This window comes from Pseudomonadales bacterium (assembly GCA_041395945.1).
Lineage (GTDB): Bacteria > Pseudomonadota > Gammaproteobacteria > Pseudomonadales > Azotimanducaceae > SZUA-309.
Genome location: JAWKZN010000002.1, coordinates 634386 through 865071 on the forward strand (window position 1 = coordinate 634386; position 230686 = coordinate 865071).

At 61.9% G+C, this 230686-nt stretch carries 197 protein-coding genes, 3 tRNA genes, 1 pseudogene and 1 riboswitch (2 of these 202 only partly in view); of the genes and pseudogenes, 100 read left to right on the top strand and 101 right to left on the bottom strand.

Features of this window, described 5'->3' with window-relative positions; translation table 11 throughout:
• On the top strand, window positions 1–59 hold the 3' end of the coding sequence (gene arfB, locus R3E82_19600; GenBank protein MEZ5553097.1) for an alternative ribosome rescue aminoacyl-tRNA hydrolase ArfB. 343 nt of this gene lie to the left of the window's left edge; 59 of the gene's 402 nt are visible here — the last part of the coding sequence; its start codon lies off the left edge, out of view; the stop codon is at window positions 57–59.
• Between the two features lie 600 nt (window positions 60–659).
• Here the strand turns inward: arfB and R3E82_19605 are convergent.
• Window positions 660–1085, bottom strand: coding sequence for a DUF1330 domain-containing protein (locus tag R3E82_19605; GenBank protein ID MEZ5553098.1), 426 nt, complete (start codon window positions 1083–1085; stop codon window positions 660–662).
• A 58-nt stretch (window positions 1086–1143) separates the two neighbouring features.
• Between R3E82_19605 and R3E82_19610 the strand changes: the two genes are divergently transcribed.
• The 3 genes from R3E82_19610 (at window position 1144) to R3E82_19620 (ending at window position 4951) form a co-directional block, all read left to right on the top strand.
• Window positions 1144–3348, top strand: a complete 2205-nt coding sequence (locus R3E82_19610) for a YgiQ family radical SAM protein (GenBank protein ID MEZ5553099.1) — start codon at window positions 1144–1146, stop codon at window positions 3346–3348.
• An 83-nt stretch (window positions 3349–3431) separates the two neighbouring features.
• Complete coding sequence (locus tag R3E82_19615) at window positions 3432–4484, top strand: putative metal-binding motif-containing protein (GenBank protein MEZ5553100.1); 1053 nt, start codon at window positions 3432–3434, stop codon at window positions 4482–4484.
• Window positions 4481–4951, top strand: a complete 471-nt coding sequence (locus R3E82_19620; protein MEZ5553101.1) for a hypothetical protein — start codon at window positions 4481–4483, stop codon at window positions 4949–4951. The genes R3E82_19615 and R3E82_19620 overlap by 4 nt, the downstream gene beginning before the upstream one ends.
• Before the next feature lie 63 nt (window positions 4952–5014).
• Here the strand turns inward: R3E82_19620 and R3E82_19625 are convergent, their stop codons facing one another.
• The gene (locus R3E82_19625) at window positions 5015–5833 is read right to left on the bottom strand and encodes an acyl-CoA thioesterase II (GenBank protein ID MEZ5553102.1); all 819 of its coding nucleotides are present in this window, start codon (window positions 5831–5833) and stop codon (window positions 5015–5017) included.
• A 91-nt stretch (window positions 5834–5924) separates the two neighbouring features.
• Here R3E82_19625 and R3E82_19630 point away from each other — a divergent pair, with 91 nt between their 5' ends.
• Window positions 5925–6839 (top strand): TIGR01777 family oxidoreductase, encoded by a 915-nt coding sequence (locus tag R3E82_19630; protein MEZ5553103.1) that lies wholly within the window; start codon window positions 5925–5927, stop codon window positions 6837–6839.
• A gap of 20 nt (window positions 6840–6859) precedes the next feature.
• Window positions 6860–8368, top strand: coding sequence for an amidohydrolase family protein (locus R3E82_19635; GenBank protein MEZ5553104.1), 1509 nt, complete (start codon window positions 6860–6862; stop codon window positions 8366–8368).
• 24 nt (window positions 8369–8392) lie between these two features.
• Here the strand turns inward: R3E82_19635 and R3E82_19640 are convergent, their stop codons facing one another.
• A complete protein-coding gene (locus R3E82_19640) occupies window positions 8393–10822 on the bottom strand; it encodes a DUF5916 domain-containing protein (GenBank protein MEZ5553105.1) in 2430 nt (809 codons plus the stop codon).
• Window positions 10823–11037: 215 nt separating this feature from the next.
• On the opposite strand from R3E82_19640, the gene R3E82_19645 reads away from it, so the two are divergent.
• The 3 genes from R3E82_19645 to nudC all read left to right on the top strand — a co-directional run bounded on the left by R3E82_19645 (window position 11038) and on the right by nudC (window position 13973).
• Complete coding sequence (locus R3E82_19645) at window positions 11038–12651, top strand: acyl-CoA synthetase (protein MEZ5553106.1); 1614 nt, start codon at window positions 11038–11040, stop codon at window positions 12649–12651.
• 93 nt (window positions 12652–12744) lie between these two features.
• Window positions 12745–13044: a hypothetical protein gene (locus R3E82_19650; protein ID MEZ5553107.1), complete on the top strand. Its 300-nt coding sequence runs from the start codon at window positions 12745–12747 to the stop codon at window positions 13042–13044.
• Window positions 13044–13973, top strand: a complete 930-nt coding sequence (nudC, locus tag R3E82_19655; protein MEZ5553108.1) for an NAD(+) diphosphatase — start codon at window positions 13044–13046, stop codon at window positions 13971–13973. The genes R3E82_19650 and nudC overlap by 1 nt, the downstream gene beginning before the upstream one ends.
• Before the next feature lie 20 nt (window positions 13974–13993).
• On the opposite strand, the gene R3E82_19660 is transcribed toward nudC, so the two are convergent.
• The 7 genes from R3E82_19660 to R3E82_19690 form a co-directional block, all read right to left on the bottom strand.
• A complete protein-coding gene (locus R3E82_19660; protein MEZ5553109.1) occupies window positions 13994–15316 on the bottom strand; it encodes a hypothetical protein in 1323 nt (440 codons plus the stop codon).
• Window positions 15316–16896, bottom strand: coding sequence for a VWA domain-containing protein (locus R3E82_19665; GenBank protein ID MEZ5553110.1), 1581 nt, complete (start codon window positions 16894–16896; stop codon window positions 15316–15318). The genes R3E82_19660 and R3E82_19665 overlap by 1 nt, the downstream gene beginning before the upstream one ends.
• On the bottom strand, window positions 16889–17932 hold the full coding sequence (locus R3E82_19670; GenBank protein ID MEZ5553111.1) for a VWA domain-containing protein: 1044 nt from the start codon (window positions 17930–17932) through the stop codon (window positions 16889–16891). Before R3E82_19670 ends, R3E82_19665 begins: the two co-directional genes overlap by 8 nt.
• Window positions 17929–18468: a DUF4381 domain-containing protein gene (locus R3E82_19675; protein MEZ5553112.1), complete on the bottom strand. Its 540-nt coding sequence runs from the start codon at window positions 18466–18468 to the stop codon at window positions 17929–17931. Before R3E82_19675 ends, R3E82_19670 begins: the two co-directional genes overlap by 4 nt.
• Complete coding sequence (locus R3E82_19680; protein ID MEZ5553113.1) at window positions 18461–19426, bottom strand: DUF58 domain-containing protein; 966 nt, start codon at window positions 19424–19426, stop codon at window positions 18461–18463. The genes R3E82_19675 and R3E82_19680 overlap by 8 nt, the downstream gene beginning before the upstream one ends.
• Before the next feature lie 78 nt (window positions 19427–19504).
• A complete protein-coding gene (locus tag R3E82_19685) occupies window positions 19505–20482 on the bottom strand; it encodes a MoxR family ATPase (GenBank protein MEZ5553114.1) in 978 nt (325 codons plus the stop codon).
• Between the two features lie 16 nt (window positions 20483–20498).
• Complete coding sequence (locus R3E82_19690; protein ID MEZ5553115.1) at window positions 20499–22025, bottom strand: arylsulfatase; 1527 nt, start codon at window positions 22023–22025, stop codon at window positions 20499–20501.
• 163 nt (window positions 22026–22188) lie between these two features.
• Here R3E82_19690 and R3E82_19695 point away from each other — a divergent pair, with 163 nt between their 5' ends.
• The 4 genes from R3E82_19695 to R3E82_19710 are packed head-to-tail and all read left to right on the top strand — an operon-like array spanning window position 22189 to window position 27284.
• On the top strand, window positions 22189–23514 hold the full coding sequence (locus R3E82_19695) for a PQQ-dependent sugar dehydrogenase (GenBank protein ID MEZ5553116.1): 1326 nt from the start codon (window positions 22189–22191) through the stop codon (window positions 23512–23514).
• A 23-nt stretch (window positions 23515–23537) separates the two neighbouring features.
• The gene (locus tag R3E82_19700) at window positions 23538–24287 is read left to right on the top strand and encodes a class I SAM-dependent methyltransferase (GenBank protein MEZ5553117.1); all 750 of its coding nucleotides are present in this window, start codon (window positions 23538–23540) and stop codon (window positions 24285–24287) included.
• A 50-nt stretch (window positions 24288–24337) separates the two neighbouring features.
• Entirely contained in the window at window positions 24338–25819 is a 1482-nt protein-coding gene (locus tag R3E82_19705) for an AMP-binding protein (GenBank protein MEZ5553118.1), read from the top strand.
• Entirely contained in the window at window positions 25812–27284 is a 1473-nt protein-coding gene (locus tag R3E82_19710) for a M20 family peptidase (GenBank protein MEZ5553119.1), read from the top strand. The genes R3E82_19705 and R3E82_19710 overlap by 8 nt, the downstream gene beginning before the upstream one ends.
• Here the strand turns inward: R3E82_19710 and R3E82_19715 are convergent.
• Both R3E82_19715 and R3E82_19720 read right to left on the bottom strand, forming a co-directional pair.
• Entirely contained in the window at window positions 27281–28087 is an 807-nt protein-coding gene (locus R3E82_19715) for a DUF1508 domain-containing protein (protein ID MEZ5553120.1), read from the bottom strand. The two genes, R3E82_19710 and R3E82_19715, sit on opposite strands and share 4 nt — an antisense overlap.
• Before the next feature lie 115 nt (window positions 28088–28202).
• The gene (locus R3E82_19720; GenBank protein MEZ5553121.1) at window positions 28203–29792 is read right to left on the bottom strand and encodes an NAD(P)/FAD-dependent oxidoreductase; all 1590 of its coding nucleotides are present in this window, start codon (window positions 29790–29792) and stop codon (window positions 28203–28205) included.
• A 105-nt stretch (window positions 29793–29897) separates the two neighbouring features.
• Between R3E82_19720 and R3E82_19725 the strand changes: the two genes are divergently transcribed.
• The 3 genes from R3E82_19725 to R3E82_19735 all read left to right on the top strand — a co-directional run bounded on the left by R3E82_19725 (window position 29898) and on the right by R3E82_19735 (window position 33244).
• Window positions 29898–31796, top strand: coding sequence for a PQQ-binding-like beta-propeller repeat protein (locus R3E82_19725; GenBank protein ID MEZ5553122.1), 1899 nt, complete (start codon window positions 29898–29900; stop codon window positions 31794–31796).
• A gap of 61 nt (window positions 31797–31857) precedes the next feature.
• Entirely contained in the window at window positions 31858–32202 is a 345-nt protein-coding gene (locus tag R3E82_19730; GenBank protein ID MEZ5553123.1) for a hypothetical protein, read from the top strand.
• 76 nt (window positions 32203–32278) lie between these two features.
• Window positions 32279–33244, top strand: a complete 966-nt coding sequence (locus tag R3E82_19735) for an alpha/beta fold hydrolase (protein MEZ5553124.1) — start codon at window positions 32279–32281, stop codon at window positions 33242–33244.
• 36 nt (window positions 33245–33280) lie between these two features.
• On the opposite strand, the gene R3E82_19740 is transcribed toward R3E82_19735, so the two are convergent.
• Complete coding sequence (locus R3E82_19740) at window positions 33281–33883, bottom strand: ECF-type sigma factor (GenBank protein MEZ5553125.1); 603 nt, start codon at window positions 33881–33883, stop codon at window positions 33281–33283.
• A gap of 409 nt (window positions 33884–34292) precedes the next feature.
• Between R3E82_19740 and R3E82_19745 the strand changes: the two genes are divergently transcribed.
• Window positions 34293–34838, top strand: coding sequence for a trypsin-like peptidase domain-containing protein (locus R3E82_19745; GenBank protein ID MEZ5553126.1), 546 nt, complete (start codon window positions 34293–34295; stop codon window positions 34836–34838).
• A 65-nt stretch (window positions 34839–34903) separates the two neighbouring features.
• Here R3E82_19745 and R3E82_19750 read toward each other — a convergent pair whose 3' ends face one another.
• From R3E82_19750 to R3E82_19780, 7 genes are all read right to left on the bottom strand, one after another.
• Window positions 34904–41032 (bottom strand): putative Ig domain-containing protein, encoded by a 6129-nt coding sequence (locus R3E82_19750; protein MEZ5553127.1) that lies wholly within the window; start codon window positions 41030–41032, stop codon window positions 34904–34906.
• Between the two features lie 213 nt (window positions 41033–41245).
• On the bottom strand, window positions 41246–41833 hold the full coding sequence (locus R3E82_19755; GenBank protein ID MEZ5553128.1) for a carboxymuconolactone decarboxylase family protein: 588 nt from the start codon (window positions 41831–41833) through the stop codon (window positions 41246–41248).
• A gap of 16 nt (window positions 41834–41849) precedes the next feature.
• On the bottom strand, window positions 41850–44264 hold the full coding sequence (locus R3E82_19760) for a TonB-dependent receptor (GenBank protein MEZ5553129.1): 2415 nt from the start codon (window positions 44262–44264) through the stop codon (window positions 41850–41852).
• Window positions 44265–44311: 47 nt separating this feature from the next.
• Window positions 44312–45673: a TrpB-like pyridoxal phosphate-dependent enzyme gene (locus tag R3E82_19765; protein MEZ5553130.1), complete on the bottom strand. Its 1362-nt coding sequence runs from the start codon at window positions 45671–45673 to the stop codon at window positions 44312–44314.
• Window positions 45674–45813: 140 nt separating this feature from the next.
• Window positions 45814–47232: a DUF3482 domain-containing protein gene (locus R3E82_19770; GenBank protein MEZ5553131.1), complete on the bottom strand. Its 1419-nt coding sequence runs from the start codon at window positions 47230–47232 to the stop codon at window positions 45814–45816.
• Complete coding sequence (locus R3E82_19775; GenBank protein MEZ5553132.1) at window positions 47229–48677, bottom strand: DUF2868 domain-containing protein; 1449 nt, start codon at window positions 48675–48677, stop codon at window positions 47229–47231. The genes R3E82_19770 and R3E82_19775 overlap by 4 nt, the downstream gene beginning before the upstream one ends.
• A gap of 99 nt (window positions 48678–48776) precedes the next feature.
• Window positions 48777–49883, bottom strand: coding sequence for an alpha/beta hydrolase (locus R3E82_19780; protein MEZ5553133.1), 1107 nt, complete (start codon window positions 49881–49883; stop codon window positions 48777–48779).
• Window positions 49884–50108: 225 nt separating this feature from the next.
• On the opposite strand from R3E82_19780, the gene gap reads away from it, so the two are divergent.
• Both gap and R3E82_19790 read left to right on the top strand, forming a co-directional pair.
• Entirely contained in the window at window positions 50109–51125 is a 1017-nt protein-coding gene (gene gap, locus R3E82_19785; GenBank protein MEZ5553134.1) for a type I glyceraldehyde-3-phosphate dehydrogenase, read from the top strand.
• Complete coding sequence (locus R3E82_19790; GenBank protein MEZ5553135.1) at window positions 51122–51889, top strand: SIMPL domain-containing protein; 768 nt, start codon at window positions 51122–51124, stop codon at window positions 51887–51889. Before gap ends, R3E82_19790 begins: the two co-directional genes overlap by 4 nt.
• 12 nt (window positions 51890–51901) lie before the next feature.
• On the opposite strand, the gene R3E82_19795 is transcribed toward R3E82_19790, so the two are convergent.
• From R3E82_19795 to R3E82_19815, 5 genes are all read right to left on the bottom strand, one after another.
• Window positions 51902–53482 (bottom strand): AAA family ATPase, encoded by a 1581-nt coding sequence (locus R3E82_19795; protein ID MEZ5553136.1) that lies wholly within the window; start codon window positions 53480–53482, stop codon window positions 51902–51904.
• A 167-nt stretch (window positions 53483–53649) separates the two neighbouring features.
• Entirely contained in the window at window positions 53650–54018 is a 369-nt protein-coding gene (locus tag R3E82_19800; protein MEZ5553137.1) for a hypothetical protein, read from the bottom strand.
• Between the two features lie 265 nt (window positions 54019–54283).
• The gene (gene csrA, locus R3E82_19805; protein ID MEZ5553138.1) at window positions 54284–54487 is read right to left on the bottom strand and encodes a carbon storage regulator CsrA; all 204 of its coding nucleotides are present in this window, start codon (window positions 54485–54487) and stop codon (window positions 54284–54286) included.
• 139 nt (window positions 54488–54626) lie between these two features.
• The gene (locus R3E82_19810; GenBank protein MEZ5553139.1) at window positions 54627–56762 is read right to left on the bottom strand and encodes an EAL domain-containing protein; all 2136 of its coding nucleotides are present in this window, start codon (window positions 56760–56762) and stop codon (window positions 54627–54629) included.
• Entirely contained in the window at window positions 56755–57741 is a 987-nt protein-coding gene (locus R3E82_19815; GenBank protein ID MEZ5553140.1) for a hypothetical protein, read from the bottom strand. The genes R3E82_19810 and R3E82_19815 overlap by 8 nt, the downstream gene beginning before the upstream one ends.
• 164 nt (window positions 57742–57905) lie before the next feature.
• Here R3E82_19815 and R3E82_19820 point away from each other — a divergent pair, with 164 nt between their 5' ends.
• The gene (locus R3E82_19820) at window positions 57906–59369 is read left to right on the top strand and encodes an MFS transporter (protein MEZ5553141.1); all 1464 of its coding nucleotides are present in this window, start codon (window positions 57906–57908) and stop codon (window positions 59367–59369) included.
• An 88-nt stretch (window positions 59370–59457) separates the two neighbouring features.
• Window positions 59458–60501 (top strand): META domain-containing protein, encoded by a 1044-nt coding sequence (locus R3E82_19825; GenBank protein MEZ5553142.1) that lies wholly within the window; start codon window positions 59458–59460, stop codon window positions 60499–60501.
• 6 nt (window positions 60502–60507) lie between these two features.
• Here R3E82_19825 and R3E82_19830 read toward each other — a convergent pair whose 3' ends face one another.
• On the bottom strand, window positions 60508–62118 hold the full coding sequence (locus tag R3E82_19830) for a YdiU family protein (GenBank protein ID MEZ5553143.1): 1611 nt from the start codon (window positions 62116–62118) through the stop codon (window positions 60508–60510).
• A gap of 75 nt (window positions 62119–62193) precedes the next feature.
• Between R3E82_19830 and R3E82_19835 the strand changes: the two genes are divergently transcribed.
• From R3E82_19835 to R3E82_19855, 5 genes are read left to right on the top strand one after another with little or no spacing between them, the layout of a single operon-like run.
• Window positions 62194–62979, top strand: coding sequence for a TauD/TfdA family dioxygenase (locus R3E82_19835; GenBank protein MEZ5553144.1), 786 nt, complete (start codon window positions 62194–62196; stop codon window positions 62977–62979).
• Between the two features lie 14 nt (window positions 62980–62993).
• Window positions 62994–64016, top strand: coding sequence for a haloalkane dehalogenase (locus R3E82_19840; protein ID MEZ5553145.1), 1023 nt, complete (start codon window positions 62994–62996; stop codon window positions 64014–64016).
• Window position 64017: 1 nt separating this feature from the next.
• Window positions 64018–65550, top strand: a complete 1533-nt coding sequence (locus R3E82_19845) for an FAD-dependent oxidoreductase (GenBank protein ID MEZ5553146.1) — start codon at window positions 64018–64020, stop codon at window positions 65548–65550.
• Between the two features lie 54 nt (window positions 65551–65604).
• Window positions 65605–67122 (top strand): D-aminoacylase, encoded by a 1518-nt coding sequence (locus R3E82_19850; protein MEZ5553147.1) that lies wholly within the window; start codon window positions 65605–65607, stop codon window positions 67120–67122.
• Window positions 67119–67526 (top strand): DoxX family protein, encoded by a 408-nt coding sequence (locus R3E82_19855; GenBank protein ID MEZ5553148.1) that lies wholly within the window; start codon window positions 67119–67121, stop codon window positions 67524–67526. Before R3E82_19850 ends, R3E82_19855 begins: the two co-directional genes overlap by 4 nt.
• A gap of 5 nt (window positions 67527–67531) precedes the next feature.
• Here R3E82_19855 and R3E82_19860 read toward each other — a convergent pair whose 3' ends face one another.
• Together R3E82_19860 and R3E82_19865 are read right to left on the bottom strand one after the other, a co-directional pair.
• Window positions 67532–68095, bottom strand: a complete 564-nt coding sequence (locus R3E82_19860) for a hypothetical protein (GenBank protein MEZ5553149.1) — start codon at window positions 68093–68095, stop codon at window positions 67532–67534.
• Window positions 68096–68132: 37 nt separating this feature from the next.
• The gene (locus tag R3E82_19865) at window positions 68133–68945 is read right to left on the bottom strand and encodes a phosphatase PAP2 family protein (GenBank protein ID MEZ5553150.1); all 813 of its coding nucleotides are present in this window, start codon (window positions 68943–68945) and stop codon (window positions 68133–68135) included.
• A 174-nt stretch (window positions 68946–69119) separates the two neighbouring features.
• Here R3E82_19865 and R3E82_19870 point away from each other — a divergent pair, with 174 nt between their 5' ends.
• Window positions 69120–69686 carry an FMN-binding negative transcriptional regulator gene (locus tag R3E82_19870; protein MEZ5553151.1) on the top strand — a complete coding sequence of 189 codons (567 nt, stop codon included), beginning with the start codon at window positions 69120–69122 and terminating at the stop codon, window positions 69684–69686.
• 39 nt (window positions 69687–69725) lie between these two features.
• On the opposite strand, the gene R3E82_19875 is transcribed toward R3E82_19870, so the two are convergent.
• From R3E82_19875 to R3E82_19900, 6 genes are all read right to left on the bottom strand, one after another.
• Window positions 69726–69802: transfer RNA gene (locus R3E82_19875), tRNA-Val, on the bottom strand.
• 15 nt (window positions 69803–69817) lie between these two features.
• Complete coding sequence (locus R3E82_19880; GenBank protein ID MEZ5553152.1) at window positions 69818–71047, bottom strand: MFS transporter; 1230 nt, start codon at window positions 71045–71047, stop codon at window positions 69818–69820.
• A 75-nt stretch (window positions 71048–71122) separates the two neighbouring features.
• A complete protein-coding gene (locus tag R3E82_19885; protein ID MEZ5553153.1) occupies window positions 71123–71428 on the bottom strand; it encodes a hypothetical protein in 306 nt (101 codons plus the stop codon).
• A gap of 117 nt (window positions 71429–71545) precedes the next feature.
• The gene (locus tag R3E82_19890; GenBank protein MEZ5553154.1) at window positions 71546–71950 is read right to left on the bottom strand and encodes a hypothetical protein; all 405 of its coding nucleotides are present in this window, start codon (window positions 71948–71950) and stop codon (window positions 71546–71548) included.
• 146 nt (window positions 71951–72096) lie between these two features.
• Window positions 72097–73968, bottom strand: a complete 1872-nt coding sequence (locus R3E82_19895; GenBank protein MEZ5553155.1) for a serine hydrolase domain-containing protein — start codon at window positions 73966–73968, stop codon at window positions 72097–72099.
• On the bottom strand, window positions 73965–74615 hold the full coding sequence (locus R3E82_19900; GenBank protein ID MEZ5553156.1) for a TetR/AcrR family transcriptional regulator: 651 nt from the start codon (window positions 74613–74615) through the stop codon (window positions 73965–73967). Before R3E82_19900 ends, R3E82_19895 begins: the two co-directional genes overlap by 4 nt.
• 144 nt (window positions 74616–74759) lie before the next feature.
• Here R3E82_19900 and R3E82_19905 point away from each other — a divergent pair.
• Window positions 74760–74836, top strand: a tRNA-Arg gene (locus R3E82_19905).
• 14 nt (window positions 74837–74850) lie between these two features.
• On the opposite strand, the gene R3E82_19910 is transcribed toward R3E82_19905, so the two are convergent.
• Entirely contained in the window at window positions 74851–75774 is a 924-nt protein-coding gene (locus tag R3E82_19910) for an oxidoreductase (protein MEZ5553157.1), read from the bottom strand.
• A 157-nt stretch (window positions 75775–75931) separates the two neighbouring features.
• Between R3E82_19910 and R3E82_19915 the strand changes: the two genes are divergently transcribed.
• The 3 genes from R3E82_19915 to R3E82_19925 all read left to right on the top strand — a co-directional run bounded on the left by R3E82_19915 (window position 75932) and on the right by R3E82_19925 (window position 81009).
• On the top strand, window positions 75932–78295 hold the full coding sequence (locus R3E82_19915; protein ID MEZ5553158.1) for an SLC13 family permease: 2364 nt from the start codon (window positions 75932–75934) through the stop codon (window positions 78293–78295).
• A gap of 567 nt (window positions 78296–78862) precedes the next feature.
• Window positions 78863–80212 (top strand): MFS transporter, encoded by a 1350-nt coding sequence (locus R3E82_19920; protein ID MEZ5553159.1) that lies wholly within the window; start codon window positions 78863–78865, stop codon window positions 80210–80212.
• A gap of 2 nt (window positions 80213–80214) precedes the next feature.
• Window positions 80215–81009: a phytanoyl-CoA dioxygenase family protein gene (locus R3E82_19925; GenBank protein MEZ5553160.1), complete on the top strand. Its 795-nt coding sequence runs from the start codon at window positions 80215–80217 to the stop codon at window positions 81007–81009.
• A 27-nt stretch (window positions 81010–81036) separates the two neighbouring features.
• Here the strand turns inward: R3E82_19925 and R3E82_19930 are convergent, their stop codons facing one another.
• From R3E82_19930 to R3E82_19950, 5 genes are read right to left on the bottom strand one after another with little or no spacing between them, the layout of a single operon-like run.
• Window positions 81037–82401 carry a DUF1501 domain-containing protein gene (locus R3E82_19930; protein ID MEZ5553161.1) on the bottom strand — a complete coding sequence of 455 codons (1365 nt, stop codon included), beginning with the start codon at window positions 82399–82401 and terminating at the stop codon, window positions 81037–81039.
• Complete coding sequence (locus R3E82_19935; GenBank protein MEZ5553162.1) at window positions 82401–84080, bottom strand: DUF1800 family protein; 1680 nt, start codon at window positions 84078–84080, stop codon at window positions 82401–82403. The genes R3E82_19930 and R3E82_19935 overlap by 1 nt, the downstream gene beginning before the upstream one ends.
• Window positions 84081–84135: 55 nt before the next feature.
• Window positions 84136–84561 carry a hypothetical protein gene (locus R3E82_19940; GenBank protein MEZ5553163.1) on the bottom strand — a complete coding sequence of 142 codons (426 nt, stop codon included), beginning with the start codon at window positions 84559–84561 and terminating at the stop codon, window positions 84136–84138.
• Entirely contained in the window at window positions 84540–85028 is a 489-nt protein-coding gene (locus R3E82_19945) for a hypothetical protein (GenBank protein ID MEZ5553164.1), read from the bottom strand. The genes R3E82_19940 and R3E82_19945 overlap by 22 nt, the downstream gene beginning before the upstream one ends.
• Window positions 85021–85557 (bottom strand): sigma-70 family RNA polymerase sigma factor, encoded by a 537-nt coding sequence (locus tag R3E82_19950; GenBank protein ID MEZ5553165.1) that lies wholly within the window; start codon window positions 85555–85557, stop codon window positions 85021–85023. The genes R3E82_19945 and R3E82_19950 overlap by 8 nt, the downstream gene beginning before the upstream one ends.
• Before the next feature lie 165 nt (window positions 85558–85722).
• Between R3E82_19950 and R3E82_19955 the strand changes: the two genes are divergently transcribed.
• On the top strand, window positions 85723–87162 hold the full coding sequence (locus tag R3E82_19955) for a sodium:solute symporter family protein (GenBank protein ID MEZ5553166.1): 1440 nt from the start codon (window positions 85723–85725) through the stop codon (window positions 87160–87162).
• Window positions 87163–87168: 6 nt separating this feature from the next.
• Here R3E82_19955 and R3E82_19960 read toward each other — a convergent pair whose 3' ends face one another.
• A complete protein-coding gene (locus R3E82_19960) occupies window positions 87169–87882 on the bottom strand; it encodes a hypothetical protein (GenBank protein ID MEZ5553167.1) in 714 nt (237 codons plus the stop codon).
• Window positions 87883–87990: 108 nt separating this feature from the next.
• Here R3E82_19960 and R3E82_19965 point away from each other — a divergent pair, with 108 nt between their 5' ends.
• The 3 genes from R3E82_19965 to R3E82_19975 are packed head-to-tail and all read left to right on the top strand — an operon-like array spanning window position 87991 to window position 91424.
• Window positions 87991–89100 (top strand): hypothetical protein, encoded by a 1110-nt coding sequence (locus R3E82_19965; GenBank protein MEZ5553168.1) that lies wholly within the window; start codon window positions 87991–87993, stop codon window positions 89098–89100.
• Window positions 89101–89130: 30 nt separating this feature from the next.
• Window positions 89131–90624 (top strand): carboxypeptidase M32, encoded by a 1494-nt coding sequence (locus R3E82_19970; GenBank protein ID MEZ5553169.1) that lies wholly within the window; start codon window positions 89131–89133, stop codon window positions 90622–90624.
• The gene (locus R3E82_19975; GenBank protein ID MEZ5553170.1) at window positions 90621–91424 is read left to right on the top strand and encodes a class I SAM-dependent methyltransferase; all 804 of its coding nucleotides are present in this window, start codon (window positions 90621–90623) and stop codon (window positions 91422–91424) included. Before R3E82_19970 ends, R3E82_19975 begins: the two co-directional genes overlap by 4 nt.
• 7 nt (window positions 91425–91431) lie before the next feature.
• Here R3E82_19975 and R3E82_19980 read toward each other — a convergent pair whose 3' ends face one another.
• Both R3E82_19980 and R3E82_19985 read right to left on the bottom strand, forming a co-directional pair.
• Complete coding sequence (locus R3E82_19980; protein MEZ5553171.1) at window positions 91432–92196, bottom strand: class I SAM-dependent methyltransferase; 765 nt, start codon at window positions 92194–92196, stop codon at window positions 91432–91434.
• 158 nt (window positions 92197–92354) lie between these two features.
• Window positions 92355–93083 (bottom strand): protein kinase, encoded by a 729-nt coding sequence (locus tag R3E82_19985; GenBank protein ID MEZ5553172.1) that lies wholly within the window; start codon window positions 93081–93083, stop codon window positions 92355–92357.
• A 196-nt stretch (window positions 93084–93279) separates the two neighbouring features.
• Here R3E82_19985 and R3E82_19990 point away from each other — a divergent pair, with 196 nt between their 5' ends.
• From R3E82_19990 to R3E82_20030, 9 genes are all read left to right on the top strand, one after another.
• On the top strand, window positions 93280–94635 hold the full coding sequence (locus R3E82_19990; protein ID MEZ5553173.1) for an MFS transporter: 1356 nt from the start codon (window positions 93280–93282) through the stop codon (window positions 94633–94635).
• Window positions 94636–96252: an NAD(P)/FAD-dependent oxidoreductase gene (locus tag R3E82_19995; GenBank protein ID MEZ5553174.1), complete on the top strand. Its 1617-nt coding sequence runs from the start codon at window positions 94636–94638 to the stop codon at window positions 96250–96252. It begins immediately after the preceding gene.
• Window positions 96253–96357: 105 nt separating this feature from the next.
• Window positions 96358–97476, top strand: coding sequence for a hypothetical protein (locus R3E82_20000; protein ID MEZ5553175.1), 1119 nt, complete (start codon window positions 96358–96360; stop codon window positions 97474–97476).
• Window positions 97477–97564: 88 nt separating this feature from the next.
• Window positions 97565–99019: a hypothetical protein gene (locus R3E82_20005; GenBank protein ID MEZ5553176.1), complete on the top strand. Its 1455-nt coding sequence runs from the start codon at window positions 97565–97567 to the stop codon at window positions 99017–99019.
• A gap of 65 nt (window positions 99020–99084) precedes the next feature.
• Window positions 99085–100308 carry an ABC transporter permease gene (locus R3E82_20010; protein ID MEZ5553177.1) on the top strand — a complete coding sequence of 408 codons (1224 nt, stop codon included), beginning with the start codon at window positions 99085–99087 and terminating at the stop codon, window positions 100306–100308.
• Window positions 100308–101078 carry an ATP-binding cassette domain-containing protein gene (locus tag R3E82_20015; GenBank protein MEZ5553178.1) on the top strand — a complete coding sequence of 257 codons (771 nt, stop codon included), beginning with the start codon at window positions 100308–100310 and terminating at the stop codon, window positions 101076–101078. The genes R3E82_20010 and R3E82_20015 overlap by 1 nt, the downstream gene beginning before the upstream one ends.
• A complete protein-coding gene (locus R3E82_20020) occupies window positions 101075–102085 on the top strand; it encodes an MlaD family protein (protein ID MEZ5553179.1) in 1011 nt (336 codons plus the stop codon). The genes R3E82_20015 and R3E82_20020 overlap by 4 nt, the downstream gene beginning before the upstream one ends.
• A 2-nt stretch (window positions 102086–102087) precedes the next feature.
• Window positions 102088–102714: a PqiC family protein gene (locus R3E82_20025; protein MEZ5553180.1), complete on the top strand. Its 627-nt coding sequence runs from the start codon at window positions 102088–102090 to the stop codon at window positions 102712–102714.
• Window positions 102711–103979 carry an MFS transporter gene (locus R3E82_20030; protein MEZ5553181.1) on the top strand — a complete coding sequence of 423 codons (1269 nt, stop codon included), beginning with the start codon at window positions 102711–102713 and terminating at the stop codon, window positions 103977–103979. The genes R3E82_20025 and R3E82_20030 overlap by 4 nt, the downstream gene beginning before the upstream one ends.
• 22 nt (window positions 103980–104001) lie before the next feature.
• Here R3E82_20030 and R3E82_20035 read toward each other — a convergent pair whose 3' ends face one another.
• Window positions 104002–104466, bottom strand: a complete 465-nt coding sequence (locus R3E82_20035) for a GNAT family N-acetyltransferase (protein MEZ5553182.1) — start codon at window positions 104464–104466, stop codon at window positions 104002–104004.
• A gap of 140 nt (window positions 104467–104606) precedes the next feature.
• On the opposite strand from R3E82_20035, the gene R3E82_20040 reads away from it, so the two are divergent.
• The gene (locus R3E82_20040) at window positions 104607–105605 is read left to right on the top strand and encodes an alpha/beta hydrolase (GenBank protein ID MEZ5553183.1); all 999 of its coding nucleotides are present in this window, start codon (window positions 104607–104609) and stop codon (window positions 105603–105605) included.
• Window positions 105606–105639: 34 nt separating this feature from the next.
• Here the strand turns inward: R3E82_20040 and R3E82_20045 are convergent, their stop codons facing one another.
• A complete protein-coding gene (locus tag R3E82_20045; GenBank protein MEZ5553184.1) occupies window positions 105640–106518 on the bottom strand; it encodes a phytanoyl-CoA dioxygenase family protein in 879 nt (292 codons plus the stop codon).
• A gap of 1 nt (window position 106519) precedes the next feature.
• Window positions 106520–108010, bottom strand: coding sequence for a carboxylesterase/lipase family protein (locus R3E82_20050; GenBank protein ID MEZ5553185.1), 1491 nt, complete (start codon window positions 108008–108010; stop codon window positions 106520–106522).
• A 158-nt stretch (window positions 108011–108168) separates the two neighbouring features.
• Between R3E82_20050 and R3E82_20055 the strand changes: the two genes are divergently transcribed.
• From R3E82_20055 to R3E82_20065, 3 genes are read left to right on the top strand one after another with little or no spacing between them, the layout of a single operon-like run.
• Window positions 108169–108639, top strand: a complete 471-nt coding sequence (locus tag R3E82_20055) for a c-type cytochrome (protein ID MEZ5553186.1) — start codon at window positions 108169–108171, stop codon at window positions 108637–108639.
• The gene (locus tag R3E82_20060) at window positions 108636–109994 is read left to right on the top strand and encodes a D-arabinono-1,4-lactone oxidase (protein ID MEZ5553187.1); all 1359 of its coding nucleotides are present in this window, start codon (window positions 108636–108638) and stop codon (window positions 109992–109994) included. The genes R3E82_20055 and R3E82_20060 overlap by 4 nt, the downstream gene beginning before the upstream one ends.
• Window positions 109991–111262 (top strand): DSD1 family PLP-dependent enzyme, encoded by a 1272-nt coding sequence (locus R3E82_20065; protein ID MEZ5553188.1) that lies wholly within the window; start codon window positions 109991–109993, stop codon window positions 111260–111262. Before R3E82_20060 ends, R3E82_20065 begins: the two co-directional genes overlap by 4 nt.
• On the opposite strand, the gene R3E82_20070 is transcribed toward R3E82_20065, so the two are convergent.
• Window positions 111263–111757, bottom strand: coding sequence for a peptidylprolyl isomerase (locus R3E82_20070; protein ID MEZ5553189.1), 495 nt, complete (start codon window positions 111755–111757; stop codon window positions 111263–111265).
• A 152-nt stretch (window positions 111758–111909) separates the two neighbouring features.
• Here R3E82_20070 and R3E82_20075 point away from each other — a divergent pair, with 152 nt between their 5' ends.
• Both R3E82_20075 and R3E82_20080 read left to right on the top strand, forming a co-directional pair.
• Window positions 111910–112548, top strand: a complete 639-nt coding sequence (locus R3E82_20075; protein ID MEZ5553190.1) for a DUF4124 domain-containing protein — start codon at window positions 111910–111912, stop codon at window positions 112546–112548.
• A gap of 27 nt (window positions 112549–112575) precedes the next feature.
• Window positions 112576–113436 carry an MOSC N-terminal beta barrel domain-containing protein gene (locus R3E82_20080; protein MEZ5553191.1) on the top strand — a complete coding sequence of 287 codons (861 nt, stop codon included), beginning with the start codon at window positions 112576–112578 and terminating at the stop codon, window positions 113434–113436.
• Window positions 113437–113515: 79 nt separating this feature from the next.
• Here the strand turns inward: R3E82_20080 and R3E82_20085 are convergent, their stop codons facing one another.
• From R3E82_20085 to R3E82_20095, 3 genes are all read right to left on the bottom strand, one after another.
• Window positions 113516–113935 carry a nuclear transport factor 2 family protein gene (locus R3E82_20085; GenBank protein ID MEZ5553192.1) on the bottom strand — a complete coding sequence of 140 codons (420 nt, stop codon included), beginning with the start codon at window positions 113933–113935 and terminating at the stop codon, window positions 113516–113518.
• 84 nt (window positions 113936–114019) lie between these two features.
• Window positions 114020–114628: a uracil-DNA glycosylase family protein gene (locus tag R3E82_20090; protein MEZ5553193.1), complete on the bottom strand. Its 609-nt coding sequence runs from the start codon at window positions 114626–114628 to the stop codon at window positions 114020–114022.
• A 5-nt stretch (window positions 114629–114633) separates the two neighbouring features.
• Complete coding sequence (locus tag R3E82_20095) at window positions 114634–115908, bottom strand: serine hydrolase domain-containing protein (protein MEZ5553194.1); 1275 nt, start codon at window positions 115906–115908, stop codon at window positions 114634–114636.
• Between the two features lie 355 nt (window positions 115909–116263).
• On the opposite strand from R3E82_20095, the gene R3E82_20100 reads away from it, so the two are divergent.
• Both R3E82_20100 and R3E82_20105 read left to right on the top strand, forming a co-directional pair.
• Window positions 116264–117334, top strand: a complete 1071-nt coding sequence (locus R3E82_20100) for a hypothetical protein (GenBank protein MEZ5553195.1) — start codon at window positions 116264–116266, stop codon at window positions 117332–117334.
• A 64-nt stretch (window positions 117335–117398) separates the two neighbouring features.
• Window positions 117399–117911 (top strand): hypothetical protein, encoded by a 513-nt coding sequence (locus tag R3E82_20105; protein MEZ5553196.1) that lies wholly within the window; start codon window positions 117399–117401, stop codon window positions 117909–117911.
• A gap of 76 nt (window positions 117912–117987) precedes the next feature.
• Here the strand turns inward: R3E82_20105 and R3E82_20110 are convergent, their stop codons facing one another.
• From R3E82_20110 to R3E82_20125, 4 genes are read right to left on the bottom strand one after another with little or no spacing between them, the layout of a single operon-like run.
• A complete protein-coding gene (locus tag R3E82_20110; GenBank protein MEZ5553197.1) occupies window positions 117988–118758 on the bottom strand; it encodes an exodeoxyribonuclease III in 771 nt (256 codons plus the stop codon).
• A gap of 15 nt (window positions 118759–118773) precedes the next feature.
• A complete protein-coding gene (locus R3E82_20115; GenBank protein MEZ5553198.1) occupies window positions 118774–120237 on the bottom strand; it encodes a carotenoid oxygenase family protein in 1464 nt (487 codons plus the stop codon).
• Window positions 120238–120265: 28 nt separating this feature from the next.
• Entirely contained in the window at window positions 120266–120697 is a 432-nt protein-coding gene (locus tag R3E82_20120) for a GNAT family N-acetyltransferase (protein MEZ5553199.1), read from the bottom strand.
• A 53-nt stretch (window positions 120698–120750) separates the two neighbouring features.
• Window positions 120751–121758 carry an NADP-dependent oxidoreductase gene (locus R3E82_20125; protein ID MEZ5553200.1) on the bottom strand — a complete coding sequence of 336 codons (1008 nt, stop codon included), beginning with the start codon at window positions 121756–121758 and terminating at the stop codon, window positions 120751–120753.
• A gap of 177 nt (window positions 121759–121935) precedes the next feature.
• Window positions 121936–122197, top strand: a riboswitch (cobalamin riboswitch).
• Window positions 122198–122325: 128 nt separating this feature from the next.
• On the opposite strand from R3E82_20125, the gene R3E82_20130 reads away from it, so the two are divergent.
• From R3E82_20130 to R3E82_20140, 3 genes are all read left to right on the top strand, one after another.
• Entirely contained in the window at window positions 122326–124308 is a 1983-nt protein-coding gene (locus tag R3E82_20130; protein ID MEZ5553201.1) for a TonB-dependent receptor, read from the top strand.
• A gap of 110 nt (window positions 124309–124418) precedes the next feature.
• Entirely contained in the window at window positions 124419–124778 is a 360-nt protein-coding gene (locus R3E82_20135) for a hypothetical protein (protein ID MEZ5553202.1), read from the top strand.
• 165 nt (window positions 124779–124943) lie between these two features.
• Window positions 124944–126191: a TCR/Tet family MFS transporter gene (locus R3E82_20140; GenBank protein ID MEZ5553203.1), complete on the top strand. Its 1248-nt coding sequence runs from the start codon at window positions 124944–124946 to the stop codon at window positions 126189–126191.
• On the opposite strand, the gene R3E82_20145 is transcribed toward R3E82_20140, so the two are convergent.
• From R3E82_20145 to R3E82_20180, 8 genes are all read right to left on the bottom strand, one after another.
• Window positions 126171–126809, bottom strand: coding sequence for a DUF2238 domain-containing protein (locus R3E82_20145; GenBank protein ID MEZ5553204.1), 639 nt, complete (start codon window positions 126807–126809; stop codon window positions 126171–126173). The genes R3E82_20140 and R3E82_20145 overlap by 21 nt on opposite strands.
• Before the next feature lie 56 nt (window positions 126810–126865).
• On the bottom strand, window positions 126866–127852 hold the full coding sequence (locus tag R3E82_20150) for an ATP-binding cassette domain-containing protein (GenBank protein MEZ5553205.1): 987 nt from the start codon (window positions 127850–127852) through the stop codon (window positions 126866–126868).
• Window positions 127845–128957: an ABC transporter ATP-binding protein gene (locus tag R3E82_20155; GenBank protein MEZ5553206.1), complete on the bottom strand. Its 1113-nt coding sequence runs from the start codon at window positions 128955–128957 to the stop codon at window positions 127845–127847. Before R3E82_20155 ends, R3E82_20150 begins: the two co-directional genes overlap by 8 nt.
• A 3-nt stretch (window positions 128958–128960) precedes the next feature.
• On the bottom strand, window positions 128961–131054 hold the full coding sequence (locus tag R3E82_20160) for an extracellular solute-binding protein (GenBank protein ID MEZ5553207.1): 2094 nt from the start codon (window positions 131052–131054) through the stop codon (window positions 128961–128963).
• A gap of 82 nt (window positions 131055–131136) precedes the next feature.
• Window positions 131137–132207 (bottom strand): ABC transporter permease subunit, encoded by a 1071-nt coding sequence (locus tag R3E82_20165; protein ID MEZ5553208.1) that lies wholly within the window; start codon window positions 132205–132207, stop codon window positions 131137–131139.
• Window positions 132208–132214: 7 nt separating this feature from the next.
• On the bottom strand, window positions 132215–133234 hold the full coding sequence (locus R3E82_20170; GenBank protein MEZ5553209.1) for an ABC transporter permease: 1020 nt from the start codon (window positions 133232–133234) through the stop codon (window positions 132215–132217).
• Between the two features lie 29 nt (window positions 133235–133263).
• A complete protein-coding gene (locus tag R3E82_20175; protein ID MEZ5553210.1) occupies window positions 133264–134037 on the bottom strand; it encodes an exodeoxyribonuclease III in 774 nt (257 codons plus the stop codon).
• A gap of 9 nt (window positions 134038–134046) precedes the next feature.
• Window positions 134047–134922, bottom strand: coding sequence for an SDR family oxidoreductase (locus R3E82_20180; protein MEZ5553211.1), 876 nt, complete (start codon window positions 134920–134922; stop codon window positions 134047–134049).
• A 115-nt stretch (window positions 134923–135037) separates the two neighbouring features.
• On the opposite strand from R3E82_20180, the gene R3E82_20185 reads away from it, so the two are divergent.
• Both R3E82_20185 and R3E82_20190 read left to right on the top strand, forming a co-directional pair.
• Window positions 135038–136030: a hypothetical protein gene (locus tag R3E82_20185; GenBank protein MEZ5553212.1), complete on the top strand. Its 993-nt coding sequence runs from the start codon at window positions 135038–135040 to the stop codon at window positions 136028–136030.
• Window positions 136031–136116: 86 nt separating this feature from the next.
• Window positions 136117–136602 (top strand): CDP-archaeol synthase, encoded by a 486-nt coding sequence (locus R3E82_20190; GenBank protein MEZ5553213.1) that lies wholly within the window; start codon window positions 136117–136119, stop codon window positions 136600–136602.
• Here the strand turns inward: R3E82_20190 and R3E82_20195 are convergent.
• Window positions 136599–137546, bottom strand: coding sequence for a metallophosphoesterase (locus R3E82_20195; protein MEZ5553214.1), 948 nt, complete (start codon window positions 137544–137546; stop codon window positions 136599–136601). The two genes, R3E82_20190 and R3E82_20195, sit on opposite strands and share 4 nt — an antisense overlap.
• A gap of 108 nt (window positions 137547–137654) precedes the next feature.
• Window positions 137655–138116: a PPOX class F420-dependent oxidoreductase gene (locus R3E82_20200; GenBank protein MEZ5553215.1), complete on the bottom strand. Its 462-nt coding sequence runs from the start codon at window positions 138114–138116 to the stop codon at window positions 137655–137657.
• A gap of 118 nt (window positions 138117–138234) precedes the next feature.
• Between R3E82_20200 and ppk2 the strand changes: the two genes are divergently transcribed.
• Window positions 138235–139179, top strand: a complete 945-nt coding sequence (gene ppk2, locus R3E82_20205; protein MEZ5553216.1) for a polyphosphate kinase 2 — start codon at window positions 138235–138237, stop codon at window positions 139177–139179.
• Between the two features lie 5 nt (window positions 139180–139184).
• Here the strand turns inward: ppk2 and R3E82_20210 are convergent, their stop codons facing one another.
• Window positions 139185–140006 (bottom strand): NYN domain-containing protein, encoded by an 822-nt coding sequence (locus R3E82_20210; GenBank protein ID MEZ5553217.1) that lies wholly within the window; start codon window positions 140004–140006, stop codon window positions 139185–139187.
• A 95-nt stretch (window positions 140007–140101) separates the two neighbouring features.
• On the opposite strand from R3E82_20210, the gene pbpG reads away from it, so the two are divergent.
• From pbpG to R3E82_20225, 3 genes are all read left to right on the top strand, one after another.
• On the top strand, window positions 140102–141043 hold the full coding sequence (pbpG, locus tag R3E82_20215; GenBank protein ID MEZ5553218.1) for a D-alanyl-D-alanine endopeptidase: 942 nt from the start codon (window positions 140102–140104) through the stop codon (window positions 141041–141043).
• A gap of 173 nt (window positions 141044–141216) precedes the next feature.
• Window positions 141217–142545, top strand: a complete 1329-nt coding sequence (locus tag R3E82_20220; GenBank protein ID MEZ5553219.1) for a cation:dicarboxylase symporter family transporter — start codon at window positions 141217–141219, stop codon at window positions 142543–142545.
• A 70-nt stretch (window positions 142546–142615) separates the two neighbouring features.
• Window positions 142616–142691, top strand: a tRNA-Gly gene (locus R3E82_20225).
• 16 nt (window positions 142692–142707) lie between these two features.
• On the opposite strand, the gene R3E82_20230 is transcribed toward R3E82_20225, so the two are convergent.
• Window positions 142708–143508: an enoyl-CoA hydratase-related protein gene (locus R3E82_20230; protein ID MEZ5553220.1), complete on the bottom strand. Its 801-nt coding sequence runs from the start codon at window positions 143506–143508 to the stop codon at window positions 142708–142710.
• Between the two features lie 345 nt (window positions 143509–143853).
• Between R3E82_20230 and R3E82_20235 the strand changes: the two genes are divergently transcribed.
• Window positions 143854–144510, top strand: a complete 657-nt coding sequence (locus tag R3E82_20235) for an enoyl-CoA hydratase/isomerase family protein (protein MEZ5553221.1) — start codon at window positions 143854–143856, stop codon at window positions 144508–144510.
• Between the two features lie 132 nt (window positions 144511–144642).
• Here R3E82_20235 and R3E82_20240 read toward each other — a convergent pair whose 3' ends face one another.
• From R3E82_20240 to R3E82_20255, 4 genes are all read right to left on the bottom strand, one after another.
• Window positions 144643–144804, bottom strand: coding sequence for a hypothetical protein (locus tag R3E82_20240; GenBank protein MEZ5553222.1), 162 nt, complete (start codon window positions 144802–144804; stop codon window positions 144643–144645).
• A gap of 378 nt (window positions 144805–145182) precedes the next feature.
• A complete protein-coding gene (locus R3E82_20245) occupies window positions 145183–146637 on the bottom strand; it encodes an alpha-L-fucosidase (GenBank protein MEZ5553223.1) in 1455 nt (484 codons plus the stop codon).
• A 196-nt stretch (window positions 146638–146833) separates the two neighbouring features.
• Entirely contained in the window at window positions 146834–148714 is a 1881-nt protein-coding gene (locus tag R3E82_20250) for a hypothetical protein (protein MEZ5553224.1), read from the bottom strand.
• A 29-nt stretch (window positions 148715–148743) separates the two neighbouring features.
• Window positions 148744–149025: a hypothetical protein gene (locus R3E82_20255; protein ID MEZ5553225.1), complete on the bottom strand. Its 282-nt coding sequence runs from the start codon at window positions 149023–149025 to the stop codon at window positions 148744–148746.
• Between the two features lie 150 nt (window positions 149026–149175).
• Between R3E82_20255 and R3E82_20260 the strand changes: the two genes are divergently transcribed.
• Window positions 149176–151149, top strand: a complete 1974-nt coding sequence (locus R3E82_20260; protein ID MEZ5553226.1) for a hypothetical protein — start codon at window positions 149176–149178, stop codon at window positions 151147–151149.
• 105 nt (window positions 151150–151254) lie between these two features.
• Here the strand turns inward: R3E82_20260 and R3E82_20265 are convergent, their stop codons facing one another.
• From R3E82_20265 to R3E82_20275, 3 genes are all read right to left on the bottom strand, one after another.
• Window positions 151255–152580 (bottom strand): membrane dipeptidase, encoded by a 1326-nt coding sequence (locus R3E82_20265; GenBank protein MEZ5553227.1) that lies wholly within the window; start codon window positions 152578–152580, stop codon window positions 151255–151257.
• 109 nt (window positions 152581–152689) lie between these two features.
• Window positions 152690–153907: an MFS transporter gene (locus R3E82_20270; protein MEZ5553228.1), complete on the bottom strand. Its 1218-nt coding sequence runs from the start codon at window positions 153905–153907 to the stop codon at window positions 152690–152692.
• Between the two features lie 65 nt (window positions 153908–153972).
• Window positions 153973–154830 (bottom strand): VOC family protein, encoded by an 858-nt coding sequence (locus R3E82_20275; GenBank protein MEZ5553229.1) that lies wholly within the window; start codon window positions 154828–154830, stop codon window positions 153973–153975.
• A 264-nt stretch (window positions 154831–155094) separates the two neighbouring features.
• On the opposite strand from R3E82_20275, the gene R3E82_20280 reads away from it, so the two are divergent.
• Window positions 155095–155913, top strand: a complete 819-nt coding sequence (locus R3E82_20280; GenBank protein ID MEZ5553230.1) for an enoyl-CoA hydratase-related protein — start codon at window positions 155095–155097, stop codon at window positions 155911–155913.
• Between the two features lie 353 nt (window positions 155914–156266).
• Window positions 156267–156926, top strand: coding sequence for a transposase (locus R3E82_20285; protein ID MEZ5553231.1), 660 nt, complete (start codon window positions 156267–156269; stop codon window positions 156924–156926).
• A 111-nt stretch (window positions 156927–157037) separates the two neighbouring features.
• On the opposite strand, the gene R3E82_20290 is transcribed toward R3E82_20285, so the two are convergent.
• The 8 genes from R3E82_20290 to R3E82_20325 form a co-directional block, all read right to left on the bottom strand.
• Window positions 157038–157184, bottom strand: coding sequence for a hypothetical protein (locus tag R3E82_20290; protein MEZ5553232.1), 147 nt, complete (start codon window positions 157182–157184; stop codon window positions 157038–157040).
• Window positions 157181–158341 carry an acetate kinase gene (locus tag R3E82_20295; GenBank protein MEZ5553233.1) on the bottom strand — a complete coding sequence of 387 codons (1161 nt, stop codon included), beginning with the start codon at window positions 158339–158341 and terminating at the stop codon, window positions 157181–157183. Before R3E82_20295 ends, R3E82_20290 begins: the two co-directional genes overlap by 4 nt.
• A 424-nt stretch (window positions 158342–158765) precedes the next feature.
• Complete coding sequence (locus R3E82_20300) at window positions 158766–159608, bottom strand: hypothetical protein (GenBank protein MEZ5553234.1); 843 nt, start codon at window positions 159606–159608, stop codon at window positions 158766–158768.
• 49 nt (window positions 159609–159657) lie between these two features.
• Window positions 159658–160386: an acyl-CoA dehydrogenase family protein gene (locus R3E82_20305; protein ID MEZ5553235.1), complete on the bottom strand. Its 729-nt coding sequence runs from the start codon at window positions 160384–160386 to the stop codon at window positions 159658–159660.
• The gene (locus tag R3E82_20310) at window positions 160362–160655 is read right to left on the bottom strand and encodes an acyl-CoA dehydrogenase family protein (protein ID MEZ5553236.1); all 294 of its coding nucleotides are present in this window, start codon (window positions 160653–160655) and stop codon (window positions 160362–160364) included. Before R3E82_20310 ends, R3E82_20305 begins: the two co-directional genes overlap by 25 nt.
• 66 nt (window positions 160656–160721) lie before the next feature.
• Window positions 160722–162239: a LamG domain-containing protein gene (locus tag R3E82_20315; GenBank protein ID MEZ5553237.1), complete on the bottom strand. Its 1518-nt coding sequence runs from the start codon at window positions 162237–162239 to the stop codon at window positions 160722–160724.
• A complete protein-coding gene (locus tag R3E82_20320) occupies window positions 162220–165060 on the bottom strand; it encodes a serine hydrolase (GenBank protein MEZ5553238.1) in 2841 nt (946 codons plus the stop codon). Before R3E82_20320 ends, R3E82_20315 begins: the two co-directional genes overlap by 20 nt.
• Before the next feature lie 50 nt (window positions 165061–165110).
• Window positions 165111–165662, bottom strand: coding sequence for a hypothetical protein (locus R3E82_20325; protein MEZ5553239.1), 552 nt, complete (start codon window positions 165660–165662; stop codon window positions 165111–165113).
• Window positions 165663–166313: 651 nt separating this feature from the next.
• On the opposite strand from R3E82_20325, the gene R3E82_20330 reads away from it, so the two are divergent.
• Window positions 166314–166781: a mobile mystery protein A gene (locus R3E82_20330; protein ID MEZ5553240.1), complete on the top strand. Its 468-nt coding sequence runs from the start codon at window positions 166314–166316 to the stop codon at window positions 166779–166781.
• Window positions 166778–167365 carry a mobile mystery protein B gene (locus R3E82_20335; GenBank protein ID MEZ5553241.1) on the top strand — a complete coding sequence of 196 codons (588 nt, stop codon included), beginning with the start codon at window positions 166778–166780 and terminating at the stop codon, window positions 167363–167365. Before R3E82_20330 ends, R3E82_20335 begins: the two co-directional genes overlap by 4 nt.
• Before the next feature lie 28 nt (window positions 167366–167393).
• On the opposite strand, the gene R3E82_20340 is transcribed toward R3E82_20335, so the two are convergent.
• Both R3E82_20340 and R3E82_20345 read right to left on the bottom strand, forming a co-directional pair.
• Window positions 167394–167975 carry a hypothetical protein gene (locus R3E82_20340; GenBank protein ID MEZ5553242.1) on the bottom strand — a complete coding sequence of 194 codons (582 nt, stop codon included), beginning with the start codon at window positions 167973–167975 and terminating at the stop codon, window positions 167394–167396.
• Window positions 167976–168272: 297 nt separating this feature from the next.
• Window positions 168273–169061, bottom strand: a complete 789-nt coding sequence (locus R3E82_20345) for a hypothetical protein (protein ID MEZ5553243.1) — start codon at window positions 169059–169061, stop codon at window positions 168273–168275.
• A gap of 53 nt (window positions 169062–169114) precedes the next feature.
• On the opposite strand from R3E82_20345, the gene R3E82_20350 reads away from it, so the two are divergent.
• From R3E82_20350 to R3E82_20390, 9 genes are all read left to right on the top strand, one after another.
• Window positions 169115–169912: an enoyl-CoA hydratase-related protein gene (locus R3E82_20350; protein ID MEZ5553244.1), complete on the top strand. Its 798-nt coding sequence runs from the start codon at window positions 169115–169117 to the stop codon at window positions 169910–169912.
• A 50-nt stretch (window positions 169913–169962) separates the two neighbouring features.
• Window positions 169963–171123 (top strand): acyl-CoA dehydrogenase family protein, encoded by a 1161-nt coding sequence (locus R3E82_20355; protein ID MEZ5553245.1) that lies wholly within the window; start codon window positions 169963–169965, stop codon window positions 171121–171123.
• Window positions 171120–172265, top strand: a complete 1146-nt coding sequence (locus R3E82_20360; GenBank protein ID MEZ5553246.1) for an acyl-CoA dehydrogenase family protein — start codon at window positions 171120–171122, stop codon at window positions 172263–172265. Before R3E82_20355 ends, R3E82_20360 begins: the two co-directional genes overlap by 4 nt.
• Before the next feature lie 109 nt (window positions 172266–172374).
• Window positions 172375–173022 carry a TetR/AcrR family transcriptional regulator gene (locus R3E82_20365; GenBank protein MEZ5553247.1) on the top strand — a complete coding sequence of 216 codons (648 nt, stop codon included), beginning with the start codon at window positions 172375–172377 and terminating at the stop codon, window positions 173020–173022.
• Between the two features lie 105 nt (window positions 173023–173127).
• A complete protein-coding gene (locus R3E82_20370) occupies window positions 173128–173805 on the top strand; it encodes a hypothetical protein (GenBank protein ID MEZ5553248.1) in 678 nt (225 codons plus the stop codon).
• Window positions 173798–174835: a 4Fe-4S dicluster domain-containing protein gene (locus tag R3E82_20375; protein MEZ5553249.1), complete on the top strand. Its 1038-nt coding sequence runs from the start codon at window positions 173798–173800 to the stop codon at window positions 174833–174835. The genes R3E82_20370 and R3E82_20375 overlap by 8 nt, the downstream gene beginning before the upstream one ends.
• Window positions 174832–177765 (top strand): molybdopterin-dependent oxidoreductase, encoded by a 2934-nt coding sequence (locus R3E82_20380; GenBank protein ID MEZ5553250.1) that lies wholly within the window; start codon window positions 174832–174834, stop codon window positions 177763–177765. Before R3E82_20375 ends, R3E82_20380 begins: the two co-directional genes overlap by 4 nt.
• Entirely contained in the window at window positions 177762–178358 is a 597-nt protein-coding gene (locus R3E82_20385; protein MEZ5553251.1) for a molecular chaperone TorD family protein, read from the top strand. The genes R3E82_20380 and R3E82_20385 overlap by 4 nt, the downstream gene beginning before the upstream one ends.
• A 102-nt stretch (window positions 178359–178460) precedes the next feature.
• Complete coding sequence (locus R3E82_20390) at window positions 178461–180608, top strand: PQQ-dependent dehydrogenase, methanol/ethanol family (GenBank protein ID MEZ5553252.1); 2148 nt, start codon at window positions 178461–178463, stop codon at window positions 180606–180608.
• Window positions 180609–180627: 19 nt separating this feature from the next.
• Here the strand turns inward: R3E82_20390 and R3E82_20395 are convergent, their stop codons facing one another.
• Window positions 180628–181902 carry an aminotransferase class I/II-fold pyridoxal phosphate-dependent enzyme gene (locus R3E82_20395; protein ID MEZ5553253.1) on the bottom strand — a complete coding sequence of 425 codons (1275 nt, stop codon included), beginning with the start codon at window positions 181900–181902 and terminating at the stop codon, window positions 180628–180630.
• Between the two features lie 221 nt (window positions 181903–182123).
• Between R3E82_20395 and R3E82_20400 the strand changes: the two genes are divergently transcribed.
• Complete coding sequence (locus R3E82_20400) at window positions 182124–183086, top strand: IS5 family transposase (GenBank protein ID MEZ5553254.1); 963 nt, start codon at window positions 182124–182126, stop codon at window positions 183084–183086.
• A gap of 177 nt (window positions 183087–183263) precedes the next feature.
• The gene (locus tag R3E82_20405) at window positions 183264–185987 is read left to right on the top strand and encodes a bifunctional acetate--CoA ligase family protein/GNAT family N-acetyltransferase (protein ID MEZ5553255.1); all 2724 of its coding nucleotides are present in this window, start codon (window positions 183264–183266) and stop codon (window positions 185985–185987) included.
• A gap of 173 nt (window positions 185988–186160) precedes the next feature.
• Here R3E82_20405 and R3E82_20410 read toward each other — a convergent pair.
• A pseudogene (locus R3E82_20410) lies at window positions 186161–186412 on the bottom strand (MFS transporter).
• Window positions 186413–186536: 124 nt separating this feature from the next.
• Entirely contained in the window at window positions 186537–187358 is an 822-nt protein-coding gene (locus tag R3E82_20415) for a phytanoyl-CoA dioxygenase family protein (GenBank protein MEZ5553256.1), read from the bottom strand.
• 134 nt (window positions 187359–187492) lie between these two features.
• On the opposite strand from R3E82_20415, the gene R3E82_20420 reads away from it, so the two are divergent.
• The 3 genes from R3E82_20420 (at window position 187493) to R3E82_20430 (ending at window position 190472) form a co-directional block, all read left to right on the top strand.
• On the top strand, window positions 187493–188950 hold the full coding sequence (locus R3E82_20420) for a sulfatase (protein MEZ5553257.1): 1458 nt from the start codon (window positions 187493–187495) through the stop codon (window positions 188948–188950).
• Window positions 188951–189046: 96 nt separating this feature from the next.
• Entirely contained in the window at window positions 189047–190012 is a 966-nt protein-coding gene (locus R3E82_20425; protein ID MEZ5553258.1) for a Coq4 family protein, read from the top strand.
• Window positions 190013–190064: 52 nt separating this feature from the next.
• The gene (locus tag R3E82_20430; GenBank protein ID MEZ5553259.1) at window positions 190065–190472 is read left to right on the top strand and encodes a GFA family protein; all 408 of its coding nucleotides are present in this window, start codon (window positions 190065–190067) and stop codon (window positions 190470–190472) included.
• A 4-nt stretch (window positions 190473–190476) separates the two neighbouring features.
• Here the strand turns inward: R3E82_20430 and R3E82_20435 are convergent, their stop codons facing one another.
• The 5 genes from R3E82_20435 to R3E82_20455 all read right to left on the bottom strand — a co-directional run bounded on the left by R3E82_20435 (window position 190477) and on the right by R3E82_20455 (window position 196485).
• Window positions 190477–191577 (bottom strand): Glu/Leu/Phe/Val dehydrogenase, encoded by a 1101-nt coding sequence (locus tag R3E82_20435; protein ID MEZ5553260.1) that lies wholly within the window; start codon window positions 191575–191577, stop codon window positions 190477–190479.
• An 80-nt stretch (window positions 191578–191657) separates the two neighbouring features.
• Entirely contained in the window at window positions 191658–192638 is a 981-nt protein-coding gene (locus tag R3E82_20440) for an alpha-ketoacid dehydrogenase subunit beta (protein MEZ5553261.1), read from the bottom strand.
• On the bottom strand, window positions 192631–193704 hold the full coding sequence (gene pdhA / locus R3E82_20445; protein ID MEZ5553262.1) for a pyruvate dehydrogenase (acetyl-transferring) E1 component subunit alpha: 1074 nt from the start codon (window positions 193702–193704) through the stop codon (window positions 192631–192633). Before pdhA ends, R3E82_20440 begins: the two co-directional genes overlap by 8 nt.
• Window positions 193704–195578 carry a hypothetical protein gene (locus R3E82_20450; GenBank protein MEZ5553263.1) on the bottom strand — a complete coding sequence of 625 codons (1875 nt, stop codon included), beginning with the start codon at window positions 195576–195578 and terminating at the stop codon, window positions 193704–193706. Before R3E82_20450 ends, pdhA begins: the two co-directional genes overlap by 1 nt.
• Before the next feature lie 10 nt (window positions 195579–195588).
• On the bottom strand, window positions 195589–196485 hold the full coding sequence (locus R3E82_20455) for a cytochrome c3 family protein (protein MEZ5553264.1): 897 nt from the start codon (window positions 196483–196485) through the stop codon (window positions 195589–195591).
• Between the two features lie 51 nt (window positions 196486–196536).
• Between R3E82_20455 and R3E82_20460 the strand changes: the two genes are divergently transcribed.
• The 16 genes from R3E82_20460 (at window position 196537) to R3E82_20535 (ending at window position 217510) form a co-directional block, all read left to right on the top strand.
• On the top strand, window positions 196537–197811 hold the full coding sequence (locus R3E82_20460; GenBank protein MEZ5553265.1) for a hypothetical protein: 1275 nt from the start codon (window positions 196537–196539) through the stop codon (window positions 197809–197811).
• Window positions 197812–197814: 3 nt separating this feature from the next.
• Complete coding sequence (locus tag R3E82_20465; protein ID MEZ5553266.1) at window positions 197815–198876, top strand: RnfABCDGE type electron transport complex subunit D; 1062 nt, start codon at window positions 197815–197817, stop codon at window positions 198874–198876.
• A complete protein-coding gene (gene nqrC, locus R3E82_20470; GenBank protein MEZ5553267.1) occupies window positions 198873–199628 on the top strand; it encodes an NADH:ubiquinone reductase (Na(+)-transporting) subunit C in 756 nt (251 codons plus the stop codon). Before R3E82_20465 ends, nqrC begins: the two co-directional genes overlap by 4 nt.
• Window positions 199625–200281, top strand: a complete 657-nt coding sequence (locus tag R3E82_20475) for an NADH:ubiquinone reductase (Na(+)-transporting) subunit D (protein ID MEZ5553268.1) — start codon at window positions 199625–199627, stop codon at window positions 200279–200281. The genes nqrC and R3E82_20475 overlap by 4 nt, the downstream gene beginning before the upstream one ends.
• The gene (gene nqrE / locus R3E82_20480; GenBank protein ID MEZ5553269.1) at window positions 200281–200883 is read left to right on the top strand and encodes an NADH:ubiquinone reductase (Na(+)-transporting) subunit E; all 603 of its coding nucleotides are present in this window, start codon (window positions 200281–200283) and stop codon (window positions 200881–200883) included. Before R3E82_20475 ends, nqrE begins: the two co-directional genes overlap by 1 nt.
• A 5-nt stretch (window positions 200884–200888) precedes the next feature.
• Entirely contained in the window at window positions 200889–202130 is a 1242-nt protein-coding gene (nqrF, locus tag R3E82_20485) for an NADH:ubiquinone reductase (Na(+)-transporting) subunit F (GenBank protein MEZ5553270.1), read from the top strand.
• Window positions 202131–202168: 38 nt separating this feature from the next.
• A complete protein-coding gene (locus R3E82_20490; GenBank protein MEZ5553271.1) occupies window positions 202169–202582 on the top strand; it encodes a CBS domain-containing protein in 414 nt (137 codons plus the stop codon).
• A gap of 539 nt (window positions 202583–203121) precedes the next feature.
• Window positions 203122–204294, top strand: coding sequence for an HlyD family efflux transporter periplasmic adaptor subunit (locus R3E82_20495; protein ID MEZ5553272.1), 1173 nt, complete (start codon window positions 203122–203124; stop codon window positions 204292–204294).
• 8 nt (window positions 204295–204302) lie between these two features.
• Window positions 204303–206927: a cysteine peptidase family C39 domain-containing protein gene (locus R3E82_20500; protein MEZ5553273.1), complete on the top strand. Its 2625-nt coding sequence runs from the start codon at window positions 204303–204305 to the stop codon at window positions 206925–206927.
• Window positions 206924–209026: an ATP-binding cassette domain-containing protein gene (locus R3E82_20505; protein MEZ5553274.1), complete on the top strand. Its 2103-nt coding sequence runs from the start codon at window positions 206924–206926 to the stop codon at window positions 209024–209026. Before R3E82_20500 ends, R3E82_20505 begins: the two co-directional genes overlap by 4 nt.
• Window positions 209027–209035: 9 nt before the next feature.
• Window positions 209036–209857 (top strand): alpha/beta fold hydrolase, encoded by an 822-nt coding sequence (locus R3E82_20510; protein ID MEZ5553275.1) that lies wholly within the window; start codon window positions 209036–209038, stop codon window positions 209855–209857.
• 79 nt (window positions 209858–209936) lie between these two features.
• On the top strand, window positions 209937–210557 hold the full coding sequence (locus R3E82_20515) for a DUF2239 family protein (GenBank protein MEZ5553276.1): 621 nt from the start codon (window positions 209937–209939) through the stop codon (window positions 210555–210557).
• 107 nt (window positions 210558–210664) lie between these two features.
• Window positions 210665–211132, top strand: coding sequence for a RidA family protein (locus tag R3E82_20520; GenBank protein MEZ5553277.1), 468 nt, complete (start codon window positions 210665–210667; stop codon window positions 211130–211132).
• Between the two features lie 117 nt (window positions 211133–211249).
• Window positions 211250–213067 (top strand): amidohydrolase, encoded by a 1818-nt coding sequence (locus tag R3E82_20525; GenBank protein ID MEZ5553278.1) that lies wholly within the window; start codon window positions 211250–211252, stop codon window positions 213065–213067.
• A 99-nt stretch (window positions 213068–213166) separates the two neighbouring features.
• Complete coding sequence (locus R3E82_20530; GenBank protein MEZ5553279.1) at window positions 213167–216064, top strand: DUF748 domain-containing protein; 2898 nt, start codon at window positions 213167–213169, stop codon at window positions 216062–216064.
• A 27-nt stretch (window positions 216065–216091) separates the two neighbouring features.
• On the top strand, window positions 216092–217510 hold the full coding sequence (locus R3E82_20535; protein ID MEZ5553280.1) for a CoA transferase: 1419 nt from the start codon (window positions 216092–216094) through the stop codon (window positions 217508–217510).
• A 15-nt stretch (window positions 217511–217525) separates the two neighbouring features.
• On the opposite strand, the gene R3E82_20540 is transcribed toward R3E82_20535, so the two are convergent.
• The 7 genes from R3E82_20540 to R3E82_20570 are packed head-to-tail and all read right to left on the bottom strand — an operon-like array spanning window position 217526 to window position 224911.
• Complete coding sequence (locus tag R3E82_20540; GenBank protein MEZ5553281.1) at window positions 217526–218425, bottom strand: alpha/beta hydrolase; 900 nt, start codon at window positions 218423–218425, stop codon at window positions 217526–217528.
• 58 nt (window positions 218426–218483) lie between these two features.
• Window positions 218484–220619: a M3 family metallopeptidase gene (locus tag R3E82_20545; GenBank protein ID MEZ5553282.1), complete on the bottom strand. Its 2136-nt coding sequence runs from the start codon at window positions 220617–220619 to the stop codon at window positions 218484–218486.
• 49 nt (window positions 220620–220668) lie between these two features.
• Window positions 220669–221310: a hypothetical protein gene (locus R3E82_20550; GenBank protein MEZ5553283.1), complete on the bottom strand. Its 642-nt coding sequence runs from the start codon at window positions 221308–221310 to the stop codon at window positions 220669–220671.
• A gap of 56 nt (window positions 221311–221366) precedes the next feature.
• Window positions 221367–222158 (bottom strand): SDR family oxidoreductase, encoded by a 792-nt coding sequence (locus R3E82_20555; protein ID MEZ5553284.1) that lies wholly within the window; start codon window positions 222156–222158, stop codon window positions 221367–221369.
• The gene (locus R3E82_20560) at window positions 222148–222816 is read right to left on the bottom strand and encodes an iron-containing redox enzyme family protein (GenBank protein ID MEZ5553285.1); all 669 of its coding nucleotides are present in this window, start codon (window positions 222814–222816) and stop codon (window positions 222148–222150) included. The genes R3E82_20555 and R3E82_20560 overlap by 11 nt, the downstream gene beginning before the upstream one ends.
• On the bottom strand, window positions 222813–224276 hold the full coding sequence (locus R3E82_20565; GenBank protein MEZ5553286.1) for an AMP-binding protein: 1464 nt from the start codon (window positions 224274–224276) through the stop codon (window positions 222813–222815). The genes R3E82_20560 and R3E82_20565 overlap by 4 nt, the downstream gene beginning before the upstream one ends.
• Window positions 224273–224911, bottom strand: coding sequence for a thermostable hemolysin (locus R3E82_20570; GenBank protein ID MEZ5553287.1), 639 nt, complete (start codon window positions 224909–224911; stop codon window positions 224273–224275). Before R3E82_20570 ends, R3E82_20565 begins: the two co-directional genes overlap by 4 nt.
• Before the next feature lie 178 nt (window positions 224912–225089).
• Here R3E82_20570 and R3E82_20575 point away from each other — a divergent pair, with 178 nt between their 5' ends.
• The 3 genes from R3E82_20575 (at window position 225090) to R3E82_20585 (ending at window position 229066) form a co-directional block, all read left to right on the top strand.
• Complete coding sequence (locus R3E82_20575; protein MEZ5553288.1) at window positions 225090–225710, top strand: RNA polymerase sigma factor; 621 nt, start codon at window positions 225090–225092, stop codon at window positions 225708–225710.
• Window positions 225707–226648, top strand: a complete 942-nt coding sequence (locus R3E82_20580; GenBank protein MEZ5553289.1) for a FecR family protein — start codon at window positions 225707–225709, stop codon at window positions 226646–226648. Before R3E82_20575 ends, R3E82_20580 begins: the two co-directional genes overlap by 4 nt.
• Window positions 226649–226768: 120 nt before the next feature.
• A complete protein-coding gene (locus R3E82_20585; GenBank protein ID MEZ5553290.1) occupies window positions 226769–229066 on the top strand; it encodes a TonB-dependent receptor in 2298 nt (765 codons plus the stop codon).
• Window positions 229067–229154: 88 nt separating this feature from the next.
• Here the strand turns inward: R3E82_20585 and R3E82_20590 are convergent, their stop codons facing one another.
• The 3 genes in view from R3E82_20590 to R3E82_20600 are tightly spaced (at most 19 nt apart) and all read right to left on the bottom strand, a layout consistent with a single transcriptional unit that may run on beyond the window.
• A complete protein-coding gene (locus R3E82_20590) occupies window positions 229155–229565 on the bottom strand; it encodes a YbaN family protein (protein ID MEZ5553291.1) in 411 nt (136 codons plus the stop codon).
• A 19-nt stretch (window positions 229566–229584) separates the two neighbouring features.
• Window positions 229585–230631 carry an efflux RND transporter periplasmic adaptor subunit gene (locus R3E82_20595; GenBank protein MEZ5553292.1) on the bottom strand — a complete coding sequence of 349 codons (1047 nt, stop codon included), beginning with the start codon at window positions 230629–230631 and terminating at the stop codon, window positions 229585–229587.
• On the bottom strand, window positions 230618–230686 hold the final stretch of the coding sequence (locus R3E82_20600; protein ID MEZ5553293.1) for an efflux RND transporter permease subunit. The gene runs 3309 nt beyond the window's last position; 69 of the gene's 3378 nt are visible here — the last part of the coding sequence; its start codon lies off the right edge, out of view — the gene reads right to left on this strand; the stop codon is at window positions 230618–230620. The genes R3E82_20595 and R3E82_20600 overlap by 14 nt, the downstream gene beginning before the upstream one ends.

The following is a 230686-nucleotide window of genomic DNA, read 5'->3' on the forward strand; positions in this document are numbered from 1 at the left end:
ATCTGAAAAAACAGAAGGGCCGACATAAGGCCAATCGGCGCAAACCGGCGCTCGACTAATCAGGGCTTCGGCAGGGAGATCGGGAAGAGGCTGATCAGAGCGTGGTCGAGGATGGGCTGTCCCGGGCCTCGCTCGGCAGCTCCGCTGTGCCCTCGTGTGGCTTTTTGCCTCGCGTGAGGAACACGAGTCAAAAAGCCGTACTCGGCCTCGCTACACGGCCCGGGACAGCCCATCCTCGACCACGCCTTGTAAATTTTTCCGAGCTTCCTGACCGAGCCACTGGCGGATGCTCGGAAGTTCACGCCGCACTCAACGCGGGTCACTGAATCCGGTGTGACTCAGGAATCGCGCAGTGCGCGGCTTATTTCGCTGAGCGGGTCTCAGCGGTCTGTCTCGGAATTATCTCCAAGCTGGGGTGGAGAGGGGGTTGCAACGGACCGTGGAGCGAGGCCGAGTGCGGCGGATTGACTCGCGGCCTCCGCGAGGCAACTCCGCCAATCGAGGGCAGCCGGGAGGGCCCGAGCGAAGGTCCGTTGCAGCCCCCTCTCCACCCCAGCCTGAAAATCTGCACCGAAAACAGACCCGACCAGACACCACCTCAGCGACATGAACCGCCCACAGCCCGACTCCGACCTTCAACAGCAGCAGGGTAAGTCCGGTCAGCTGTTTCCAGCCAGCGCCTGGGCCTGCTGTGCGCTCAGACAGTTGATCAGCAGCTGGTGGGCCAGACCCGCCTCCCGGTGCACGTGGATGGCCTGATACTCGGCGCTTGCCGTCATATCGCGGAACGCCGCCAGACTCGGATACTCGACGATGGCCACCTGATCCCAGGCGAGATCGCCGTCCCCCACCACCAGCACATTCGGCACACCGCCCCAGAGAATTCTGCCGCCAAGTCCGGCAATGATCTTGCCGACCGCTGCACCATACAGGGCATATGCCTCGGCCCCGCTGAGATCGGTGGCGCGGCCGTCCGCATATTCCGCACGCTCCTTGAATTTGAGCAGGTTGAGCATATACAGAGGCCCGTCGGGCGCCCGCTGCATCAGGGACTGGAGCTGATCGGGTCGTGGTGAAACCGGCATGGGGTCCTCCCTGTCTTTCTCTGCGATAATCGCCAGCCCCACTTAAGCAAACACCCCCGTGTCGAGTCCAGCCACCAGTCCTTCCTTATTTTCGCATCGCAAGTACTGGGCCCACCGGCTCACCCCGGCGCCCGTGCTGCCCATGAGCCGCGCGGAGATGGACGATCTGGGCTGGGACAGTTGCGACATCATCATCGTCACCGGTGATGCCTATGTGGACCATCCCAGTTTCGGGATGGCCATCGTCGGCCGTATTCTGGAAGCCCAGGGTTTCCGGGTCGGCATCCTCTCCCAGCCCGACTGGACCAGCAGCGACGCCTTTACGGCCCTTGGCCCACCCAACCTCTTCTTCGGCATCACCGCCGGCAATATGGATTCGATGGTCAATCGCTACACCTCTGACCGCAAGATCCGCAGCGATGATGCCTATACACCCGGCGGGGAAGGCGGACGCCGTCCGGATCGCAGTGTGATCGTGTACAGCCAGCGGGCACGGGAAGCTTACAGGGACGTGCCGATACTCATCGGCAGCATCGAGGCCAGCCTGCGTCGAATCGCACATTTCGACTACTGGTCGGAAAAAGTCCGCCGGTCGATTCTGCTCGATGCGAAGGCCGATCTGCTGGTGTTCGGCAATGCGGAAAGGCAGCTGGTGGAAATTGCACATCGACTCGCCGCCGGCGAGCCGATCGACAGCATTCAGGACGTACGGGGCACCGCGTTCACCCGCAGCAGTACGCCGGCCGGATGGATCGAAATCGACTCCACCCATCTGGATTCTCCAGGCCGCCTCAATCCGCCCGAAGACCCCTACGCGATGACGCCCGTGACTTCCGTGCCTGATGTGCCGCTGGCACCCGGCGTGCAGATGGTGCGCTTCGTGCGCGATGTTCCGAGTGCGAACCGCGATCACAGCGTGATCCGGCTGCCTTCATTCGAAGCTGTGCGGGACGATCCGGTGCTTTATGCCCATGCCTCGCGCATCCTGCACACGGAGAGCAATCCCGGCAACGCGCGCGCACTGGTGCAGCGCCACGGCGATCGCGATGTCTGGCTGAATCCGCCACCGATTCCCCTGACGACGAAGGACATGGACGGCATCTATGAGCTGCCCTATACCCGGCAGCCGCATCCCGGCTATGGCGACGCCCGCATCCCGGCTTTCGAAATGATCCGCTTCTCGGTCACCATCCAGCGCGGCTGCTTCGGTGGCTGTACCTTCTGCTCCATCACGGAGCACGAAGGCCGGATCATCCAGAGCCGCTCGGAGGAATCCATTCTGCGGGAAGTGGAGACCATCCGCGATGAAGCCCCCGGTTTCACCGGCGTGATCTCGGATCTCGGCGGGCCGACCGCCAACATGTACCGGCTGGCCTGCAAGGATCCGGAAATCCAGTCCGCCTGCCGGCGACCGTCCTGCGTGTTTCCCGGCATCTGTCCGAACCTCAATACCAACCACAATCCCCTGATCAGCCTCTATCGCAAAGCGCGCGCTCTGCCCGGCATCAAGAAAGTCCTCATCGCCTCCGGCGTACGCTACGACCTGGCGGTGGAGTCCCCTGAGTATGTGCAGGAGCTGGCCCAGCATCACACCGGCGGCTATCTGAAAATCGCGCCGGAGGCGCTGAGCGACGGTCCGCTGTCGAAAATGATGAAGCCGGGAATGGACACCTACTACCGCTTCAAGGAGCTGTTCGACCGGTTTTCCGCCGAGGCGGGAAAAGAGCAGTACCTGATCCCCTACTTCATTGCCGCCCATCCCGGTACGACTGACGAGGACATGCTGGCCCTGTCGGTGTGGCTGAAGTCCAACGGCTTCCGCGCAGACCAGGTGCAGGCCTTTCTGCCTTCACCCATGGCCACCGCCACCGCCATGTATCACAGCGGCAGAAATCCCCTGCGGAAAATCACCCGGGACAGTGAAAGCGTGATCGTTCCCAGAGGCGTGAAGCAGCGGCGGCTGCACAAGGCCTTTCTGCGCTACCACGATGCAAGGAACTGGCCCATGCTGCGGGAAGCGCTGCGGCGCATGGGCCGGGCCGATCTGATTGGCAACGGCAAACGCCATCTGGTGCCGAGCTACCAGCCCGCAGGTACCACTGCAGACCCGGCCGGAGAGAAAGCCGCGCGGCCGGTAACATACCGGAAGATCCGCACTCAGCACACCCGTGCGGAAGCGTCCGACTCGACCCGCGGGCAGCGGAGTAACCGAAAACCAGGCAAACCCAAACCCGGGAGCCGGCCAGCGAAACCCCGAAACTGATCGCCCGACGTACGGTGGCGGGGCTACCCGCCCGCGCCGACCTCGCATAGACTCCTGCTTTCATCCGGATCAGGGACGATCAAGTGTTGAACTCATCGCGCGTTCTGCCCGCACTCCTGCTGTGCCTGACAGCATCCCCCGTCCTCGCGCTCAGCCAGCTCTATGTGTTCATCGGCACGGGCAACGACGATCTGCGCGCCGGCAGCTCGCTGAAACTCCTCGTCCAGTTCGCCGGTGGCCGCAGCGAAAGCTACGACCTCTCCCGGGGCCGCCGCTTCGCCGACAACACCAACACTTCAGTCGTGCTGCCCATCTCACCGCCGAGTACGACGCACATCACCCGGCTCGCGCTGGCCTGGCAGCCCGACCGCCGGGATTTCATGGGTGATGACGAGTGGCAGATGAACCAGATCAGTGTCCACGATGGCGCCGGGCCAGGTGACCCGGTGATCTTTGATCTGCAGGCCAGCGCCACCGGATCGCACAAATTCCGAGGTGTGGAGGAGCTGGTGCTGACAACCGTTTCCGCAACACACGTGCAATGCCAGTCCGATGGGCAGTGCAGCGATGGTCTGTTCTGCAACGGCACCGAGCTCTGTCAGCCCGGCGCATCAGGTGCAGATGCGCGCGGTTGCGCAACAGGCATTCCGCCCTGTGCGGGTTCGGCCTGTGACGAGCGCGCCCAGGCCTGCTCGACGGCCTGTGTCGATGCCGATGGCGATGGTGCGCTCGCCGCGCACTGCGGCGGTAATGACTGTAATGACAACGATGCCGGCGTCTATCCCGGCAATGTCGAACGCTGGGATGCCGCCAACCGCGACGAGGACTGCGACCCGGATACCACCGGCTTCTCTGCGGGGATGGCAGAGCAGGTGCAGTTCTGCGACGGCGAGAAGGTGCAGATCATGGCGAGCAGCAGCCGCTTTATCGCGGCGGACTGCCCGGCGGGTACCAAATGCATACCCCAGCCCAACGGCACCGGCGTGTGCGGCACACCACCGCCGGGTTATCAGGCGCCGCAACGGTTCGCTCCGCCCGGACGCCAGCAGGTTCAATCACCAGCTACTCTGGTGCCCCGCAAGACCAGTCTGCTGAAGCCGGGTGCCCGGCAGACCAGCACGATCGCGCCCCAGTGAACGCCATCGCCTGGCCTGCCCAGCTGCTGCGCCTGATGCTGAGGATCGGCGTCATTCTTGCCATTGTCGCAGTCCTCACCTGGCTGCTGTTCGGCGCACTGCTGTTCGCCGGCTTGTGCGCGGTACTGGCCCTGCTCTGCGCTGGACTGCGCATGCTGATGGGCAGCCGTCCGATGCTCGAAATCCGCAATGGTGAACTGCTCTGTCACGCCCGGGATCTGGTGCGCAGGCGCTACGACCTCGACAGCATCCGGCAGATCGAGCTGCGCCGTCAGCTGGCACCGGCCGCCAGCTACGAACGCCACATCTATGCTCTACGGATGCGCAACGACGGCCTGATCTGGATGCTGCCGCAACCGAAGGACGCCGAAACCCGGGAGCTGATGGCGCGCTTCTTCGCCGAACATTTTCCCGGGCGGGTGAAGGAGATGCCGCTGAGCATCGGTCTGGGTAAAAGCGGCGGCTAGTATTCAGGCTGGTTGCACCGGTCAGGCACCTGGCAGCGGGGCTGCACCACCGCATCCTCCCGATCAGCGCTGCCGCATCAGACCTTCCTGCACTGTTGATGCCACCAGTAACCCGGAAGCGGTGAAGATCATGCCCCGGTTGAAACCCCGGGCAGCCGACGCACTCGGTGCATCCAGGGCGTAGAGCAGCCAGTCATCCACCCGCCAGTCGGCCACCGGCGCGCGATGAAACCACATCGCATGATCGAGACTGGCCATCTGCATCCGCTCACGCACCATCCGGTCCCGATGCGGGAGTCGAGCCGTGCCGAGCAGCGCGTTGTCCGATTCATACACGGCGAGACAGGCATGCAGCACCGGATTGTCCGGTACGCGGCCGTTGGTCCTGAACCACATATCCTGATGCGGAGGCTGTGCCGCTGCAGAGCTCAGCCGCTTGTGATCATGACGCCAGCCGAGAAAAGCCCAGTCCTGCATTTCAGCGGGGACCATGTCCTCTGTCGGCGGCTTTCGATCCGGCATCTCCACCTGGTGATCCAGCCCGGCCTCGGCCACCTGAAAGGAGGCATCCATGTTGAAAATGGCCCGGCCGTTCTGGATCACCACCACCCGCCGGGTTGAAAAGGAGCGGCCGTCGCGAATGGGTTCCACGTCGATCAGCGCAGGGATCTTCGGATCGCCCGGTCTCAGGAAGTAGCCGTGCAGGGAATGTACAAAGCGCCCGGCTGCCACCGTATGGGCCGCCGCACGCAGAGCCTGGGCCATGATCTGACCGCCATAGAGCCGATGCTCCCGGCCCGCCGGATGACGCGCGCGAAACAGGTATTTCTCGATATGCTCCAGCTCCAGCAGATCGAGCAGTTCAGACAGTGCGGCGGACATGCTTCGAACAGCGCTCGTGTTTGGCAGGGGTGCATCCTAAGGATGCGGAGCCGTTTCGACAAATACAGGCGATGGCAGGCATAGTCGACCTATGAGTTCCTCATCCCCTATCGTCATCGCGGGCGGCACCGGCTTCCTGGGCCGTCGTCTGGCTGCCTCGCTGGCGGGTGCGGGATACGAAATCGTTGTACTGAGCCGGCGCCCGCCGGGTGAACGGGTCGGGCCGGTGCGTTTTCAGCTCTGGGATCCACAGGTGCCCCAGGGGGACTGGAGCACCAGCCTGGAAGGCAGCGCAGCCCTCATCAACCTCTGCGGCGAATCTATCGGTGAAGGACGCTGGACCGACGCGCGCAAACGACTGCTGATCGACAGCCGCACCACAGCCACCACTGCCCTCGTGTCAGCCGTCAATGCCTGCGCTTCACCCCCGCCGGTGTTCGTGCAGATATCCGGGACAGGATTCTATGGCATCGGCGAACGGGAGTGTGACGAGCACACCGGACCAGGCAACGACTTTCTGGCCGGGCTGGCGCAGCGCTGGGAGGCTCCGCTCGAGGATCTGCGACCCGATGTCCGGCCTGTCGTCGCCCGTCTCGGTGTGGTGCTCGGCAAAAACGGTGGCGCACTCAAACAGATGCTGCTGCCCTTTCGTCTTTTTGTCGGTGGACCGCTCGCCAGCGGGCGCCAGTGGCTGTCCTGGATTCACCTCCACGATGTGTCCTCCGCCATCGCCTTTCTGATCGCGTCACCCGAAGCCCGCGGCGTGTTCAATCTCACCGCACCTGCGCCTGTCCGCAATGTCGATTTCGCGAACGCCGTCGGTAAGGCTCTGGGTCGACCCACCTGGATGTTCACACCCCGCTTCGTGCTGAAAACTCTGCTGGGTGAGCAGGCGACACTGGTCTGTGACGGACAGCGGGCGGTGCCGGAGCGACTTACCCGACTGGGCTACAGCTTCACCTATCCGACCATCGCAACTGCGCTCGCCGAGCTGACCACCAACTGACACCGCCACCGGAGACCGCCATGAGCAAGCACCCCCACACCCCTGATCCCGACGGTCTGCGTCTGCCGATCAAGATCGACAGCACCTCCAACGGCGAGTTCGTGCCCGTGCCACTGAATCGCACCAATCACATCGCCAACGAAGCCGCGCTGGAGGCTGCCACCCGGAATGCGCAGGCGGTGAACTCGAGCCGCCGCAGTTTTCTGCGCTCGAGTTGCGGTGTCGCCTCCACCCTGCTGGCCATGAATCAGGTCCATGCCGCCGCCGGCAACCTCGGTGGGTATTTCCAGGTCCCCGCTGCAGCCGCTTTCGACCCGCAACTGGCCAGCGCCAGTGTCGAAGGCAACGAGTTCATTTTCGATGTCCAGGGCCACTACGTGGATCCGCGCGGCGCCTGGCTGAAACAGATCCCGGAATTCGCACGGCCCTTCGCCGACATGCCCAAGGCGGACTGCGATCTTTACTACGAAGGGGATCCGAAGTCCTATCTCAACTGTCTGGGTCCGGGTGAGTTCGTGAAGGACGTGTTCCTGGATTCAGACACGGACATGATGGTGCTCTCCTTCGTGCCCTCCGCACCCGATGCAGAACCGGTGACGATCGAGGCCGCCGCTGCCACCCGGCAGATCATCGAGGACATGGAAGGCTCGAAACGCCTGCTGCTGCATGGTCGCGTGAACCCGAATCAGCCGGAAGACATGGACCGCATGGAGGAGCTGGCCGAAACCTGGAAGATCTCGGCCTGGAAAACCTATACCCAGTTCGGCCCAGACCGCAAAGGCTACTACCTGAGCGACGACGTCGGCCTTGCGTTCATCGAGAAAGCCCGCTCACTGGATGTGAAAGTCATATGCATACACAAAGGCCTGCCGCTGGGACGGGATTCCATTGAGCACAGCCGCTGCACGGATATCGGCGTGGTCGCGAAGCAGTATCCGGACATGTCCTTCATCGTCTACCACTCAGGCTACGTGGCGGGTAAGGCCGAAGGCGCTTATGCACCCGACAATGACGGCGTGGACACTCTCATCAGATCCCTGCTGGACAACGGCATCGCACCCGACAGCAATGTCTACGCCGAACTGGGCAGCACCTGGCGCTTCCTCATGCGCGAACCGGATCACGCCGCACACGTGCTGGGGAAACTGTTGAAGTATTGCGGTGAAAAGAACGTGCTGTGGGGCACCGACTCCATCTGGTACGGCTCCCCTCAGGATCAGATCCAGGCGTTCCGCACCTTTCAGATCGCACCCGAGCTGCGGGAGCTGCACGGCTACCCGGAGCTGACCCCGGCCGTGAAGGCCGGCGTGTTCGGACTCAATGCCACGGTGCCCTATAAAATCAGTCCAGCCGAGGTGCAGCTGCATGCATCGAAGTCCCTGGCCGGAAGTGCTGCGCGAAGGGACCCCATCGGCAATCTGCAGGCGAACTATCGTGACAATCCGGACCCGCACTTCTCGACCTACGGGCCGAAGACGCGTCGCCAGTTCTTCAATCTGCTGGCGCGCAATCGTGGTCAGCGCAGTTGAGCAGCAGCGCGCGCAGCAGCAGGCTTAAGAACCCAGCCGGTAGCGCAGCTTCACCACGAACATGTCGGCCAGGGGATTGTCCCAGCCGTCCTGGAAGATGTCGTCGAAGTCCTGATCCATGAGGCGGTTGCTCTTGCTCGCCTGACGCGTGTACACGATGAACAGATCCGACAGTGGCGCGATCTCCCAGCGGTAACGGGCCTGGAAGCTCAACCGCGACACCGAGAAATCGTCGGTCGGTCCCGGTGGTTTGGCGACTTCGATGAGATCATCGGGTGAGGTCGGCACCAGATAGAATTCATCTTCCCGGGCTTTGATGCCTACCCACTGCAGCGATATACGCAACTGCTGTTTCGCACTGATCCAGTATTCGCTGTCGAGGAGCGGTCCGAGCTGTTGCGCCTGGAAGGTGGTCATGTTGCGATCTTCCTGATGCAGCAGCCATCCGTCCCGGTCCTTGTAGTTGACCTTCAGGCCCATGCTGAAGCGATCGTTCGGCCGCCATTCCACACCCGCCGTCAGTTCCAGGCTCTGCCCGCCCAGGTCTTCACCGAAGGTACCGAGGTCTGCGACAAAGATGAAAGCCTGGGTCGGATCGGTCTCGAAACCGACGTTCAGTCCCGCCTTGTCTTCGGTCCGGTAGATACCATTGTCGAAACTGTTCAGGTCGTCGTAGACCTTGGGGGAGTAACTCGCCAGCACCTTTATCCGGTGCAGTGAGTTCAGTGTGAGAACGTTGGTCAGAAAGACACCCGCCCGCACGAGCCGATCATCGAGATTCCATTGCAGCGGACCCCGCACATCGAACTGATTTTCCTTGGCCCAGCCGAGATCCGATGTCGTCCGCTGATGGGAGACACGCACCTGGTATTCGCTGTTGCGCTCCAGGTAGCCGAGATCGTTCAGCTCGATTCTGCTGTCGAGATACTCGAGTCCAACCCGGGTGGATACGCCCTGCCGGTGGGAATAATCGAAATCCGTGTAGCCGCCATAACCGCGGCCGATCCCATCGATGTCGGACGTGAAGGCCTGACCGTCCATCTTCAACTTCGCATTCCGGGTGTAATAGTGCCAGTCGACGCCCTGGGCGAAGGCATCTTCCCCGACGCCTTTCACCACCGCGGTGGACAGAAAACCGATGCCCTTGTAGCGTCCGTTGGAACTGCTCTCCCATAACAGACGGGCGATGCCGTAATCGTTACCCGACTGCTGCACCTGCTGGTCGACAAAAGCGTCATCGACATAACGCAGGCTGGCATCGTCTTCGAAAGCACCCAGCACACCATAGCGGAAGGCGCCGATCTGCCCGGTGACCTTCGCCGCACCGAGCAGGTCCACCGGCTGGATCAGATCCCGGTCGTTGACCCTGTCCTCATCATCGTCTGCCCCTTCCGGCAGTTCGGGTCTGCCGCCGATGCGGCGGGTGTTCACCATGGTGTACGGCGATCCGGCGCGCCCCACACCGCGGCTGCGGGTGTCGGAACGTGGCGTGGCATTGAAAATCTGCTGGCCTTCGAGGAAGAACAGGCGCTTCTCCGGGAAGAAGGTCTCGGTGGCTGAGAGGTTGATGATCACTTCATCCGACTCGACCGCACCGAAGTCGGGATTCAGGGTCGCATTGAGCTGGAAATTACTCGACGGGCGCCAGAACAGATCGGCGCCGGTCTTGATGTCCGTCCTGTCATCGATCTGGTCCTGGGTGACCGAGACATAGGGATAGAAGTTGTACTGCTGACGCGGGCTGATCCCCTCCATCTGCAGGGGCTGCATCACCGACATGAATTCCGGACGGGTGGGGGGCAGAGCGGGCCAGGCCCAGCGTTCGTCGCCCCGGTGCGCCACGGCGCGGCTGATGTAGAAACCCATGCGACGCTCCTGAGGAGACTGGGGCATCGCCACCGTGCCCCAGGGAATCAGAAACTCAGCCGACCAGCCGCTGTCCGTGACGGCGGTCGCCGCGCGCCAGGGACCGTCCCAGTCACTCGAGTACTGCCGTTCCGGCAGAATGGTGCCGTCGCTGATGGAATTGCCCAGAAACACGTTGAACCAGTAGCCGTAGCGGCCGGTGCCAGAGGTATCCAGGGTGAAGCTGACTCCGTCCCGGGACAGCGGGAACACGTCCCGGCCGGACAGCCGCGATATCAGGGTCTCCGCCGGCTGATCCATGTCGACGCCGACATGCAGGCCCCGCTGGGAGTAGAAAATGCGCACCCGGGTGGCGTAGGGCGGCTTCTGCAGCGTATCCGGCTCGGTAATGTAGAACTCATCGAACACGGCCAGCCTGCTCCAGACCGCTTCGTCGAGCCTGCCATCAACCCGCACGTCGACATCGTGACGTTCGAGTTCCACCAGTGCGAGTGCACCCGGCGCTGCCCCGGCAGCCGGACCCGCCATCATTATCAACACGACAATGACACACGCGCTCGCGCCCCCCGATCCGGGGCGCCAGTTCATCGTTGTCCCCTGTACATCCAGTCGACTCAGAAAAAGTCACATTCTAGCAAGCCTGACCCGCCCGGCGTCCACAATGCGTGGGATCCCCCAATTGCGCTCCGGGCTGATCCGGCCAAAGCGCCAGGCAGTTGGGCTATGATGCCCCGCTCGAACTGCAGGCACCCGAGGCGGGTGCACCACCCTCCTTACATGGGATAGATCTTCCGGAGCGGAACATGAGCGACTGGAATTACGGCGACATTCTCGATGGCATCGATTCGGTTGTGCCGGGTGAACGCCCGGCATGCATACACGGCAAGCGGTCCATCAGCTGGTCGGATTTCTCGAAGCGCAGTAACAATCTGGCACGCGGTCTGCTCGACGCTGGCGCGAAACACGGCGATAAGATCGCCTTTTATCTGCGCAACTGCCCCGAATACGCAGAGGGTATTGCCGCCGCATTCAAGGCCCGACTCACCCATGTGAATGTCAACTACCGCTACGTCGATCACGAACTCATTTACCTGATCGACAACTCCGATGCCACGGTGGTCATCTACGCAGCGGAGTTCGCGCATCACGTGGCCAGCATCCGCCAGCAACTGCCCAACGTCGCTCAGTGGATCGAAGTTGCGGACGGACATCCCGGCAATGCGGATGTGATCGACTACGAAGCGATGGCTGCAGAGGGCTCAGGACAGCCCCTGGGCATAACCCGATCACCCGACGACATGCTGTTCCTTTATACCGGCGGCACAACCGGCATGCCGAAAGGCGTGATGTGGCGTCACGAAGATCTGTGGTGTGTCACAGGCGCCGGTGGCAATCCGCGTGTCGGTCTGCCGCCCTCGCCGCACCTTCAGGATTACCTCGGCCGGGTGCTGAACGAACAGCCACCGGTGAATCTGCCCCTGCCGCCGATCATGCACGGTACCGGTCTGCTGTCCGCCATCGGCGCAATGACACACGGCGGCACCTGCGTGACTCTGCCCGGTCGCAGCTTCGATGCTGAGGAAGCCCTGGCCGCCATCGACCGGCATCGGGTCACTGCAGCGACCATCGTCGGCGATGCGTTCGCGCGACCCATGGTCGAAACCCTCGATGCCAATCCGGGACGCTTCGACATCAGCTCGCTGAAAGTCATTTCCTCATCGGGTGTGATGTGGACCAGATCCGTGAAAGCCGGCCTGCTGCGACACAATCCGGAACTCCTCCTCGCGGATGGTTTCTCATCATCGGAAGCCATAGGTCTGGGCGCCTCACTGATGACCAAAGATGCTGCGGTCGAGGTCGCCAAATTCACCCTAGGGCCTTCCTGCAAGGTCTTCGACGAGAATTTCAGGGAGGTGGCCACCGGAGAAACAGGCATGGTGGGCGTCACCGGGTTTCTGCCGATCGGCTACTACAAGGATGAAGCCAAGAGCGCCAAGACGTTTCCGCTGATCAACGGGGTGCGCTACTCGATCCCCGGAGACTGGGTACGGGTCGAGGCAGACGGATCCCTCACCCTGCTCGGCCGGGGCAGCAACTGCATCAATACCGGCGGTGAAAAAGTTTATCCGGAGGAAGTGGAGGAAGCGCTCAAACACCACGAATCCGTCGCTGATGCGCTGGTGGTTGGTCTGCCGGATGACAAGTGGGGACAATCGGTCAATGCTGTGGTGGAGCTCAATGCGGGTTACACACTCGACGAAATGGCGCTGAGAGATTTTTCCCGGGCAACCCTTGCTGCCTACAAACTGCCGAAACGCATACTGGTTCGTGACAGCCTCGAGCGTGCGCCGAACGGTAAGGCCAACTACAAACTGATCCGTGAATTCGCTGCCCGGGAGCTGGGTGTAAAGATCTGAACAGGTAAAGTCTGAGTCGGCAAAGAATGTGATGGAACACAGAAAAAAGCCCGAAACGCTCTGGCATTATCGGCCGTTCATGGAGTCGACGCTGTGACCACTGCCAATCTTCAGGAATCCGCTGCCACCCTGCTGCTGCGCTCACCGCGACTCAGCGTGAGCCTCATTCTCGAACTGCTCGACCTCAGCGATGCCGACTTCCGCGAGCTGACTCTGCGCAATGCCCGGGTCCGGGAACTGCTGGAAGCGCGGCGCCGCGGCGAACTGACCATCGAAGAACCGGAGCTGAAAACCTGTCCCGGCTGCGGTGACTGGTTCATACCATACGCTCACGCCCGCTGCTGCTCGGACGACTGCGTGCGCATCTCGCGCCTGCAGTCGGCAGGCAGCTGATGTCACTCGTTCATACGTTCGCCGGCAATCCGCTGGATCGCGCAGACCCGCTGCGCAGAGACGAAACGAAGATCCAGGCGGCTGCATCCCACCCCACCAGCCGTTACCTGCCATTGTGGAACCTCAGTGTGCTGGTGCAGGGCACCGAGACACCGCACCTGGGCTGGATCGACTGCGCAGACATCTCACGCCTGGATATCGATGTGGCACCGGTGCTGCTCGGGCTGGACGCCGATGTGGCACATTTCGCCATCGACATTTCCGAAATCGGCGATCCGAGCCATGAACTGAATCTGCCCGCTGACTGGCGCTTCGAAGACGCCCGCATGGCGGCGATGTCATTGCCCGCTGCCGAAACAGGCATCACGGCCCAGGCCCGCTCCCAGATCGACTGGCACCGACGGCACGGCTTCTGCAGTGTCTGCGGCGCGCGCACCGAGCAGCGCAGGGGCGGCCATCAGCGCCGCTGCAGCGACTGCAACGCCGAGCATTTCCCGCGGACCGACCCGGTCGCCATCATGCTGATTACAGACGGCGAGCAGTGCCTGCTCGGTCAGTCGGCCGGACGACTCGCAAACGCCGGCATGTACTCCGCGCTGGCGGGATTCATTGACCAGGGCGAGTCCATCGAAGAGGCGGTGCGACGGGAGATCCGGGAAGAAGCCGGGATCGAAGTCGGCGAGGTGCGCTATCACTCATCCCAGCCCTGGCCGTTTCCTTCTTCGCTGATGATCGGCTGTCACGGTCAGGCACTGACCAGGGATATCACAATCGACACCACGGAACTGACCGACGTGCGCTGGTTCGACAGATCCGAAGTGCACGCCGCAATGACAAAGAATCATCCGACCCTGCGACTGCCCGGGCCCATCGCAATCGCCCACCATCTGATCGACGCCTGGGTGAACGATGAAACTGGTGGCCTCTGAGCATCCCGATCTGCCCGCCATCAGTTCAGGGGAAAACGCGCCTCCGCGTCCGATCCTGCGTCAGGCACCTGTCGGGTCATGCGCCGCAATGTGCGCATGGCCAGCGCGACCACTCCGGGCGCAGCACTCGACGGCAGCGCCTCAGCGGTCTCCTCCTCACCGTCGGATCGGCCGAATCCCGCCCGCATCACGACCACTCTTGCGCTTTCAATCTCCGGACGCTGGAGCGTCGCGATGAAGTCCCGCAATGTGCAGACTTCACTGCGCCGGCCATCCAGCCATCGGTAGAGCAATGCCACCAGCTCCCGGGCCCTGCCGCTGCGCACCACCTGATCCAGCTGCTGATCGAGTGACGGGTGTCGCGAGCTTTCGCGCCTGCGCCGGACAAGCCACCCCAGACCAGACAGAATCAGCAGCAGCGGGACGACGGCCGTGAGGATGACGGCAGACAGCATGCTGACGGCATCGGACCAGAAATCCGACCCGGAGTCTTGTTCCGGAGCACGCGCCACCGACCGGTCTTTATCCGCGAATCCGCTGGTTGCCAGCACCCGGGCGGGCAGGCTGTGCCGTCCCGGTTCATCCCGGTCGGTATCCCACCAGTGGATGTCGACCTGTGGCAGTGCATAGCGCCCGGCTTTTTCGATCACGTAGGTGACGGTCTCCCGACGGCTCGCCCGCGACACGCCCCGGTTCACCGAATCTTCGAGGCGGGGTGGATCACGATAGACGGCCACACCCGGCGGTGCCGGAAAACGGATCTCCGGCAGCATCATCGCCACCGTATCCCTGGCACTCATCTCCACCACCCGCACCACGGCATCCCCCGGCTCGAGTGCTTCGAATTCGGACTCCGGCCGGTCATAGCCTTCCTCGACTTCCAGCCGCGGTACCGCCACCCAGTCTCCGGAGGCACTCAACTCCCCAGGCAGGTGAACGCTGAAACCGAACGGCTCAGTCGCCGCCTCGATGCGCTGTGCCGACGGACCGGACACCACAGTGACGGCAATGGACGGCACCTCGAAAAAACCGGACTGTTGCGGGTAGAGGGCGATCTTCCAGCGCTGCACCGCCCAGGAAACGCCGTCCTTTATCCGGGTGGCGTTGACTGCGAACTGTTCGCGTCTGAGAACGACCACGCCGGGGATTTCAAACTCAGCGATCGTTGTGCCACCGGAGAAGAATCCGTCTGTCGCCACTTCGATATACAGATCGACCTGACGCCGTGCCACGATGTCCCGCTGCGGATCGATCCACTGCGCCACCGAGACTTCCGCTGCCTGGGTGGTGAACACAGGAAGCACCGCCAAACTCAGCACACCGGCCACCACCCGCCAGCGCATCAGGGTGCCGCCTCGAGCTGCATCTGAAATTTGATGCCGAGGAAACGGGCAGGGTCCGCCTGCACGCCCCGCAACCACATTTCCTGCAGCCGTTCGTCGGCCAGAATCTCCTCGGCTGTGAAGGTGCGCGCCTCCTCTCCGGGCAGGACCTGCCGTTCGGCTCCGTCCGCCGTCCGGGGTTCGGCGCCGGGATCCCGTGCTGTCTCGTCGCCCTCCGCAACCTGTGCCGCACTCAGCGCATTGATCTCGTCGATGATCGCCTGTACAAGTGCACGATTGTGTAAGGCGCCTTCGTGGCCGGGTACCCGGATCAGCACCTCGTCGTAGCCGCGAACCGCAGCCAGATAGTGGCGCCCCTGGGCCAGCGCATTGGCCCGATTGAAGAGGCCGGAGGGGGTGTCGTCCCGGGAGAAATATTCCGCCGCGAGATCAAACTGCTCCGCCGCGTAGTAAGCGGTGGCCTTCCAGCGCAGGTCTTCGAAGCGCTCGGCCGCTTCCGCATAGTCACCCTGCGCAAACAGATAGCGACCCTGCTGATCCGGGGTCAGCCACCAGTCAGCAAAATCTGCCCGGGCACTGTTCACCGGCATGAGGAAAGTCGCACCTGCAACCACCACCAGCCACTGCAGCGTCCAGCCTTTCCTGAACCACAGCAGAAACAGTCCCGCAAAGGGCATCAGCAGCCAGTAACCGGCATCGACCCAGGGTAGCTCTTCGTCCTGCACGCTGATGAGATGATTGTCGATGGCCCGGGCCAGACGCTGCACATCCTGACGGTCTGTCGTGACTTCCTGATAAATGCCGCCGCCTGCAGCGGCCAGCTGCTGCAGGGATTCACGTTCCAGCGGAATGAAATCTGCGCCTTCGACGGGAGCCCCGGAGGTGCCGATGCCCAGTACCAGCAGCTGTGCGCCAGCGACCTCCGGTTGTGCAAAAAACCGCTCTACCGCCGGGAGCGTGGCTGCGCCGATGCCATCACCGAGCAGCAGCAGCGTGCCGGGCACAGCAGACTCGCTGAGCAGCCGGGCAACCAGAGGCAGGACGGATTCCGGCAGTTTGCCCGGCCTCGGCATCATCTGCACGTTCACCGCAGACAGCAGATGCAGAAGTGCATCCGGATCCCCGGTGAGCGGAATGACCCTGTGGGCGGACCCGGCGTAGACCAGCAGCGCCGCCCTGGAGCCACCACGCAGCGTCAGCAGATCCTCTATCTTCTGCCTGGCCCGGATCAGTCGGCTCGGCTGCACGTCCCGCTGGTCCATGCTCGCGGAAACATCCAGGGCGATGATCAGCGGGGCTTCATCTTCGAACAGGGGCGTGGGCTGGCGCTCCCAGGCAGGACCGGCCACGGCAATGAAGCCCAGGCTCATCATCACCACAGCCACCCGCACCGGATTGAACCAGCGCTGGGCGCGGCTGCGCACCATCATCGCCCCCAGCAGGTGCGGGGCAATCACCTGTGCCCAATGGTCCCGGGTTCGATTACCGCGATCGCCATAACGCCAGGTCAGCAACAGCGGCAGCAGTCCGAGCAACCACCAGGGCCGCAGAAAATGGAAGGCCTGCAGCATCTCAGGCATCGACACCCACCTCTGCCGTCCGGACAGCGGAACCCGCATCGCCTGCACTTCGAGCGCGCCGCTGGTTCCACAGTGACAGCAGTGTCAGCAGCGTGAACAGCAGCGTGTAAGTGCAGGCCAGCACGGCGAGGGGCAGGTGATACAACGGCCGCCGCGGGCGATAGCTGAGGGTTTCGTACTCATCAGGTTCCAGCGCCGCGATGCGCTGATAAATGCTCGCGAGCTGGCTGTTGTTCAGCGCCTGATAGCTCTCTCCGCCGGTGATCTCAGACATCCGCGCCAGGGTTGCCATGTCGAGCGCCTGCTCACCGACGGTGGCCGGATCTCCCATGCCGATGTTGTAGATCTTCACGCCGCGCTCGAAGGCGACCCGCGCGGCCTCGACGGGGGGTACCCGGCTGCCGGTGTCATTGCCGTCTGTCAGCACGATCAGCACCCGATTGTCACTGTCGCTGGCGTCGAACAGCCTGATGGCGAGTCCCACCGCATCACCGAAGCGCGTGCTCTGGCCGGCCATGCCGACTTCGGTTTCGTCGAGCAGCGAAAGAAAAGTCTGATGATCCCCGGTGAAAGGTGCCTGCAGATAGGGACTGTCAGCAAATACGATGAGACCGAGTCGATCGTGGGGTCGCGCGGTCACGAAATCCTCGAGCACGAGTCGCACACCGGACAGCCTGGTCGCCGCCCGCCCGTCCGCGAGCTGCCAGTCCGCATTGTCCATCGAGCCGGAGATATCCACGGCGATCATCAGATCCCGGGCGGATCTGGTCCGGTTGATCGGATCACCTACCCATTCCGGCGCCGCCAGTGCGACGACCAGAAGCAGCCAGGAAAGACCGAGCAGAACCCGCTGGGAGAGCAGCCGCTCGAGCACCACGGCGCCCGTCGACGGCTTCTCTCCCGAGAGTTCCACGAGGGTCTGGAAGAAAGGTACCCGCACCGAGGTCATGGCGGCTCGATGGGGCGGCAGCAGCCAGTACACGAGAGCCGGCAGCAGCAGGGCGGCGAACATCCAGGGATGGGCGAACTCGATCATGCGCCGATCTGCTCTTCGCGCCGGTGACCGGCAATCCAGGCTCTGGTGATTTCGATCAGTTGTCGGGCGGTCTGCGGCTCCAGCGCGGTCACCGCGTCGCGCTCATAGGTGATGCGTATCAGGCTGGCGCCGAGGTCAGAAAGGAAACACCGACCACCGTAGGATGAGCCCTGGTAGTGCGCATCGAGAAACTCGAGCCACGCCGTGCCACTCAGCGCCGCCACTTCGTTACGTCCGTAGGCCTGCAGCGCTGCGGACTTCAGCAGCGGCGCAAGCTGGAGGGTAACTTTATTCAGGTCGCCTTCAGAGTCAGCCAGGAGCCGATCGATTTCTGCCAGATGTTTCCTTCTGTAGGCATCCCTGCGCCAGCGCCTGAACCTGCGCAGGGTGGCCCGTCCAACAAACAGGCAGACACAGACGCCGAGCACCAGCCAGCCGCCGGTCTCCGGCCACCAGGACACCGGCACCGGCATCTCGATCGGCCGCAGACCGCTGAGCAGCGGATTGCCGAAATCGACACTGTGCAGATCAGCCATGGCCGGGAAGCCCCATGGCCCGACGCACCTGCCCAGGCACCGGCTCGGCAGTGTTCAGCTGCAGCACCGGTATGTCATAACGCGCGAGAGATACACGCAGGCTCTCGAATGCCCGGGCGTAGGCCTGTGCAAACCGGGCTCGAAGGTCATTGCGCTCCGCACTCACCTCGATCTGCAGCCGGCCGTCACTGACCACGAGTGAGCGGGCATCCGCAAACTCCGCTTCCAGCGGGTCGTAGACCAGCGCGACCAGGGCATCGTTGTGCACGCTGTGACGCTTGAGCAGGGTGAGTGAACGATCGTTCCAGCCCGACATGTCGCTGATCAGCACCAGCAGGCCGTCGTGGGCGCAGATCCGCAGCGCACGCGCCAGGGCATCATTAAGCTGTACCCGGGATTCGGAATGTGCTTCCGCGTGCAGGGCATGGTTCATCGAACAGATCTGATGGCAGATCTCCATGACATTGCGCTGGCTGCGATGCGGCCGGACCTGGGAGATACGCTCGTCATTGAAAACCACCGCACCGACCCGGTCACCGGCACCGAGCACACGCCAGGCTGAAAGAGCCGCTGCCTGTGCCGCCACCACCGATTTCATCTGCTCCCGGGATCCGAAGAACATGCTCTGTCGCTGATCGATCAGCAGCACCACGGTTCGTTCACGTTCTTCCGTGTAGGTGCGCACGTGGGGTTTGCCCGTGCGGTTGGTGACCTTCCAGTCCAGCGTGCGGATATCATCGCCAGGTCGATAGTGGCGCAGCTCTTCAAAATTCAGACCGCGGCCACGCAACCGTGAGCCGTGTCTGCCGGACAGCACGCTGTGCAGCGGCTGACGCGGCAGAAAACTGAACCCCCTGGCCTGGTGTTCGAGGGCCATCAGGGATTTCAGATCGACATATATCCGCTGGTCCATATCCGTCTTCAGGTGACCCATCACTCTGCTACGCCACTCAGGCATTCCTGTGCCACTCAGGCATTCCTGTGCCACGTCGGCATTCCTATGCCACGTCGGCATTCCTATGCCACGCCGGCATTCCTATGCCACGGCTACCTGTCTCAACATCTCATCCACTACATCGTCGGCACCCACGCCATCTGCGATCGCGTCGTAACTGAGCAGCAGGCGGTGACGCAGCACGGCATGCGCCATCGAACGCACGTCGTCCGGATCGACGAAGTCTTTGCCAGCCAGCCAGGCGGTCGCGCGACTCGCCCGGTCGAGAGCGATGCTGGCCCGGGAACTCGAACCGATCTGGATCCAGTCCGCCAGCGGACTGTCCGGATAGCGGTCCGGTTGCCGCGTTGCCATCACCAGTGCCACCAGATAGTTTTCCACCGCATCCGAGACATGCACCCCGCGCACTTCGCTGCGCGCGGCGAAGATGCACTGTTGCGGCACCCGCACCGAAGGAGCGCCATCGCCTGTCGATTCCTCACTGCGCACCAGACGAACCACCTCCCGTTCTGTCGCTTCGCCGGGATAGTCGAGATTGATCTTCATCAGGAACCGATCCATCTGCGCTTCCGGCAGAGGATAGGTGCCTTCCTGTTCGATGGGGTTCTGGGTTGCCAGCACCATGAAGAGTTCCGGCAGTCGATAGGTGGTGCCGGCCACCGTCACCTGCCGCTCCTCCATCGCTTCCAGCAGCGCCGACTGCACCTTCGCCGGTGCGCGATTGATTTCATCCGCCAGCACCAGGTTGTTGAAGACGGGTCCGCGCTGAAAGTGCAGTTGCTGCCGACCTTCGATTTCCTGATAGATCTCGGTGCCGGTGACATCCGCAGGCAGCAGATCCGGGGTGAACTGGATCCGCCCGAGATCGGCGTCGAGTACCCGCGCCAGGGTTTTGATGGAGCGGGTTTTCGCCGTGCCCGGATAGCCTTCGAGCAGGACGTTGCCATTGCACAGCAGCGCCACGATAAGGGCCTGCACCACTTCCGACTGCCCGATCACCGCGTGCTCCAGAGCGGCGCGCAGGGCTTCAATCTGCTGCAACAGATCGCTCGCTGCCATCTCGACTCTCCAGCACCTACTCGAGGTTGGACATGAACTGATCTGTCAGCTTCTCGATGCTCCAGGAGTCCGGGCGCTGGCTCGGCGGATATTCTGCCAGGGTCTGCAGAAAAGCCGCGGTGGTCGCTGTGCCCAGATAACCCTGAGCCGCCTTGTCAATCATCCAGTCCCAGTACTGGTTTGAGTTTTCATCCGCCCGCTCAAAAGGATCGCGGCGCAGGTTGAAAATCTTGAACAACCGCAGCACCACAAAGGGTTCCGCCCACAACGCCATGGTCTTCGCGCGGTTTTCCGCATAAACGATCTTCCAGTCGCCCACACGCACGCCCACCGGCATGGCGCCATCGTCGAAATAGTGAAACTCACGCCGCGGCCCGTTCGGCTCGGCACCGGTGAGATAGGGCAGGAAGTTGTACCCGTCAAGATGCAGCCGGGCATCCTTCCGGCCGATTCTCATGCCTTTGCGCAGTTTCGCCTTGAGATCCGGATCGCCGGCTGCGGCCGCGATCGTGGGCATCCAGTCCAGATGGGACATGATCTCGTTCGACACCTTGCCGGCCGGGATCCGGCCCGGCCAGCGCACCATGGCCGGCACCCGGTAGGCGCCTTCCCAGTTGGTGTTCTTCTCGCTGCGGAACGGGGTGATGCCCGCGTCCGGCCAGGTATTGAAATGCACACCGTTGTCGGTGGAATAGAACACGATGGTGTTGTCCGCAATGCCCAGCGCGTCCAGCTGATCGAGCAGCACACCGACATTGTCGTCATGATCCATCATGGTGTCGTTGTAGAAGCCCTGACCCGAACGGCCGAGAGAGCTGGCCTTGGTGTGGGTGCGGAAGTGCATGCCGGTGGTATTCACCCAGGCGAAAAAGGGCTTACCGGCACTGGCGGAGGCATCGATGAACTTCGCAGCCGCAGCGATGAATTCGTCATCCGCGGTTTCCATGCGCTTGCGGGTGAGCGGACCGGTATCTTCTATCGAGCCATCCGCGTAGGAATGGATCACGCCCCGCGGGCCGAAACGCTCTCTGAACGCGGGATTCTTCGGATAGTCCGGATCTTCCGGCTCTTCTTCGGCATTCAGGTGATACAGATTACCGAGAAATTCATCGAAGCCATGGTTGGTGGGCAGGTGGGCGTCTTTATCGCCGAGGTGGTTCTTGCCGAACTGACCGGTGGCGTACCCCATGGTCTTCAACACCTCAGCCAGGGTGACATCCCGGTCCTGGATGCCCAGATCGGCGCCCGGCAGGCCGACCTTGGACAATCCGGTACGCACCACCGTCTGACCGGTAATGAAAGAAGAGCGCCCGGCGGTGCAGCTCTGGTCACCGTAATAGTCGGTGAAGCGAATGCCTTCCCGCGCGATGCGATCGATGTTCGGCGTCCGGTAGCCCATGATGCCGTCGCTGTAGGCGCTGATGTTGGTGATGCCGATGTCGTCCCCCCAGATCACCAGGACATTGGGCTGGTCTGCCGCGAGCGCGTTACCGCAGCAGAGTGCGGCTCCGACCAGCACGGCCTTTCTGATCCCTGAAATCATGCGTTTCCCCTCGCATCCGATGTTGATCGGCCATCATAGGTAGCCGGCCGCTGAATGACCACCGACCGGGCGCTCACCGCACTCTGACGCTGCGGATCCGGGGTTGCTGGACGCCGCACCCGGGAGCCGTATAAGTTGTCTCTCTCTGCGAAGGATTCCACCCATGCTCAACTGCCCCACGACTCACCGCGTTCTGCCCTTCACCTGGCTGATGGCCGCGCTCACCGCCATTCCGGGTGCCGCTGCCACTGCAGCGGAGGTCCCAGCGGCGGATGTCGCTCCGGCGGATGTCGCTCCGGCGGATGTCGCTCCGGCGGATGTCACAGAGGTTGGGCCGGTGGCACTTCCCGGTTTTATCCTCACTGTTTTTCATGAAGGCATCGGCCAGGGCGCCCGCCATCTGGCGGTGCGGGACAATGGCGACGTCTATGTGGCCAGACGGGACGGGGTACTCTTTGCTCTGCGCGACACGGACGGCGACGGTACCGCAGATCGGATCGAACAGCGGGAACTGCCGATTTCCACCGGTCTCGAGTACCACGCGCCCTTCCTTTATTTCAGCGACGACACCAGCGTGAGCCGGATCATGCTCGACGCTGCGCTGCTGCCCACGGGCAACGCGGAAACCCTAGTCTCGGACTTCCCCACCCAGAGCTCCCACGCGAGCAAATCCCTGGCGCTGAATCATCGCGGCGATCTGTTTGTGAATGTCGGCGCACCCTCGAATGCCTGTCAGACCAAACCCCGCTCTCCCGGTTCGCCGGGACTCGAACCCTGCCCCCAGCTCGAGCGTCAGGCGGCGGTGTGGAAGTTCAGTGCCAGCCGATCGGGTCAACGCCAGCTGGACGGCGAACGCTATATCACCGGTATCCGCAACATCGTCGGCATGGCCTGGAATCACAGCGAGCAGGCCCTGTATTTCGCCATGCATGGGCGTGACCAGCTCAGCACCCTGTGGCCTGGGTTATTCGACGATGCCGACAGCACCGAAATGCCGGCGGAAGAATTCCACAAAGCAGTGCCCGGTGCTGACTATGGCTGGCCCACCACGTTCGTGGACCCGCGCTCGGGAAAGCGACTGCTCGCGCCGGAATACGGCGGGGATGGCCACCGCGAAGCACCGGCGGGACGCTATCAGACACCCCTGCACGCCTACCCCGCCCACTGGGCGCCCAACGATATGCTGTTCTACACCGGCGACCAGTTTCCAGATCAATACCAGGGCGGTGTATTCATCGCCTGGCACGGCTCCTGGAATCGCGCGCCGAATCCACAGGACGGTTACCGGGTGACCTTTCAGGCCATGCACAATGGCGAGGTGCTGAGCGATCCGATCGATTTTCTCACCGGTTTCAGCGGCCATGACGTGCTGGTGCGACCGAGCGATGCCCGTTACCGGCCTTCCGGACTGGCCCTGGATGCGCAGGGTGCCCTCTATGTGTCAGATTCGGTGCGTGGCCGGATCTGGAAAATCAGTCACGGATCCTGACTTACAGGCCACAGCACACAATCATGAGCAACCTCTACACGACCTTCGCCGCCCTCTATGACGCCGCCTTCAACTGGAGCGTCGCCGGTCAGGTGTCGTCCCTTGCCGGCCTGTCCGGTCTCGAGCGCGGCAGGGTGCTGGAACCCATGTGCGGCAGCGGGCGCCTGCTGCGGGGATTCGCGGCGGCAGGATTCGACACGGTGGGTGTCGACGCTTCACCGCAGATGCTCGCCCTCGCCGAAGCTCACTACGACAGGCACAGGCTGAAGGGCCAGTGGCTGACCGCGGATGTCACGGACTTCGATCTGGATGAAGCCTGCGATCTGGCCGTCTGCCCGATCAACAGCCTCGCGCATCTCCCGGACGAATCCGCCATGCTCGCCCACCTCGAGTGCATGGCGCGCAATCTCTATGAAGGTGCCAGCTACTGGGTGCAGCTCGATCTGCGCGATCGTCCGGGTGTGGGGGAAGCGGAAGCCTGGGAATTCGATTATCTGGGGGAATCCGTGACCGCGGAATGGGCGTGCACCGCCGGCAGCGCGGGCATGGAAACCCACATCTCACGTTTCGTGTTTCCGGACGGTCGGGTGATCGAAGAAGAATACGCGATGAAAATGTGGTCCTTCGACGGCTGGATGAAGCTGCTCGCGCGCTCGTCTTTCGACCTGATGGCCGCCTACAAAGGTGAGCGTTTCGAATCCCTCCCGGTGGATGAGACGCTCAACGGCGAGAGGATCTTCTGGCAGCAGCTCGTGAAGCTAGGGAGCCTCTGACCTGATCAGACCTGGAGTACGCTAAGCTCGCGACGCTTAAGGGAGTACATATGACTACGGAATCTCAGCCGATATCACTGTCGCGCATTCTCGCGCACTGGGCCGCACGCAAACCGGATGCGGTGGCCATCACCCACGCTGACACATCGGTTACCTGGTCCGAGCTCGAAGCCCGCACCAATCGACTCGCGCGCGCTTATCAGGCCCTCGGTGTGAAGGAGAACGACTTCGTTACGGTCGCATTGCCGAACGGCATCGAGTTTTTCGAATCCTGTTTCGCCACCTGGAAACTGGGCGCAACGCCTCAGCCCGTATCCGCAAAGCTGCCGAAATTCGAGCGCGATCAGATCGTCGAGCTCTGCGCCCCGGCGCTGCTCACCGGAGTCGAGGACCCCAGCCGGACGGGCGGCACGACCACGCTGCCCATCGGCTATCAGCCCGATGCCACACTGTCTGCAGATCCGCTGCCCGAGCGCACGGCGGAATCCTTCAAGGCCATGACCTCCGGCGGCAGCACCGGCAGGCCGAAACTCATCGTCTCGAAACTGCCCGCAGCCTGGAATCCGGACACCGAGTATCTGAGCTTCGCCAACGAAGGCTGTGTGCTGATTCCCGGTCCCCTGTATCACAACGGTCCCTTTTCCTGGGCGATGATCGCCCTGTTCAAAGGCAATCACGTGGTGGTCACCACCCGCTTCGACGCCCAGGAAACCTGCGCGCTGATCGAGAAACACCGGGTGGATGTTGTGTACATGGTGCCCACCATGATGCAGCGCATCTGGAACCTGCCGACCGAAGTCCGCGAGGGTTTCGACCTGTCTTCCCTGCGCGTGCTCTGGCACCTCGCAGCCCCCTGCCCGGCCTGGCTGAAGGAAGCCTTCATCGACTGGCTGGGCGCCGAAGTGATCTGGGAACTCTATGGCGGCACCGAAGGCCAGGGCTCCACCACCATCCGCGGTGACGAGTGGCTCACCCACAAGGGCTCCGTCGGCAAACCGGGCGCACATTGCGAAATGAAAATCGTCGGCGAAAACGGCGAAGACCTGCCGCCGGGAGAGATCGGCGAGGTGTACATGCGTCCGCTCAGCGGACCCGGCTCCACCTACCGCTACATCGGCGCCGAAGCCAAGGCCATCGAGGGCGGCTGGGAGAGCATCGGCGACATCGGCTATCTGGACGAAGAAGGCTACCTCTACCTCTCAGACCGGCTCACTGACATGATTTTGAGCGGTGGCGCCAACATCTATCCTGCGGAAGTCGAAGCCGCCATCGATGCGTTTCCCGGTGTGCGCTCCTCCGCCGTGATCGGTCTGCCCCATGAAGACCTGGGCAACAGCGTGCACGCCATCGTCGACATCCCCACAGGCAGGCCGGATGAAGCCGCGCTGCTGGCCCATCTCGCGGAACGGCTGGTGCGTTACAAGATTCCCCGCACTGTCGAGTTCGTGACCGAGCCGTTGCGGGACGACGCGGGCAAAGTACGACGCAAAGCCCTGCGGACAGAAAGACTGGAGAAAGCCGGACATGCGTAATCTGCTGCTGGGGCTGCTGGGTGCACTGGCTCTGCTGGTGGCCGTGGTTGTCGTGCGCACGCTGCTGCATCAGCCCCTGGCGGGTGACAGTATCTCCACCACAGTGGTCACTCCGAACATCGACGCTGAGCGGGCTGCCCGGCATCTGGCCGAAGCGGTGCGTTTCCGCACCGTGTCCCATCAGCAGCCGGAGGACTTCGAGCCCGCGGAATTCGAAGGCTTCATCGACTGGGTCGCCCGCACCTATCCGGCGTTTCACTCGGCTTTGAGTCTGACCCGCCACGGCAACTACAGCCTCCTGTATCGATGGCAGGGTAGCGATCCTTCACTCGCCCCGGTGCTCATCACCGGACATTACGATGTGGTGCCGGTGATTCCAGGCACCGAAGCACTCTGGTCGCAACCGCCCTTTGGCGGCGTGGTTGAAGGCGACATCGTCTGGGGCCGCGGCGCCCTGGATGACAAGAGCGCGGTGATCGCACAGCTCGAAGCCGCCACCCATCTGCTCGCCGAAGGCTTCACACCCGCGCGTACGCTCTACTTCAGCTTCGGACACGACGAAGAGGTGGGTGGTCCGAACGGCGCCGGCGCGGTCACCGCCTATCTGCGCGAACAGGGGGTGCAGCTCGCCTGGTCGCTCGACGAGGGGTCGTTTCTCTTCGAAGGCATGCTGCCCGGCGTCGAGCAGCTGATGGCGGCCATCAACGTTGCCGAGAAGGGCAGTGTGACATTGAACGTGATCGCTCACGCCGATGGCGGCCACTCCTCGATGCCGCCGCAGCAGACGGCGGTGGGACGGCTGGCCGAAGCCATCACCCGGCTGGAGACCACACCAGTGCCCGGCGGATTGAGCGGACTCAGCGAACAGATGTTCGACACCGCGAGCCGCTATATGCCCTTCACCTTCCGGCTGCTGTTCGCCAATCGCTGGCTGTTTGATTCCCTCGTGGACGATCAGCTCTCCGCCACCACATTCGGCAACGCCATGCTGCGCACCACCACCGCGCCGACCATGCTGCGCGCCAGTCCGAAGGTGAACGTCCTACCCATCGAAGCGGTCGCGACGGTGAATTTCCGCGTGCACCCGCGCGACAGCGTGGAAGACGTGATCAACCATGTGAAAGCGGTGGTGGAGAACGAGTTCGTGACAGTCGAAGTCCCACCCGGCGCCGGGATTGGAGCCTCGGAAGTCTCGGACTGGAACTCGGAGGGTTACACCGCAATCGCAGACGCGGTGCGGCAGATCTACGGTGACGTGGTGGTGACCCCGGGGCTCATGATCGCCGGCTCGGACACCCGCCACTACGGACAGGTAGCGGACAATTCATTCCGCTTCAATCCGATGCGGGTGACCCCCGAAGACATCACCGGCTTTCACGGCACCAACGAAAAGATCAGCGTGGCCAACCTGGCTCAGGGCGTGCGCACCTATGTACAGATCATCCGCAACGGCACAGGCGGTTAGGCTGCCGCTGTCAGATCCCGCACCTTCGAAACCGGCGCGGTCTCCTTGATCAGTTCGATCGCGGTGTCCATCCGGGCGGCAGTCGAGAAGGTGCGGGAGGACCCGATCACCTGATGGTTGCCGGCTTTCAGATTGAATGAAGGCTTGCCGGTGGGACTGGACTGTCTCTCGTAGCGCGCATCGTTCGACGCGTTCTTCTTCACCGCATTGATACCGTTCACCGCTCCGCGACGCTTCCGGTAGCCTTCGCTGCGCAACAGGGTACGGCCATCCAGGCCCTGCAGGCGGAAGCGGTACTCGCCGGCCTTGTCCTGATAAATTTCGAAAACAGCGCGGGAGGCGTCGGCTGTGGGCGCAATCGTCTCCTTTGGCGCGGTCGCCACCTTTGCTGTGGTTGTCCGGCTCGGCGCGCTCGTCGCGGCCGGTATGGGCTTCTTCGCTTGCGCTACGACGGGCTGTTTCGCAGCAGACTGAGGCGGTGCTGGACGCAGTGCGGTCTGTGCCTCTTCCATGCCCTGCTGCAGCACCCTGCAGGCGGCTTTCATCGACTCTTCCTGGTACTGCCAGGAAGCCTTCAGGAATTGACGCTGGGTTGACACCAGAGTTGAAAAGTCCCGCACTTCGGCGAGAGATTTCAGATGACTGAGGTTCGATGCACCCTGGCGTCGCAGATTGGCCACATTCAGCTCCACCAGCCGTCCGACCACCGCGGTGCTGAGGTCGAAGAGTCGGGTCATGGCGGCAATTTGAGCAGCCGGGCTCCAGCCGAGGGAGGCTGGCGGGGTGAAGGTGTTCGAATTCATGGGCGGGCGCTCCTGCCGGTAGTGAGACGGCGCGCAGGATACCGGAATGTTTGTGCGTTGCAACATGCAATCCCGGAGAAATCGGCCAGGTCAGGTCAGGTCAGGTCAGGTCAGGTCAGGTCAGGTCGCGGATGATCTCCCGGGCCGCGTTGTGTCCCGGGGCACCAGTGACACCCCCACCCGGGTGGGTGCCCGAACCGCACAGATAGAGACCGGCGACGGGACTGCGGTAGTCCCCATGGCCGAGCACGGGCCGGGCCGAGAAGAGCTGATCGAGGCTGAGCGCACCATGGAAGATGTCGCCGCCCAGCAGCCCGAACTTGCGCTCGAGATCGAGCGGTGACAGCGCCATGGTGGCGATCACGCTGGAGCTGAAATTCGGCGCGAAGCGATCCACGGTGGCGAAAATGGCTTTCACCGCATCATCTTTTACGTCGTCCCAGCTGCGGCCGTCCGGCAACTCCGGTGCGAACTGCTGACAGAAGAGACTCGCCACATGGGCGCCGGGTGGTGCCAGGGAGTCATCGATGGTGCTGGGAATCAGCATCTCCACGATGGGGGCCGCCGACCAGCCGTCCCTGCGTGCATCGAAGTAAGCGTCTTCCATATAGCGCAGCGACGGCGCCATGATGATGCCCGAACGCACGGCCATTTTCTGAACGTCCACCGAGGTGCCAGCAAAGCGCGGCAGTTCCGACAGTGCCACGTTGATCCGGAAGGAGCCGGAGCCATTCCGATAACGGCGGATCCGATCTGTAAAATCGGCATCGACATCACCCGGGTCAACCATCTGTGTGAACAGCAGTTTCGGATTGACGTTGGCGGCGACGCTGCGTGCGGCGACCACACTGCCATCTTCCAGTTCGACCCCGGTGGTTCTACCCTGCTCGACGATCACCCGGGACACCGCCGCCGACGTGCGGACTTCCACACCACGCGCCTCGGCTTCCGCCCGCATGGCGGCTGTAATCGCCCCCATCCCGCCCACGGCATGACCCCACTGACCCTGCTGGCCGTTCACTTCGCCGAAGACATGATGCAGCAGCACATAGGCGGAGCCGGCGGCATAGGGGCTCGCATAGTTACCCACAATCGAATCGAAGCCGAACAGGGCCTTTACCGGTTCGGCCTCAAACCAGTCGTCGAGCAGATCACCGGCACTCTTGGTGAAAAGATCCAGCACGTCGCGGCTTTCGGTGAGGGACAGCTTGCGCAGGCGATTGCCGAGCCTGAACGCCGCGATCACATCCCGCAGCCCGCCACCGGCATTGGGAGGCGTCTCGAGGAGCATGCCGCGCAGCAGTTGCGCACCTTGCTCGAGCATGGCCTCGTAAGCCGGCAGACGCTGTGCATCCCGCTTCGAAAAGCGCGCGAACTGGGCCTGGGTTTCCCCAGCCGAGCTGCCCGTGCGCAGATGATCACCACCGGGCAGCGGCAGGAAGTTCGAGTACGGTCGGGTAAGAATGCGCAGGCCGTGGCCCGCGAGATTGAGTTCCGAGATGATGCGCGGATGCAGCAGGCTCACGGTGTAGCTCGCCACGGAATTGCGGAAGCCGGGATGAAATTCTTCGGTCACGGCCGCGCCGCCCACCACCTCGCGCCGCTCGAGCACCACCACCTTGAGCCTGGCGGCCGCCAGATAGGCGGCGCAGACGAGTCCGTTGTGGCCACCGCCGATGATGGCGACATCGTAGGGAGTTTTCATCGCCGCATGCTAGGGAGACTCTGCTCAACTAGCAATGTCTCGCACGACGCCTGCCCTGCCGCTTCCCTGTAGAATTCGGCGACCCTGTGACCAACGGCAATCGAAATGTTCAACTCAACATTGCTGCGTCTGGTGCTGATCCTGACCCTCCTGGGATCTGCAAGCCTCACCAGGGCCGCTGAGCCATCCCGTCACCCCGGCGCAGCCGTGTACGCACAGCATTGCGCATCCTGCCACGAGCAGCCGGACATGACCCGCGCGCCGGGCCTTGCTGCCATTCAACAGCTCAATGCCCGGGCGCTCACCGCATCTCTCACCCGGGGTGTGATGAAGCAGCAGGCCGCGGGCCTTTCCCGCCCGGAACTGCGTGATGTGATCGACTATCTCGCTGCGCGTGAGTCGCACAGCGACGCATGGTACGCGGGCATGATGTGTGGCACCGATGACCGCACGGTCGTCTTGAATGAACGTGCGGCCTTTTCCATGTTCGGGGTCGACCATCACAGCAGCCGCAATCTCAGCGCAGACGCAGCAGGGCTGACCAGCGCGCAGCTGAGTAAGCTGGAACTTGCCTGGGCGATCGGCTTCCCCGATACCAACGGCCTGCGCGCAGCACCGGCTATCGTCGGCAATACCCTGTTTTACACACCCACCCAGACCGGTCGTCTGCTGGCGCTGGAAGTCACCGTTCCCTGTGTGCAATGGGTCTACGATGCGGGCGCCCGTCTGCGCTCCTCGGTGACCTACGGCGAGCTGGGTGAGGGCGGCGCGAAAGCGCTGGTGTTCGCCGACAGCTATGGCCAGGTCCACGCGGTGGACCCGGTGACCGGCAGCAGACTCTGGATTGCCCCGGGCACCCACTCTCAGGACGCCACCATCACCGGTGCGCCTGTCCTCTACAAGGGCAAGATCATTGTGCCGATCTCCGCCTCAGGCGTCGGCAGGGGTGCGGACCCGGAATACGAATGCTGTGCGGAGCATGGCGCGGTGCGCGCCCTGGACGCCGCCACCGGTGAGACACTCTGGACCTATCACACCATGAAGGATGCCGAGTACACCGGGAAGACCAGCCGCATCGGTGTGCGGCTGCGCGGACCTTCCGGTGCGCCGATCTGGTCTTCCCCCACCATCGATGCAAAGCGCGGGCTGGTTTATGTGACCACCGGTGAGAACACCTCGCTGCCGGCGACCGCGACCAGCGATGCGGTGCTCGCCCTCGACATCGAAACGGGCAGGCTGCGCTGGGGCTTTCAGGCGCTGGCCGACGACGTCTGGATCATGTCCTGCCGGATACCCTGGGCATCGTCCGGCCCGAACTGCCCCAGTCCCGAAGACAGTGTGCTGAAAGACTTCGACTTCGGTGCCGCGGCGGTACTGATCGAACAGGCCGAGGGTGACATTCTGCTCGCGGGCCAGAAATCCGGTGATGTCTGGGCCCTCGATCCCGACACCGGCAGGCTGTTGTGGAATCGGCGCATCGGCGAGGGCTCGCCGCTCGGCGGCGTGCACTGGGGACTGGCGGTGGACGGCCGCCGGGTCTTCGTGCCGATCAACGATCCGATTGCGCTGCCGGGCGTGACACGCGAACCCGGCATGAATGCGCTGGACATCCGCAGTGGTGAGGTGCTCTGGCGTCAGCCGGTGACTGCGGACTGCAGCAGCGGGCGCGGTCAGCGTATGGATCAGTGCGAGGAGAAGTACGGCCTGTCCGCTGCACCGCTGGTGATCGACCAATCCGTCGTCGCCGCATCCATCGACGGCCGCTTGTACGTTTACGACGCTGCGACCGGGGCCATCGACTTCGAGTTCGACACTCTGCGCGACTTCGACACGATCAACGCAGTTCCAGGCAAAGGCGGCGCGATCGACAGTCACTCGATATTCGCCGGGGCCGGCATGCTGTTCGTCGGTTCGGGCTATGGCAGCTTTCGTCAGCCTCCGGGGAATGTGCTGCTCGCATTCAGACCCAGGCGCTCAGCCGCGGATCTATTACCTCAGCGGTAGTTGCAGCTGAGTTGAGCACCGCCGGATGATGACGTCTCACCCGTACATCAGAGGGAAATCCATGAACGCATTTCGAGTACTGCTGATCACCATCTTCACCGCCATCTTCGTATACACCGCATTCGTCATTTCCGAACACGGCATGGGGCTGTTCCAGATTTTCTTCCGCGACATCGCCGCGATGGGCTGGCCCGGTCAGTTCAACCTCGATTTCCTCGGTTTTCTGATACTCTCCGGACTCTGGCTGGCCTGGCGCCATCACTTTGCACCCATTGGGCTGGCGCTGGGTGCGCTGGGCTTCTTTGGCGGTGCACCAGTGCTCACTGCTTATCTGTTGTACGCGAGTTTCGATGCAAAGGGCGACATCAGGGAAATGCTGCTGGGCAGGGAACGGGCAGCTGCATAGAGACATTGATCCCCGCGCGCTGCGTCCTTAGGCTGACCACAGACAGGGACACATGATCTGATCAGGGGCAGCGAAGATGACCGACTTCATCCGTACGCCGGATTCCAATTTCACAGGACTGCAGAACTTCGACTACCCGCCCCGCTATCACGCCTGGCAGGACCTGCGCATGCACTATGTCGATGTCGGTCCTGCTGACGGTCCGGTGATGCTGCTGCTGCACGGGATGCCGACCTGGGGCTTCCTGTATCGGCACATGATTCCCGTGCTGGTCGCTGCCGGCTATCGATGTATCGCACCCGATCACATGGGTTTCGGTCGCTCAGACAAACCCACCGACATTCACTGGTACACCATCGCGCGCCACACCGAGATACTCACCTCGCTGATCGTGGCGCTCGATCTGCAGCGGATCACCCTTGTCTGCCAGGACTGGGGCGGTCCCACCGGGCTCGCCCAGGCCGCCACCATGCCGGAGCGATTCGAGCGGCTGATCATCATGAACACCTGGCTGCATCATCCCGAATTCGAGTACTCCGAGGCGATCCACAACTGGAACCGCAACTGGCACGAAGGCGGACGTTTCCATCGCAAGTGCCCGGACGTGGGCTTGCTGCTGGTGCTGTCTGCCGGACTTGCCGGGCCCGATGTCATTTTTCCCGCGCTGGCCTCCGGCACCCCGCCGGCTTTTACAGGCACAGCGGCCGACGTCTACCAGGGCTTCTCCGCGCCATTCCGGGACCTGGCGGACGAGGCCTACAACGGACTGCGCCGATTCCCGCTATCCATACCGCTGGACAGCTACGACAACGGCAATGGCGCCGCCCAGACCTTTCACTACCGCACGCTCCTCGAATGGCCCGGACACAGCCATTTCATCTGGGGCTGCCGGGATGACGTGTTCACCGAAAACTGGGGGCGGGAGTGGGCGAAGCGGATGCAGGCGAGTTTCGATCCGATCGAGGACGCCGGACACTTTCTGCAGAACACCCATGGCAGAGAGGTCGCAGGGCACATACTCAACCGCATTGCAGGCGAGTAAAGCGGCCGGTCAAGGAAAGCAGCGTAACCGGTGAAGTCAGCCGCTTCCGGAGGGTTCGCGGGATGGGTCGGCGGTCTGATATGAGTCGTCCAGCAGTTCCATCCGCGCGGCGATCCAGGCGCGAGCCACCCGCCACTTGCGCTTCACCGTCGCGGGGCTGATACCGAGTTCGGCCGCGGTCTCTTCGATGGTCATGCCGGCAAACACCCGGGCTTCCACCAGCCACAGATACTCGGCATCGAGTTTCCCCAGCTCCACCAGGGTTTCGTCGAATTCGATGAGCTGCTCCAGGGACAGGCCGCCATCCAGAAACTCGCCGGTCAGCCGGGTTTCCAGTGCCCGATTGCGTTTCTGCGCGCACACCCGCCGGGCTTCGTCGACAATGATCTCGCGCATGACCCGGCCGGCCATACCGAGGAAATGTCCGCGACCCTGCAGATTCACCCGATTCAGATCAACAAGCTTCAGATAGGCCTCATGAACGAGCGCCGTCGGTTGCAGGTCGATCCCAGGATTCTCACCAGCGAGTTTCTGATATGCGAGCTGGCGGAGCTGGCCATAGACCGCCTCGAACACCATGTGTCTGCGCGCATCCGGTTCATTGGACCAGTTAAGCAGGATGTCGGTGGTATCTGACATGAACTCTCGAGTGCCGGGCAGCCTGAACAAATATAACCAGACTTCAGCATATAGTGAGGCAGCACCCGAAATCCGGGGAGGATGTGAGGAGATTGCATGGGGTTGAGGTAGAGATCAGCGGATTCTCAATCGCCAGATTGCTTCGTCATAAGCGCAGCGTCAGTCGAACATATCGACAATCAGCAAAGGTATCAGCACTATGTGCCAAGCTATGCTGCTCACCAGACAATCGCAGATTTCTCAATCCGGGAGACTAAAGGCCCTGCGGCCAGACCCGAGGTGTTGTGGTCGCACAGCGTCATTCCGGTTTTCAGGACAGTACAGTGCCGCGCGGCGAACTGTTGCACTGCTCGCGCTGGGGTTGTTCGGCTGTGCCGCGCCGGATACATACAACCACGATCTGTCTGCAATGCTCGAAAGGGCGGCTCCGGCTGTGGTTTCGATCGCCAGCGACAGCGCCACGATCGCATCCGGTTTTTTCGTGGACCGGGATCTGGTGGTAAGCAACCAGCACGTAACCCTGGCATCTCCATTGTATGTTGTTGATCTCCAGGGAGAGCGACATGTCCTGCGGCTGGTCTCGAGCGATAAAACATACGACGTCGCCGTGTTCCGCTCGTCGCACCTCCCGGCACCCGCCATCCTGTCGCTGTCCGATACAGAGCCCCGGGTGGGAGAGCGGGTCAGTGTAGTTGGCAATCCTTTCGGTGCAGGGATCACGGCAAGCGCAGGCATCGTCAGCGCATTACCCCGGGCCATTGGCAAACAGCACCTGTTGCAGACCGACGCCGCGGTCAACCCGGGCAATTCCGGCGGGCCTCTGCTGAACCAGGCAGGCGACGTCATCGGCATCGTCACCAGTCGGGGGGCGGTAGGCAGCGGAATCGGATTCGCCGTTCCGACCGAGCATATTCGGGCCGTCGTTGAGCAGGCACAGCAAAGCACGCTCAACTGAGTCAGCCGGCGAGCCGCTCCCGGCAGGCACTCGAACCGAGCGCCTGGCGGGATTTACCCATCCTCCTAATCCTCGCTCGGTCGCGAGAAGAACAGGAAGTTCTGCGACGAGATCGCGCCGCTTGCGGCGTTATACTGCAGCATCAGTACGGGCGCCGGGAAGGTGCCCTCGGTATAGACGGTCGGGAACCCGCCGGAGAAACCGAGCTGACGGCAATTCGCACTGGTGAACACACAGCCGTTGACGCTTTCATCCGGCGTCAGCAGGGCAAGGTTGCTCGAAATGGCATCCTGCGCCGCGCTGGCGGTGTCGCGGATGTTTCTGAACGAATCCCTGATCTGATCGAAACTCGTGAAACTCACGCTCAGTTCCGAGAGTGCACCCTGGACATCCGCCAGCAGTGTCGGACCGATCAGAAGGATCTGATTGACACCGGCGACCGGCGATGCGGTTGTCGATTCCATGATCGAGTTTCCAGCCGCAAACTGATGGAACGACAGCGAAGCGGCAGTCACGATACCGGGCAGGGTGGCGACGTCGAAGTTGGCCCTCAGCAATCCGTCCGCCGCCAGGTTCTGCAGGTTGAAGCCGATCTTCTTGATGATCGGCACATACAGGTCCTTGATCAGCTGCATGCGAATCGAACTTGCGCTGCTCATCCCGACCAGGGTAAAGAACGCAGGTCGTTCCCGCCGTACCTCTGACTGATCCTGATCGAGGCTGACTACCTGCTGGTAGAACTGGCTCGCGTTCTGCCGGCCTGCCAGCAGCCCGGCGTCACCCAGCGCTCTCAGCAGCGCGTCCATCTCTGCCCGCACCAGCGCCGGCATGGCGACAGAGAGCAATCGATACAGCTCACCGCTGCGTCCCACCGTCCCATTGCGGGTCACCGAGTCCGGCAGGAACTGGGCAATATCGACGGCCAGCGCATCGGTCAGCGAACGGTTGCGCAGGTCGTCATTGCGGGCCCGGCCGGGATCGAGGCCGTCGAGGAATACCGCCGTTTCCAGTAACTGCGCCCGTGCCCCTTCGAGGAGTCCGGGCAGCACCCTGTCGAAGCTGCTTGGCGCGTCCGGTCCGAATTCCGGCAGAAATCCCATCTCGGGCGCAGCCGCCGGGGTCAGGGCCAGTTCTTCCAGATCGAGTTGTGCGCGTTCCGCCTGCAGGCTTGCGCCGAGTACCGACACCGCCGGCAGATCATTGGCCAGCAGCGCGGTGGTCATCTGCTCAAAAAGTGTCTGGAGACGATTCACCTGCGCCGAGAGGGCACCGTAAGCGCCTTGCGCGCCGGAAGCAGCGAATACCGGCTCGACCATGAAGGTCTCCGCCTTGACGAGACCAAGACTCGGTACCGCGACCCGCAGGGCATACGCACCGCGCGTATCGACGCCGGGAATGATCACGCCACCAGCAAGTACCGGCATTGAACCCTGGGAGGAATCCGTCGGCACCACGCTGACGGCCAGATCGCCCGGGGCAGCTGTGGGACTGCCGTTGATGTCGAAGAAGCTCAGACTGAAGGGTAAGGTTTCTTCGTTGCCGACCAGATTACTGGCGAGTGTCATCTTCAGTACCGGACCGCCGGAGACCACCAGGTCGACGCTGGAGCCGGTTGCAACCTGACTGTTGACCGAAACACTCTGGCTGAGAATGACCCCGGCCGGAATCACGTCATCGTTCAGGCGGCTGATCGTCCCCAGATTGAGTGTGAGATCTGCCAGTGTCGCTGCTGCGATCGGCTGGGTCAGACCGACCAGATTGGGGACGAAAATCGGCGGTGGCCCCAGCGAGACAACAAAGTCGACTATGCCACCGGCCGCACTTTCGGCACCGCCGCTGATGCTCTGCGAAACAACCTCGCCTGCGGGTACAGTGAAGCTGAAAGTCTGGGCGACATTGCCGACCGCAAGACCGGCACTGGTCAGCGCTGCGGTTGCGTCGACGGCACTGCCGCCAACCACGTCCGGGACGCTGACCGGAGGTCGAACATCGATGCTGAAGGTCTGTTCGTCACTGTTACCCTGAAGGTCAGTGACTACAACCTGCACCCGGTTGGGCCCCATGTCACTGTCGACCGGGGTCCAGTCAATGATGCCGAAGACGCTCACGGTCATCCCGGCTGGTGCATCGACCAGTGTCCAGGTGAACTGATCACCGAAGTCACCATCTGTCGCCAGCAGTCCATACTGATAGTCGAAGCCGGGTGAGGCCCCGAGTGCGGGTGTCGAAACGATAGTCGGTGCATTCACATTGGTGATGGCGATCCGCACCGTAGCCTCATTGGAATCCGCGTCACCATCGTTGGCGAGATAGGTATACGAGTCCGTGGCGCCCGGATCCTCGAAGGGCAGCACCGGCATGGCATGGTATTTGTTCAGACCCGGGATCAGCCAGTGGGGGCGCTGATAGGTGGGTGTTGAACCGTCGCCGTTGACCTGTGTCGGCTGATAGTTGGCCTGATGGCGAATCGGCCGCGCCGGCGGGAAGGGCTGGCCGGCCAGACCGTTGAGAACGACGAAGGGGCTGTAGCCAATACCGTAGCCATCGACATAGACCACTTCTGCCGCGCCATCGCCGTCTACGTCGACCACGCTCGGGAAGGTCATACCAAGGCCAGAGTAGGCATTGTTGGTACCCGCGTTGAATGCCGCCAGTTCTGCGCCATCCCTGCCGTCGAAGATGAAGAGATTACTCCCTGCGCCGTTGGTGTAGACCACCATCACCAGCTCGTCGATGCCATCGCGGTCGAAGTCGAAGGCGGTCACTCCAGGACCATTGTCCGCAGTCGTGGCAGGGCCGTCGTAAATGGTGCCCTGATGTGTCCAGAGGATGCTGCCGTCACTGTCGAAGGCGCTCAGCCAGCTGCCGTTGCTGCCGGTGCCGAATCCGGTGTGGAACACAAATTCCGGCATCGGGTCTCCATCCAGTTCAGCCACCGTTATTTCCGCACGCGAAGAGTTCGGCATGGGCAGAGTCCAGGTCGGTGCTCCACCGTTGTGCTGGAACAGGTACAGGTTGTCAGCATCTCGTGCAATGAGTTCGGGAAAGGGATCGTTGTCGAAGTTGGCGATACCTGCGGTCAGATGGGTCGGGAAGAAGTTGGCGCCCTGATCCGTCTGCAGGATGAATTCAAGCTGGCCGTTGTGATCGATCACATTGGTGTGGTTGATGATCTCGACGGTGCCGTCCAGATCCAGATCGGCGATCTGAATCGGCTTGACGTCGGAATCTCCGATCTGCCGCACACCCGTGTACTCCCAGCGCACGGTGCCGTCCGCATTGTAGGCAATCACCATGCTCAGATGACCCAGCTGACTGGTGTTGTCGAATATCAGCGACATCAGGATTTCCGGGCTGCCGTCGCCATCCAGGTCGACGATGGTTGGCCCGCGGCCCTGGTAGTAATTAACGGACGAGGAAGGCACATCGCCGCTGATGGCTTCCGAGGCGCCATTGGTCAGGTGGGTCCAGACCAGCGAACCATCAGGATTGAGCGCCACCAGTCGTGCGCGATTGATGCCCAGCTGCGGCGGACCGGTGCGCACGACCAGGATTTCCAGTTCCGGATCGCTGTCCAGATTGACCAGCGCCGGCTGAGTTTGATTGGCAAATACACCATGTGTCGCAACCCCAAGCCCAATGTTCGCTTCGACGTTGCAGTTACCGTCCATGATGTACAGACGATTGGTAAATCCACCGATGTAGCTGACCACTTCCGCATCGCCGTCAGCATCGACATCGCCAATGATCGGCATGGGCCGGATGGATATGCCATCCCCGGCCGGCGAGCGGCATTGCTCCTCGAGCCCGATGAGGATGTTCGGATTGGCCGGTGGTGTGTAAGTAAAACTGCCGTCACTGGGGAAACTGTCCAGTGTGCCGAGCACCGGCAGTGAGGTTACGGCAGCGATCAGCGGATCGTCATTGGCATCCGTATCGTTGGTCAGCACACCGTCCGCTGGCACCTGCAGAAGCAGGTCGCGATCGATGGTATAGGCGTCGTCGACGGCAACCGGCGGGTACGGTGGCTCCGTGACTGTGATGGCAAAAGTGGTCGAGTCGGTGTTACCGACCGAGTCTGTCACCGTCGCAATCAGATCGGAGGTCCCGGCATCGGCGGAGCCGGGAATCCAGTTGAAGTTCACACCGTCGAACTGAGCACCGCCGGGCAGACCGCTGAGGCTGAAGGTCAGGATGTCTCCATCATCCGGATCCGTTGCGCTGAGAGAGATCTGCACCGGCGTGAGGGGTGCGACCGTGCGATCTGCGACTGCTTCCAGTGTGGGCGCGCTGTTGCTGAACTGTGCACCGACAGTGATGGAGAAGGAGGTGCTGGCCTGCTGGCCACCCGGGTCGGCAACCGCAACCGTTGCCATCGCGCTGCCGGATGACATCGGGGTCCAGGCAAGTTCACCGGTGCTGGTATTGATGATCATGCCGGACGGTGCACCCGGTAGGGAGTAGCGCACTGGCTCACCTTCCGGATCGGCACCGACGGCAGTCACCATCAGGGTCTGTCCGGCGTTAATGTTCTGATCATTGATGGGCGCAAGGGTTGGCGGCTGATCGCCGGCGCCATTGTTGACCCGTACCAGATAGATCTGTCGATCGCTGCGGCCGGTGGAGTCGGTGACCTGGACGTCGACATCGGCGGCTCCCGCGGCGCTCGGCGACCACTGGATCAGCCCGCTGGCAGCATCGATTCCCATCCCGACCGGCGCCCTCAGCAGCGTATAGGTCAGCGTGTCCCCCGGATCCGGGTCCACGGCCTGGACATCGTAGACATAGGGCGAGCCAACGCTGCCCTGGGTCACCGGTGCCGAGGTGATGCTCGGTGCATTCTCACCGCTGAAGGTGGCGGTGATGGTGACACTGTCTGCCGCGCTCGTCAGCTCGCCATCATTGACGGTCAGCGTCGCCGTATAGGTGCCGTCGCGATCGACGACGAAGCTCGGCGTTGCAGAAGTCGCATCACTCAAGGCGGCGCTGCTGCCGGTGGGAAAATTCAAGGTCCACAGGTAGGTCAGCACATCCCCATCCGGATCGCTGGACGCGGAGCCGTCGAGCTGCACTGTTGCGCCGAGGGTGACTGACTGATTCGGGCCCGCATCGGCGACAGGAGCTCTGTTCGGCACACCGTCGACGGTGACCATGAAGCTCTCACTGTCCGAGAGGCCGCCGTCATCGGTAACACGAACCGCAACGGGGTGCGTGCCCACTTGCGATGTACCCGGCGTCCACTGAATCAACCCGCTGGAAGGGTCGATCGTCATGCCCGCCGGCGCGACATCCAGCGCGAAGGTCAGCACGTCTCCTGCATCCGGGTCGCTTGCCGAAGCCGCAACCGTCAACGATTGTCCAGCCATGACCTGCACATCCGCGATCGGCGCGAGACTGGGTGGCAGATTAGCTGGATTGATGGTGATGACGACGCTGTCCGGATCCGAGGAGACCTGGCTGTCGTTGACGATGAGAGTGGCCGAATAGCTCCCCGCCGCATCCGGGATGAAGGTCGGATTACTCAGGGTAGCGTCACTGAGCGTCGCAGTACTTCCGGCGGGCGGCAGCAGTGACCAGGTGTAAGTGATCGGATCACCGTCCGGGTCGGAGGAACCGCTGCCATCCAGCATGATGGTGGTGCCTGGGGAGCCGGACTGATCCGGGCCCGCATCCGCCAGGGGCGGTCGGTTGTCAGTCGGAGCTTCGTCGCACTTGAATTTCCAGCGCAGTGCCCGCTCATCAAAATTCAACCCTCTCCTGTTCTGCAGGACACTGAACGTATCGGTGCTGGTCGAGATTCCGGGTGCGAGATCACCCAGCACCACGGTGTCGTCCTTGATTCTGGTTCCGCCAGACTTGCTGCTGACGTAGCCTTCGACGTTGTGCAGCGCCTCGCCACGATTGCGGACCAGGATCCTGAACTCCAGAAGCTCATTGCGTCGATCGAAGTCACGACGGTCGACCTGCAGATAGTCGACGACGTCCACCTTATCGGCCCGGCAGCGATCACCTTCGTCGTGGCCGTAGCCATTGCCCTGGCCATGTTCGTCGTGGCCGTAGCCATTGCCCTGGCCATGTTCGTCGTGGCCCTTGCCATTGCTCTGACTGTGTCCATCCGGACCGTTTTCCGCCTGGGCGATCAGGCCTATCTGGCTGCCCAGCACCAGAGCGATTACAACCGCGAGTGAACGCATGGCTTTCTCCAATCAGATCCAGGAACGAAAAAGTTTTCTCCAGGACTTAAGGCGTATTCGGCCCGGAAATCGGATCAGATTTTCGCATCAAAGGTGGGAAGGCCCGGATTGTGCGGGCTGAGGGGGGTATCGACGGTTACATCCTTCGAAGAATCGAACTGGGGCGAACCCTGGACGTGCCTTGTACACCAGCCCGGTAACCGGGCCTGGCGATCAATCAGAGTCTCCCTGGTCCCTGCCGAAGGCCAGCTGCTTCCAGGAATCCAGGTAGTCGTAGTCGGTACCCAGTGCCAGGTTGAGCCGGTTGTAGGAGCAGAAATCACTGACCACATGGGTGATCTGGACGATGCCTCTGTCAGTCAGGCCGACCGCCCGCAAGGCTTCGATGTCCTCATCAGTTACCGCTGCTGCATCCCGATTGACCTTCAGCGCGTAGTCGAGCAGTGTGCGCAGCCGCGCATTTTCAGCTGCTGCGGCTCCGCTCCGCAGCAGCTGCGCAACGTAGGCTTCAGGGCTGCCGAGCCCGTGGGTGAGAATCGTGCAGAACGCAGCCGTGCAGTAGGGGCACCCGTTGGCGCGGGAAACCAGGATGCCGATGTGCTGGATCTCGGTCATGTCGAGTTCGCCGACTTCCCACAGTACCTTGGTGGCACCCAGCTTGGCGACGAAGAATTCCGGGAAGTTGAGTTCCACATAAAAGTGGTTGGGAACGCTGCCTTCCATTTCAGTCACCCACTCGAAAATCCCGGCGACAGCCTGATCTTCGATCTTCCCGGGCTTGACGATGCTGACCCTGGCCACAGACTCGTCTCCTCTGTCAGAAGTCCTTGCGGACTTCCAGGCGCCACTGGCGGCCGCGGTCGTACAGTCCTTCGAAGGACTGGAAGGCGGTACCGTACACACCGGTGAGCAGATAGTCCTCGTCGCCGAGGTTGCGTCCATAAAGCACCACCGACCAGTCCTGTCCCGCATTACGCCAGCGGATACTGGCATCGAACAGGTGGTAGGCGTCGGTTTCGAGCAGCGCAGAGTTGTAGGCGTCGTTGTAGGTCTTCGAGCGGTAGCTCCAGTCGGCCCTCGCCACAACCGAGCCGCTGCTGCCGAGCTGGAACTCTTTCGAGATGCCCACGTTGGTCGAGAATTCCGGCACCCGCTCGAAGGCGTCGTCTTCACCGATAAGCGTGATGCTGGTGTCGATCTCGTCGTAGTCCGCATCGAGATAAGAGAGACTGCCTTCCAGCAGCCAGCCATCTCCCGGCGAAGTCTGCAGCTCCAGCTCGAGCCCGTCGATGCTGGCCTCGCCGATGTTCTGCGTGACGGGTGCCACGCTGTTGAAGACCTGCACCTGCAGATCATCGTAGCTCGTATGGAATACGGCTCCGTTGAAACGGACCCGCCCGTCGAACAGCGTGGATTTGAAACCCACTTCAAACACGTCCACCGATTCCGGCTCATAGGTCGGAATCAGGTCGATGTCAGGTGTGCCCGGTGGCGCAGTAAAGCCGGACACGATCGGCGGAAACACCCGCTGGGTAAAACCACCGGATTTGAAGCCTTCCGAGTAACTCGCGTACACCATCACCCGATCCGTCAGATCATAGGACACCGTCGCCAGAGGCGTGAACTCGTCAATGCTGATGTCTTTCCACAGATACGGCAGGATGCGTTCACCGGCCTGCAGGAAGGGCGCATCGAGTGCTGCCAGCGGATTGCCGGGAGGCACTACCTGACTGATCCCGGCATAGTAATTCCGGAAGATGATCTGGTCCGGACGGAACGATTTCTCCTCGTCCGTATAGCGACCACCCACCGTCAGATGCAGTGTCTCGGTGAGATCGTAGGTTGCTTGCGCGAATACGGCCCACGCTTCGTTATCGAACTCGCCGCCCGAGCGGAAATTGGAGACGGTGAAATCCAGTATGTTCTCGTTATGACCGTCTTCGCTGAAGTAGTAGACACCGGCAATCCACTCGAGGCGCTCATGACTGCCGAGCAGCTGCACTTCCTGGCTGAACTGATTCTGCTGCAGATCATCGTAGAACTGCGAGATGCGCTGCGGCGAGTGGTCACCATCCCGGGCAAATTCAGAATCCAGATCGCGCCATGCGGAGATCGATTTCAGGGTCAATGCGTCGGTGAGATCGTAGGTCAGAGTCGCTGATGCACCGAACAGGTCGGAACGGGAATAAGCCGGCGCGCTGCCCTGATTGTCACCGTTACCTTCGAGATAGCGGTTGTCGTAGCAGTTCGATACCGCCGGGTTGTAGGTGATGCCGTTGCCGCTGACGTCTGTGACGGCGCAGGGCACACCGGGCGCGACGGCGGCAGTGGTGACATTGTGGATGAAAGCCATCGGCGGAGGCGGTGCAAGCACCACGCCTTGCAGCTGACTCAAGTCGGTGAAGTCTATGCCAAGCAGCTCCATCGCCGGACCATTCTCCCGGTCACGGGTGGCTTCCAGGCTGACGCTGGCGGAAAACCGCTCATTCGGCTGCCAGGCCAGTGCCACGCGGCCAGTCAGGGTGTCATCGTCACCGAGATCGACACCGTCGGTGCGCTCGACATAGCCGTCCTGATTCAGCGATGCGATCGACACCTTTGCGGCGAAGGTGTCACTGACAGGCAGATGCAGGGAGCCGATTGCGCGGATCAGATCGTCCGAGCCAGCGGCCAGTGAGACCGAGCCTTCGAATTCACCACCGGGTTGCGGTTTCACTGTGGTCACTGATATCGCCCCGCCGATGGTATTGCGGCCGAACAGGGTCCCTTGAGGCCCCCGCAGCACTTCCAGTCGCTCGATGTCGACAATGTCGAGTATGCCGCCCACCGATCGCGCGATGTAGACGCCATCCACGTACAGTCCCACACCGGGCTCCGTGGTGGGTAAAAACTCCTTCTGGCCGATACCGCGCAGGTAGATGGCGGCGGAATTCGATGCGCCACCGAAGCTGGGGTTGTTCTCCAGGGTCAGGCTCGGCACGAACTTCTGGATCTCATCCAGCCTCTCGACACCGCGATAAGCCAGGGTCTCTCCACTGTAGGCAGAGATGGCGATGGGTGCTTCCTGCAGCCCTTCCTCACGCATCCGCGCCGTGACCACGATTTCTTCGAGGACTCTGTCTGCGCCGCTGGTGGCGGCCTGTTCCGCAAGCAGCGGCGTTATGCTCAGTCCGCAGGCGCTGAGCGCGATCAGGGTGCGAAGCGGACATCTGCCCGAGGGGGAATTATTCATCTTCTTCAGGATCCTTATGGTACGGGCACTGTGGTTGCAGCCTGAATTCAGGCAATGACGGGCACATCCTTCATCGCTTCGGCGATCATCTCATCCGTCAGTTCGAGGTCGACGATTTCACCGCGCAGGTACTTGTCGTAGGAAGGCAGGTCGAGGTGCCCGTGTCCGCACATCGCAGTGAGGATGGTCTTTTCTTCACCCGATATTTTGCAGGCCAGCGCTTCGCGTATGGCTGCCGCGATCGCATGGGTCGGCTCCGGTGCGGGCACGATGCCTTCGCTTCGCGCGAAGCGGATTGCGGCGTTGAAGCACTCGGTCTGGGGTATGGCTATCGCCTCGACCAGACCCAGTGCATAGACGTGGGAGACCAGCGGCGCCATGCCGTGGTAGCGAAGTCCGCCGGCATGGATGGGCTCGGGAATGAACGAATGACCCAGGGTGTGCATTTTCATCAGCGGTGTCAGACCGGCGGTATCACCGAAATCGTATCGATACTGGCCTTTGGTCAGAGTCGGACAGGCAGTGGGCTCCACGCAGCGGATCACCGGGTTCATCCGACCTGCGAGTTTCTCCCGCAGGAAGGGAAAGGCGAGCCCACCGAAGTTCGAGCCGCCGCCCGTGCAGCCGACCAGCACATCCGGTGTCTCGCCGACTTTGGCGAGCTGCAGCAGGGCTTCTTCACCGATAATGCTCTGATGCAGCAGGACATGATTCATCACACTGCCCAGCGCATAGCGGGTATGCGGATCCGCGATCGCTTCACTGACCGCTTCGGAGATGGCGATACCCAGTGAGCCGGGGTGATCCGGGTTCTCAGCGAGCAGCCTGCGACCGAACTCGGTGACCTGCGATGGGCTCGAATGCACCTTGCCACCCCACACTTCCATCATGATGCGGCGATAGGGTTTGCTCAGATAGGAAGCCGCAACCTGCCAGATCTCGCAATCCAGTCCGAATTGCGCACAGGCGAAGGCCAGGGAGCTGCCCCACTGGCCGGCACCGGTTTCTGTCGTGAGTTTTTTGATGCCTTCCTGAGCGTTGTACCAGACCTGTGGAACAGCGGTATTGGGCTTGTGCGAACCGGCCGGACTCACCCCTTCGTATTTGTAGAAGATCTTTGCCGGTGTATCCAGCAGCTTCTCGAGTCGACGGGCGCGGAACAGCGGGCTCGGCCGCCACAGTTTGTACACGTCGAGGACTTCCCCGGGGATGTCGATGTACCGCTCCTGGCTGACCTCCTGCTCGATGAGCGCGCGCGGAAACAGGGCCGCGAAGTCTTCCGCCGTCGCCGGTTGCTTCGTGCCGGGATGCAGAGCTGGCGGTGGCGGAACCGGCAGATCGGCGACGATGTTGTACCAGCGGGTCGGCATTTCATGCTCTTCGAGCAGAATCTTCGTGTAGTCGCTCATAGATGGAATCCGTGTCGGTCGGAGATTTCGAGGACGCAAGATGATATGAGCTGACCCGGCAAAACGAAAGCAGCGTGCACATTTCGACTTCAGGCGGCGATGGCGATCCGCAATCGGGGGCACATGGACTTTCGCTGGTGTCAGCCTGAAATCCGGCTCGGCATCTCCGCCAGCAGCTGTTCAATCAGGACAACCAGACGCTGATGGACCTCCCCGTCCACATCGCCATCGCGGATGGTCTTGAACAGTTTCGCCAGCCCGTTGCGCAGGACGTCGGGTATCCCATCCATCAGGTGCTGGTCCTGCCCCAGCGCTGAGGACAGCGCTTCCCGGTAGGCGTGATTGCGCTCGGCCACCAGCTGGTGGTGCACCCAGCCGCGACCCAGCAGCACCCAGGGAAAATTGGGCGCGGTGACGGGGCCCAGCTGCAACACCCGGCCGCCGAGAGACTGGCCCAGCACCTTCACCTTGGCCAGTTCCTCAGTACCCAGCCAGGCGCCGACACCACCGATCAGCGCACCGATGCCGGCACCCAGCAGCAGGGATGCGCCGCCGAGCAGCAGGTCCACCCCACCGCCCGCGACTGCCCCTGCCACCGCACCCGATATCGCCAGCTGGCTGTGAGACAGCCCGAACAGCTCCCAGCCCTGCTCCGCAAAGAGATCTTCGTCCAGCAGCGCGGAGGTCTGCTCCTGTCTGATGAGGGATTCGTGTCGATAAATTTCCTGCACCGCGTCCCGGCAGCGCTGCTCGCGCTGGCGCAGACGCTGCTGCAGCTTATCCTTGAGCCTGGCCTCAAGACGCCGGGTCTGCTCCTCCTGCGTCGCCTCTGCCTGCCCCTCCGGCAGATCGGCCCGCTCCATCATCTGCAGAGCGTCGATCAGGCAGGCGGCCAGCGCCTGGGCGCTGCGATGGCGCCGCCGTTGCCGCTCCGCGGTCAGTGATTCCACCGCTCTGTCGATTCCGGGACGCCAGGCCTCATCGAGCTCACCGAAGGCGCGCAGCAGTCCGATGCGGGTCTCGAAATCCGCGTGCACCGCATCGAACACGCGCACCAGGGAAAAATACTGATCCAGCCCCTGGCGCCATTCTTCGCGGAAGTCACCGGTACCGATCATATTGATCAAGGCCATGCGTGGCCGGCCCGTCCACTGCAGGATCTGCATTTCCAGTTCGTATTCCGGTCCGTAGGGTTTGGCGCCATCCACCACATAGAGGATGCCGGCGCCCGCCACTATGGGCGCAAGCAGTTCGCACTCGTCGTGAAAACGCGCATCACCCCGGTGGGCTTCAACGAACTGCGCAACCAGACCCGCCCGGTCGCTGGCACTGGTCGATCGGGACTGCAGCCAGCCGAAGACCTCCCCGGCGCGCTGGAAGCCGGGGGTGTCGACCAGCACATACTGGGGTTCACCGTCGATTGTGAAGGTATAGGCGTGGGCACGCCGGGTGGTACCCGGGGTCGGTCCGATCTGAATTTTCTCGTCTTCCGCCAGGGTGGCGACGATCGAACTCTTGCCTTTATTGGGGTGACCCACCACGGCAAAGGTTGGAATCATGATGCCGGACTCCCGGGCAGGGCAACATCCTGCAGGACATAGAGGCGGGCATCGTTACGCTGCGCCAGTGCCTTTGCCCACACAGACCGGTCCGCCGCCTCCACCGCGTCTCCAGCAACATTCACCGGCACCACAGTGATGGCCACCCGTTCACCGGCCGCCTCCCGCACCAGTTGCAGCAGATCCAGAAACTCCAGCAGTGGCGGTTCCCAGCCCTTCGTGAAGATCAGCACCCGCGATACGTGCGCCAGCGATTCAGCCAGCTTCGCCGAACGGTCTTTCCCGTCGTCCCAGGCAGCAAGCGCGAGCACGGCGACTTCCCGCCCGCCGAGCCAGACGCTCGCCCCTTTCGCCGTGAGCGCACCGTTCCAGCTCAGTACCGCCGTGCGTTCGTCCACAGCGATCGTCGCTGAGCCGCTCATCGCATCGGTACTGTCCTGCGCCAGCTCCAGTTCATCCCGATCGAAAGACACGTTCGGTGTAGAGAGTCGCTCGAGCAGAGCGGTGACTTCCGCATCCTCGATCAGCAACCGCCGGCAGGCAACGCGCAGGCGCCAGCTCCCGAGCAGGAGCAGCAGCAGTCGCGGCAGCATGCCGTAGACGAGAATGACCATGAGTACGAACGGCCACCACTGACCCAGCTGCACCGCGCGGGCCTGGGGCACTCCGCCAGTTTCCAGTCGGAAGAAGCGGGAAGCTTCCACCAGTTCCTGACCGGGTACCGCCCGTGGTAACCAGCTCGACCAGGGCGCGGCGATGGCAGCCAGCCAGGTCTGCAGCTCCCGTGCATCTATATCGAGGGTGCTGCTCCAGCCGAATGCAAGATCCGTGAAGGCAATCAGCACCCAGGCAGCCACCAGCACCCCACAGAAATAGCCCACCGCAAGCCACTGGGAAAATACTAGCAGCTGCCAGCGCGCAAACGCGCTGCTGTTCCTGATCGACCGGGAAGCTACAAACAGTCGCACATCGGCCAGTCGATCGAGCCAGGCACCCGCCCAGCGGGCAGGATTGAGCCCACCCAGACCGGTACCCGCGGGGAACCAGCCGGGCAGCAGCAGCAGGGTGATCAGTACCAGCAGGAGGGGCAATCCGACCAGAACACCGAGCAGGGTGATCAGATTGACCGGATAATCACCCTGATAACTGAATCCCAGAGTCCCGACGCTCAGCCCCAGCACGACACCAAGCAGGCTGAGCAACACCACCGCACTGCGGCGCAGGGAGACGAAACGCACACCCTGCTGCCCTTCGTCAGCGTGGCCACCACGCACCATGCGCCACCATGCCAGCACACGCTGCAATTCGGCGCGGGAGCCAGGCACCACCTCGAGCTGCCGACCAATTTCCCGGTCCCGCGCCAGTCGCTCCAGGTACGGAGTCTGCTGATCTTCCCGCAACCAGCGCTGCACATCGATCACAGTAGCCAGCAGAGGTTCTGACATCTCAGATACGGATCCGCCACCAGCTGTTGCAACTATTGTAGCTGTTGCAAATGGGCCAACTGGCGTGCCATGAATCCCTGACGTGCCGGTTTTTGATGGTCAGGCGCTCGCCAGAGCGCTCTGCTTTCGAGGCGCGCAGAGTTCGAGGAAGCGCCCGATGTGCTCGAAGGCCTCTCGTGCTTCCGGCAGCTTCTGTTCGAAGGCATGCCATACGTGCAGCATGTGATGCCAGGTTTCCAGGGTTGCCTCCGATCCTGCCGCGTTCGCCTTATTCACATAGCGCCGGGCATCATCCAGCAGCATCTCGGCTTCACTGGCGTGCACGAGAGTCGGCGGCAGGTTGGAGAGGTCGCCGAACACGGGCGACACCCGCGGGTCCGACGGGCGGACCCGGTAGGCGAACCAGGAAAACCACAAGGCCCCGACCCGCGGCAGCCTGGTGATGCGGCCGAACATCGGCCCGAGCATGTGATCGGTAGCGACATTGGACGCCAGGCTGGGGCTGGTGAAAGTCGCGTCGGTCGCCGGCGACAGCGCAACGGCCGCTTCCGCCGGCCGCAGGCCGCTGTCCCGCGCCCAGGCAATGACGGCCAGTGTGAGATTGCCGCCGGCGGAATCACCGGCAACGAACAGGGTTTCCAACGCACGCTTTCCCTGGGGTCCGTTCTCGAGAATCCAGCGATAGGCGCGCTGGCAGTCGGTGAGACAGTCCAGCCGCCGATGCTCGGGCATCAGCCGGTAGTCGACTGCCAGCACGCTGGCCCCTGCGATCCGGGACAGCGTCGTAGTAATCGGCCGATGGCTGCGCGGACTGCCCATCGTGAACGCACCCCCGTGCAGATAGAGCAGGCGCCGGTTCGGATCAGCCCCTTCTGCCAGCACCCACTCACCGGGCACGCCGTCTGTATCCACCCTGGTGACCTGCACACCTTCGAGGTCGGCATCGTCACCCATGGCATCCATGGTGTCGCGCATGGTCTTGAGCCGGTCGCGGCTGCTCACCCCCGCGCCTGCACTGGCAAACCCTTTCAGCAATTCCACCACCTCGTGGTGCTCGGCGCTGGGTTCTCTGAAACCACCTACCGCAGCAGGCGGCGTGCGATCGTAGGCCGACAGGTCTGCACCGCGCAGATAGAAGCGCGCGATCGCCCAGACCATTACAGCAACCCAGACCCAGAACCAGAAAACCATCACCAGAACACCCATCGCGATCTCCATCTCCAGCGCATCGGCGTCCAGTATACGCCGCCTGCCGGCCTCTACCGGATTGGGTCAGACCCGGCGGGAAAACGCCCCGTCGACCCGAACTGACCCATCCGGCTCAAGTTGATAGTTCCCCTGAGGTTACATAGTGTGGTGGCCGATAGAACGAATCACCGACCGACCAGGTCAAAGCAGTCGCCCCAGACATCAGTTAAGGAAACACTTTCAGTGCCTTTACCGAAAATCGCCATCAACGGTTTCGGCCGGGTAGGCCGCACGGTCACCCGGATCGCGAAACTGCATCACCACTACGATGTGGTCGCCGTTAACGACATCGCCAGCCCGGAAGATCTGGCCTATGCCTTCAAATACGACAGCATTCATGGCATCTATCCGGGTACCGTCAGCCAGCAGGGCAACCAGATCACGATCGATAACGATCCTTTCGTGGTGCTGCAGGAACCCGATCCGGCCAAACTCCCCTGGCGCGAACTGGGCGTGGACTATGTGGTGGAAAGCAGCGGCCGATTCCGTCGCCTCGCCGAATTGAACGCGCATCTGCAGGCCGGCGCACGGCGGGTGCTGCTCGCAGCGCCTGCGAAGGATCCACTGGATGCGACTGTGGTGATCGGGGTGAACGATCATGTGATCACCCCGGCGGCCACCATCATCAGCAATGCCAGCTGCACCACCAACTGCGCAGCACCCCTGGCCAAAGTGCTGCATGAGCACTTCGGTATCCGCCGCGGGCTGCTCACCACCGTGCACGCCTACACATCGGATCAGCGTCTCGTGGACGCACCCCACAAGGATCAGCGGCGCTCGCGCAACGCGGCGACCAATATCGTGCCCACCTCCACGGGTGCCGCCCGGGCCATCGGACAGGTGCTGCCCGAGCTGAAGGGCCGCCTCGACGGCATGGCCATGCGGGTGCCGGTGCCGGATGGCAGTGTGGTGGATCTGACTGTGGAGTTCGAGAAAGACGTTTCGGTGGAGGCCATCAACGACGCCATGCGGGCGGCCGCCGAGGGTCCGCTCAAAGGCATTCTCGCTTACTGCACTGACCCCATAGTCTCCAGCGACATCATCGGCAATCCCCATTCGAGCGTGTATGACGCCGCCCTCACCCTGGTGATCGACTCCCGTATGGCGAAGATCATCGCCTGGTACGACAACGAGTGGGGTTACTGCACCCGGCTCGAGGAACTGATCAACCGGGTGGCCAGCATGGATGGACTGCGATGAACCTGAGAAAAGTGACGACCAGGCAGACATCTGCGCAGAGATCTGCCCTGCTCCGATTTCTGCCCGGTGCCCTGCTGCTGGTATTTCTGCCGCTGCAGTTCGCAGTGGCGGAAGAGGGCATACATGTATCCGGCCGCGGCTCCGTGGAGGTGGCGCCCGATGTGGGTGACGTACCGCTGCACGCCCGCCGGGAAGGCACAGACGCCGCCGCACTCATCCGGGAACTGAACACAGTGGTCCGCTCGGTGCTGAAACTTACGGCAAAACTCGGCATTGAGGAGCGCGACGTCACGGCTACCGCTGTGAGCATCAATCCCCGCTATCGTCGGCAGGATCAGGATATGGTCGTGGACGGTCTGGTGGCGACCCGCAGCATCCAGGTACGCCTGCGCAATCTCGATCAGTTCGGCCCGCTGATGACCCAGTCCCTCGACGCTGGTATCAACAATGTCGAACCCATGCAACTCGACAGCTCCCGCAGAGACGAACTCGAAAACGAGGCCCTGACCCTGGCGATCCGTGCGGCGAAGGAGGAAGCCGCCCGGGTGGCAGAAGCATTCGGTGTCGGTCTGGGCGCGGTGGCAAACGTGCAGGTGGATGGACGCGCTCCCGTGGTGAAACGCTCGACGGGAATGATGGCGATGCGGGCAGAGGCCGACGACGGTGGTGCTTTCAGCGCCGGGCTGATCCGCATCGAACGCTTTGTCCAGGCAACGTTCCGAATCCAGCCGACAGACGACGCGCCGGCCGCTGCAGCGGAGTAAGGGTGCAGCGGGCTAAACCTGCTGCAGTACCTGCGCAGCCAGCGCACGCACCCGTTCAGTACTGATCCGCGAACCCATATCTACTGTGATTGCCGGTTCGTCAGCACCCGGGGGCTGATGCCGCTCGATCTGCCGATCGAGTACCTCGAGGGTCGCCTCCGAAGGATCAGCACCGGCAGCCTCTCTGGCGGAGATGCGCTCCCGCAACACTTCGACCGGTGCTGTGCAGTACAACACGCAGGCCCGCACGCCCAGAGCTGCCGCGCGTTTGAGCAGCTGCCTGCGCCGAGCGCCTTCGATAAAGGTGGCGTCCAGAATGACATGCTCGCCCGTTTCCAGAAGCGCCATGGCTGCATCCCCAAGTGCCGCATAGACCCGTTCTGTCTTACCGGCTTCATAAAGACCGGCATCCGTCGGTGACTGGCTGTGTGACGATGCGGTCAGCCCTGCCTGCACCTTGCGCACCACGTCGGAGCGCAGACGCAGCGCCGGGAGTTCAGTCACAAGCATCCCGGCGAGGTGAGATTTCCCCGACCCGGACAGGCCACACATCAGCACCAGCCGGCCTCGAGGCCGGTCCAGCCGACGGCGCGCCCAAAGAATGTGAGTAAGACATCGTTGTGCCTGGTCCTGCGCTGCAGACGGGTTTTCCCGGGACTGTTCATGGCGCAGCGCTGCCACCTTCGCCCGGACCATGGACCGGTAGGCGCAGAAATAGCCGAGCAGTCCGGCACCCTCATAGTCACCGGATTCGTCGAGATAGCCATCGAGAAAGCCGTAGGCGAGATCCTGTCGGTCTCTCACATGACAATCCATGAACAGGAAGGCCACGTCACTCATCGTATCGATCCAGCGCAGATTGGCGTTGAATTCAAGACAATCAAAGGCGGAGACCTCTCCCTCAATGAGCGCGAGATTGGCAAGGTGAAGGTCACCATGGCACTCCCGCACCCGACCCTCCGTCAGGCGTCGCGCCATCAGTGCCCGCAGCGTCTCCGCGGTTACCCGTGCCAGAGTCCGGGTTTCTTCGAGCAGGCTGTCGTGCTGCCTGTGCAGCGAGGTTCGGGCGATCTCGAGGAAGTTGTCTTCCATCGGACCCAGCATGCGCACATCCACTTCCTCAGGGGTACCATCGAGTACGGGGAGATCACGCTGCTTTGCCGCCAGAGACGCACCGAACCTGCGCAGCATTTCCTTGTGCAGTTCGCCTCTCTCCAGCATCCGGTCGAGCTGGCTGCGGGTGTCGAACTGCCGCATCTGCACGGCCCACTCGATCACTTCGCCTGCGGGAGTACCGCCTTCCTGCAGCACGCTGAGAGATCCATCCAGCAGTCGGACGATCGCACAGACTCCTTCGTAGAGAGCCGGGGAGAAGGCCCGGTTGCAGCGCACTTCTTCCCGGCAGAAATGTTCCCGCAGCGCCAGCGTGCTGAAATCGACGAAGGAAAACCGTACCGGTTTCTTCAGCTTGTAGGCCCGCCCGCCCGTGAGCAGCACCCAGGAAATATGGGTCTCGATCAGTTCAATGGTGCCGCAGGGATGCGGATAGGACCCGGGATCGAGAAGCGCCTGCAGCGATTCGGGGAGTGACATGGCACGAGCATAGCGAAAATTCGCCGCCCCGGTGCAGATCTGCGGCCGTTCGCGGGAAGTTCGGCGAATGCCCCTGCCCCGGACAATCCTCTGGTGGCCCGCTTCGGTACCACCACCCTCAGGATGGGCGACTGGCACCGCTGACTTTCACCCGATCTGCCGGATGGTCAGGATGTCGGCTCGTCGGTTGTAATGTTCAACATTGCGGCGAGCCGTTCAATGGTCTCCTGGCCACGGTACTGATCGATAATGATCACATCGTGCTCGCGCCGGTCTTCCTCGTTCACCCGCAGTGTGATGCTGTCGCCGATGCGCTTCTTTGCCCAGCGTGACAGATTCTGTTTCGGCAGCCCGGTGGCCTCTGCGATTTCCGCGATGGTCACCCGATCCTGCCTGCACAAACGGACCATTGCGGCCGTGATTGCCAGCGTCTCGCCCAGGGTCATCCGGGCGCCGTGGCGGTCCACGAGTAACCGCAGTACCGCCTCCAGCCTGGACAGTGTCAAATAACGGACATTATCAGTTGAATTGCTCATCACCGATCACTCGCACCCATGCGGGCGTTCAACAGGTAGTAGTACGTAGGGTAGCACTCCCACTCAAACTCGCTGAGTTCGATGCCGCTTCCTTATTTAATTCTTCTGTTGTGGATCATCTGAGAGCCCGGTTGCCAGGCGCTGAAGGTCGGGACTTCGTCGTGGAAAGCTCGAATGCTTGCAAGGGATCAGCCGTGGGCTTTTGCCAGCCGCCGCGGGCTTTTTCTAACCGCCGCGGGATTTTTTTAACCGCCGCGGGCTTTTTCTAACCGCCGCGGGCGCTACCAGACAGGCGCTCGTCTATCCGCTCCGCCTGAATTCTGTCGTAGATCTCTTCCCTGTGCACGCTTACCGTAACTGGAGCATGCACGCCGATTCGAACCTGGTTACCTTTCACCCCGAGCACAGTGACTGCGATTTCGTCACCAATCATCAGGCGTTCACCCACTCTGCGAGTCAGAATCAACATCTACCGCTCCCTCTTCTTATCGAGTCGCGTTCCCTGCAATCCAGCGGCCCGTACAGGCCACCCGGCACATCACACCACGAAGATCAGCCGCGGACAAACTTGGTCTCAATTAAGGACTACCGGGACCGCAGCCGCTGATCTATCCGGGTCGAGGCTGGGTCTTTAGCGGCCAGTGCAGCGGGACCACTTTGCCTGACGGGGATGCGGGAAGTACCGGCGCGGGTTTGCCGATATGGAAGCCCTGACCGTAGTCGATACCGATTTCCCGGATCAGTGTGAGGGTTGCCTCATCCCCGACGAATTCCGCTACCGTGCGTTTGCCCATGATACGGGCGATGTCGGCAATGGCTCGAACAATCGTCTGATCGGCCCGGTTGACCACCAGGCGCTGTATGAACACACCGTCGATCTTTATGTACTGAACGGGCAGACGCTTCAGGTAGGAAAGTGAACTGTAGCCCGTGCCGAAATCGTCTACCGCAAACTCCACTCCGAGTTTGCGCAGTTCACGAATCTGTCCGACGGCATCGGCGAAGCTGCCGATGGCCACCTGCTCGGTGATCTCAAAGATAACCGCGCCAGGATCGACTGCATGCTCCAGGAGTTTGAGCCTCACATACTCGACAAGGGTGCCGTCCACAAAGGCGCTGCCTGTCAGGTTGATGCTGAAGCACACACCAGGACGCGCACCACGTGCCCTCGACAACGCGGCAAGCGCGTGATCGATCACCCAGTAGTCGATCTCCTGCATCAGGCCGAAGCGCTCCGCGGCCGTCAGAAACCGGTCCGGATAGACAAGGGAGTCTCCATCCTTCATCCGCAGCAGCACTTCGTAGTGCCCGACCGTATTGTTCGACAACTGCATGATGGGCTGATAATGCAGTTCAAAGCCGTCGTCCTTGAGGGCGGCTTTCAACCGCTGCTGCCACGACAGGTCACTGCGCAGACGCTCAGCTTCTCCGGCACCTGCCTGATAGAGTGCCGAGCGGTTTCGACCCAGCGACTTCGCTTCACGGCAGGCAACATCCGCATTGGACAGCAGCTCTTCCGGAGCATAAGCGGCAGGGTTGTCCACCATGGCAATGCCCACCGAGCAGTGGATGGTGAAGGAAATGCCTTCATAGGAAAGCGGATATTCCCGGAGGTCGCTCATCAGTTTCCGGGCTATGCCCTCCGCCCGGTCGACACCCACATCGCTGACAAAGAGCAGAAACTCATCCCCTCCGAAGCGGCCGATCAGATCATCGAGTCGAACCGACTGGCGCAGACGCTCGGCGACCTGAGCGAGCACCGCGTCACCTGCCGGATGTCCGTGTGTGTCATTCACGTACTTGAACTGATCCAGATCGAGAAACAGGAGTGCGCCACCGGCCCCATTTTTTTCGCCCTGCTCGAGACGGCCGGCGAGCAGTTCCAGAAAATGATGTCGGCTGGCAAGTCCGGTCAGTGGATCGAAGTTTGCCAGTCGGCGCAGGTGTCGATCCCGTTCACGGATTTTTTCCGCAGCAGTCTGGAGAGCCTCACTGATCGCCGCGATTTCCCGGTGGGGGGATTCCGGTATCGAGAGATCCAGCTCACCTCGCGCCATCCGTTCCAGTGGTTTCTGCAGGTCTGCGAGGGGCTGCACGGCTCGCCGCAACAGGACTCTTCCCGCCAGCAGCAGCAGCAGAAAGGCCAGCATCAGAAATGCGCTGCCTGTGACGATCCCGCTCATGAGCCCGCGATCGTAGGCACTGTAGTCCAGACCGAGCTCCACAAATCCGATCACGTCGGCGCGGGTTTCCAGCTCTTCCAGACTTCGGGCTGTCAGAAGGTTCGCCGAGACAATGGATTGGGTCGCCACTGCCTGACTGATTCTGACAAGCGGCTGCTCGGTCATCTGGGTGAGATGACGCCCTGTCGTAAAAGCCGCCTCGACCAGCTGATCTCTTTCATCCGCTGTGAGAGCGGGATATCCGGCCGGCGTCTCCGACGCACTTTCGGTGTACACCACTCCGCCATCGATATCGTAGTAACGGATATAGGCGATTTCCGGAAAACGGGAGAGATAGCCTTCCAGCTGGAGAAAGCGCTCGTCCGCACGATCAGCATAGAGACCTGCGCCGAGAGTCTCCATCTCTCCGATCCAGCGTGATGCCCAGTCATCCAGGTTGTCCCGCACCACCCAGTTGGTCACCCACCACACACAGCCGAGGGCGATCAGGCCGACGATGGCTGCAAAAGCGAGCTGGGAGTAAAGCAGCTCCCGGACCAGCGTGCGACGTCGTTCAGCCATCGAAGGCCACCGTCGGGCGTGCTGTCTGTGACCGGGTCTGAAGCTTTGTCAGTGCACGGCTTGTCTCCTTCGAATCGAGCAGCGCAATGATCTGCAGAGCTACATCCACGGGTTCCGCTTCCACGAGCAGGGACGCGCCCAGTTCGTACATCAGCGGACTGTAGACGAGAATCGGGAGGTCATTGACCACGCCATGGCCGATGGTTCGACGGATCACCTCCGGACTGAGTATTTCCGGATCGGGCAGCAGCACAAACCCGTCGATGTGCGGCAGTATGCTTCTGAATGCGAGCAGCATCTCCCGATCTGAAGCCACTTCGCGATGGTCGAGCTGCACACCAGCCGTTTCACAGGCCCTGGCAATTTCTTCAACGCGTTCCCGGGAATCACGGCCGCCGATCACACCGATACGCTGGAGGTTCGGAACGATGGAGCGCCAGTAGTCGAGTTGCAGGGTGAAGGGCGGCAGTGCCTGGACCCCGCGGTGCTGCGCATCGGGATGCAGAACTCCGGCATATACCAGATCCACTTCCTGCACTACAGATGGCGGAGGTGACCGTGATAACTGAGGCAACTGAGCCGCAAGTCTCAACGCGTCCGGCCCCAGCGCAATCACACGGTCGGGACGCAGCCTCTGCAGATCCTCGAGCACAGCGCGGGGGGAGCGTGCGGACAATTCGTACAGCCGGTACGGCCTCCCGAGCCGCGCGGCAAAGACATAGCTCTGGGGCCGGAACTGGGCATATTGCACACCCACGATGATCGCAAGTGCGGGCTCGACGGCCACGCCTTCACGCCGCTGATCTTCCACTGGTCCGGGTTCGCTGACCACATCTGCAGGAGGAAGGCTGTCAGGTTCCGCATCGGCTGGAGGCATGGTTACGACACAGCCGGACAGCCAGGCGCAGACACCGGCCATCAGCCAGACCCGGGCAACGGCGCGCAGTACGCTTCGATTCCTGACTGGAACTGGGGACATCACATCTGCACAGCACTCATCACACGCCAAGATATCGACCGAGGCGCAGCGCAACTGAGAGCCGGATCACACACCGGAGAGCAGACCGTGTGCGGGAGCAGGGCGCGCGACAGATCCCGGGGGGCTAAGGTAAGCTGGCTGTCGAATTGGGGGGGAAGGGATTGATGTCGCACATTCTGGCGCGCAAGACGATCTATGCTCACGGCACTATGGGCCTGCCGCTGGCCGTCATCGGATACCCGCTTTCGATCTGGATTCCCGCCCACTATTCGGGCGGCCTCGGCATCGGTCTGGCGACCGTCGGCCTCATTCTGATGCTCGCGCGACTCACCGATGTGCTGACCGATCCGCTCATCGGCGAACTGTCGGACCGCTGGCGCACGCGCTTCGGTCGACGCAAGATCTGGCTGCTGATGGGTGCCCCGGTGATGATGACGGGCGTCTATCACCTGTTCATTCCGGACCCGGGTGTGGGTCTATTCTATTTCCTGTTCTGGCTGACCATGTTTTTCCTCGGCGCCACCATGATCGCCCTGCCGCATCGGGCCTGGGGCGCAGAACTGTCTCCCGACTACCACCAGCGCAGCCGGGTGACCGCCGCCCGGGAAATTTATGTACTTGTGGGTCTCATGGTCGCGGCCGCCGTGCCGATGATCATCGAGATCCGTGCAGATGGCGGTGCAGGGGTCAGCGAGGTGTTCACCACGCTCTGGAACGATGCGGTCGGCGCATTCTCAGGTGATTTCCGGGACAAACAGATCGTCGATCGCGCCACCCTCACCGGACCCGTGCTCGCCGGATTGGCCTGGACAATCATCCTGGTGCTGCCGATGTGCGTGGCCATCGTGGTCACCATGGTAAAAGAGCCGACCATCGCCGTGAACGTGAAGCGCCCCTCCTTCCGGGAAGGTCTGCGCCTGGTGATGAAGAACGGTCCCATGCTCCGCGTGCTGCTGATCGCCCTGCTCGTCCATTTCGGAGAATCCTTCCGTAACGCGGTATCGCTGTTTTTCATCCGCGACATCGTCGGGGTACCCACAATTGGTGCTGCGTATTTCTTCTACTTCATCGCCGGACTCGGTGCGATTCCATTCTGGCTGTGGCTGGGCAGAACCATCGGTAAACATCGCGCCTTCATGTGCACACTCATCACCGTCGCCTGTGTCAGCGCCGCCAATCTGTTCCTCGACTACGGCGACTACCTGGCTTTCTTTCTGCTCTTCGTCGTCAAGGGCTTCTGTTTTGGCGGCCTGCAGTTCCTGCCTGTTGCCATGCTGGCGGACGTCGTGGACGTGGATTCCGCCCGCAGCGGTGGCGGCCGCGCCGGCACCTACTTTGCCTTCTTCGGTTTCTCCGAGAAGATCGCCATCGCCTTCGGGACCGGTGTGTCCCTCAACATTGTCGGTCTGCTCGGTTTTGATCCGAGCGGTGGTGTCGCCGCCAGTTCGGATGTCGGGGTGCTTGCCCTGAGACTCGTGTACTGCCTGGGACCGGTAGTATTCTACGGGCTCGCTCTGAAGCTGATCTGGTCCTATCCGCTCACACCGACACGCCATGCTCGTCTGCGGCAGCAGCTCGATCGTCGCGCGGTCAGACTGGCTCAGCTGCACACACCACAGGAGCCTTGAAACACCGCCAGAGCAGCGGCCACCGGCTGGGCTCAGTACCGGCAGCATCCAGGAAGATTTCGTCCAGGTCAGCACCCGTGAAAAAGGCATGAGCCAGTACAGCTTCCACAGTTTCTGCGCAGGATTGCTCAGGCCCGTCGCGGCACTGTTCGTCATTCTACTGATTGCAGGCTGCACGGGAGAATCAGAGTCCGACACCCCTGCCGCCGTCGCCCCGCCGATGACTCCAGTACAGGCAGCCCGGTTTCCCGGTTCCGGGTCCAATCAATCAGAGACGCGGGATGCGTATGCGCCGGAAGTCACCGCACTTTCCGAGGCAACCTTCAACGGCATTCTCGATCTCCCTGAGATCACCCTGACAGATGGCAGATGGGTGGGCGAGCCTTATGAAGCCGATGGCGCAACCCGGCCAGCGGTGATGCTGGTCCGGGACTTCCTCCTGAATGGCGATCTGGATGGCGATGGGCAGAATGAAGCGGTGGTCTTTCTCGAAACTGCCACCGGAGGCTCAGGCGCTTTTCTCCATCTGGCCGTCATGGGTTCAGCGTCGGGGGAACTCACTAATCTCGCCACCGAGTACCTCGGGGACCGCGTGCAGATCATCGACGCACGCATGGACCACGACCAGATCCTGCTTACCCTGGTTCGCGCAGGACCGGATGACGCGGTCTGTTGCCCCGGAGAAATCGGGCATCTGGCCTGGCAGTGGCTGCCCGGAGAAGGACTGCTCGCGCTCAGCGATGAAAGCGGTTCAGAACGATTAGGCGCGGCGACCCTCGCAGACAGAGAATGGGTGCTCACCCAGTGGAACTCAGATGAACCGGCGGCCGCCGATCCCCGGGTGACATTGAGCTACAGCACAGGTCAGCTGGTCGGCTCCGGTGGCTGCAATCGCTACTTCGCCGGCATCGAAGAAGGCGACCACCCGGGAGCGATCAGAGTTGCTCCGGTTGGGTCGACTCAGATGGCGTGCCCCGAGCACGTCATGGCGATCGAACAGCGATTTCTGACCCAGCTGCAGGATGCCCGGCGCTTCGACTTCCTCTATGGCGACCTGCTGCTGACTTACGGTGATGAAACCGCCGCCGGCAGCATGCGGTTCCGCACGGCGCGCGAAGCTGCAGACGACTGAGCGGACTCAGGAACTGCAGGAAAGCTGTGAGCAGCCCACCCGGCTCCGCGCCCAGTCGGGTCGCAGCGCTGCGAAGGATTCACGACCCGGCTGCACGCTGTACGGACGCCGGAGCACGTCGAGCTGCTCACGCACCAGCGAATAGTCCCCGGCTTCCGCCTTATCTATCGCCAGCTGAGCGAGGTAGTTGCGCAGGACATAGAGTGGATTCACCCTGCTCATGGCCGCGCGCCGCTCCGTGGAGTCGCGACCTTCCCGGCGCAGCGCATCCAGATAGCCTGAAAGCCAGTCCTGGATCCGGTCGCGAACGGTAGCGGTGAGTGCGCCCGGGTCGTAATAGGCCGGCAGCAATCGCTGCAGTGCCAGCGTTGGGGTATCTGTCAGCTCCAGCTCTGCCAGATGGCGAAAGAACAGCGTCATGTCGGTCTCGGCTGCCTGCAGTGCGGTGTCGAGTTCGTCCAGCAGCGTCGCGCCGGCGTCGATCAGGCCCAGCTTTTTACTCAACGACTGCAGTCGCAGCCGCTGATAGTCGTCGGCGAACCGCTGCAGCGCCTGCTGTAGCGGATCCGCGTCCTGCACCAGGGTAAAAAGCGCATTCGCAAGCTGCAGCAGATTCCACTGGGCAACCGCCGGCTGATGGGCGAACCGGTAGCGCCTTTGCGCCGCGTCCGTCGTGTTGGGGGTCCAGTCCGGATCGTAGTTGTCCAGCCAGCCGTAGGGGCCGTAGTCGATGGTCAGGCCGAGGACCGACATGTTGTCGGTGTTCATCACACCGTGCACAAAACCAACCCGCATCCAGTGCACGACCATCTCCACCGTCAGACCGCAGACTTCCTCGAACCAGGCCAGGGTCAGTTCCCTGCCTGCCGGCGCATGACGCTCGAGGAGGTGTGGAAACTGATGGCGGATCGTGTGATCCACAAGCTGCTGCAGCAGATCGAGTTCGCCCCGCGCCGCCAGTATCTGAAAATGCCCGAAGCGGGTGAACGATGGGGCAACCCGGCAGACCACAGCGCCGGGTTCCGGTGCAGGATGGCCGTCGTAGAGCATGTCCCGCACCACGGACTCGCCGGTGCGGGTGAGGCTGAGCGCGCGGGTGGTGGGCACGCCGAGATGATGCATGGCTTCACTGCAGAGGAACTCGCGCACCGATGATCGCAGCACCGCCAGGCCGTCGGCCGTGCGCGAATAGGGTGTCGGACCGGCACCTTTCAGCTGCAGCATGAGGCGGCTGCCATCCGCCGCGATGGCTTCACCGAGATTGATCGCCCGACCGTCGCCGAGCTGGCCGGCCCAGTTGCCGAACTGGTGGCCGCCATAACAGGTCGCGTGGGGATCCATGCCCGCCAGCAGGCGGTTGCCGGTAAACACTTCGGCAAAGGCACTGGAATCCAAATCCTGCGTATCCAGACCAAGCAGCGCGGCAACTTCGCTCGAATTCGCCACCAGTTCCGGCTTCGCGACCGGTTGCGGCTGCACCCGGGAATAAATCGCCCCGCTGATCTGCCGGCGGCGATTTTCAGACTCCGGATCCGCCGGCAGCTCCCGCGTGAACACATTGTCGAAGCGCAGCCGCTCGAGTCCTTCTGGCAGAGTGTTCCGTTCCGTTTCGCTCACTGGCGCCAATTGTCCGTATCCCAATCCCGATCGCGGACCTTAAGGTAACATTGTCCTGTATAGGGAGGAGAGAATATGCAGATCCGGAAGACGGCCGCCCCGCTGGGGGCGGTGGTGGAAGGCGTGGATGTCCGCAATCTAGATGCGGCGGCCTGGCGCCAGATCAATCAGTGGTTCTGCGAACACCATGTGCTGGCGTTTCCCGGTCAGTCACTCACCCCCGAAGATCAGATGGCTTTCGCCGGCCGCTTCGGCCCCCTGGTCCGTCACCCCTATTCGGCGATGAAGGCGTATCCCGAAGTCATCCGGCTCACCAACCACGGCAAGCGCGGCGACGTGAACCAGCACTGGCATTCGGACATGACCTACAACCCCGAGCCACCGAAGCTCACCATGCTCTATGCACTGGAAGCACCCGAGTTCGGTGGGGATACCGCCTTCGCCAATCAGATTCTGGCTTATCAGGATCTCTCCGCAGGCATGCGCGGGATGCTCGACGGGCTGCGGGCGCTGCACACAGCGGAAGGTCTTGCCGGTCTCTATGGCGCAGATCCGCAGGAAGCACCCCGTGCGGAGCATCCCGTGGTCCGCAGCCACGACGAAAGTGGTGCCCGGGCGCTGTTCGTGTGTCGCGCCTTCACCCGCAAATTCGTTGGCTGGAGTCGGGAAGAGAGCGCGAGTGTTCTGGATTTTCTCTATCAGCACTCGGTGCGGCCCGAGTATCAGGCGCGCCACCAGTGGAAGGCGGGCGATCTGCTGATGTGGGACAACCGCTGCGTCCTGCACTTTGCCGTGCACGACCATGGCGATGCCCCCCGCACTATTCATCGGGTTCAGGTCGCAGGGCCCGCACCGGTTTGAGAGGAAGTACGCACATGCTCAAAAAAGGCTTCAGCCTGCTCCTGCTGCTCGGTCTCACCCTGCCCGCCTCCGCGGATGAAATCTCGCCCGGCATCTGGCGCACGCCGGATGCGCGTTTCGAAGGGCTCAAGGATTTTCCCTACGCGCCCAACTATCTGCAGATCGGCGAGTATCGGGTGCACTACCTCGACGAGGGCCCAGCGGACGCCGCACCCATCCTGCTCATACACGGTGAGCCGACCTGGAGCTACCTGTTCCGCAAAATGATCCCCATCCTCACCGCCGCCGGCCACCGGGTGATTGCGCCCGACCTCGTCGGCTTCGGTCGATCCGACAAGCCCGGCCGCCAATCCGACTACAGCTACCCGATGCAGGTCGAGGTGATGGGCGAACTCGTGCGCCGGCTCGACCTGCAGGAAGCGACCTTTTTCGGTCAGGACTGGGGTGGGCTGGTAGGCCTGCGGGTGGTGGCGGCCGCCCCGGAGCGTTTCGCCCGGGTCGTGATTTCGAACACCGGGCTGCCAGCCGCCGAAGGTCTGCAGGGCTGGTTCGGCTACACCCTGTTCAAGCTCACCGTATGGTGGCAGGGCGCACTCACGCTGGATGAACTGCGAGCCAACCTGACCTTCCCGCGCTGGGTGGCCTACAGCCACAACGTCGAGGATCTGCCGGTGGGGGAGCTCATGGACTTCATGGGAAGCCAGGGAGGTTCGGAAATTTCGAGAGCCTATGAAGCCCCGTTCCCGGATGTCCGCTACAAGGCCGGCGCCATGGTCATGCCCTATCTGGTGCCCTCACAGCTGCGGGAAAACAACGAAGCCTGGAAGGTCTTCGAGGCCTGGGACAAGCCCTTTCTCTGCGCCTTCACGGATTCTGACCCCATTACCCGGGGCGGAGAGCAGGCCTTCCTGGCGCGGATCCCGGTCGCGCAGAATCTTACGATCACCGGCGCCGGTCATTTCGTGCAGGAAGATGCCGGTGAAGAACTGGCCGGCATCATCGTGGCATTCATCGCCGGCAGGGACTACGGTCGCTGAGATGCACGACATCCTGATCATCGGCGCCGGCAGCGCCGGCTGTGCCATCGCCGCGCGGGCCAGTGAGGATCCGAACCGCACGGTGCTGCTGCTCGAAGCCGGTCCGGACTATGCGGATACCGCCGCCACGCCCTATGACCTGGTCAACGGCCACAACAATTCCTATCGGGATCACGACTGGGGCCTCACCTACGCCCCCACCCGGAATCGCGAGATTGCCTTCCCCCGGGGTCGGGTCACCGGCGGGTCGAGTGCGGTGAATACCACCATCGCCCTGCGCAGCATTCCCGAAGATCACGCCGAATGGGCGGCAGCGGGCAACTCCGAATGGGCCTGGGGTAAAGTATTGCCCGCCTACCGGCGGCTCGAGCGGGATCTGGATTTTCCGGATGCGCCCTACCACGGCGATGCCGGTCCGATCAGTATCCGTCGCTATCCATCTGCGGAACTGCTGCCGCAACACCAGGCTTTTCTCGATACAGCCGCCGACCTCGGCTACCCGGCCTGCGCGGATGCCAACGCGCCGGACAGCAGCGGTGCCGGACCGCACCCGATGAACAAGCTGGGACGATTGCGCGTGTCCTGCGCGATCGGTTATCTGGCTGCAGCACGCGCACGGCCGAATCTGACCCTGCTCGCCGGGACCTTTGTCCGGCGACTTGTTTTTGAAAGCGGGCGCTGCGTCGGCGTGGAGACGGACGCGCAGGACGGTTCGACGGTCGTTCACCGGGCAAAGCTGGTGGTACTTTCCGCCGGTGCCATCATGTCTCCCGCGCTGCTGCTGCGCTCGGGTATCGGACCCCGGCGCGAACTCGAGGCGCTCGGCATCGAGTGCCGCGCCGACGCTCCCGGAGTTGGCCGCAACCTGTCCGATCATCCGGCGCTATCTGTGGTGTGCGAAGTGAAGGATCCATCGTTGATCGATTTCGATGCGCCTCTCATTCAGACCATTCTTCGCTACACGGCCGCGGGATCAGACAAACACAACGACCTGCAGATCGAGCAGCTGAGTTTTGCGGGGCGATCCGGCAGCGCCCCGGCCCAGTTCGCCATCGCCGCAGTACTCGAATATCAGTACGGCCGCGGCGAACTGCGACTGCGGGATGCGGACCCCCATAGCGCACCACTCATCGACAACCGTTTCTGTGAAGACGAACGGGACACCTCGAGACTGGTGCAGTGCTTCAAAGACACTCTGCGGTTCACCCGCACAGGCGCGCTGGGCGAAATGATCGCCGGCATCCGCTTCCCGGATCCGACACGGCCGCTCGATGACGATGCGATTGCCGCGCTGTGCCGGAAATTCGCCGGCAGCGGTTTCCATCCCAGCGGCACGGCGAAGATGGGCCCGCGCAGTGATCTAATGGCCGTGGTGGATCAGTACGGCTGCGCCCATACCGTGGAAGGGCTGGTGGTGGCCGATGCCTCCATCGTGCCCGGTGTACCCCGGGCCAACACCAACCTCACCTGCATCATGATCGGTGAACGGATCGGCGAATGGCTGCGCACCCGACCCGGCCGCTATGGACTGTAGTGCTCACCGCCGCCGGAAACCTTGTCGACGTGATCGAGACAAAAGGAACCTGAGATGAGCGATATCGCGATACGCAACGCCAGTATTCTGGATGGCACCGGTCTGCCCGCGTTCAGTGCAGATCTGGAAATCGAAAACGGTCGTATAGTCTCCGTGCGTACCGATGGCGCGGCAGGACCTGCCGCCATCGAAATCGATGCGCGCGGACTCACCCTGGCGCCGGGTTTCATCGATACCCACGCACACGATGATGGCGCCTTCTTCCGCCACCCTGGCATGGAATTCAAACTGGCCCAGGGGGTCACCACGGTGGTGAGCGGCAACTGCGGTTTTTCCGCGATTCCCGCCGACCCGGAGCGGGATTCGGTTGCGGCCAGTGGCGGCATACTGGCAGGGCTGGAGGGACGCTTCACCGATCTGAACGGCTACTTCGAGGAAATTCTGGTCCGGGAACCGGCGATCAACAACATGATGCTGGTCGGCCACAATACCGTCCGCACTCTGGTCATGGACCAGGCACAACGCAAGCCGGGCGCCGATGAACTCAGGCGCATGAAGGCCCACGTCTCCCTGGCCCTCGAACAGGGCGCCTGCGGTTTCTCGACCGGTCTCATCTACCGTCCCGGACGCTGGAGCGAAACCGAGGAGGTAATCGAACTCGCCGCGGCCGCGCAGCAACAGGATGCCCTCTACACCACCCATATGCGCAACGAAGGGGATCGACTGCTCGAAGCGGTCGAAGAAACCCTGCACATCGGCCGCGAAGCGGCTGTGCACGCCCACATCTCACACCACAAGGCGGCCGGCAGACCGAACTGGGGCAAGGTGAAGGAATCCCTGGCGCTGGTGGACGCCGCTCTGGCTTCCGGACAGCGGGTCACCCTGGACGTGTATCCCTACACCGCCGGCAGCGGCCGCATGATCGAGTACTTTAATCTCGAGCGCATCAACCGGGATCTTGCCGAGGTAATCCGCATTGCCAGCTGCCCCGCCTTCCGCAGTTACGAAGGCCGCATGCTCAAAGATATCGCCGCAGCGGAAGGCATCGACATCACCGATGCGGTGCGGCGCATACTCACTGCAGAAAAAGGCGATCGGACCATCTGCATCCACTTCATCATCGATGAGGCAGATATCGAAACCAATCTGGCGCACGCGGACATGATGGTCGGATCGGATGGCATTCCGGACCTGCGGGGGAAACCGCATCCACGTCTGTTCGGGACCTTTCCCCGGGTGCTCGGCCACTATGTGCGTGAACGCGGGGTGCTGAGCCTGCCGGAAGCTGTGCGACGCATGACGTCTCTGTCGGCTCAAACCTTCGGTATCGAGGAGCGCGGCCAGATCCGCGAAGGTTACCGGGCGGATCTGGTGCTGTTCGACCCGGGCGAGGTCATCGATCGCGCCAGCTACGACGAGCCAAAGGTAGAACCGGACGGCATCCGCATGGTGCTGGTCAATGGCGCCATCGCCTACGACCGACTGGAATCACAACAACCCGGCCGTCACACCGGTGCCGGCAGTGGTCAGATGCTGCGTTACCGGCGTGGGGCCTATGGAGAATCAGAATGAATGTTGCTCTGCCCCAGTCCGCGCAGCGGGCCCTGCTGCTCACCGGTCGCGCTCTGCTCGGCCTCTACTTCATCGTGCCGGGCATCACCAAGATCACCGGCTGGTCAGGTACAGTTACCTACATGGAGGCGCACGATGTTCCACTCATTCCCGTGCTGCTCGTGATCACCATCGTGCTGCAGATCGGCGGCGGCGCCGCACTCGCGATCGGCTACCGCACTCAGATCATGGCCTTCCTGCTGGCCGGGCTCACTCTCGTGATCAGCCTGTTCATGCACAATTTCTGGACCTACGAGGCGGGCATGGAACAGAACCACGAGATGCAGAACTTCATCAAGAACCTGGCAATCATGGCCGGTCTGATGTGTGTGGCGGGCACGCCAGAGCGATCCCGCAGGGTCTGACCCCGCTACTGCCGGGTATCGGCCTGCTGCCTCAGATAGTCTGCGAGCCGCTGCAGCTGACCCTTCTGCACGTCATCTACGGGCTGTGCCAGCGGACCTAATCCGCCCGGCGCATACCCGCTCACCGCATACCGATAGTTCAATCGGGTATGGGTTGCATCGATGGGCGTGAAGGCAAAATCCATACTCCCGGTTGCACCCATGCCCTGCAGCGGACCGAGTCCACCGGACAACCGCAGCAGGCGGCCCGGGTCGGCGAACACCACGCGCATGTGTTCGACACTGCCACCATTGTCCAGACGTTCACAGAAGCAGCCACCGGCCCGGGCATCGAGGGAAAAATTCTCAGCCTTTCCGGAATAGGAGTGCGCGGCGTTCCACCAGCGATCCACTTCTGCCGTGAGGGCATGGAACGCACGGGCCGCATCCGCGTCGAGAATCAGCTCATGCTCGGAGACAAAGCCCGCCGCTGACTCAGCGACCACCTCCGCGTGGGCAGAAAGGGTGACCAGCCCCACCAGGGCTCCGCTGAAAACCAGTCTGTGCACGTATCTGACCCTCACCGCCATCCTCCTCACTCCCTTTCATACGGGCAACCGAAATCCGTTACTTCATCGGCCAGACTGCGTCCACCGGCAACTGTACCAGCGCCTCGGTTTCGGCTGCGCAATCCCGCGCCGGTGGCAGGGACCGCGCCCGCACTGCTGAAAGCTCAGCCGCCGCCGCCGCCATATCGGCCTGGAACAGGTCACTGGCATGCAGTCTGGCCACGGCCGCTGCACCCATGAACTGCCCCTCCTGAACATCGCTCTGCCAGTGCACGTTGCACACCACCCGGCTCTGGCCGAAGGCCCGACCCCGCGCAAGGATTGCGTCCGCCCGCTCCGGTGCCAGTTCCGCCAGGATCAGCGCCCAGGCCCAGCCGATGGCCGAATGACCCGAAGGATAGGATCCGTCTTCTTCCAGCTGCTGCTGGCCCTGTTCGGAAAGACACGTCTGCTGCCCGTTGACCATGAAGGGTCGGGGACGCCGGTAATAGTTCTTGGCGGTATAGGTCGACAGGCCGGCATCCGGCAGCACCCGGCGCAACAGTCGATACAGACTGGGTGTTTCCGCTTCAGTGACGGGCGCACCGAGTGCGCAGGAGAAGGTGTCTGCCGCAGCAGGGAACATCAGTTCGTTGTCCTGGGCCGCCAGCAGCCAGCGCGCAGAACCCTGCAGGGTCAGACTGCGTTCACTGATGGTGCCATCATGGCTGTGCGCGATACTGTCCTGTGCAGGAGGCGGCGGCAGAAGCGCCAGGCTGTTCGGATACTCGCTGCCCGCCAGGTAGCCCTGCAGAATGCCCGGACGGATTTCGGGGATCGATTCGCTGCCGGTGTCCGGATTGGAAGCACAGGCGCTGAGCGTGGTGGCCACGCACAGGATCAGAACGTTAGTAAGCGATTTCCGGGGCATCATCGGTTCCTGAGTTGATCGAACTTTCCAGCCACCACCTGTTAAACGAATTTCTCATCACTGGCAAGGACCGGATCCCATGTACATCCCCCAGGTATTTGCAGCGGACGAGCAGGCCGCTCTGGAAATTATCCGCTGGCGACCCTGGTGCGGAACACCAGCCAGGGGCTGAGCGCGGATCAGATTCCCCTGATCCTGGCTGCAGGAGTGACCAACAGGCTGCAGGGTCATGTGGCCCGCGCCAACCCGCTCGCCGCGGAAGCGGCTGAGGGTGGCGAAGTGCTCCTGATATTTCAGGGGCCTAATGCCTATATCAGCCCGGGCTGGTATGCCAGCAAGGCGGAAGATCCGCGGGTCGTGCCAACCTGGAATTACGCGGTTGTCCACCTGCATGGAACCCTTCGATGCCACAGCGACAGCCGCTGGCTGACCCGACATCTCACCCAGCTTACGGCCAGCCAGGAAGTGGACCGGTCCATACCCTGGCAGATTGCCGACGCACCCGCCGAACACATCGAGCGTCTGCAGCAGCACATCGTCGGTATCGAGATCGAGATCCGCAGTGTGATCGGAAAGGTCAAGGCCAGTCAGAACCAGCCTGAGGTCAATCGGGCGAGCGTGGTCGAAGCACTGAGAAACACCCCGCAGGGTCAGCCGATGGCGGATCTGGTGGCTTCCTTCGATCAGCAGGCCACCCTGTAGGCACACTCCACCGCCGGCCTGACTGTGGAAACGGGAGTCTGGTGGGCGCGCGCAGATTCGAACTGCGGACCTCTGCCGTGTGAAAGCAGCGCTCTAACCAACTGAGCTACGCGCCCGGGCGGGCGAGCATATCACTGTCGGCCGGCAGCCTGAAGTTCCCGCAGCTGCGGTCGCAGCAGCAGCAGGCCGAGCAGTGAAAGCAGCGCGAGCACGGCGCCGCCGGTAAAGGTGAATCCGGCGCCGCCTGCGTCCCACAGCGCACCCGCCAGCACACTGGCCAGCAGCAGCATCAGACCGGTGATCAGGTTGAGCACCCCGAAACCGGTGCCGCGCAGATCCCCAGGCACCATATCCGCCACCAGCGCGGCAACAATGCCCTGGGTAAACCCCATGTGCAGACCCCACAGCACCACCCCCATCGCCACGGCGATCAGCCCGGAAGACCGGGCCAGCAGCACATCGGCTGCGATCAGCAGGACCAGACCGATCACCAGCATGCCGATCCGATCACCCCGGTCGGAGAGCACACCCGCCGGATAGGCGGCCAGCGCATAAGCGACATTCATCACCACCAGTACCATGGGCACCAGGGTCAGCGACAGGCCGACAGACTCTGCCTTCAGGATGAGAAAGGCTTCGCTGAACCGCGCCAGCGTAAAAGCGCCGGCAAAACCGGCAAGCCACCAGAACCGGCTGCCGAGACGCTCAAGCCTGGCGCGATCGAACAGCGGCTCGCGGTGGGGCTCGATGTCCGGCCGTTCCGGCTCGCGCACACCGACCAGCAGCAGGCCGACCGCCAGTGCCGCCGGTATCGCGGCGAACCAGAACACCATGGAGATGTCATCCAGCGTCCACCACATGAGTCCTACCGCCAGCAGTGGACCGAGAAAGGCGCCCACCGTGTCCAGCGACTGGCGCAGACCGAAGCTTGCGCCGCGAATCGATTCGGGGCTCAAGTCGGCGATCAGTGCATCCCGTGGCGCACCGCGGATGCCTTTACCGATACGGTCGACGAAGCGTGCGCCTACCAGCCAGTCGATCGTGGTGGCCAGTGCAAATACCGGCTTCGTCAGCGCGGCAAGTCCGTAACCGACGACCACCAGAGTCTTGCGGCGCCGCAGCCGGTCACTCAGCGCACCGGAAAATACCTTGGTGATCGCGGCCGTGGCCTCCGCGATACCTTCGATGAACCCCACTGTCAGCATCGAACTGCCGAGCACCACCACCAGATACACCGGCAGCAGCGCATGGATCATTTCCGAGGAAACATCCATGAGCAGAGAGACGAAACCGAGCGCCCAGACGCCACCCGGAATACGCGCGGCCGGAAGTTCAGGGGGTCGGGAAGATTGGGCAGGCATCGGCGGATGTTCCGCTGCTCCGTCTTCCGCCGCAAGTAAACGCCGGGTCCTGCCGGAGTAGGAGTGCGGTGTTGCTCAGAGAATCCTCACCTCCTGATCGATCACCGCGAAGGCGCCACGTTCGGTGAGACAGCCCTGCACATGGCCGCCCGGCCGGATGTCGAACCAGCGGGTGGAAATGCCATCGGTTCTGCCGACCCGGGCGATCAGCAGTTTCACCGGCCGGCCGCGCCGCTGCGCCTTCACCCGATCGATGAAGCCAAGCCAGGGCACGAAACCGTAATCGCCATTGCGACGCAGGACACCGATGACTTCACCACGGGTATCTCCGTGCAGTTCGATGTTCCGATGGTTGAGGCGACGGCATAAAACGAGCGACATCCGGATACTGTATATACATACAGTATCCGGATCCAGAGGGAGGCGGGAGAGGCGCCGCGGGACCGGCAGGTCGCCATCCCCTCAGCCCGGCTTGAAGGCCTCACCCAGCCTCGACACCTAGCCTCGACGATGGCCGTCCCGTCGCTTGCCGTGATCCCGGTCACCGCCACGCCCCCGACGATCACCCTGCAGGTCGTGACGCTTCTCGTAGCGATGGTGACCGCGGTCGTGGCGTCGATCCTGATGCCAGTATGCGTGTCGCTTCTGGTGCTTGCGCCATTTCTTGGTATGCCGGTAGTTGTGTCCCCGATGCTGGTATCCGTGGTACCGGTGATCCCGATAGCGCGGCGCATCGTAGTGGGCGAGCACAATGGAGGCGCCGATCAGGGCCGCCCAGTCGTCGTCTACCCGGCCGTGGTCGGCGTGGGCAGCGAAGGGCAGCATCAGTCCAGCCACGAGTGCAGCAGTTGCACCCAGGCGGACGCTTCGGTTTGTCGTACGGGTAGTTTCAGGTCTGGTCATGTCTGTCTCCGGTTGTTGTCAGACGCGGACCAGATTAGGGCTCGGCCAATGAACAGCCGATGAACCCACCCTGTCTGGAAACTGAACCGGAATCTGCATGCACTTTCGCGACAGCCGCTTTGCGGAGCAGCATGCAGTTGCTGATCTCAACCCAGTCGGTAACCCAACAGATTCCAGTAGTCGAGCCAGCTGAGCCACAGCACGGCAACTGCAGCATTGAGCAGGGCCAGCAGGGCGATCCATCGATCAGCCAGCAGTTCCCGGAAGTGCCAGATCTGCACCGCAAGTCCACCACCGGCAGTCAGCGGCAACATCAGCAGTGCCAGCAGTGCAGGGGTGGGACCAGCGAAGAACCTCTGTGGATCGGTCCATCCCAGAATCGCAACAAGGCCGACAACGAATCCAAGCAGGGCGCCATTGGTCAGCAGCAGCGGGATTCGCACTTTTCCCAGTCGGTCCCGACAGCGCCGCAACCAGATAAAACTGCACAGCAGCCACAGACAGCCGCCACCCAACAGCCACGGCGCCCAATGGGAACTCGTGTACCAGGGCACCGGCTCGTAGGCGCCGCCGCCAATAAAAAGATGCGGACGGTCCCCCTTCAGCGTGCGGAATACCAGATAGCGTTGCTCACCCTCGCGGTGTTGCAGAACACCGGGTTCGATTTCGACATATTCCCGGCCCGCCAGCCGCACGCCGGTTGAGGTTGCAGTCACCTGCACCTCGTCGAACAGGCTCGCCAGCCGTTCCCAGGTGTGTCGGGCTGCGACAGCGGTACGGTAACTGCCCGCATACCCGCTGCTGCGACCCGCCGAATCCGCCAGAGGTTCTGGCTGCTCCGCTGGTGAATCGCCGGATTCGGGCCAGAGCGTGTCGAGCATGGCCTGGGTAGTTTCCCGATTGAACCGGGCCGCTGTGTCGAAGGCACCAAAGGCACCGAGGATGCTGCGGTTGTGAACGATAAAGACACCGAAACCCCGTTCAGGAACAAGCAGCAGTCGGGCATTGAAACCACTCGCCTGTCCGTCCTTGTAAAACACCCGCATACCGGCGTGGTCGCTGCGCGCAAACCCGAAGGACCGGCCGGGCAAACTGGGGTGCCGGGAGTACTGCTCGACCAGCTGACTGCAGACTGCTTCCCCCAGCCCCCCACTCCGGCAGTTCAGCAGCGCAAGCAGATACCTGGCCATGTCCGGCGCAGACGTGTAGAGACCGGCTGCTGGAGTGAGCTGCACGTAATCCCGCTCATAAGGCCTGAATCCCGACGAGGTCTGACGCCAGGCAGAGACGATCCGGCTGTCGATCCCGGGCGGCATGTCGATCTGCGCAAAAGTCGAAGACGTCATGCCCAGCGGTTCGAACACTTCTTCTGCCATCGCCTCATCGAAGCGCCGGCCGGTCAGCTCTTCCAGCAGCCATCCCGCCAGCGCCGTGTGGTGATCGTTGTAGGCGATCACTTCTCCCGGGTCGATGAACCTGGGCGGCAGATGGCGGGCCAGGTAGTCGGAGAGGCTCAACATCTGTTCCGGGTTGCTGACATGCTGCCCGAACAGCCGCTCGTTGAATCCAGCGGTGTGGGTGAGCAGGTGCCGCAGTGTGATCGGCTTGCGCAGCGGTGGTCGCACGGGCAGATTATCGAGTCGATTGCGAAGGTCTTCATCCAGGCTCACAGCTCCCCGCGCGACCAGCCGCAAGATCCCGGACGCGGTAACCGGTTTCGACACCGAGCCCACTCTGAATACATCGCGGCGCACATTCACCGGCGTACCCGTTACTGGATTCCCGGTTCCGTAACCCGCGAGGACCAGCACCTCGCCGCCGTACACAACAGCAATCGCAGTTCCGGGGATACCCAGCTGTACCAGTCTGCCGGGTATGGCTGCCAGCACCTTACCGAGCGCATCCCGCACGACGGCCGTCTCCACTGCGGTACCACGGGCGGATTGCACAGCCTCCGCCGCGGCGAATCCACTCAGCGCGACATTGAGAATCATCGTCAGTCTCACCATTGCGCTCATCGACCTGACTCGGGTTTGTACGCCAGGTAGCCGAGGAAATTTCGGGATAGTGCCTCCGCCAGTTCCGCATCCGTGCGGGAATAGGGATTCGGCATCGACTCCGGAAACAGCAGCTGGTCGCGAAGCGCACTGAAGGTGAAGGTCAGGGCATGGTGCAACCGGGCGTCAAGATCCGGTCCATGCAGTTCCCCACACTGCTTGAAGTTTTCGACAAGCACCGGCAGTGCCGCATTGATCCGCTGGCTTCTGGCCCGATACCGCGAAGAATTTCCTGCCCGGGCCGTCAATACCAGGGTGCGGAGCAGACCACGACGGGTGCGGTGATAGGTGATCAGAGCCTGGAGAAGGTGTCCGGCTCTTTCCTCCAGCGACCACGCAGCCGCCCTGGCTTCCTTCATATGGGCCTCCAGCAGGTCTGTCAGCTCCGCCGCGTAGCGCTCGTCCAGATGATCGAGCAGAGCGTTCTTGTCAGCAAAGCGCGCATAGAAGGAACCGATCGAAGATTGCGCGCGCCGGGCGATAGCGCTGATCGCAATGTCATCCCAGACCTGGGTTTCGAGCAGTGCGGTTGCGGCTTCGAGGATGCGCTCCAGTGTTGCGCGGCTGCGGTCCTGCAGCGGTGGCTGAATGCGGGGTTTCCTGGCCAATTCAGGCTCGTATTAGAATGTTCATTCTAATTTTAGCGACGGGGTCAGAATGAATGCAAGCAGCGGGTCAGCAACCGGCGGCGGCCGCCCGTTGTATTGGGAAGTTCGTGCCGAATCCGTATAATCGCCGCCCTTCCCAGCGCAGCGCCCGTAGCTCAGCTGGATAGAGTACTGGCCTCCGAAGCCAGGGGTCGCGCGTTCGAATCGCGCCGGGCGCGCCAATTCATTGAGGGTGTCAGATCTCGAAAGGGCTGTCCGTCAATTCCTCCGACACTCTCCACAACTGTCCGGCTATGGTCTGGGACCGGGACAACAGGTTCGACGCAACTTTTCGTGGTGCACCACGCATCTCGCCCAGGCCGTCCGGCCCGATGTAGTCGCCGCTCTTCGCTTCTTCGGCAAACCCTGCAAAAAGTGTTGGCAGTGCACCGTCGGCCGCCGGCTGCGCGACAATCGACGTATACAGCTGAATCAGCGTCTCACCGAAGGCAGAGCCGAGCATACGCGGCCCGGCGTAGCCGAGATTCGTGGCTGCGATCCCGGGATGGCAGGCCAGCGCCGCAATTCCGCTCCCGGCACTGCGCAATCTCCGATCCAGCTCATAGGTAAAGTAAAGATTGGCAAGTTTGCTCTGTCCATATGCAAGCCAGGGATCGTAGAACCAGCGCCCCTCGAGGTTGGCCAGATTCAGGAATCCGAAATTGTGGGCAAGGCTCGAAACTGTGACCACGCGAGCCCCGGGGGCCTTCTGCAACAGCGGATAGACCAGTGCGGTGAGAGCGAAGTGCCCGAGGTGGTTGGTGCCGAACTGCATCTCGAAACCGTCCTCGGTCTCCCGCCGGGGAATCGCCATGACACCGGCGTTGTTGATCAGAACGTCCACCTGGTCACAGCTTTCGCGCAGTTGGGCCGCACAGGCCCGGACTGAACGCAGCGAGGCGAGATCCAGCATCACCGGTTCGACAGCGGCGCCTGGATTTTCCGCAATCAGTGACTCGCAGGCCTCCCGTGCGCTGTCCTGGTTACGACAGGCCAGGATCAGCCGTGCGCCTTTGGCTGCCAGTGCCCTGGCCGCTTCGAGACCAATACCGCTGTTGCCGCCGGTGATGACAACCGTTCTGCCGTCCTGGCGCGGAAGATTACTCAGTGTCCAACTCATCAACTGATCCCCTTTCAGCTGCTTCTTTTTTACTGTTCCCTTTTACCAGGTTCCTTCTGACCGGTCGCCTTTAACCGGTTCTCCTCTCACCTGCTTGCCTGCATGGACCGGCCGGGTCCGGTGGTACAGTGAGGCAGTCAATCACCGAAAGCACACCATGTTCGGCATCGAGACAGACATCCTGCTGGTGTTGTCGATCCTCGGCATCTCGCTGGTGCTTTTCATCACCGAGCAGGTCCGCATGGACGTGGTCGCACTCATGGTGCTGTGCGCCCTCGCCCTGACCGGCCTTGTCAGTCCGTCCGACGCTTTCTCAGGATTCAGCAACGCAGCGGTGATCACCGTGTGGGCAATGTTCATTCTCAGCGAAGGCCTGAGCAGGGCTGGAATCGCTGACATACTCGGTCGCAGCGTGCTGCGGATCGCCGGTCGCGGCGAAGCGCGCATGATCGCGGTGATCATGCTGGTCTCCGGAGCGCTGTCCGGCTTCATGAACAACATCGGGGTCGCGGCGCTCATGCTGCCGGTCGTGGTGGACGTCGCACGGCGTTCCGACATACCCGCACCACGCCTGTTGATGCCCCTCGCCTACGGCACCCTCCTGGGTGGATTGACCACCATGGTGGGTACCCCTCCAAACCTGCTGGTCAGTGGCGCGCTCAAAGACGCCGGGCTGCAGCCCTTCGGGCTGTTCGACTTCACCCCGCTGGGGGTGATCATTCTCCTGGTCGGTACCGCTTTCGTTGCGCTCATAGGCAGACATCTGCTGCCACGGACCACGGTGCAGAAAGACGAGGATGGCAGTCGCCGAAACCTGCGGGATCAGTATGGTCTGCGCGAGCGGATGTTCATGGTTCGAGTGCCGCCGGACGCACTTGCCGCCGGCCGCACCATACAGGAAGTCGGTCTGACAAGGTCAGCCGGTCTTATCATCATCGCTCTGATGCGCAACTCAGAAACCATGACCCTCCCGGGTTCCTCCACCCGCCTGCAGGCCGGAGACCTCATGCTGGTGCAGGGGCGCACGGAGCGTTTCGAAGCGCTGCGGAAGTGGGGTGAGCTGACCATCGAGCGGGAGTCACCGATTCTCAAGGAACGCATCTCGGAAGAGCTCGAGATACGCGAACTGCACATCGCCGAAGAATCCAGTCTCATCGGCGAGCCGGTCCGGCACCGGGAGTTCCGGGACCGCTACTCGATCAACGTGCTCGCCGTGCGTCGCGGCACAGAAGTCTGGCGAACCAATCTGGGAGCGGTGCCTCTGCACGCCGGCGATCATCTGCTCGTGCAGTGCAATCCGGACAACGCGGCTGCCCTGGAAAAATCCGCCGAGTTCGATGCAGCGGCGAAGGTCAGCAACGAAGACCTGCTGCAGCTCTACGAGCTTGAGGATCGTGTGTTCGTTATCCATGTGCCGAAAGAGTCTGAGCTGGAAGGACTGAGTCTCAGTGAGACCCGCCTGGCAGACGCATTCGACTTCCGCCTGCTGGCCGTCATGCGCGAATCCGAACTGCAGGTAATGCCCGGCTCAGATGTCACAGTGATGGGTGGGGACCTGATTTTCGTGCAGGGCCGTCCGGAAGATGTGGACGTGCTGCGTGGTCTGCAGGAACTTCGAGTGCAGTACGACCCGTCTTCCCACCTCGACGTCTTCGAGTCGGACGCTTTGCAGATGGTTGAGGCCACGCTGCATCCACACTCCTCCCTGTCAGGTAAGAGTGTCGCCGAGCTGGATCTGCGAGGCCGTTATCAGCTCGAACTCATCGCCATCTGGCGCAATGGCCGACCCTACCGTTCCGACCTCGGCGCCATGAAGCTGGAACTCGGAGATGCGGTGCTCGTCGTCGGGCCACGGGAGCGCCTGGTCACCTTCGAGCGGGATCCGGAATTCATTGTGCTCACCCCCCTGACGTCAACCGCCCTGGATACCAGCAAGGCACCGATGGCCGGCTTCATCATGCTTGCTGTTGTATCGGTAGTGCTTCTCGAATGGTTGCCGATTGCCATTGCGGCTGTCAGCGGCGCAACCGCCATGGTGCTGACCGGATGCCTGAGTATGGAAAATGCCTATCGGGCCATCGAATGGCGCTCCATTTTTCTGATTGCCGGCATGCTGCCCCTGGGAGTAGCCATGACAGACACGGGTGCCGCAACCTTTGTTGCGGATGCCGTCATGTCCTCGCTCGGCGACTACGGACCCTGGGCAGTTCTGCTCGGGCTTTATGGAGTCACCGCACTCGCCACCATGATCGTGCCCACAGCTGCGCTGGTCGTGCTGATGGCGCCCATCGTGCTCACTGCCAGTGCGGAGATCGGCATGTCACCCTATCCGGCGATGATGGCGGTGGCCATCGCAGCCTCTGCGAGCTTCACCAGTCCGATATCTCACCCCGCCAATGTCCTCGTGATGGGTCCCGGCGGGTACCGCTTCGTTGACTATCTGAAACTCGGTGTGCCTCTGACACTTGTGGTATTCGGTGTGGTCTATCTGCTGCTGCCCGTGTTCTGGCCGCTCAACTAGGGAACCTCTGATTAAGTGGTGGATTCCCTGCGACTCACTCAGGCGCATGGAGCCGAGTCGAGCTTTCAAGGTATCTCCTGTCTTCCATGGAACGCTTCGCGTTCTCAGCGATCGAGTCCCACTCAGACTGTTTCATGCAGACACGCTGAGTGATACGTGTACCCGTGGCCTTCACCCGCTTACAGACGCGCGGGTCCGCTGCAGCGGATTTCACGGGCTGCGCGGAGTCGGACGCTGTTCCTTCTGTGGCGGACACTGATGCAGACGCTGCAAGCAGCAGCCAGAGTACGACGGCTCCAGTTTTCCTTTCCAATTTACCCCCAGTTGCCTCCAGCGCCATTCTGGATCGATTGCGCCTGATCGAATCAGCATGCATTCACTCTAGTGAGCCTCTGACCATCTATCAACGCCTGCCCGATTGACCAGCCAGAGCACCAGCGACAGCCATCATTGGCGGCAGCGGGCACGGCGGGTACACTGACCACGGGAGAGGGAAAGCAATGCAGCGTAGCCGGCGTCGCCGGCACTCGCGCTTCGATTTCTCAGCGCGGGGAGGCGCCTGATACATTGTCCAGTCTAACACCATCCGGTCCAGCACAGTTTTCGCCCGGCTACCGCAACTACGCTCTGGCGGTCCTGTTTCTCGGCTATGTGGTCAACTTCGTGGATCGCTCGATCCTCGGAATTCTGCTCGAACCCATCAAACTCGATCTGGATCTGAGCGACAGTCAACTCGGGTTGCTCGGCGGCCTGGCTTTCGCGTTGTTCTATACCACCCTCGGCGTGCCGATTGCCGCGCTCGCGGATCGAACCAGTCGGGTCAGAATCCTTTCCATAGCGATGATCGTCTGGAGTGCGATGACGGCCGTCTGTGGTCTTGCCCAGAGCTTCATGGCGCTGCTGATTGCGCGCATCGGTGTGGGTGTCGGCGAGGCTGGTGCCAGCCCACCCTCTCATTCACTGATTTCTGATTATTTTCCACTCGAAAAGCGGGCTACAGCACTGTCGATCTACGCGCTTGGCATTCCTTTCGGCTCCATGGTGGGCAATTTTGTCGGTGGCTGGGGCGCTGAGGAACTTGGCTGGCGCATGACGTTCGTCCTCGTTGGTCTGCCTGGAATCGCCATCGCCCTGCTCATTCTGTTCACACTGCGGGAGCCGCCCCGGGGTCTGTCGGACAAACTGAAAGCCCAGGTCCCGGGTGCACCACCCGCAGCCGAAGAAAAAGCGCCGGATGTCAAGGTGGTACTGGCCCGGCTCTGGGAGCGCAGGGCCTTCCGCCACCTGGGCGTAGCAGCAGGACTACACGCCTTCGTCGGCTACGGTGCCGGCACCTGGAATGCGCCCTTCCTCATCCGCATGCACGACGTGCCCCTGACGGAAGTCGGCGCCTGGCTCGCCGCCATCTCAGGGGTTGGCGCCATCGGTACTTTCCTGGGCGGATATCTGTCGGACCGGCTGTTCGATCGCACCAACAACCATCGCTGGTATATGTGGGTCCCCGGCATCTCCACAGCCGCGATGGTGCCATTCCAGTTCATCGCCTACCTGTATGGAGGCATCTGGGCGGTTGTGCCCTCTCTGGGTCTGGTCGCGATACTGGGCGGCATGTACCTGGGACCCTCCTTCGCCATGACCCAGGCGCTGGTGACTCCGCGTATGCGGGCAGTGGCTTCCGCCATTCTGCTGTTCATGCTCAATCTGATCGGTATGGGCCTCGGACCTTACTTTGTCGGCATCGCCAGTGACCTCCTGGCGCCGGCCACGGGCCATGAATCCCTGCGCTACGCACTCTGTCTCGCCGTGCTCGTCAACGTCTGGGCCACTGTGCATTACTTCATTGGTGCGCGATCGCTGAATGCGGATCTCGCGAAAAACGAACCGGCGAACGTATCTGCCGCCGCTGCGGCCAGATGAGGATGGACAGCCATCTCAGCGCCATCAGGGAGCAGGGTTTCACCATCCTGGAAGCGCAGATTTCTGATCCGCTGATCCGCCAGCTCCGCAGTGAGCTGGCCCCCTTTCTGGCGGGAGAGCACTTCGGACGCAACGACTTCGAAGGCTTCCGCAGCGAACGGGTCTACGCCCTGCTCGCGAAGTCTCCGGCTGTGGCCGGACTGATCGAGCACCCCTCGGTTCTCGCCCTGACCGACGCACTGCTGCCGAAAAACTACCTGCTGTCTGCGGCCCTGGCGATCAACGTGCATCCGGGAGAAAACGCACAGGACTGGCACATCGACGACGCCAGCGGCAGCGGTGGACATCCAGCGTTCGCGCGCCCCCGCAGCCACTACGGAATCAGTGCAATCTGGGCCCTGGACGACTTCCTGGAAAACAACGGCGCAACCGAGCTGGTACCGGGCAGTCACCGCTGGGAGCGCGAGCGTGAGCCCCGGCCGGATGAGATCGTCAAGGCTCTGATGCCCGCGGGTTCGGTGCTGGTGTTCGCCGGCAATCTGCTGCACCGGGGCGGCGCCAATCACTCAACGCGTACCCGGCTCGCCATTACCCCCCAGTACTGCATGCCCTGGATGCGTCAGATCGAGAACATGCCACTCGCGGCTCCGCCACAGATCGCCAGGCGCTACAGCGAACGGCTGCAGGAACTGCTGGGCTACAGCATCGTCGAGCCGGGATTCACCGGTTACGTCAACGGTCGACACCCGAAGCATCTGATCGACAGCGATTACCGCGGCCGCAAGCACCAGCAGTAACCACCGGGACAGCCAGCCTTCGAGGACTCAGATCATGAGTCCCAGCGGCGGGGTGCCGGACTCCGGTGAATAGAAGCGCCGGATGTTGGGCAGTACACGATCCAGATCCACCGGGGCCACCCCGAACCACAGGGCAAGCTCGGCGTAGAACAGGTCCGTGCCTGTAGTCGGGATGTAGCGTCCACGACCGACATCGAGGGGGTTGCCCGGCACAATCTCCGGATAACTTCCATAGATGTTTCTGCCCGACACACCCGCACCCATGACAAGATTGTGACCACCCCAGCCGTGATCCGAACCCTTGCCATTGGATGTCAGGGTGCGGCCGAAATCCGAAATAGTGAAAGTGGTGACACAATCGCTCACGCCGAGCTCGGTCAGCGCCGAATGGAATTCAGACAGGCCACGACTGACGCCGGGCAGCATGGCAGCCTGCTGCGGCAGCACATCATCATGGTGGTCCCAGCCACCAAGCGTCACGAAGAAGGTCTGACGACTCACTCCCAGCTGGTCCCGCACACTGATGATCCGGGCAATCCGGGCCAGGGCCGCAGACAACCCGCCGGCTGAGAATACCGTGTTGAGCACCGGTGCTGCCGCGAGCGCGGCTCTGAGCTGTGCGCCGGAGTCGATCGCATCCCGCAATTCCGCGGAATAGGTTGATCTGAAAGGGTCCGCGTGAGGGATCGCAAGCAGTGCATCCAGTGCCCCGGTAAATAGCGGGCTTCCCCCTTCACCGCTGCCGTAGCCCGCCACCTCCCGGACACCTTCCACTGCATCCACACTGTAGCCGGTTACCTCCGTGCCGGTCTGGAACAGATTGGTGCCCGAGAGTGAAATGTTCATCGACACGGGTCCGGATGGCAGCATGGGCTGCAGCACGTCGGCCATCCTGCCGCCGAATCCCGTGGCGATCCGACGATCCGGCACCGACGTCTGCCACTGGGCAATCTGGTCAGAGTGGGAAAACAGGCCGAGGGGCAGCAGCGCGCTGCCACTGTCATAGGCGACGCGATCGGTCGGTTCCGCCAGAGATCCCACATTGGCAAGGAAGGCAAGATCGCCTGAATCGAACAGATCCCGCACTTCCCCCATGCCCGGATGCAGGGCGAACTGCCGGCCGTCCGTACCGCTGTAGTTCAGGGGCAGGATGTCCGCCCGTGGCAGCGCGAGGTCTGCACGCATCACCCTGTACGCATCGTGGCGGGCGGTGTCGTAAGGTATGAGCATGTTGAAGGAATCCGCGCCGCCTGCGAGCAGAATACAGACAAGCGCTTTGTAGTCGTCGCCGGGAGCGGCTCTGCTGAACCCCGGCAGGGTCGCCAGCTGAGTCCCGGCAGCCAGTGTCAGGGCACCACTGTGTTGCAGGAAACGTCGCCGTGTCGTGGCCATCAGGCACCTCCTGAAACAGCGTATGCGGGTGAACTCAATGCCAGGTACAGGGCCAGCCGCACCCGACCCGGCAGATCGGCGCCCACCGGTGTGATGGCGTCGCTGATCACACCGCGGGTCGCAGCGTCGAGTTCGCCGGCGAAGAAAACCAGATCGATGCGATCAAGCAGTGCCTCGGGATCGGCAGCGAGGCCTTCGTATTCACTCAGATCCAGCCGGATCGTTGAGAAGCCCGGTGGCGTGTCGATGGATCCCGCACCATAGAGCGCATAGGCGAGCAGGTTGGTCATACCGACGATGGTCGATGCGTTGGTGATCTGGAATTCAGGCGCAACAAGACCGGCATCTCCGACCCCGCCGGCAGGGGCAAAACCGGGTGAATAGAAGTTGAACACGCTGGGCGCGCTCAATACGTGCTGCTGGGTCAGGAACTGCACCACATAGCCCAGGCCGGGATAGGTGCCATCATCGCTGCTGACGCCAAGCGCCCGGTTCATTGCCAGGTAGCGGCGGAAGGGCTCCTGCAGACGGATGCCTGCCGCCGCCTCGGGATCGAGCAGGATGGCCCGCAGCAGGTGCTGCATATCGCCGCGGGGTGTGCTGGCGTCACCCGCGAAAGCGCTGGCGACCCGGCTCACATAAGCGGGCGAAGGATTCGAGGTCACCAGCCGCTGAATGAGCTGTCGACCGATAAAGGGACCGACGTTCGGATGGTTGAACAGATTATCCACCGCCGCTTCGATGTCTTCCATCCCGCTGCGACCTGCCGGCACGATCTCTCCGCGGAGCAGCCGCTTTTCTCCCGGTTCATGGAAGGATTCGAACATCACCATCGGCACATGCAGTACCGGCAATTGCTTGCCGAAAAAGCTCGCACCGCCGGGTCGATCCGGTCCATAGCTCAATCCTGTGAATATCTTCGCGAATTCCTGAATGTCCCCATTGTCATAGGTCGGGAGCGGACGCCCATCCTGACCCAGACGCTGGGAGCCATCAGGGTTCAACTCGAACAGACCAATGCTGAACAGCTGCATCACTTCCCGCGCGTAATTTTCGTCCGGAAAGGTGTTCGCCCCGGGGTTCGAGCGGGCGTTGTTGACATGACTCAGATACACGCCCATCGCCGGATGGAGAGTCACCGCAAGCAGCAGCTCTCTGAAGTTGCCGAAGGCATGGGTGAGCAGTGTGTCGTAGTAGCTCGACAGCGCCAGCGGATTGATGGCAATGGCATCGACATTGTCGCTGACCACCATGATCTGGGTCAGGGCATAGGCTGTGAGCTGTCTCAATTCATCGGGGGCGGTCAGCGCCTGCTCCCAGAATGCGAAACGGCGGAAAGTCCCGGGTGGCGGGTTGGCGTTCACATCAAAGCCGTACTGGGCCAGGTAGCGCCGCACTACCGGTTCGTGCAGCGACGGTCCCAGTGTGAACTGCCGCTCGAGCCACACATCCAGCCCCTCTGTGGCTGCCGATCGGATGGCTTCATGATCGGGACCGAAGGTTGCCAGCGAAAGAAATTTTGCGGCGCCCGCCAGCTGCGCAGACGTTGGCCCGGCGGCTGGCGGTGGCGGTGGCGCTGCCACCGGAGGTGGCGCCTGGGCGGGGGCGCGGTTACCACCCCCGCCGCCACCGCAGGCTCCGAGCAGGAGTCCGGCGGCTATCAGCACAATAAGTCGCATGGATGGCCCCTCCACTTTTTCCGAAGTCCGATTTTCCTCCCCGCACACGGCAGCATCAGCCGGCCGCGCGCCGGGCGCGCAGGGTGACTATCTGATCTTCGGTGAGCAGGTTGCGCAGCCGGATCAGAAATCGCAGCTGTTCGAGCTTGATTTCGTTCTCGGTGTCGACGGCCTGCTTCGAAAGCTTCAGCGCTTCGCCCTCGTCGACCTTCGGCTCGTCGAGAACCGCCAGTAGATCGAAGAACGCCGCCTGCATCCGCCACTGCTTGTCGGCTACCGCCTTCTGCATCTCGACCACCAGCTCACCGATCCGATCACTCTGGTCCCGGGTCAGACCGATCTCCTTGCGATGCGCCATTACCAGTTCCAGAGGCAGCAGGCGTCCGTCGAAGGGATCTGCCTCCGCTGCAGCAGCCGGCAGGCCAGTGACCATCAGACAAACCGCCAGGAGGCGGACAATCAGCCCTCGAGATCCGACCATGTGAGTGTCTCCGTTAAGTGAAATTGCATCGCCGAGAAATCCGGTATGCCCATGAGAATCGGCGACGATGCGGGTTTGAGCCAGCGATCGCTGGGGGCAACCCATAGCGTTGTCTGTTCCAGTTGCGCAAGCAGCACCGCATCGGCTTCGGGCGCGGTGACCTCCGGTGTGACGAACAGGCCCGCCAGAATCACGAGACACAGCACACCCACACCGACCAGCACACCGGGGACTCTGAACCAGCGCCTCCAGTGCCCGTCACCAGGATGATGACCAGCAGTAAATGCAACGGGCTGGATTCCCGGGTCAGCACGACTTCTGAACTCTGCATCAACGCGCTGCAGCATCCGGTCAAAATCCGGTATCGCCGTCTGCTCGCGCCGATTGTGAAAATATTCCTTCAGGTCAGTCTCGATACCACGATCTGAACGGGACGGAGGGTCATTGCGATGTTTTTCGTTACTCATGGATTCGACCTGCCAGATCCCGCCGCAACTGCTGCTTTGCCCGGTGGTAGTGGGTGCGCGCACTGCCCAGTGAAATCCCCAGGATTGCGGCGACCTCCTCGAGGGTGAACTCAGCATCGATCACAAGTTCGAGCACCTCCCGCTGGCGCGGTGAAAGCCGCCGCATCGATGCTCGAATCGACTCGTCCGCTGACGCCTCATGCGGCGAACGGCTGTCGGGCGATGCCGCCTCAGTACCGACCTCCAGAAGGCCCAGGCGAGTCAGCCCGAACCGGTGCAGCAATCCCCGCCGGTGTTCATGGCGCGCCACATTGCGTATCACCGAGAACAGCCAGGTTTTCAGGGTCGCGCGGCCTTCGAACCGGGCGCGGCCTTCAACCACACGCAGATAAGCCTGCTGTATCACGTCTTCCGCCGCCTCACGATCTCTCCCGGTAAGGGACAGAGCCCACATGAATGCGCCCTCGTGGACCTTGGACAGCTCACGTCGCGACACCAGCGGGTTGTTCTCAAGGCCATCGTCAATCATGTTGTTGCTGCCGAACTTACCTCTTTGTGCACCGGGACCGCGCTCCATATGACAGCCTGATAAAAAAAGAGGCTCGACTATCCGCACAAATCTGGAAAAATGCCCGGGGCAGACGCAGCCGCTGCTATCCGCACATTCAACGTCCCTCTGAACAGGTTATATAGAATGTCGTCCACTCTGCTCGGATTCGTCATCGCCTACCTGGTCCTCTCCATCGGTATCGGCGTATACGCGGCAACCCGGGTGCACAACGCCAGCGACTACATTACCGCCGGACGCAGTCTGCCGATGTTCATCGTGATCGCCATGGTATTCGCCACCTGGTTCGGCGCAGAAACTGTGCTCGGTATCCCGGCAACCTTCCTGGATGAAAATCTCGGCGGCACCATCTCCGACCCCTTCGGCGCATCCTTGTGTCTGGTTCTCTTCGGCCTTGTGTTCGCCCGTCCGCTGTACCGGATGGGACTGCTGACCTTAGGCGACTTCTACCGCCGCCGCTTCAACAGACCGGTGGAAGCCGCCATGAGCTTCGCCATCGCCCTGTCTTATCTGGGCTGGGTGGCCGCCCAGGTAACCGCACTCGGGCTGGTGTTCGGCGTGATCTCCGATGGTGCCATCACCCAGGGGCAGGGCATCATCATCGGTACCGCCGTGGTGCTCCTTTACACCCTGTTCGGCGGCATGTGGTCCGTGGCCCTCACTACGGTGGTGCAGATGACCGTCATCGTGGTCGGTCTGCTCTGGATCACCTCGCTGGTGGCCGACATGCCGGAGGTGAACGGCATTGCCCCGGTGATCGCCGACGCTCAGGCCGCAGGGAAGTTCGAATTCTGGCCCGAGGCAAGCTGGGCGGCCATCATCACTTTCATTGCCGGTCTGCTGACCATGGGCTTCGGCTCGATTCCCCAGCAGGACGTCTTTCAGCGTGCCAACTCGGCGAAGAGCGAGCACGTGGCGGTCTGGGGCACCACTCTGGGTGGCCTCGCCTACTTTGCTTTTGCAGCGGTACCCGTCTATCTGACCTACGCGGCCACCATGGTCGATCCCCAGTCCACCGCAACCCTGCTCGAACAGAACGCTGAACTGGTCTTGCCCTCCTTCATCGCAACGCACATGCCCATGGCGGCTCAGGTGGTATTTTTCGGCGCACTGCTGTCGGTAATCATGAGCACCGCCAGCGGCACCCTGCTCGCACCTTCGGTCACCATTTCGGAAAACCTGCTCAAACCGCTGCTCGACACCAGCAAGCTCAGCGACGCGCGCTTCCTCTGGATTACCCGCTGCGTGGTGATGATGTTCGCGATCGGAGTGATGTTCTACGCCCTGTGGTCGCTGGAAGCATCCACCGGCATCCATCAGATGGTGGAGAATGCCTACAAGGTGACCCTCGCTACCGCGTTTGTCCCCCTGGTCGCCGGTCTGTTCTGGTCACGGGCAAACAACCGGGGAGCTGCCTGGTCGATTGCGGCGGGTCTGGTGGTGTGGCTGGTGATGGAGTTTGTTGCACCGGAGGCCGCCCTGCCACCACAGTTCGCCGGTTTCATCGCCAGCATCACAGGCATGCTGGCCGGATCCCTGCTGGGAGCTGCCGGATCCCGCGTCTGAAATGTTTCAGAGCGTGGTGGGGGAGATGTTCAGATCACGGACCATCCAGCTGGATACACGCTCGATACACTGGTGGAAGCCAGCCTTGAATCCCGCGCCTTCGTCAACCAGCCAGTCTTCGACAAATTCCCGGGCTGTTTCGAATACATAGTCATTGGATTGTGCGCCGGGTTTCTTCTGATCCCTGTTCCATGTCGTGTCCATCCGCGCGTTAATCCGGAACGACACCCGTTCATCAGCATGCTGTCTGAGTTCGATGAGCCTCACCTCCACTGTCACCAGGGCCTCAGCCGAGTCTGCTGCCACTTCGAATCCCTCCGGCAGTGCCGCCCGCAATCCCTGATACAGCGCTTCCTGGGGATCGATTTCGGCCCGCAGATTCTTCAACACATCATTGACCTGACGGCTGTGTTCCGCAGAGAGCCCCTTGCCACCCTCTGTGAATCCTCCTGCCGCGGCACCTGTGATTCCGCCGGCAACCAGGCCGACCGGCACACAGAAAAAGGCCAGCGGTCCGCAGGCAAGACCCACTGCGGCACCTGCGGCAGCGCCACTCGCGCCACCCCCAGCCATACCGCCGGCCGCTTTGCTGGCAGTAGAATCCGCTCTCAGATCCTCGCGGCCTGATGATTCCGAGGCCAGCGCGACGGAGGAAAACACAGGCAGTGGCGGTACTTCGCGCTTCGACGCACAGCCACAGAGCAAACCGACCAGAAGCACTGTGATCCATGGCCGGGGGAGTGTGCGCAATTGTCGGCTCTCTGTGCTTGTACTCGGCATACAGTTTCCACTATAAGGCCTCGGCCTGACAGCCTGTGACGTAAAAACATGATCCGATCCGCAACCTGCAGGTGGCTGCTGCTGTTCCTGGTCTTCCCGGCAGCTGCCGGCGGGACAGCCCATTCGGTTCTGCGCGCCGAGGGCGGCGCCACCTTCGTTCATCAGCGCCTCCCGGAGGAGGACGCGCAGGATTCCGGAGCGTCTGCCGATCTCTTCGTCTATCTGCCCACCACATCGGGGGAGTGGACGCTCTATGTCGAAGCCAACTCCAGTACCGATGAAGACGGCCTCTTCAACCTGTATCCGGAAATCAATGCCGACGCCGGATCTGCTCAGGACGCTGATGGCAGTGCCCGCATTCAGCTCTCAGAGCTTCACTACCGCTGGGACATCGGGCACAACCAGCAATTCACCTTTGGCCAGATTGATCCATCCGCCCAACTGGATCGCAGCCGGATCGCCAACGATGAGAACAACCACTTTCTCGCAACAGGCTTCGTCAACAATCCAACCATCGAGTTTCCCGACTACACCCTCGGCTTCCTGTATCGTCGCAGGGCGCTGGAAGATTCACCCGAAGTGACTTTCATGCTCACCAGTTCAGATGGCCTGGCGGACAACCCCGGACGCTCCTATCAGGAGCTGGTGGATCTCGGAGAGGCGGGCAAGGGCGTATTCGCCGGTCTCGGGACGCGCTGGTATCTGGGCGACCATCGGGTCGGTGTCGGCGCCTGGTATCGATCGGATGATCATCCCACCTTCGACAATCCCGACAGCGGCACCGGCAACCACGGATTTTACGCCCTTTACGGCTGGCAGTCGGGCAGCCACGGAGTTTCGCTGCGCGCGGGATGGGCGCGGCCGTCCGTATCGCGCACCGCCGGCTATCTGGGAGTGAGCTATGAAGGGCTGACACCCTTCGGCGCCTTCGGACTGGGCGTGGGTCAGATATTCCAGTCCGGTCACGCAGATCAGGCAGACACCGGCGATACAACCCAGATCGAAACGTTCTTCAGGATTCCGCTGGGCAGTGACAGAATCCACCTGACACCTGCGCTGCAATATCTGAAAAACTCGGGTTTCGACAGCTCCGATGATGCGGTGGAAGCAGAAGCCCTCATCGTCGCTCTGCGTCTGCACGTCTGGGCAGGCGGCTGAATTAGGGCCCATTGGACAACGGGAAGATACATGAGCGCGTACCGGGAACTCGAAACCCTCAATACCGAAATCACCCGGCTGCGGGAGGTAAGTGCCATCCTGAGCTGGGACGAAGCCTGCATGATGCCCTCCGCTGCGGGACCCGGGCGGGGAGAGGCCATGGCATCGCTGGCGATGGTACTGCATGAACGCGCCACCAATCCCCGCATCGGCGAACTGCTCGATCAGGCCCAGGGCAGCAACGAACCCCTCGACGAGTGGCAGCGGGCCAATCTGCGGGAAATCGGCCGCAACTGGGTCGAAGCCACGGCAGTCCCCGGTGATCTGGTGCATGCACTGTCCCTGGCCACCTCCCGTTGCGAGCAGACCTGGCGCAAGGCCCGTGCTGCCAACGACTGGCAGACCATTCAGCCCCTGCTCGACGAGGTGGTGCATCTGAGTCGGATCCGTGCCGATGCCCTTGCCGACAGACTGGCTTTAAGCCCCTATGACGCTCTCCTCGACGGCTACGAACCCCAGCTGCGCAGCGACGATGTGACTGCCCTGTTCACAGACCTGAAAGCCTTTCTGTTGCCGCTGGTAGACCGCATCGCCGGAATCAGACAGGCACCACTGCCGATCCCCGGCCCCTTCCCGATCGATGCCCAGCAGCGCCTGTGCGAGTCCACCATGCAACTGCTTGGATTCGATTTTGATCGCGGTCGATTCGATGTCAGCCATCACCCTTTCTGTGGTGGTGTCCCCGACGACACACGGATCACCACACGCTACCGGGAAGACGCTTTCCTCGAATCATTCATGGCCATCTGTCACGAGACCGGTCACGCGCTCTACCAGCAGGGCCTGCCCGCCGCCTGGCGCAACCAGCCGGTCGGAGACGCTCTGGGCGCCGCAGTCCACGAAAGCCAGTCTCTGCTCATGGAGCTGCAGGTCTGCCGCTCACGAGACTTCATCGGCGCGCTTGCCCCCACCATCCGCAAACACTTCGACATCCCCGCCACCGACCGCGCCTGGTCTGCGGACAATCTCTTCCAGCTGACAACCCAGGTTGAACGCAGTTTCATCCGGGTACAGGCCGATGAGGTCACCTACCCCCTGCATGTGATTCTGCGCTATGAGCTCGAACAGGCGCTGCTCGACGGCTCCCTGTCTGTCGCCGATCTGCCCCAGGGCTGGGATGGGAAGATGCAGGAGTACCTGCAGCTCGACACCCGAGGCAACTTTGCCGATGGCTGTATGCAGGATGTGCACTGGTTCGCCGGCCTGTTCGGCTATTTTCCCACCTATACTCTGGGTGCGCTGATGGCCGCACAATGGTTCGACTGCGCCCGCAAAGCAGATGCGTCGATCACCACAGGCATCGCCAGGGCCGATCTGCAACCCCTGCTCGCCTGGCTGAGGCCGGCCGTGCACGCGCAGGGCCGGCGTCTGACAATGCAGCCACTGCTCGCAGCCGTGACCGGGTCCGAGCTCGACGCGAAATTTTTCAAGACCCACATCACCAACCGGTATCTGAACTCATGAGCGCCGACGTCCTGACGCATAACGCAGCTTCCTGGAACCGACAATCCACCTCCGGTACCAGCCGCTGGTGTGTGCCGGTGGACGTGCAGACCATCGAGCAGGCCCGCGCCGGCAACTGGCAGGTGATCCTCACCCCGAACCGGCCGGTACCCGCCGATTGGTTTCCGGACCTGGCCGGTCTGCGGGTATTGTGCCTCGCATCGGGAGGCGGTCAGCAGGCACCGGTGCTGGCGGCAGCGGGTGCCCGGGTGGTGAGTTTCGATCTGTCTGAAGAGCAGCTGGCAAAGGATATGGGCGTGGCCGCTGCCGTGGCCGCGGCAACTGGAATCCCCCTCGAACTGAGCTGCGAACAGGGGAACATGGCAGATCTGTCCCGATTTGCGGATGGCAGCTTCGACCTGATATTCCATCCGGTATCCAACGTGTTTGCCGCCGACGTGCTGCCGGTGTGGCGCGAGTGTCACCGGGTACTGGGGAATGGCGGTCGTCTGCTGTCCGGTTTCATGAATCCGGATTTCTATCTCTTCGACCATGACGATATCGAAACCGGTGGTCCGCTGCTGGTGACCCGACACCTGCCTTATTCAGATCTGCACGACCTGCCGGCCGATCGCCTGTCCGCAAGAATCGGCCGGCAGGAAGCACTCGAATTCAGTCACAGTCTGGATGCCCAGATTGGCGGGCAGATTGCTGCAGGATTCACGATCGCGGGATTCTATGAAGACTGCTGGAGTGATGAAGCTTCTCCACTCAACCGTTATATGCCGACTTCGATGGCGACGCTGGCGATTCGGGGTTGAAGTCTGATCAGACGCGCTCGAGCACCAGGAACAGATAGCTGTAGTACTCGGAACACTCCCGGTAGTGGTCGATCTCGACCTGACACTCCTCCAGTACACTCATCGCTGCCGGGTCCGCTTTGTAATTCGCGGTCAGGCGCTCGATGCGCCGGAGCATGGGTTTGTAGTAATCGTCCCACCAGGCCTCCTCGGGCAGCGGGAAATCACCGAGCAGACGATAGCCGTTACCTGATACTGCCTTGCGCAGCGTTTTGATATCCCGCAGCTGGGGATACTCCTCCTCCCACCACTCGCGCAGAAACCGGGGCGCATCGTCCCGGAGCCAGACCGGCTCTGTGAATGCCAGTCGTCCGCCGACCTTCAGCAGCGGTTTCCAGGCCTCGAGTGCCTCTTCCACCCCCATGATGTAGGCGGCCCCTTCACACCAGATGAGGTCGAATTCCTCCGCCTGAAACGGCAACGCGGTCATGTCAGCCAGAGACACCGTGACCCGTTCGCCGAAGCCGGCTTCCTTGAGACGCCGCTCGGCTTCGACGACAAAGGGCTTGTGGCCATCGATGGCCTGAATCTGTGCATCCGGCAGCGCCCGCGCCAGATGCAGCGTCTGCATTCCCGGTCCACAGCCGATATCCAGGACACGTGGCATCTCAGGCAGTGGACGCGCCATCTCCAGAGCACGTTCAGTGCTGGCCCGGTTCCCCGGTCCCTGCCGCGGCAGATCCCGATGCACGTCAAAAAATACTTCCCGGGTTTGCGGATCGCTTAAGTCCATGACCTGCCCTGTGCGGTTTCATCTGCCAGTTGTCCGCGCCGCTCTGCGAAATCGGCTCGAGTCCTTGCGTCGACGGGTGCGGCGAATCTAACGATCACCGCTGACAACCGTGGACCCGATATCGACCTTCACGCTGACAACTTCCATGCGGCGTCCTCTCATTGCACCCAGTTGATCGACTCCAGATGCGCCTTCAATCGCGTCAATGTCGGGAATCGCTCGATGATGAGTGAGTGCTTCAATCCACGACAGATCGCTTTCACCTCGGCGGGCTGCTTTGCATAGTGCCGCGCGCCACCGAGGCTGTCATAAAAAATTCTGATCACATCAACAACGTCACCACGCATCTGGGAACGTCGACTGCCCTGCTGATGAAAAAAATCCAGAACTTTGATATCGAAGGTCAGTCCGAATTTCGCCACGATCACATTCTCTGTGTGCAGATCTCCGTGGTATTCACCGGCGGCATGAACGGCTTCCAGGCCACAGGTGATCGCGTAGAGAAGATGAAGGCCCGCCAGGGTGGAAAGTCGTTGACCCGGTTGTCGAGCGAGGAATCTGGCCAGCGCCTCACCCGGCGCATAGTCGAACACGATATAGGTCACTGTTGCACCGCGCACCCGGGTCGTACCCTGCACGTGGTACTGGATGATGATCGGGCAGTGGCGCAGTGCATGCAGTTTGCGTGCATAGCGCTTCGATGCCTCACCTTCGAGATTGCGATGGGGGAAGAACAGCTTCAGGGCTCTCTCGATCCCGGTATCGCACTCGCGGACAAGATACACCTCACCTTCCCAGCCACTGCCCAGGTGATCGAGAATCTCGAATCTTCCGGAAATCACCCGCCCTGGTCTGAAACCAAAGGCCTTTATTCTAGGCTCAGTCACCTGCCCTCACAGTGGCGAGACATTTTCTGCAAGGGTTGGATTATCGCGGCTGATTCGAATCTGACAAGCGAAAAAACTCATCAGAAAACGCCCGCTGGCAGGCAGGGGAGCCATCTGCGACCATCGTCGGACCGGAGGAGGAAGTATGGTCGATACAGCTCGCAGAACAGATACCATTGCCGCGCCTGAAAGTTCGATGCGACGACTCGCAAGCACTGCGCTCGCCGGCACCAGTATCGAGTGGTACGACTTTTTCCTCTACGGGACCGCCGCCGCTCTGGTCTTCCCGGGACTCTTCTTTCCCCCGGACATTCCACCACTGGTCGCCCTGCTGGCCTCTTTCAGCACCTTTGCCGTCGGTTTCCTCGCGCGGCCGATCGGCGGCATCCTGTTCGGACATTTTGGCGACCGGGCCGGACGCAAGACCGCTCTGGTTACTGCACTGCTCATGATGGGCGGGGCAACCACCCTGATCGGCTGCCTGCCGTCCTACGCGAGTGCCGGCGCACTGGCGCCCCTGCTGCTTGTAGTCCTCCGGTTCATCCAGGGGCTGGCCATCGGAGGGCAATGGGGAGGTGCCATGCTGCTGGTCACCGAGAGCGCACCTTCGAATCGACGCGGCTTCTACGGCGCCTTCGCTCAGGCGGGTGCACCAGTGGGTGTCATTCTCGCAAATCTGGCGTTTCTGCTGGTGAGCACCAACCTGCCTGAAGAAGCGTTCATGTCCTGGGGCTGGCGTCTGCCCTTTATCGCCAGTGTGGTGCTGATCGGATTGAGCATCTATGTGCAACTGCATCTCGAGGACACACCGGCCTTCAAAAAGCTCAAGAGTCTGCAGACCGCGCAGAATCAGAGCGTCTTGCGGACATCTCAACCGGGCGCAGCGCAGACCACACCATCCCGCGACCCGGCGCCTGTCAGCTCACCCGTGCTCGAAGCGATCCGCCTCTACCCGAGACAGATCATGCTCGCAGCTGGTGCTTTTCTCGCCGTGCAGGTGACCTTCTACATCCTGATCGCCTTCGTGATTGCCTATGGCACCAATCCGGACGCCCTCAACCTGCCCCGCAATACCATGCTCTGGGCGGTGCTGATCGGATCCGTCGTGCAGATTCCGGTGCTTTTCGCCTCAGCCGCCTGGTCAGATCGCCACGGCCGCAAGGGGATCTACATGCTCGGCGCCATTCTCGGCGGCATCTGGGCCTTCTTTCTGTTCCCGCTGATCGATACCGGCGAGTTCCTGTGGATTGCGGTGTCGATAGCCGCCGGACAGGCATTTCTGTCGATGATGTACGGTCCCCAGGCTGCTTTCCTGGCAGAGCTGTTTTCCACAAGGGTGCGTTACTCAGGCGTTTCGCTCGGTTATCAGCTTGGCGCCATCCTCGGCGGTGCACTTGCCCCCATGATCGCCACCGCTCTGCTCGCCGAATTCGGCAACACGTTCTATATCTCGGTCTACATGGCAGTTGCGGGCGCGTTGACCCTGATTTCAGTCGTGTTCCTCAGTGAGACCTACAAAAGTGATCTCAACGCAGTGGCGGAGTCAGGCTGAATGGACAGGCCCCTGGATGCGCTGATCATTGGTGCCGGCATATCGGGCATGTACCAGCTGCACCTGTTGCGCAGCCGCGGATTACGGGTGCAGGTGTTCGAAGCGGGTGATGATATCGGCGGCACCTGGTACTGGAATCGCTATCCGGGTGCCCGTTTCGACTCGGAGAGCTACAGTTACGGCTATTCATTTTCAACGGAGATTCTCGAGCACTGGGAGTGGAGCGAGCATTTCTCAGCCCAACCCGAAACGCTGCGTTATCTGCACTTCGTTGCCGATCGGCTCGATCTGCGCAGGGACATTCATTTCGGGATGCGCGTCGTGCGTGCGACCTGGCAGGAGACTGAGGGCTGCTGGGAGATCGGCTTCGAAAACGGTGAAAGCACGCGATCCCGCCTGCTCATCAGCGCAATCGGCGTCCTGTCTGCAGCCACCCTGCCTGATCTACCGGGTGTTGGCAGTTTCAAAGGACCCGCCTATCACACCGGCCTGTGGCCGCATGAGCACGTGGATTTCCAGGACAAACGGGTTGCCGTAATCGGTACCGGAGCGACCGGTGTCCAGCTGATCCAGGAAGTCGCGAAGACCGCCCGCTCCCTGACTGTTTTTCAGCGCCGGCCCAACTGGTGTGCGCCTCTGAAAAACAGTCCCATCGATGCAGCCACTCAGCAGCGCATCAAGGCCAGCTACGCTGAGATCTTCGCCCGTTGCGCCGAGACACACGGCGGGTTCCTGCACGGATCGGATCCGCGCAATGCGCTCGAAGTCAGCGACGAGGAGCGTCTGGCCGTCTATGAACGGCTCTACAACGAGCCGGGCTTCGGCATCTGGATGGGAAACTTCCGGGACATCCTCATCGATGCAGCGGCCAACGCAACCATCAGCGGGTTCGTGGCGCAGAAAATCCGCGACCGTGTAAGGGATCCGGCCCTCGCGGAGAAGCTCATTCCCCGCGATCACGGTTTCGGCACGCGACGCGTACCGCTGGAAACCGGCTACTACGAGGTCTACAACCAGCCCAATGTCGAGCTGGTGGATCTGCGCGAAACCCCCATCGAGCGCATTACCGAACAGGGCATTGCCACCCGGGAAGGCGATGCGACGCACGAGCGCGCATTCGACATGATCATCTACGCAACCGGCTTCGATGCGGTCACCGGTTCATTCGACCGCATGGACATCCGCGGTTGCGCGGGTCTCACCCTGCGTGAGAAATGGTCCGAAGGTCCGAGTACCCTGCTGGGCATCGCGACCCGCAGTTTTCCCAACCTGTTCACCCTTGTCGGCCCTCACAACGCCGCCACCTTCTGCAACATGCCCCGCTGTATCGAACAGAATGTGGAATGGGTGACTGCACTGATCGATCACATGCGTGCGGAGGGCCTGCAGCGGGTTGAAGCTTCGGCGGCGGCGGAGTCCGCATGGACCGTCCATGTCCATGAAACCGCCGAGCGCATGCTGTTTACCCGGATCGATTCCTGGTTCATGGGTATCAATTCCAATGTACCCGGCAGGCAGCAGCGCAGATTTCTGGTCTATGCCGGCGGCGCGCCCACCTACCGGGAAATGTGTGAAACGGAGGCGGCTTCGGGCTATCAGGGATTCGAGTTCGCCTGATCTTCCCCCTGCCCGGGCAGGTGGGTCCGTTCAGCAGGATCGGGTACCCTGACTGTCCGATTTCGAGACGACCGGGGCTGGCGCCGGAGCTGGCGCCGCAATTCGATGAAAGCTACCGCTTCCCTGTTCCGATGGGTATTTTTTCCCGGTGGGTTCATTGCCGCCGTTGTCCTGACCCTCCTTCTGGCTGCCAGTCCCGCACGGGCCTGCCGCTGCGCGCAGCAGGATCTTGCAGACTATTTTCACGCCGCCCGGGAAGTCGTGATGACCCGGTTGACGCATTGGGATCCGGTCGCAGACGGGACAGGGCAACTGACCCTGCACATGGAACTGGTCGCTCCCGCCTACCGGACAACGCGCGATCCTGTGCCTGACACCGGTGATCGCATTGCCTACCGCACTGCGGACAACTCGGCCGCCTGCGGCTTGCCCGCATCACCCGGCGCGGTGTACCTGCTGTTCGCCCAGTCAGACGGCAGCGATCGGGAGAACGCGCCACTACAGGTAAACGGCTGCGACGGCAGCCGCATCATCCTCCCTGTCGATGGCAGCGAACCTGGCGGCATTCAGGATGTACCACCGCGCTTCGTCGTTCAGCAGTTAAACGGCCTCGCCGGCCTGGCACTCCTGCGCAACATCGCACTGCACCACCCGAACCCCGCCGACATCGGCAACAGCAGCCTGATCGGCCTGCTGGACATCGCGGGTTTCAGCCACGCCGGCCACGCTCTGCTCTACGAAATGCCGTCGACTGCCCGTGGTACACCCGTGCGGGTCAGCGGATATGCCGACCTCGAGACGCGCGAGGTCTCCTACGAAACACCGGCTGCCGTCGTCTTTGCTCAGATCAACGGCTGGTATCGGCTCAGGCTGGCGGATGGCGGATTCGGCTGGCTGCCGCCGGACTTCGCCGGTACCTATTTCCCCTATGCGGAACTTCCCATCCGCCGGCTGGCTTATCTGCCACTACCCTGGCATGGCTTTCTCTGGCCCGAGGCCGGCGCCGGTCTGCCGATCCGTGAAGCCATACCGACAGACCGGCGCGAACAGGCCATTGAGGTGCTCGAAAGCACCAGAATCGCTGACTCACTGTGGTTTCGCATCCGGATCCTGAAAGAGGATCCCTGCGAAGGCGGAACCACAGGTTCTGGAGTCACCGGCTGGATTCCCGCCTATCGCGAAGATGGCCAACCAAGCCTCTGGTACTACTCCCGCGGGTGCTGAGTTCAGACAAGGCCTGTTCCCGGACTTGCAATGGCGGCCGGGATCGAAGTAAAACCCGGGGACCGCGTATCAGAACGGTGAAGTGACAATGCGTCTATCGACGTCACGCTTACAGTGTGCGGCCATCGCGCTGTTTCTGCTTTCCTTCCCGGCGGCTGGCGAATTTATCGGCCTGGACTTCGGCCCTGGCGACACGCCACCGAACTGGAACGCGATAACCCGAAACGGGCAGTACAGTCAGCTCAAAAACGCCGACGGGATGCCTACTGCTGTTTCGCTGACCATTCTGCATGCCGGTACTCCGTACAGCGTCACCGCCACGGCGAGCACCCTGCCGCGCTCTGCCCCGGGTCTCAGCGCCATAGATGGAAATCTCTATGAATTCGGCGGCACGTTCGAAGCCGTACTGGGCGGTCTGGTGCCGGGGGCAGAATACGACTTCTATCTGTTCGGACTGCGCAGTGGTGCATCCCTGCGTCAGGATGTGCGGGTAACGGGTGCGAACGCTCTGAAGTTCACGCAACAGGCCGGGGACGGGGTGCTTGCGATCAACGATCAGCAGGGCAGCGCCGATCGCGACCTGGAAAGCTACGCCAGAACAGTCATGGCATCCGCTTCCGGCACTCTGGATCTCAGAGTCACTGGCCGCGGCCCATCCGGCAGTCCATTCGTGATCGCCGGCCTGGCGCTGGGGCAGTCTGACGCATCCGGCACTTCTACAAGCCCGGCTACAGGCCCGACCGCGCAGTCTGCTGCTGCAGTAGCGGTGGAACCCGCCGTATCACCGGCCACCCAGCCCCCCACACCCCGACCCACTCCGAACGGACCTGATGTGCTGGGCATGTCACTCGGCATGACACTGGAACAGGCCATGTCCATAGCTCAGGCTGCAATCCCCCGCATGCCACTGAAATCATTCGACACGGATGTCGGGTCCATATGGGGAACGCGGATTCGCGGAATGCGGTATACGGCAGGATTTACGGGCAGATACAACGATCAGACCACAAACGAGAAGATTGCAGTCGCCGGGTTCGCCCCCCCGCGCGACGGCTACGTGGGCGCCATCGGGCGCACCTCTTACCTCGGTGACATGCTGTACAGTGATCTGCGCGGATCCCTTATCGAGAAGTACGGCCCACCGCTCTATGAGGGCGAGCCGGGCAGTATGCGCAATGTAGGAAGTTACTTTCTGTCCTGGAGCCGTGATCCTGACGGCAATCCGTTGACCGATCCGGAGGCGATCAAAGCCTGCTCGAGAAGCGGCAACAACGATGCAGAAGATCTCGCACCGGCAGTCATGTACCTTTCAGACACCAAGGTGCAGTTCAACGGTCAGTATGACCGTTGCGGATTCACCATGGTGGTGTACGCAATGCCCCAGGATCTTCTCTCACTTGTACGCTCCTACAGCATCGTGCTCTATGACCTCAACGAAATCCGCAAGGCAAACGCTGAAACCATCGCTGTCACGGAGCAGCAGGCCCAGGAAATCCGCTCCGAACGGGAGAAATCCGCACAAGGCAGGAAGCCCAGGCTCTAGAGAGCCTTTACGGCCACCTGCTGCCCCGGCAGTATGGCCGACCTGAAGAATCTGTTGAGCACAAGGTGACCACGGGGCCAGAAACCAGGGCGAGCACCGCGACTCTGGCCGTTGACATGGCGGACCCGGCCCGGTGCGTGATGACTCTGGGCGGAGACTGGCTGCTCGGCTCACCCCTGCCCGACCTCAGCCGTGAACTCGAAGCGCTCAATCTCGACAACTCCCGGCCCGTGGCGGGGGAATCCGATACGGCAACCGAAACAAAAGGCGCAGAAAGAGATTCCTCCGCCGCTGCAGTGACACTGGCTTTCGATACCGGGGCTCTGGGAGAGTGGGATACCGGTCTGCTCACCGAACTGGTCAGCGTCCACAAGCTTGCCGCACACGCCGGTCTGGATCTCGACACCGAAGGACTCCCCGAAGGCGCACGCCGGCTTCTTCAGCTGGCCTTCACCGTGGCCGCCAAAGAGGATGCCCAGCGCAGATCCGGGCAGCAGGGTTTTCTCGCCCACCTCGGAGAAGGGGCATTGAATGTCTGGAAGAGCAGCCGCGACCTGCTGGAATTCTTCGGACTCCTGATCCAGTCCTTCTCGCGCATATTCCGCGGCACAGGCACCTGCTTCCGGCAGGATGTGTTCCTGCAGATTCAGCAGGCCGGGATAGAAGCCCTGCCCATCGTCAGCATCATCAGCCTGCTGATCGGCATGATCTTCGCCTTCGTGGGGGTGATGCAGCTCAACAACTTCGGCGCCGGTATCTACACCGCCGATCTCGTCGCGGTGGCCATGTTCCGTGAGATCGCCGCCATCATCACTGCCATCATCATGGCTGGCCGCACAGGCGCTGCATACGCAGCGGAAATCGGCACCATGAAAGTCAACGAAGAAGTCGACGCCCTCACCACACTGGGCTTCAATCCCATCGACTATCTGGTCTCCCCCAGGGTGATCGCGCTGGTGACCATGATGCCCCTGCTGACGCTCTATTCGAGCCTGATGGGCATCGTCGGTGGCAGCCTGGTGGGCCTGAGTATGCTCGACGTCACCCTGATACAGTACACCGAGCAGACCATCAGCTCGGTGAGCTTCAACTATCTCTTTGGTGGGCTGTTCAAGGCTGTCGTCTACGGTGCGCTCGTTGCCATCGCCGGCTGCATGCAGGGCATGGCCTGCGGCAACAGCGCGATGGCTGTGGGTGTGGCGACCACCAAGGCAGTGGTCATGGGCATCGTACTGATTGTCGTGAGTGCGTCCATTCTCACCGTGATCTACATCAACCTGGGCATCTGATGACACAGGCGCACATCGAGGTAAAAGACCTGACCATTGCCTATGGTGACTTCGTCGTGCAGCGGGATCTCAACTTCACCGTCGCTCGAGGTGACATCTTCATCATTATGGGTGGCAGCGGATGCGGGAAGAGCACGCTGCTGAAGTCGATGATCGGACTCAGGAAACCCGCGAAGGGTGACATTCTGTTCCAGGGCGAAAGCTACTGGGCCGCCAGTGAGGCGATGCGCGAGCAGATGAAACAGCGCTTCGGTACCCTGTTTCAGGCGGGAGCGCTCTGGTCCGGGATGACACTGGCAGAGAACATCGCCCTGCCACTGCGCCAGTACACGGCGCTGAACGCGGCAACCATCAATGAGGTCTGCGCCTACAAACTGTCTCTGGTCGGCCTGGCCGGATTCGAGGATTTCTACCCGAGCGAGATTTCCGGCGGCATGAAAAAGCGCGCAGCGCTGGCCCGGGCGATGGCCATGGATCCGGAGATCCTCTTCTTCGACGAACCATCCGCAGGCCTCGACCCGATCAGCGCCAAACTGCTCGATGATCTGATTCTCGAGCTCAGAGACAGCCTCGGGACCACAGTGGTCGTGGTTACCCACGAACTCGAGAGCATATTCACGATAGGCACCAACAGCGTGTTTCTGGATCCGGAGACCCGCACACAGCTTGCGACCGGCAACCCGCGTGAGCTGCGCGACCATCACAGCAATTTCGAAGTGCGCAATTTCCTGCGCCGCGGCACCGAACCCAGACAGCGAGAAAGCGCATGAGCAAGCAGGCCAGCCCGACACTCATCGGCGCCTTTGTGGTTGGCGCCCTCGCGCTGCTGACCGCGGCCATTCTGCTGTTCGGTGGCACCGAAATCTTCGCCCAGAAAACCCGCTTCGTGGCTTACTTTCCGGAATCCGTGAAGGGGCTCCGCACCAGCGCCAACGTGCTGTTTCGCGGAGTGCGCATCGGCTTCGTCGAGGAAATCCAGCTGGTCGGAGATGTGAACACACTGGAAAGTCAGGTGCAGGTGACCATGCGGATTTTTCCGGATCAGTTCCAGCTCACCCGTAACGGCATACCGATTACCGCCAGCACCCGGGAGTACTATTCCGCCCGGGAGCTGATCGATGCGGGTATGTATGCCCAGCTCGGCGTGGAGAGCTATGTGACCGGACAGCTGCTGGTGGAGGTGGATATACAGCCCGGAGTAAAGGGTGAACTGAGTGGCCACGACGGTCCGTTTCCGGAAATCCCCACAGTACCCAACGACATCCAGCAGATCGTCAATGACGTGCGGTCGTTCCTGGCCGAACTGCAGACGAAGATCGATGTCGACAGGCTGGCCCGCGATGTCCAGAGTGCGGTCAGCGGAGTCAGCGAGCTCGCCAATTCAGTCGATCTGCGGGAGGCCCTTGCCGGAATCAACCGGATCATCAATGCCGAAGACACCCAGGGTCTGCCGGGCCGGCTCCAGCAGACCCTCGCCAGTGCCGACAGCACCCTGAGTGATACCCGGGAATTCGTGAATCATGCCCGCGGCCGTGTGGATATGCTGTCCGCAGATCTGGAACCAGTGATCAGCCGGCTCAACACCACCCTCGAATCTGCGGAAGCCGCACTGAGAAATGCCGCACTCCAGCTCGAAGGAGATACCGAGCTGAGTTACAAACTCAACGGTACCCTTACCGAGATTGAAACGACTGTCCGCACGCTGAGGATCTTCTTTGACTACCTTGAGCGTAATCCCGAAGCGCTTCTGAGAGGCAAAGAAGGCGGCAAGGAATGAGCATGAAACGACTCCCTACAACTCGCGCGAACCTGTTGCGGCTTCTGATGCTGAGCTGCGTCCTCATCGCCTGCTCCGGCTGCCTGTCCGGCGGCAGCTCACCGGAGGTGCGTTTCTACACCCTCAACAGCATAGATCCTCCCGCAGCAGCGCAGACACTGAGATCCGTCGTCGGGGTGGGGCCCATACTGTTTCCGGACTATCTGAAAAGACCTCAGATCGTCACCCGCGCTGGTGTGAATCAGATGAATATCGCCGAATACGACCGCTGGGCCGAACCACTGGATGCCATGTTTCAGCGGATTCTGGTCGCCAATCTCGACAGTCTCACACCGGATCTCAACGTGATCACCTATCCATTCGGCAGCCGGCTCACCAACACCGACTATCGGGTCGTGGGCAGGGTGAATCGATTCGAGGTGGATGCAGCCGCCGTGGTGACACTGGAAGTGCAATGGGTATTCAGTACCACGGCAGAGGGTTCAGACGACGTTACTGTCACCTCACGACACACCAGCCGTGCAGACGCGGCGGAAGGATACGCGGGAACGGTCACCGCCATGAGCGAGGCCCTGGAGTCGTTCAGTCGCGAACTGGCCACCTACCTCACCACCGTAACCCGTCAGTGAGCGAGGCAGACGGGGGCTCCGCCAGGGACTATCCAAAACTGATAAGCATCGGCGTACTGCACATGGCGCAGTACTTTCCCGCCGCCTTCACGGGCATTGCTCTGCCTTTCATATTCCGCCAGGAAGGCCTGCCACTGGAGATGTTCTGGCTTCTGGCGCTGCCGGCCATTCCCCGCTGGCTGAAATGGCTGATCGCCCTGGTTGTCGACAACTACGGCAGTGCACGCATCGGTTACCGGAAATCCTGGATCATTCCCTGCACGATGATCGGTGCGGTCAGCTACGGCCTGCTCGCCTTCATCCCACCCACGGTGGTGGCCATCTACCCGATTATCACCATCCTGCTGTTCAAATCCTTTGTCATGGCCGCCCAGGACATTGCGGTGGACGGGTTCGCAGCCGAAGCCATGACCGACGCCGAGCGGCCCGTCGGTACTTCGATCATCGTCTTCCTGTCGCTGCTCGCTGCTGTTCTGGGTGCTGGTGCGGTGGTGATCGTGGAGCAGTTCGGCTGGCCAACCACCATGCTGGCGGCCTCGCTGCTGCTCATCGGCGCAGCGCTGCCGGCCTTGTTGCGGCCCGAGCCACCGCCGCCGGAGGCCAGCCGCCTGCGCCGGGAAAGGGGTGAGCGCCCCGATCTGCTGAAGGCATTGAAGCGTCGCGATTCGCTGCTGATCCTGCCCTATCTGTTTGCCTTCGGCTTCGGTGGCGCCTTCTTCTCCAGCATGCTCGGACCTTTTTTCGCCGATCTCGGTCTGAGCCTCACTGAGTTCGGCATCCTGTCCGTGCTCTCCATCATCGCAGGCTCCGGACTGGGTGCGGTGATCACACCCCTGCTCATCGGCCGCTACGGCATGCGAACCACCGCGCTGTTGAGTCTGCTGACTCTGCCGCTGGAGGCGGTCATCTTCTACTATCTGGCCAGCACCGGAGCCCTGCCGGGACTCCCCTGGATAATCGCCCTGACCACTGTCGTCGCCTTCTGCACGTCGATCTACAGCTTCGTCGTCAACAACTCCAGATTCCGCTGGGCATCCAGGGCTCAGGCGGCCACGGACTACAGCATGCAGTCGAGCCTGTGGAATCTGGGTGTCTGGGCGGCGGGTTCGGTGGCCGGTATCGCGGCAGGCGGAATGGGCTGGCCAAACTTCTTTCTGCTGGCGGCCACCCTCTCACTGCTGGCCGGTCTGTTCTATGTCTACAATTTCGATCGGATAGAGCAGCTGGTCCTTGCCCGGGAGAAGCTCGAAGTCGCTGCAGCCTGATCCAGTGCGGTAACGCTGCGAATCACTCCGGTGACTCAGGACGCCACAGGTACGCCACATCCGGCGCCGACTCCGGAGCCGGACTGATGCCGAAGCCGGCGACGACAAAGCCATTTCTCTCATAAAAGGCGCGTGCCCGATGATTGGCCTGGTGCGTGTGCAGCCTGATCCCGGTCGGGCACAGCCGCTTCGCATGTGCAAGCAGCGCGCTGCCAACACCCCTGCGCTGATGCCCGGGGTCCACATAGAGCCGGTCCAGGTAATCGCCGTCAAGAGCCAGGTAGCCGGACACCGTACCGCATCCCGCTCCGGCGCTGACGTATATCCAGATCTCACAGCGCGCAGCGATGACGTCCCGGAACACGCGGCGCGCTTCCTGCACAGAAAACGCCTGCCAGGTGGGCAGGTAGGTGTACTCGGCGACCCCGGCACGATGCCAGAGGTCGGCGACCGCAATCTGATCGGCGGGTTCATAGCGGCGAATCAATTCAATCTCAAAACAACTGTAACCCCAGATCGCCACAGTCTAGCGGACAGTAATCCGTTTTTACTGGCCCGTTCATTGACCCGTTCCTGACAGCCCGGCGCTATAGTGCGTCAGCGGCACCTGAAAGAGATTGCAGGGCGATGAAAATACTGAAAAAACTGGTGATCGGACTGATCATCCTGCTCATCGGACTCGCCCTGTCCGGAGCCACCTACCAGTGGCTTGCCGAGCGCTCGGATCGGCAGAACTTTCCGGCCCCCGGCAGCCTCTACAGCATCGATGGTCTGCAGCTGCATCTCGATTGCCGGGGTACCGGCAGCCCGGTGGTGATCCTCGAAGCCGGTCTCACCTCCGGTTCCCTGTCCTGGGACCTGGTGCACGACCCGATCGCCGTTTTCACCCGGGTATGCGCCTACGATCGTCCGGGGCTCGACTGGAGCGAGCCGATGGATCACCCGGCCGGGGCCGAGGAAGTCGCCGATCGCCTGCACAGACTGCTGAATGCAGCAGAGGTTTCCGGCCCGCGCATTCTCGTCGGAATGTCCGCCGGCGGCGTCTATGTGCGCGAGTTCTATCGACGACACCCGGACAATGTCGTGGGGATGATTCTGGTCGACTCCTCACACGAGCAGCAGGGCATGCGTCTGCCCCAGCCGGAAGGCGAGCAGACTTTCCGCCGCATGCTGGCGCTGTGCACCTGGCTGCAGCCTCTGGGTGTGGTGCGCGCATTCAATGTCCTCGACGGCCAGCTCAGTCAGTATGAAATTCCCGCCGATCTGCGCGCAAGGTTGAGTGCCCGCATGAACCAGTCACACACCTGTGCGGTCATTCAGGATGAAACCACCGGTTTCGCCACGGAGGTACGCGACATGGAACCGCCTGCTTCTCTCGGAAGCCTCCCGCTCGTCGTGCTTTCTCAGGGAAAGAAACCCGAAGCCAACGAGCAGTTCGGAATCACCGAAGCGTTCGCCATCGCCCAGTTCGCGCAGTGGCAGATAATGCAGCAGGAACTTGTGGCCCTCTCCTCGAACAGCAGGCACCTGGTAGCGGAAAGGAGCGGGCATGTAATTCAGTTCGAACAGCCGGAGCTGGTAATCCAGGCGGTCGCGACCATGGTGACCGCGCTTCGTTCGCACTGAGCGGATCCCAGAATGGCCGCCCGGATACTGTTGATCAGCTCTCGATCACCGCCTGCAGCATCTCAGGGTCCCCCAGCGCGTTCCGCCTGCCGCGACCCACCGCGTGCTCCGGACCGACACATTCCGGCCCCTCGCCCGGCGGCAGCGGCGGCGTGTAGTAACCCAGCGCATAACTGCCGATGGTGTAGCCGAGCAGATCCTGCAGCTGGGGTGGAAACTCCCGCGCGACTTCCGGCGGGCAGGACAGGTACTGGTTTTCCTCCTGCCGCAGCCAGCCGAGCGAGTAGGTGATATTTACGCCGATCCGATCGGCATCCGAGTGGTTTTCGCCGCCGCTGTGGAACACGGAGCCGGTATAGAGGAGGACGCTGCCCGCAGACATCTCAGCCTGACAGATTTCATCGGGTTTGGCCTTGCGGTCGTCGGGCCATGCAATACTCCCGGGCACCACCCGGGTTGCACCATTTTCCCTGGTGAAATCGGTGAGCGCCCAGATCGTGTTGAACTGCGGCTCTATGCCTTTCAGGTATTTTCCCCAGGCCCATCGATCCCGGTGTATGGGCTGCGCACCCTGACCCGGACGGATACGGATGATCTGGGTGAGATGCAGCTGAAAGCGCAGGCAGAACGGATCCAGAAACTCCTTCGCCGATTCAAGCACTGTGGCGTTCAGAACCATGTTACGACACATGGCCGAACGCGCCACCAGCGCCCCGGTGCGGGTCGTCTGCCGCCCGGCGAAATCATCAGCGCCGTTGTTCGTGGCATCCATATATGGCTGCACTTCCTGCTGCAGCTGCTCGAGCTCAGCAGCATCGAGTACGTCTTTCAGGATCAGCGCACCATCGGTGCGGATCACCTTAAGAATTTCCTCCGTGCGGGCACTTGCCGGCAGCGTCCTCAGTGCGGTCATATCAGATGCCCTCCCAGGCCTGCCGTTCTTCCCCATCCGGATCGGCGATTGGTGTCGAAGTGTCATCGAAGCACATGGTGATGCGGTTCGTCGTATCGTACCGCGCCCATCCCGGATCCAGATCCCGTATGAATCCCGTCCAGGCACGGTGCATGGCATCCGCCACCTTCTGCGGTTTTTCACCGGGACCAATGAAGACATCTACCCCCGCCCTGTCCAGATTGTCGAAGACGAAGGGAATTTCCAGCGCGTGGGTTGCCCCCAGTCTTCCTTCGAAGGCCCGGGAGGCCCAGCTGAACAGATACATCCAGTTGCGGCTTGGCTGCTCGGCAGCCGATTTCGTGTCCGCCTCGATTCTGGCCTCGAGCATGCGGATCGCCGGGATCCGGAACAACTGATCTGTGGTCAGGGCGATCATCAGATCCTCCGGGCTCGCACCGGGGCGCGTGCGCTGGTAGGTTGCCAGCGTCTTACCGGCCCCATAGCCTTCCGCCACGCGCTTGAGGCGCTCCCCGGTCACCTCACCGTACCCCCACAGGGTGGTTTCGTCCCGGTTGGTGCCCGTGAGCAGCGGAATGTCTCTGCCTGCGCCGGCGCGCAGCGCTTCCAGAGGATCCCCGGGCACCACGGCGTTGCCCCGCACGGGATAGAAAGCCGACACCGGAACCCCGAAGGCGTCGATCAATCTCGGTCCGTCGCCAATTTCGGCAATCACCCGATCAGTGGCCTCGAGAATCGACTGCACATCGGCCTTCATCAGGGCATCCGTATCCCGCGCCCCCAGGGCGGCCATCAGTTTTTCCGCACAGAGTTCACCCGCCGCCTTCGGCAGAGTCTGGGAAGCCGCACCGCTCTGGGGAATCGCTGCTCTGAACAGATTCTTCGCACGCGGGCTTGCGAGCAGTGTGGACACGGCGAAGCCACCGGCGGATTCACCCGCGATGCACACCTTCGCCGGATCGCCACCGAAGCGGGCAATGTTGTCCCGCACCCACTCCAGCGCCACGATCTGATCGAGCAGCCCGTTCACACCGGAGGTCTCGAAGCCGGCGCCGAACCCGGAGAGATCCGTGAAACCCAGCGCGCCAAGACGATAGTTGATGCTCACCACCACGATGTCACCGTTACGCGCGAAGCGCGCACCGTTGTACCAGGGAATGGCACCCTGACCGGTCCGGTACGCGCCACCGTGAATCCAGAACAGTACCGGGCGGCGGGCATCATCGAGGGCCGGGGTGGTGATATTCAGAGTGAGACAGTCTTCGTCCCAGCGCACGGCCGCGCTGCTGGTCAGGCCACCGGCCGGTATCTGGGGCGCCGCGGCGCCGAAGCGTTTGGCCGCGCGCACTTCCCGCCAGGGGGTGGGGGGTTGCGCCGCCCGGAAGCGCAGCTCGCCAACCGGCGGCGCAGCATAGGGCACTCCGGCAAAGAGCAGGGTGCCCTCCTTGTCCCGGCCCTCGATCGGACCACTGGTGGTTTCCACGACAGTCATAAACGACCCTTTCTAATCTCGTGCCCGGACGGCATAGGTTAGCGCCGCAGCCAACCGGCCACCAGCCGCCTTCCGGACCCGGCAATTGCGCCCACCGGACATTGGAATTGCCGGACTCAGCGCGTAGAGTCTCCCGGACGCTGCAACCGGACTCGCTGATGAACTCAGACCGTCGCCGCCACCGATCGAGCGTACTGTTGTGCCTGCTTGCCGTCGCACTGCTCACGAGCGGCTGCAGCAGAGCGCCCGATCCGGTCACCGATCTGCAGGACGTGTCGCTGGACGCTGCGGTACTTGCCGCCACAGTGAGTGAAACGGCGGATGAAGAATCCCGCGCGGTGCAGGCTGATGAAACCAACCTCATGCGGCAATGGGCACGTAACTGCGCGCTCTGCCACGTGCGGGGCGAAGGCGGCGCACCTCGCATCGGCGATGTCGACAACTGGCGTGACCGGGTCGCCCAGGGTGAAGGTGTGCTGCTCACACACACCATCGAAGGGCTCAACAACATGCCGCCTCTGGGCTACTGCATGGACTGCGAATCCGCAGATTTTGCAGCCCTGATCCGATTCATGGCGGGTGCGGCGCTCTCCCCAGCGACGCGTCATGAGGAGGCACAAGACACATGATTTCGCGCCGGAAATTTCTCGCGGCCGGTGTCCTGGCGGGTGTCTACGGTTCGGTTCAGGCCGCCGGCGCCGGTTCCGCATCGAGCTCCTTACCCTGGCGGAACTGGTCCGGCGGACTGCTCGCACATCCTGCCGGACGTTTCGCACCGGACTCGGAAGCAGCGCTCAGTGATTGGCTGCGCAGTTCGTCGGGCCCTGTCCGACCGGTGGGTGCAGGACACTCCTTCACACCGCTGGTACCGACAGACGGTCACCTGATCGTCGTGGACAAACTGTCCGGGCTGATTTCACACGAACCCGGCTCACTGCGTGCCACCTTCGGCGCCGGTACCCGCCTGAGTGAGCTGGGACCCGCGCTCGAGACCATCGGCCAGGCTCCCCTGATCCTGCCGGACATTGATCGACAGACCCTCGCCGGCGCCATCTCAACCGGCACCCATGGCACCGGGGTCAATCTGCATTCCCTTTCCGGCAACGTCACCCGGCTGCGCTTCGTGACCAGCGCCGGACGGGTAGTGGAAGTCACCGAAGAGGAGGATGGGGACCTGTTCCGCGCCGCCTGTGTCAGCGTGGGTGCCCTGGGCATCATCACCGAAGTCGAGATGCAGAACCGCAGCGCTTATCGCCTCAAAGCCCGCAACTGGGCTCAGCGCACCGAGGAGGTGCTGGAGGACTTCGAAGCCTCAGCAGCCCGGCACCGGCACTTCGAAATGTTCCCCCTCACCCACTCCGACTATGCGCTGGTGCTCGCAATCGATGAAACCGACGAGCCGGTCAACAACCCGCCACTGTCCCCGGAAGAAGAAGCCGCCTTCGGTGAGGCCATGCGCGGCTGGATGCAGATTCCACCTGAGCAGCGCCGGCCATTGATCAACGGTCTGGGCGAGCAGATCGAGCCGTCCGAAACCATCGACGCCTCCTATCGCATCCTCTCAAACGTACGCAGCAACCGGTTCAACGAGATGGAATACGCGGTGCCTCGGGAAGTCGGCGCCGCCTGTGTGCGGGAAGTACTGGCAACGATCGCCGAGCGGAAGGTCGACGTGGTCTTCCCCCTCGAATACCGCTATGTGAAGGGCGACGACCTCTGGCTGTCGATGGACGAAGGTGGCGACCGCGCGGCGATTTCCGTACACCGTACGGCGAGCGCCGACTATCGTCCCCTGTTCGAGACCGTGGAGCCCATCTTCTGGAAATACGGTGGCCGACCCCACTGGGGTAAGGTCCACAGCCTCGGCCACGCGGAACTGTCGCGCCTGTATCCGCGGTTCCGGGATTTCTGTGCGCTGCGCGCGGAACTCGACCCGGACGGCCGACTCCTCAACGACCACCTGCGCAAGCTCTTTCTCGCATGAAGCGGCGGACTTTTCTCGGCGCCGCTTCGGGTGCAGCTGTCGCCGCAGCGGCCGGTGCCACCCTGCTGTGGAAACCTTCCGATGCGGGCGTACCCCACAATGCCTATTTTTCAGCCCTCAACGACCTGCTGAAACGGGACGGCCCTGGTCGGCCGGTGATGCTGATCGATCTCGACCGCTTGAATCACAACATCGATGTGCTCAGTCGCTCGGTCGGTGCCGGTAAAACATGGCGGGTGGTCGTGAAATCATTGCCGAGCATTCCGCTGCTGCGCCATATCATGGAGCGTGCCGGGACTCGCGCCCTGATGGTTTTCCATCAGCCCTTTCTCAATGAAGTCGCAGAAGCGCTGCCACACACTGATGTGCTCCTCGGCAAGCCCATGCCGGTTGCTGCAGCGAAGACCTTCTACCGCAGATTTGAGCAGATTGCCGAATCCTCCGAATTTAATCCGGCCACCCGGCTGCAGTGGCTCATCGACTCCCGGGAGCGCCTTGAAGAATACCAGGCACTGGCCCGCACCCTCGGTGTGAAAATGCGGATCAACATTGAGATCGATGTGGGGCTGCACCGCGGCGGGCTTCCCGAACCCTCAGCAATCGATGCGCTGCTGAGTATCATCGCCGCGGACCCCGGGCATCTGGAGTTTGCCGGACTCATGGGCTACGAACCCCATCTCACCGGTCTCGGTGCCGGCCTGGAACATCCGGCAGTGCAGCAGGTGGTCAGCGTGTACCGGGCGTTCATCGACCGCCTGCGAGCCCGGGACATCGATCCCGCCGGCCTGACCCTCAACGGGGCAGGCAGTCATACCCTGGCCATTTATGAAAACGACACGACCATGAACGATCTCTCCGCGGGATCCGGCGTGGTCAAGCCGACAGACTTCGATACCTTTCATCTCAAGGACAATCTGCCTGCGGCGTTCATTGCCACACCGGTGCTGAAACGCTACGACCACCTGCACGTCGCCGGAGACCCCTGGTTTGCCGGTCTGCTCGAATGGTGGGACCCGAACATGCGGCGGGTGCACTATATCTACGGCGGGTACTGGAAGGCGCGCTACGTCTCGCCAGCCGGAATCCCCGATCCCCTGTTTCACAGCACCAACCAGGAACCCTTCACCACGTCCGAATCCGTGGACCTGGCTGTCGGCGACTACGCCTTTCTGCGCCCGACCCAGAGTGAGCGGGTAATGACCCAGTTCGAAGATCTGCTGGTGGTGCGGGAAGGAGTGATCACTGATCGGTGGCCCGTGCTGGGTTGATCAGTGATGATGGCCACCCGCGCCGTGCACGTGGCCGTGTGTGATCTCCTCCCGTGAGGCTTCGCGCACGTCCAGCAGTTCGATCGCAAAGGTCACCTCTTCACCTGCAAGCGGGTGGTTCAGGTCTACATCCACAACCTTGTTGCCGACCTTGACCACAGTAACGGTACGCGCGCCCTGTTCCGTGTTGAGTCGGGTCTGCATGCCCGGCTTCAGTCGCGCTGCATTGGCAATATGTTTCTTGGGTACACGCTGAATCCAGTCGGGTCGACGGGCACCGAAAGCCTGCTCGGGCTGCAGCGTCACCTCGAACTGGTCTCCAGCACCCCGGTTGGTCAGCGCCTCCTCCAGTCCGGGCATCAGATTGCGATGCCCGATCAGAACCGTTGCCGGATCACCGCTCCTGCTGTCCTCGATCGCCCGACCGGCTGCATCACGCAGCTCGTAGTGAAAACGTACTACCCGGTTTTTTTCCGCTGTCAGGCGTTCGCTCATTTCCCATACCCACAGAATTCGAGGAACGCACTCTACCCGTTTTCCGGCGCCGGGATCGACTCCGCATTGCCCCCGTGCCGGGGGACTCTGAGGTGTTGATACTTAATCAGAGGCTCCCTAGGCTGTACGGGTCGTCCGATCGGCTTCCTGCGATGATTCTGCGGACCCTGCTGCTGCTGGCACTGGCATCTTCGGCACATGCCGACATCTACCGCTGGGTGGATGAGCAGGGCAATGTGCATTTCAGTGATAAGGCGCCTGCCGGTAACAGGGCGGACACCATCGTCGTCGAACCGCCACAGGTACCTGAGACGCCCGACGAAGGAGAGCTGAGGCGCCTGCAGCTGATCAGAGACGCACAGGCAGCGGATCGGTACCAAGCAGATCTGACTGCGGCCTCCCCATCCGCGGAAGATGGCAGTGCCAGAGCGGAAGCCTGCTACCAGACCCGGGCTCAGTATTTCTGGCTGCAGAGAGAAGCCCCCGTCTATCGGGATGCTTCCGGCGCCTATCGATCGGCCTGGCGCAACGAAACTTATCAGGGTGAAAGGCAGTATCTGGCGGATGCGGAACGGGCTGCAGCCAGAGAAGATATCCGCCAGCAGCTGCTGGAGGTCTGCGACAATCCCTACGACGCGGAAGAAATGGCACAGGCTCAGGAACGATGGCTCGCCGCTGAGCTGTGCGCCTCAGAACAGGTTCGACTGGACGCACTGCTGAAACCGGAGTCCAGAGCAGGCCGGGACGACATCGAAAACCAGCAGCGTCGGGTAGCCGATATCTGCCGTTGAACACCAACATCCAAGTGAGGACGCCCGATGAGCATCGGCCAGGTAAAACAGATTTTCCGACATCCCGTGAAGAGCATGCTGGGTGAGAGTCTCGAGCAGGCGAGACTGGAGGCGCGCGGTATTCCCGGTGACCGGGCCTGGGCCGTGCGCGATGAGGATCGCGGTGGTATCCGCGGCGCGAAACGCTTTCCCCAGCTGATGACCTGCGCAGCCCGCTATCTGACCGATCCGCCGGTGGAAGGATCGGCAACCGCGAGAGTCACTCTGCCCGATGGTCGCGAGCTCGACATCAATCATCCGGATATGCCGGCCGCGCTGAGCAGCCTCATCGACAGCCCGGTGACCGTGTGGCCCCTCATGCCGGCGGACATGCTGGATCACTACCGCCGGGGTGCACCGGTGCTGCCGGATCAGGAAGCGGAATTCCGCCGCATGTTTGCCCGCACTCCGGAGGAGCCACTGCCCGAGCTGAGCGCTTTCCCGCCGGAACTGTTTGAATTCGAATCCCCGCTCGGCACCTATTTCGACGCCTTTCCCCTGCTGCTGATGACCAGCAATGGACTCAGGCATCTTGCCGGACTCATGCCCGGGCAGCGCTTCGACGTGCGCCGCTTCCGCCCCAACTTCCTGATCGATGTACCCGTTGACGAGCCGTTCCCTGAGCGGGCGTGGGCAGGCCGAACCCTGCAGATCGGCAGCGCGGAAATCGAAGTCACCATCGAGTGTCCGCGGTGTGTCATGACCACTCACGGCTTCGGTGACCTGCCCCGGGACCCGGGCATCATGCGCACGCTGGTGCGGGAAGCCGGAGGCAATCTGGGCATGTATGCCAGGGTCAGCAAGCCGGGCACGGTCACTATCGGAGACTCGCTCACTCTGGTCGACTGAGCAGTCAGCGACTCAGGGTCGCCGCGCGCAGCCAGGATATCGCTGACGGCACCGGCGAGCACCGATTCCGGATATCTCCCTAGCTTTGCAGAGTGGCCCCGTGAGCGGCCATCCATGCACCCATCGCTTCCTGAACACCGGGATCGAAGACGTCCGACAGATGAGCGATGCGATCGCCCTGAAAGCGGGCGTGCTCCACCCCTTTGAGTACGAGATCCGGCGCCCCCGTCTTGGTGTATCGCGCTGTCCATCGCACAGAAACCTGGTCACCTTTCTCAGTCGCTGGCTCGAAGGTGAGGGTGCGGCTGTCCATGAGCTGATCGAACCCGCCAATCGCACCTTTCAGCTTGGCCAGAACCGCCTCACGGCCCTTCGCTGCCGGCTCGTTGTCATAAACTGCGTCTGCGGTGAAGTACTGTTCGAGGCGGCCCCAGTTGCCATCCTCGTAGGTTTTTTCGAAGTCTTCCGCGTAGGCCAGGTATCGATCCGTGATGCGCATTGTCTATCCCCTGTTGTAGCAACACCGCAGAGCATACGTTCACCCCGGCAGGGGTACCAGACCAGTGTCCACCCTCGCCGGCACTCAGACCTCCGAGCGCAGGAGTTCCCCTACCCGGGCTCTGAGTATCGGCAGGACGTCAGCTTCGAAAAAAGGATTCTGTTTCAGCCAGCGGTTGTTTCGCGGACTGGGATGCGGCATGGGCAGCAACCGGGGCCAGAATGCCTGCCAGTTGCGCACCGTTCCGGCAAGGCTCGCGCCACAGCAATCCCCCAGATGCCAGCGCTGCGCAAACTGACCGATCACCAGGGTCAGGGCGATGTGCGGAAGCCGTTCCAGCAGAGCGTTCCGCCAGGCAGGGGCACACTCGGGTCGGGGTGGCAGATCACCGGCACTGCCTGTGCCGGGAAAACAGAAACCCATGGGGATGATGGCAAACAGATCCGGATCATAGAACTGCTCGCGATCCACCCCGAGCCAGTCGCGCAGCCGGTTGCCGGAAGGATCATCGAAGGGCAGGCCGCGTTCATGTGCCTTGCGGCCGGGAGCCTGACCGGCAATCAGAATCCGCGCCGAGGCGGATGCCTGCAGAATCGGATTCGGGCCCAGTGGCAGCGCTTCACATAAGGTGCAGCGCCGCACTTTCCGCAGTACCTGGGTGAGATCGTCAGCGGCACGGACCCGGATCTTCATGGTGTCTACGCAATGATCGACTGATACACACGGGCGCGCAGTTCGCGCCGGATCGGGTAGGTGGAAGACGGCATCAGCTGGGTGAGAAAGATGCTGAACAGTTCCTCTTCCGGATCGAGCCAGAAAAACGTACTCGCCGCGCCCCCCCAGTGGTGTTCCCCCGGGGAGGTGATGATGCTGGCTTTCACCGGGTCCAGCACCACGGCAAAGCCGAGTCCGAAACCGATGCCGTCGTAACTGGTCTCGCTCCAGACCGGCTGCCCCATCCCGGCCATGTCCCGATCGTCGGGGAGGTGATTGAGCCGCATGTATTCCACAGTCTTCGGACTGAGCAGCTGCACGCCATCCAGTTCACCGCCTCGCAGCAGCATCTGACAGAACCGTTCATAATCCCGCATGCTGGCGGTCACCCCGCCACCGCCGGAATACAGCTGTGCGGGCTCCAGGAAACGGCTCTGCAGCGCAGCCTCCTGGAGTTTCAGGCCGCCGCGCTGGGACAGCGGGATCTGACCACCAGGCTTGCCTACACTGGACAGATCGCCGCCGGATCTGGGGGCATAAAGCGACGCGAAGCGGGAGTGATTTTCCGCCCGCACATGGAATCCCGCATCCACCATTCCCAGCGGTTCAAAGATACGCTGAGCAAAGAACTCACCCAGGCTCTGGCCGGACCAGACCTCCACCAGGCGGCCGAGCACATCGGTGGAAACACTGTAGTTCCATTCACTGCCGGGCTGGCAGATGAGTGGCAGTTCGGCGACCTGCCGCACGAGAGATGCCAGATCTCCCTCGCCACCGGGAAACTCAAGCTTCGCTTTTCTGTAAGCTGCATCGACCACATTGGCCTGCATGAAGCCGTAGGTCAGACCGGAAGTGTGTGTCATCAGATGCTGCACGGTCATCGGGTGTGTCACTGGCACCGTGTCGTCAATGGCCGCTTTGCCTCCGGCCCATACGCGCTGGTCTGCAAACTCCGGAAGATAGCCGGAGACAGGATCATCGAGTTGAAAGCAGCCTTCTTCGTAGAGAAGCATCGCGGCAACCGAAGTTATCGGTTTGGTCATCGAATAGATGCGCACGATCGTGTCCCGCTCAAAGGGTGTGCCGGAGGCAAGGTCTGCAAGGCCCGCAGTTTCAAACCAGGCGACTTTGCCCCTGCGGCCGATCAGTACACTGGCGCCGGCGAGACGCTCGCTTTCGATCTGCCGCTCGAGCCACAGCCCGACCCGCCGCAGACGCTCGCTGCACAAACCGACGGTTTCCGGTTTAACGATATCCATTTGCACGATCCTTCCTCAATTCAGCCTGTATGTCATGACCGCGACCGGATTCGGAGCGACCTCACCTTCGAAGATTCAACGTACTCGCCATCAGCGTCAACCATCGGCTGTCGCGGGTGGCATCCCCGGGGTAAGCTCCGATCAGGTACCAGCACCTGAGAGGTTCCCTAGCATTTTTCGTACACTCTTATCCTGGTCCGGTCGAAGAAATCAGCAGCGCAGCAAGCGGCTCCGTCACTGGGTCGGAGTTGAGGCGCGTAAGCTGGACCGCCTGGCGGACGACACACTCATCGATCGACTCCTTGGATCCTCAACCGTTCCGGGTGTCGTTTTTCTCGGCGAATCCAACCACTTCGTGCAGCAGAAATCGGCCTTCCGGCTTTACTGGATTCAGGCACTGGCGCTGCGAACCCGGGTATTTCTGGTCGAAGAGCTGGGCTTCGCGGATGGCCACTGTATCAGTGCATTCCTGAGGACAGGAGACGACACCAGCCTGGCCCAGGCCGCCATCTTCGGCGGCACCGCCCATCGCCGTGAGGATCGCGACGACGGCTTACGGGGCGTGCTGCAGGATGCAGAGCAAAACTACCCGCATGCTCAGATGCTCAACGAGCATCGAAAATTCTACACAGCCTTGCGTCGATTGCCCGGGCTGTGCGGCTTTCAGGGCATCGATCTGGATCCACCGGGTTGCGGTTATCGCTGGATACCTGCGCATCTTCAGCGCTCGAGCAGTCCCGGAAACAGTCGAATCACGCATGGATTGAAGCCGGTACCTGGAGAGTCGAGGGTGCAGGAAACCCGGAGACTGCAGACCCTGCTCTCGAAACTGGACCCGCAGGACGGGACACTTGCAGACATACGGGCTGATCTGCAGGCAATGATAGACAGTCTTCAGTATCGCTCCCTGATCGGGGAGGCCATCGACTATCCGGCACTCCGGCCGGCGATGAGAATGCGCGAAGAAATCATGAAACACAGGATCGATGGCATTCTGGAAAGGCTGTCACCTGGTACCACTCTGGTAATCATGGGCCACGCCTTCCATCTCGCAAAGCGGGACAGTCACATCGAAAGCCAGGGTGTGGGCCCGGGAGGCGATGAGACCCCGTCTCTCGGTCACTATCTTGTGCAGGAGCGCGGGATCGACGCCCGGTCGGTATGGATGATCTACGGCAGCGGCGAGGACGCCCAGCCATTGAGGGACCTGCCCCGCAAAGCAGACTTCCCCCGCGAAACCATCAACCGGCAACTGCTTGACTGCACAGGGGAGGCAGTATGCCTGCCCGTGCGTGAGGCCCGGGAATGGCTGCCCGGCGCAGTCCGTTTCGGGCATCTCTACAACAACGTGGTGAACGTCGATCTTGCTGAGGAAGCCGATGTCGTCACCTTCTTCCCCCGGGTCACCCCGCTCTCCCTGGATTGAACCCTGTTGTAGCCCACCCCATCCCGCCTACACTGGTCGCCGGTCGAATCGAGGGGCATTTATCGTGGATCAGCTGGTAACTTTCGCGGCGATGGCCGAGATCTTCGGCGCGCTGGCCATACTGGCGGGTGGCCTTTTCGCAATCGTGCAGTTTTCCGAATTCAGAAAACGACGCAGATATCAGGTGGCGGCCGAACTCTGCCGGCAGTTCGCGGATCCGGATTTTGCCAGGGCCATTGTGCTGATACGGCAACTGCCGGATGGCATCAGTCTCGAAGCCCTCAAGGATCTGGACTCGGAGTACGAACAGTCCGCCCAGGTGCTCGCCATGACATTCGAAACCATGGGGCTGCTGGTCTACGAGAACCTCGCCTCCTTCCGCATCATCCAGCAGCTCACCGGGGGACTGCTGCTCGATGTCTGGCGCAAACTGTCGGTGTGGGTTGCAACCGTCCGCATCGAAAGCGGGAACCCGCGCTTTGCCGAATGGGTGCAGTGGCTGGCGGAACGCCTCGCCGAAGAGGAGGAAGAGATGGTCCCCGCGTACCAGGCCTTTGCCGACTGGGGCCGGCGCTGACCACCCCTTGACATCCGGACTGCGCTTGCAGCGCGCATCGGGGACCTCCCGGGTCACCCGGATCTTCCGCCGGCGGTCAGTCGAGATCAATGCCCACCGGGCAATGATCTGAGCCCATCACGTCGGGCCAGATGAACGCATCCCGTACACGCCTGTCCGCGGAAGGAGAGGCGAACACATAGTCGATGCGCCAGCCCACGTTGTTTTCCCTGGCACCACCGAACTGTCGCCACCAGCTGTAATGCCCTTCAGCCCGGGGGTGCCGGGACCGGAAGGTGTCGACCCAGCCTGCCTCAATCCAGCGGCTCAACTCTGCCCGTTCCACCGGCAGAAAGCCGCTGGATTTGGTATTTCCCTTGGGCCGCGCAAGATCAATGGCTTCGTGAGCAGTGTTGTAGTCGCCTGTCACGAATACCGGCCCGCGGCGGCGCAGCTTTTCGATGCGATCGAAAACCGCGCCATAGAATTCCAGTTTGTAGGGCACACGAATGTTGTCTCTCTCACGACCGCTGCCTTTCGGGAAGTACACGCTGGCGACAACCATACGTCCGAAATGGGCCTCCAGATAACGGCCTTCAATATCGAATCGGCTTTCACCCAGGCTGAGCTCGACCCGATCGGGCTGCGTACGACTGTACAGGGCCACACCGCTGTAACCGGGCCGCTCCGCCGGAAAGAACACCGTGTGCCAGCCTGCCGGAGTACGCACTGATTCGTCGAGCTGCTCCGGAAAGGCACGCACTTCCTGCAGGGCCACGATGTCCGCCGCAGAGTACTCAAGAAAATCGAGGAAACCCTTTTTCGCGCAGGCGCGCAGGCCGTTGACGTTCCAGCTCAGAATGCGCATCGGGTATCCGCGCGTTCAGACGCTCGGGCCGTCCCGTCCATCCGGCACCCAGCTGCCGTGGAATCCGTAAGGCACCCTGGCCGGCAGCAGTACGCGAGCCAGAGGCTGACGCGTGAAGTCCTGAGCATCGATGATCAGCAGTTCGCTCTTCTGCCTGCCCTCATCGAACACGAAGCTCATCAGATAACCATCGTCTTCCGCGCTGGCACCTGCGCGAGGCACAAAGTAGGGCTCACCGGTGTGACGACCAGCCCCCAGTTCAAAGTGACTGGTGGTGCCTGTCTGCAGATCCTGCTTGTTGATTCTCGGAAAGCCGTTGTCTTCCACTGCTGCCGAGTAACCATACCGGTAAGGCTTGCTGTTGAGATCGGGATGTACGCGGGGAAACTCCTGGGCCCGATCGTCGATACGCTGTTCAGAGACCTTGCGGGTAGTGGGGTTGACCGTCCAGCGATCCAGGGTCGCGAGACTGTCTCCAAAAGGACCGTGCACATCGGATACGAACATCCGTTCGTAGCGACACACATCGAGTACCACATTACCCTGGGCATCCTCATGCGCATTCATGGGGTGAAAGACATAGCAGGGCGCAACATCGCACCACAGCACTTCGCCGCCACTGCGCGGCAGCAGCCCGACGCGCGGCGCATAGTCAGGATTCCAGGCGAAAGGAAAATTCATGCCCCGCTGCAGCATTGCCGGGCTGATGGTTACCGGCAGATCGTAGATCACCACATAGTTCGGCGTGAGACTCATGTCGTGCATCATCACCATTCCCGGAACCGGGATGTTCCGGGTCTCCTTCACCCGGCCATCACGACCCACGTGCACATACTGCACATGATCGAGAAAGCCGGGCCAGCTGTAGGCCATGGCATGCAGATCGCCGGTATCCGGATCGATTTTAGGATGAGCGCTGAACGCCATATCGGTGAGCGAACCGAAGAAATTGTTCGCACCTACCGTATCCAGTTCGTAACCCAGTTCCACCGGTGGAGAACCCGCTTCGACGATGGCCCAGGTACGGCCGGCGTGACCGATGACGTGGGTATTGTTGGAACCCGCAAGCTTCCGTCCGGCCGCCTCCTCACCGAGCGCTTCGACAATGTCCGCATCACGCACCCAGCGGTTGCGGTACCAGTCTGCGCGACCCGCTTCCAGACGCACACCATGGACCATGCCTTCTCCGGAGAACCAGTGATGGGTACTCGCATCCACCGTGCCCATGGGGTTGGGTCCGTTGCGCAGATACCTGCCACGCAGTTCCTCGGGAATACTGCCCACCACATCGAGTTCGAGCTCTGTTACTTCTCTCTCTACCGGGGCGAAATTTTCTTCGAGATACACGGCCGCGTACTCCTCATCCGTGGTGGTCTGATCGCCGCCAGACGCCAGGCTCTTACCGGGTGTCAGGATCCCGCTCGATAGCGCCGTCAGCATGCCGGAACCTGCCGCAACAAATGTCCGTCTTTTCATCATCCAACCCTCTAATTACCCGGCCCGGGTCTCACCCTACTCTCTGCTGCAGTGCAATCTCAACTATCGGCAGCACGCGCCCGGGAATACTGGAGGATTCCCGCTCACCGACAACCTGGCCACCCGCACTACGGTAGAAGGCTTCCGCGTTCGGATCGCTCTGTATGATCAGTCTTCGGCCGCCCTGCTGTGCGGCCCTTGTGATGGCATCGGTCATCAGCGCGCGGCCGACACCCGTGCCGATGAACTCCGGCAGCACGAACAGTGCTTCCAGTTCGAAGTCGTCATCGCTGAGCCTTTCAATGGCGTAGAAGCCGACAAGCTCATCCGTCTGCGAGGCTGCAACCTGGAAGTGAAATTCCGGTGCAGTCAGATCGGCTTCGCTCCAGGTCAGCTCGGCCCGACAGGCCGCCATGAACTCAGGGGAATAACCCCAGTACGCTTTCGAACGGAAAGCGAGCACGCTGAGCGCCGCCGCCTCATCTCGGCGGGCGGCGCGTATCGACAGTTCCCGTGTCAGATCAGCTTCACCAGCATCTTGCCGGTGTTTGCACCGGTGAACAGACCCTGAAAGGCCTCCCCCGCACGCTCGATGCCATCGAGTACCGTTTCCTCATATTTGACCTTACCCTCCCTGATCCAGCCCGACACGTCCCGGATGAAGTCATTCCGTGCATCGGCATAGTGAGAGACGATGAAACCCTGGAGGCGCAATCCCAGACCGATGGCCATGCTCAGGTTCCGGGGACCCGGACGTGGCTCTGCGTCGTTGTACGTCGCAATCGCGCCACACAGCGCTATTCGGCCAAAAGGTCGCATGTGAAATATGGCCGCTTCCAGGTGATCGGCACCCACATTGTCGAAGTAGACATCCAGACCATCCGGCGCACCTTTACGCAGCTGTTCCAGTAGATTGCCTTCGCGATAGTTGAAGGCAAAGTCGTAGCCGAGTTCATCGGTGAGGTAGGCCACTTTCTCATCACTGCCCGCACTGCCCAGGACACGGCAGCCGCGGATCTTCGCGATCTGACCCGCCAGAGAGCCGACGGCTCCCGCCGCACCAGAGACAAATACGGTTTCACCGTCTTTCATCGACGCCGCATTGAACAGGCCGACATAGGCTGTCATCCCCGGCATGCCCAGCACACCGAGATAAGCCGACAGGGGCGCGAGTTTCGGATCCACCAGAGTGAGCGCCTCACCCCGGGCAACAGCATATTCACGCCATCCCAGATTGCTCTGTACGAAAGTGCCCACCGGAAACTGCTCGTTGTTGGACACCACCACCTCACCGACAGCGCCACCCTGCAGCACCTCTCCCAGTTTGAATGGAGGGACATAGGACTTTCTGTCATACATCCGACCCCGCATATAGGGGTCCACGCTCATATAGTGGTTGCGCACCACCACTTCGCCGTAGTCGGCTTCCGGTACATCGACTTCCGCCATCTCGAAATCGGATGCCTGGGGCATCCCGGTGGGACGGCTCCTGAGCCGGACTTCCCGGCTTTTCAGCTTGCTCATTTCCTCTTCTCCGTGCTTTGCATCTCAGCCGACTATCTTGAGCGCTCATGATGACCCGCGCAATCTTCACCCGGGAATCCCGCATTCGGCCTTGCGCACACCCCGGCTGATGACTACATTCCCTGCCTCGAACAGGTGAATTCCGCCTCTGGCGGAATCTGGCGGGCCGTTGTAACGGAAAAGGGTCATTGACCCGGTTCACGGTCCGCTGTGGAAGTCGGTGCGCGGGTTTTCGATGTGAAACCACGCAAAGCCGGCGCTGCCCCCGCAACGGTAATCGAGACAAGGCGGGATCAGCGGATCTGAGGTACACAGGCAGGCGCTGCCATTGTGTAAACAGTATCCGCAGCCACTGCGAGAAATCGTGGGAAGGCGATCCAGCTCGGGATGTTCATCCCTCTCGTCAGCCCGGAGACCCACCTGATCGACAACACGAAGAGCGCGGTGGGCGCTTGAAGGGTTTGCTGCAGAGCTCTGCCGCCTTCCTTCGATTTCTGCCCTTGCCCCCGCACAAAAAGTCACTCGCCGCGCGGGGTCGCGGATCAGGCACGAACAGCAGAGGCACTTATGCAGGCACGCTCACCGACCATCAGATTCCACAGCGGCTCTGCGCCAGTGCTGTGCACCGTGCTGCTCAGCACCCTGGCGCTGCCGTCGCTTCATGCGCAGCAGAGTGCGCTGAGCGAAGATACGATCGTCGTCAGCGCACACCGCATTCCCACGGTGGCAGGCGAATCCGGCAGCAGGCTCTCTGTTACGGACCGCGCGCTCATCGAGCAGCGCCAGAGCGTGCACGCCAGCGATCTTCTGCAGAATATTCCAGGTGTCGCGGTGAATCGCACCGCCGGTGCTGGTTCCCAGACCCAGGTTCGGGTGCGCGGTGCTGAGGCAAATCAGGTGCTGGTCCTCATAGATGGTGTGGAAGCCAACGATCCGGCCGGTAACGATGAATTCGATTTCTCGGCGCTGACCGCCTACGACATCGAACACATCGAACTGGTCCGGGGACCGCAGAGCGCGCTGTGGGGCAGTGATGCGGGGGCAGGCGTCATCCATATCAGGACTCGAACTGCCGATGCACCATTGAGCGGAGGTGGGTTCATCGAAGGCGGCAGCCTCGATACGCTCTACAGCGGTGGCCGCATTGCGGCGACCGGAGAACGGGGTGCACTGGCGATTGCCGCCAGTTACTACGACAGCAGGGGTGAAAGCGCCGCAGATGCAGGGACCGAAAAAGACGGCTACGAGAACCTGACCCTCGCGCTCAACGCACACCTGGAACCTTCAGAGGGACTGCGTTTCGGGTTCTCCGCGCGCTACCGTGATTCCACGAGTCAATACGACGATGTCGATTTCAGTACCGGTCTGCCGGCGGATGCAGACAGGGAAAGCCACGACAACCTTCTGCTGCTCAACAGCAACGCTGCCCTGACACTCATGGACGGACGCTGGGATCAGGCACTTAAACTCACCTATCTGGATTCACAGCGCAGGCAGTTTGCGGACGACGTGCAGCAGACGCGGACCAGCGCCGACAAATTCGGCGCCTACTATCAGTCAACGCTGAACCTGGGAGAATCCCGCAACCCGGACCGTCAGCGACTGGTGCTTGCCCTCGATCACGAACGCGAAAATTTCGAGCAGCGCGCGGACGCGACCCTGTTTGGAAATCCCAATCAGGATCAGGAAATGCACAACACCGGGCTGGTGGCCGAGTACCTGATCGATCCGCTGGAAAACCTGCATCTTGGCGCCAGCATCCGCCGCGACGACAACAGTGACTTCGATGACATCACCACCTACCGGCTCACTTCCTCGTATCTGTTCGACACATCGGCCACGCGCCTCCATGCCAGCTGGGGGACCGGCCAGAAATCCCCGACCTTCATCGAGCGCTTCGGCTATTTTTCCGATCAGTTCCTCGGCAATCCCGGCCTGAAGCCCGAAAAGACCGAAGGCTTCGATATCGGCATCGAACAGTCACTGCTCGAAGGGCGCCTGTCCGTCGATGTCACCTATTTCAACGAAGAACTCAAGGACGAGATCGATGGCTTCGTGTTCGATCCGGATACATTTCTCTTTACAGCGGATAATCTGTCCGGAACCAGCCATCGGGAGGGGGCGGAAGTCGAAATCACAGCATTCTTCGGCGCTGCCACCACCGCACGCCTGAGTTACACCTACACCGACGCGCTGCAGCCGGACGCCAGCGGTGGCGGCAGTTCCCGGGAGATCCGCAGGCCCAGACACATGGCGTCCCTGAATCTGAATCAGGGGTTCCTCGACACCCGCGGGAATCTCAATCTGAATCTGGTGTACAGCGGCACCCAGACCGATCAGTTTTTCCCGCCACCTGTTTTCGCAGCGCAGACGATTGAACTCGACGACTACGTCCTGGTGGACATCGCCGCCAGCTATGCGCTCAACGAACGCATCACGATCTATGCCCGCGGCACCAATATGTTCGATGAGAAATACACGAACGTCATTGGCTTCAACACACCCGGTCGTGGTATCTATGCCGGCGTGCGGGTTGGTCTTGCCCGCTGAGCGGCACGGGAAGGGTCAAAACGCGCAGTATTCCGGGTCAACAGAGCGGCAGGCTTTGAAAAAACTCGCGGGTTACACCGGCGAAGTTGCGGAATTGCAGACAGACGTCAATGGATTTCACACAGTCCGTCATCATCGGAATCGCTTTTTCGGGACCGATTGCAATCTTCGTCGGTATCGGGCGGACGATAATGTTTTTAGATCGTTCTGTCAGGGCCAGGCATACAAAATTCGCAGTAGTCGCCGGTCTGGGTATCCTGTTTCTACTCATTCTTCTTGCAGCGGTCCTGGTGGTATGGTTCGCATATGGTGTTGCGCACACTGGCAAGGACGCAACAACTGACTTTGCTGTTCTCGCAGGTACTGTTGTTCCTGCTTATGCAGGCGTTTTTTGCATCTGGCGTTTATCAGGGTACCTGGAAAAGAAAAGGCTCCGAGACAATGCACTGGACTCGAGATACACCCGCTGACGCCCGACGGGGAGGTGCACTATCCACCGGGGGATATTCATATTGAGAAACGGTCCCTGGCCTGACCATTCGTTGCAGCGGATCTGCCAGAGACCCTGAATTCAGATATATCGCCGGAAAACGCTACAGGTCAGATTCCATATCTATGGAAGATAGAGAATTCGCGTGAGACGTCCCACAGGATCCCAGGCGTTCGCCTTCGTGTTCATCACTGCACTGCTGGATTCCATCGGTTTCGGCATCATCATGCCCGTGCTGCCCCAGCTGGTGATGGAAGTCACCGGCGAAGGACTTGCCGGTGCTGCCCGCTACGGCGGCGGGCTGATGTTCGCCTATGCCGGCATGCAGTTCTTCCTCGCTCCGGTGATCGGCAATCTCTCCGACCGGTTCGGCCGCAGACCGATACTGCTGGCTTCACTCTTTGTGCTCAGCATCGACTATCTGATCATGTGGTGGGCACCGTCCTTTGCCTGGCTGCTGCTCGGCCGCATCATTGCGGGTGCTGCGGCATCCACTTACAGCACCTGCAATGCCTTTGTCGCCGACATCAGCCCACCGGAAAAGCGTGCACAGAATTTCGGGCTGATGGGGGCAGCATTCGGTGCGGGATTCATCATCGGCCCTGTAATCGGCGGTTTCATGGGCGAGTTCGGTCCCAGGGTCCCCTTTCTCGCCGCAGCCGTCCTCTCCATGGCCAACCTTCTGTATGGCTTCCTGGTGCTGCCGGAAACTCTGCCGGTGGATAGGCGCCGCGCCTTCCTGTGGGCCCGGGCCAATCCCACCGGTACCCTGAGTGCGCTGCGCCGCTACCCCATGGTATTCGGACTGATCGGCGCCTATTTCCTGTTTCAGCTCGGCCACCACGTGCTGCCTGCCACCTGGAGTTATTTCGCGATCGAGCGTTTCGACTGGTCACCGAAGGAGATCGGCTATTCACTGGGTGCGGTGGGTGTACTGATGGTACTGAACCAGGCAGTACTGCTGCGCTATGCGCTGCCGAAACTGGGCACCCGGCGTGCCGGCATCGTCGGCTTCAGTTTTTCCATTTTTGCCTTCGTGGCCTACGCGTTTGCCACCCAGGGCTGGATGATCTACGTGATCATGATTCCCGGCGCGCTCCAGGGATTCGCCTCACCGGCCATGCAGGGCATCATGTCCGGTGAAGTTCCCGGCAATGAACAGGGCGAACTGCAGGGCGGGCTTGCCAGCATGTCGAGCCTGACCTCCATTCTGAGTCCACCCTTCATGACCCAGGTGTTTGCCTTCTTTACTGCCACAGGCACTCCCCTCTACCTGCCGGGTGCGCCCTTTCTGGCCGCGGCTGTGTTAACGGTGATGGGACTGGTGCTGTTCATGCGGGCGACTGTCAGCCTGGGACCGGCTGCTGCCGGGTCAGCGCACGCGCTCGATTGAGCGCGCGTGCTCAAGTGAGCGGTCATGCATACCCGATAACAGAAAGATGGACGCCGTTGCGCCAAGCAGCGCCAGAAACATGTCCCACTGGGTGTCCCAGACATCGCCCTGGGTCGCAAGGAAAGATTCGGCATCGGCACCCCAGGCCACCGCCGCCCACCATTCGAGCATTTCATAGAGCGCACTGAAGGCGAGACACACGCTGACACTGAGAAATCCCAGCCAGCGTCCCCGCTGCAGCGGTGAATATTTCAGCAGCATCTCCCGGGCCAGGATAGCGGGGACAAATCCCTGGGCGAGATGTCCGAGTCGATCGTAGTGATTGCGGGACAGATCCAGGGCATCCTGCAGCCAGAACCCCGCCGGCACCTGGGCATAGGTGTAGTGTCCGCCGACCATCAGAATCACCGCATGCAGCAGGATGAGTCGATACAGCAGCGGTGACAGTCGATGGGCCTGATAGGTGGGCACCAGAATCAGGAGACCAATCAGCACCGGCGCCACTTCGAGCAGCCAGGTGAGACGATCAAAGGGCCCGATGGCAGACCAGGTGAACACCGCCGCAGTGAGAGCCAGCAGCACTTTGTGTTCGAAAGACACCGGACTTTTCTCAGTCACTTTATCCTCCCGGGGTGCGGCGCGACCTGTCTGGTGACTGCAGTCGGGCCTGCTGATCAGAGATCAAAATGACAGGCGACCTGATGGGCCACACCATCCGATGCAACGATATCCCGTAACTTTGGTCGCTCACTCTGACAGAGTGGCTGTGCGTGGGGACAGCGGGTGTGGAACACACACCCGGAGGGCGGGTTGATCGGGCTGGGGACTTCTCCACCCAGCACCACCCGCGCACGATTTCGTCGCGAAGGATCGGGTTCCGGAATGGCCGCGATCAGCGCCCTGGTGTACGGATGTCTGGCCGCAGCATAGACTTCGTCCGCTCCGCCAATCTCCATCACATGTCCCAGATACATGATGGCAATCCGATCACTGATGTGTTTCACCACCGCCAGATCATGGGCGATGAAGAGGTAGGCAAGGCCCATATCCCGCTGCAGATCCAGCAGCAGATTGAGAATCTGGCTCTGGATCGACACATCGAGTGCGGACACCGGTTCATCGCAGATTACAAGTTTCGGTTCCAGTGCAATCGCCCTAGCGATACCGATGCGCTGCCGCTGGCCGCCGGAGAACTCGAACGGATAGCGATCAGCGGCGCTTGCCGGAAGTCCGACCTGACGCAGCAGTTCCAGTACCCGCTGGTCGCGCCAGACCGTGTCTCTGATCCCGTGTATTTCGAAAGCCTCGCGCACAATGCTGCCCACGGTATGACGGCTGTTCAGGCTCTCCGCAGGATCCTGAAAAATCATCTGCAGGTCTCTGCGCAGCGGCTTCATCGATCGCGCGGACAGTTCTGTAATGTCACGGCCTTCGAAAGTGACCGAACCCGCCGTCGGTTTCAGCAGTCGCACGATCGCCTTGCCGAGGGTCGATTTACCGCATCCCGACTCACCCACCAGACCCAGAGTCTCCCCCGCGCGGATCTGCAGGCTGATGCCATCCACCGCCCGGTTGTATTCGCGGGCACGCATGAGGACACCGCCTTTCACCGGGAAGTGCACGCGCAGGTCCTGTACATCGAGCAGAGGCTGATCAGACAATGGGATGATCCTTCTCAGCGCCAGGCGGACTGCCCGCCGCACGATCAACGGGTCCTGAAGTCTGCAGCTGCGTTCCCGCAGCGATGCGCCGCCAGTGGTGGCAGGCGATGCGATGGCCACTGCCGTCGTCGTCCAGGTCCGGGTAGCTTTCCGTGCAGCGGGCGTCGGCGAAGTCACAGCGGTTGTTGAACCGGCAGCCTGTGGGCATCGCGGTGAGCGCAGGCACCATGCCTTCTATCGTCGGGAGTCGGGATTTTCGAGGCGTCGAGAGTCTCGGAATCGAATCCAGCAGACCCCGGGTGTAAGGATGGCCGGGATTGCCGAATACCTGTTCAACCGTGCCCGTCTCCGCCACCCGACCCGCGTACATCACCACCACATCGTCACAGGTTTCCGCGATCACCCCCAGATCGTGGGTGATCATGATGATGCTGGTGCCGGATTCTTTCTGCATCTGCGAAAGCAACTCGAGAATCTGGGCCTGGATGGTGACATCCAGTGCGGTGGTGGGCTCGTCGGCAATCACCAGCCCGGGATTGCAGACCAGTGCCATGGCAATCATCACCCGCTGACGCATACCTCCGGAAAGCTGATGCGGATATTCGTTCACCCGCACTTCCGGATCGGGAATGCCCACCCTGGCGAGCATCTCCACTGCCGCACCCAGAGCCTGCCGGTCGTCGAGTTCCCGGTGCAGCTTCAGGGTTTCCACGATCTGCCTGCCGACCCGGTGCACGGGATTGAGTGCGGTCATGGGTTCCTGGAAGATCATGCCGATGCGGTTGCCTCGAACCTGATGCAGTCGTTCGATGGACGCCTGGGCGAGATCTTCCCCCTCGAACCAGATTTCCCCCGCCAGCAGGCTTGCCGCCGGCAGCGGCAGCAGCCGGATGACACTCAGGGCGGTAACCGTTTTACCGCAGCCCGATTCACCAACCAGTCCCAGTGTGCGGCCCTTACGCACACGGAAGCTCACCCCGTCTACGGCGCGAACCCGGCCGGCTTCCGTGTCGAAGGCGGTCACGAGACCTTCTACCCGCAGCAGGTCGCTTCCCTGAAGCGGGTCGCTTCCCCGAAGCGGGTCACTGTCCGGACGCTCGGTCATGCCTTACAGATCGACCTTGTACTGATCGTAGACCCGATCGACCATGGGGAAGGTTTTACCTTCTTTGCGGGCCTTCAGCGTTTCTTCGCGGCGGGCATCGTCGATCCACAGGAGATGGAACTCGGCGGATCCGCTGGCCAGCTTCACATTGAAGTCATCCGGCCAGCGCACCCAGCGCCAGTAAGCCGTGCGGAAGAAGGGGACGACAAAACCCGGGACGAAGGAAGCGTCTTCGTAGAGCAGTTCTTCCATTCTGAACGCCAGCCGCTTCATTTCATCCACATCACCGCTGGCCCGGTAGGCTTCTATCAGCCGGTCGAGTTCGCGGTTGGCAATAGACTGGAGATTATTGGTCTGAGGTTTCAGCCTGCGGGCGGGATTGGGGCTGCCATCGGGCAGCCAGGGCTGATCGTAAGCATTCACCGAATGATAAGTCTCCCAGTAGCGGGGATACATTTCCGCACTGACCGCGAAGGCGCTGAAATGAATGTCGTGCTGCTTTTCCTGGACCTTCTTCCAGGAAGCGGTGCTGTCCAGAACTTCGAGACGGAACTCGAGACCCGCCTGCAGCGCCTCTTCCCGCAGGATGGTGAGCGTGTCCTTCAGATTCTCGTAACCGGTCGACAGTGTGAAGCTCAGGCGTTCGCCCCTGTCGTTGACCAGCACTCCATCGCTGCCGCGGGTGACAAAACCGGCCTTCGCGAAGGACTCGAGGGCCTTGTCCACATCAAACGGGCGCGCTGTCAGGGTCGGGTGACTGAATTCACCGTAACCGTCTGCTGTGGTGCGCATGCGCGTGTAGTCTCCGCGGAAATACTGGGCGATCACCTTTTCCCAGTTTGTCGCGTAGTTGATGCCGACCCGGACGTCCTGATTGTCCAGCAGCGGCCGGCCCTGGTTGATCCACAGTCCGTAGGTGGGTCTGGGTATATCGTTGTAAAACACCGCACGTTCCACATAGCCTTTGGCCACGAGCTCATCCGTGGGCGGCAGTTTCTCGTACCAGTACTCCGGCAGGGTGGCATTGAACAGGGTCTGCTCACCCTTGCGGAATGCCTCGAAGCTCTTCGCGGTGTCCCGTATTACGGTGAAGTGGATCCTGTCCACGTTGAAGCGATTGCGCCAGAACGGAAGATCTCTGGCCCACCAGTCCTTTTTCCGCGTCAGGGTAATCGAGCGACCTTTGTTCAGGCCGTCTTCGTTAATCACATAGGGGCTCGATGTGGGTACGAAACGCCATTGATAGCGCTGCACGAAGTCTTCACCAAATTCAGCAAAGAAATGCCTGGGCATCGGCTCGAGTTCAAGTATCACATAGGCCATGTTCGGCTTCGCCTCGGGCAAAGTCACACTGAAGGTATGTTCGTCGTAGCGTGTGATGTTCAGGAAATTGCGGTTGAAAAAATTGTTGTACCAGGGCGCCTGTATCCAGGGCTGCTGCCAGAAATAAAAACTGAACATCATGTCGTCGCTGGTGATCGGCACATCATCGTTGAAGCGTGCCGCCGGATTGATGCGGACAAACACCTGGCGCGTCTTCCGGTCCGTGGCCCAGGCCTCGGCGATGCCGGGAAAGTAGCGGAAACTGCCATTGGCATCGATGCTGGTGTCGTTGGGGTGACGGCGGGCAAACTGCATGGTCACATCATCGAGGATCCAGGTCCTGAAGGATCCGTTGGCATCCGGTCCGATCAGACGCAGCGTCCGCGGAAAATCCGGTACGCTCAGGTGCAGAGTGCCGCCTTTCTGTGCCTGGGGGCTGCCGATCTCAGGCAGTCCCGAGCCATTTTCCCAGACCAGATCGGACGGGATATCGGCCGCAGTCTTGAACTGAAAGAATTTCTCGAACTCTCCGGCCGCCGCGCGGGCGTCCACATCCGCCTGGCTGATTTCACCCAGTTCCAGCGCCTCGAAAACTTCCGGAGGCAGCGACAGCTTGCTGTCGAAGTGCGCCTGCATATGCGTGAGCATGGCGGCTTTTCGCGCTGCCAGGTCATCTGCCGCCGCAGCCTGATCCTCGGCAGACTCCGACCCACCACAGGCTGACAGCAGCAATCCGGTCCCGGCGACCAGCATCCAGACACACAGACTCCGCACAAGGCCACTTCCGTTTCCGGGTTGCTGTGGGGAAATCCGCCGTCCTGTCTTCTGCTGCTGTCCGCAAACCATAAAACTACCTCTATCGATAAAGCGTGAATTTCCGGGGATCAAAGGCTTCCCGCACAGCCTCCCCGATGAAGGTCACCACCGCCAGAATGAACACCAGCGCAACGAACGCTGAAGTCACGATCCAGGGCGCGGTGGTGAGATTGGCCGTGCCCTGCTTCAGAAGCTCGCCGATGCTGGGCGTCGGTGGTGGTAATCCCCATCCGAGAAAGTCCAGGGCAGTGATTGCGGTGATTGCACCCACCACTGTGAAGGGTACGAAGGTGACCATGGTGGCGATCGTGTTCGGCAGGATGTGCCGGAAGATGATCCGGAAAGTACCTGCGCCCAGAACCACGGCTGCAGCTGTGTAGTCGCGCGCCTTCTCCTTGTAGGTTTCGGTGCGCATGTAGTAGGTGAGGCCCGTCCAGCTGAACAGCACCATGATCACCAGCAGGATGGCAATCCGGGTACTGGTTGCATAGGTACTGGGGATGACCGAGAAGACGATGATCACCATATAAAGGAAGGGAATGTTCGACCAGATCTCAATCAGGCGCTGAAAGATCAGGTCGAAGACGCCACCGAAGTAGCCCATCGCACAGCCGATACTCACCCCGATCAGATAAGTGAGTGCTGTGAAGGCCAGCGCGAAGAATATGGCGGTACGGAAGCCATAGACGAGCCGGGCAAACACGTCCCTGCCGGTGCTGTCCGTGCCCAGATAGTGGCCGCGCACGGCATCCGGTGGTTGTGCCCGCAATACGCCGTCGACCGCATCATTACCATAGGGACCCCAGGGGATAAGGGGCATGACCACATAGCTGGCGGTTCCTTCGAAGTGTTCGGCAAGCTTCCGGTAATCCACCGGTGTCACAGCCTCTGTGCCGGTGAGCCCGTAGACCGCACCGAGTTCCACTCCTGAGTAGGTGGGAAACGACCACGCACCCTCATAACTGACAAACAGTGCCCGTTCGCTCACCAGCAGTTCCCCACCCAGCGAGACCAGGGTCAGCACCCCGAGCAGAATCGCGGAGTAGTAGCCGCGCCGGATGTCCCGGAATCGTTTGAGCTTGCGCAGGGTTAGGGGGTTGAATCGAATCATCTTCGCGTCAGTGAAAACGGACCCTGGGGTCGACGAAGGCCACCAGAATGTCCGACAGGATGTTACCGATGAGCAGCAGCAGGCTGGCCAGGAAGACGATGCCCATCACCACCGGGTAGTCCCGGTCAAAAATACTGGTAAGTCCGAGCAGCCCGAATCCGTCGATATCGAATATGGTCTCGATGAGAAAGGAACCGCCCACCAGCAGGGTGATGTTCTGGCCGAATGTCGTGGCGATCGGAATGAGTGAGTTGCGCAGCGCATGGCGGCTGACCGCCCGCCTGAACGGCACCCCTTTAGCGACCGCGGTGCGCACATAGTCTGCGGCCAGATTGTCCATCAGATTGTTTTTCATCAGCATGGTGGTGACCGCGAAGCTGCCTACCAGATAGCAGATCAGCGGCAGGGTGGCGTGATGCAGCACATCCAGCACCTTGTCTGTCGGAGAGAGCAGATCGAAGTCATAACTGGTGAATCCACCCATGGGGAACCAGTCGTTCTCCACGGAGAAGAACAGCAGCAGCAGCGCACCCAGCACATACCCGGGCACGGCGTAGCCGGCAAATACCAGCACCGATGACAGATTATCCATGGTGCTGCGATGACCGATGGCCTTCACCACGCCGAGGGGAATGCATACCAGGTAAGTGATCACCAGGCTGACCAGCCCGTAGAACAGGCTCACCGGAAATCGTTCCCGGATCACATTCCACACCGGTTCGTTGTAGCGGTAGCTGGTGCCCAGGTCACCCTGCACGATTTTGCCCAGCCACAACAGGTAACTTTCATACCAGGGCTTGTCGAGTCCGTAGTATTCCTTGAGCTGCTGCAGTTGCGCCTCGGAAAGTGCCATCCCCTGTCCGGCACCCCGCTGCAGTCCGCTGGACAGGGTGACCTGCTGAATTTCCATGAGCGCCCGCTCCATCGGCCCACCCGGCACGAAGCGGGTGACCATAAATACCAGCATGGTGATACCCAGGAGTGTGGGGATCACCAGCAGGGTGCGGCGGATGAAATAGTCGCGCATCGGTTACCTGAGCAGTCTGTGATGAAATCTCAGCATTCAATGTCCGCGATCACCGGAGCATGGTCCGAGGCGGTCAGACCATCCTGCTTCTTGCGGAATTCCCGATCGATTTCCGCACTGCGTACCCGGGCAGCGACTGCCGGGCTGCCGAGCAGCAGATCGATACGCAGCCCCTGTTTGCGGTGGAAGGCGCCGCCCCGGTAATCCCACCAGGAAAACGCCTGCTCGTCCGGCGCATGCACCCGATAGAGATCCACCAGACCGAGCCCCAGCAACCGGGACAGGCGTTCCCGCTCCGCGGAGGTGTGGAAAAGATCGCCGTCTCCGGCGCTGCCTTTCCAGCTGTCCAGCGGTGTCGGGACGATATTGAAATCCCCGCAGATCACTGAAGTTTCGGTTGCCCCCGTGCGCCAATACTCGGCGAGCGCATCGAACCAGGCGAGCTTCAGGGGATAGTCGTCGTGTTCCAGGGACTTCCCGTTCGGGCAGTACACAGTGGTGAAATCCAGTCGATCATCCACCCGGACACCGATGAGGCGTGCACCAGCTTCTTCCTGACCCGGCAACCCCACCTGAATCGCCTCGAGCGGCAACCGGCTCAGCACCGCCACCCCATTCCAGCTCTTCTGACCATGTGTGATCGCCTGATAGCCGAGAGCTTCGAAGAAATCGTGGGGGAAGGCATCATCGGTAAGTTTGAGTTCCTGGAGGCCGACCACATCGGGCTGACGCCGCTCGAGCCACAGGCGCATGAACTCGAGGCGTGCCTTCAGGCCGTTGATATTCCAGGTGGCGATCTTCATGGAGGCGGATTATAACCTGCGCAGATCGGCTGCCTTACCCGTAGTGCCTTTTGTAACGCCGGAGACTTTCGAGTTTCTGGCCGAGGTGCGGGGGAACTGCCGCGACAGTTCCGGTCCGGCGGCCGTGCGGCCACCATCCACGATGAGCTTCTCGCCGGTCACGAATGCCGCATCTTCACTGGCCAGAAACAGCGCGGCACCGGCGATGTGCTCACCCCGGCCATACTCCGGCCAGGGCTGTGCCGTGGCAAATGCCGCCCGTGTGCCCTCGGGATTGCCCTGCTCGGCAAGGGGAGTGGCGATGTAGCCGGGACAGATGGTATTGACCCGGATCCGATCCGGTGCGAGTTCAACTGCTGCTGACATGGTGAGATTGATCACCGCCGCCTTGGCCGCCGAGTACACCAGAGGACCCGCATCCCCCGACAGTCCCGCAATGGATGCCGTGTTGATGATCGAACCACCACGGCCCTGGGCCTTCATGATCCGTGCCCCGTGCTTGATCCCGAGAAACACCCCCTTCGCCAGCACATCGAAGGTATAATCCCAGTCGGCGGTGGTGGTTTCGGTCAGGGGCCCGATGGCGCCGCCAACACCGGCATTGTTGAACAGGATGTCCAGAGCGCCGAACTGCGCGAGGGCTGTCTGCAATACGGCGATCACGTCCGCCTCCACCGCGACATCGGTCAGCACAAACTGCACAGACGGGCCATATCCGAGTTCTTCCATGCGGCTGAGCGCAACCGCCCCGGTATCCGGGTTCAGATCGGCGATCACGACCCGCGCGCCCTCTTCGAGAAAGCGCTGAACCGTGGCCAGACCCATACCGCTTGCACCACCCGTGATCACTGCCACCTTATCCTGCAATCTGTCTCCGGCTGACATGAATCAATCCTCCTGCAAGATCTGGAGCGCGATGCTCAACGACCAATGGTAGATTGGTCACTGGCAAATCGGAATGTCTGCGAGCAAACCTATGAACGTGCTGGAGATTTCACGTTTGAAACCCGGAACCAGGCAGTGCACGCTCATCACCGCTGTGCTGCTCTCGTGCACACTCACCCCGCGGGCGATTGCGGAGTCGGACGAAGAAGAAGCGCGAATCGACAGACTGCACCGCGGCGCGACGAACATCGTGCAGGATATGATCAGCGCCGTCGATGGTTTCTTTGTGTCCGACGACTATGCAACTTTCGAAGACAACCGCACCCGCGTTCGCCTGCGGCTGAACATCGACCATCTGGAAAATCATGGCTGGGATGTTGCGCCGAAGATCAAACTGCACCTGGTGCTGCCTGGCCTCAGCGAGCGGCTGCGGCTGGTGGTCAACGAAGGCGACAGTGTCGAGGACGGCAACGGGTCACCCTCCGATGATGATGAGAATGATGTTGCCCTGCGCTGGATCGGCAGGCAGAGCGGAACGACCAGCCTGGCCTTCGACCTGGGACTGCGGCTGAAGAGGGGCAGTCTGGATCCTTTCGCCAGAATCAATACCGGCATTCAATACGGGTTGACCGACAACTGGCAGGGACAGACGACCAATCGGATCTACTACTACTCGAAAACCGGGTTGCGCAACGACCTGCGTCAGTACTTCAATCGTCCCATCAGCGACAACCTGCTGTTTCGTGCGCGCACACGCATCCAGTATTTCGAGGAAAATGACCACAACCCGAACCTGGAGCAGAAGTTTTCGGTATTCCATACCCTCGCCAGCCAGTCTGCCCTGGCCTACGAGGTGCTCTGGCGGGAGGAGGCGGCCGAAGATTCACCCTTTGACGATGATGAGATTCTGATCCCCGCCCGGAAGCAGTATCAGCAGGCGGCCATCCAGCTGCGTTACCGGCGCAGCTTTCTCAGGGACTGGTTTTTTGTGGAGTTCTGGCCAATGGTCGTCTGGGCCGAAGAACGGGACTGGGAAACTCTGCTCGCAGGCCGGATCCGGTTCGAGGTCAATCTGGGCCGGCATGGAGATCTCAGGCTGGATGAGTAAGGAGACCCTGATCAGGCAGCCACATCTCAGCGTGTCGCACCGGCGTTCTGGCAGGGTGCGATGGATCCCCGAGGCACCGGGCTGAAATGCTGCTGACAGCCATCAGCGCGCTGCTTCTGCTGCTCGCCGCCAACGGCGCACCCGTGCTCGGGAAACGCCTGCTCGGAGAACACCTGAGTGCGCCCCTGGACGGTGGTCGGCGTTTCCTGGACGCTCGACCGCTGTTCGGCCGCAGCAAAACCTGGCGCGGCCTGACTTTGAGCCTCGGCGCGACCGCCCTTGTCGCCCCGCTGCTGGGCTATACCTGGACACTGGGAATGACTTTTGCAGCCTGCTCCATGGCAGGCGACCTGCTTACCAGTTTCATCAAACGACGCCTGAATATTCCACCCAGTGGCAGATTCCTCGGGCTGGATCAGATTCCCGAAGCTGCATTGCCTCTGCTGGTGTTTCGAGCGCAACTCGGCCTTGATCTGCTGGATGTCGCGGCACTGACCGGGCTGTTCACAGTCGGCAGTCTGCTGCTGTCGAGAGTCATGTACAGACTCGGCATCCGGGACCGGCCTTACTAGGAATCCTCGGTGTGCAGTTCATGCACGGTGATTTCAGGTGGACAGTTCAGCCGCACACCCAGTATCGAAGCACCGGCGCCGGGTGAGGTATATCCCCGCATATTGCCGTAGGTCCAGGGGCCCCGGCCCAGTCGACGGGGAATCCGGGCATCGAGAATGACCGGATGTCCGCCCGGCAGACAGATCTGACCGCCATGCGTATGACCGCAGAGCAGCAGGTGCACGCCCGCATGCGCCGCCTGCCGGTAGACCTCGGGCGTATGGCTGAGCAGGATGGTGGGTGCGGCTTCCGGGATGCCTGCCAGCGATTTCTCGATATTCCCCACACCGTAGTAGTGGGCGTCGTCTATGCCGGCCAGATACACACGCCCATCCCCTTCACCGAAAGATGCGCTCTCGTTCATGAGTACGCGAATGCCCATCTCTTCCATAGCCGGCAGCATGGTGACGCTGTCGTGATTACCCAGCACCGCAAAAACATCACCCGACAGACTGGCTCTGAGTGCAGCCAGTCGCTGCACGGTCTGCCCGATCTCTCCAAAGGTGCGGAATCGGTAGTCGCCGGTCAGCACACAGAGGTCGTATTCGGCGCTGCGTACCCGGTCGATGAGGACATGCACGATGTCTTCATTCATGTCCAGGTGCAGGTCCGACAGATGCAGCACCCTCAGTCCCTCCAGAGAGGGCGGCAATCCGGGCAGGGCCACCCGGTGTTCGACGACCCGCAGATCAAGCGTATTGCGGATCGCCCGCTGATGAAGGCCCGTCATGCGCAGGCTGAAGCGGATAAGGGAGGGAAAGGAATACCAGTTCTCGAGGTGGAACAGGCTCGACCCACCACTGAACACCCGGGCTTCATGATCTGCTTCGATGCCCAGACGCTGGCGGGCGTGAAGCGGGCCGAGTCGCTTTTCCAGGCGTTGCTGAATCTCACTGTCGCGCATGGTCAGTGTGGTTTCCGGTTGCTTTGTCCACGCCCGACCGAGTGTGCCTGCCCGCGACGGCTACTGTCATCCACGCGTTCTCCGCAGCTGTCTGTCATCGACAGCAGATCACTCATATTGCAGGCGCACCCGGATGTATGCCCGCCGTTGCAAGCGGCCGGTGAGCCTCGCACCGGTGTCAGCCAGCCACATCTGCCAGCCGTACTTGCGCCGTAGCGCCCCAAGTGCCCGGGCGATCCCTGCAGCATCCTCGATCAGCTCCGCCCGGGTATCGCACCAGTCACCCAGCAGACGCCCGCGCACATCGCAGACGGCCATCCGGGATCGTCCGCTGTGTCGGATCCGCTTCACCTTACCCGCATCTGACGCCGAAAAAACATAGAACTCGTCGCCATCCCGGGCACACCAGACAGGTGTGGCGACTTCCACACCCGATTTCCGGTAGGTGGCAAGACTCACGTAAGGCGCCCGCGCAAAAGCCTGCTCGAATCCCGGCTGACGATTTCCGCGCGCAGACCCGGTACCACCCCCGGGCTCAGGTGCATCACCGGGTTTTCCTGTCGCTGCCATGACTCCTCCTTCCTCCAGTAACGCTCGCGCGATTTCTTCAGACACAGTATCTACCGTGGGACGATCGATTGCCTGAGGTATAAACTTACCCGTCTGCCCCAAGGAGTACCCATCAGGCGTGACCGACCTGCCGAAAATCCCCTGGTATGACCTGCTCAGCGACTCACTGGATGTCGATCAGTCCAGCCGGCCGATCCTCAGTTATCAGGCGCCTCCGCAAAACAAGGCGTCGGTCACCGACCATTTTCGCGGGCCCCGCTATCCCTACCCGGAGCGTCTGTCGCTGCGTAACTACGTGGAGGGGAAACTCGCCCTGCAGATCGAGCTGGTCAAACTCCAGAACTGGATCAAGGACACCGGAGGAAAACTCCTTATTCTCTTCGAAGGCCGGGATGCGGCAGGAAAAGGCAGCGCGATCCGCTGCTTTATCGAGCACCTCAATCCCCGTGGTGCCAGGGTCATCGCCCTGGTGAAACCCACCGAGATCGAACGCAGCCAGTGGTATTTTCAGCGCTATGTGAATCATCTGCCCTCAGGCGGTGAAATCGTGCTTTTCGACCGCTCCTGGTACAACCGCGCCGGGGTCGAGCGGGTGATGGGCTTCTGCACGGAAGACGAATACTGGGACTTCGTCCGTTCTGCCCCTCTGTTCGAACAGATGCTGGTGGATACCGGCATCATTCTCTTCAAGTTCTACCTTTCGGTGAGCCGGGAGGAGCAGGCTCAGCGGATTCAGGAACGGACAACCAATCCACTGAAGCAATGGAAACTCTCACCGATTGATGTGGAGGCACAGAATCGATGGGACGCTTACACGGACGCAAAGGAAGAAACCTTCCGCCTCACAGACACCGATCAGGCACCCTGGACCATCATCAAATCGGACGACAAGCTTCGGGCCAGACTGGAAGTCATGCGCTTCGTGCTGAATGCTGTGGATTACGCCGGTAAATCTGCCCAGGCGGTGGGCGCTGTGGACCCGCTGCTGGTTGCCAACGTCGGGCGGATCTACGCCGGCAAGGCATCCGGTACCGCGAGAAAACGGGATCCGGCAGGGCGCTGATCGATTCAGGAATCCGGCGTGCTGCGCACCACGTAACCGCCGGAGCGTTCGTCGAGTTCCAGAGACAGCAGCCCCCTGGCTTCCGCCTCCTCCAGCAGATCGCCGAACGAACTGAAGCCATAGGCCGATTCGGTGAAGCCGGGCTTTCTGCGTCGCAGGGTCTGCTTGATCTGCGAAGCCCAGACCTTCTCCCGGCCACCCCGCTCACTGAACAGGGCTTCCGCCGTGGTGAGCACGAGTTCGATGGCCTCTGCCCGCGGGTCGTCTTTCGCCGGTTCAACCTTCGCCTTTGTCTGTCCCGGTGCCGCGCCCGCCGCTTTCGTGCGGCTGCGGCTGCGGCGTTTGCGGCCTTTTTCGGTGACCGTGACCAGATCGTCGTAGTAGATGAACTCATCACAATTGCTTGTGAGCAGATCCGAGGTGGAATTCTTCACCCCCACACCGATGACGATCTTGGCATTTTCCCGCAGCTTGCTGACCAGGGGCGAGAAGTCCGAGTCGCCGGAAATGATCACGAAGGTGTCTATGTGCTCTTTCGTGTAGCACAGATCCAGTGCATCCACGACCATGCGGATGTCCGCCGAGTTCTTGCCGCTCTGTCGCAGATGGGGGATCTCGATCAGCTCGAAGGCCGCCTCGTGCATGGCGGCTTTGAATTCCTTGTAGCGATCCCAGTCACAATAGGCCTTTTTCACCACGATACTGCCCTTGAGCAGCAGACGTTCGAGCACCAGATCCATGTCGAACTTGGGGTAGCGGGTGTCGCGCACACCCAGTGCGACGTTCTCGAAGTCACAGAACACGGCAAGGCTGAAGTCTTCGTTCAAGGTGGATTTCCGGCGGGTGAGGTCGCAGACACCATACCCCACCGGCTCCAAACTCTGCTAGCCTCTACCAGCGACCAATTCGAGAGCGTTCGCTGATGATGCCAATCGCCCATTACAGACGAGGACTGCTGGCGGTGTGCCTGGCACTGCTGACGACCGGTTTCACCGCAGCGTCTGCAGAAACGGCCCTGGAAGCGGGCACCCCGCCGGTACAACTGGCCTCCGTGTACGCTCTGGTCGGCGACCTCTCCACCGGCGAGGTCCTGTTCGGCAAACACCCCGATATCCCGGTACCCATTGCGTCTGTCACCAAACTCATGACCGCCATGGTGGTGCTGGATTCAAAGCAGTCTCTGGATGAATGGATTCCCGTGATGGACTGGGCGGAAAACCCGGAGAAGAACGCTTACTCGAGGCTGCGGGTCGGTTCGGAGGTCAGACGCGGCGATCTGCTCAGAATCGCCGTGATGTCCTCGGAGAATCTCGCGTCCAACACCCTCGCCCGTCACTATCCCGGTGATGTACCGGCATTTGTCGCCGCGATGAACGCGAAGGCGGCGCAGCTCGGCATGAGCAACGCCAGCTTTGCCGATCCGACCGGTCTGTCCACCGGCAACACCGCGTCTGCCCGGGATCTCTGGAAGATGATTCTTGCCGCCTATCAGTACGACGTGCTGCGGGACTATTCCACCACCTACCAGCACAGTGTTTCATTCCGGAATCCGAGGTACTCGCTGGCCTATGGCAATACCAATCCCCTCACCGCAAGCAGCCGCTGGGATGTGCGCCTCAGCAAGACGGGCTATCTCAGCGAATCCGGCCGCTGTCTCGCCATGGTGGCAGACATCGGCGGGTCCCCGGTCGCCATGATCCTGCTCAACTCCCTGGGCACCCGCTCGCCGCTGGGCGACGCAGGTCGGGTTCGGCGATGGCTCGAAACGGGAGAACAGGGCAGTGTTGCGGGTGCCGCGCGGGACTACGAGCGGGAAAAGAGCCGCGCCCTTCCGGTAAGCGCCACCGAGCTTGCCGACGACTGATCCATCTCCGGCGCCGTGATTGAGCCCTCGGTGTAACCGCCGCATCGATCCGCACAGCGGCGGACCCACAGCTATCCGCCCCTTTCCCGTGTCGGCTATAGTGCACGCCCGGTGCAAGTAAGGAAGTTCAGTTGCTGTCGCTAACAATCAATCTCATTCTGTTCGCGGGCCTGATGTTCCTTCTGTTCAGGTTGCGGGGACCGCGCCTGCCGCTGTCCCGGCAGATTCTCGCCGGACTGCTCGCCGGTCTGGTCTACGGCTTCGCCCTGCAGCTGATTTACGGAAGCAATTCCGAAGCCGTCTCCGCCACCCTCGAGTGGACGGATGTAATCGGCACCACCTACGTGAACCTGCTGCGCATGATCATCATGCCGCTGGTGCTGGTGATGATGATCGCCGCCGTGGTGCGCATGCGGGAAGTTGCGGAACTCGGCCGCATCGGTGGCAGTGTCATCGGCATTCTGGTCGGCACGACCATGATCGCCGCGCTGGTCGGCATCCTGGTCACCAGCCTTTTTGGCATCACCGCTGATGGTCTGACCCAGGGTGCCCGGGAACTCGAACGCGCCGCAGCACTGACCGAACGCTACGACAGCGTCGCAGCGCTGGGGTTGTCGGACATGCTGGTGCGCTTCGTACCTTCGAATATTTTTGAAGACCTCACCGGCGCACGGCCCACCTCCATCATCGCAGTGGTGGTCTTCGGCATCCTGTTCGGCATCGCCGCACTTGGCGTGAGCAGAGAAAACCCGGAGCGCGGCACTCGGATCGCGGAATTCATCGAGTCGACCCAGGCCATCATCATGAAACTGGTGCATATGGTTATGGCGCTGACCCCCTATGGCATCCTCGCCCTGATCACCAAAGTAGTGGCGGGCTCCAACGCCCAGGATATCCTCAACCTGATCGGCTTCGTGTTCGCCTCCTATTTCGCCATCCTCATCATGTTCGCCGTGCACGCCGCCCTGCTGCTGCTCGGTGGGGTGAACCTGAGGGACTACTTCAGAAAAGTCTGGCCGGTACTCACTTTCGCCTTCACCTCCCGCAGCTCCGCCGCAACCATCCCCCTGAATGTGGAAACCCAGGTTGAAGAACTCAAGGTACCCTCATCGGTGGCCAACCTCTCCGCCACCTTCGGAGCGACCATCGGCCAGAACGGCTGTGCAGGCATCTACCCCGCAATGCTGGCGGTGATGATCGCGCCGACCATGGGTATTGATCCCATGAGTCTGAATTTCATTCTCTCGCTGGTGCTGGTGGTTGCCGTCAGTTCCTTCGGGGTGGCGGGTGTGGGGGGTGGTGCTACCTTTGCCGCCCTGATCGTGCTGCCCGCCATGGGGCTGCCGGTCACCGTTGCCGCCCTGCTGATTTCCATCGAACCCCTGATCGACATGGCGCGTACCGCTCTGAATGTAAACGGTTCGATGACCGCCGGTGTCCTGACCGGCCGTCTGCTCTCGCCTGTCCATGATCGGGGTGGGGCGGCAGCCGGCGAGGCCTGAACCGGCGCGCGCAAATCGGCGCGCACACACTCGCCACCCGGCCCGGTCCTGCGTACACTAGCCCGCTCACGCGGGAGTAACTCAGTTGGTAGAGTTCCTGCTTCCCAAGCAGGTTGTCGCGAGTTCGAGTCTCGTCTCCCGCTCCAGTCTTCCGCAGACGGCTCAGCGCCCGGTGAATACCGGTGGGCGTTTTTCCTGAAATGCCGTCACCGCCTCCCGGTGATCGGCGGTCTTCATGGTGAGTTCCTCGTATTTCAGGCAGATCGGCATCACCATGCTCGATACGGATCGCAGATAGGCGTTCACCGCCATTTTCGATGCGGCAATCGCCTGCGGAGCGCCGGCTGCGAGCCTGTTTGCGATCTCCAGCGCGCGCGGCAACAGCTGATCCTTGTCCTCGACATAGAAGTTGGCAAGTCCGAGTTCCACCGCTTCTCTGCCGGTAATCCGCTCACCGGTCATCAGGTAATACTTGGCGCGATTGACCCCGATCAGAAACGGCCAGATGAGCTGGCCGCCGTCGCCTGCGCCGATACCCATATTCACATGCGTGTCGGCGAACACCGCCGAGGGGCCCGCGACGACCACGTCGCAGAGCAGCGCCACGTTCGCACCCAGTCCCATGGCGTAACCGTTCACTGCAGAGATCATCGGCTTTTCGCATTCGAGGATGTGATCCACGATCTGGCGGGCTTCCACCATCATGGTAGGTCCGCTCGGGTTGGAGCCGATGGGGTCGCCGGGACCGAAATCGCCTCCCGCACAGAAGGCCCTGCCTTCGCCGGTGAGCACCAGTACCCGCAGTTCGCGGTCGTTGGCGAAATCGCGACTGAATCTGGCGAGTTCGGCATGCATGCGACCGTTCACAGCGTTGAGTCGCTCGGGCCGGTTGAGCGAGACAACGGCGATACCGTTGTCCTTTCGCTCGATCCGCATCGTTTCGTAATTGTCCTGATTGAGCATGATCTCCCTCCGCGACGACAGTCATGAACCGGGCGAGTGTATCGGAAGCTAGCAGCGATCACGGCGCAGCGCAACGATCGACGGGATCCTGGTCAGCGCCCCGTAGTCCGTAGCGAATCTGCTGCGAACAGATCCCGCAGCCGCTCGTGGACCACGCCGGCGAGCGGTAACGTGGCCCGGTCAATCTCGAGATCGGTCACCACCGGTCCTCGCTCCTGTAGAATCTCGCGATCGAACATCACCGAACAGGTCTCGAAGGTTCCGGGGCCTTACGGCACGCGCGGACGTTCACCCGTGCATCGCCGGACAGGCCCTCGGACAATTCACCTCCGGAGTTCATGCATCATGACCGATGAAAAAGTTCTGCTTCTCGAGCAGCCCGCAGATGGGGTGGCGCGGTTGATTCTGAATCGTCCGGAGAGCCGGAACGCGCTGTCCCGGTCACTGCGCGATGCACTGGTTGAGGGCTTGACAACGCTCGCCGCGGACGACGACGTGCAGGCGGTGATCCTCACCGGTGCCGGCGACGTGTTCTGCGCAGGCTTCGATCTGAAGGAGCTCTCCGGCGGACACAGCGCCGAGATCTTCGCGGATGCTGCGCACTACCACCGGGTGGTGCACCGCTTCCCGAAGCCGCTGATCGCCGCCGTTAATGGTCCCGCGCTTGCGGGCGGCATGGATCTCGCACTGATGTGCGACATCCGCTTCGGCACGGGTCAGGCCCGCTTCGGACAGCCGCAGATCCGCTTCGGCGTGCCGGCTGCCTATGATCTGCTGGCAAGCCTGTGCGACGACAGCACCGCGCGCTATCTCTGCCTCACCGGCAACACCATCGACGCAGCCACTGCCGAAGCCCGCGGCATACTGTCCGGGCGCTTCGAGGACGCCGCCACGCTGCAGCAGGAGTGCCTGAACTGCGCCACGGGGATCGTGTCGTCTCAATCGGGCAGCGCCTCGAAGAAAGCGTTTCTTGCGCGTCAGCCAAAGCTGTTCGAGGAATAAGGAGGTGACACGACGGACGTGGGTTACGGGTATGGACGGCAGGATGCCGACACCCGGGACCGGCAACGGTCTGCGTGGAAACAGACGCTCCGGCGCCATCTCTCAGGTTCCTGGGCGAACCAGTGGGGTGCTTCAGTTCAGCCGGGGTGCAAAGGACGCAAGAACCACGATGGCGACGAAGAATGCCGGGACCGCGGCCAGAGGACCAAAGCCAGCGGGTGCGATTGACGCATAGGTGGCGACGGCGATCAGGCTGGCGAGAAGGCCTGCGACCAGAAAGCGAAAGTAACTCATGCACGACTGCCCGGAGACTGAAGACGGCGGCATATTAGTCGTACAGGTCGGACAGAATGTGGACCCCGTCACGGAATGGGTGTTCGGCTGCTGCAGCGGCACGCCCGATTGATTCGGATCAAAAAAACTCGCCCCGACTGACGCACCTCTGGTCAGCACGCAGTGGCAGAACAGGACCGGCGCTTCCAACAAACGACCGGCTGCCGCCGGTCTGCAGTCGCGCACGGTGGTGGCCCGTCTGCACAGTTCCAGCCGCCACTGAGGCGTGAACCCGATGGCGGTGTGCAGTTACAGCGTTTCTGGACGATTGCGCAGTTCGTCCGGAATGAAGGGATCTATGGTTACCCGGTGGTAGCGCAGAAAGGCAGCACGGGCCGTTCAGGGCAACTTCAACTCCATCGCCTGAGCCGGGCTGTCCAGCCAGGTGCCTGTCAGGCTCAGTCCGTCCTGGAGCTCGCACAGCACGGGCTCATCTGAACCCAGCAGTCGGGCGCTGGCATCGAGTCCCGCCAGCATCGACGCTGAGTCGGCCGGCAGCCTGATGAGAACCTGCCGTTGAGCCGGCTTGCCCAGAATCAGGACGAACAGACGATCGGACTTTCGGGTAAAGCGGACTGGCAGTCCGCAGGCCGTGGTTGCCGAGGCGCGAATCCAGGGTCGGGTCTCGAAGATGGCCGCACCGTTGGTTGCCAGCCAGGTGCCCAGTGATCGCAGCCGGTCGACCTGCAGCGGCGGGATCGTGCCGTCGCGCATGGGTCCGACATTCAGCAGCAGATTGCCGTTCTTGCTGACGATGTCGATCAGCATATGCACGAGTTCATCGGCCGTCAGATAGTCTTCGGCGGATTCCTCGGCGTTGAATCCGAAGGATTTGCCGATGCCGCGAACACATTCCCATTTACGTGCGGAGATCTCTTCCCTGACCGTGTACTCCGGGGTGGCGAAGTCGCTGTGTGGCGGAGCCGGTGGTTCAATACCCGCTGCCGGACCGCGACGGCGGATCAGGTAGCTGACAAGTTTCCGCACAGGACCCAGCCGGAAAAACCATCTGTTCCAGGCCGGCACCTGAATCCAGCGATCATTGATCACCCCCTCGGGTACTGTGTTGTAGTAGTACGCGAACAGATCGTAGAGATTGGTACCCGGCGGATAGCCGATGTCGTTCCAGAGCACGCTCGGTCGGTACTTGTCGATCAGCTCCCGGTAGTGGGCATCCACGTAGGCGACGTACTCGGGGTCCGTGCTCCCACCCAGGGCGAGCGAAAGAAAATCCTCGATGGGTGGATGGAAGAACGACCAGTCAATCGACCCTGAGTAATAAAGCCCCATGCGCATGCCGCGGGCGCGAACCTCCGGAGCCAGCTCCGCCAGGATGTCGCGACTCGCTGTCCAGTTCGGTTTCGTTGGATGCGGCGTGTCGCTGTTGAACAGAGTGAAGCCATCATGATGCTTGGTGACCAGCACGACATAGCGCGCCTGCGCTTGACTGAACAGCTCCGCCCACTGCGCCGGCTGCCAGTCTCTGATGGCCGCATTGAACTCCTCCGCGAAGGCCGCGTAGTCGTGGTCGCGGCCATAGGTCGACAGGTGGTGCCTCTGCGCCGGGGAGCCGTCGAGTCTGATGGAGTTCAGGTACCACTCCGCGTAGGGCGTGTTGGCGAACATCGCGCGCTCCCCGCCCTTTTCGAGCAGCTCGGCGAGATTCTTCTCGATCGGCGCATAGGCCGGAATACAGGACAGGCTCCAGTGAATGAAGATGCCGAACTTGGCATCCTCATACCAGGCCGGCAGCGGATGTCGGGCAACCGACGCCAGGTTCGATTCATACTTCACGGTCGAGTACTCAATCGGTGTCGGGCAGAGGCAGAATCAGAAGTTGCGAATGGATTGTGACATGTTGTCCAGGGTGGACTCGAATAATCTGCGCGAGGTTGACACCGGCGTGGAGCAGGCCCACCGGTGTCACGCCGAACTTCCAGATGCGCTGGCGTAAGAGTCGGGCTGCCACTCCCATCCCTGTCGTACCGGGTCAGCGACCGAGCAGGCTGCCCATCACACAGCCCACTGCCTCCATGCGATCCTGTGCGGAGAGCGCGCTCTCCGGTGTGTTCATCAGCTGGGAGCAGCGGGTACTCCGGCCTGCTTCGGTGTCCGGCAGTAGCGCAGCCAGCTCCCCGCGCCACTGATCCACGTCCAGCGGCCGTTCGCTGGTGGGATCCTTCACCCGCACGCCCACCAGCGCCTCCCGCTCCGGCCCGATCGCTGCAGGAATCAGCGTGTAGGTCCGGTAGATGCCGTCAGGCCCGGTGATCTTGAACTGGTGCTCGTCGTCGAAGAAGCCCGGTTCCTCGTAGCCGTGCACGGTACTGCCGGCAAGTGCCACGTCGCAGAGCAGATCGCCGAGCCGCAGCGGCTCTCTCTCGAAGCCCATGACCAGCTCGGCGGCGGCATCATCGTCCAGATCCACGCCAGGCAACGCCTGCTCACACTGCCCGCGGCGCTCGGCTGCGGCCACGGCTGTGGCGATCGCCTGGGCGCGGGTGGCGGCACCCCGGTACAGCTCGCTTTTTGCCGGCGCGTCAATCGCCTTGAGCAGGGTGCGGATCTCCTGCACGCCCTGCCGAGTCTCGGGAACCTCGTCGAGGAAGTCCTGAACCTCGTCCGCCACGGCTGCGATCCTGGACTGATGGGCCTCGTAGTAGGCGTTCTCGAAGGCCTGCTTCGCTGCCGCCGCGGGTTGCCGTGCGAGCTTACGGCGCTCCTCCCGGGCAAAAGCCACCAGCTCACGCAGGCCAGCCAGGGTATGGGGGAACGCACCGAGGCCGGCCACAGCCTCATCGCTCGCAGCGCTTGCCGCCTGAGCCTGGCGGGCGCCGATGAGCTCCGCCAGCCGGCGGCTGTCTTCCGCCGCAAGCTGTCGGTAGGCGGGATTGGTGGTCATGGCGGTGAGGCTGGCGCGACCTTCCTCGTTGGCGGGCACACCGGCAATGGTTCGCTCGAGGTCCTTCCATATCCGCTCGCGCGCCTGCCCGGCCACCGACTGCAGGCTGGCCAGCCGCTCTACCGGCACGATGTCGTCAAGGTCCCTGGCCGCCTCAGTCAGGACACCGTTCACCGTCGCCAGCCCCTCGATGGTGCCCGGCGCGGACGCCAGCCGGCCCTTGAGTTCCGCCAGCACCTCGTCCGTGAGGCTGTCACGCATCTGTTCGATGCGCCGGAAATAGCCGTCGGCTTCCTCCTGCGGCAGGATCTGCAGGCTGCCGGCCACCAGTCTTCCCGGCATTGCCGCCGGGTGGCGCATCTGCTCGATTGGCCGGCGAATCTGCCCGGCGCCCTCCTGACGACCGAAGTCCTGAAGCCGGGCGAGCAGTGCCAGGATCTTCAGCTTCCCGGTGCTCACCGGCAGGCTGTTCAGCGCATCGAGGTTTCCTGGCACATCCTGCCGGGCCCGGCTCACAGCCTGCAAGGGCTGGCTCATGTGGTACTGCACCACCCTGCGCAGCTCGATGAGCTGCTTCTGAACGTCGAACCGCTTTGCCTTGGTGGCCACTTTCGTGCACTCGCTGACCGTGGCGTGAAAGGCGCGCTGATCCGCCGTATTCCAGCTCAACAGGGGTTTGCCAAAGGTCTCGGCAAAGGCCGGGGCCGCCACTGCCCTGACCAGGGTCAATTCGTTGTCGTTCCGATCTTTCCCCACCCAGCGGTTTATGGGTACCCGATCCTGCCCGTCAAGGGTCATTGCGAGCCGCTCCATGGCGGCGCAGCCGGGCAGAGAAATTTCGATGGTCGCCGCTGCGGATCCGCCCGGGGCTCCGCGGGAGGCTGCCTGTACCTCCTGATTCAGGAAAATGCCAGCCCCTCCTGTCAGCGCCATTGCGATTCCCGTCTGCATAAGTACCCTGATTCGCATGTCCGTCATCTCCTGTCAGTTGTCCTTTGTCAGTCGTCCCTGGTGAGCACCAGTCCCATAGATCCCGTCAGCCGATCGGAACGGAGCACGAGCACCACCTCGCCCCGGCTGCCGGAGATCCGGATCTCATCGCCGCTGTGCCGATAGCGCGCCCGATGAGCCGTATCCGCCACCTGCATGAGCACCGAGCCGTCGGCAGAAAACACGTACCGCGTGGTGCCGCTGGCGTCGCTGTATGATTCGTCGAGCCCTTGCCCACAGCCGGAACCGGTGAGAAGAAGCATCGTGGAAACGATCTGCCTTGCGCTCAATGGTGCTGGTTCCCTGGGTGTTGCGAGGCGAGGCACCAGAATCGTCCGGATGAAGAAACCACGCATCGTGAGGTATCGGCAGTTAAGGCCAGTAACCGGCAGATTGGTCCCGGACGGGAATCGGATTGAAGTTTCGTAGACAGGTTCACAGTGGCTGACAGCAGAAAACGTGGCGTGCGGGCTTCCCGCATCCGACTGGAACAGGCGATGCGGGAGGCCGAACTGCCTCGTCTCACCCAGGCAGCGCTCGCCGAGCGGATCGCCGACCTGGAAGCGCTGGAGACAGCGCCGCGGGACATGGTCAGCCGCGTGTTTCGCGAGCAGCCCGTGGATCCCCAGTCCATCGAGCGGGTGGCCCGGGCGCTCGGCGTGCCGACCCATACGCTGTACCTGACGAGCACGGATCCGCCCCTCGCCGCTGGCCAACCGGGGCCGGTGGACGATGCAGAGACTGGTTCCGCCCCGGAGCTCAAGCCTGCCCGCTGGCGGTGGTTCCTGTTGATGTGCGTTGCCGGCGCGGTGCTCTTTCTCGGCGCAACCGTGACTTTTCGCTGGGATGAGGTGAACTGCCGGCTGCGTGCGCTGACGTCGACCGCCACCATCGAAGAAGGCCGGCTGGGTGTGCTGATCGCCCGGTTCGAGGGAGATCAGCACGCTCAGGCCCAGCGCTTCGTTGCCGACCGGTTTCTCGATGACGCTGCACTGGCGCCCTTCCTTTCTGTGGTGACGCTCTGCGACACCTACAGCGATGCAGGGCCCGGAGACCGGCGGGTCAGGCTCGACGGAATTCGCGGCGCTGCCCAGCGGCAGCTGGCGCGGGCCGGCGCCCACGTGCTGCTCTGGGGAGAACGTCTGGGAGATGTGGTCAATCTGCGGCTCGTCTCCACGCGGACGGATCTGTCGCCGCAGCAGGTGGAGCTCGGAGGCAAGTCGGTAACGGTGGACGAGCGGTTTCTAGAGATTCCACTGGACATCGCCAGGCCTGAGCTGAGCCTGCCGGACCTGAAGAAGCTGTCGCTGACACTGATGCAGCTCGGGGCGGACACCCTGAACGACCGCCGCAACAATGCCATGGCGAGCTACCGGTCTTCCATAGAGTGGCTGCAGGCCTCCGTTGTCACCGACCGCAATCTGCGCAGCAGCATTCGAAGTGAGATGGATCCCACCCGCTGGGCGCTGGTCAACGCTCAGCTTTGCTACAAGTACCGGTTGCTGGGCGACTACGAGTCCTCCCAGGAGCATTACGAGTCCGCCATCGCCGCCTGCGAGGCGGTGCTCGAGGTCAGACCCCAGGCGGAATTTCCGCAGGACTGGGCGGCGGTCAAAACCAATCTCGGCTCGGCCTGGTTGAGGCTGCATGCCTATGCCCCCACCCTGGAACTGGCCGTGGAACGACTGCAGCGGGCCGGTATCGAGATCGAGTCCGCAGCCGAAGTCATCGACCGCCAGGTGACCCCGCAGCTGTGGGCGGTGAACCGACGGATCCTGGGGACGATCCTCATCCGTCTGGGGGAACTCGGCACCGGGCCCGAATCATCGGACCTCTTCGACCGGGGCGTCGCCGAGCTGCAGGCAGCCCTGGATGTACAGCGCCCGGAATACCAGCCGCTGGATTGGGCGCTTACCCAGCAGAACATCTGCCTCGCCATGTATCAGCACGGCGCCCGGCTGGGACAGGACGGGCTGGCCATGGTCCGGGAGGCGATCAACCGGTGCCAGGAGGCGGCAAGCTGGTTGTCGCCTGGCACCGCCGCGCTGAGCTGGGCCATGGTGCAGAACAACATTGCCGCCAGTACCGCGACTCTGGCTCAGCTCGAGGGAGATCCGGATCTACTCACCCGGGCGGCGGAAGCGTTCCGGGAAGCCGCACGCGTTTACACCCGGGACCGGGTACCCGTGAACTGGGCAGAGGTGGAGGTGAACCTCGGAGAGCTCACCTGTAACCTGGCGCTCATGCGTGGTGAGCCGGCACTGCTCGACGAGGCCATCGTGCACGTTCAGGCTGCCCTCGAGGTGTTCCTCGAACATGGGATCGCACGTTACCAGCGGCATGCGGAGCATCTTCTCGCAAACCTGGATGCCTGTGATCGAGAGGCGGTGGTCAGCTGTCGGTGTGGTGACTGAGCGGCTGCCAGATGAAGATGCCAGCTGCGGCATCCTCATACCAGGCCGGCAGCGGATGTCGGGCGACCGACGCCAGGTTCGATTCATACTTCATGGTCGAGTGCTCTATGGACGCGCAGCGGCAGTCTGCTCAGCCTTGCGCCACACCCGAAGAAAGTTGCCGCCCCAGATTTTTTCGACATCCTGGGCGCTGTAACCTCGCTTCAGGAGACCGATCGTCACATTCAACGCTTCACTGGCGTCGCTGAATCCGGGGATCTCGCTGCCATGATTGAAATCGGTGCCGATCCCGACATGATCGACACCGATGCGCTTTACGATGTAATCGAGGTGATCGAGCATGTCATCGAGACTTCCCGGACCAATGAGTTCGCTGACCGCGCTGAGAAATTCTGCCTGTGCTGCGGGGTCATCAATCTCCCAGTAAAGCTCGAAGGGATACAGGTAGTCTTCCGTGACACCCGCATCCCGCCGTGCGGCTCTGATGTTCGCATCCAGCGCAGGATCGGCGGAGTTGAACAGATAGCCTCGAAAAGGCGCAACGTGAATGACCCCACCTGTTGCGCCGATGCGGTCGATTTCCTCATCCGACAGATTCCGGCTCACACTCGACAGCGCCTGCACATTGGAATGACTCGCGATGACCGGCGCGCGGGACAGATCCATCACCTGCAGGGCGGCCTGTTGCGACAGCTGGGAGATGTCTACAACCCCCCCGAGCATGTTGATCCGTTCGATCGCCGCCACACCCAGCGCAGACAATCCACCATGCTCTGCGGTAGGTTCATGAGTCCCGGTCTCGCTTAAAAAAAGTGGTCGCGAAGAGTCCGCGAAGTCGTTGTGACCCATATGAGTCAATGCAAAAACACGGACACCGGACTGGTAGAGTTCATCAATTGAATCCACTTCCGTGCCCAGTATCAGCGCATTCTGCAACCCGAGGATCAATGAAAGCCCGCCGTCGGCGTGCGCCGCCTCGAGTTCATCGACTGTGCGTGGAATGACCGCATTGTTTGCCGGATCTGCTGCCAGCGTGACGACCGCAGCAAGCTTCTCATCGGCGATCTGACGCGCTGCCGCATAGCCTTCCGGCGTTCTCGGTCCCGGGCCTACGGCCACCGACATCACCACTGCATTCACACCACCTGTCCGCATTTTCTCCGGCGCCACTCTCGAGACCCCATCCGGCCCTGCATAACGCGAAGGACTTCCCGCGATCTCGATGTCCGCATGGGCGTCCAGCACAAGTGCGGCGTGATGCACTGCCCGGGCGCGCGCGAGGAACGCCTCTGCACTCTCCACAGGCTGTGCCACGGGCTGTACCACCTCCGCCGCATCCTCGGTCGGTTGCGAACAGGCCGACAGCAGAATCACCAGAAAAACAGACAGGCCCGCAACGGCCGGAGATTTCGATTTCAACTTGCCGATCACAGGCGCGCTCCTGATTCCAGTTTGAGAGACAACCACTAGAGTTCTATTTCTACGCCAGGTCAACACGCAACTTCCCGCGATCTCGTCTCCCGCCAGGAAAGCTGCATCCTCAAGCGTCTGAGCCTGATTCCTCTGCAGCCAGCAGACGGCGTACATTCCACAGCTTCGATCGGGTCAGCAGGAGGACCTGCACGCAGGCCATACCGAGAACGGGTACCAGCACCGCACCGCGTGTGCCGAACTGCCCCACACACCAGCCGAGCCCGATGCTGCCGATGGGTGTACCGCCCGCCATGCCGAGGGAATAAACCGACATCAGTCGCGCGCGATGACTTGCGGGAGACGCCTCCTGCACGATGGCGCGGGACATGGTCATGCTGATGCCACCACACAATCCCCACAGATACACGACCAGGTAAAATCCCCACAGGGGCAGTTCGAAGTGCAGCAGTGAGAGAATGGCGATGCTGCAAATATTGCCGAGCAGCAGCCCGCGCCCGGGTCGCTCCAGCCCGCCGCGCCGCATCAGCCAGAAAATCGTGGTGCAGGTGCCCGCCATGTTGGTGCCGAACACCAGCGCAATGCCCCCCGCGCTGCCGAGATAGAGGTCCCGGACCATCAGCGGCAGGATCACCATGAAGGTACCGACAAAAAACACACCGATAGAGAATGTGAGCACCAGCGCGGGCCGGATCGCCTCTGAACGCCAGGCCACCGACAGACCTTCGCCGATTTCCCGCAGTGGATGACCTCGTGGCCTTACGGCGGCCTTTGGCAGTTTCGGGATCCGGCGGGTCGCCAGTGCGGCTGCGAGCAGGCAGACAGCCTGGGCACTCATCAGTACTGCAGGTCCGAGCTGGTCTGCACTGGAACCGATACCGAAGCCGAGAATCTGCACACCGAACTGCACGCCGATGGTCAGTGTCACCACCCGTTGAATTTCATGGCCGGCGACTCGATTGAGCAGTGCGTCCCGTGCCGGTTGCGCGAACGCGGCAAAACAGCCACCAACGAATGCCCAGCCCAGCAGGACTTCATAAACGATGAGGTCAGCGACCACGAGCATCGCCATGATGAGCGGTGGAGCGATCATGGCGAACTGCAGGCGTATCAGCAGCTGACGCTGGTCCACCCGATCGCCGATGAGGCCGCCCCAGAGTATGAGCAACAGCATGGGAAGCTGGCCCGCCGTCTGGGCGAGGCCGACCCGCTCCGGGGATTCGTGCAGAAACACGGCGACCAGCCAGGGATACAACACCATCTGAATGCCACCGGGTACGAGGAACAGAGCAGTGCCGGTGAGATACCAGCGCAGGCCCGGATTCATCGGTTGCTCCCTCCGAACCGGCCTGGCGGCGGGGTTATCGGCGTTGCAGACACATACAATTACGGTCAGGCCAGATCTTCGAGCAGAATCCGGGTACCGAAGACCGACGCCGCGTCTACCTCAAGCGGCCCCGGCTGCCCGCCATCGTCTGACACTTCGATCCCACGCTCACCGAGACTGGCAACCGCCGTGGCGGCATCACTGACCTGCAGTACCAGGGCATACATACCTTCGCCGCGTGTGGCCAGGTGTGTGGCGATCGAGGCTGCAAACGGGCACTGGGGATCCGCAACACTGACCAGTTCGATCACACCCCCGGCAGGCGGCCGGACGGTCACGGAACTGACGCCTCTGCGGGCGTCCCGTGCTGGCGCGGCGACAGGCAGGCCGAGGCCTGCACCGTAAACGGCGCTGGCTGCTTCGAGATCCCGCACCGCGATGATGACCCTGCATACACCGGTCAGCCCCAGAGATCGGTCCTCCCGCTGCTGAATCTGCTCGGGTACCGCCTGGAACGAATTCACCGGATACACGCGGATCAGCACACCGTTGGTCGAGTTGGGGTGCACATCGCGTCCGGCGGCCCCCGCCATCAGCGGCAGCACATTGAGGCCGCGGCCGCGCAGCAGATCGGCCTCGGCATCGGGATCCGGCGCTTCGAGCATCAGCGCAAAAAGGCCTTCGCCGCGGCGATCAAGAAATTTCTGCAGACTCTGGCTCAGAGGGGTTGCCGGATCTGCCGGTGACATGAGTTCGATGTTACTGCCGCCTGCCGGCACGCAAAGTGCCAGCTTTGCACCCAGGCCCGGCACGCTGTCGGAGGAGATATCCACCAGCGGCATGCCGAACCGGTCCCGGAAGACACTCACGAGGGCATCGAAGTCCCGGGCGGCGATGGCGATTCTGGGCATGGCGGTGATCATGGTGCTCTCCCTTGTTTTCCGTCTGATAACCTTCGGACCGATCTTCGGTCCGGTCGCCCCGGGGACAACCCTGGTCGTCGATGAAGATCCTCTCCGGGACAATTCCACACCGTCCGACTCGCGGTCAATACAGGTCTTAAACCAAAACCTGGTATTAAAGTGGTGCCATCGGAGCCATGTTTCAGCAATTGCTGCTGATTCGCAGGTGCGGGACCGGCGCCTAAGGGGCGATACTTGGGTTCGAAAAGAATAGAAGGGAATGACATGAGTTTCGAGACAGTGCTCTACGAAGTTGCCGACCAGGTCTGCACCATCACGTTTAATCGGCCGGAGAAGATGAACACCTGGAACGCCACCGTGGCCGCAGAACTCAGCGAGGCCCTGCAGCAGGCCAACGCCGATCCGGATGTTCGGGCTGTGATCATCACCGGCGCCGGCCGGGCCTTCTGCGCCGGTGCGGATCTGCAGGGGGGCGCTGGCACCTTCGCCAACCGGGAGCGCCGTGGCGGGGCAGAGGAAAACGTGGGCCGCAACCTGCGCAATCTGTTTCCCAATGAGATCGACAAGCCAGTGATCGCCGCCATCAACGGACCTGCGGTCGGGGTGGGGATGACCTACCCGATGCTGTGTGACATTCGTCTGGCGTCAGAAAGGGCCAAAATGGGTTTCGTATTCACTCGCCGCGGCATGATGCCGGAACTCGCCGCTCACCTGATCGTGCAGCGGGTGGCCGGCTTCTCCAACGCAGCGGATCTGCTTCTGTCCGGGCGGATCTTCACAGGTGCGGAAGCGGCGGAGATGGGACTGGTTTCAAAAGTGCTGCCCCATGACGAGCTGCTGCCGACTGCCAGAGCGATGGCACGGGACTATGTGAACACCGCGCCAGCGTCTGTGGCGATCACCAAGCGGCTGCTATGGAAGGGCCTCGACTCCAACCCGGCGGACATGATGAAGCTCGAAGGTCCGGCCTTCGCCTGGCTCGGCAACCAGGCCGACGCCAGGGAAGGCATTGTGTCATTCCTGGAAAAGCGACCACCCGTCTGGTCGCTGACGCCGGAAGATATCCCGGATGATCTGCTTTGATAGAAACGAATCGCCGCTCGGCATCTTGGAGCATCTCTGTCGCAAGCTCCGCGGCTCTGCTGGAAGCAAGCCGTACCGAATTGAGTTGATTGTCGCAACTCCGTTCGGTCACGCAGCATCCAGATCTCGGCGGCTTGCCCGCGTCGGTGCAGTGGCGATTTCCGCCATACAGAAAAACCACCAGGCGAATGCGGCGCCAACAAGCGCATAGAGTCTTGCGGCGGTGGACTGCCTGCGGATCAGGCTGCCTGCAGCCTAGCCCGAAAATCTCACCGATGTAATGGAAATAGGCCTCTGTCTGGTGCATAAAGTGAGTGCAAACAACACGTTATGACACGCAGAGGAAGAGGCCTATGGCGACAGAGTGTAATCCCGAGCAACTGAAATTTCACGCACTGGATCGCCGTCAGGTGATCGGTCGGTTCGATGGTGGCCGGATCACGTCCGACGGTGGCGGACTGCTGCTGCGGGAGGTGGATCAGCGGCTGGGCATGCTCAGTCGACTCGCCGGCTGCTTCACCGATTACCGTAATCCGAACAGTATCGAACACAGTGTCCACGCGCTGGTGGCGCAACGCGTCTACGGTCTGGGGCTGGGTTATGCAGATCTCAACGATCACGATGGGCTGCGCTCGGACAGCGTGCTGGCGCTGTTGGTTGGTAAACGGGATCTCACGGGTGAAGACCGCGAGCGAGACCGTGACAGAGGGTATCCGCTGGCCGGATCGAGCACGCTGAATCGACTGGAGTTGACCACACCGGCCTCGGCGGCCAGTGATCGCTACAAGAAGATCGCTGCGGATCCGCAGGCGCTTGACCGGTTGCTGGTGGACCTGTTCATTGAGGCCCACGATGTGCCACCGCGGGAGATCTGGCTGGATCTGGATGCAACCGATGATCCGCTGCACGGCCTGGGCACCACCCGGATAAAGTTCGAATACTGGTCAGGAATGTTCAACCGGCAGTCGCCGGAGGAGGCGTTCGCCTCAATCGCACAAAACACCCCCCGCTGAAGAGAAAACAACACGGCAATCGGCCAATACGCTGCGGCCTGCCCAACCAATCGTTACCATCGCCGATCAGCAGCCGACTCGCAGCTCAAAATATCCCGTAGACTGCCTCAACTACCCAATCGGTGAGCGATGCGGGTTAGCCAACAGGTAGATCTGGCCGACAGACAGGTAGTTGGCCGCTCGCCAATAGAGATCTAACTGCTCAAGCTCGTCGGTACTCAATGGCGTATGGGTGCCTACCGACTGCTCGCTGCTCACGCTGATGCCTCTCGCGGCGGAAACAGAAGCACCCGCGCAGCCAAAGCCATTTCCAGCCCCTCGTTTGGCGGTATCACCCAGATCTCAACCGTGCTGTCGTCCGCATGAATCGGTCCACCGCCCGGTCCCGATACGGAGTGGTTCTTCCCGGCATTGAGCAGAACACCCGCCCAACAGAGGTTCTCCAAAATACGCTCGCGAATGACCGGTTCGTTCTCGCCGATACCGCCCCCGAAGAGAATGGCGTCAACCCCGCCGAGCGCCACCAAATAGGCTCCAAGATAGTGACGAGCTCGATGGCAGAACATGGTGACAGCAAGCTCTGCCCGCTCGACTTCACTGTTCAGCAGAACCCTCATATCGCTCGACTGCCCAGAAACGGCGAGCAGGCCAGATGATTCGTTCAGAATCCAGCCAAGCTCCTTCGGGCAGAAGCCACCCTCCTCGATCAGGTACAGCACGGCCGCGGCGTCGAGATCGCCGCAGCGACTGCCCATCACAAGTCCCTCAAGTGGAGAGAAGCCCATCGAGGTATCGACGGGCCGCCCGTGGTCACTCGCCGTCACCGAGCATCCCGATCCAAGCTGTAGCGAGATGACCCGCCGAGATCCTTCAGATGACCGTTCGGACCACAAGCGCTTCAGCATCGACTGGTGCGCTATGCCATGGAACCCATAGCGACGTACCTGGAACTCCTCGCTGAGCTCCTTCGTCAGCGCGTACGCAGACACGTGTGGAGGCAGGTCACGGTAAAACGCAGTGTCAAAGCAGGCGATCTGCGGCACATGCTCCCCGAACGCGGCCTTAGCGGATTGAATCCAACTCAGCGCCACCCGGTTGTGGAGCGGAGCGATCGCTTTGAACCTCGCAATCTCCGCCTCAACCTCGGCGTCTATCAGGCAGGGAGCATTTAGCCGAACGCCGCCGTGCACGATCCGGTGAACGACAGCCGGCGGGGGCTCGAGCGTGCGCTTCGCGATAAACTCCGTCAACACGGCCGAATCGGCGGCCGGTGCCGGCGAAAGCCGGAGATCTGCAAGACAGTCCGACGGGCCCGTCAATCCATGGCTCGCGAGCCTCAGCGAGGAGCTACCGGCGTTCACCACCAGCGCGTGGCCGGTGTTGTCCGGCGGATCGTGTCCGGGCCCTTCAATCATGCAAAACCAGCCTCTGGAGGAACTGAACCTGAAATCAATGTTTTGCAGTTTGGAGGGTGTACCCTACTTACAGGTCAAGCCGCAGGTTGAAATCAGCGACGTCGCGGCTATCGGAGAATCGTGACAAGAGAGCTTGCGGCGGTGTCCGCGGAAACGAGCATCACCACTGAAAAAACCAATGCGTACCAAGCGGGCAGCTGCCGGAGGAAAGGGTGTCTGGCCATGATTTCGATGTCCCGGTGAATTGCACCGCATCGGTAGCCGCAAGGGCCGTGCCAGGCTCCTGCGGTTTGGCCGGGGTCTGCAAAGAATGCGGTGATGCGGGTGCTCAGAGGGCGAGACCGGGCAGAGCGCTGCCACCGTCGATGGTGGAACCGCGTCGGGTGGTGGGTGGGTGGCGCGAGTCGGCGATGGTCCGTTGGATTCAGCCCGCCGATCCATATCGCCGCAGAAAGGCGCGCTCAATCGATCCGGCGTCGGCAGCCACCCCGGTGAAGTGCTGCCAGGCATCCAGGCCCTGGTACAGAAAGAGCTTGAAGCCGGACAGGACGGCAATGCCGCGCCCGGCGCAGGCGAGGAGAAAGTCGGTGTGCTCCGTAGTGTAGACCGCGTCGAACGCCCATCGTTGATCTTCAAGTCCGCTCGACGGAAATACGCACCCCGGGTACTGGAACATGCCGACGGGGGTCGCGTTGACCAGGCCGTCGGCGCTGCGCATCTCTGCCGCGAGATCTGTCGTGACGCGGGCGCGTTGCCCACAGGTGTCGAGTTCGGAAGCGAGCGCCCTGGCAGCCATCGGGGCGGTATCGTGGATGGCGAGCTCGACTGCGCCGAGTTCCTGCAGGGCGAAGGCGATGGCCTTGCCGACACCGCCGGCGCCGGCGCCGGCGATGAGAACACGGCCAGGCTGGGCATCAGCTCCGAAACCCGATCGGAAGGCCCGCACGAACCCCGAGCAGTCCGTGTTGGTCCCGGTCCAGCCATCCTCCCGGAACAGAACGGTGTTGACGGATGTCAGGCCGTCCGGCATGGACACCGTGCGATGCACGGCGAGAAACGCCTCTGATTTGTACGGGTTGGTGACGTTCACGCCGGCGAATCCTGCGTTCTCGCAACGTGTCAGCTCGTCCGCGAGGGACACCCGGCCCCGGCTCTCGAGATCCATCGGAACGTAGGTCAAGGGGTGCCCCAGCTGCTCTCCGATCAGCTCGTGGAGATGCTTCGCCCGGCTGCGGCCGATGCCGTTGCCGAGCAGGCCGACCTTCATGGCCGAGGCTCCCGCCTTTGTGGCGAGCAGGACAGGCCGAAAGTCCGGGCTACCGGAAAGAAAACAGATCCCCCTCGACCTCCAGCATCGCCTTCCCGCACTGCTGCGACGCGAGCTCCAGATCGAAGATGGTGTGCGTGCTCATCATCTGCACGTCGCGGTGGATGCGGCCGAGCTCCTGGCCGTCGAAGTGCACACTGGACCCGGCCGCATCCATGATGTCGCGCACCGCGCCCAGGCATTCGTGCACCACCCGCCCGATCGCCAGGCGGCACTGTATCTGCTCCACCTCCGAAGGAGAGATGTCTCCGCGAGCCTGTGATTCGACGGCCCGCGCGCATTCACGCATGGCGCTTTCCGCCGCCCGCACCCGGGTGTAGGCATTGGCGAGCCGGATCTGTGAGGCGACGTTCTGCGCCTGCACCCTGTGGGTGCCGAACCGCACGCGTTTGCCGACGAGCTCCCGGAACAGCGTCACCGCACGCCGCGCGGCGCCCAGGGCGGGAATCCCGGCCGTGAGCGCGAGAAAGGGCAGCACCGGAATGCGCGACAGGTATGCAACCTCGCCGTCGCCGGCGCTCCCGAGCGGCAGTGACACATAGCGCTCCGGCACGAATGCGTCCCGGACGACAATGTCCTGGCTGCCGGTCGCTGCCATACCGTCCACGTGCCAGGTGTCGACCACCTCGACCTGCTCGGGCCGGAGCAGAAACTTGCGTGGGATCGGGGAATCCTTGTCAACCACCCCTGCATTCACCAGCACCCACTCGGCGTGCATGATGCCGCTCGAGAACTTCCAGTGGCCGGACAGCCGGTGGACGCACACGCCTCACTGACGCAGATACCGATGTCCACGTAGCGATCCATGCCGATCTCGTAGCCGCCGTAGCGCTTCGGCACGAATGACCGGAACACGCCTGTGGCCGCCAGCGCATCGATCACGTCGTCGTCGGGCTTGCGCTGCCGCTCCGCCACCGCCGCGCGTTCGCGGATCAGCGGGACGACCTCACGCACCCGGTCGAGCAGCCCTTCGAGGGGTAATCTCATTCTGGTTTTCCGTCTCTCTTATTTAACGACCGAGCCCGCGCTGCTGATAGTGGGCGATTCCTGCATTCAGCGAACGGCGATACGCCGACAGATCAGCTGCAGTCCGGTGATCACCTCATAGGGGCCGATGTCGTTGGAGTGGACCACCAGTCCGGTGGCGAGCTGGTTGGACGCGCAGAGCATCGAGGAACTCCATGCTTCCCCGACCGTGGCCTCGAACCCCCGGCAGTTGGGAAACTCGTCCTGGCTGGCGGCCGGCTCGTAGCGGGTGGAACCATCCGCATCGATCACATCGCCCCAGACGTGGAGGCCGGCAACCGTGCCGATCGAACACACCGACAGACGACCGATCACCGAGCCGTCGAGCTGGACCGAGATGGTCTCCTGCTCGGAGGCCGGTGTGCCCCGGCAGAGATCCAGATCCGTGTCATTGGCCCAGATCCGGCAGGGCCCGCGGGTGTCGCCGTCGCGCCGTACGCGGATGCGGGTCAGGAACTCCTCGCCGAGATCGATCCGCCGCTGGCTGTCTCCCACCCGGCCGGCCACCATCGTGAAGGATGGATTGCCTGTGCCGTACGGTCCCGACGAAGCTGCCGGCGTCGACGCGGGCTCGGCTTCCGCTTCGGCGGGTGTCACTTCCGGCAGCAGTACGTTGCCGGCGAGGTCCGACTGCACCGGCTGAAACGACAGCGTCTGCCTCGGCGCGTGCCGCTCCGGATGGCAGGTGCCGTCCCAGGCGCAGTAGGATCCGGCCGCGCAGTCCTGATGGGTCTCGCAGGCGGGCAGCGCCCTCTCTGTGCCCGGAAGGCTGGTCAGCCGTGGCCCCAGGGTATCGGGCAGTGGCGTCGTGGTGGACACGGGTTCCGCGCTCAGCGTCGACGCGGCCGGCGCAGTGCCGGCCGCCAGCGCCCGGATGTCATCCGCGGACAGCACACGGCCGTGGATTCGCAGGTCGTCCACCAGCAGGTCCTGGGCCGTGTAGGACAGGTTGTCGTTGTAGGTGCCGATCCAGAAGGCGTTCTCCACATCGTAGTCGATGCTTCCCATGTCCTCGGAGACGGTGCGGTTCCGCCAGGTCAGCGCGTAGGTGCCGTTCACGTAGTCGTAGGTGACGGCGATGAAGTACCACGTGTCCGCGCTGCCGACCGCATCCCGGTAGTAGATCCCGTTGCCCGTTCCCTCGATCCGGAGGCTACCGTCCTGCACATAGGCGCCGGGGCCCACGCCGCCGCCAGTGGAGAACAGGTACTGATTTCCCGACGCCGAGAGAGACGGGAGCCTGAACCAGGCCGTGACCGTCACCTGAGGGCAGAAGTCGTAGTGGAGATCGATGAAGGCGTGCATGGCGGCGCCGGACTGGACGTGAAGCGCCTGACCGTTCCGACCCGCCGCGAACCGGGGCGCCGGCGGCGCCCCCTCGGCGGTCATGAGGCCGTGGTAGCCGTTGCCGCTGGCATCGTTCAGGTCGCCGTCGAACGGGAAGTAGGCGTCGCAGGGCGCCGCGGCTGCCCAGGCAGGACAGACCGTCAGCAGCAGGGTCAGCGCCAGTTTGTGCAGGTGCCGATCAGCGAATGCCATACGCATCTCGAAAGCTCTCCGCGAGCTCGTTCCAGAAATCGTTCTCGTCGTCACCATGAGAGGTCATGACCGCCACCAGACCCGACTGAAGGCGGGGAATGCCGATCATCTTGGCGTGATAACCATTGTGGTCGCCGTTGTGCCACCAGGTTTCGTTCGTGCCCCAGTTGCCGTCTGCCGCTCGGCGGTTGATGCCGAGCCGCATGGTGCCCATGTTGCTGCAGTACTGCAGGTCATCGCTGTTGCGTCCCACCAGACGATCGACCCCGTCGCTCGACAGCGCGCCCCCGCCGCCGTCGTTGACCGCAATCACGAATCGGGCGATATCGGCGGCCGTGGACACGAGGCTCGCAGCCGCCAGCTCTCCGTACGCCACGGTGGGCGTGATCACGCCGCGCTCGTGGCCTCGGGCAAACCTGTCCGTATTGCGGCCGATGTAGGGAGACGCATAGGTGCTCGATGCCATGCCGAGATCGCGAAAGAGCCGGTCCGTGTGCGCGACGAACCCACCGCCGTGCACGTCGATCAGCGCCTGGATCAGGTTGTAGTTGGCGCTCGTGTAGCGGCTCTGCTGACCGATCTGACCATTGCGCACGATGCGGTTGCCATTAGCGGCCGGTGCGTTGCCGAGAATCACCTCCGCGGTGGTCGGCGGGATCTGGGTGTCGTCGTACTCCCGGGCGCCGCCCTGACTGAATCCGGCATCACAGTTCGTCACGTGTCCATAGCAGAAGCCGCCGCAGTGCTGCATCACCTGGATGATGTTGCCGTTCTGCGGCTGCACGTTGTCGCGGAAGTCCTGCAGGTCGTCGCCGGAAAAGAGCGCCTCGATATCCTCGAGACCGCCGGTCGCGCCGATGTCCAGCGCCACGTCCGGATCCTCGGTGAGCTGCATCAGCGCGAACGCGGCCACCGCCTTGGAGACCGAGGCAAAATCGAAGCGGGTGCTGGGATGAACGTAGCTCTCACCGTCGCTGACGTTGCGCAACCCGTAGCCCCGGCTCCAGACGACGGTGTTGTTTCGAACGGCGGCAATGGCGGCCCCGGTGATCTCGCTCTCCGCGAGCCGCGTCCAGATGTTCCGGTTGCTGTCGAAACCGTTCTCCACCTCCCAGATGGGATCGCCTCCGCGTGCGGGCGGCACCATGGTGATCCGCAGATAGTTGCCGGGCGCCCGATAGCTGAGCAGCTGCGCGATGGCACGGTTTTCGTTGCGCGGGTTGTTGATCAGGCCCAGATGCCCGGACCGCAGGTTGTTGCTGACGTACCAGAGGTCGGTGCCGAACAGCACCCAGCCGTCTTCGGTCAGGTACCGGGCCAGGCGGGGCCGGATCTGGGAGACGGGAAACTCCTGCACCGCGCGTTCGATTTCGGGTATCCGGCTTTCGCTGTAGACACTGCCGCCGTCGTCGACCATCAGCCATTCCGTCGGGCGGTCCGGGTCGAAGGAGAAGGATACGATCCGGCCGCCGCCTTCCGTCACCTGACGCGCCCGGAACCGCGCGCGCACGCTGACGCCGGACTGCGCGAACTCGTTGCCGGCGGCAATCAGCCAGGAGTCCCCATTCGAGATGTCGCCGGCATCGAGCGCGCCATGGGTGCTCTCGAACGCATCGAGCTGCTGGGCCAGTGCCGCGGGAATATTCGTGCTGCGGGCAATCTGATCTCCCCCGGAGACGATCCACTGATCGGCCCGGTTGATCGCCACCACCTGGGGGTGGTAGCCGCACTGCACGAGCTGATTCAGTGCGTTCGTAAACCGCTCGGGAAAATCCGCGTTGTCGTCTATCTCGAGGGTCGGCACTACCTGAACATCGCAGAAGATCTCGTCCACCGTTTCGATGGGAGGGTTCTCGGCGAGGTTGTCCAGCTGTTCCCGCAGCTCGGTGCCCGGATCATCCGCCGGCAGCGTCAGGGTCGGAGGAGGGGGGCCGTCCGCCGCGATACCGGCTTCACGGAGTTGAATGTCATTGCCGGTGTCGCTGCTCTGCTGACCGGGGATCAGCGGCGGCGTGGTGCGCCGGTCCGCCAGGTCGTCGGCGTCGATGATCGGCTCGGTCTGCCCTATGCGATCGGTAAACCCAGGGCCAGCCTGCGGGAGGCCGGTCGACGGGCGGGCAGAGGCGTCCGCTGCAGCGGGTACGAACGCCGAAGGCCTGCTGCCCCGCAGTCGGCTGACCTCCTCGGGCGTCAGTGCACGGCCGATGATCCGCAGCTCGTCGATGGCGGCGCTGCGCACGGCGTAGTGCAGCAGTTCGTTCAACGCCCCCACCCACAGCACATCGCCCGGCACCGCGTCGGACAGCCGACCTTCCACGCTGCGTTCCCGCCAGTGAAAGCGATAGGTCTGGGCCGTGTAGTCGTAGACGCCGGCGAAGAAGAACCAGACGCGATCGTCGCGGATCGCTTCCGCTTCCCGCAGCCCGTTGCCACTGCCGCTCAGGGTGGCCCCTCGGCCGCCGGTGCGTAAGCCGGGCCCCGCGCCACCCGTGGCCACCACCCACTGGGTGCCGGTGACGGTCGGATCCATGCGCACCCAGCCGGCGATCGTGAACTGGGGACAGAATTCCGGATGCAGATCCAACAGCACCCGCATGACCGATGACCCGTCGAGCTCGAGCGCCTGGCCGTTGATGCCCGCGGTGAATCCGGGCACGGCGGCAACGCCGTTCAGGCCCACCATCTCGCCGTCAAAACCGCCGCCGCTCGAATCGGTCAGATTGCCGTCGAACAGATAAGTGGCACTGCAGGCGCCGGCGCCAACCTGCGCCTGTGCCGCGGCGGCCAGCAGCAGGGTAACGAACAGCACCACACAAGCTCTGGGCATGAAGACGTCCCTCCCTCGGACGATCCGGTCCATCTGTCCCTCGCGGGCGTCTACCCCGGATTCTGGCAGGCGGCGATGTCGTCTTCCGTCAGTCCGAGATCCTTGGCGGCCTGGGAGAAGTCCTCGACGGTCGCTTCCGCCTGATACACGTCCGCGGTGGTTTGGGCGAGATCGTTGTTGCCGAACTGCCCGGCCATCCTGCCGACACCCCGCATCAGGCTGCCGAAGCCCCGCTTCTTCTGCTGGGCAGCCTGCGCCGCTTCCATCTTCTGCTGCAGGCACGCCTGCTGCGCCGCCTGCAGTGCCTCGGGGGTCGCCGCCGACTTCACCGGCTTGGTGTCGACGCCGGCTGACGGTGTCTCGACCACGACGATCGCCTGATTGCCGCTGCCGTCACAGGCCTGGCCCATGGCGTCCGTGAGCACCGGGTTCACCTGGATCCGATCCACCACCGTCTCGAACTGGATTCCCTTGCCCTGGGCCATGTTCTCGATCATCTTCAGCTGCGGCCCCATAATCGATTCCATCATGGCCAGTTGCTGGGGTGTCATGCCGGCCTTCTGCTTTTCGAACTCGGCGAGCTGGGCTTGCGCCTCGACCATCTGCGCTTCCTCCTCAGGCGACAGCACGCTGCGGCGGACAGCTGCGGATCATAGCAGACATCACCGATCCCGGCCTGATTCGCAAGATCCTCGACCACATTAACAGCCGAGCACCCCCGCACCTGCCGCCTCGGCGCGCCGAGCCGCACCAGAACCCACCTGATCTGTTCGCCGAACGCTGAAAATACCTCGGCAACAGCCCCGCCTGCGCACAGGATTTCCAAACTTCCCTTTTCTCCCGACGATCTGTACGCCCACAATTCCGACAGTCGTACGAAGTCAGACCGCTCTCCATCGTCCGGTTGAACCTCGCCAACGTCGACCTCCCTTGACCTCCGCATCTGTACCCCAAGCAATCGAGGAAAGGCCACGTTAACCTCCCTATCCTCCAAGAAAGAACGCGCTACCGTAAGACATCGCCGCACTCATCATCCAGACATTGCTTACACCCGCGCCAGCGATCGAAGCCGGCTGGCCGCGACTCTATCTACGAGGCGCGGTTCACGAGAGCGCGTCTGGCGCCCCAAATGACATAACTTATACGTTATTTGTCCTGATCCTATATATAATATATATATTATTTTTATCTTGCCGAAACATAACTTATACGTTATTTTATAAAGAGAACAAAATAACGTAAAGGTTATCGAAATGCGCCCCGAAGACCGGGCCCTGGCCCGCAGACAGCTTGATAAAAGACTATCGCCGCTTCGCGACATGCAAAGCCTGGCCCGGCCGCCGCGCGGCTGGATCAGAGCAATCCGCGAAGCACTGGGCATGACCGGCAAACAGCTCGGTAAGCGCCTTGGCGTCAGCCAGCCCCGCGCCACCAAAATCGAACAGGCAGAAAAGGACGGCTCGATCACTCTGGAAACGCTGCGCCGAACAGCGCAAGCGCTGGACTGCCAGCTCGTCTACGCCTTTGTCCCGCGCGCGCCGCTGCAGGAACTCGTCGAAGAGCGCGCCCGCGCCCGCGCAAAAGACATCCTCGAAGCCACGAGCCATAGCATGGCGCTTGAAAACCAGCGTGCCGATGCCGACACCGACCGTGCGCACATCGAAGCGCTGACCCGCGAACTGATAGAAAAGTCAGGCCCGGACCTGTGGGAGGACAAATGAGCGATCCACTCCTGCCGGAAGAAGACGGCGCAACGCCGCTCAGCGATGAAGAGCGCGAGGGCTTAAAGCTCTCCTATGTCACCACGCGCGGTGATCTCAATGCCGCCGAACAGCAGAACATCCTTAAAGCGCAAAACTGGGCTCAAAAACGCAAGAACAAAGTTCTCACCCGCGACTACCTGAACGACCTGCATAAACGAATGTATGGCGATGTCTGGACATGGGCCGGCACATACCGCACTACGGAAAAATCCATCGGCATCGATCCCATCCACATCCAGGTCCGGCTCCAGGAACTGCTGGATAACGTGAACTACTGGATAGAGAACGAGACCTACCCGCCCGATGAAATCACCGCAAGATTTCATCACAAGCTCGTCTATATCCATCCGTACCCGAACGGCAACGGACGCCATGCCCGCCTGGCGGCAGACATCCTGCTCAAAGAGATGGATCAGGAACCATTCACCTGGGGCCGCGCCAACCTGCGCGATGTCGGACAAGCCCGCAAGACCTACATCGACGCCCTGCGTGCCGCCGACGGCCATGACATCACGCCGCTGTTGGAATTCGTGCGGAGCTAAGGTGCAGTCACCATCTAGCCCGAAAATCTCACCGATGTAATGGAAATAGGCCTCTGTCTGGTGCATAAAGTGAGTGCAAACAACACGTTATGACACGCAGAGGAAGAGGCCTATGGCGACAGAGTGTAATCCCGAGCAACTGAAATTTCACGCACTGGATCGCCGTCAGGTGATCGGTCGGTTCGATGGTGGCCGGATCACGTCCGACGGTGGCGGACTGCTGCTGCGGGAGGTGGATCAGCGGCTGGGCATGCTCAGTCGACTCGCCGGCTGCTTCACCGATTACCGTAATCCGAACAGTATCGAACACAGTGTCCACGCGCTGGTGGCGCAACGCGTCTACGGTCTGGGGCTGGGTTATGCAGATCTCAACGATCACGATGGGCTGCGCTCGGACAGCGTGCTGGCGCTGTTGGTTGGTAAACGGGATCTCACGGGTGAAGACCGCGAGCGAGACCGTGACAGAGGGTATCCGCTGGCCGGATCGAGCACGCTGAATCGACTGGAGTTGACCACACCGGCCTCGGCGGCCAGTGATCGCTACAAGAAGATCGCTGCGGATCCGCAGGCGCTTGACCGGTTGCTGGTGGACCTGTTCATTGAGGCCCACGATGTGCCACCGCGGGAGATCTGGCTGGATCTGGATGCAACCGATGATCCGCTGCACGGCCTGGGCACCACCCGGATAAAGTTCGAATACTGGTCAGGAATGTTCAACCGGCAGTCGCCGGAGGAGGCGTTCGCCTCAATCGCACAAAACACCCCCGCTGAAGAGAAAACAACACGGCAATCGGCCAATACGCTGCAGCCTGCCCAACCAATCGTTACCATCGCCGATCAGCAGCCGACTCGCAGCTCAGAATATCCCGTAGACTGCCTCAACTACCCAATCGGTGAGCGATGCGGGCTAGGCGGACCGGCGGGCGAGTGCGTTCACCAGCTGATCCAGGCGCATCCAGAGCGACTCAGCGGCCAGAACCGATGGCGACCGGGCACGTTCGGCCAGTTGTCTGCGCAGTTCGGCTTCGATACCCGCCTGCTGCTCCTCGACATTGCGCCGCTCAAGCAGCAGCGGTGTCAGCACTGCCTCGAGATCGCGGCGCTCTGCAGGCTTCAGGCGCGCAAGCGGCACCTCACGCAGAAAGCGATCGAGGAATACGGTGATCAGGTGGTGCAGACGTCGTTCGTAGGTCAACTCACCCAGCCTGCGATACTCGCGGGAGGTTTCGATGCAGTCTTCGAACACCGCACGCGCCAGCGTGGGGTAGGAATCCGATTCCACAGCCTCCGCCAGTTCGTCGAGCATGGCGCTCGTGCGCTGCCATAGCGCAGACCAGAGCTCGGCGTCCTCGAGATTACGCGCAAGCGCGCGGGCGTTGTCTACCGAGCGGCGCATGAATGCGATCACTTCGGTCTCTTCTTCGGTGAGCCGTGTGCCACGTGTGCTCCGCACGGCGGGTTGCTCACCCCACATCCCGCCTTTGCCCTCCAGCAGATAGTCCGCGCGAAATCCCCATTGCCGTTCGATCAACACGGCGAGTGCACGGCTCGGTCGGCGTGTTCCGTTGAGAATCGAGTAGAGGCTGCGTGCGCTGACAGCCCCATCGACCGCTTCCGCAAAGCCCTCGCGGTCGAGGCCCACGCTGTCGAGGAAAAACCTGAATCGTTCTGCAACCAGAGCAGTTCTTGCAATCAAGGTGCCTCCTCGTCTACATTGTTGTTGTCTATTGTCTCGTCAACATTGTATACATGCAATACGAAGGCTATCAGGCCCTGCGCTTCGAGCGACTCGATGGTGACGTGCTGAAGATCACCATCGCCCACCCCGCCAGCGCGATGAACGCCGTGGACGATCTCCTGCACCGGGAATTCACGCGACTTTTCCGGGAACTCAAGCAGGAGAGCGACGCTCGTGCCGCGCTGCTCACCGGATCCGGCCGCGCATTCAGTGCCGGCGGTGACTTCGCCTGGTTTCCAACACTGCAGGATTCAGCCAGCCTGGAGCAGCTGCGCCGCGACGCGAAGCAGCTCATCTGGGATCTGCTCGAAGTCGAGATCCCCATTGTCTGCGCGATGAATGGCGCCGCCGCCGGCCTGGGTGCCTCGATCGCACTCCTCTGCGACATCATCTTCATGGCCGAAGACGCGGTTGTCCTCGACCCGCACGTAAAAGTGGGCATCGTCGCCGGTGATGGTGGTACCACCATCTGGCCGATGGCCGTGGGACCGGCACTCGCGAAACAGTATCTGTTCACCGGCGATCCGGTGCCCGCCGCCGAAGCGCATCGCATCGGCCTGGTGAATTTTGTGACCCCGCCCGCCGAGCTGGAGGCCCAGGCACTCGCCTTTGCGCGCAGACTCGCAGCAGGTGCCCCGCTCGCCATTCAATATACGAAGCAGGCGGTAAACAAACTCATCAAGGACAATCTGAACATCGCCTTCGACTTCGCCACGGCTCTGGAGATCGTCACATTCAAAAGCGACGATCACCGCGAAGCGCTTGCGGCACTGCAGGACAGGCGCAAGCCGGTTTTCAGGGGACACTGAACCATGAGACTTCAGGATACGAACGGCAACCGTGCAGATGCAGCTTTCCCATGAATTTCGATGAACCGGAACACCTGCTCGCGCTGCGCGATACCCTGCGGCGTTTTGTGGCAAAAGAGATGCCGGGGGACAAGGTCATACAGTGGGACAAGGATCATCACTATCCTGCTGAACTGTTCGAAAAGCTTGCGGCACTCGGTGTCTGCGGTCTGACTGTGGATGAGGCATACGGTGGCAGTGGGCGGGATCTCGTTGCAGCGGTCGCCACCATCGAAGAGCTCTGCCAGGCGGGTGGATTTGCCGCGGGGCCTTTCATTCACTGCGCCTTCTACGGTGGTGTAAACATCTCCGAAAACGGATCGGCTGCGCAAAAACAGTCGATGCTGCCGAAGATCGCCCGGGGTGAGCTGCTGTTCGCCTACGGACTTTCGGAACCCGACGTCGGCGGTGATCTCGCCAGCGTGCGCACGAAGGCGCGGCGCGAAGGCGATCACGTGATCGTGAATGGCAGCAAGCGCTGGTGTACGGGTGCCGATTTCGCGGACTACATCATCTGCCTCGTCAACAGCGACCCCGACGGCAACAAATACGAAAACCTGTCGCTGGTGCTCGTACCACCGGGCGCGAAGGGCGTCTCGCTCACACCCATGGAGCACGCCAACCTTCGCTACACCCGTTCATCCGATGTCGCCTTCGACGACGTGGCGGTGCCGGTCGAGAACGTGCTTGGCGGACCCGGGATGTGGAACCGTGGCTGGCAGACCCTCGCCGGTGAAGCACTCGAGGTGGAGAAGATCGAAATTTCGGCGGTGGCCTATGGAGTAGCTCGCGCCGTTGTCGATGAAGCCTTCCGCTATGCACAGGAGCGCACGCAGTTCGGTTCCGTACTGAGTGGTCATCAGGCAGTGCGTCACGCACTCGTTGATGCCAGAACGAAACTCGATGCCTGCCGGCACATGCTCTATCACGCAGCGTGGCTTGCGCAGGAGCGCCGGCCCTGTTCGGTGGAATCGTCGATGGCCAAACTATTCATTGGAGAGACGGCGGTCGAGATCGCCATCGTGTGCCAGCGGGTGCTCGGCGCCTATGGCCTGTCGGACGGTTTTCACATGGAGCGCAACGTGAGGGATCTTCTGGGAATTCCGATCGTCGGCGGTTCATCGAACATGCAGCGGAACAACATCGCCAACCGATTGAGGCTTGCCCAATGAATCTGATTGAAAATGCCCGAAAACTGGTTCCTGAACTGACTGCGCGTGCTGCGGAGATCGAAGCGGGAAGGCGCATTCCGGCCGATGTTTCGAAGCGGATGGCCGAAGCCGGCTTCTTTCGCATGTTCGTGCCTGAGGCGCTGGGCGGACTCGAGCTTTCACCCCTGATCGCAGTCGAAGTGTTCGAGCTGCTTGCCCAGGGTGATGCGAGCAGCGCATGGATCGCCTTTATCGGTGCGACAAGCGGTACCGTGCTGGAACGCGTGCCCGAAGCGGCGGCACGGGCTGTATTCGGCAAGCCTGAAACCCTCATCACCGGCGTGTTCGCACCCAGCGGGCGGGCGGAGATCGTCGACGGCGGATTTCTGGTAAACGGTCGCTGGCAGTGGGGTTCGGGTTCGGAAAATGCCGATTGGATACTGGGCGGCTGCCAGATCCTGCGCAATGGTGAGCCGCTTACCACCCGCAGTGGCGCACCGCGCACACATATGGTGCTGCTCCCGGCAAGCGAAGTGAAATTTCTGGATACCTGGCACGTATCCGGACTCTGTGGTACCGGCAGCACTGATTATTATGTCGAGGATCTGTTCGTTCCGACCGCACACGTGGCCGGTTACGAGATCACTGAATCATCAGATCGACCACTGTATCAGTTCCCGCAGTTCACGTTTCTTGCGCTCGGGATTGCCGCCGTCTCCCTGGGGATAGCCAGGGCCGCCATCGATGAGCTGATTGCAGTCGCAGCGAATAAAATCCGGGCCGGCAGTTCCTCTGCAATCGCGAACCGCGTGCACACACAGATGGAAGTCGCGCAGGCAGAAGCAACTCTGCGCGCGGCGCGGGCCTTCTACTACCAGGCGCTCACCAGCGCGTGGGACCAGGCGCTCGCAGGCAAACCGGTGCCCGTCGATCAGCGCCGCGACCTGCGCCTCGCGACAACCTTTGCGGTGCAGTCTGCCGTGAAGGTGGTGGACGCCATGTACACCCAGGCCGGCGGCACTTCGGTCTACGAGACTTCGCGCCTGCAGCGCCAGTTTCGCGATGTGCACGTCGCCACCCAGCACATCATGGTTGCCGCCAGCACCTTTGAAACCGTCGGTCGTCTCTTTCTGGGTGTGGAAACCAACACCGCAATGCTCTAGGGCATCTCTGCATAAGTATCAGCGCCTCCGCGTGTCGCGCGAACACGATCCCGGGAATCCACAGTAAACTTGGATCGCATCACCCACCATCGGAGCGGGGTCTGCCCGAATGTCCAGAGCTTCGCTGACACCGCAGGAAATCGAAGCCGGTCGATCGCGCGTCATCACAGCCGCCACTGAGCTCTTCGCGCAGGATGGATTCGAAGCCGTCACCATGCGGGCGATCGGGCGGGAAATGGGACGCAGCCCGACTACGCCTTATACCTACTTTTCCAACAAGGAGGAGATCTTCGCCGAAGTGCGGACGAGGGCATTCGCACGTTTCGCCGACGCTCTGGAAGACGGCATCCGGAATATGCACAACCCCCTGGTGCGACTTCGAGCAATGTGCGGGGCTTACGCCGGTTTTGCCCGGGACAACCCGGATGCCTACCGGCTCATGTTCGAGCTGCGCCAGGGCGGGATGGCCGAATACCCGCCCCTCAAACTACAACGGGAGCGGAGCTTCGGACACCCGCTGGGCGCTGCACGTGATGCGGTCAGTCAGGGACTGCTGCAAGGCGACCCATTGACCCTCGCTCACACCATCTGGGCCTGCTGTCACGGCATCGTGTCACTGGAGCTCGCCGGCCAGCTCGATCTCGGACGAAGTCTCGATGAACTGGTCGAGCCGGTCACCGAAGCGATACTCAGGGCTTATCAGACGCTGTCCGCTGATCATGAAATCGCCAGGCAGATACCAGGCGAGACTACCTAACTGGTTGATACGAATAAGGATAAATATATTTGACGCCGTTAATTAAACAGTGTCCAATTTATCCCTCGGTAGCTCCCGGATGACTTGAACCGCCCGCGGAGAAAGATGATGCAGGCTCGGAACCTCTCCAGCATCCACACACTCCTCGATCCCGCAGCGGCGGGATGGTCCGATTTACCCCACACTTCCATCCCACTGATCCCAGCACCGCTGGGACTCCAACCCACCCCCTATCTGCGAGCCAGCTGGGCCGCGCAGAACTACGGCACGGTGGATACAGCGCACCTGGCCTGCGCCCACGATGGTCATCGAGCGATACTTCACCTGAGCTGGTCGTGTCCACAGCGCAGTCTCAAAGAAGGCGAGAACTTCCCCGACGCTGCCGCGATCGCCTTTCCGGTGCGTGGCCAACCAGCGCTCGTCACTATGGGCTCGGAGCACGCCCCGCTGCACATTCTTCAGTGGCAGGCTGGAATCGACGGTAGCCGTTCGGTACTCGCAACAGGCATCGGCTCCTCACGACCCGGACCGGGTATCGAATCCGACAGCCTCGCGGTGTGGAGCCAGGGCACCTGGCAGCTCTGCATCACGCGTTCGCTTGCGGCCGCCGAAGGCGGTGCGGTACTGACACCGGGATCCGTCACGCAGATTGGAATCGTGATCTGGAATGGCGCCAACAGGGAACGGGGCGGGATCAAGGCATTCTCCCTGGAATGGACAGCCATCGAGCTGGAAGCGTCCGCATCATCACTTCGCGTACAGGCCGGGAGCAGCCATGAGTAGCAGACAGATCGCGATGGTGATGGATCTGAACAAATGCGTTGGCTGTCACACCTGCAGCGTCGCGTGCAAGCGGTTGTGGACGCGCCGGGAAGGAATGCAGGGGATGTGGTGGAACACCGTGAACACGCAGCCGGGTCGGGGCAGCCCGCGCGACTGGGAATCCCTGGGCGGTGGATTCCGCGACGATGTCGCGCAGCCTGGAGAGCTGCCCTCCCAGAAGGATTTCGGAGAACCCTGGGAATACAAATCTGAGAAAATCTTTTACGAAGGCAATCCTGACTCAAGGCTGGCTCCCGAAGGCGGTGATCCCGACTGGGGCCCGAACTGGGATGAAGATCAGGGTGCCGGAGACTATCCGAACGCCTACTACTTCTATCTCCCGCGGATCTGCAATCACTGCACCCATCCGGCATGCCTCGAAGCCTGTCCCCGGGGAGCGATCGGGAAACGGGAGGAGGATGGAATCGTTCTCATCGATGAAGACCGCTGCCGAGGCTATCGCTTCTGTATGGAGGCCTGTCCGTATAAGAAGATCTACTTCAATACGGTCGAAGGGGTGTCACAGAAGTGCATTTTCTGCCTCCCCCGGGTGGAACAGGGTGTCGCCCCCGCCTGCGCACGACAATGCCCGGGTCGAGTGCGCTTCGTCGGCTACCTGGATGATCCCGAAGGACCCATTCACAAACTGGTTCATAAGTACCGTGTGGCCCTGCCCCTTCATGCGGAGTACGGCACCGGGCCGAACGTCTTCTACGTGCCTCCACTCTCACCACCGGGACTCGACGCGCAGGGCAATCCGACAGGGGTTGCCCGTATTCCCATTGACTACCTCGAATCACTGTTCGGACCGCGGGTACAGGAGGTGCTCGATCTTCTGCAGGAGGAGCGCACCCGGCGCCAGCGCGGAGAACCATCCGAGCTGATGGATCTGCTCATCTCACGTCGATGGCTCGATCTTTTTTCATCTCTCGACCGTCATCCGCGGGATGCGGCGCCTGTGCGGATCCTGGATCCGAGGGTCCGCACATGAGCACATCGTTCGATCGTCGTGATTTCCTGAAAGTCTCTACCGCTTCGGCACTGTCATTGATGCTGCCGAGTTTCCACGCTCGAACCGAAGCCAGTGTCTCCGCACTGCTGGACCAGCCTGCGCCCGCCTACACCTCCTGGATGGACGTGTATCGGGAACAGTTCACCTGGGACAGCGTGCATCGTGGCACACATCTGATCAACTGCTGGTATCAGTCCCATTGTGCCTGGGATGTCTACGTGAAGGATGGACTCGTGTTCCGGGAGGAACAGGCGGCAGAATATCCCCAGACCAATTCCGAGGTTCCCGACTTCAATCCCAGAGGCTGTCAGAAGGGGGCCTGCTTCAGTCAGCGCATGTACGATCCTGTCCGGGTGAAATATCCGCTGCGCCGGGTAGGTCCCCGTGGCGGAGGTCGCTGGGAACGTGTCAGCTGGGAAGAGGCTTTGCGTGACATTGCCAGTACCTACCTCGATGTCACTCTCGAAGAAGGTACCAACAAAACAATCTGGGATGTTGGTGCGAGCGGCTTGAACCTCGGTGCAACTCACGCCGGTCAGGCACGATTCGCCTCGCTGACGCGCTGCATCACGCTCGACCCCAATCCGTTTTCTGGAGATGGTCACAGGGGCGCTTATGAAACCTTCGGCAATTTCACCTGTGACAGGTCGATGGATGATTTCTTCTACTCGGACCTGATCCTGATCTGGGGTTCGAATCCCATCTACACATCGATTCCCAATGCGCATTTTCTGACCGAAGCGAGATACAACGGCACCCGCACCATCACGATTGCCCCGGACTACAGCCCGACCGCCACAAAGTCGGATCTCTGGATTCCGGTCAGGCCCGGCACGGATGCGGCGCTGGCGCTGGCTGTAGCCCACCTCCTGATCGAAGAGGGGCAGGTCAATGAAGCCTTCATGCGGGAGCAGACCGATTTCCCTCTGCTGGTCCGCCAGGATACCGGGCGGTTTCTCACGGAAAGGGATCTGCAGCCGGATGGCCGCAGCGATCGCTTTCTCTTTCTGGACAGCGGCAGCGACAGGGTCACGCCGGCGCCAGACGAGACTCTGCAGTTAGGTGAACGGGTGCCGGATCTCGACGTGAGGCGAACCATCCGCCTCGGCAATGGACAGGATGTAGAGGTCCGCAGTGTTTTCTCGATGTTGCGGGAACGTCTCCGCGACTACACGCCAGAGGCAGCCTCCGAACTCTGCGGTACCAGCCCGGAACTGATCCGTCGTTTCGCGAAGGACATCGCAGCGGCGCGGAACATGAGCAACGTGCCGGGCAGCAGCCTGTGCAAGTACTACCACGGAAATCTCACCGAGCGGGCGATCATCCTGATTTTCTGCCTTACCGGACAGATGGGCCGAAGAGGTGCGGGGTACTCGGGGTTCTCCCTGCTAAACAACGATGGCTGGGAGCGCTTCGTCTGGGGGCTGCGCTGGAAGGAGCGTGTCGGTCTGCTGGCAACTGTGGGGAAGATGCTGCTGCAGGCGAAGCTCAAGGGCCGCACCCGGGAATCCGTGTTCCACGATATCGGCCATCTCTGGTTCGGTAAACTCGGCAAAGGACTTCCGATACAGAATCCGGGCTCGCTGTTCTGGCACGTTCACGGTGGTATCTCTCGAAACGCCGATGAAGCAGACGCCTGGGATCCCTTTATGAAACGCCGTCCCAGCGAGTATCTGACACAGTCTCTGACCGAGGAATGGTATCCGCTCGAGCCTCCGCCCGATCAGCCACCGAGAATTCTCATCCATTACGTCTCGAATGCGCTGCGACGGGTTCGCGCGAGTGACCGGGTCATCGAAAATCTCTGGCCGAAACTGAAACTCGTCGTCACTGTGGACTGGCGCATGTCCTCGACAACCCGCTGGTCTGACTACATTCTTCCGGCCAGTACCTGGTATGAACGTACCGACCACAAATGGGTGACCCCTCAGGTGCCGTTTCATCACCTGACCACCCAGGCGACCCCACCACTTGGCGAGAGCATGAGTGACTGGAAGATCGTGGCGCTACTCGCGAAGGAGATTCAGAAACAGGCGCGACAGAGAGGGATCTCTGAGATCACCGCTCACGACGGAGAGACCGTCGACCTCGACAGGCTCTACGATGATCTGACAATGGACGGCCGGTTCAAAGAGGACGACGATGAAGCAGTCGCACGGGTCATCACCGAGACGTCCTCAAATCTCAATCACCTCGACTGGGATGAGCTGAAGGAAAAAGGATTCGGCCGCTTCCGCGGAGTCGGCGACAGTCCCACTTCGATCGGGAACATGGCGGAGATGAAAGATGACGAGACATTCGCTCCGTTCACCTTCCATGTTCGAGACAAACAGCCCTATGTGACAGCCACTCGCAGAATTCAGTTCTATCTGGACCACGATCTCTATCTGGAACTGGATGAGGCTCTGCCCCGGTATAAGGAACCCCCGGCAATCGGCGGCGACTATCCGCTGGTAATGACCGGAGGACACACACGGTGGAGCATCCACGGTGTGTGGCGGGACAATGAGATCATGCTGAGACTGAATCGTGGCGGACCGTTTCTGATCGTTTCCCCGGTTGACGCTGCTGAGCGGGGCATCGGTGACGGCGACTGGGTGAAAGTCTTCAACGACTTCGGTTCATTCAATGTGCGGGTAAAAACCTCGGATGCGTGCCGTCCCAGACAGACGCTGATGTATCACTCCTGGGAGACCTATCAGTTCGATTCTTCAGGAGATCCTCGACAGGTTTCTCCCACGCCCATCAACCCGGTGGAACTGGCTGGCGGACATCCGCATCTCCGGGTCGGGTATCTCGGTGGCCAGCCGAGCGGCTTTGATCGCGATACCCGCATTGAGATCAGGCCGCTGCAGTCCCAGGAGATCGCCTTGATGCGTGATGCCCGGGTAGTCGAGACAGCTGGATGATCGCCCCGACCCGGCCCTCGGAGGGCGACCTTCGATTGCAGTTCACACCCGCTACAGCAGCACAACGCAGTCTCATCTACCAGCAGCTTTGTGTCGCGTTCAGTTACCCGGACAGCGAATGCGAATCCGGCCTTGCTCTTCCGGATCGCGCGACCAACGCGGGTACCGTTTTTCTCGACGCATTCGATCCGGGAGTATCGAGCAGAGCCTGTTCGCTCCACGAGACCGATCATTGCGGAACGGAACGGACGGCGCTGTTCGAAGAGCTCCTGCGCTTTTACTCCTATTTCGGCCTTGCCCGTGCTGCGACGAGTGAACTGCCCGACCATCTGACAGTGCAGCTCGAATTCCTGCACTTTCTCAGCTTTCTTCAACACCGGACCGAGCAGAAAGGAGATTCAGCCGCACACATCATCTGTGCACAGTACGACTTCCTGACCCGGCATCTGCTGCGATTAGCCCGCGGAATCGTGGCCACATTCAACTGCGATGACCGCCACTACGCTGCTCTGGTTGCGGTGTTAGGCCAGTTCGTCGAGGAGGAATTCCTGCAACTGGGCTCTGAGCGTGCAGGATCATTGAATCGCAGCTGATCCGATGGGTTCACCCGAATGCCTTTGTGTGTAACCTGTGTCTCCGGTTTCCGGTGCTACCTGATTGTCGGGTAGCTCAGTTCACAGTCAGGTTGACCCGTCATGACCGCGGCCACATTCAGATACCTGCTGATTTCCTGTGCCTTTCTCGGCTCTTCCGCACTCGCCGCCGCTATCGATCAGAACCGTCTCAACGGAGCCGATTCCGAACCCGGCAGCTGGCTGACACACGGCCGAACCTACAGCGAAACCCGGGAAAGCCCGCTGTCTCAGATCAATCCCGACAATGTCAGCCGCCTGGGCCTTTCCTGGTATTTCGACACCAGCACACGACGCGGCCTGGAGGCCAGTCCGCTGGTGATCGACGGTGTTCTGTTCACCACCGGTGCCTGGAGCACGGTGTTCGCACTGAATGCAAAGACAGGCGCGCTCATCTGGTCATACGATCCCCGGGTCCCCAGAGCCTGGGGTGTGAACGCCTGCTGCGATGTGGTGAACCGGGGGGTGGCGGCCTGGGGTGATCTGATCTTCGTCGGCGCGCTGGATGGCCGGCTGATCGCGCTGGATCGGGCAACAGGCGCCGTGCGATGGGAGACTCTGACCATTGACCCGACGCGCCCTTACACGATTACGGGCGCGCCCCGGGTGGTGAAGGGCAAGGTCGTCATCGGCAATGGCGGCGCCGAGTACGGCGTGCGCGGCTATGTGTCTGCCTACGATGCCGAAACCGGCGCCCTCGACTGGCGTTTCCACACGGTGCCAGGGAATCCGGCGGAACCCTTCGAATCCGACACCATGCGGATGGCGGCTGCCACCTGGAGCGGTGATCTCTACTGGCAGGTCGGCGGCGGTGGCACGGTCTGGGATTCCATGGCCTACGATCCGGAACTGGACCTGCTCTACATCGGGGTTGGCAACGGGGCACCCTGGAATCGTCACATCCGCAGCCCCGGTGGCGGCGATAACCTGTTCCTGTCCTCCATCGTCGCCCTGGATCCGGACACCGGTGACTATGTCTGGCACTACCAGACGACCCCCGGGGACACCTGGGACTACACCGCCACCCAGCACATGATCCTCGCCGATCTGCCGCTGCACGGACAGACTCGAAAAGTCCTGATGCAGGCTCCGAAGAACGGCTTCTTCTACGTGCTTGACCGGTCGACGGGTGAGCTGCTCAGCGCCGAAAAATACTTCGACGCCGACTGGGCGAGTCATGTCGACCTGACCACTGGTCGCCCGGTGGAGACGGCCAGCGCCGATCACAGCAGGGAAATGCAGATCACCCGGCCCGCACCTTTCGGTGGCCACAACTGGCATCCCATGGCATTCAACCACGCCACCGGTCTGGTCTACATCCCCGCGCTGGGCAGCGCCGCACCTTACAGCACCGCATCCCGCTTCGACTATCTCCCCGGCGGCCACTGGAACACCGGGCAGGACGAGCCCTTCGGTTTTCCACTGCCCGAAGCCCTGCTGCAGGGCGTGGTTCGACGCCTGCTGACCGGCCACCTGCTGGCCTGGGATCCTGTCGCGCAGAAGGAAATCTGGCGCATCGAACACCCCACCACCTGGAACGGCGGCGTGCTGACAACCGTGACCGGACTGGTCTTTCAGGGCACTGGTGATGGCCGGCTGGTGGCCTACCGGGCGGATACCGGCGCAGAACTCTGGGCTTCGCCCACTCAAAGCGGCATCGTCGCGCCACCCATCAGCTATGAGATCGATGGCGAACAATTTGTCGCTGTGATGGCGGGCTGGGGCGGTGGCGCACCGGTAAACGTGAATATTCCGGATGCCGCACCCGGCAGAACCGGTCGGCTGCTGGTCTACCGGCTGGATGGCCAGCGCAGGCTGCCCGCCCCGGAACCGGCCCCGGCGCTGCTGCAGCCGCCACCGGCCACGGGTTCGTCTGAGCAGATCTCCCGCGGCCAGTCCCACTACGAACGGCATTGCGCCCGCTGTCATGGCGTCGGGCTCATCAGCAGCCGGCTGCTGCCCGATCTGCGCGATCTCGCAGCGGAGAAACACCAGATCTTCCGGGAAATCGTGCTCGACGGCGTATTCAGCAGCGCCGGCATGGTTGGCTTCAGCGATGTACTGAATGAAGCGCAGGTCGAAGACATCCAGGCCTATGTCCTCGATGCCGCCAAGGACCGGTGGGAAAATTCCCTGCAGCCCGCCTGGTGGCAGGCTGCGAAGGCAGGATTCATGGACAGGCTCGCGGGTGTGCTCGCCTGGTTTTTCTGATGCTGCAGGCCGGACTCTTTCAGCGCGAAGCCGCAAGAGCCTGGTCCAGATCCTCGAGAATGTCGTCTATTGCTTCGATACCCACCGACAGGCGAATGGCCTCCGGGGTGACGCCGACGGCTTTCTGTTCCTGCTCGGTCAACTGCCGATGGGTCGTGGATGCGGGATGGCAGGCCAGCGACTTGGCATCACCGATGTTCACCAGCCGCTTGAACAGTTTCAGCGCATCATAGAATTTCACCCCGGCTGCAAAGCCACCCTTCACACCGAATGTCATGATGCTCGACGCCCGGCCCTGCATGTAGCGCCGGGCCAGTTCGTGACAGGCATCGCCCGGTAATCCGGCAAATCTCACCCAGTCGACTGCAGCATGATTCTGCAGATGTTCTGCCACCGCCTGGGCGTTTTCGCAATGCCGCTCCATGCGCAGCGGCAGGGTCTCGATGCCCTGCAGCAGCTGGAAAGCATTAAACGGCGACAGCGCCGCACCCGTATTGCGCAGCGGTACGGTCCGCGCCCGGGCGATGTACGCGGCCGGACCCATGGCCTGGGTGTAAACCACCCCGTGATAAGAAGGCTCAGGGTTATTGATCGCCGTGTAGCGCTGCGTGTGCTCGGTCCAGGGAAACTTCCCGGAATCGACGATGATCCCACCCAGCGTGGTGCCATGACCGCCCATGTATTTGGTCAGCGAATGCACCACGATGTCGACTCCGTGGTCCACCGGCTTCAGCAGCACCGGGGTGGCCACGGTGTTGTCCGCAATCGTTACCACACCGTGGCTGCGCGCCATGGCGGCAACCGCAGCGATATCGACAATGTTTCCCGCCGGATTGCCGATGGTCTCGAAGAAGATCGCCCTGGTGCGATCATCGATCAGTTTCTCGAGCGCCTGTACCGAATCGTTCTCCGCAAAACGTACCTCGATACCCTGCCTCGGTAACATGTGCGCGAACAGCGTGTAGGTACCACCGTAGAGCTGCGGCACGGTGACGATATTGTCACCGGTCTCGGCAAGATTGAGGATCGCATAGTTGATTGCCGCGCTGCCTGCAGAGACCGCCAGAGCGCCGATGCCTTTTTCCAGCGCAGCCACGCGCTGCTCGAGCACATCGCAGGTCGGGTTCATGATCCGTGAGTAGATGTTTCCAGGGACCGCCAGATTGAACAGGTCCGCGCCGTGCTGGGCATTGTCGAACTCGTATGCGACTGTCTGGTAAATGGGTGTGGCGACCGCGTGGGTGGTTGGTTCGGTCTGATAACCGGCGTGCACGGCCAGGGTTTCGTCTTTCACGGCAGATCCTCGTAAGCGTGGGAACCGGGGATTGTGCCGGACCTGCGTGGCGGGGGCGAGTGATTCGCTGCCGAACACTGCAACAAACCCCTTGCGGCGCCCTGCCCGCGGTAATGAATCAGCAATGGCACTGATCGCCAAACAGGCTGCTAGGGAACCTCTGCACAAGTGCGTGCGGATGATTGATAATTCTCGCCAGGTTGTCGAGGTATTGGGAACTGATGAAGCAGACGACATTTGCATCGGCGGCGTGGGATCGCAAAGGCAAGTTGACGCGCCGCGAGCGGTTTCTCAGGGAGATGGACGCGGTGATCCCCTGGGCGCGGTTGATGAGCTTGATCGAGCCTCACTATCCGAAGGCGGGTGCTGGTCGGCATCCCCATCCACTGGAACGGATGCTGCGTGTCTACTTCATGCAGAACTGGTTCAACCTGTCGGACCCGCAAGCTGAGGACTCGCTGTACGACAGCGAGTCGATGCGGCGCTTCGCCGGGATCGAGCTCGCGGAAGATAAGATTCCGGACGAGTCGACGATCCTGCGGTTCCGGCATCTGCTGGAAGCCCATGATCTGACCGAGGCAATCTTCAACGAGGTGCGCAGCTTGCTCGAGGAACGGCATTTGCTGGTGAAGAGCGGGACCATCGTGGATGCCACGGTCATTGCCGCGCCGCCGTCGACGAAGAACGCCCAGAAGGCGCGCGATCCGGAGATGCGACAGGGCCGTAAGGGTAAGGACTGGCACTTCGGGATGAAGGCCCATGTCGGCACGGACCGGCGCGGCATCGTCCACAGTCTGACCACGACCCATGCGGGTGCTGCGGACATCACCCAGCTTCCGGATCTGTTGCATGGACAAGAGCGTGAGATCTTTGGCGACCAAGCCTACTGGAAGGAGGCGGATCGGCAGGCGGCCCTTGAGCGGGGTATCCGCTACCGGGTCAACCGTCGCGGCACCAAGCAGCGCCCGTTGACCGAGCACCAACGCTACCTCAACCGATGCCGTTCGAAGGCGCGAGCCCGAGGCGAGCACGCGTTCCATGTCGTCAAACGGCTGTGGGGCTTCAGCAAGGTTCGTTATCGCGGTTTGGCGAAGAACACGGTCCGGCTCTACACCGCGTTTGCGCTGGCCAACTTGTACATGCTCAGACGCAGGTTGTTGCCACGGGAGTGGTGTCTCTCGTGAACGGGATGATGGCCCGGAAGAGGCCGAAAACGGCCTCCAACAGAGCTTAACTGCGCGTTTTCCGCCTGAATTGCTGATGCTTCGAGCTAAATTCATCATTCCGGACCTCTACACACCTGCCTGTGCAGAGGTTCCCTAGAGTATCCGCTGTCCGCGAATCACCAGAAGGAAGTTGCCATGTCCATCCGGAACCTCGATGCGCTCTACAGACCCAGGTCGGTTGCGCTCATCGGCGCCAGCAGACGCCCCGGGTCCATCGGTTCCGTGGTCGCGCGCAATCTGCTGCACTCGGGATTCGATGGCCCGATTCTTCCGATACATCCGCGGCATCAGGCGATCGAAGGTGTGCTTGCCTATCCGGATGTCGCCAGCCTGCCGGTCACACCGGATCTTGCCGTCATCGCAACCCCCGCGGCGACCGTGCCCGGGCTGGTCGCCCAGCTCGGTGAGCGCGGTACCCGGGCGGTGGTGGTGATCAGTGCCGGATTCGGCACGCAACAGACTCTTGACGGAAAGAGTCTCAAGCAGGCCCTGCTGGATGCATCGAGACCCCATCTGCTGCGCATCGTCGGTCCCAACACCCTGGGGATTCTCTCGCCCAACCACGCGCTGAACGCGAGCTTCGCGCACCTGTCTCCGGATCCGGGTCATCTTGCCTTCGTGACTCAATCCGGCGCCATTGTTACCTCAGTCATCGACTGGGCGAAGTCCCGGGGCATCGGTTTCTCCCACCTGGTCTCCCTGGGAGATATGGCGGACGTCGATTTCGGTGACATGCTCGACTATCTGGCAGCCGATCCGAAGACCAGTGCCATCATGCTCTACATCGAAGGCATCAGGCATACGCGGAAGTTCATGTCCGCCGCCCGGGCCGCATCACGGGTGAAGCCCGTCATCGTCGTCAAGGCCGGACGTCACCCCGAAGGGGCCAGAGCAGCAGCCTCCCATACCGGTGCGCTGGCTGGTGCCGACGCCGTGTACGATGCCGCCTTCCGCAGGGCCGGCATGCTGCGCGTCACCAGTCTCGAACAGCTGTTCACCGCAACAGAGACCCTCGCCGATGTGAAACGACCGCGCGGTGACCGGCTCGCCATCATCACCAATGGCGGCGGCATGGGTGTGCTGGCAACCGATGAGCTGCTGCTCCAGGGCGGTCGCCTGGCAACGCTGTCAGATGCGGCTGTGACAGCGCTCAACGGGGTGCTGCCCGTCATCTGGTCGAAGCGCAATCCCGTCGACATCATCGGCGATGCCCCTCCCGAGCGGCTCGCCGAAGCAGTTCGCGTTCTCCTCGAACATGCGGCCGATTTCGACGCCCTGCTGATTCTCAACTGTCCCACGGCAGTTGCCTCGGCCAGAGACTGCGCCGAAGCGGTGGTGACAGCGACACAGGGTGCCCGGGCCGGCATTCCGCTACTGACCGCCTGGGTTGGCGAGGAAACCGCCCGCCACGGGCGCAGCGTGCTGAACGATGCCGGTATCGCCACCTACGACACACCGGGACACGCAGTCAGCGCTTTCATGCAGCTGGTGAACTACGATCGCAATCAGCGTCTGCTCATGGAAGTGCCGCCCTCTGTTCCCGTCGAATTCGAACCCGACATCGACAGAGTCACCGGAGTACTCGACAGGCAATCCGGAACAGGTGCCGACCTGTGGCTGTCCGAAGCGGATGCGAAGGAGATCCTCGAAGCCTACGGCATACCTGTAGTGCAGACTTATGTGGTGACCACGCCGGAACAGGCCGGCCGCGTTGCCGAAGACATCGCCGGACCGGTCGCTCTGAAAATTCTTTCCGCCGATATCACACACAAATCGGACTCCGGCGGAGTGATCCTAGATCTCCAGGGGGCAGATGCGACCACCCGGGCCGCCGAGCGGATGCAGACCCAGATCGCCAGCGCCATACCCGAAGCCGTGCTCTCCGGTTTCACAGTGCAACCGATGATCCATCGGCCAGGCGCGCATGAACTGATCGTAGGCATGCACCTGGATGAGCAGTTCGGACCGGTGCTGCTTTTCGGACAGGGCGGTACCGCGGTAGAAGTCATCAATGATCGGGCTCTCGGACTGCCGCCATTGAACATGCGTCTGGCCCGGGATCTGATCGAGAACACCCGGGTGTCGCGACTGCTTCACGGCTACCGCAACCGTCCCGCCGCAGATATGGACGCCATCGCCATGGTGCTGCTGCGTCTCTCACAGCTCGTTGTGGATTTCCCCGAGCTGGTCAGTCTGGATATCAATCCCCTGCTCGCGGATGAGCGCGGCGTGATCGCGCTGGACGCCCGCATCCTGCTGGCTTTCGAAAGACGTTCCGGGCATTCGAACCCGTTTCAGGGCACCGATCATCTGGCCATCCGTCCCTATCCGAAAACACTCGAGACAACGCTCACCCTGGACAGCGGCAGAACCTTTCATGTGCGGCCGATCCTGCCGGAGGACGAACCCGCACTGCTCGCCAGTTTCCGTAATCTCAACCCGGAGGAAATCCGCTTCCGGTTCTTAAGCCCGATGAAAGCACTGACTCATCAGCTGGCCGCCCGCCTGACCCAGATCGACTTCGATCGCGAAATGGCCCTGGTGCTGACCCTGCCTGGCACACCGGGCACCACGGAGATCTATGGAGTCGTGAGAATCGCAGCGGATCCTGACAACGAGCAGGCGGAATTCGCCGTGATCATACGACATGATGTCACCGGACTGGGTCTGGGCACCCGGCTCATGCAGCAGATCATCGCCTATGCGCGCTCCCGCGGTATCCACAGCCTGTGGGGCATCACCCTCAAGGACAACAGGGCGATGCGCGGACTCGCAAAGATGCTGCAGTTCACGGAGCAGCAGGATCCGGATGATTCAACACTGGTGAGGATGTCGCTGGATCTGACGGTCAGCGAATAGCGCGACAGCAGAACTATCGGAACCAGATAAAACACCGTGATCCCGATGCCATCCGTGAACGCGAGACGAAACAGCGTGTCCGCATCGATTTCCCCAGGCCGGGTACCGCGGGGAAAACGCACCACGATGCCGAAGACCCTGTAGTTCGACAGCACCAGAAGACCATTTTCGTTCTCAGCTGTGGCCGGAAAAACGAAGCTGTACATGAGAAAGATGAAGATGATGCCGCCAACCCAGCCCACCATGATTCGACAGGTGATGATCGACGTGCGCTCCCGATAGTCTTCAGACAATTCTGCCGCTACCGCATTCCAGGGCACAGCGAAAGAGGTGAACGCCACCCGGACACCCAGTGTAAAGACCAGCATCCAGCCGGTAAGAAAGGTGACCGACGCGCCCTCCGGTGGACTCAACAGAAAATACATCGACACGCAGACCCACAGTTTGATGCTGACCGGTACAGCCCTGACGTGGGCGGGCACGTCGGAAATTTACTTCCATGGAGTTGTTACCGGCTGGTGGACGGGGCGCAGACCTGAGATCAACCGACTACGGATGTTCGTGTATCAGATACTGCCGGTCAGGATCGTTCTGTGGTGCAGGCGAGTCTCCGTCCCCCTGCAATGTCATGGCGCCATCGAGCGCGTACTGCAGGATGTAGGACTTGCGAACTGCATCTGTCAGATTCGGCCCGGTGCGGTGGGGTGTGAGAGAAGAGAACACGACCACGTCTCCGGCACGTGCCGGTACCGCCACGGCACTTTGCGGCGATGTCAGGCACTCCCTGCCGAGTGGGGCGTTTCTGTGCAGCAGCGTGCCGTAGCGGTGCAGGCCCGGGACCACCCACGGACAGCCATTGTCGAGCGTGGCATCTGTCAGGGCGACCCAGCAGGTCAGATACTGCTGAGGCCGGGTGAAGGTGTAGCCATTGTCCTGATGCCAGGGAAATTCGTCCGGATTACCGGGTTTCTTGTAAACGGCCTGATCCCAGTAGAGACGACAGGGTGTGCCCATGGTGTCGTGGCACAGTTCCTGGAAAACCGGATGGCGACTGAAAGCCTTGAGTACTGCAGAACGCAGCACCAGATGAATGGTAAACGTGATGGCATCTGCCCGGGCGATGTAGAGCTTGCCGCCAAATCGGTCACGCAGCATCTGTGTGTATTCCGCTTCGATAGGATCGATGGCATGGATCACCGCCTCCATCTCTTCTGGCGTAAAGGCGTTTTCGACCAGCACAAAGCCTTCTTCGTCATACTGGCGTGCCTGAGCTGCGCTCAGCCGTCGATAGGGACCATCGCAGGTCTGCCATCCGAAATCCCTGTTGCGGGGGTCCAGTTCGAAGTTGCGATCAATCCGATTCGTGTGCATCGATTACCGTACTGGTATCAGGACGCCCTATGCATAGTAAAATACTCTCCGGCCAGCGACCAGCGAGTCGATGAGTCAGATTTCAGGAGCAGACACACGCGGAAGCATAACGTCTCCAGCAGGGCAGATTACTGATGCGCATCCTCTATATCGACATCGACACGCTGCGCCCCGACCACCTGGGCTGCTACGGGTATCACCGTGCCACGAGCCCGAATATCGATGCGCTCGCTCAGAAAAGCGCCGTGTTCAACAACGTTCATGCGTCGGATGTGCCCTGTCTGCCAAGCCGGACCGCCTTACTTACCGGAAGATTTGGTATCCACAACGGGGTCGTCAACCACGGCGGCACCGATGCCGATCCAGTGATTGACGGCGCCGGACGGGAATTCTGGTCCAGGCTGCAGATCGACAGTTTCCCCTCGCGCCTGAAACGCGCCGGTCTGAAAACCACCAGCATCAGTTCCTTCGCCCAGCGCCATTCCGCCTTCCACTGGTACGCGGGCTTCGACGAGGCCTACAACGTCGGCAAGTACGGACTGGAAACCGCGGATGAGGTCTTCGCGATCGCCTCGGACTGGCTCCAGCGCGAGGGTGGCCGGGACAACTGGTTTCTCCACGTGCACATGTGGGATCCGCACACGCCCTATCGCGCTCCGGCCTCCTATGGAGACCCTTTCACCGACGATCCCCTGCCCGAATGGCTGACCGAGCAGGTCCGACAAACCCACTGGGCCGGTTGCGGACCCCACTCCTCCCGGGAGTGTAATGGCTTCGCGCCGAAACAGAAGCTGCGCGCCCGGTTCCCGAGGCAACCCCAGGAAGCACCGGACATGGCGGCGGTTCGGCAGATGTTCGATGGCTACGACACCGGCGTACTGATGGCCGACGACTATGTGGGCCGGATCCTGAACCTTCTGGCCGATCTGGGCGTGGAGGAAGAGACCGTTGTCATGCTGAGTTCAGACCACGGCGAAACCCTTGGTGAACTGAACGTATACGGCGACCATCAGACCGCGGATCAGATCACCACACGGGTGCCGCTGATCCTGCACTGGCCGGGAAAGGTACCGGTGGGCCGATTCGAAGCGCTGCACTATCAGGTGGATGTTTCCGCCACTCTCCTCGACCTGCTCGGCCAGGAGGTACCCGATTCCTGGGACGGCCGGAGCTTCGCGAAAGCACTCGAGACGGGTACAGACGGGGGTCGTGACACGCTGGTGCTGTCACAGGCGGCCTGGGCCTGCCAGCGTGGTGTGCGCTTCGACGACTGGCTCTACCTGAATACCCGTCACGATGCCTTCCACCTGTATCCGGACCACATGCTCTTCAATCTGCGTACCGACCCGCATCAGCAGCAGGATCTCGCGGAGCAGGAGACAGATCAGCTCACACACGGACAGACACTGCTCGCCGGGTGGCTGGCGGAAAACATCGCCGGTGCAGCGAGAGGGCGCGATCCCCATGATAATGTCATGAAAGAAGGTGGCCCTTATCATGTGCGCGGCCAGTTACCCGAATACCTGAAACGCCTGCGAGCAACCGACCGGGGCGATCTCGCCGAGCGTCTGGAGGCAAAGTGGCCACAGTAGCAGGGTCGCCGCGCAGAAAGCCGATCACCATCGCGCCGGGACTGCTTCCCGACTCGTCCTGAATCCCGCAGATACACTTCTCACAGGAGCCTCCCCATGAACACAGAACAGCTCATCGCCACTCTGCGCCCCCTGGCAGTCCGCCCCACAGAGCAGAGTCTGCGATCCGCCGTTGCCGCCGCGCAGAACAGCTCCGAAACAGGGCAGCAGGCGGTCTGCGGCGCAATGATCTGGACAGCGTTTGCCGCACCCGCCGCAACCGCTGCCGTTTATGACGTGCTGACCAGCGCCTGGCTGGGCACTGAACATGCGAGCCCCGGGTCGGGAGACGGCCTCGACGCTCCGGAGGCCCCACTCACCCACAGCTTCTGGCGGGAATTCGCCAACGCAGTCGCAGATGCCGAGCAGGGTTACGACGCAGCCTCCATCACCGCCCGGGTCGCCGCTCTGGGAGGGGCAGTGGATGCACGGTTTCACGAGCTCGCCGAGCAGGCGGCGAGACAGCATCCCGGTGTGACCGATGCCGCGCAGCGTGAAATCCCGCCCCTGCTCAAGCTCACCGATCTGGCCCGCTGCCCGGAAGGCAGCCTCGCCGCCGATCTCTATCACATGCTGGTGAACAACGGCTACGACGCGGAGGTGCTGGACCGGGAAGCCATCGGCCTGGCCAATCTGCCTCCGGCACTGGGCTACACGAACACACGCATTCTGCAGATGCATGACATCTGGCATCTGGTTGCCGGTTATCAGACAACGTCACTGCACGAGATCGCCATTTCTGCATTTCAACTGGCGCAGTTCGGACACAACTACTCTGCGATGTTTCTGGCAACCGTGGCCACTATCAGTCAGTCCCGCGCAGCCACCGGTTTCAGCCTGCTTCTGCAGAATATCTGCGAAGCCTGGCTGCACGGCCGCAACACACCTTCCTTCATGGATATCCCATGGGAAAAGGAATGGCGACAACCCGTCAGCGAACTGCGCGCACGCCATGGGATAGAGCCCTTCAAAGGCAGTTTCCCCGCCGATCTGCTGGAGCAGTTGAAAGCAGCCGCTGCCTGAGCCTGATCGAGCTGCAACCGGGAACCCGAACGACAGATAAGAGGAGATCAACATGGCAATCACAGGCCAATGTCTTTGCGGCGAGATCAGGTACCAGATCGAGAATCCGCCCGCCGTAACCGGTGTGTGCCACTGTAAGAACTGCCAGCGACAGGCCGGATCAGCGTTTTCCACCCTGGCCGGTGTACCGAAGACGGAGTTCACACTCACCGCAGGGAGACCCAGGCTCTACGAGGACTCAGCCACCACGAGCGGCAACACCGTGCAGCGTTTTTTCTGCGGCACCTGCGGCTCGCCCATCTACTCCGCCGTTCCCGGACAGCCCGACGTTGTGTATCTGAAGACCGGCACCCTCGATGACACCAGTACCTTCAAACCCCAGTTCCAGGTCTGGTGCGACAGCAAACAGAACTGGGTAACCCTCGTGCCCGGTGTCCCCGCGCTCGCTCAGCAGGGTTAGACCTTCAGGTTCGGAACGACATCGCCCGCAGCACCCGCTCCCGGGCGATTGCCAGAGCCGCTTCACGCGGCAGACCGCCCTGCTCAGCCATCCGTTTCAGTATCTGTGTGGTGTTGGTGCCGATCCGCTGTCTGATCGTCTCCAGAGCCTGGGCTTCGCTGCCACCGTGATACTCCACCGCTGCGCATATCACACCACCGGCGTTCGCAACGAAGTCGGGTAACACCAGTATCCCACGCTCGGCGAGTATCTTTTCGGCACCTTCGGTGGCGGGTATGTTTGCACCTTGCGCAACGATCTTTGCATCGATTCGTGCGGCGTTCTCTTCAGTGATCACATCCGGCCGCGCGGCGGGAATCCAGATCTCGCAGGGAACCGCAAGCAGCTCGTCCGCTGCCAGCGTGCTGCCCTGGTCGCTGCTCGCCACCGACTTTCCGGCCACTTTGAGTTCAATCAGCTTCTCGATATCGAAGCCGGTTTCACAGATCCGCGCACCACCGCTGTCTGACACAGCCACAAGGCGTGCGCCGCTGTGCTGCAGAAAACGCGCCGCGTGCTGACCGACCGAGCCGAACCCCTGCACCACCACCCGGGCTCCAGCCATATCCAGATCACAGAATGGCCGCGCCGCCTCCACCGCGGCAGCCAGGCCGAGACCCGTTGCCCCGATCTCATCGAGCGGAATTCCACCGATCTCCCGCGGCAGTCCCACCGCGCGACCGATCACGCTTTTCACCTGGGCCATGGAAACTTCGTTAGTGCCCATGTCCGGTCCCGGAATGTAGTCGTGCACATCCGCAATGGCCCGGGCGAACGCCCGCAGGAGCCGCGTCTTGTCCTCGTGGGGCATCGAGGGGTCCGCGGCGATCACGGACTTGCCGCCACCATGGGCGAGTCCTGCCATGGCGTTCTTCAGTGTCATGGCACGCGCCAGCCGGAAGCACTCCCGCGCATCCACATCCACCGCCATACGCACACCGCCGATGGCGGGACCCGCGGCAACATTGTCCACTACGAGAATGGCACGCAGACCCACAGACGGTTCATAGAGTTCGATGACCTTCTCGGGGCCCAGATCATCCGTAAACTGGAATTCGGTTGTCACGACAGCGCCTCCCGCTGGTTACTGATGTGTGTCGCCCGTCTGCCGACCCTGGATTCGCCACCCGGGCAGTTCGCCTTTCGTCAGCCCTCGTCCAGACTGGCGCGCACTGCGGCGACGATGCGCGCGGCATCCGGCAGGTAGTAGTGTTCCAGACGCGACAGCGGCATCACCGTGTCGTAACCGGTAACCCGGGTCACCGATCCTTCGAGATCAAACACACCCGCATCTGCGATGAGCGCCGCCACCTCCGCACCGAATCCGCCAGTGCGCGCGGCCTCATGCACGATCACCGCATGGCCGGTGCGGCTGACAGACTCGAGGATTGTGTCACCGTCGAGGGGTTTCAGGGTGCACAGGTCAATGACCTCGGCTTCTATGCCTTCCTGGGAAAGTTCATCAGCAGCCGCGAGGGTTTCTTTCAGCATCGCACCCCAGGAGATCAGGGTTGCATGGCTGCCTGCACGCAATACCCGGCAGACGTCCAGGGGCATCGCAACACCGTCATCTTCGAAAGATTCCTTCGCGGTCCGATACAGGCGTTTCGGTTCGAGAAACACCACCGGATCCGGATCCCGAATCGCGGCCAGCAGCAACCCATAAGCCGCCTTCGGCGACGACGGGATCACAACACGCAGCCCGGGAATGTGCGCAAACAGGGCTTCCGTGCTTTCCGAATGATGTTCCGGCGCATGTACCCCGCCGCCATAGGCCGCGCGCAGCACCATGGGACAGGACAGACGTCCGCGGGTGCGGCTGCGCATTCGACCCGCGTGATTGATCATCTGATCCAGCGTCGAATAGATGAAACCCATGAACTGGATCTCAGCGACGGGCCGAAAGCCCTGCACGGCCAGCCCGACCGCCATACCGGCAATGAGGGTCTCGGCCAGCGGTGTGTCGAAAACCCGCCGGGGCCCGAAACTCTGCAGCAGGCCTTCGGTTGCCCGAAACACCCCGCCTATGACACCCACATCTTCGCCCAGCAGCAGTACCCGCTCGTCTTCCGTCATGGCCCGCTTCATGGCCAGATTCACCGCAGCAAGCAGACTGTGCTCAGTCACTGCCGCCCCCGGCCGCCAGCAGTGCTTCGCGCTGTGCGCGCAGCGGTACCGGCAGTTCCGCGTACAGAGAGTCGAACATGGACTCGGGCGCCTGGGGTGGCGTCGCGAGATAATCCTCGGCTGCACGATCGACTTCAGCTTCGCAACGCGCGATCAGTTCGGCTTCCTGACCCTCACTCCACTCGCCCTGCGCGGTGAGATAACTGCGCAATCTGCGGATCGGATCCTGTTCCCGCCACTCTTCAACTTCCGCATCGCTTCTGTAGCGACGGGCATCATCCACCGTAGTGTGGTCGCCGAGCCGATAAGTGAGGCACTCGATCAGCCGGGGGCCCGAACCAAGCCGTGCGTCAGCCAGCGCGCCTGCCATCACACTGGCCACGGCGATGACATCGTTGCCATCCACCTGTTCACCCTCGAATCCGGCCGCGATGGACTTCTGCGCAAGACTGGCTGCGGCAGTCTGTTCACGCCGCGGGGTGGAGATCGCCCACTGGTTGTTACTGACGACAAATACCAGCGGCAGATCCCAGAGCGCGGCGACATTCATTGCTTCATAGAAGTCACCTTTGGATGTAGCGCCGTCGCCGAACATGCAAACCGCAACCCGAGGTTCGCCGCGCAACTTGAAGGCCAGAGCCACTCCTGCCGCGTGGGGAGCATGTCCACCCACGGTGATGCTCACCGGAAAATCCTCTCGCGGAACCGCAAAGTCGGATCCGCGCTCGTCGCCACCCCAGTAAAGAAACAGCTCCGTCAGTGACACGCCGCGTTTGAGTTGAACCGCGTGCTCACGGAAGGAAGGCAGGAGCACATCTTCACTGGACATGGCATGACCAACACCGACCCCGATGGCTTCCTGGCCCAGCAGCGAAGCGTAGGTACCCAGTCGGCCGGTGCGATGCAGCTCGATGGCTTTTGCGTCAAAAACCCGGGCTCGCACCATGTCGCCGTAGAGGCCATGCAGTATCTCGGGTCTGGACAGCTTTTCAGGCAGATCCTGGAGCGGCCGGCCATCGCGATCGAGAAAGGCCGTGTGCCGGACCTCTGGCCCAGCCGCTGTCATCACCAGCGCAACCCGATGGACATCTCCCAGATGTCCGCGTCGAAGGATTCGAAGTCTTCGTTGTAGTCGATGTTCCGGTAGTTCATACCCAGGCTGTAGATCGGTGTCAGTCGCACATCCACACCGAGCCGGGCATCATCACGGGACACTTTGAAGCTGCCGTCATTTTCGTACTGACGGTAGCTGCCGAGCAGATCGACCCGCTCCAGCAGATGCCAGCGCAGGGTGCCATCCCAGAAATCCGAATCTGCCGAGTAGCTGATGGGAAACAGTAACTGTCGTGTTCCGGCCTGCACCTGCTGATCGATGCTCCGATCCAGATCCACGAACGAAGCGCCAACCGACACGGAGAGCACATCCATGCTGTAGGTCAGACGCAGATCGGCCTGTTCACTCTTCGCTTCCCAGCCGGAATCATCGTTTTCATGCTTACGCCAGGCGTACGCGGCGCTCACACCCAGACCATTGTCCCAGCGATAGGCAGCACGCAGACGGTAGCGGCGGCTGTCGGTAGGCGATGACAGTGTGAAAGGATCATCGATGCTGTTGTCTTCCGCGCTGAAACTTGCGGAGAACGCATTTCCAGGTCGATAGGCCACCACCAGGTAGTAGCCGTCTGCCTGAGTCTCTTCGTCTGCGCTGCGGCCCAGACCATCGGTTGACTGATCGTAGTCGGTGTCACGCTTCTGAGTGGTCCAGCCGCCACTGACCGTCCAGTCATCCCGCAGTACGGCCTCCATACCGAGGGCGAAGGTGGTGTTGTCGATCTTCCAGTCGCTCACACCCGTTGACGAAGCGAAATCAAGATCAGTGTCCTGATCGAGATGCTGATCCCGGATGCTGGCCGTGAGCCGCAGACGCCCGGTGAGCGCATAACCGGTGCTGAGGTAGACCTGGCGGATGGTTCGATTCGATGCGCCATCCGCAGCCAACGGCGTGGGCAGAGGGTTGCCAAGGTAGTCGAGACCGATCACCGACTCCACCGCGTCCACATCCATGTCCAGATCGGCGTAGAGCACGTCTGCCTGCACATCCCAGCGATCGGTGGGCCGCAGGGTCAGGCCTGCCTGGGTCTCCCGGCTGTCATAGCCATAGGGCTGCTCCAGAAAGAAGCTGTCCAGCCGGGTAGGTGCTCCAGGCGCCGAACCTTCCGATGCCCCCGGAAGAAAAATATGCACGTCGTTGTCAAACTGGCGCCAGCGCTGATTCACCTGCACGGACGCCCGGTTCCAGTCGTAGACCAGACCGATGTCGTAGTTCTGCAGAGTTTCATCGATGGACTGATCCATCTCGAATTCTTCGCGGGAGAGATCGAGCACCGTGGTGCGATCCCCCTTCTTCGTGTACTGATCGAAGCCAACCAGCAGTTTCGCCTGGTCGGTCAGCTGGACATCGAGATCGGCCGAATCCCGGATGCGCTGAAAATCGAAGTGGTGATAGTCGCCGCCGTTCGACCGGGTGGCACTCTCGTCCGCCGGGTCGAGGAAGATGTCCTCATAGAAGTAGTCGGACTGGCTGCGCTCGTAGGTGAAGCGATAGCTGCCGTATTTGCGCACACCCAGGCGCAGACTCTGATAGGGATCGCCGCCCAGGCCGCTGGCGGCAGCTTCTATCCGATCGGGTACCGTGGAACCGGTGCCTGCCGGTTCGTAGACGAACCCGAAATCAAAAAGTCGAGCACCACTGTCCAAATTCACCTGCTGTTTGAACTTCGCGTCATCCCCAGCCACGCTCACATTCCGGCCACCCACCGAAAGATGACCGCTGATCGGATCCGCCGCATCCGCCATGCCGCCGGTAACTGCCGCCCAGCAGCCCACCAGCAGAGTCGCAATAGTCTGCAGTCGCTGACCGGGTGGGTGTGACATATCCATGATCATTTCCTCAGCGCAGGAAGAGGCGATCCAGGTTCGAGCCGTGAATGGTTACATGGCAGTTGGTACAGACCGTGCTCTCATCGAATCGTGGCGGGGCGGTGGGAGAAAATCCCGCGTGGAACTGGGGTACCTCCGCGTGACAGCTGTAACACAGGGCGCCAACCTGCTGGATGCTGAGCATGTGACGGTTCGGACTGCCGTGAGGATCGTGGCAGGCACCACAGCCATCGACCCGGGAAGCAGCATGTTCGAATACGAAAGGCCCTTCCATATCGGCGTGGCAATCGCTGCATACAGACTGTTTAAAGCCGCCCAGCTCCATGCCCAGACGGGGATTGTGCGGATCGTGGCAGGACGTGCAGGCTACAGAACCTTCCGCCAGACGGTGTCGCTCGTTGAATGCGAACTGGGTAAAAGTTTCCTGGTGACACTCGAAGCACAGACTCGAGCCGGGCGTCAGGCCCTGCAGATCTACCGGCAGTACCGCCCCGTCATCTAGCGGACTTTTTTTTTGAGCGTGTATGCCATGACAGCTCGCGCAGGTGATTCCGGCGGCTGTGTGCGCGTTGCGCTCCGTCGTGTGGGCCTTTGCATGACAGCCAGCGCAGACGGCGTCCTGCTCTGCCGGGGGTTCGGTGCTGAAGGTCCGGATCGTTGCCGCGCTGGGTGCGGCAAGGTGTGCGGCGCCATCGCCATGACAGCCTGCGCAGGCAACGCCCAGCTTGCCATGAGGCATGGATGCCAGCGACTGTGCGGCCTGGGCATGGCAGGCGGCGCAGGGTGCGTCGGCTGCCTGTACGGAGATCGCCAGCCACGACGACAGGCCGAGACCGAGGCTCCACACAAACATTCTGATCTGATTCTGCATGTAATCAGCCTCGCCCAGCGGCATAGTGATCGTCATCCGGAATATTACCTACTAGCGCAGCCACTGTGTTGTCGTCATTCTTTGCGCATGCTCCGGATTGAACTCAAACGCGGACTGGACGTCCCGTTGGGCGCACGGCCGAGCGCTCGAAGATCTCACTCACCTGCCCGGGTTGCCCTGCTGGGTGCCGACTTTCCGGGCCTGCGTCCTGATCTGCTGGTGGCCGAAGGTGATCGGGTGCGCGCCGGCAGCGTTCTGCTGACAGACCGCACCCGGCCGGAAATCCGCCTGACCTCTCCTGTCACCGGCAGCGTCAGAGAGATCCGCCGGGGTGCACGACGCAGTCTCGATGCGCTGGTGCTGGACGTCGAAGAATCCACGGACGGGGCATCTGCGCTGCCGCCACCACCAGCAACTGACAGCGAACCGGAGGTCATCCGCCGCGCCCTGCAACTCGCCGGTTTATGGTCCGCCTTCCGCGCGCGACCCTTCGAGCGCATCCCCGCTGCAGACACAACACCCGCACAGCTCTTCGTAACCGCAATGGACACGAATCCCCTGTCCGTGGATCCGCTGACAGTGATCCGTGAGCACGCTGACGCCTTCGATCTGGGACTGCGCATCGTAACCCGGTTGAGTCCCGTGACCTGGCTGTGCAGCGCCGCCGGCTCTGCGCCCGGCTGCCCTCAATTGACAGGGCTCGAACAGATTGAATTCTCCGGACCACATCCTGCCGGATTACCCGGCACTCACATGCACACCCTCGCCGTTCGCCGAACTGCGGAATCGGCGTCCGGTGAGCTGTGGCACATCGGCTATGCGGATGTGATCGCCATCGGCGAGTACTTCGGCAGTGGTCGCTTGTCCGGCCGGCGACTCATCAGCGTGGCCGGACCGGGCCTGCCGGAAAATCAGCTCGTCGAAACCCTGGCAGGTGCCTGCCTTCAGGATCTGATCAAAGGCTGCATTGCCGCCCGGCATGGATCCGCGACAGGTATCGCAGGTAATCTCAGAGTCCTCTCGGGTCCGCCACTTTCCGGCAGACTGACCACACCGGCATCCGCCTATCTGGGTCGCTATCACCAGCAGGTCACCGTTCTGCCGCCAGCCGCTGTCACCCCGCCAGCCACTTCGACCGGGATGCTGGCCGTGGAAGCCTTCGATTCGATCTGGCCGTTGTCGATACCCGTCGCCCCGCTGCTGCGCGCGCTGCTTCTGGAAGATACGGAATCCGCGGCCGAACTCGGTGCGGGCCTGCTGGCACCGGAAGATCTGGCCCTCTGCGACTACGTGTGCCCGGCTCGCCAGGACTACAGCACCGCACTGAGCCGGATGCTGGAACGTCTGCGACGGGACGGTTGAGCCATGGCGATCCAGATTCATGCACCCGCAACGGCCCGCCACCTCTTCCATTCGCTGGTCTGGGCTTCGCTACCCGCAGCCCTCATCGGTATCTGGAATCTGGGTTTTCAGCTGCTCACTGCACAGGCCGCGCCGACGCTCTTCGCAGGACTTCATCTGGCTCCCGATCCAGACTCGATCATCAGCTGCCTCGCTGCAGGCGCAGTAGTGATGGCGCCTCTGCTGGCAACAGCCACCCTGGTCTCCGGATTCTGGGCCTGGGGCTTCTCCACACTGCGGCGTGTGCCGGTGGATGCCGCCTGGTTTCCCATGGCCTGGTTGTTCGTGCTGCTGCTGCCCCCTTCAACCTCACTGCCTGCAGCCGCTCTGGCGATGAGTTTTGCCGCAGTCGTCGGCGCGCACATCTTCGGAGGCAGCGGGCGCTACCTGGCCAGCCCGGCGCTCCTTGGTGCGCTGTTCCTCACGATGAGCTATCCGGAGTTTGCTGCAACACCGCTGAGTCTGTCGGAGGCGTCCATCACCTCCTCCTGGGCGCAGTTCGCTGCCAATGGTATTCAGGACAACGCCCTGCTCCCCTATGCCCTCGGTCGGGAGATCGGTGCCATCGGCGCGGTGTCCGCATTCGCCTGCCTCGCCGGCGCCCTGTACCTGATCTACGCGGGCACAGCTTCCTGGCGGATCGTGGCCGGCGGCATCCTGGGCGCCATGATTTTTTCCACCGTCCTGTCGTGGACCGGTATTGAAGCCACCCTGCCCGGACAGTGGCATCTCGCCCTGGGTAACCTCGCATTCACTCTGGCCTTTCTGGTCACAGATCCGGGTGCTGCGCCTCTGACCCGCCCGTCCCGCTGGCTGCTCGGCTTCACCACCGGCGCGCTGACCGTCCTGATCCGCACACTGGATCCCGTACACCCGGAAGCCGTGCTTCACGCGGCATTGCTGAGCATGCTGGCAGTGCCGCTGTGGGACTACCTGGTGGTACGTCGGGCAACTGCGCGCGGACCAGCGGCCCGTGCGCGCGGCCCCAGCGCCCGTGGGGCCTCCCGCACCGTGGTGCCGATGTGACCACCGCGACCGGCACCCCTCAACCGCCCCGGACTGAGTCCGTCAGCCGCACCATGATCATCGTCGTGTGCGTCGCCCTGGTCTGCTCCGCCCTGGTCACCACCGCGGTGCAGATACTGCATCCGATACAGGCCGCGTACGCGGCCATCGAGCGCAATAGAGCGATCGTGGTCGCCGCCGGCCTCGTCTCGAGTGAGGCGGATGACGCCGAAGTAGTGGCGGCCTTTCTCACACTGGACGCCCGGGTCATGGCGCGCGACAGCGGTAGGTGGGTAGAGGAGATCGATGGGCGCACTTACGATCACTGGAAGGTGGATGCTGATCAGCCTGGCCGCTACCTGCCCGTCTATCTGGTTGTTAACGACGGACAGATCGACAGGGTGGTAGTGCCCGTCGACGGCAAAGGCATGTGGTCGACCCTGTATGGGTTCCTGGCGCTGAAGTCTGATCTGAACACCATTTCCAGCCTGGTCATATACGAGCACGGCGAGACGCCAGGCATCGGCGACCGGATTCAGGATCCACAGTGGCTGGCTCAGTGGCAGGGTAAACGACTCCGGGATGCCGGTGGCGCGCTGAAGATCGACGTCAGTCCGGACACCGTGCTGCCGGAAATTCATCGCATCGACACCATCACCGGCGCCACAGTTACCGCTCGTGCTGTGGGGCGAATGGTTCAGGATCGCATCCAGGAGTATGACGCTATCCTCCAGCAGCTGAGTCTGACAGCAGCCGGAGGTCAATCCCGGTGAACGCCCTTCGACACCTGACCACACCACTCCTCGATCAGAACCCCATCACCGTGCAGATTCTTGGCCTGTGCTCAGCACTTGCCGTATCCCGCGCGCTCGAACCCGCCCTGATCATGGCTGCCGCAGTGATCAGCGTGCTGGTATTTTCCAACCTCGCCGTGAGCCTGATGCGGCGCCTCATGCCCCAGAGTGTGCGCCTGATACTCGAGGTCACCATCATTGCATCCGGTGTGATAGTGGTAGACGAGTTCATCAAAGCCTACGCTCCGGACATCTCCGAGGTGCTGTCCGTGTTTGTGGGGCTCATCATCACCAACTGCATCATTCTCGGTCGTGCCGAAGCCTTTGCCATGCAGCACGGGCCGCTCGACAGCCTGGCGGATGCACTCGGAAATGGCGCCGGTTACGCGATCATCCTGCTTGCGGTTGCCGCTTTCCGGGAACTCGCCGGCAACGGCAGTCTGCTCGACATCGAAATCCTGCCACTTCTGGCAGACGGTGGCTGGTATCGACCCAACCAGCTGATGCTTTATGCGCCCAGCGCCTTCTTCCTGATCGGCTTTCTGATCTGGGGGGTTCGCAGCTGGCAGACCGGTTCCACCGAACCAGACACCCAGTCCACCACCGGGGCATTCGGGCGGGGATCCGACTGATGTCGAACTTCATCGATGTGATGCTGTACGCCATGTTCGTGGAGAACCTGGCGCTCGTGTTTCTACTCGGTATGTGCACGTATCTCGCAGTGTCGAAACGGGTGGAGACCGCCATCGGTCTGGGCATCGCCGTCATCGCCGTGCAGACCCTCACCGTGCCGCTCAACAACCTGATCTATCAGTGGATACTCGCACCCGGCGCCCTGGCCTGGGCCGGACTGGCTTCCTATGACCTGTCGTTTCTGAAACTGGTCGTCTTTATCGGTGTGATCGCCGCCTCCGTGCAGACCCTCGAAGTGCTGATGGATCGGTTCAGTCCTTCTCTGCACCAGACACTCGGCATTTATCTGCCGCTGCTCACAGTGAACTGCGCCATCCTCGGGGCAAGCCTGTTCATGGTGCAGAGGGACTACAACCTGATCGACAGCGTGGCCTACGGACTGGGCTCGGGCATCGGCTGGGCGATGGCCATCGTGCTGTTTGCCGCCATCCGGGAAAGGCTCCGCTACAGCAATGTACCGGCCGGGCTGGACGGTCTCGGACTCGCCTTTATCGTCACCGGCCTGCTCGCGTTTGCGTTTACCGGTCTCAGCGGACTGTAATCAGCATGCTGACAGTCGCCATCCCGATGCTGCTGTTCACCGCGATCATTGCAATCCTTGCTGCCGCGGTGCTCTGGGTGCGCGTGCGGGTCAGCACTCGCGTACCTGTGCAGATTTCGGTGAATGGCCAGCGACACCTGGAGACCACCAGTGGTGACACCCTGCTCGCCACCCTGTCGGATGCGGGTATTCATCTTCCGTCGGCCTGCGGCGGTCGCGGCACCTGCGGCCAGTGCCGGGTCACCCTGAAACGGGGTGGCGGGCAGCCTCTGCCCGTCGAACGCAATCACATCAGCCGCCGGGACAGCCTGGCCGGCGCTCGACTCGCCTGCATGCTGAAGGTGCGCGAAGATCTCGAAGTCACTGTGCCTTCCGCAATACTCAGCGCCCGACAATGGCAGTGTCGTGTGATCAGCAATCGCAGCCTCTCCACTTACCTCACCGAACTCAAACTGGAACTTCAAGCGGATCAACCGATGCAGTTCCAGGCGGGTGACTACATCATGGTGCAGGCACCGGCAGGCACAATCAGTTTCAGCCAGTTCGAGATCGCCAGTGAGTATCGGCAGGAGTGGGAGCAGAACAACCTGTTTCGCCTCTCGACCGAAATTGCCCAGCCTACCAGCCGCGCCTATTCCCTCGCCAATGCACCGGATGACGCGGGACATCTCACCCTGGTAGTACGCATCGCACTGCCGCCACCCAGCACACCGGAAGGCACACCACCGGGACTGGTGTCCTCCTATATATTCAGCCTTCGCGCTGGAGACCCGGTATCCGTGTCCGGTCCCTTCGGAGAGTTTCACGCCACCGGCACAGCAAAGGACATGGTGCTGATCGGCGGCGGGGCCGGCATCGCTCCGATGCGCGCAATAATCCGTGACCAGCTTCTCGGTCATAAAAAAGAACCTCAGATCGCATCAGAGCGAAATATTTTTTTCTTCTATGGCAGTCGGAATCTCCGGGAACTCGTCTATGCCGAAGAATTCCGTGAGCTGGCAACAAGGTTCGATAATTTTCACTACGAAGTGGCGCTGTCCAATCCGGAGCCGGACGACAACTGGTCAGGCCCATCGGGCTTCGTGCACAACCTCGTATACGAGCGCTATCTGAAAGACCACCCCGCACCTGAGCGTGCGGAATACTATCTGTGCGGACCACCATTGATGAGCAGTGCTGTACTCGCAATGCTGGAAGATTCAGGGGTTGATCGGGAGAGCATCTTCTATGACGACTTCGGCAACTAGAAAGACCCTGCAGGGACTTCCGACAAGAGGCGGACAGGATGAGCGTTAAACCCCAGAGAGTTCGGGATTTCATGACACCGGCTGCCATCCAGGTGACACCCGAGATCGAAATCATGAAAGTGATCGCTCTGCTGGTGGAGCGTGACATTTCCGGACTGCCGGTGGTCGACGACTCCGGCGCACTTGTTGGATTCGTCACGGAGCGCGACTGTATCCGCATCGCGCTTCAGTCCGGGTACCTGGATGAGATCGGGGGACCTGTCTCTGACTACATGACCCGCCGGGTACATTGCGTGCACCCCGAAGACAGCATGATGGATGTGGGTGAGCTCTTCGCTGCTTCGCCTTTCCGCCGCTGCCCGGTCGTTGAGAACGGAATTCTGATCGGACTCATCAGTCGCCGCGACGTACTTCGCGCACTGACCCAGAGCTCATGGTTTCAACAGCGATAATGCGGAACTGACAAGGCGGCATCGATAAAGCGGCGATGAAGGCCGGAGCAACCAGGGTCGCTCCAGCCTTCGAGGTTTCACCAGTGGATCAGTTGTTCCACATGATTGAACCAGCCTTGACCTTAGTCTTGACTTTCATTCAAGCGTCCTCCTTGAGTGAGTCCAGATACGTAACAGGCAGCAGAACACATACTCACTTTCGTGCGCAGCAATCGACCGCATGAAACGCCCCCAGAACACGAGACTGGCCGTCCGTCATGGACGGGAACTGTGCTTCGGATCCACCGCTTTCTCTTCTTACTTTCGTAGTGGAAGGCTGGTCGAATACAAAACACCCGTTCATCGTGTCCGCTCCTCAGAGCACTGATCTGCACCAGCATCCAGGAAGCAAAGTCATTCTGGCAGGCACGTTCAGGCAAGACAACTCTTTCTTTCTCAACTGGTTCACGCATACTTTTTCGCGCTTCCGGCAACGCCAGGATGTGCCGGAGTGCAGTCTGTCACTACAGACCGACAACAAAAATCAGGCAGGACAACCTGTGGCCGTACCCTTTGAAAACACGCTGGACGTGTTGCGCGGTGATGCATCCAGAACCGGAAGATGGCTGACCATCACAGGCGCGCTGGCAACTCTTGTATGGATCGCTGCCGCCTTCTATCTCGCCCTGCCGGTCACGGTAGCCAGCATAGATGGACGCATCGTTTCAGCGGCAGATTCCATCGACATCACCAGCGCATCCGCAGCGCCGATCACAAACATCCCGATCAAGCTCGGCGAGCGGGTGGAGGCCGGACAGGTCCTGATCGAATTTGATTCGATTCCGGAACGTCTGGCACTGGCGGGTTACCGTGAGCGGGCAACCGCACTGAATTCCGAACTTTCCGCATCGACCCTGGAGCTGAAAGGGCTCACGGATTCCCTCGTCAGCGAGCTCGAGAGTCAGGACCGTGGCCTGGAAAGACTGGAAGCCCGGATCGGCGAAACCAATGCCCTCATCGAACATGCGGTGAACGCAGAGAGGCTCTACTCCGAACTCCGCGCCGAACGCAGAATCGACGCGCTCGAGTACTCGCGCGCGAAGAGCGAACTTGAAGCGCACCGCAGGAAGCTGCAGGAACAGATGGCTGAGATGAACGAGATGCGGGCCCAGCGTCAGCTCGCTGTGAACAGAAACGAAACGCTCCGGGCACAACTGATGCGGGAACAGGCGGGCATCGCTGGTGAGATTGCCGAAATCGACGCCGAGGTGCGGCGCCTGAGTAATCGCATAGAAGAGCTGCAGGTACGAGCACCTCTCGCAGGACAGATCGGCGCGATCGCGCGCCTGTCGGTGGGACAGAGCCTCAGTCCGGGCGACTGGGTGATGACCCTGGTTCCCGACCAGTCTTTCGAGTTTCGTGCCACATTCTCCGCGCGTGAAGCCGCGGGTCGCATCGAGCCCGGCCAGCGAGCACGTGTTCAGTTCTTCGCACTGCCCTGGACCGAATACGGAACCCTCGATGCCACTGTGATCCGTGTTGCCAGCGAAGAACGCGACGCCGAGGTGCGCGTGGATCTCGACCTTGAAATGAACAATCCCCTTGCGGAGCAGCTCGACCACGGACTGAAAGGTCAGGCGGTGGTACAGATCCACGAAGCCACTCTGGCGCGACGGCTGCTGAATCTGCTGAGCGCCACCGGGAACCGCACCCAGTCGATCAGCCGCCTCTGAGTCCGGCAATGAAGGCGCGGCGTATCCCCGAGGTCATCCAGTCATCCGCCATGGACTGCGGTCCTGCCGCCCTGGCAGCGGTTCTGAAGGGTTTCGGGCGTCCCGTCAGCTATCCCCGACTGCGCGAGACCTGCCAGACAGACGTGGATGGCACGTCAATCGACCTGCTCGAAGCACTTGCGATGCGCTTCGGACTGGCCGCGGAACAGATCATGCTGCCGACCGACTGTCTGTTTCTGAAAGCATCGCCCAGCCTGCCCTGTATCGCCGTGATCGTCCTGCCGAACGGCCTCACACATTTTGTCGTGGTGTGGCGGGAGTGGCTCGGCTTCGTGCAGATCATGGACCCTGCCCGCGGGCGATCCTGGATGCGCAAGGATCGCTTCATCACAACGCTCTATCAGCATCAGATACAGGTTCCCGCCGAAGACTGGCAAGAATACGCCCGCTCTTCAGAATTTCTCGCAGCACTCAATGAAAGACTGCAACTGATCGGCTTCTCCGCCGCCGAGGCAGCGAAACTGGTCGAGCAGCAGGTGACACTCCCCGGCTGGCGTGGACTTGCGGATCTCGATGCCGCCCTGCGCATGAGCGGCGATCTGCGGGCGCGGGGTGCTGGCGTGTCCACAGGTGACATTCACGCACTCGTGACCACGCTGCTCGAGACGCCGGAGCTGATTCCCGGTGAACTTCGACAGGTCCGGGAGGCGTCCGGTGCACCGGACGATCTGCTTCTCAAAGGTGCGGTGCTGGTGCGATTTGCCGATGCAGAGTACCCGCCGCCTGAAGATCCAGTGGTCGCACAGGTGGCGACAGCCCCGGAGCAGACCATTCTCCGTCGCCTCTTCGGCCTGTGTCGAACTCTCGATGGCGACCGGCTGATCCCGTTCCTGTCCGCGAGCGCGGCGCTGATCGGACTGATCACCTTCATCGAAGCGCTCGTGTTCCGCTATCTGATCGGCGCGCAGCTGCCCTCTGAACTGCCGAGCCTCGGACTCATCGCACTGGTCGTAATCCTGCCGCTGCTGGCAGCCGTGGCACTCGAAGCCGGTGGCGAGAGTCTCTCACAAGACCTCGGACGACGCCTGGATCTGCATCTGCGGACCCGCCTGCTGCGCAAACTGCCGCGGATGTCGGACGGATACTTCGCAAGCCGACTCGTCTCGGATCTGGCGGAACGCGGACACGCAGTGGGCCAGATCCGTGCGATTCCGGAACTCATTCGACGCGCACTGATCCTGATGATCCGTCTGACACTGGTACTGCTCGGCCTCGCCTGGCTGGCGACGCCGCAACTGGGGCTGATCGCACTTGCCGCTCTGCTGGCGCTTATCGCACCGATCGTCATTTTTCCGGTTCTGGCAGAACGCGATCTCCGCGCCCGCACCCATCTCGGTGCCCTGGCTCGTTTTCATCTCGACAGCCTGCGCGGTTCAGAAGCCATCTGGGCACACGGTGCTTCGCGCTCTATCGAACTCGAACAGGAGAGCCTGCTGCTGAAGTGGGCCCAGGCAGTCGGCGAATTTCAGCGTCCCGTGCTTCTGTTTGATGTCGTGCAGACACTGGCGCTGGTTCTCATCGGCATAGCGCTGGTGATTCCGGCACTGTCTTCCGAGCTGCCCGAGGGCACCGTGCTGCTGCTGGCCTACTGGTCACTGTTTCTTCCCGTGCTCAGCCGCCAGTTGACCGATGTGCTGAAGCAGTTGCCGGGACTTGCGAGTGTCGCTCAGCGGGTGCTCGAACTGACCGATGCACCGGAGGAACCCGTGGCGGACGACGCGCCATCATCCACAGGGTCTGTCGCACCGGCGTCTGTCAGCTCATCCGGCGTCAGTATCGAGTATGCCGGCCTGACGATCAGACGCGGCGAGCAGTGCCTGCTGGAAGACCTCCGGCTGCATATAGCCGCGGGGGAACGCGTCGCCGTCGTGGGTCCATCAGGCTCGGGCAAGAGCACGTTCCTCAGCACGCTGCTCGGCTGGCACAGCCTCGATGCACGCGACCCCGCACTGACTCTGGACGGGCAACCCGCCACAGCGACAGCGCTCGCCACTCTGCGGGAGTCCACGGTGGTCATCGATCCTGATCTCTACCTCTGGAACCGTACACTCTTCGACAACGTCTGCTACGGTCTCGATGACCCCGGCGCGTCCGCTCTCGAACAGGCCATCAGCGGCTCAGAAGTCATCGACGACCTGGAGAAGATGCCCGACGGCCTGGCGACCATCGCCGGTGAGAACGGCAGCAGACTCTCTGGTGGAGAGGGACAGCGCCTGCGCATCGCGCGCGGACTCGTGCACGACGCCCCTCGACTGGTTCTCATGGACGAGCCCTTCATCGGCATGGACTCGATGCAGCGTGTGCGGATGAAAAAGAGAATCCTCGATCGCTGGCCATCGAGCACCATGATCTTCGTGAGCCACAACATCCGCGAGACACTCGAGTTCGATCGGGTACTGGTCTTCGGCGCGGGCAGGATTCTGGAAGACGGCAACCCTCGCGTGCTTGGCGAAGACGCGGATTCAGTTTTCGCGAATATACTTGCCAGCGAGCAGCGCCTGCACCATCACCTGACAACGAGCGAAACCTGGACCCGGCGCAGATTCGAAAACGGGAAACTCCTTACGCTATGAGCGGGTCCGTTACCTCCCTGAGCTGGCCCGCGGATCGCATCTTCGACGGAGTTCGCCTCCTGGCGTCGAGGTTCACTGCCGGATTCACCGGCTCCGTACCCGTCGGTCAGCAGGCAGGCCCTCTGCACAGCCCCGGTCACTCAACCTGCCTGACCACGGAGGTATCCAGAGCCTGCAGCTCCCTCGGGATCACCCCCCTGCCTCTGTCCAGCGAACTGGACCATCTCACTGATTGCCTGTGCAGCGCGACACCATTGGTTGTGCCGGTGCAGAACGGTCAACGCGCCCTGCTGGTGCTCAGCGCCAGCCGCAGAAAGGCCCTTGTGCTGGCACCCGGTGGCCGCACCCGGCATCTCGATCTGCAGCGGATTCTCGACGCACTGCAGCCACCGGTGGCAGCAGAGACCGCGCGATCGCTCGAGGGCCTGAAAGATCGGCTCAACGCGAAGACGGTCGACAAGCTGCTCGACCTGCACCATCGACAGCGCTCGATCAGCGTCGGTTGCAAAATACCGGTTGCCGCTGACACAGGACCTTTCACTAGCCGGCTCATACACGCACTGGCGGGACGTACTGCAGCACTGCTCGCCCTGCACCTCCTGTACTTCACACTGTGGATCACAAGCTGGATAGCACTCGTCAATACGCTGGCGGGCACGGGAGATACCCAGTCTCTCACCCTGCTCTGGGCCCTCGCCCTGCTGTCATCCATGCTCGCACTGCCGGTGGAATCCTGGCTGGTCCAGGACATCGCAACCCGTGCCGGGGTGATGGTCAAGAAGCGATTGCTCAGCCAGGCGCTGCGCATGGACAAAGCGGCCGTCCGGGAGACGGGTATCGGCGCGCTCATTGCCCGCACGCTGGAGGCCAACCAGCTTGATTCGCTGGCGAGCCGTGGTGGTGTCCGGGTACTGCTGTCCGTTTTCGACATGATTGTCATACTCGGACTGGTAACCGCCTACGCTGGCGTTCATCCCCTGCTGCTGCTGTTTGTCGCGGTACTTGTACTGGTCGTCTGGCAGAGCCGGGGGTGTTACCGATCCGAGCTGCGACTGCACAGCGCACACCAGGCCGTCACCGCACTGCATACGGAAGAGATGATCGGTCATCGCACCCGCAAGATCTTCGTCGGCCGGAACGCCTGGCACACCCAGGAAGCCGCACACCTTGCAGAGTATGAGCGCGCATCCGCTGATGCGGACGCTCGCCTGCGACGCCTGAGCACCGCACCCAGGGTGTGGAGTGCTGCGGCTACAGCCGCGGTGCTGGCCCAGATCTATCTCCAGAATACCGGCGGCTTCGACACGGTGGTGCTCGTCGGCTTTGTGATCATCGGCGCAGCCACGCTGGCCAACGTGACCATCGGCATCGGGCCGCTGCTGAAAGCGTTTGTGGCCGTTCACGAGCTGGGTTTGCGAAATGTCGATGACCGGCCCCACCCGGATGCTGCAGACACCGGTGTGGAACTCCAGCCTGATTCCCGAGCGGCCGCACTGCTGAAAGTTCAGGGGCTGCGCTTCCGCTATCCGTCCGCCGCGGAGGCGATCATCCGTGATGTGGATCTGACCCTCTCCGGTAACACCAAGATGCTGTTGTCCGGGCAGTCGGGGAGCGGTAAGTCGACCATCGGGGCACTGCTTGCGGGCAGGCTGCAGGCCAGCGCAGGCACAATCCTCAGCCAGGGGGTGGACCGGCATGTAACAGGCCGAACGGGATGGCTGAAGCATGTCAGCTACATCCCCCAGGCCAACGACAATCATGTTCTGACCGACACCTTCGCCTTCAATCTGCTGCTCGGCAGGCCCTGGCCACCCAGCGCCGCCGATCTGCAGCAGGCGGAAGCGCTGGCAGTGGTCCTCGGGCTCGGTCCACTGATCGAGAAGATGCCCGCCGGTATGATGCAGATGGTCGGGGACGGCGGCTGGCGGCTGTCCCAGGGTGAGCGCAGCCGGTTATTCGTGGCACGCGGCATCCTGCAGAATCCCCACGTGCTGATCTCGGACGAGCTGCTCTCCCCGCTGGATCCGGCGAGCTCTCTCGAAGTACTGACCGCCATCGAGCAGCTGCCCAATGCACTCATCCTGATCGCTCACTCATAAGGAATACAGATGCCGCACGCTCAGATCAATGGGGCCAGTCTCTGGTACGAAGTCCGGGGCACCGGTGCGCCGCTGCTGCTGCATCATGGCTACACCGCATCCCGTGTGAACTGGATGCCGGTCGCCGAACGACTGCAGTCCCGGCATCAGATCATCCTCATGGAGTGCCGCGGTACCGGTGCCAGCGAACATACTGCGAACGGCTACAACATCGAGCAGTACACGGCGGATGTGGTCGGCATGATCGACCATCTGGGCATCGATCGGCTCAGCTTCGCCGGACACAGCATGGGCGGCGGCATCGGTTATCAGCTCGCCCTCGACCACCCCGGGCGGCTGAGCAGTCTGATTCTCATGGCGCCGATCCCCGCGAGCGGCACCGGCCCGATCACGCCGGAGATCCGCGCCCAGCGTCTTGATGAACGCCGCCGCAGGGACAGGAACGCCATTCTCGAGCGCTATCGCGCGATGCGATTCCGGGGGGATGTGGAGACCGACGCCTGGTTCGAAAGCCGCGCTGATCACATCCTCGGAGTGTCCGACGGTCACTTCGAACAGAGTGCGGAGTCGATGCAGTCTCTCTGTCTGGGCACACGCCTCGGCGAAATCACCACTCCGACACTCATGATCGCCGGTGCAGTGGACGGACTGCTGCTGGCGAATCTGCAGGACTTCACCATGCTGCCCAACGCGACTCTCGAGGTGCTGTCACGGGCGGGTCACGAGATCGCCATCCACGAGCCGGACCGGGTAGCAGCCGCCATCGAGGCGTTTCTGCAATACGGGGTGATACGCGCCGAGACACTGCAGGCGCGCCTGGCATCGCCCTGATCGCTACAAATCCGTTGCCTGGCTATTATTACCAAGGTAATATTGTTTATTGCCAGGGTTTTTAAAACGGAGTCGATCCATGAGTGCCCCCACCCATCTGCTTTTCGCAGGCCACGAACTGCTGGAAGCGGGAGATCTGCTGACTGTGGCGATGGCCTGCAGGGCCAACGCTTCGTCCGCGGACCTTCTGGTGTTCGAGATGGCGTCCGGCCGCCAGATCGATCTGGATGTGCGCGGCAGCCAGGCTGCCCTCGCCAGACGCTATGGCAGCAAGGACAGCAGGAACGACCCGGCCACCCCCGCCACGCAGGAACCCGGGAGCCCGCAGGGAGATGGGCAACCGCGGGGACGCGGGCGACCGAAACTGGGTGTGGTCGGGCGCGAGGTCACCCTGCTCCCGAGACACTGGGCCTGGCTGGACGAGCAGCGTGGCGGCGCTTCTGCCGCCCTGCGACGCCTGGTCGACGGCGCCCGCAGGGATCTCAGCGGCGCCGACCTGATCCGCAGTTCCCAGGATCGGACCAACCGTTTTCTCTCCGCCATCGCGGGCAATCTGCCGGGATTCGAGGAAGCCACCCGGGCACTGTTCAACAGCGATGCGTCACGCTTCAAGGCGGAGACCCGGAACTGGCCGCGGGATGTGCGACGCTATGCGCTGGAATTTGCGAAGGACGCGCTGCGCGGCGACGTGGCAGCATAAGATTCCACCCACCGACGGATTCGCCGTCCTGCCCCTGGCGGGATCGGCGTCTCGTCCCGGCGGGACTGGAGTCCTGCCTGCGCCAGCCACTTGAAGGAGTCCTTCCCATGCCATCGTTGCTTTCGAATTCACCACTTGCCTCACTCATCTTTGCCGTGTCGATGCTCAATCCGACTGCCGCGCCTGCAGAAGCCGTGCCGCCCGAGTATCTGCAATCGACGCAGACCCGGGCACTCGCACTGCCTTTTTCGGACGCGGTGCGCGCCAACGGCATGCTCTATCTTTCCGGTCAGATCGGGAACCTGCCCGGCACCACGGATCTCGCCCCGGGCGGCATCAAGGCGGAAGCACGACAGGCCCTGGACAACATCCGCAGCCTCCTCGATAACAACGGTTCGAGCATGGCGCAGATCATCAGGTGCACGGTCATGCTCGCGGACATTGCGGAATGGCCCGCCTTCAACAGCGTTTATGTCACTTATTTTCCGGATAACAAACCTGCCCGCAGTGCTTTCGCCACGTCGGGTCTCGCCTTCGGCGCCCGTGTGGAGATCGAGTGTCTGGCGGCAGACTGATTCCGCATCTGACCTGCCTCGGCGGAGTCCCGAACTGGGCAGCACCTCTGGAGGGACGATTGCCATTGGTGCCTGCATTTGCGAGAGTCACCGGCTCCACTATCGCAGGGACCAGGAATGAGCAGATCGAGCCGTACGAGCACGCAAGACAAGGACAGCCTCACCAATCATCCCGGGCACCGCCCGCTGAAGGTGCTCTGCGCGTTTTTCCTTGTCGCCGCGGTGAGTGCCTGCAGTCAGCCCGCTGAGGAATCCACACCCCAGGCGCAGCTGCCCGCCGTGGTTCCCGCCGATCTGGTCCTGCGCGGCGGCAAGGTGGCCACGGTGGATTCCGCCCTTGGCGAAACCCAGGCCATCGCGCTGCGCGGTCATGAGATCGCCGCTGTCGGTTCGGACGTCGAGATTGCCGCTTATATCGGCCCGGCCACGGAAGTTGTCGAGCTGCAGGGCCGGCTGGTCATTCCCGGATTCATCGAAGGTCACGGTCACTTCATGAGTCTCGGCCGATCGAGACAGATCCTCGACCTGAACAATGTGCAGAACTGGGACGAAGTGGTGAACAAGGTCGCAGTCGCCGTCGATCAGGCGCAGCCCGGCGAATGGATCTTCGGCCGCGGCTGGCATCAGGACAAATGGGACAGCGTACCGGACGACGCGGTCGACGGTGTTCCCCGCAACGACAGCCTGAACGCCGTTGCGCCGGACAATCCGGTCCTGCTCGGTCACGCCAGCGGTCATGCCGCCTTCGCCAACGACGCCGCCCTGAAAGCGGCCGGTGTCGACAACAGCACGGCGGATCCGGCCGGCGGCACCATCGTCCGCACCCCGGAAGGCAAGGCGACCGGACTGCTGCGCGAGACCGCTCAACGTCTGATCGACCCGGCCGTAAACGAATTCGAATCCCGGCGCAGCACCGAGGAAGTAGACCAGGTCATGCGCGAACGGGTGTTTCTGGCGGGCCAGGATGCTCTCGCCCACGGGGTCACTTCTTTCCACGACGCCGGCGCAGACTTCGAGACAATCGATTTCTTCAGGAAACTCGAAGCGGAAGGCACGCTGCCCATCCGTCTTTATGTCATGGTGCGGAGGGAAAGCAACGAAGCCCTGGACGAACTGCTGCCCCGCTACCGGATGGTTGCCGAGGGCAATGACTTCCTCACCGTGCGCTCCATCAAGCGCCAGATCGACGGCGCGCTCGGTGCCCACGGCGCCTGGCTGCTCGAACCCTACACGGATCTGACCAGCACTCCGGGACTGGTACTGGAGCCCGTGGAAGACATAGAGCGCACGGCCGAGCTTGCGGTGAAGCACGGCTACCAGGTCAACACTCACGCGATCGGCGATCGCGCCAACCGGGAAACACTCGACATCTACCAGCGCGTATTCGAACGCACCGGTGCAGACGGCAAAGCACTGCGCTGGAGAGTGGAGCACGCACAGCATATCGATCCCGCCGACGTGCCGAGGTTCGCGCAACTGGGTGTGATCGCAGCCATCCAGGGCGTGCACTGCACGTCGGACGGTCCCTGGGTCCCTTCCCGGCTGGGCGAACCCCGCACCCGGCTGACCTCCTACCCCTGGCGTGACCTGATCGACTCGGGTGCGATCGTTACCAACGGCACCGATGTACCCGTGGAACCGATCGACGCCATCGCCTCTTACTACGCCTCTGTTTCGCGGATGACCAAAGAGGGTACGAAGTTCTATCCCGAGCAGGCCATGACCCGCCAGGAAGCGCTCGCCAGTTACACCCTCAACAACGCCATCGCTGCATTCGAAGAGGACATCAAAGGCACCCTCACGCCCGGGAAACTGGCAGACGTCGTGGTGCTGTCCTCGGACATCCTCACCATCGCCGAGGAACAGATTCCGGACACCCAGGTGGATCTGACCATCGTCGGGGGCGTCGTGAAATTCCGCCGCCAGGGATCCTGAGCCGGGGAGACTCTGATCGACCGTCTGCGCCGCCACTATCGAGGGCTGCTGTGGTCCGGATTCGGCCTGGGGCTCTACGCCCTGGCCGGCTTTCTCCTCGTGCCCTGGCTGCTGGAACGCACGCTGCACTCGACCCTGCAGGAACGGCTGTCCCTCGACACCCGTGTGGAGAGCATTCGCTTCAACCCCTTCAGCTTCACGCTGCAGATCAGTGAACTGAACGTTCACGAGCGCGATGGCACCAGGCTGGCCGGCCTGTCCGGACTGCTGGTGAACTTCGAGCTGTCGAGCCTGTTCCGCTGGGCGTTGAGCTTCGATGAACTGCATCTCACCCGACCCCACCTTGCCGTGGATCTCCTGCCCGGCGGCAACACCTTCGCCACACTCGCGCAGCGATGGCAGGCATCCGCCGACACCACTGTCGCAGCAGTGGAGACTGACAGCAGGGATAGCAGCCCGCCGCGTCTGTACATCGGCGATCTGCAACTCACCGGAGGCACACTGACCTTCACCGACCATCGACGCACGGAGCCCTTTGCGATCGAAATCGGGCCGATTGATCTGGCCATTGCCGATCTCAGCACCCTCCCGGAGACGAGCGGCACCCAGCAGGTGATCGTTCGCAGTGAGGAGGGAACCGAGATCAGCTGGACCGGTACGCTGTCACTCAACCCCATACGTTCAGAAGGACGTGTCAGGCTCCTCGGTTCCTATCCGCCCATCGTGTATCGCTACCTGAAAGATCAGCTGCCTTTTGCACTCGACGGCGGAGCCGCAGATCTTCGCCTGCACTATCTTTTCGCCGTATCAGGCCAGAGCGGGGTTGAACTGATTCTCGATGAGATCAGCGGGTCCTTGACAGATCTGCTTGTCAGCGAACAGGACGGCGCCCCAATCGGCCGACTCGGTCGCTATGAAATGGTCGGAGGCGCCTTGCACTGGCCAAAGAACAGCGTGCGGATCGACGCGCTGCATTTTACTGATGTTGAACTCGATGTGATCCGACGCGAAGACTCCAGCCTGAATCTGATTCCCGCAGCCGCTGCGTCAGAACAGACACTCGAAGCCGCAAGCCCGGAGCCGGCTGCTGCGGTGACGCCCGCTCCCGGAGTGTCGGAACAGACTTCCGAGCCCTGGGATATCGCCATCGATCGCATCGTCCTGAACCTGTCGAGACTGGCCTTCCGTGACAGGTCCGTAGCGGATGCGGGCGTCGAGACCACCGTCGACCTCACCTTGAGCGGCATCACCAATCAGCCAGGCACTCCCATCGGGATCGAAAGCCGTATGCAACTCGCCAGTGGCGGTACCGTGGACCTCAATGGCAGCGCGAACCTGTTACCAGAGATCGATGTTGATCTTGCGCTGGCGGCAGTCGATCTCGCCCTCATGCCGGCGCAACCCTATCTGAGCGGGTTCGCGAATGTCGGTATCGGAGGCGGCACCATAGGACTGAAGGGCAGGATCAGAAGCGGCACTGTCGGATCATTCCAGTATCAGGGCGCCTTTACCCTCAACGATCTGATCTTGAACGACCAGATCCGCAAAGAGATTCTGTTGTCGATATCCGGACTCGGAATCGACGAACTGCAGGTGAGTCCCGATGCTCTGGAAGTCTCCCATCTGCAGATCGACGCCCCCTATGCCCGGATCGAAATCGCCCGGGACGGCAGCAGCAATATCCAGCGCACCCTCATTGATCAGCCTGATCCGCCGACAGCAGCGACAGCAGCGACAGAAAGTGAGCGAGCCCCGGTAGAAAAGTCGCAAGCCGAGGCCGAAGCTTACGCAGTCACGATCGGCGGCATCGGGATCAGCGATGCGAGTGCGCGCTTCACCGATCTGAGCCTGCCACTGCCATTCGAAGCCAGTATCGCGGGTCTGGCAGGCAGAGTGTCTGCACTGTCTTCCAGCAGCCGTACCCCCGCAGAACTCGAATTCGAAGGTCGGGTCAACGACTGGGGTCAGGTTACTGTCTCCGGCGCGCTGCGGCCCTGGGCGCCGAAGGATCTCACCGACATCGCTGTAAAGTTCCGCAACGTCGACCTGCCCGCGGTGTCTCCCTACACCATCAAATTCGCGGGGAGAGAAATCGCCACAGGCCGTACGGATCTGGACCTCACCTACGCGCTGCAGAACGGTCACGTGAATGGCGCCAATCGTCTGGTGATTCGCGATCTCACCCTGGGTACAAAGGTCGAACATCCGGACGCGATGAATCTTCCACTCGACCTGGCGGTGGCGCTGCTGAAGAACAGCGAGGGTGTGATCGATCTCGATATCCCGGTGCAGGGCTCCCTCGACGATCCCGAGTTCAGCTATGGCGGTGCGGTCCTGAAAGTATTCGGTAACCTTATAGTGAAGCTGGTTGCCTCACCCTTCCGTCTGCTCGGCGCCCTCGTCGGCATGGAGGGTGAGGATTTCGGTGAGGTGGTTTTCGCCGCTGGTCGCAGCGATCTCTCACCTCCGGAGCAGGAGAAAGTGCGCAAGCTTGCCGTCGCCCTGGCACAACGACCCCAGCTGAAACTGGTGGCGCCCGGACTGGCAGTGCAGCCGGCCGACGGGCAGGCGCTGGCCAGACGGGAAATCGAGAAGGAGATCGCAACCAGGCTCGCCGCACAGTCCGGCAGCGCCACAGCAGCGGTCGATGGCGCACTCCTGGGGGAGCGGCGCCAGCGGGTAATCGAGTCCCTGTATCTCGAAGCCGGGATCACGCCGGTGCCTGACGAGCTTCGTGGCAGCTTTCTCCGCACCGATGAGGCGGGAAAACAGAACTTCGATGGTCTCGCCTACAGCGCCGCGATGACCAGAGCCCTGATCGACAGCAGACCCGCTGCGCGCGCCGCGTTGATCGGACTCGCTGAGGATCGTGCCAACGCTGTGGTTGTCGCCCTGCGCGATGCCGGTATCGGCGAAGACCGGATAAGCAGATCGGAGACTCGCGTTATCGAATCCGGTAAACCGGCCACCATCGAGCTGGAAGTGGTCGCGGACTGATCGGAAGCCCTGTGCCATACTCGGTCCATGAGCCGAGCAAGCCGCCGGGTTCTTCACACCGCACTTTCGCAACTGAGTGCCGCGACGGGGCATCCCGATTTCACCGGAATCGGCTTCCGCGCCGGGCAGCACGCCTTCAATTCACCCTTCCGCAGCGCCGAAGCCGCCAGCGCGGCGCTGCTGGCAGGCGCCTCGATCGCCAGTTCGATCGGGGCTGCGCGTCACCAGCAGACTGCCGGGGTCGAACTCTCGAGCCGTCACGCGGAGGCGTCTCTGCTCAGCTTTCTCTACCTGCGTTTCAGCGATCCCGGACGCGCACCAGCCGCACGGATTGCACCCGAAGATCGCACCGCGGCTGCCGGTTTTTTTCGCGCCCGTGATGATCGATGGGTTTATCTTCACCCCGGTTTTCCCCACAACACCGAGGGGCTGCTGAAGCTGCTCGGTACCCCGGACAATCGCGAAGCGGTGACAGCCCGCATACGCGAAATTTCTGCTGCGACTCTGGAAGATCAGATGGCCGCCGCTGGACTCTGCGGCGCCATGGTCCGCGCTCCGGAAGAGTGGGATATATCGGTACCCGGCCGGCTGCTGCGCAGCCAGCCGGTCGTCGAGATCATTCAGATCGGCGAAAGTCCACGCGAGCCTCTACCCGGCACAGGTTCAAAACCACTCGACGGGCTGAAAGTACTGGATCTCACCCGCATACTCGCGGGGCCCACCTGCGCCCGCACCCTGGCTTCTTACGGTGCTGGTGTGCTGCGTGTCGGTGCGGAACATCTTCCGTCGATCCCTCTGTTTGTCGCTGATACCGGTTTCGGTAAACGTTCGTGTCATCTCGATCTCAACCTGCCGGCGGATCTCACCACCCTCAAACGCCTGATCGGTGAGGCAGACGTCTTCTCTCAGAGCTATCGGACCGGCGTGATGGAACACTTCGGCATCGGCGCCATGGATCTGGCGAGGCTGCGCCCGGGTATGGTCGCAGTCTCGATCAACTGCTATGGCCATGAAGGCGACTGGCGTGGCCGACCGGGCTGGGAGCAACTCGCCCAGACAGTCACCGGCATGGCCCAGGTACAGGGGAATCATCTGGGCGCTGAAGGTCCTGCTCTGATGCCCGCGGCAGTCAACGACTACACCACCGGCTATCTCGCCGCCCTGGGCACGCTGGCCGCACTGCAACGCCGGGCGGAAACCGGTGGCAGCTACTGGGTGCGGGTCTCTCTCGCCCGCACCGCCATGTGGATCCGCGATCTCGGCGGTATCAGGAATCCCGGCACCCGACCCTTGAGCGAAAAAGAGATCGGGAAGTACAGCGCCACGATGGAGACCGCCTGGGGACCGGTCCGCTACCTGCGGCCCGCAGTGACGATCGCGGGTACGGACGTGGGCTGGCATCTGCCACCAGCACCTCTTGGATCGAGTCCCGCGGTGTTCGACTAGGCCGCCTCGGCGCCCTCAGACATTGCCCCGGTTGGGGCGGGAATGCCGCCACTCGGCGAGCAGCGTGCGCAGCGCACTCACGAAGGCCAGCGGCTGATCCAGAAACAGATGATGCTGGGCTTCCGGAATTCCGACAAAGGGTACGGACTTATCCAGCACGTTGAACATGAAATCTGCGATGTCCTGATTGAACAGATAGCTGTCTTCGCCGTAGATCACCCCGACCCGGCACTCCAGCCGGGCAAGATCCTCGTGCATCTGGGTATCGAATTCGAATTTCTGAAACATGCCGTCGTCGAACTTCCAGGTCCAGCCACCCTCCACCTGCATCAGCGAGTGCCGGCCAATGAAGTCGAGAATGAACTGGTTGTGGCAATCCTGGGGGGGCATCAGGCGAAAACGCGCGTGGGCCTCCTCGAAAGTGGGATAGATGCGCTTCGGTTTGATAGGTGAGCGGCGTGGATCCCTTTCCCATTTGAAATCCGGCGGCCGCACCGCGGAATCCACCAGGACAATGCCGGTCAGCCGGTCGTTGTAGAGCAGACCGGTCTTGAGGGTGATATAGCCGCCGAAGCTGTGACCGACCACGATGGTGTCTGCACCGAAGCCGGCATCTGCGGCCACGCTGACAACCTCCTTCGCAAACTGCTCGGGTTTGTAGCGATCGCGCCGGCCGCTGTCCCCCGCTCCCGAGAGATCGATGGCCGCTACCCGGTACTCCTCAAGAAAGAAGGGAGCGAGAAACGTCCACCAGTGGGCGTGCGCGCCGTTGCCGTGCACAAACATCAGACCCGGCTTGCTGCTCTGTTCACCCCACAGCAGGTAGTGCACGGCCACATCATCCACCTCGACAGTGCGATCGCTGTAGGGTGTTTCAATCGCACGGGTGAACCACCCGGGAACATAGGTTGTCACTTCAGATCTCCAGACTTTAGAAATTCGATTGTCGCGCGAGGGAGGGCGTCAGGCCTTCTCAGGCCGCTTTCGTTTTCAGGCCCTGATCGATGAGCAGCGCGTCGGCCGTCGCATCCCGACCCCGGAATCGCCGGTAAACTTCAGCTGCAGGAAGACTGCCCCCCAGTCCGAGGACCGTCTCCCGGAACTTTGCCGCCACGCGCCGCAGGGCGACCTCATCATCCAGCCCGGCTTCCCGGAACGCGGCGAAGGCATCGGCCGCGAGCACTTCGGCCCATTTATAGGAGTAGTAACCGGCCGCATAGCCACCTGCAAACAGGTGACCGAACGCGGGCAGCTGGGATTCGTCTTTCAGCACGGGTATCACCAGTGTTTTTTCAGCGATCGCCTGCTCAATCTCGAAGGGGGTCTGCGGATCATTGCTGCCCGGCAGGCCGAAACCCTGGTGCAGCGCCAGATCCACTTTGCCGAAATGCAGTTGTCTCAGCGTCCCGCTGCCGATCATGAAATTTCTGCTCTCCAGCACCCTGTCGATGGTGGCATCGTCCAGCCGTTCACCACTGTCGACGTGGGCGGTCAGTTCACGCAGAAAGGGCTTGTGCTCCATCCAGTATTCGTTGAACTGACTGGCAAGCTCCACCGCATCCCACTCGACCAGGTTCATGCCGGACGCACCACCTTCTTCAATGTCGGTAAACATGTGCTGTGTGGCATGACCGAACTCATGGAACAGGGTGCGCACCTCCTCCATCGACATGAGAGCAGGCTTCCCGGCGGCCGGTGGCCGGCTGTTCATGACAAACAATGCCACGGGGAGAGAAGAACCCTGTTCTCCCTCCGCAAGCAGCCGACTGCGGCCCACGACCTTGTTCATCCAGGCCCCGCCCTGCTTTTCACCCGGGCGCGCGCAGGGATCCATGTAGAAGCCGGCGATTACGCGACCCGAACGCAGCACTTCGTAAAACGACACACTTTCATCCCAGACCGGCACGGAACCGGCAGCCACCTCCCGGATCTCCACGTCGTAGAGTTTCTGCATCAGAGCAAACAGTCCATCCAGCACCCGGGGCAGCTGGAAATAGGACCGCAGCGCCTCCGAATCGTAGTCGTAGCGCTGCTTACGCAGCCGCTCCGTCCAGAACGGGATGTCCCAGGGCGCAGGCGCAGCGGCCGCGCCCTGTTCTTTCATGAAGGTTTTGAGCACCTCGTACTCTTCTTCCGCTGCCGGACGCGCCGCCTGCTCCAGATCCGCGAGCAGTCCCCACACCGCGTCTACCGAGGGGGCCATCTTGGCATCTACCGACAGTTCCGCGTAGTTGTCGAAGCCCACCAGACGCGCGGACTCCTGACGCAGGCGCAGGATTTCCTCGAGCACCGGTCGATTGTCCAGTTCGGCATGCGTGCCCCGTTCCCGGAAGGCTCTATAGAAGGACTCGCGCAGCGCACCATCCTCAGCATGCTGCAGTATCGACATGTAGTTCACACCATTGACCACAAAGTGCCACGGGCCGTCCTTCTCGCTGGCATCCTTGACGCCGTCTGCCACGGCGGTGCGAACAGCCAGCGCCAGGATCGGCTCCGGTACTCCGGCAAGCTGCGCGCGTTGTGCGACCCGGATGCGGTTGGTTTTCTCTTCCTTCACCAGGTTGGTCTGAAATCTGTTGCTCAGCTCGGCAAGACGCTGGGCAATTTCCTGGTAACGGCTTTTCGCATCGCCTTCCAGGTGCACGCCCGATCGCTCCATACCGCGGATGGATTCCCCGAGGATGCGTGTCCGGGCTGTGGTGAGTGCGGTGGACGCCGAGTCCCGAAGTGCGACCATGGCCTCGTAGATCGGACGGCTCTGGCTCATCCGATTACCCAGCTCCACCGCCCGGGGGCGCACATTGTCGTAGGCAGCCTGGAGTTCGTCCGAGTACTTCACCGAAAGCAGATGGGTGACCGTGCCGAGCAGGTAGCCGATGCGCAGGTCCATCCGCTCCTGGGGATCCATCAGGGTTGCCCAGTCCGCACCCGGGGCCGATTCGAGGGCGGAAAATGCAGCTTCCACCTGATCAAGCAGCACATTGGCGGCAGCCTCCACCTTCGACGCTTCGAACCGTTCCCAGACGGGCAGGCGGGCGATGGCGCCGAGACGCCGGGTCTCTTCCAGGCCGCTCAACAGCTCTTCAGGGGTTGCGCTCTTTCCGCTCACGCCAGGCTCCGACACAGTGGGAGCGCGTATTGTACACGCGGCGGTCTGCTCAGAGCTTCTGCGTCACCTGCTCCAGCAGCCGCTGGATTTCCTGGCGACGTCCGGAATCCGCCAGCTCGCGGCCCGCTCTCCCGGGCGCGACGAGTGCCCGCCGCAGATGCGTAACCGAGGCAGCATAGTCGCCTTCTTCGAAGAGAAACTCGCCCATGAAGTAGTTGGGATCAATTCCGTCGGGGTTGATAGACAGCGCGCGCTGCAGAAACTCCCGGGCCTTTTTGTCATTGCCGAAACCCACAGGCCAGCCGGGCACCTTGTAGTACAGCGTGCCGAGACTCGTATAGGCGGATCCATCCAGGGCTGTCTCATCGAGCTCCAGCGATTTCTCGAGCGCAGCTCTTGCCCGTTTTGCAGCACCGAGCGCACCGAGTCCACCGGCCTCCCCGGCATAGGAAGACAGGATGATGCCCTGCCAGATCAGCAGACCGGCATCTTCAGGATGTTCATCGCTCAGCCGCCGGGCTGCTTCACCCAGCGCTTCCAGCGCTGCGGCCCGGCTCTTCGCATCGGTTTCATAGGTAATGTGCGCCCACTCGGACTGCAGATCAGCCACGGTTTCGACAGCAGCCTGACCCGGTACCGCCAGAACCATGAGAGCGCCCATCATCAGCAATCGGACTGCTTTTTCGATCATCGTCTTCACATCTCCTGTCTCAATGTCGTTCTATTCCCGTTGTTTATCAGATCCTCTCAGGCAAAACGTTTTACCACCGCCAGCTTCCCCGCGATGGCACCATCCACAACCCCCGGCAGCAGCGCATTAATCCTGCAGAAGAACCGCTCCGGCCAGCCGAAGTTACCTCGCAGCCGCCCTTCGGCCATGGCATCGGCAATCCACTTCGCGACTTCGGCGGGCTCGTCCACCGAGTTACCGAGCATTTCGTTCATCTGCACAGCGGCGGCATCGTTCATCGTGGTGCGTGTCGTCCGCGGACCCAGGTACTGGACGGTTACCGACGTGTCGGCGAGTTCGCGCCGCAATGCCTCACTGAACCCGCGCAGCCCGAACTTGCTCGCGCAGTACGCTGTGTAGCCGGGATGACCGATCTCGCCCAGCACCGAGCCGACATTGACGATCGACGCCACCTGCTGAGCCAGGAGGTGCGGCAGCAGCAGACGGGTCAGCTGCATGGGGGCGACCAGATTGGTTTCGATCAGTTCCGCAATGTCGTCGCTGGTCTGTCGCTCGAGCATGCCGAATGCATTAGCCCCGGACAGGTTGACCAGGACAGTCGCCCCGGCCGCTGACGCCGTCGCAGCAAGTTCGGCGCGCACCTTTTCATCCCGCAGATCTCCAGCTACCGCGGCTGCGACACTGCCAGCCGGGAGTCCGGTGCGCAGATCAGACAGCGCATTCCCGCGCCGGCCGGATATCACGAGCTTCGCACCGCGGCCGGTCAGCTCACGAGCCAGTTCACGACCGATGCCGCCGGCAGCACCCGTCAGCACACAGACCTGTGAGTCGAAGCTGTCAGGCGGCACACCGGCTCTCCAGCCGCGGAACGGAGCGGATAACATCTCCATAGAGCCTGAATACGCGTCTGGCGACATGGATTACCGCAGCCAGATCCTGCGGATCTTCCAGCTGGTTGATCAGCTGCTGGAAGAAAACCACATGTTCCTTATCCAGCTCACCGTGGCTCCGCAGATAGCTGAACGCAGCATCGGGTAAACCCAGCGTGTCCTGTATCAGCCGGGCGGCGAGCGTCGCGATACTGGTGCTGGTGCCTTCAAGTACATGCACCATGCCGAAAAAGCCGACAGGATTGTGCCGTTCGATGTAGTCATAGACGTAACTCACCAGCAGTTCCGCTTCGATGCCCGGTTCCGTCTTCTGCACGGTGCGGATATCGGCGCCACAGGCGTCCAGGTCGTTGAGAATCCAGCGTTCGTGGCCCTGTTCTTCGTTGATATATTCCACCAGCGCTGGTCGCAACCATTCGAGACGCCGGGGCAGCCGTGCTGCACAGGCCATCATCAGCGGTACGGTGTGTCGCACATGCTGGTAGGCGTTCTCGAGAAACCGATGGTAGGCAGGCAGGTCGAATGCGCCATCGACCAGATCCTGCATGATCGGGGCAGCCAGAAGCGTCTGCTGCTCGAGCGTCGTGCTCTCCACCAGCAAGTCAAAATTTGTCATGAGAACTCCTCGATACCACTGAACAGGGCTTCCAGCTCGTGCTGATAGCCGGCGAGTACTTCGACTCGACGTGGTCGTCCGTTTTCGGTCAGGCATCCGCGCTCACGGAACACTTCCGCATTCACCAGTTTCCAGGCGGCAATCTGCGCATAGTCCGGCAGTCGCGCGTTGCATCTGTCGACGGCGGCTGTCACTGACGCTTCGTCCGCCCCTGCCCGGCCCAGCAGCAGTGCCACATTCACCGGTCGGCCATCTCCAAATACAACCGCGGTACCTATGGGGAGTTCCGCAGTCAGCTCCCCTTCTATCCATTCCGGGTTGATGTTGCGTCCGAAGGCGCTGATGTAGTGATTGCTGGCCCGGCCATGCACGTGGACAAAGCCATCCGCATCGATATGTCCGAGATCGCCGGTATCCACACAACCCGGGGCCTGCACACAGTCTCCCGTGTAGCCGCGCAACACCGGCTTCCTGATATGGATTCGCCCTCCGATCTCCGTAATCTGCGCATGGGGCAGGGGTCGCCCCACACTGCCGGGTCGGTCTGCACCCGGGAGATTCAGAGTAACAACCGATCCGCATTCGGTAAGGCCATAACCTTCATAAGCGGGAATACCAGCCCGACGCGCCCGTTCGAGCAGGCTGACCGATACTTTACCGCCACCCACCGCAACAAACCGGTAGCTGGTGGGTATCTGCATACCGAGCTCTGCTGCCGCTGTCAGTGCCAGCAGCAGCTGTGGTACCAGGATCAGACTTTCCGGTCTGACACGGTTCTGGGCCGCCACGAAGCCAGCCAGATCAATGCCGCTGCTACCCTGCAGACCAAGGGCCGCGAGGGGCAGCAGGGTCGTGATGCCGCCATTGAGCAGATTCGCATAGACACCGGCGACGTTTTCCAGCAGCAGCGACAGCGGCAGCACGCTCATGTGATGCTGCACACGAACAGGTTCCAGCGCTTCTGCTATGCCTTGCGCAGTGGCGACCAGTGTATCTGCAGACAGACACACGCCCTTCGGAGTGCCCGTGGTGCCCGAGGTGTAGGTCAGTTTTGCGGTCTCTGCCGGTAGCGGTACTGGCGATGCGTTTTCAATTCGATACAGACCATCTTCTCCACTGCGCGGCAGAGCGGCTGTCAGTCCCAGGCCCTCCGGAGGCGCGTCATCAGTAACCAGGAGGTCAGCACCACTGTTTACGAGAGCATGTTCTACCTGGCGCTGCGAGAAAAACTGGGGAATCGGGACCGCAACCCGGTCCGTCATCAGCAGAGCGAGATCCAGCGCCGGCCAGCGGGGTGAGTTGTCGAGCCGGAAGGCAACGCGCCGGGCGTCCAGTTCATCCAGTGTGCGGGTCCAGTCGAAAATCTGAGACTGCAGTTCGGCGAACGTGATCACACCCTGCTCATCCATCAGCGCAGGGCGGCCCGCGTAACGGGTGAAGGCGTTTTCGAGCAGAGTCATCGCGAAGGCCTGCTGTCGAGCGCATTGTCGATGCGACCGGCAAGCACCATGGGGTTGTGATCGTAGTAGGTGCCCCAGCGGTCGCGGTCGTCCGGGGCCAGCTTTTGCCGGTCTGCTGCGGCGAGCACCAGCGGGGAAAACCCCCGCCTCTGGAAAAAGCGGGTAAGACAACCGGTGGCCGTGCATACCAGGTAGCGGAATTTCATCTCTGCCAGAACCTGCGCCAGCAGTGGGATCAAGGCCAGAAGTACCTTCGGATGCCTGACACTCAGATGACTGAGTTCCACCACTTCGTCGACCCCGGGCGGACTATCGGAGACCGGAGACAGGCTGTCGAGCAGCTCCCGATCCAGATAGCAGGCACTGAACAGCCCGTCATCGAGGCGACGCAGTCCCCAGGCAGCGACCACCGCACCCGAAGCCGCTCTGCAGAGCATCAGAATCGGCACGTCATCCACGATACTGGCACCGAAATGCAGCCGGAACTGCTCCTGGATATATCCCAGGGCTTCCGCACGGGTGGCGGGCGCAGCCGCAAGGATCACCGTCAACCCGCCGGCAGCCGCCAGAGTTGCATCTGCCTGCGGCAGAACGCCAGGTTCCTGGACATACCGGGCCAGAGCATTGTCTGACATACCGACACACCTCTATGCTGTGTTTCTGTTCAGACCTAGAGCAGGCGCCACCGGAAAACCAATCGCCGGCCGGAAACGATTGATTGCGCCGGGACCGGGTATCCAAGAGTGATGAGAGCGGGCAATGCGCTGTCGGAACAGGGAAAAGTGCAGACTGAACGACACATGATGGCCAGAAGTGATCAATAAGGAAGACAGGGCGCTGGCACGACTCGTTGCGAAAGGCAGCGAGGCCGCTTTCCGCCAGTTTTTCGACATCTATTATCCGCGCCTCTACCGCTTCTGCATACGCCGGCTCGACGAGAACGCCGCGGAAGACGTCGCGCAGATGGTAATCACCCAGGCGATCCGCAAAATCTCAACTTATCGGGGTGAGGCAAGTCTGTTCACCTGGATCTGCCAGATCGCACGCAACCAGATCACGCGTACTTACAAAAATAATGCAAGACACAGTCATGTAGTCGCGATTGAAGATAACGAGTACATCCGCGCCGAGGTCGAATCACTGGAGATGGATCCACTTCTGACGCCGGAAGGTGCCAATCAGCAGCGGCAGCGGCAACAGCTGGTTCAGCTCATACTCGATCATCTGCCGGCACAGTACGGCAACGTTCTGGAGTTGAAATACATCGAAGGGCTGAGCGTTCAGGAAATCGCCGAACGACTCGAAACAACCGCCATCGCCGTGCAGTCCATGCTCGCGCGGGCACGTACGGCCTTTCAGGAACAGTATCGGGTGCTCGCCGACGAAATGCAGGGTATGGCATCGATGCTGAATCTCGGGGGAGAACCACAATGACAGATCCGGACAGAGCGATGGATGCGCTGTTCGCGGGCCTCAAGGCACGCCAGCAGCCGCCTGACGCCGCACAGCACCGCGCCTACGAAGCAGCCAGGGCGGCCTTCCTCGAGGAGCAGGACCGACATGGATCGCGCCTGCGCAACCTCCGCGCACTTGCCGCTGTCCTCACAGTGACAGTGCTGGCTGCTGTGCTCGTGTTGCGCCAGCCGGAATCCTTCAGTCTCGATGTGGTGGATGCCGCAAGGCTTGAAATGAACGGTGCAGTCCTGCAGCCGGGTGAGCGGATCGCAATCACCGCCGGTGACACAATGGCTGCGGCGGTACCCGCACGATTGGTCTTAGGGCAGTCAACCGACCTGCGCCTCGCCGGGCACACCGCTCTGCGCTGGGTGAGCGAATCAAGCTTCGAACTTACCCGGGGCAGGGTTTTCGTGGACACCGGCGATCATGACAACATGACCGTGATCACAGCCCGCGGTGCGGTAAGGGACATCGGTACCCGATTCCTGGTCGCGCTCGACGACGATCAGCTGGAAGTTGCCGTTCGCGCCGGCAAGACGATCATCGATTCGGATCTGGGCAGCTATCAGGCAGGCGCGGACGGACTGCAGGGTGATGTCGTGACCCTCACCGCCGATCGGGTCATCAGCCGTGCGGAGCCCGTCAACGCTCCACGCTGGGACTGGATTCACTCTGTGCCGCGAGGCTATGAGGAAACCGCGGTTGCTGTCGTGCTCGAACAGATCGCCCGGGATCTGGGTGTGCAACTGGAGTATGCGGATCCGGGGGTCAAAGCCTGGGTGATGAACCTGCGTCTGCATGGCGATCAGGTTTCCAACATGTCGCCTCTGGAAGCACTGGAGGTGGTGGCATCCACTTCGGATCTCCTGGTCCACACCGGCAACGGCCAGAGTCTCACCATCGCCCTCCCCTGAACCGGGGGCCGCGTGTGAAGCTGCCCGATGCAGGAACAGACTCAAGCGGCCACCCTGCAGAGACACAGTCTGAGAAAGTCCCTATAGTCGGGCCACCCTGATCGAAACTCTCCGGTTCTGATGCGGCTGATCCTTCACTCGCTGTGCACTCTGCTGTTGTCCTGCATGCTGCTCCACGCAGGTCTGGCGACAGCCGCCACGACCGACGCTTCGATCGAACCGGGGGAGCGCCTGGCGGACGCCCTCGAGAAGTACCGCGTGGCGGGATTCAGACTGGTCTGGTCGAGCGGGCTGATCAACGACCGGCAGCGGGTATTCGAGCAGCCCGCGCCGGGCCTGTCGGTCGAAGCGCAGTTGAATGCACTGCTCGAACCCCACGCCCTGCGGATCCGCCAGACCGCAGATGGCAGCGAAGTCTGGTATGTGGTGCGGCTCGACGCCTCAGTTCCAGAAGACGCCGGGGATCTGCTCCAACCGCAGGAACCGGTGGAAACCACCATCGAAGAGATTCTGGTGATCTCTCCCCGCCACCGGCTCGTTCGCGGCACCGCCACCACCCGCACGCTGGACATCAGCGAGATCCAGGGCATTCCAGCGATCGGCCGGGATCTGCTGCGGGTGGTAAACACCCTGCCTGGACAGGCGGACAACGGCTTTTCGGTCCGTCAGCGGATCCGCGGCGGCGATCAGGACGAAGTGCTCTACCTGCTGGATGGTGCCCGGGTCATCGAGCCCTTTCACCTGAAAGATTTTCTCGGGCCCTTCAGCGCTCTGAACACCAACGTCATCGATACCGTGGATGTCTATCGGTCCGGGTTTCCGGCCAGTTACGGCAACCGATCGAGTGCCGTGATGGAGTTCGGTGTGGCTGAGACCAGTGCGGCTTTCAGCGGAATGGTTGACGCCAATCTGCTCAACCTTGCGGCGCACATGCAGGGCGCCACAGATAACTGGCAGTGGCTCGCATCCGCGCGCCGCGGCAACCTCGACACCATGCTGAAGCTTTTCGACACGGACTACGGCGAGCCTTCTTTCGACGACCAGATGCTCAGGCTCAGCCGGGACTCCGATCACGGCAGGATGATTTTCGGGTTACTCAACGTTTCCGACGAAGCCTCGGTCAACAACCCGAGCATCGGCGAGTCCGGGTCATCGAGCCATCGGAATACCCTGGGCTGGCTCAGCTGGCAGCGCGAATTTTCCAGGCGCCGGGAACTCAACCTGCATGCCGATTTCAGCCGGGTGGACAGCTCCAGAGGCGGCACCCTCGACAACCCGGCCGACGCAGTCGGAAGTCTCGTTGAGGATCGGGATTTCGACGTCTACCGCTTCGGCAGCAGCTGGAGACAGCAGCTCGCCAGCGGACTCACTCTCCTCAGCGGCTTCGAGTACGAACACCAGCGGGGGACTTTCTCCTCCCGCTTGTTCACCACCTACGGCCCCCTCGGGGAACCCATACAACCCACCGCACAACTCTCACGCGCATTCGACGCAAGCAGAGACGGCGAGATGGCTGCAGTTTACGTCACCGCTCAGACGCAGATCGGCAAAAATCTGGAGATTGAATTCGGGCTGCGCTACGACAATCAGGATATGGATCCGATTCATGACAATCGGTTGAGCCCGCGGTTACAGATCAATTATGCACTGCGGGACGACATCACTCTTTTCGCCAATGCGGGTCGCTATGTGCAGCATCAGAACCTCTATGAGCTGCAGATCGATGACGGTCTGCTCGAACTGCAATCGCCCCAGGCAGCGGATCAGTACAGCGCAGGTTTCCGGTTTACACCGCACAGCCGGCTGCAGTTGCAACTGGAGGTTTACCACAAGTCCATAGACAACCCGCAGACTCGCTTCGACAATCTCTACAACCGCTACGTTCTGCTCCCTGAGCTGCACTCCGACCGCGTACAGATCGTTCCGGAAAGCGCACGGGCTTCAGGAGTGGAGATCTCTGCATCCGGCATCCTGTTCCAGGATTTCTTCTGGCGCGCAGCCTATGTCTACTCCGATGTCGAGGAAAAGCTGCGCGACGACTGGCGGCCGCGTCCCTGGGATCAGCATCAGGCAGTGTCACTGGGTTTCGACTGGCAGCCGGGCCAATGGCGCTTCGGCCTGCACAGTACCTGGCATACCGGCTGGGCAACAACGCCGCTGATTACAGAACCCCTGCCACCAGTCTCATTCTATGACAGCAGCAGATTGAAGGACTTCGCCTCCATCGATGTCTCTATCGCCCGTATCTGGCAAATGCAATCCAGCCGGCTGGAGCTTTATCTGGACATATCCAATGTCTCGAACCGTTCCAATGTCGGAGGTTTCAACTACGAACTCGACGAAGATGGCGACTGGCAACGCGACGTTCAGGATCTTCTGCCGCTGGTTCCGGTACTGGGTCTGCGCTGGGAATGGTGAAACCCTGCACCTGCAGTTTCTGCCCGACTTCTGGCCCGTGACAGTCACTGACATTCCGACAGTACTGCACTCCGTCGGTTACAGCCCACTACGGGGTCGGCCGGCTGATCAGAAAGGCAGCAACTCCGATAAACAGAACTCCGGTGATCGAAGACACCACTAAAGATCCCAGCTGCACATACATGATCACCCAGCTCAGTGACATGAATACGCACGCAATCCATTTCGCTCCTGTGGACACTGCCCGCTTTGTTTCCCAGGCGATGAGCGGAGCGCCGAGGCGCGGATGCGCATACAGCCAGCCGTGCAGACGCGGTGAGCCCCGGGCGGCTGCCCAGGCAGCCAGCAGCAGAAACGGTGTCGTGGGCAGCACCGGCAGGAAGGCGCCGACGATGCCGAGTACCAGACTCACATAGGCGACGATCTGATAGAGCAGCCGCCAGCGGGTCACAGGCGCGACAGGGTCCATCGTATCTTCAGCCTGCATCTGTTCAGTCATTCAGGTGCGCATCGGAAATTCAGCTTTCGGGCACTATGATCACAGAACCGGGTTCGATCCCTGAGATCACTTCTACCCACTCTGCGTCCGGTTCGCCGAGACGGACAAATCGGCGCTGCACACCTTCCGCACCGGCCAGATAGAGGAAATCGAGCTGGCCCGAGTGCTGCACCGCAGCCCGGGGTACCCGGAGCACGCTGCGGCTGCCGACAGGAATCATCAGCCGCGCGAACATGCCAGGGTAGAGATTCTCCTGGCTCGGCAGCAGGGCCTTGATCAGGAACGTGCGGGAGCCCGGATCTGCGCTCGGCACTACCTCTTCAACTACAGCGGGCACCTCGGCGCTCAGCGCATCGACTTTTGCCCGGATCTGCTGACCCTGTACGACTTTGGCGATAAGCGACTCCCGTAACACAGCCTCAACCCGCAACCGTCCGGGATTGAACAGTCGCAGCAGCGACTGCCCCGGCACCGCCATATCACCCGGTTCCGCATAGCGGTCCACGACCGTGCCACCCATAGGCGCCACCACCCGGGTGTAACCGAGCTGTGCCTGGGCTTCCGCTACCGCACGTCGTGCACCTTCCAGCTGTGCAGCGGCTACCCGATACGCTGTCATGGCACGGTCGTAATCCGCCCGGGAGAGATTGCCGCTCTCGACCAGTTGCAGTGCCCGGTCTCTGTTCAGGGTCGCGTCTTCGAAACTGGCCTGCGCACTCGCGGCAACCTGCTGACGCTGCTCGAGCACGGATTTCTGGGACTTGTCATCAAACTCGACCAGCACATCGCCCGGTGCCACCTTGTCTCCCGCGCGGACCCGGATGGCGGTGATGGTGGCAAGAATCCGGGAACCGACCAGCGTTTCATCGGTAGCACTGATGGTGCCGGGTATCGGCTCGACACTTTCCACCTGCTCCGGGGTGATCGTCAGTCTGGCACCGGCAACACTCAGGCCCGCCGGATCCTTCGAACTCACCTTGTCGTGGTACCAGCCGGCAAAATACCCCATGAGGAGTACGAGCCCGCCGACTGCAACCACGGCCAGCGCGAGACTACGCCACTTCATCGGAACCTCCCTCGGATTCTGCATACACGAGTTTGTAGACCAGCGGCACCACGAG

What these genes read in the sequence shown, in the direction of transcription:
- R3E82_19605 (MEZ5553098.1), bottom strand. Translation starts at nt 1,085, where the DNA reads ATGCCGGTTTCACCACGACCCGATCAGCTCCAGTCCCTGATGCAGCGG.
- R3E82_19625 (MEZ5553102.1), bottom strand. Translation starts at nt 5,833, where the DNA reads ATGTCCGCCGCACTGTCTGAACTGCTCGATCTGCTGGAGCTGGAGCAT.
- R3E82_19630 (MEZ5553103.1), top strand. Translation starts at nt 5,925, where the DNA reads ATGAGTTCCTCATCCCCTATCGTCATCGCGGGCGGCACCGGCTTCCTG.
- R3E82_19635 (MEZ5553104.1), top strand. Translation starts at nt 6,860, where the DNA reads ATGAGCAAGCACCCCCACACCCCTGATCCCGACGGTCTGCGTCTGCCG.
- R3E82_19640 (MEZ5553105.1), bottom strand. Translation starts at nt 10,822, where the DNA reads ATGAACTGGCGCCCCGGATCGGGGGGCGCGAGCGCGTGTGTCATTGTC.
- R3E82_19645 (MEZ5553106.1), top strand. Translation starts at nt 11,038, where the DNA reads ATGAGCGACTGGAATTACGGCGACATTCTCGATGGCATCGATTCGGTT.
- nudC (MEZ5553108.1), top strand. Translation starts at nt 13,044, where the DNA reads ATGTCACTCGTTCATACGTTCGCCGGCAATCCGCTGGATCGCGCAGAC.
- R3E82_19660 (MEZ5553109.1), bottom strand. Translation starts at nt 15,316, where the DNA reads ATGCGCTGGCGGGTGGTGGCCGGTGTGCTGAGTTTGGCGGTGCTTCCT.
- R3E82_19665 (MEZ5553110.1), bottom strand. Translation starts at nt 16,896, where the DNA reads ATGCCTGAGATGCTGCAGGCCTTCCATTTTCTGCGGCCCTGGTGGTTG.
- R3E82_19670 (MEZ5553111.1), bottom strand. Translation starts at nt 17,932, where the DNA reads ATGATCGAGTTCGCCCATCCCTGGATGTTCGCCGCCCTGCTGCTGCCG.
- R3E82_19675 (MEZ5553112.1), bottom strand. Translation starts at nt 18,468, where the DNA reads ATGGCTGATCTGCACAGTGTCGATTTCGGCAATCCGCTGCTCAGCGGT.
- R3E82_19680 (MEZ5553113.1), bottom strand. Translation starts at nt 19,426, where the DNA reads ATGCCTGAGTGGCGTAGCAGAGTGATGGGTCACCTGAAGACGGATATG.
- R3E82_19685 (MEZ5553114.1), bottom strand. Translation starts at nt 20,482, where the DNA reads ATGGCAGCGAGCGATCTGTTGCAGCAGATTGAAGCCCTGCGCGCCGCT.
- R3E82_19690 (MEZ5553115.1), bottom strand. Translation starts at nt 22,025, where the DNA reads ATGATTTCAGGGATCAGAAAGGCCGTGCTGGTCGGAGCCGCACTCTGC.
- R3E82_19695 (MEZ5553116.1), top strand. Translation starts at nt 22,189, where the DNA reads ATGCTCAACTGCCCCACGACTCACCGCGTTCTGCCCTTCACCTGGCTG.
- R3E82_19700 (MEZ5553117.1), top strand. Translation starts at nt 23,538, where the DNA reads ATGAGCAACCTCTACACGACCTTCGCCGCCCTCTATGACGCCGCCTTC.
- R3E82_19705 (MEZ5553118.1), top strand. Translation starts at nt 24,338, where the DNA reads ATGACTACGGAATCTCAGCCGATATCACTGTCGCGCATTCTCGCGCAC.
- R3E82_19710 (MEZ5553119.1), top strand. Translation starts at nt 25,812, where the DNA reads ATGCGTAATCTGCTGCTGGGGCTGCTGGGTGCACTGGCTCTGCTGGTG.
- R3E82_19715 (MEZ5553120.1), bottom strand. Translation starts at nt 28,087, where the DNA reads ATGAATTCGAACACCTTCACCCCGCCAGCCTCCCTCGGCTGGAGCCCG.
- R3E82_19720 (MEZ5553121.1), bottom strand. Translation starts at nt 29,792, where the DNA reads ATGAAAACTCCCTACGATGTCGCCATCATCGGCGGTGGCCACAACGGA.
- R3E82_19725 (MEZ5553122.1), top strand. Translation starts at nt 29,898, where the DNA reads ATGTTCAACTCAACATTGCTGCGTCTGGTGCTGATCCTGACCCTCCTG.
- R3E82_19730 (MEZ5553123.1), top strand. Translation starts at nt 31,858, where the DNA reads ATGAACGCATTTCGAGTACTGCTGATCACCATCTTCACCGCCATCTTC.
- R3E82_19735 (MEZ5553124.1), top strand. Translation starts at nt 32,279, where the DNA reads ATGACCGACTTCATCCGTACGCCGGATTCCAATTTCACAGGACTGCAG.
- R3E82_19740 (MEZ5553125.1), bottom strand. Translation starts at nt 33,883, where the DNA reads ATGTCAGATACCACCGACATCCTGCTTAACTGGTCCAATGAACCGGAT.
- R3E82_19745 (MEZ5553126.1), top strand. Translation starts at nt 34,293, where the DNA reads ATGCTCGAAAGGGCGGCTCCGGCTGTGGTTTCGATCGCCAGCGACAGC.
- R3E82_19750 (MEZ5553127.1), bottom strand. Translation starts at nt 41,032, where the DNA reads ATGCGTTCACTCGCGGTTGTAATCGCTCTGGTGCTGGGCAGCCAGATA.
- R3E82_19760 (MEZ5553129.1), bottom strand. Translation starts at nt 44,264, where the DNA reads ATGAATAATTCCCCCTCGGGCAGATGTCCGCTTCGCACCCTGATCGCG.
- R3E82_19765 (MEZ5553130.1), bottom strand. Translation starts at nt 45,673, where the DNA reads ATGAGCGACTACACGAAGATTCTGCTCGAAGAGCATGAAATGCCGACC.
- R3E82_19770 (MEZ5553131.1), bottom strand. Translation starts at nt 47,232, where the DNA reads ATGATTCCAACCTTTGCCGTGGTGGGTCACCCCAATAAAGGCAAGAGT.
- R3E82_19775 (MEZ5553132.1), bottom strand. Translation starts at nt 48,677, where the DNA reads ATGTCAGAACCTCTGCTGGCTACTGTGATCGATGTGCAGCGCTGGTTG.
- R3E82_19780 (MEZ5553133.1), bottom strand. Translation starts at nt 49,883, where the DNA reads ATGGGTGTTCTGGTGATGGTTTTCTGGTTCTGGGTCTGGGTTGCTGTA.
- R3E82_19790 (MEZ5553135.1), top strand. Translation starts at nt 51,122, where the DNA reads ATGAACCTGAGAAAAGTGACGACCAGGCAGACATCTGCGCAGAGATCT.
- R3E82_19795 (MEZ5553136.1), bottom strand. Translation starts at nt 53,482, where the DNA reads ATGTCACTCCCCGAATCGCTGCAGGCGCTTCTCGATCCCGGGTCCTAT.
- R3E82_19800 (MEZ5553137.1), bottom strand. Translation starts at nt 54,018, where the DNA reads ATGAGCAATTCAACTGATAATGTCCGTTATTTGACACTGTCCAGGCTG.
- csrA (MEZ5553138.1), bottom strand. Translation starts at nt 54,487, where the DNA reads ATGTTGATTCTGACTCGCAGAGTGGGTGAACGCCTGATGATTGGTGAC.
- R3E82_19810 (MEZ5553139.1), bottom strand. Translation starts at nt 56,762, where the DNA reads ATGGCTGAACGACGTCGCACGCTGGTCCGGGAGCTGCTTTACTCCCAG.
- R3E82_19815 (MEZ5553140.1), bottom strand. Translation starts at nt 57,741, where the DNA reads ATGTCCCCAGTTCCAGTCAGGAATCGAAGCGTACTGCGCGCCGTTGCC.
- R3E82_19820 (MEZ5553141.1), top strand. Translation starts at nt 57,906, where the DNA reads ATGTCGCACATTCTGGCGCGCAAGACGATCTATGCTCACGGCACTATG.
- R3E82_19825 (MEZ5553142.1), top strand. Translation starts at nt 59,458, where the DNA reads ATGAGCCAGTACAGCTTCCACAGTTTCTGCGCAGGATTGCTCAGGCCC.
- R3E82_19835 (MEZ5553144.1), top strand. Translation starts at nt 62,194, where the DNA reads ATGCAGATCCGGAAGACGGCCGCCCCGCTGGGGGCGGTGGTGGAAGGC.
- R3E82_19840 (MEZ5553145.1), top strand. Translation starts at nt 62,994, where the DNA reads ATGCTCAAAAAAGGCTTCAGCCTGCTCCTGCTGCTCGGTCTCACCCTG.
- R3E82_19845 (MEZ5553146.1), top strand. Translation starts at nt 64,018, where the DNA reads ATGCACGACATCCTGATCATCGGCGCCGGCAGCGCCGGCTGTGCCATC.
- R3E82_19850 (MEZ5553147.1), top strand. Translation starts at nt 65,605, where the DNA reads ATGAGCGATATCGCGATACGCAACGCCAGTATTCTGGATGGCACCGGT.
- R3E82_19855 (MEZ5553148.1), top strand. Translation starts at nt 67,119, where the DNA reads ATGAATGTTGCTCTGCCCCAGTCCGCGCAGCGGGCCCTGCTGCTCACC.
- R3E82_19860 (MEZ5553149.1), bottom strand. Translation starts at nt 68,095, where the DNA reads ATGGCGGTGAGGGTCAGATACGTGCACAGACTGGTTTTCAGCGGAGCC.
- R3E82_19880 (MEZ5553152.1), bottom strand. Translation starts at nt 71,047, where the DNA reads ATGCCTGCCCAATCTTCCCGACCCCCTGAACTTCCGGCCGCGCGTATT.
- R3E82_19885 (MEZ5553153.1), bottom strand. Translation starts at nt 71,428, where the DNA reads ATGTCGCTCGTTTTATGCCGTCGCCTCAACCATCGGAACATCGAACTG.
- R3E82_19890 (MEZ5553154.1), bottom strand. Translation starts at nt 71,950, where the DNA reads ATGACCAGACCTGAAACTACCCGTACGACAAACCGAAGCGTCCGCCTG.
- R3E82_19895 (MEZ5553155.1), bottom strand. Translation starts at nt 73,968, where the DNA reads ATGAGCGCAATGGTGAGACTGACGATGATTCTCAATGTCGCGCTGAGT.
- R3E82_19910 (MEZ5553157.1), bottom strand. Translation starts at nt 75,774, where the DNA reads ATGAGTTGGACACTGAGTAATCTTCCGCGCCAGGACGGCAGAACGGTT.
- R3E82_19915 (MEZ5553158.1), top strand. Translation starts at nt 75,932, where the DNA reads ATGTTCGGCATCGAGACAGACATCCTGCTGGTGTTGTCGATCCTCGGC.
- R3E82_19925 (MEZ5553160.1), top strand. Translation starts at nt 80,215, where the DNA reads ATGGACAGCCATCTCAGCGCCATCAGGGAGCAGGGTTTCACCATCCTG.
- R3E82_19930 (MEZ5553161.1), bottom strand. Translation starts at nt 82,401, where the DNA reads ATGGCCACGACACGGCGACGTTTCCTGCAACACAGTGGTGCCCTGACA.
- R3E82_19935 (MEZ5553162.1), bottom strand. Translation starts at nt 84,080, where the DNA reads ATGCGACTTATTGTGCTGATAGCCGCCGGACTCCTGCTCGGAGCCTGC.
- R3E82_19940 (MEZ5553163.1), bottom strand. Translation starts at nt 84,561, where the DNA reads ATGGTCGGATCTCGAGGGCTGATTGTCCGCCTCCTGGCGGTTTGTCTG.
- R3E82_19945 (MEZ5553164.1), bottom strand. Translation starts at nt 85,028, where the DNA reads ATGAGTAACGAAAAACATCGCAATGACCCTCCGTCCCGTTCAGATCGT.
- R3E82_19950 (MEZ5553165.1), bottom strand. Translation starts at nt 85,557, where the DNA reads ATGATTGACGATGGCCTTGAGAACAACCCGCTGGTGTCGCGACGTGAG.
- R3E82_19955 (MEZ5553166.1), top strand. Translation starts at nt 85,723, where the DNA reads ATGTCGTCCACTCTGCTCGGATTCGTCATCGCCTACCTGGTCCTCTCC.
- R3E82_19965 (MEZ5553168.1), top strand. Translation starts at nt 87,991, where the DNA reads ATGATCCGATCCGCAACCTGCAGGTGGCTGCTGCTGTTCCTGGTCTTC.
- R3E82_19970 (MEZ5553169.1), top strand. Translation starts at nt 89,131, where the DNA reads ATGAGCGCGTACCGGGAACTCGAAACCCTCAATACCGAAATCACCCGG.
- R3E82_19975 (MEZ5553170.1), top strand. Translation starts at nt 90,621, where the DNA reads ATGAGCGCCGACGTCCTGACGCATAACGCAGCTTCCTGGAACCGACAA.
- R3E82_19980 (MEZ5553171.1), bottom strand. Translation starts at nt 92,196, where the DNA reads ATGGACTTAAGCGATCCGCAAACCCGGGAAGTATTTTTTGACGTGCAT.
- R3E82_19990 (MEZ5553173.1), top strand. Translation starts at nt 93,280, where the DNA reads ATGCGACGACTCGCAAGCACTGCGCTCGCCGGCACCAGTATCGAGTGG.
- R3E82_19995 (MEZ5553174.1), top strand. Translation starts at nt 94,636, where the DNA reads ATGGACAGGCCCCTGGATGCGCTGATCATTGGTGCCGGCATATCGGGC.
- R3E82_20000 (MEZ5553175.1), top strand. Translation starts at nt 96,358, where the DNA reads ATGAAAGCTACCGCTTCCCTGTTCCGATGGGTATTTTTTCCCGGTGGG.
- R3E82_20005 (MEZ5553176.1), top strand. Translation starts at nt 97,565, where the DNA reads ATGCGTCTATCGACGTCACGCTTACAGTGTGCGGCCATCGCGCTGTTT.
- R3E82_20015 (MEZ5553178.1), top strand. Translation starts at nt 100,308, where the DNA reads ATGACACAGGCGCACATCGAGGTAAAAGACCTGACCATTGCCTATGGT.
- R3E82_20020 (MEZ5553179.1), top strand. Translation starts at nt 101,075, where the DNA reads ATGAGCAAGCAGGCCAGCCCGACACTCATCGGCGCCTTTGTGGTTGGC.
- R3E82_20025 (MEZ5553180.1), top strand. Translation starts at nt 102,088, where the DNA reads ATGAAACGACTCCCTACAACTCGCGCGAACCTGTTGCGGCTTCTGATG.
- R3E82_20040 (MEZ5553183.1), top strand. Translation starts at nt 104,607, where the DNA reads ATGAAAATACTGAAAAAACTGGTGATCGGACTGATCATCCTGCTCATC.
- R3E82_20045 (MEZ5553184.1), bottom strand. Translation starts at nt 106,518, where the DNA reads ATGACCGCACTGAGGACGCTGCCGGCAAGTGCCCGCACGGAGGAAATT.
- R3E82_20050 (MEZ5553185.1), bottom strand. Translation starts at nt 108,010, where the DNA reads ATGACTGTCGTGGAAACCACCAGTGGTCCGATCGAGGGCCGGGACAAG.
- R3E82_20055 (MEZ5553186.1), top strand. Translation starts at nt 108,169, where the DNA reads ATGAACTCAGACCGTCGCCGCCACCGATCGAGCGTACTGTTGTGCCTG.
- R3E82_20060 (MEZ5553187.1), top strand. Translation starts at nt 108,636, where the DNA reads ATGATTTCGCGCCGGAAATTTCTCGCGGCCGGTGTCCTGGCGGGTGTC.
- R3E82_20065 (MEZ5553188.1), top strand. Translation starts at nt 109,991, where the DNA reads ATGAAGCGGCGGACTTTTCTCGGCGCCGCTTCGGGTGCAGCTGTCGCC.
- R3E82_20070 (MEZ5553189.1), bottom strand. Translation starts at nt 111,757, where the DNA reads ATGAGCGAACGCCTGACAGCGGAAAAAAACCGGGTAGTACGTTTTCAC.
- R3E82_20075 (MEZ5553190.1), top strand. Translation starts at nt 111,910, where the DNA reads ATGATTCTGCGGACCCTGCTGCTGCTGGCACTGGCATCTTCGGCACAT.
- R3E82_20080 (MEZ5553191.1), top strand. Translation starts at nt 112,576, where the DNA reads ATGAGCATCGGCCAGGTAAAACAGATTTTCCGACATCCCGTGAAGAGC.
- R3E82_20085 (MEZ5553192.1), bottom strand. Translation starts at nt 113,935, where the DNA reads ATGCGCATCACGGATCGATACCTGGCCTACGCGGAAGACTTCGAAAAA.
- R3E82_20090 (MEZ5553193.1), bottom strand. Translation starts at nt 114,628, where the DNA reads ATGAAGATCCGGGTCCGTGCCGCTGACGATCTCACCCAGGTACTGCGG.
- R3E82_20095 (MEZ5553194.1), bottom strand. Translation starts at nt 115,908, where the DNA reads ATGGATATCGTTAAACCGGAAACCGTCGGTTTGTGCAGCGAGCGTCTG.
- R3E82_20110 (MEZ5553197.1), bottom strand. Translation starts at nt 118,758, where the DNA reads ATGCGCATTCTGAGCTGGAACGTCAACGGCCTGCGCGCCTGCGCGAAA.
- R3E82_20115 (MEZ5553198.1), bottom strand. Translation starts at nt 120,237, where the DNA reads ATGATGAAAAGACGGACATTTGTTGCGGCAGGTTCCGGCATGCTGACG.
- R3E82_20125 (MEZ5553200.1), bottom strand. Translation starts at nt 121,758, where the DNA reads ATGAGCAAGCTGAAAAGCCGGGAAGTCCGGCTCAGGAGCCGTCCCACC.
- R3E82_20130 (MEZ5553201.1), top strand. Translation starts at nt 122,326, where the DNA reads ATGCAGGCACGCTCACCGACCATCAGATTCCACAGCGGCTCTGCGCCA.
- R3E82_20135 (MEZ5553202.1), top strand. Translation starts at nt 124,419, where the DNA reads ATGGATTTCACACAGTCCGTCATCATCGGAATCGCTTTTTCGGGACCG.
- R3E82_20155 (MEZ5553206.1), bottom strand. Translation starts at nt 128,957, where the DNA reads ATGACCGAGCGTCCGGACAGTGACCCGCTTCGGGGAAGCGACCCGCTT.
- R3E82_20165 (MEZ5553208.1), bottom strand. Translation starts at nt 132,207, where the DNA reads ATGATTCGATTCAACCCCCTAACCCTGCGCAAGCTCAAACGATTCCGG.
- R3E82_20170 (MEZ5553209.1), bottom strand. Translation starts at nt 133,234, where the DNA reads ATGCGCGACTATTTCATCCGCCGCACCCTGCTGGTGATCCCCACACTC.
- R3E82_20175 (MEZ5553210.1), bottom strand. Translation starts at nt 134,037, where the DNA reads ATGAAGATCGCCACCTGGAATATCAACGGCCTGAAGGCACGCCTCGAG.
- R3E82_20180 (MEZ5553211.1), bottom strand. Translation starts at nt 134,922, where the DNA reads ATGTCAGCCGGAGACAGATTGCAGGATAAGGTGGCAGTGATCACGGGT.
- R3E82_20190 (MEZ5553213.1), top strand. Translation starts at nt 136,117, where the DNA reads ATGCTGCTGACAGCCATCAGCGCGCTGCTTCTGCTGCTCGCCGCCAAC.
- R3E82_20195 (MEZ5553214.1), bottom strand. Translation starts at nt 137,546, where the DNA reads ATGCGCGACAGTGAGATTCAGCAACGCCTGGAAAAGCGACTCGGCCCG.
- R3E82_20200 (MEZ5553215.1), bottom strand. Translation starts at nt 138,116, where the DNA reads ATGGCAGCGACAGGAAAACCCGGTGATGCACCTGAGCCCGGGGGTGGT.
- pbpG (MEZ5553218.1), top strand. Translation starts at nt 140,102, where the DNA reads ATGATGCCAATCGCCCATTACAGACGAGGACTGCTGGCGGTGTGCCTG.
- R3E82_20220 (MEZ5553219.1), top strand. Translation starts at nt 141,217, where the DNA reads ATGTTCCTTCTGTTCAGGTTGCGGGGACCGCGCCTGCCGCTGTCCCGG.
- R3E82_20230 (MEZ5553220.1), bottom strand. Translation starts at nt 143,508, where the DNA reads ATGCTCAATCAGGACAATTACGAAACGATGCGGATCGAGCGAAAGGAC.
- R3E82_20235 (MEZ5553221.1), top strand. Translation starts at nt 143,854, where the DNA reads ATGACCGATGAAAAAGTTCTGCTTCTCGAGCAGCCCGCAGATGGGGTG.
- R3E82_20240 (MEZ5553222.1), bottom strand. Translation starts at nt 144,804, where the DNA reads ATGAGTTACTTTCGCTTTCTGGTCGCAGGCCTTCTCGCCAGCCTGATC.
- R3E82_20250 (MEZ5553224.1), bottom strand. Translation starts at nt 148,714, where the DNA reads ATGCGAATCAGGGTACTTATGCAGACGGGAATCGCAATGGCGCTGACA.
- R3E82_20270 (MEZ5553228.1), bottom strand. Translation starts at nt 153,907, where the DNA reads ATGAATCCGGGCCTGCGCTGGTATCTCACCGGCACTGCTCTGTTCCTC.
- R3E82_20275 (MEZ5553229.1), bottom strand. Translation starts at nt 154,830, where the DNA reads ATGATCACCGCCATGCCCAGAATCGCCATCGCCGCCCGGGACTTCGAT.
- R3E82_20280 (MEZ5553230.1), top strand. Translation starts at nt 155,095, where the DNA reads ATGAGTTTCGAGACAGTGCTCTACGAAGTTGCCGACCAGGTCTGCACC.
- R3E82_20285 (MEZ5553231.1), top strand. Translation starts at nt 156,267, where the DNA reads ATGGCGACAGAGTGTAATCCCGAGCAACTGAAATTTCACGCACTGGAT.
- R3E82_20295 (MEZ5553233.1), bottom strand. Translation starts at nt 158,341, where the DNA reads ATGATTGAAGGGCCCGGACACGATCCGCCGGACAACACCGGCCACGCG.
- R3E82_20300 (MEZ5553234.1), bottom strand. Translation starts at nt 159,608, where the DNA reads ATGAAGGTCGGCCTGCTCGGCAACGGCATCGGCCGCAGCCGGGCGAAG.
- R3E82_20305 (MEZ5553235.1), bottom strand. Translation starts at nt 160,386, where the DNA reads ATGCACGCCGAGTGGGTGCTGGTGAATGCAGGGGTGGTTGACAAGGAT.
- R3E82_20310 (MEZ5553236.1), bottom strand. Translation starts at nt 160,655, where the DNA reads ATGAGATTACCCCTCGAAGGGCTGCTCGACCGGGTGCGTGAGGTCGTC.
- R3E82_20315 (MEZ5553237.1), bottom strand. Translation starts at nt 162,239, where the DNA reads ATGCGTATGGCATTCGCTGATCGGCACCTGCACAAACTGGCGCTGACC.
- R3E82_20320 (MEZ5553238.1), bottom strand. Translation starts at nt 165,060, where the DNA reads ATGCCCAGAGCTTGTGTGGTGCTGTTCGTTACCCTGCTGCTGGCCGCC.
- R3E82_20325 (MEZ5553239.1), bottom strand. Translation starts at nt 165,662, where the DNA reads ATGGTCGAGGCGCAAGCCCAGCTCGCCGAGTTCGAAAAGCAGAAGGCC.
- R3E82_20330 (MEZ5553240.1), top strand. Translation starts at nt 166,314, where the DNA reads ATGCGCCCCGAAGACCGGGCCCTGGCCCGCAGACAGCTTGATAAAAGA.
- R3E82_20335 (MEZ5553241.1), top strand. Translation starts at nt 166,778, where the DNA reads ATGAGCGATCCACTCCTGCCGGAAGAAGACGGCGCAACGCCGCTCAGC.
- R3E82_20350 (MEZ5553244.1), top strand. Translation starts at nt 169,115, where the DNA reads ATGCAATACGAAGGCTATCAGGCCCTGCGCTTCGAGCGACTCGATGGT.
- R3E82_20355 (MEZ5553245.1), top strand. Translation starts at nt 169,963, where the DNA reads ATGAATTTCGATGAACCGGAACACCTGCTCGCGCTGCGCGATACCCTG.
- R3E82_20360 (MEZ5553246.1), top strand. Translation starts at nt 171,120, where the DNA reads ATGAATCTGATTGAAAATGCCCGAAAACTGGTTCCTGAACTGACTGCG.
- R3E82_20365 (MEZ5553247.1), top strand. Translation starts at nt 172,375, where the DNA reads ATGTCCAGAGCTTCGCTGACACCGCAGGAAATCGAAGCCGGTCGATCG.
- R3E82_20370 (MEZ5553248.1), top strand. Translation starts at nt 173,128, where the DNA reads ATGATGCAGGCTCGGAACCTCTCCAGCATCCACACACTCCTCGATCCC.
- R3E82_20375 (MEZ5553249.1), top strand. Translation starts at nt 173,798, where the DNA reads ATGAGTAGCAGACAGATCGCGATGGTGATGGATCTGAACAAATGCGTT.
- R3E82_20380 (MEZ5553250.1), top strand. Translation starts at nt 174,832, where the DNA reads ATGAGCACATCGTTCGATCGTCGTGATTTCCTGAAAGTCTCTACCGCT.
- R3E82_20385 (MEZ5553251.1), top strand. Translation starts at nt 177,762, where the DNA reads ATGATCGCCCCGACCCGGCCCTCGGAGGGCGACCTTCGATTGCAGTTC.
- R3E82_20390 (MEZ5553252.1), top strand. Translation starts at nt 178,461, where the DNA reads ATGACCGCGGCCACATTCAGATACCTGCTGATTTCCTGTGCCTTTCTC.
- R3E82_20400 (MEZ5553254.1), top strand. Translation starts at nt 182,124, where the DNA reads ATGAAGCAGACGACATTTGCATCGGCGGCGTGGGATCGCAAAGGCAAG.
- R3E82_20405 (MEZ5553255.1), top strand. Translation starts at nt 183,264, where the DNA reads ATGTCCATCCGGAACCTCGATGCGCTCTACAGACCCAGGTCGGTTGCG.
- R3E82_20415 (MEZ5553256.1), bottom strand. Translation starts at nt 187,358, where the DNA reads ATGCACACGAATCGGATTGATCGCAACTTCGAACTGGACCCCCGCAAC.
- R3E82_20420 (MEZ5553257.1), top strand. Translation starts at nt 187,493, where the DNA reads ATGCGCATCCTCTATATCGACATCGACACGCTGCGCCCCGACCACCTG.
- R3E82_20425 (MEZ5553258.1), top strand. Translation starts at nt 189,047, where the DNA reads ATGAACACAGAACAGCTCATCGCCACTCTGCGCCCCCTGGCAGTCCGC.
- R3E82_20430 (MEZ5553259.1), top strand. Translation starts at nt 190,065, where the DNA reads ATGGCAATCACAGGCCAATGTCTTTGCGGCGAGATCAGGTACCAGATC.
- pdhA (MEZ5553262.1), bottom strand. Translation starts at nt 193,704, where the DNA reads ATGACAGCGGCTGGGCCAGAGGTCCGGCACACGGCCTTTCTCGATCGC.
- R3E82_20450 (MEZ5553263.1), bottom strand. Translation starts at nt 195,578, where the DNA reads ATGGATATGTCACACCCACCCGGTCAGCGACTGCAGACTATTGCGACT.
- R3E82_20455 (MEZ5553264.1), bottom strand. Translation starts at nt 196,485, where the DNA reads ATGACGATCACTATGCCGCTGGGCGAGGCTGATTACATGCAGAATCAG.
- R3E82_20460 (MEZ5553265.1), top strand. Translation starts at nt 196,537, where the DNA reads ATGCTCCGGATTGAACTCAAACGCGGACTGGACGTCCCGTTGGGCGCA.
- R3E82_20465 (MEZ5553266.1), top strand. Translation starts at nt 197,815, where the DNA reads ATGGCGATCCAGATTCATGCACCCGCAACGGCCCGCCACCTCTTCCAT.
- nqrE (MEZ5553269.1), top strand. Translation starts at nt 200,281, where the DNA reads ATGTCGAACTTCATCGATGTGATGCTGTACGCCATGTTCGTGGAGAAC.
- nqrF (MEZ5553270.1), top strand. Translation starts at nt 200,889, where the DNA reads ATGCTGACAGTCGCCATCCCGATGCTGCTGTTCACCGCGATCATTGCA.
- R3E82_20490 (MEZ5553271.1), top strand. Translation starts at nt 202,169, where the DNA reads ATGAGCGTTAAACCCCAGAGAGTTCGGGATTTCATGACACCGGCTGCC.
- R3E82_20500 (MEZ5553273.1), top strand. Translation starts at nt 204,303, where the DNA reads ATGAAGGCGCGGCGTATCCCCGAGGTCATCCAGTCATCCGCCATGGAC.
- R3E82_20505 (MEZ5553274.1), top strand. Translation starts at nt 206,924, where the DNA reads ATGAGCGGGTCCGTTACCTCCCTGAGCTGGCCCGCGGATCGCATCTTC.
- R3E82_20510 (MEZ5553275.1), top strand. Translation starts at nt 209,036, where the DNA reads ATGCCGCACGCTCAGATCAATGGGGCCAGTCTCTGGTACGAAGTCCGG.
- R3E82_20515 (MEZ5553276.1), top strand. Translation starts at nt 209,937, where the DNA reads ATGAGTGCCCCCACCCATCTGCTTTTCGCAGGCCACGAACTGCTGGAA.
- R3E82_20520 (MEZ5553277.1), top strand. Translation starts at nt 210,665, where the DNA reads ATGCCATCGTTGCTTTCGAATTCACCACTTGCCTCACTCATCTTTGCC.
- R3E82_20525 (MEZ5553278.1), top strand. Translation starts at nt 211,250, where the DNA reads ATGAGCAGATCGAGCCGTACGAGCACGCAAGACAAGGACAGCCTCACC.
- R3E82_20535 (MEZ5553280.1), top strand. Translation starts at nt 216,092, where the DNA reads ATGAGCCGAGCAAGCCGCCGGGTTCTTCACACCGCACTTTCGCAACTG.
- R3E82_20550 (MEZ5553283.1), bottom strand. Translation starts at nt 221,310, where the DNA reads ATGATCGAAAAAGCAGTCCGATTGCTGATGATGGGCGCTCTCATGGTT.
- R3E82_20560 (MEZ5553285.1), bottom strand. Translation starts at nt 222,816, where the DNA reads ATGACAAATTTTGACTTGCTGGTGGAGAGCACGACGCTCGAGCAGCAG.
- R3E82_20565 (MEZ5553286.1), bottom strand. Translation starts at nt 224,276, where the DNA reads ATGACTCTGCTCGAAAACGCCTTCACCCGTTACGCGGGCCGCCCTGCG.
- R3E82_20570 (MEZ5553287.1), bottom strand. Translation starts at nt 224,911, where the DNA reads ATGTCAGACAATGCTCTGGCCCGGTATGTCCAGGAACCTGGCGTTCTG.
- R3E82_20580 (MEZ5553289.1), top strand. Translation starts at nt 225,707, where the DNA reads ATGACAGATCCGGACAGAGCGATGGATGCGCTGTTCGCGGGCCTCAAG.
- R3E82_20585 (MEZ5553290.1), top strand. Translation starts at nt 226,769, where the DNA reads ATGCGGCTGATCCTTCACTCGCTGTGCACTCTGCTGTTGTCCTGCATG.
- R3E82_20590 (MEZ5553291.1), bottom strand. Translation starts at nt 229,565, where the DNA reads ATGACTGAACAGATGCAGGCTGAAGATACGATGGACCCTGTCGCGCCT.
- R3E82_20595 (MEZ5553292.1), bottom strand. Translation starts at nt 230,631, where the DNA reads ATGAAGTGGCGTAGTCTCGCGCTGGCCGTGGTTGCAGTCGGCGGGCTC.